Source organism: Altererythrobacter ishigakiensis (assembly GCF_001663155.1).
Lineage (GTDB): Bacteria > Pseudomonadota > Alphaproteobacteria > Sphingomonadales > Sphingomonadaceae > Erythrobacter > Erythrobacter ishigakiensis.
Genome location: NZ_CP015963.1, coordinates 1,877,939 through 2,107,873 on the forward strand (window position 1 = coordinate 1,877,939; position 229,935 = coordinate 2,107,873).

212 protein-coding genes, 10 tRNA genes, 1 other RNA gene and 5 pseudogenes (2 of these 228 only partly in view) are annotated in these 229,935 nt (G+C 55.8%); 98 read left to right on the plus strand and 130 right to left on the minus strand.

Features of this window, described 5'->3' with window-relative positions; all coding sequences use genetic code 11:
* Positions 1 to 503 carry the 5' portion of an elongation factor P gene (gene efp / locus A6F69_RS08910; protein ID WP_067600093.1) on the minus strand. 61 nt of this gene lie to the left of the window's left edge, so only the first 503 of its 564 coding nucleotides appear in the window; the start codon lies at positions 501 to 503; the stop codon falls past the left edge of the window.
* Between the two features lie 125 nt (positions 504 to 628).
* Between efp and A6F69_RS08915 the strand changes: the two genes are divergently transcribed.
* Entirely contained in the window at positions 629 to 976 is a 348-nt protein-coding gene (locus A6F69_RS08915; RefSeq protein ID WP_067600097.1) for a hypothetical protein, read from the plus strand.
* Here A6F69_RS08915 and thiE read toward each other — a convergent pair.
* The 5 genes from thiE to tkt all read right to left on the minus strand — a co-directional run bounded on the left by thiE (position 973) and on the right by tkt (position 6,833).
* Complete coding sequence (gene thiE / locus A6F69_RS08920) at positions 973 to 1,611, minus strand: thiamine phosphate synthase (protein WP_067600101.1); 639 nt, start codon at positions 1,609 to 1,611, stop codon at positions 973 to 975. The two genes, A6F69_RS08915 and thiE, sit on opposite strands and share 4 nt — an antisense overlap.
* Positions 1,612 to 1,620: 9 nt before the next feature.
* Positions 1,621 to 2,511, minus strand: a complete 891-nt coding sequence (locus A6F69_RS08925) for a fructose bisphosphate aldolase (RefSeq protein ID WP_067600103.1) — start codon at positions 2,509 to 2,511, stop codon at positions 1,621 to 1,623.
* 87 nt (positions 2,512 to 2,598) lie between these two features.
* Positions 2,599 to 3,798 (minus strand): phosphoglycerate kinase, encoded by a 1,200-nt coding sequence (locus A6F69_RS08930; protein WP_067600106.1) that lies wholly within the window; start codon positions 3,796 to 3,798, stop codon positions 2,599 to 2,601.
* A gap of 11 nt (positions 3,799 to 3,809) precedes the next feature.
* Entirely contained in the window at positions 3,810 to 4,817 is a 1,008-nt protein-coding gene (gene gap / locus A6F69_RS08935) for a type I glyceraldehyde-3-phosphate dehydrogenase (protein WP_067600108.1), read from the minus strand.
* Between the two features lie 15 nt (positions 4,818 to 4,832).
* Entirely contained in the window at positions 4,833 to 6,833 is a 2,001-nt protein-coding gene (gene tkt, locus A6F69_RS08940; protein ID WP_067600111.1) for a transketolase, read from the minus strand.
* 421 nt (positions 6,834 to 7,254) lie between these two features.
* On the opposite strand from tkt, the gene A6F69_RS08945 reads away from it, so the two are divergent.
* The 5 genes from A6F69_RS08945 to A6F69_RS08965 all read left to right on the plus strand — a co-directional run bounded on the left by A6F69_RS08945 (position 7,255) and on the right by A6F69_RS08965 (position 11,403).
* The gene (locus A6F69_RS08945; protein WP_067600114.1) at positions 7,255 to 7,734 is read left to right on the plus strand and encodes a cell division protein ZapA; all 480 of its coding nucleotides are present in this window, start codon (positions 7,255 to 7,257) and stop codon (positions 7,732 to 7,734) included.
* A 313-nt stretch (positions 7,735 to 8,047) separates the two neighbouring features.
* Positions 8,048 to 8,617: a 5-formyltetrahydrofolate cyclo-ligase gene (locus tag A6F69_RS08950; protein ID WP_067602861.1), complete on the plus strand. Its 570-nt coding sequence runs from the start codon at positions 8,048 to 8,050 to the stop codon at positions 8,615 to 8,617.
* Positions 8,617 to 8,841: a DUF2842 domain-containing protein gene (locus A6F69_RS08955; RefSeq protein WP_067600117.1), complete on the plus strand. Its 225-nt coding sequence runs from the start codon at positions 8,617 to 8,619 to the stop codon at positions 8,839 to 8,841. The genes A6F69_RS08950 and A6F69_RS08955 overlap by 1 nt, the downstream gene beginning before the upstream one ends.
* Positions 8,842 to 8,896: 55 nt before the next feature.
* Positions 8,897 to 10,336, plus strand: a complete 1,440-nt coding sequence (locus A6F69_RS08960; protein WP_067600120.1) for an MFS transporter — start codon at positions 8,897 to 8,899, stop codon at positions 10,334 to 10,336.
* A gap of 8 nt (positions 10,337 to 10,344) precedes the next feature.
* Positions 10,345 to 11,403: an MBL fold metallo-hydrolase gene (locus A6F69_RS08965; RefSeq protein ID WP_067600123.1), complete on the plus strand. Its 1,059-nt coding sequence runs from the start codon at positions 10,345 to 10,347 to the stop codon at positions 11,401 to 11,403.
* Positions 11,404 to 11,416: 13 nt separating this feature from the next.
* Here A6F69_RS08965 and A6F69_RS08970 read toward each other — a convergent pair.
* The 5 genes and pseudogenes from A6F69_RS08970 to A6F69_RS08990 all read right to left on the minus strand — a co-directional run bounded on the left by A6F69_RS08970 (position 11,417) and on the right by A6F69_RS08990 (position 16,277).
* A tRNA-Asp gene (locus A6F69_RS08970) sits at positions 11,417 to 11,493 on the minus strand.
* Between the two features lie 75 nt (positions 11,494 to 11,568).
* Positions 11,569 to 12,828 carry a dihydrolipoamide acetyltransferase family protein gene (locus A6F69_RS08975; RefSeq protein ID WP_067600125.1) on the minus strand — a complete coding sequence of 420 codons (1,260 nt, stop codon included), beginning with the start codon at positions 12,826 to 12,828 and terminating at the stop codon, positions 11,569 to 11,571.
* Between the two features lie 4 nt (positions 12,829 to 12,832).
* Positions 12,833 to 13,891, minus strand: a complete 1,059-nt coding sequence (locus tag A6F69_RS08980) for an alpha-ketoacid dehydrogenase subunit beta (protein ID WP_067600128.1) — start codon at positions 13,889 to 13,891, stop codon at positions 12,833 to 12,835.
* A pseudogene (locus A6F69_RS08985) lies at positions 13,888 to 15,181 on the minus strand (thiamine pyrophosphate-dependent enzyme). Before A6F69_RS08985 ends, A6F69_RS08980 begins: the two are co-directional and overlap by 4 nt.
* A 139-nt stretch (positions 15,182 to 15,320) precedes the next feature.
* Positions 15,321 to 16,277, minus strand: a complete 957-nt coding sequence (locus tag A6F69_RS08990; protein WP_067600131.1) for a thymidylate synthase — start codon at positions 16,275 to 16,277, stop codon at positions 15,321 to 15,323.
* A gap of 111 nt (positions 16,278 to 16,388) precedes the next feature.
* Between A6F69_RS08990 and A6F69_RS08995 the strand changes: the two genes are divergently transcribed.
* Positions 16,389 to 16,465, plus strand: a tRNA-Pro gene (locus A6F69_RS08995).
* Positions 16,466 to 16,468: 3 nt separating this feature from the next.
* Here the strand turns inward: A6F69_RS08995 and A6F69_RS09000 are convergent.
* Positions 16,469 to 17,014, minus strand: a complete 546-nt coding sequence (locus A6F69_RS09000) for a DUF3429 domain-containing protein (protein ID WP_245638223.1) — start codon at positions 17,012 to 17,014, stop codon at positions 16,469 to 16,471.
* Between A6F69_RS09000 and A6F69_RS09005 the strand changes: the two genes are divergently transcribed.
* Positions 17,013 to 17,771 carry an SDR family NAD(P)-dependent oxidoreductase gene (locus tag A6F69_RS09005; RefSeq protein WP_067600134.1) on the plus strand — a complete coding sequence of 253 codons (759 nt, stop codon included), beginning with the start codon at positions 17,013 to 17,015 and terminating at the stop codon, positions 17,769 to 17,771. The two genes, A6F69_RS09000 and A6F69_RS09005, sit on opposite strands and share 2 nt — an antisense overlap.
* 63 nt (positions 17,772 to 17,834) lie before the next feature.
* On the plus strand, positions 17,835 to 19,178 hold the full coding sequence (locus A6F69_RS09010; RefSeq protein WP_067600137.1) for an ABC1 kinase family protein: 1,344 nt from the start codon (positions 17,835 to 17,837) through the stop codon (positions 19,176 to 19,178).
* 2 nt (positions 19,179 to 19,180) lie between these two features.
* Here the strand turns inward: A6F69_RS09010 and A6F69_RS09015 are convergent, their stop codons facing one another.
* On the minus strand, positions 19,181 to 20,974 hold the full coding sequence (locus A6F69_RS09015; protein WP_083984750.1) for a DUF885 domain-containing protein: 1,794 nt from the start codon (positions 20,972 to 20,974) through the stop codon (positions 19,181 to 19,183).
* Between the two features lie 67 nt (positions 20,975 to 21,041).
* Here A6F69_RS09015 and A6F69_RS09020 point away from each other — a divergent pair, with 67 nt between their 5' ends.
* Positions 21,042 to 21,515 carry a low molecular weight protein-tyrosine-phosphatase gene (locus A6F69_RS09020; RefSeq protein WP_067600140.1) on the plus strand — a complete coding sequence of 158 codons (474 nt, stop codon included), beginning with the start codon at positions 21,042 to 21,044 and terminating at the stop codon, positions 21,513 to 21,515.
* Here A6F69_RS09020 and recG read toward each other — a convergent pair.
* Positions 21,498 to 23,558, minus strand: coding sequence for an ATP-dependent DNA helicase RecG (gene recG, locus A6F69_RS09025; protein ID WP_067600142.1), 2,061 nt, complete (start codon positions 23,556 to 23,558; stop codon positions 21,498 to 21,500). The genes A6F69_RS09020 and recG overlap by 18 nt on opposite strands.
* Before the next feature lie 52 nt (positions 23,559 to 23,610).
* Between recG and A6F69_RS09030 the strand changes: the two genes are divergently transcribed.
* The 4 genes from A6F69_RS09030 (at position 23,611) to A6F69_RS09045 (ending at position 28,417) form a co-directional block, all read left to right on the plus strand.
* Positions 23,611 to 23,889 (plus strand): FAD assembly factor SdhE, encoded by a 279-nt coding sequence (locus A6F69_RS09030; protein WP_067600145.1) that lies wholly within the window; start codon positions 23,611 to 23,613, stop codon positions 23,887 to 23,889.
* A gap of 14 nt (positions 23,890 to 23,903) precedes the next feature.
* Positions 23,904 to 27,383, plus strand: a complete 3,480-nt coding sequence (mfd, locus tag A6F69_RS09035) for a transcription-repair coupling factor (protein WP_067600148.1) — start codon at positions 23,904 to 23,906, stop codon at positions 27,381 to 27,383.
* A gap of 65 nt (positions 27,384 to 27,448) precedes the next feature.
* Positions 27,449 to 28,237, plus strand: coding sequence for an NAD kinase (locus A6F69_RS09040; RefSeq protein WP_067600151.1), 789 nt, complete (start codon positions 27,449 to 27,451; stop codon positions 28,235 to 28,237).
* Between the two features lie 105 nt (positions 28,238 to 28,342).
* A tRNA-Asn gene (locus tag A6F69_RS09045) sits at positions 28,343 to 28,417 on the plus strand.
* A gap of 31 nt (positions 28,418 to 28,448) precedes the next feature.
* Here A6F69_RS09045 and A6F69_RS09050 read toward each other — a convergent pair.
* Entirely contained in the window at positions 28,449 to 29,189 is a 741-nt protein-coding gene (locus A6F69_RS09050) for a sulfite exporter TauE/SafE family protein (protein WP_067600154.1), read from the minus strand.
* Between the two features lie 63 nt (positions 29,190 to 29,252).
* On the opposite strand from A6F69_RS09050, the gene A6F69_RS09055 reads away from it, so the two are divergent.
* Positions 29,253 to 29,876, plus strand: a complete 624-nt coding sequence (locus A6F69_RS09055; RefSeq protein WP_067600157.1) for a GNAT family N-acetyltransferase — start codon at positions 29,253 to 29,255, stop codon at positions 29,874 to 29,876.
* A gap of 41 nt (positions 29,877 to 29,917) precedes the next feature.
* On the opposite strand, the gene secA is transcribed toward A6F69_RS09055, so the two are convergent.
* Together secA and A6F69_RS09065 are read right to left on the minus strand one after the other, a co-directional pair.
* A complete protein-coding gene (gene secA / locus A6F69_RS09060; RefSeq protein ID WP_067600162.1) occupies positions 29,918 to 32,668 on the minus strand; it encodes a preprotein translocase subunit SecA in 2,751 nt (916 codons plus the stop codon).
* Between the two features lie 100 nt (positions 32,669 to 32,768).
* A complete protein-coding gene (locus A6F69_RS09065; protein WP_067600164.1) occupies positions 32,769 to 33,044 on the minus strand; it encodes a hypothetical protein in 276 nt (91 codons plus the stop codon).
* A gap of 86 nt (positions 33,045 to 33,130) precedes the next feature.
* On the opposite strand from A6F69_RS09065, the gene argJ reads away from it, so the two are divergent.
* Positions 33,131 to 34,360, plus strand: a complete 1,230-nt coding sequence (argJ, locus tag A6F69_RS09070; RefSeq protein ID WP_067600168.1) for a bifunctional glutamate N-acetyltransferase/amino-acid acetyltransferase ArgJ — start codon at positions 33,131 to 33,133, stop codon at positions 34,358 to 34,360.
* Positions 34,354 to 35,151 carry an inositol monophosphatase family protein gene (locus A6F69_RS09075; RefSeq protein WP_067600171.1) on the plus strand — a complete coding sequence of 266 codons (798 nt, stop codon included), beginning with the start codon at positions 34,354 to 34,356 and terminating at the stop codon, positions 35,149 to 35,151. Before argJ ends, A6F69_RS09075 begins: the two co-directional genes overlap by 7 nt.
* Positions 35,152 to 35,157: 6 nt before the next feature.
* Here the strand turns inward: A6F69_RS09075 and trxA are convergent, their stop codons facing one another.
* From trxA to ahcY, 8 genes are all read right to left on the minus strand, one after another.
* Entirely contained in the window at positions 35,158 to 35,478 is a 321-nt protein-coding gene (trxA, locus tag A6F69_RS09080; protein WP_067600175.1) for a thioredoxin, read from the minus strand.
* 49 nt (positions 35,479 to 35,527) lie between these two features.
* Positions 35,528 to 39,031, minus strand: a complete 3,504-nt coding sequence (addA, locus tag A6F69_RS09085; protein WP_067600178.1) for a double-strand break repair helicase AddA — start codon at positions 39,029 to 39,031, stop codon at positions 35,528 to 35,530.
* On the minus strand, positions 39,028 to 42,057 hold the full coding sequence (addB, locus tag A6F69_RS09090; protein WP_067600181.1) for a double-strand break repair protein AddB: 3,030 nt from the start codon (positions 42,055 to 42,057) through the stop codon (positions 39,028 to 39,030). The genes addA and addB overlap by 4 nt, the downstream gene beginning before the upstream one ends.
* On the minus strand, positions 42,050 to 42,766 hold the full coding sequence (locus tag A6F69_RS09095; protein WP_067600184.1) for a nucleotidyltransferase family protein: 717 nt from the start codon (positions 42,764 to 42,766) through the stop codon (positions 42,050 to 42,052). The genes addB and A6F69_RS09095 overlap by 8 nt, the downstream gene beginning before the upstream one ends.
* Positions 42,763 to 43,752, minus strand: a complete 990-nt coding sequence (locus A6F69_RS09100) for an aminoglycoside phosphotransferase family protein (protein ID WP_067600187.1) — start codon at positions 43,750 to 43,752, stop codon at positions 42,763 to 42,765. The genes A6F69_RS09095 and A6F69_RS09100 overlap by 4 nt, the downstream gene beginning before the upstream one ends.
* Positions 43,749 to 44,186, minus strand: coding sequence for a tRNA (adenosine(37)-N6)-threonylcarbamoyltransferase complex ATPase subunit type 1 TsaE (tsaE, locus tag A6F69_RS09105; protein ID WP_067600190.1), 438 nt, complete (start codon positions 44,184 to 44,186; stop codon positions 43,749 to 43,751). The genes A6F69_RS09100 and tsaE overlap by 4 nt, the downstream gene beginning before the upstream one ends.
* Positions 44,183 to 46,522, minus strand: coding sequence for a PAS domain-containing sensor histidine kinase (locus tag A6F69_RS09110; RefSeq protein WP_067600193.1), 2,340 nt, complete (start codon positions 46,520 to 46,522; stop codon positions 44,183 to 44,185). Before A6F69_RS09110 ends, tsaE begins: the two co-directional genes overlap by 4 nt.
* Before the next feature lie 112 nt (positions 46,523 to 46,634).
* The gene (gene ahcY, locus A6F69_RS09115; protein ID WP_425388050.1) at positions 46,635 to 48,047 is read right to left on the minus strand and encodes an adenosylhomocysteinase; all 1,413 of its coding nucleotides are present in this window, start codon (positions 48,045 to 48,047) and stop codon (positions 46,635 to 46,637) included.
* Between the two features lie 186 nt (positions 48,048 to 48,233).
* Here ahcY and A6F69_RS09120 point away from each other — a divergent pair, with 186 nt between their 5' ends.
* The 3 genes from A6F69_RS09120 to A6F69_RS09130 all read left to right on the plus strand — a co-directional run bounded on the left by A6F69_RS09120 (position 48,234) and on the right by A6F69_RS09130 (position 51,423).
* Entirely contained in the window at positions 48,234 to 48,713 is a 480-nt protein-coding gene (locus A6F69_RS09120; protein ID WP_067600199.1) for a peroxiredoxin, read from the plus strand.
* 304 nt (positions 48,714 to 49,017) lie between these two features.
* Entirely contained in the window at positions 49,018 to 49,923 is a 906-nt protein-coding gene (locus tag A6F69_RS09125; protein WP_067600202.1) for an OmpA family protein, read from the plus strand.
* A 123-nt stretch (positions 49,924 to 50,046) separates the two neighbouring features.
* A complete protein-coding gene (locus A6F69_RS09130; RefSeq protein ID WP_245638224.1) occupies positions 50,047 to 51,423 on the plus strand; it encodes a M24 family metallopeptidase in 1,377 nt (458 codons plus the stop codon).
* Between the two features lie 35 nt (positions 51,424 to 51,458).
* Here the strand turns inward: A6F69_RS09130 and A6F69_RS09135 are convergent, their stop codons facing one another.
* Positions 51,459 to 52,154, minus strand: coding sequence for a CPBP family intramembrane glutamic endopeptidase (locus A6F69_RS09135; protein WP_067600205.1), 696 nt, complete (start codon positions 52,152 to 52,154; stop codon positions 51,459 to 51,461).
* Between the two features lie 100 nt (positions 52,155 to 52,254).
* On the opposite strand from A6F69_RS09135, the gene A6F69_RS09140 reads away from it, so the two are divergent.
* Entirely contained in the window at positions 52,255 to 52,785 is a 531-nt protein-coding gene (locus A6F69_RS09140) for a helix-turn-helix transcriptional regulator (protein WP_067600208.1), read from the plus strand.
* A 3-nt stretch (positions 52,786 to 52,788) separates the two neighbouring features.
* On the opposite strand, the gene folE is transcribed toward A6F69_RS09140, so the two are convergent.
* From folE to A6F69_RS09155, 3 genes are all read right to left on the minus strand, one after another.
* Complete coding sequence (folE, locus tag A6F69_RS09145; protein WP_083984752.1) at positions 52,789 to 53,412, minus strand: GTP cyclohydrolase I FolE; 624 nt, start codon at positions 53,410 to 53,412, stop codon at positions 52,789 to 52,791.
* Positions 53,413 to 53,608: 196 nt separating this feature from the next.
* Positions 53,609 to 53,685 (minus strand) — tRNA-Arg (locus tag A6F69_RS09150).
* Positions 53,686 to 53,731: 46 nt separating this feature from the next.
* Positions 53,732 to 54,154 carry a (deoxy)nucleoside triphosphate pyrophosphohydrolase gene (locus A6F69_RS09155; RefSeq protein WP_281179631.1) on the minus strand — a complete coding sequence of 141 codons (423 nt, stop codon included), beginning with the start codon at positions 54,152 to 54,154 and terminating at the stop codon, positions 53,732 to 53,734.
* Positions 54,155 to 54,235: 81 nt separating this feature from the next.
* On the opposite strand from A6F69_RS09155, the gene A6F69_RS09160 reads away from it, so the two are divergent.
* Both A6F69_RS09160 and A6F69_RS09165 read left to right on the plus strand, forming a co-directional pair.
* Positions 54,236 to 54,421, plus strand: coding sequence for a Flp family type IVb pilin (locus A6F69_RS09160; protein ID WP_067600214.1), 186 nt, complete (start codon positions 54,236 to 54,238; stop codon positions 54,419 to 54,421).
* A 117-nt stretch (positions 54,422 to 54,538) separates the two neighbouring features.
* On the plus strand, positions 54,539 to 54,706 hold the full coding sequence (locus A6F69_RS09165; protein WP_067600217.1) for a Flp family type IVb pilin: 168 nt from the start codon (positions 54,539 to 54,541) through the stop codon (positions 54,704 to 54,706).
* Positions 54,707 to 54,793: 87 nt separating this feature from the next.
* On the opposite strand, the gene A6F69_RS09170 is transcribed toward A6F69_RS09165, so the two are convergent.
* From A6F69_RS09170 to A6F69_RS09185, 4 genes are all read right to left on the minus strand, one after another.
* Positions 54,794 to 56,269: a M48 family metalloprotease gene (locus tag A6F69_RS09170; RefSeq protein ID WP_067600220.1), complete on the minus strand. Its 1,476-nt coding sequence runs from the start codon at positions 56,267 to 56,269 to the stop codon at positions 54,794 to 54,796.
* A 116-nt stretch (positions 56,270 to 56,385) separates the two neighbouring features.
* A complete protein-coding gene (locus A6F69_RS09175; protein WP_067600223.1) occupies positions 56,386 to 57,333 on the minus strand; it encodes an acetyl-CoA carboxylase carboxyltransferase subunit alpha in 948 nt (315 codons plus the stop codon).
* Between the two features lie 15 nt (positions 57,334 to 57,348).
* Positions 57,349 to 58,233, minus strand: a complete 885-nt coding sequence (locus tag A6F69_RS09180; RefSeq protein ID WP_067600226.1) for a tyrosine recombinase — start codon at positions 58,231 to 58,233, stop codon at positions 57,349 to 57,351.
* A 1-nt stretch (position 58,234) separates the two neighbouring features.
* On the minus strand, positions 58,235 to 60,094 hold the full coding sequence (locus A6F69_RS09185; protein WP_067600229.1) for a hypothetical protein: 1,860 nt from the start codon (positions 60,092 to 60,094) through the stop codon (positions 58,235 to 58,237).
* A 238-nt stretch (positions 60,095 to 60,332) separates the two neighbouring features.
* Between A6F69_RS09185 and A6F69_RS09190 the strand changes: the two genes are divergently transcribed.
* Genes A6F69_RS09190 through A6F69_RS09215 form a run of 6 tightly spaced genes read left to right on the plus strand, consistent with a single transcriptional unit; the run spans position 60,333 to position 65,507 of the window.
* Entirely contained in the window at positions 60,333 to 60,902 is a 570-nt protein-coding gene (locus A6F69_RS09190) for a shikimate kinase (RefSeq protein ID WP_067600232.1), read from the plus strand.
* The gene (gene aroB / locus A6F69_RS09195; RefSeq protein WP_067600235.1) at positions 60,893 to 62,002 is read left to right on the plus strand and encodes a 3-dehydroquinate synthase; all 1,110 of its coding nucleotides are present in this window, start codon (positions 60,893 to 60,895) and stop codon (positions 62,000 to 62,002) included. Before A6F69_RS09190 ends, aroB begins: the two co-directional genes overlap by 10 nt.
* 43 nt (positions 62,003 to 62,045) lie before the next feature.
* On the plus strand, positions 62,046 to 63,446 hold the full coding sequence (locus A6F69_RS09200) for a peptide MFS transporter (protein ID WP_067600238.1): 1,401 nt from the start codon (positions 62,046 to 62,048) through the stop codon (positions 63,444 to 63,446).
* Entirely contained in the window at positions 63,443 to 64,213 is a 771-nt protein-coding gene (locus A6F69_RS09205) for a cyclase family protein (protein ID WP_067600242.1), read from the plus strand. Before A6F69_RS09200 ends, A6F69_RS09205 begins: the two co-directional genes overlap by 4 nt.
* A gap of 2 nt (positions 64,214 to 64,215) precedes the next feature.
* Positions 64,216 to 65,004: an enoyl-CoA hydratase/isomerase family protein gene (locus tag A6F69_RS09210; RefSeq protein WP_067600246.1), complete on the plus strand. Its 789-nt coding sequence runs from the start codon at positions 64,216 to 64,218 to the stop codon at positions 65,002 to 65,004.
* 41 nt (positions 65,005 to 65,045) lie between these two features.
* Positions 65,046 to 65,507, plus strand: a complete 462-nt coding sequence (locus A6F69_RS09215) for a GNAT family N-acetyltransferase (RefSeq protein WP_067600249.1) — start codon at positions 65,046 to 65,048, stop codon at positions 65,505 to 65,507.
* A 19-nt stretch (positions 65,508 to 65,526) separates the two neighbouring features.
* Here A6F69_RS09215 and A6F69_RS09220 read toward each other — a convergent pair whose 3' ends face one another.
* The 10 genes from A6F69_RS09220 to A6F69_RS09270 form a co-directional block, all read right to left on the minus strand.
* Positions 65,527 to 65,898 (minus strand): tRNA-binding protein, encoded by a 372-nt coding sequence (locus tag A6F69_RS09220; protein WP_067600253.1) that lies wholly within the window; start codon positions 65,896 to 65,898, stop codon positions 65,527 to 65,529.
* A complete protein-coding gene (locus A6F69_RS09225; RefSeq protein ID WP_067600256.1) occupies positions 65,898 to 67,919 on the minus strand; it encodes an acetyl-CoA carboxylase biotin carboxylase subunit in 2,022 nt (673 codons plus the stop codon). The genes A6F69_RS09220 and A6F69_RS09225 overlap by 1 nt, the downstream gene beginning before the upstream one ends.
* Before the next feature lie 93 nt (positions 67,920 to 68,012).
* A complete protein-coding gene (locus tag A6F69_RS09230; protein WP_144573623.1) occupies positions 68,013 to 68,474 on the minus strand; it encodes a hypothetical protein in 462 nt (153 codons plus the stop codon).
* A gap of 104 nt (positions 68,475 to 68,578) precedes the next feature.
* Positions 68,579 to 70,810, minus strand: a complete 2,232-nt coding sequence (gene scpA / locus A6F69_RS09235) for a methylmalonyl-CoA mutase (RefSeq protein WP_067600261.1) — start codon at positions 70,808 to 70,810, stop codon at positions 68,579 to 68,581.
* Between the two features lie 49 nt (positions 70,811 to 70,859).
* A complete protein-coding gene (locus A6F69_RS09240; RefSeq protein ID WP_067600264.1) occupies positions 70,860 to 71,645 on the minus strand; it encodes an enoyl-CoA hydratase-related protein in 786 nt (261 codons plus the stop codon).
* 19 nt (positions 71,646 to 71,664) lie between these two features.
* A complete protein-coding gene (gene mce / locus A6F69_RS09245) occupies positions 71,665 to 72,099 on the minus strand; it encodes a methylmalonyl-CoA epimerase (RefSeq protein ID WP_067600267.1) in 435 nt (144 codons plus the stop codon).
* Positions 72,099 to 72,557 carry an OsmC family protein gene (locus tag A6F69_RS09250; RefSeq protein ID WP_067600270.1) on the minus strand — a complete coding sequence of 153 codons (459 nt, stop codon included), beginning with the start codon at positions 72,555 to 72,557 and terminating at the stop codon, positions 72,099 to 72,101. Before A6F69_RS09250 ends, mce begins: the two co-directional genes overlap by 1 nt.
* A gap of 463 nt (positions 72,558 to 73,020) precedes the next feature.
* Positions 73,021 to 74,553: an acyl-CoA carboxylase subunit beta gene (locus A6F69_RS09260; protein ID WP_067600276.1), complete on the minus strand. Its 1,533-nt coding sequence runs from the start codon at positions 74,551 to 74,553 to the stop codon at positions 73,021 to 73,023.
* Between the two features lie 70 nt (positions 74,554 to 74,623).
* Complete coding sequence (locus A6F69_RS09265; protein ID WP_067600279.1) at positions 74,624 to 75,346, minus strand: SDR family oxidoreductase; 723 nt, start codon at positions 75,344 to 75,346, stop codon at positions 74,624 to 74,626.
* 3 nt (positions 75,347 to 75,349) lie between these two features.
* Positions 75,350 to 76,369 carry an NAD-dependent epimerase/dehydratase family protein gene (locus A6F69_RS09270; protein ID WP_067602875.1) on the minus strand — a complete coding sequence of 340 codons (1,020 nt, stop codon included), beginning with the start codon at positions 76,367 to 76,369 and terminating at the stop codon, positions 75,350 to 75,352.
* 69 nt (positions 76,370 to 76,438) lie between these two features.
* Between A6F69_RS09270 and A6F69_RS09275 the strand changes: the two genes are divergently transcribed.
* Entirely contained in the window at positions 76,439 to 77,542 is a 1,104-nt protein-coding gene (locus A6F69_RS09275) for an NAD(P)/FAD-dependent oxidoreductase (RefSeq protein WP_067600282.1), read from the plus strand.
* 4 nt (positions 77,543 to 77,546) lie between these two features.
* On the opposite strand, the gene gor is transcribed toward A6F69_RS09275, so the two are convergent.
* Together gor and A6F69_RS09285 are read right to left on the minus strand one after the other, a co-directional pair.
* Positions 77,547 to 78,893, minus strand: a complete 1,347-nt coding sequence (gene gor / locus A6F69_RS09280) for a glutathione-disulfide reductase (RefSeq protein ID WP_067600285.1) — start codon at positions 78,891 to 78,893, stop codon at positions 77,547 to 77,549.
* Positions 78,894 to 78,972: 79 nt separating this feature from the next.
* Complete coding sequence (locus A6F69_RS09285) at positions 78,973 to 80,361, minus strand: DEAD/DEAH box helicase (RefSeq protein WP_067600288.1); 1,389 nt, start codon at positions 80,359 to 80,361, stop codon at positions 78,973 to 78,975.
* A 362-nt stretch (positions 80,362 to 80,723) separates the two neighbouring features.
* Here A6F69_RS09285 and A6F69_RS09290 point away from each other — a divergent pair, with 362 nt between their 5' ends.
* A complete protein-coding gene (locus A6F69_RS09290) occupies positions 80,724 to 81,170 on the plus strand; it encodes a hypothetical protein (RefSeq protein ID WP_157092824.1) in 447 nt (148 codons plus the stop codon).
* 20 nt (positions 81,171 to 81,190) lie between these two features.
* Positions 81,191 to 81,400 (plus strand): helix-turn-helix transcriptional regulator, encoded by a 210-nt coding sequence (locus tag A6F69_RS09295; protein ID WP_067600294.1) that lies wholly within the window; start codon positions 81,191 to 81,193, stop codon positions 81,398 to 81,400.
* An 11-nt stretch (positions 81,401 to 81,411) separates the two neighbouring features.
* On the opposite strand, the gene A6F69_RS09300 is transcribed toward A6F69_RS09295, so the two are convergent.
* Both A6F69_RS09300 and pgi read right to left on the minus strand, forming a co-directional pair.
* Positions 81,412 to 81,885, minus strand: a complete 474-nt coding sequence (locus A6F69_RS09300) for a TspO/MBR family protein (protein ID WP_067600296.1) — start codon at positions 81,883 to 81,885, stop codon at positions 81,412 to 81,414.
* 23 nt (positions 81,886 to 81,908) lie between these two features.
* Positions 81,909 to 83,453, minus strand: a complete 1,545-nt coding sequence (gene pgi, locus A6F69_RS09305) for a glucose-6-phosphate isomerase (RefSeq protein WP_067600300.1) — start codon at positions 83,451 to 83,453, stop codon at positions 81,909 to 81,911.
* 48 nt (positions 83,454 to 83,501) lie between these two features.
* Here pgi and lepB point away from each other — a divergent pair, with 48 nt between their 5' ends.
* The 4 genes from lepB to A6F69_RS09325 are packed head-to-tail and all read left to right on the plus strand — an operon-like array spanning position 83,502 to position 87,182.
* A complete protein-coding gene (lepB, locus tag A6F69_RS09310; RefSeq protein WP_067600303.1) occupies positions 83,502 to 84,332 on the plus strand; it encodes a signal peptidase I in 831 nt (276 codons plus the stop codon).
* Positions 84,329 to 85,000, plus strand: a complete 672-nt coding sequence (rnc, locus tag A6F69_RS09315) for a ribonuclease III (RefSeq protein WP_083984753.1) — start codon at positions 84,329 to 84,331, stop codon at positions 84,998 to 85,000. Before lepB ends, rnc begins: the two co-directional genes overlap by 4 nt.
* Positions 84,997 to 85,902, plus strand: a complete 906-nt coding sequence (gene era / locus A6F69_RS09320; RefSeq protein ID WP_067600308.1) for a GTPase Era — start codon at positions 84,997 to 84,999, stop codon at positions 85,900 to 85,902. The genes rnc and era overlap by 4 nt, the downstream gene beginning before the upstream one ends.
* A gap of 26 nt (positions 85,903 to 85,928) precedes the next feature.
* Positions 85,929 to 87,182, plus strand: coding sequence for an MgtC/SapB family protein (locus tag A6F69_RS09325; RefSeq protein ID WP_067600311.1), 1,254 nt, complete (start codon positions 85,929 to 85,931; stop codon positions 87,180 to 87,182).
* A gap of 11 nt (positions 87,183 to 87,193) precedes the next feature.
* On the opposite strand, the gene A6F69_RS09330 is transcribed toward A6F69_RS09325, so the two are convergent.
* The 5 genes and pseudogenes from A6F69_RS09330 to plsY all read right to left on the minus strand — a co-directional run bounded on the left by A6F69_RS09330 (position 87,194) and on the right by plsY (position 91,566).
* Positions 87,194 to 87,712 (minus strand): response regulator, encoded by a 519-nt coding sequence (locus A6F69_RS09330; RefSeq protein WP_342669852.1) that lies wholly within the window; start codon positions 87,710 to 87,712, stop codon positions 87,194 to 87,196.
* A 59-nt stretch (positions 87,713 to 87,771) separates the two neighbouring features.
* Positions 87,772 to 88,056: a hypothetical protein gene (locus A6F69_RS09335; RefSeq protein ID WP_245638225.1), complete on the minus strand. Its 285-nt coding sequence runs from the start codon at positions 88,054 to 88,056 to the stop codon at positions 87,772 to 87,774.
* A gap of 92 nt (positions 88,057 to 88,148) precedes the next feature.
* Positions 88,149 to 90,671, minus strand: coding sequence for a type I DNA topoisomerase (topA, locus tag A6F69_RS09340; RefSeq protein WP_067600314.1), 2,523 nt, complete (start codon positions 90,669 to 90,671; stop codon positions 88,149 to 88,151).
* Between the two features lie 123 nt (positions 90,672 to 90,794).
* Positions 90,795 to 90,908 (minus strand): annotated as a pseudogene (locus tag A6F69_RS13175) (DNA-processing protein DprA); the annotation flags it as partial.
* A 73-nt stretch (positions 90,909 to 90,981) separates the two neighbouring features.
* On the minus strand, positions 90,982 to 91,566 hold the full coding sequence (gene plsY / locus A6F69_RS09345) for a glycerol-3-phosphate 1-O-acyltransferase PlsY (protein ID WP_067602881.1): 585 nt from the start codon (positions 91,564 to 91,566) through the stop codon (positions 90,982 to 90,984).
* An 82-nt stretch (positions 91,567 to 91,648) separates the two neighbouring features.
* On the opposite strand from plsY, the gene murI reads away from it, so the two are divergent.
* From murI to A6F69_RS09365, 4 genes are all read left to right on the plus strand, one after another.
* Complete coding sequence (gene murI, locus A6F69_RS09350) at positions 91,649 to 92,467, plus strand: glutamate racemase (RefSeq protein ID WP_067600317.1); 819 nt, start codon at positions 91,649 to 91,651, stop codon at positions 92,465 to 92,467.
* Positions 92,468 to 92,572: 105 nt separating this feature from the next.
* Positions 92,573 to 93,793: a 5-aminolevulinate synthase gene (hemA, locus tag A6F69_RS09355; RefSeq protein ID WP_067600320.1), complete on the plus strand. Its 1,221-nt coding sequence runs from the start codon at positions 92,573 to 92,575 to the stop codon at positions 93,791 to 93,793.
* 31 nt (positions 93,794 to 93,824) lie between these two features.
* Positions 93,825 to 94,682: a TauD/TfdA dioxygenase family protein gene (locus A6F69_RS09360; protein WP_067600323.1), complete on the plus strand. Its 858-nt coding sequence runs from the start codon at positions 93,825 to 93,827 to the stop codon at positions 94,680 to 94,682.
* Between the two features lie 78 nt (positions 94,683 to 94,760).
* Positions 94,761 to 95,456 carry a nitroreductase gene (locus A6F69_RS09365; protein ID WP_067600326.1) on the plus strand — a complete coding sequence of 232 codons (696 nt, stop codon included), beginning with the start codon at positions 94,761 to 94,763 and terminating at the stop codon, positions 95,454 to 95,456.
* Between the two features lie 17 nt (positions 95,457 to 95,473).
* On the opposite strand, the gene A6F69_RS09370 is transcribed toward A6F69_RS09365, so the two are convergent.
* The 7 genes from A6F69_RS09370 to A6F69_RS09400 all read right to left on the minus strand — a co-directional run bounded on the left by A6F69_RS09370 (position 95,474) and on the right by A6F69_RS09400 (position 102,611).
* Positions 95,474 to 95,881, minus strand: a complete 408-nt coding sequence (locus A6F69_RS09370) for a GtrA family protein (RefSeq protein WP_067600329.1) — start codon at positions 95,879 to 95,881, stop codon at positions 95,474 to 95,476.
* Positions 95,878 to 96,612 (minus strand): class I SAM-dependent methyltransferase, encoded by a 735-nt coding sequence (locus A6F69_RS09375; RefSeq protein ID WP_067600333.1) that lies wholly within the window; start codon positions 96,610 to 96,612, stop codon positions 95,878 to 95,880. The genes A6F69_RS09370 and A6F69_RS09375 overlap by 4 nt, the downstream gene beginning before the upstream one ends.
* Before the next feature lies 1 nt (position 96,613).
* Complete coding sequence (locus A6F69_RS09380) at positions 96,614 to 97,558, minus strand: glycosyltransferase family 2 protein (protein WP_067600336.1); 945 nt, start codon at positions 97,556 to 97,558, stop codon at positions 96,614 to 96,616.
* Positions 97,559 to 97,635: 77 nt separating this feature from the next.
* Positions 97,636 to 98,754: a glycosyltransferase family 87 protein gene (locus A6F69_RS09385; RefSeq protein ID WP_067600339.1), complete on the minus strand. Its 1,119-nt coding sequence runs from the start codon at positions 98,752 to 98,754 to the stop codon at positions 97,636 to 97,638.
* Positions 98,755 to 98,837: 83 nt separating this feature from the next.
* Positions 98,838 to 100,043, minus strand: a complete 1,206-nt coding sequence (locus A6F69_RS09390; RefSeq protein WP_067600344.1) for a type III PLP-dependent enzyme — start codon at positions 100,041 to 100,043, stop codon at positions 98,838 to 98,840.
* A 178-nt stretch (positions 100,044 to 100,221) separates the two neighbouring features.
* On the minus strand, positions 100,222 to 101,400 hold the full coding sequence (locus tag A6F69_RS09395; protein ID WP_067600347.1) for a carboxynorspermidine decarboxylase: 1,179 nt from the start codon (positions 101,398 to 101,400) through the stop codon (positions 100,222 to 100,224).
* Positions 101,400 to 102,611 (minus strand): saccharopine dehydrogenase family protein, encoded by a 1,212-nt coding sequence (locus A6F69_RS09400; protein ID WP_067600350.1) that lies wholly within the window; start codon positions 102,609 to 102,611, stop codon positions 101,400 to 101,402. The genes A6F69_RS09395 and A6F69_RS09400 overlap by 1 nt, the downstream gene beginning before the upstream one ends.
* A 62-nt stretch (positions 102,612 to 102,673) precedes the next feature.
* Between A6F69_RS09400 and A6F69_RS09405 the strand changes: the two genes are divergently transcribed.
* Genes A6F69_RS09405 through A6F69_RS09415 form a run of 3 tightly spaced genes read left to right on the plus strand, consistent with a single transcriptional unit; the run spans position 102,674 to position 104,586 of the window.
* Positions 102,674 to 103,636 carry a threonine ammonia-lyase gene (locus A6F69_RS09405; RefSeq protein ID WP_067600353.1) on the plus strand — a complete coding sequence of 321 codons (963 nt, stop codon included), beginning with the start codon at positions 102,674 to 102,676 and terminating at the stop codon, positions 103,634 to 103,636.
* Positions 103,637 to 103,696: 60 nt separating this feature from the next.
* On the plus strand, positions 103,697 to 104,143 hold the full coding sequence (locus A6F69_RS09410) for an MAPEG family protein (RefSeq protein WP_067600381.1): 447 nt from the start codon (positions 103,697 to 103,699) through the stop codon (positions 104,141 to 104,143).
* On the plus strand, positions 104,143 to 104,586 hold the full coding sequence (locus A6F69_RS09415) for an MAPEG family protein (RefSeq protein ID WP_067600384.1): 444 nt from the start codon (positions 104,143 to 104,145) through the stop codon (positions 104,584 to 104,586). Before A6F69_RS09410 ends, A6F69_RS09415 begins: the two co-directional genes overlap by 1 nt.
* Positions 104,587 to 104,619: 33 nt before the next feature.
* Here A6F69_RS09415 and trxB read toward each other — a convergent pair whose 3' ends face one another.
* Together trxB and A6F69_RS09425 are read right to left on the minus strand one after the other, a co-directional pair.
* The gene (gene trxB / locus A6F69_RS09420) at positions 104,620 to 105,594 is read right to left on the minus strand and encodes a thioredoxin-disulfide reductase (protein WP_067600385.1); all 975 of its coding nucleotides are present in this window, start codon (positions 105,592 to 105,594) and stop codon (positions 104,620 to 104,622) included.
* Between the two features lie 78 nt (positions 105,595 to 105,672).
* The gene (locus A6F69_RS09425) at positions 105,673 to 106,452 is read right to left on the minus strand and encodes a tyrosine-protein phosphatase (RefSeq protein ID WP_067602884.1); all 780 of its coding nucleotides are present in this window, start codon (positions 106,450 to 106,452) and stop codon (positions 105,673 to 105,675) included.
* Positions 106,453 to 106,543: 91 nt separating this feature from the next.
* On the opposite strand from A6F69_RS09425, the gene A6F69_RS09430 reads away from it, so the two are divergent.
* The 3 genes and pseudogenes from A6F69_RS09430 to A6F69_RS09440 all read left to right on the plus strand — a co-directional run bounded on the left by A6F69_RS09430 (position 106,544) and on the right by A6F69_RS09440 (position 111,121).
* Positions 106,544 to 106,897 (plus strand): thiol-disulfide oxidoreductase DCC family protein, encoded by a 354-nt coding sequence (locus A6F69_RS09430; RefSeq protein WP_067600388.1) that lies wholly within the window; start codon positions 106,544 to 106,546, stop codon positions 106,895 to 106,897.
* Between the two features lie 1,164 nt (positions 106,898 to 108,061).
* Positions 108,062 to 108,700: pseudogene (locus A6F69_RS13320) on the plus strand (tetratricopeptide repeat protein); the annotation flags it as partial.
* A 93-nt stretch (positions 108,701 to 108,793) separates the two neighbouring features.
* A complete protein-coding gene (locus A6F69_RS09440) occupies positions 108,794 to 111,121 on the plus strand; it encodes a CHAT domain-containing protein (RefSeq protein ID WP_425388081.1) in 2,328 nt (775 codons plus the stop codon).
* A gap of 52 nt (positions 111,122 to 111,173) precedes the next feature.
* Here A6F69_RS09440 and A6F69_RS09445 read toward each other — a convergent pair whose 3' ends face one another.
* The 3 genes from A6F69_RS09445 to A6F69_RS09455 all read right to left on the minus strand — a co-directional run bounded on the left by A6F69_RS09445 (position 111,174) and on the right by A6F69_RS09455 (position 114,610).
* Positions 111,174 to 112,121, minus strand: a complete 948-nt coding sequence (locus A6F69_RS09445) for a tyrosine-type recombinase/integrase (protein ID WP_067600397.1) — start codon at positions 112,119 to 112,121, stop codon at positions 111,174 to 111,176.
* Between the two features lie 75 nt (positions 112,122 to 112,196).
* Positions 112,197 to 112,493 (minus strand): hypothetical protein, encoded by a 297-nt coding sequence (locus tag A6F69_RS09450; protein WP_067600399.1) that lies wholly within the window; start codon positions 112,491 to 112,493, stop codon positions 112,197 to 112,199.
* A gap of 1,286 nt (positions 112,494 to 113,779) precedes the next feature.
* Complete coding sequence (locus tag A6F69_RS09455; protein ID WP_067600403.1) at positions 113,780 to 114,610, minus strand: thermonuclease family protein; 831 nt, start codon at positions 114,608 to 114,610, stop codon at positions 113,780 to 113,782.
* Between the two features lie 449 nt (positions 114,611 to 115,059).
* On the opposite strand from A6F69_RS09455, the gene A6F69_RS09460 reads away from it, so the two are divergent.
* From A6F69_RS09460 to A6F69_RS13180, 3 genes are all read left to right on the plus strand, one after another.
* Complete coding sequence (locus tag A6F69_RS09460) at positions 115,060 to 115,464, plus strand: (deoxy)nucleoside triphosphate pyrophosphohydrolase (RefSeq protein ID WP_067600406.1); 405 nt, start codon at positions 115,060 to 115,062, stop codon at positions 115,462 to 115,464.
* Positions 115,461 to 116,186, plus strand: a complete 726-nt coding sequence (locus A6F69_RS12980; RefSeq protein WP_211352812.1) for a YDG/SRA domain-containing protein — start codon at positions 115,461 to 115,463, stop codon at positions 116,184 to 116,186. The genes A6F69_RS09460 and A6F69_RS12980 overlap by 4 nt, the downstream gene beginning before the upstream one ends.
* A 321-nt stretch (positions 116,187 to 116,507) precedes the next feature.
* Positions 116,508 to 118,295, plus strand: coding sequence for an SHOCT domain-containing protein (locus A6F69_RS13180; RefSeq protein ID WP_067600409.1), 1,788 nt, complete (start codon positions 116,508 to 116,510; stop codon positions 118,293 to 118,295).
* Between the two features lie 229 nt (positions 118,296 to 118,524).
* Here the strand turns inward: A6F69_RS13180 and A6F69_RS09470 are convergent, their stop codons facing one another.
* Positions 118,525 to 118,776 carry a hypothetical protein gene (locus A6F69_RS09470; RefSeq protein WP_067600412.1) on the minus strand — a complete coding sequence of 84 codons (252 nt, stop codon included), beginning with the start codon at positions 118,774 to 118,776 and terminating at the stop codon, positions 118,525 to 118,527.
* A gap of 268 nt (positions 118,777 to 119,044) precedes the next feature.
* Between A6F69_RS09470 and A6F69_RS09475 the strand changes: the two genes are divergently transcribed.
* From A6F69_RS09475 to A6F69_RS09495, 5 genes are all read left to right on the plus strand, one after another.
* Complete coding sequence (locus A6F69_RS09475; protein WP_067600415.1) at positions 119,045 to 119,740, plus strand: hypothetical protein; 696 nt, start codon at positions 119,045 to 119,047, stop codon at positions 119,738 to 119,740.
* A 72-nt stretch (positions 119,741 to 119,812) separates the two neighbouring features.
* Positions 119,813 to 120,718: an outer membrane beta-barrel protein gene (locus A6F69_RS09480; RefSeq protein WP_067600418.1), complete on the plus strand. Its 906-nt coding sequence runs from the start codon at positions 119,813 to 119,815 to the stop codon at positions 120,716 to 120,718.
* Positions 120,719 to 120,899: 181 nt separating this feature from the next.
* Entirely contained in the window at positions 120,900 to 122,333 is a 1,434-nt protein-coding gene (locus A6F69_RS09485) for a S8 family serine peptidase (RefSeq protein WP_157092825.1), read from the plus strand.
* Between the two features lie 67 nt (positions 122,334 to 122,400).
* Positions 122,401 to 122,955: an RNA polymerase sigma factor gene (locus tag A6F69_RS09490; RefSeq protein WP_067600423.1), complete on the plus strand. Its 555-nt coding sequence runs from the start codon at positions 122,401 to 122,403 to the stop codon at positions 122,953 to 122,955.
* Positions 122,952 to 123,716 (plus strand): RseA family anti-sigma factor, encoded by a 765-nt coding sequence (locus A6F69_RS09495; protein WP_067600425.1) that lies wholly within the window; start codon positions 122,952 to 122,954, stop codon positions 123,714 to 123,716. The genes A6F69_RS09490 and A6F69_RS09495 overlap by 4 nt, the downstream gene beginning before the upstream one ends.
* Positions 123,717 to 124,647: 931 nt before the next feature.
* Here the strand turns inward: A6F69_RS09495 and A6F69_RS09505 are convergent.
* A complete protein-coding gene (locus tag A6F69_RS09505; RefSeq protein ID WP_067600431.1) occupies positions 124,648 to 125,043 on the minus strand; it encodes a hypothetical protein in 396 nt (131 codons plus the stop codon).
* Positions 125,044 to 125,059: 16 nt separating this feature from the next.
* The gene (locus tag A6F69_RS09510; RefSeq protein ID WP_067600434.1) at positions 125,060 to 126,340 is read right to left on the minus strand and encodes a tetratricopeptide repeat protein; all 1,281 of its coding nucleotides are present in this window, start codon (positions 126,338 to 126,340) and stop codon (positions 125,060 to 125,062) included.
* A gap of 236 nt (positions 126,341 to 126,576) precedes the next feature.
* Between A6F69_RS09510 and A6F69_RS09515 the strand changes: the two genes are divergently transcribed.
* Positions 126,577 to 128,289 (plus strand): CHAT domain-containing protein, encoded by a 1,713-nt coding sequence (locus A6F69_RS09515; protein ID WP_169816563.1) that lies wholly within the window; start codon positions 126,577 to 126,579, stop codon positions 128,287 to 128,289.
* Positions 128,290 to 128,729: 440 nt separating this feature from the next.
* Here A6F69_RS09515 and A6F69_RS09525 read toward each other — a convergent pair whose 3' ends face one another.
* Entirely contained in the window at positions 128,730 to 129,365 is a 636-nt protein-coding gene (locus tag A6F69_RS09525) for a hypothetical protein (protein ID WP_144573615.1), read from the minus strand.
* 314 nt (positions 129,366 to 129,679) lie between these two features.
* On the minus strand, positions 129,680 to 130,942 hold the full coding sequence (locus tag A6F69_RS09530; protein WP_169816564.1) for a CHASE2 domain-containing protein: 1,263 nt from the start codon (positions 130,940 to 130,942) through the stop codon (positions 129,680 to 129,682).
* A 328-nt stretch (positions 130,943 to 131,270) separates the two neighbouring features.
* Here A6F69_RS09530 and A6F69_RS09535 point away from each other — a divergent pair, with 328 nt between their 5' ends.
* Entirely contained in the window at positions 131,271 to 131,819 is a 549-nt protein-coding gene (locus A6F69_RS09535) for a hypothetical protein (protein ID WP_067600449.1), read from the plus strand.
* 245 nt (positions 131,820 to 132,064) lie between these two features.
* On the opposite strand, the gene A6F69_RS09540 is transcribed toward A6F69_RS09535, so the two are convergent.
* From A6F69_RS09540 to aspS, 7 genes are all read right to left on the minus strand, one after another.
* A tRNA-Met gene (locus A6F69_RS09540) sits at positions 132,065 to 132,141 on the minus strand.
* 77 nt (positions 132,142 to 132,218) lie between these two features.
* On the minus strand, positions 132,219 to 132,728 hold the full coding sequence (locus A6F69_RS09545) for a 2'-5' RNA ligase family protein (RefSeq protein ID WP_067600452.1): 510 nt from the start codon (positions 132,726 to 132,728) through the stop codon (positions 132,219 to 132,221).
* 9 nt (positions 132,729 to 132,737) lie between these two features.
* On the minus strand, positions 132,738 to 133,700 hold the full coding sequence (gene mltG / locus A6F69_RS09550) for an endolytic transglycosylase MltG (RefSeq protein ID WP_067600455.1): 963 nt from the start codon (positions 133,698 to 133,700) through the stop codon (positions 132,738 to 132,740).
* 1 nt (position 133,701) lies between these two features.
* Positions 133,702 to 134,961 (minus strand): beta-ketoacyl-ACP synthase II, encoded by a 1,260-nt coding sequence (fabF, locus tag A6F69_RS09555; protein ID WP_067600458.1) that lies wholly within the window; start codon positions 134,959 to 134,961, stop codon positions 133,702 to 133,704.
* Positions 134,962 to 135,106: 145 nt separating this feature from the next.
* A complete protein-coding gene (locus A6F69_RS09560) occupies positions 135,107 to 135,343 on the minus strand; it encodes an acyl carrier protein (protein ID WP_067600461.1) in 237 nt (78 codons plus the stop codon).
* A gap of 119 nt (positions 135,344 to 135,462) precedes the next feature.
* A complete protein-coding gene (locus tag A6F69_RS09565; RefSeq protein ID WP_067600464.1) occupies positions 135,463 to 136,455 on the minus strand; it encodes a hypothetical protein in 993 nt (330 codons plus the stop codon).
* Positions 136,456 to 136,534: 79 nt separating this feature from the next.
* The gene (aspS, locus tag A6F69_RS09570; protein WP_067600467.1) at positions 136,535 to 138,322 is read right to left on the minus strand and encodes an aspartate--tRNA ligase; all 1,788 of its coding nucleotides are present in this window, start codon (positions 138,320 to 138,322) and stop codon (positions 136,535 to 136,537) included.
* 181 nt (positions 138,323 to 138,503) lie between these two features.
* Here aspS and rnd point away from each other — a divergent pair, with 181 nt between their 5' ends.
* Together rnd and A6F69_RS09580 are read left to right on the plus strand one after the other, a co-directional pair.
* Positions 138,504 to 139,706 (plus strand): ribonuclease D, encoded by a 1,203-nt coding sequence (rnd, locus tag A6F69_RS09575; RefSeq protein ID WP_067600470.1) that lies wholly within the window; start codon positions 138,504 to 138,506, stop codon positions 139,704 to 139,706.
* A 9-nt stretch (positions 139,707 to 139,715) separates the two neighbouring features.
* Positions 139,716 to 140,612: a hydrogen peroxide-inducible genes activator gene (locus tag A6F69_RS09580; protein ID WP_067600473.1), complete on the plus strand. Its 897-nt coding sequence runs from the start codon at positions 139,716 to 139,718 to the stop codon at positions 140,610 to 140,612.
* On the opposite strand, the gene A6F69_RS09585 is transcribed toward A6F69_RS09580, so the two are convergent.
* Both A6F69_RS09585 and pgsA read right to left on the minus strand, forming a co-directional pair.
* Positions 140,609 to 140,887: a hypothetical protein gene (locus tag A6F69_RS09585; RefSeq protein ID WP_067600476.1), complete on the minus strand. Its 279-nt coding sequence runs from the start codon at positions 140,885 to 140,887 to the stop codon at positions 140,609 to 140,611. The genes A6F69_RS09580 and A6F69_RS09585 overlap by 4 nt on opposite strands.
* 215 nt (positions 140,888 to 141,102) lie before the next feature.
* Positions 141,103 to 141,696: a CDP-diacylglycerol--glycerol-3-phosphate 3-phosphatidyltransferase gene (pgsA, locus tag A6F69_RS09590; RefSeq protein WP_067600478.1), complete on the minus strand. Its 594-nt coding sequence runs from the start codon at positions 141,694 to 141,696 to the stop codon at positions 141,103 to 141,105.
* Positions 141,697 to 141,810: 114 nt separating this feature from the next.
* On the opposite strand from pgsA, the gene A6F69_RS09595 reads away from it, so the two are divergent.
* Entirely contained in the window at positions 141,811 to 143,121 is a 1,311-nt protein-coding gene (locus A6F69_RS09595; protein WP_067600481.1) for an MFS transporter, read from the plus strand.
* A 16-nt stretch (positions 143,122 to 143,137) separates the two neighbouring features.
* Here A6F69_RS09595 and A6F69_RS09600 read toward each other — a convergent pair whose 3' ends face one another.
* The gene (locus A6F69_RS09600; RefSeq protein WP_245638227.1) at positions 143,138 to 143,311 is read right to left on the minus strand and encodes a hypothetical protein; all 174 of its coding nucleotides are present in this window, start codon (positions 143,309 to 143,311) and stop codon (positions 143,138 to 143,140) included.
* Between the two features lie 157 nt (positions 143,312 to 143,468).
* On the opposite strand from A6F69_RS09600, the gene A6F69_RS09605 reads away from it, so the two are divergent.
* Positions 143,469 to 145,130, plus strand: a complete 1,662-nt coding sequence (locus tag A6F69_RS09605; protein ID WP_067600485.1) for a thiamine pyrophosphate-binding protein — start codon at positions 143,469 to 143,471, stop codon at positions 145,128 to 145,130.
* Between the two features lie 9 nt (positions 145,131 to 145,139).
* On the opposite strand, the gene A6F69_RS09610 is transcribed toward A6F69_RS09605, so the two are convergent.
* On the minus strand, positions 145,140 to 145,565 hold the full coding sequence (locus tag A6F69_RS09610; protein ID WP_067600488.1) for an EVE domain-containing protein: 426 nt from the start codon (positions 145,563 to 145,565) through the stop codon (positions 145,140 to 145,142).
* 146 nt (positions 145,566 to 145,711) lie between these two features.
* Here A6F69_RS09610 and A6F69_RS09615 point away from each other — a divergent pair, with 146 nt between their 5' ends.
* From A6F69_RS09615 to A6F69_RS09645, 7 genes are all read left to right on the plus strand, one after another.
* Positions 145,712 to 147,397, plus strand: coding sequence for a putative bifunctional diguanylate cyclase/phosphodiesterase (locus tag A6F69_RS09615; RefSeq protein ID WP_245638228.1), 1,686 nt, complete (start codon positions 145,712 to 145,714; stop codon positions 147,395 to 147,397).
* A gap of 62 nt (positions 147,398 to 147,459) precedes the next feature.
* A complete protein-coding gene (gene dapF / locus A6F69_RS09620) occupies positions 147,460 to 148,284 on the plus strand; it encodes a diaminopimelate epimerase (protein WP_067600491.1) in 825 nt (274 codons plus the stop codon).
* Positions 148,284 to 149,459 (plus strand): MiaB/RimO family radical SAM methylthiotransferase, encoded by a 1,176-nt coding sequence (locus tag A6F69_RS09625; RefSeq protein WP_067600494.1) that lies wholly within the window; start codon positions 148,284 to 148,286, stop codon positions 149,457 to 149,459. The genes dapF and A6F69_RS09625 overlap by 1 nt, the downstream gene beginning before the upstream one ends.
* The gene (gene ftsY, locus A6F69_RS09630; RefSeq protein ID WP_067600497.1) at positions 149,456 to 150,394 is read left to right on the plus strand and encodes a signal recognition particle-docking protein FtsY; all 939 of its coding nucleotides are present in this window, start codon (positions 149,456 to 149,458) and stop codon (positions 150,392 to 150,394) included. Before A6F69_RS09625 ends, ftsY begins: the two co-directional genes overlap by 4 nt.
* Complete coding sequence (locus A6F69_RS09635; RefSeq protein WP_067600500.1) at positions 150,394 to 151,047, plus strand: inner membrane-spanning protein YciB; 654 nt, start codon at positions 150,394 to 150,396, stop codon at positions 151,045 to 151,047. The genes ftsY and A6F69_RS09635 overlap by 1 nt, the downstream gene beginning before the upstream one ends.
* Positions 151,048 to 151,143: 96 nt before the next feature.
* Positions 151,144 to 151,716, plus strand: coding sequence for a urate hydroxylase PuuD (locus A6F69_RS09640; protein WP_067600503.1), 573 nt, complete (start codon positions 151,144 to 151,146; stop codon positions 151,714 to 151,716).
* Positions 151,717 to 151,831: 115 nt separating this feature from the next.
* Positions 151,832 to 152,074: a hypothetical protein gene (locus A6F69_RS09645; RefSeq protein WP_067600506.1), complete on the plus strand. Its 243-nt coding sequence runs from the start codon at positions 151,832 to 151,834 to the stop codon at positions 152,072 to 152,074.
* Positions 152,075 to 152,099: 25 nt separating this feature from the next.
* On the opposite strand, the gene A6F69_RS09650 is transcribed toward A6F69_RS09645, so the two are convergent.
* From A6F69_RS09650 to A6F69_RS09690, 9 genes are all read right to left on the minus strand, one after another.
* A complete protein-coding gene (locus A6F69_RS09650; RefSeq protein WP_067600509.1) occupies positions 152,100 to 154,025 on the minus strand; it encodes a potassium transporter Kup in 1,926 nt (641 codons plus the stop codon).
* Between the two features lie 138 nt (positions 154,026 to 154,163).
* On the minus strand, positions 154,164 to 154,853 hold the full coding sequence (locus A6F69_RS09655) for a tetratricopeptide repeat protein (RefSeq protein WP_067600513.1): 690 nt from the start codon (positions 154,851 to 154,853) through the stop codon (positions 154,164 to 154,166).
* The gene (locus A6F69_RS09660) at positions 154,853 to 155,299 is read right to left on the minus strand and encodes a cytochrome c-type biogenesis protein (protein ID WP_067600516.1); all 447 of its coding nucleotides are present in this window, start codon (positions 155,297 to 155,299) and stop codon (positions 154,853 to 154,855) included. Before A6F69_RS09660 ends, A6F69_RS09655 begins: the two co-directional genes overlap by 1 nt.
* A complete protein-coding gene (locus tag A6F69_RS09665; RefSeq protein WP_067600518.1) occupies positions 155,296 to 155,823 on the minus strand; it encodes a DsbE family thiol:disulfide interchange protein in 528 nt (175 codons plus the stop codon). Before A6F69_RS09665 ends, A6F69_RS09660 begins: the two co-directional genes overlap by 4 nt.
* Positions 155,820 to 157,808, minus strand: a complete 1,989-nt coding sequence (locus A6F69_RS09670; RefSeq protein WP_067600522.1) for a heme lyase CcmF/NrfE family subunit — start codon at positions 157,806 to 157,808, stop codon at positions 155,820 to 155,822. The genes A6F69_RS09665 and A6F69_RS09670 overlap by 4 nt, the downstream gene beginning before the upstream one ends.
* The gene (ccmE, locus tag A6F69_RS09675; RefSeq protein WP_067600525.1) at positions 157,805 to 158,275 is read right to left on the minus strand and encodes a cytochrome c maturation protein CcmE; all 471 of its coding nucleotides are present in this window, start codon (positions 158,273 to 158,275) and stop codon (positions 157,805 to 157,807) included. The genes A6F69_RS09670 and ccmE overlap by 4 nt, the downstream gene beginning before the upstream one ends.
* A gap of 136 nt (positions 158,276 to 158,411) precedes the next feature.
* Complete coding sequence (gene ccmC, locus A6F69_RS09680) at positions 158,412 to 159,134, minus strand: heme ABC transporter permease CcmC (protein WP_067600528.1); 723 nt, start codon at positions 159,132 to 159,134, stop codon at positions 158,412 to 158,414.
* Positions 159,135 to 159,217: 83 nt separating this feature from the next.
* Positions 159,218 to 160,249: a Leu/Phe/Val dehydrogenase gene (locus tag A6F69_RS09685; protein WP_067600531.1), complete on the minus strand. Its 1,032-nt coding sequence runs from the start codon at positions 160,247 to 160,249 to the stop codon at positions 159,218 to 159,220.
* Between the two features lie 50 nt (positions 160,250 to 160,299).
* Positions 160,300 to 160,376: transfer RNA gene (locus tag A6F69_RS09690), tRNA-His, on the minus strand.
* A gap of 205 nt (positions 160,377 to 160,581) precedes the next feature.
* Here A6F69_RS09690 and A6F69_RS09695 point away from each other — a divergent pair.
* Both A6F69_RS09695 and A6F69_RS09700 read left to right on the plus strand, forming a co-directional pair.
* Positions 160,582 to 161,214 carry a prolyl hydroxylase family protein gene (locus A6F69_RS09695; RefSeq protein WP_067600534.1) on the plus strand — a complete coding sequence of 211 codons (633 nt, stop codon included), beginning with the start codon at positions 160,582 to 160,584 and terminating at the stop codon, positions 161,212 to 161,214.
* Between the two features lie 2 nt (positions 161,215 to 161,216).
* The gene (locus A6F69_RS09700) at positions 161,217 to 161,531 is read left to right on the plus strand and encodes a TraR/DksA family transcriptional regulator (RefSeq protein ID WP_067600537.1); all 315 of its coding nucleotides are present in this window, start codon (positions 161,217 to 161,219) and stop codon (positions 161,529 to 161,531) included.
* Positions 161,532 to 161,633: 102 nt separating this feature from the next.
* Here the strand turns inward: A6F69_RS09700 and rpmE are convergent, their stop codons facing one another.
* From rpmE to A6F69_RS09775, 15 genes are all read right to left on the minus strand, one after another.
* Positions 161,634 to 161,858, minus strand: coding sequence for a 50S ribosomal protein L31 (gene rpmE / locus A6F69_RS09705; protein ID WP_067600539.1), 225 nt, complete (start codon positions 161,856 to 161,858; stop codon positions 161,634 to 161,636).
* A 106-nt stretch (positions 161,859 to 161,964) separates the two neighbouring features.
* The gene (fabZ, locus tag A6F69_RS09710; protein WP_067600542.1) at positions 161,965 to 162,429 is read right to left on the minus strand and encodes a 3-hydroxyacyl-ACP dehydratase FabZ; all 465 of its coding nucleotides are present in this window, start codon (positions 162,427 to 162,429) and stop codon (positions 161,965 to 161,967) included.
* Between the two features lie 29 nt (positions 162,430 to 162,458).
* Entirely contained in the window at positions 162,459 to 163,154 is a 696-nt protein-coding gene (locus A6F69_RS09715; protein WP_067600545.1) for an OmpH family outer membrane protein, read from the minus strand.
* Positions 163,154 to 165,880 (minus strand): outer membrane protein assembly factor BamA, encoded by a 2,727-nt coding sequence (gene bamA, locus A6F69_RS09720; protein WP_067600548.1) that lies wholly within the window; start codon positions 165,878 to 165,880, stop codon positions 163,154 to 163,156. The genes A6F69_RS09715 and bamA overlap by 1 nt, the downstream gene beginning before the upstream one ends.
* A 156-nt stretch (positions 165,881 to 166,036) precedes the next feature.
* Positions 166,037 to 167,167: an RIP metalloprotease RseP gene (gene rseP, locus A6F69_RS09725; protein WP_342669853.1), complete on the minus strand. Its 1,131-nt coding sequence runs from the start codon at positions 167,165 to 167,167 to the stop codon at positions 166,037 to 166,039.
* 1 nt (position 167,168) lies between these two features.
* Positions 167,169 to 168,323: a 1-deoxy-D-xylulose-5-phosphate reductoisomerase gene (gene dxr, locus A6F69_RS09730; protein ID WP_067600553.1), complete on the minus strand. Its 1,155-nt coding sequence runs from the start codon at positions 168,321 to 168,323 to the stop codon at positions 167,169 to 167,171.
* Complete coding sequence (locus A6F69_RS09735; protein ID WP_245638229.1) at positions 168,320 to 169,027, minus strand: phosphatidate cytidylyltransferase; 708 nt, start codon at positions 169,025 to 169,027, stop codon at positions 168,320 to 168,322. Before A6F69_RS09735 ends, dxr begins: the two co-directional genes overlap by 4 nt.
* Positions 168,987 to 169,682, minus strand: a complete 696-nt coding sequence (gene uppS / locus A6F69_RS09740; protein WP_067600560.1) for a polyprenyl diphosphate synthase — start codon at positions 169,680 to 169,682, stop codon at positions 168,987 to 168,989. The genes A6F69_RS09735 and uppS overlap by 41 nt, the downstream gene beginning before the upstream one ends.
* A 24-nt stretch (positions 169,683 to 169,706) precedes the next feature.
* Positions 169,707 to 170,264 carry a ribosome recycling factor gene (gene frr, locus A6F69_RS09745; RefSeq protein WP_067600563.1) on the minus strand — a complete coding sequence of 186 codons (558 nt, stop codon included), beginning with the start codon at positions 170,262 to 170,264 and terminating at the stop codon, positions 169,707 to 169,709.
* Positions 170,265 to 170,267: 3 nt separating this feature from the next.
* Complete coding sequence (gene pyrH, locus A6F69_RS09750; protein ID WP_067600566.1) at positions 170,268 to 170,990, minus strand: UMP kinase; 723 nt, start codon at positions 170,988 to 170,990, stop codon at positions 170,268 to 170,270.
* A gap of 156 nt (positions 170,991 to 171,146) precedes the next feature.
* Positions 171,147 to 172,073 carry a translation elongation factor Ts gene (gene tsf, locus A6F69_RS09755; protein ID WP_067600570.1) on the minus strand — a complete coding sequence of 309 codons (927 nt, stop codon included), beginning with the start codon at positions 172,071 to 172,073 and terminating at the stop codon, positions 171,147 to 171,149.
* A 110-nt stretch (positions 172,074 to 172,183) separates the two neighbouring features.
* Positions 172,184 to 172,933, minus strand: coding sequence for a 30S ribosomal protein S2 (gene rpsB / locus A6F69_RS09760; protein WP_067600574.1), 750 nt, complete (start codon positions 172,931 to 172,933; stop codon positions 172,184 to 172,186).
* A gap of 524 nt (positions 172,934 to 173,457) precedes the next feature.
* Positions 173,458 to 174,282, minus strand: coding sequence for a CDP-diacylglycerol--serine O-phosphatidyltransferase (pssA, locus tag A6F69_RS09765; protein ID WP_067600576.1), 825 nt, complete (start codon positions 174,280 to 174,282; stop codon positions 173,458 to 173,460).
* Entirely contained in the window at positions 174,279 to 175,031 is a 753-nt protein-coding gene (locus A6F69_RS09770) for a phosphatidylserine decarboxylase (protein WP_067600579.1), read from the minus strand. Before A6F69_RS09770 ends, pssA begins: the two co-directional genes overlap by 4 nt.
* A 56-nt stretch (positions 175,032 to 175,087) precedes the next feature.
* Complete coding sequence (locus tag A6F69_RS09775) at positions 175,088 to 176,233, minus strand: beta-ketoacyl-ACP synthase III (RefSeq protein WP_067600584.1); 1,146 nt, start codon at positions 176,231 to 176,233, stop codon at positions 175,088 to 175,090.
* A 147-nt stretch (positions 176,234 to 176,380) separates the two neighbouring features.
* On the opposite strand from A6F69_RS09775, the gene A6F69_RS09780 reads away from it, so the two are divergent.
* The 4 genes from A6F69_RS09780 to A6F69_RS09795 are packed head-to-tail and all read left to right on the plus strand — an operon-like array spanning position 176,381 to position 178,986.
* Positions 176,381 to 177,322, plus strand: a complete 942-nt coding sequence (locus tag A6F69_RS09780; RefSeq protein ID WP_067600587.1) for an MBL fold metallo-hydrolase — start codon at positions 176,381 to 176,383, stop codon at positions 177,320 to 177,322.
* Positions 177,319 to 177,765, plus strand: a complete 447-nt coding sequence (locus A6F69_RS09785; protein ID WP_083984757.1) for a YeeE/YedE family protein — start codon at positions 177,319 to 177,321, stop codon at positions 177,763 to 177,765. Before A6F69_RS09780 ends, A6F69_RS09785 begins: the two co-directional genes overlap by 4 nt.
* Entirely contained in the window at positions 177,765 to 178,184 is a 420-nt protein-coding gene (locus A6F69_RS09790) for a DUF6691 family protein (protein ID WP_067600590.1), read from the plus strand. The genes A6F69_RS09785 and A6F69_RS09790 overlap by 1 nt, the downstream gene beginning before the upstream one ends.
* A 7-nt stretch (positions 178,185 to 178,191) precedes the next feature.
* The gene (locus A6F69_RS09795; protein ID WP_067600593.1) at positions 178,192 to 178,986 is read left to right on the plus strand and encodes a sulfite exporter TauE/SafE family protein; all 795 of its coding nucleotides are present in this window, start codon (positions 178,192 to 178,194) and stop codon (positions 178,984 to 178,986) included.
* 21 nt (positions 178,987 to 179,007) lie between these two features.
* On the opposite strand, the gene A6F69_RS09800 is transcribed toward A6F69_RS09795, so the two are convergent.
* A tRNA-Tyr gene (locus A6F69_RS09800) sits at positions 179,008 to 179,093 on the minus strand.
* A gap of 140 nt (positions 179,094 to 179,233) precedes the next feature.
* Here A6F69_RS09800 and rlmB point away from each other — a divergent pair.
* Entirely contained in the window at positions 179,234 to 180,028 is a 795-nt protein-coding gene (gene rlmB, locus A6F69_RS09805) for a 23S rRNA (guanosine(2251)-2'-O)-methyltransferase RlmB (RefSeq protein ID WP_067600596.1), read from the plus strand.
* A gap of 30 nt (positions 180,029 to 180,058) precedes the next feature.
* A complete protein-coding gene (locus tag A6F69_RS09810) occupies positions 180,059 to 180,925 on the plus strand; it encodes a hypothetical protein (protein WP_067600597.1) in 867 nt (288 codons plus the stop codon).
* 95 nt (positions 180,926 to 181,020) lie between these two features.
* On the opposite strand, the gene A6F69_RS09815 is transcribed toward A6F69_RS09810, so the two are convergent.
* The 6 genes from A6F69_RS09815 to A6F69_RS09840 form a co-directional block, all read right to left on the minus strand.
* The gene (locus A6F69_RS09815; RefSeq protein ID WP_067600600.1) at positions 181,021 to 181,293 is read right to left on the minus strand and encodes an HU family DNA-binding protein; all 273 of its coding nucleotides are present in this window, start codon (positions 181,291 to 181,293) and stop codon (positions 181,021 to 181,023) included.
* A 272-nt stretch (positions 181,294 to 181,565) separates the two neighbouring features.
* Positions 181,566 to 183,962, minus strand: a complete 2,397-nt coding sequence (lon, locus tag A6F69_RS09820) for an endopeptidase La (protein ID WP_067600603.1) — start codon at positions 183,960 to 183,962, stop codon at positions 181,566 to 181,568.
* 126 nt (positions 183,963 to 184,088) lie between these two features.
* Positions 184,089 to 184,898 carry a hypothetical protein gene (locus A6F69_RS09825; RefSeq protein WP_067600606.1) on the minus strand — a complete coding sequence of 270 codons (810 nt, stop codon included), beginning with the start codon at positions 184,896 to 184,898 and terminating at the stop codon, positions 184,089 to 184,091.
* An 81-nt stretch (positions 184,899 to 184,979) separates the two neighbouring features.
* Positions 184,980 to 185,762 (minus strand): class II aldolase/adducin family protein, encoded by a 783-nt coding sequence (locus A6F69_RS09830; RefSeq protein ID WP_067600609.1) that lies wholly within the window; start codon positions 185,760 to 185,762, stop codon positions 184,980 to 184,982.
* A 102-nt stretch (positions 185,763 to 185,864) separates the two neighbouring features.
* Positions 185,865 to 186,206, minus strand: a complete 342-nt coding sequence (locus A6F69_RS09835) for a YbaB/EbfC family nucleoid-associated protein (protein WP_067600612.1) — start codon at positions 186,204 to 186,206, stop codon at positions 185,865 to 185,867.
* 5 nt (positions 186,207 to 186,211) lie between these two features.
* Positions 186,212 to 188,020, minus strand: coding sequence for a DNA polymerase III subunit gamma/tau (locus A6F69_RS09840; protein ID WP_067600615.1), 1,809 nt, complete (start codon positions 188,018 to 188,020; stop codon positions 186,212 to 186,214).
* Positions 188,021 to 188,108: 88 nt separating this feature from the next.
* On the opposite strand from A6F69_RS09840, the gene A6F69_RS09845 reads away from it, so the two are divergent.
* Complete coding sequence (locus A6F69_RS09845) at positions 188,109 to 188,597, plus strand: DUF4188 domain-containing protein (protein ID WP_067602892.1); 489 nt, start codon at positions 188,109 to 188,111, stop codon at positions 188,595 to 188,597.
* Here the strand turns inward: A6F69_RS09845 and ffs are convergent.
* From ffs to hrpB, 3 genes are all read right to left on the minus strand, one after another.
* An RNA gene (gene ffs / locus A6F69_RS09850) (signal recognition particle sRNA small type) lies at positions 188,596 to 188,690 on the minus strand. The two genes, A6F69_RS09845 and ffs, sit on opposite strands and share 2 nt — an antisense overlap.
* Positions 188,691 to 188,800: 110 nt before the next feature.
* Positions 188,801 to 189,079, minus strand: a complete 279-nt coding sequence (locus tag A6F69_RS09855; protein WP_067600618.1) for an ETC complex I subunit — start codon at positions 189,077 to 189,079, stop codon at positions 188,801 to 188,803.
* Positions 189,080 to 189,094: 15 nt separating this feature from the next.
* On the minus strand, positions 189,095 to 191,527 hold the full coding sequence (gene hrpB / locus A6F69_RS09860; protein ID WP_067600621.1) for an ATP-dependent helicase HrpB: 2,433 nt from the start codon (positions 191,525 to 191,527) through the stop codon (positions 189,095 to 189,097).
* A gap of 157 nt (positions 191,528 to 191,684) precedes the next feature.
* Between hrpB and A6F69_RS09865 the strand changes: the two genes are divergently transcribed.
* On the plus strand, positions 191,685 to 192,479 hold the full coding sequence (locus A6F69_RS09865; protein ID WP_144573613.1) for a hypothetical protein: 795 nt from the start codon (positions 191,685 to 191,687) through the stop codon (positions 192,477 to 192,479).
* A gap of 74 nt (positions 192,480 to 192,553) precedes the next feature.
* Here A6F69_RS09865 and A6F69_RS09870 read toward each other — a convergent pair whose 3' ends face one another.
* Positions 192,554 to 193,564 carry a polyprenyl synthetase family protein gene (locus A6F69_RS09870; protein ID WP_067600627.1) on the minus strand — a complete coding sequence of 337 codons (1,011 nt, stop codon included), beginning with the start codon at positions 193,562 to 193,564 and terminating at the stop codon, positions 192,554 to 192,556.
* Between the two features lie 65 nt (positions 193,565 to 193,629).
* On the opposite strand from A6F69_RS09870, the gene A6F69_RS09875 reads away from it, so the two are divergent.
* On the plus strand, positions 193,630 to 193,938 hold the full coding sequence (locus A6F69_RS09875; RefSeq protein WP_067600630.1) for a chorismate mutase: 309 nt from the start codon (positions 193,630 to 193,632) through the stop codon (positions 193,936 to 193,938).
* A gap of 79 nt (positions 193,939 to 194,017) precedes the next feature.
* Positions 194,018 to 194,401, plus strand: coding sequence for a PilZ domain-containing protein (locus tag A6F69_RS13325; protein ID WP_083984758.1), 384 nt, complete (start codon positions 194,018 to 194,020; stop codon positions 194,399 to 194,401).
* Here A6F69_RS13325 and A6F69_RS09880 read toward each other — a convergent pair.
* The 3 genes from A6F69_RS09880 to A6F69_RS09890 form a co-directional block, all read right to left on the minus strand.
* On the minus strand, positions 194,398 to 195,726 hold the full coding sequence (locus A6F69_RS09880; RefSeq protein ID WP_083984860.1) for a sensor histidine kinase: 1,329 nt from the start codon (positions 195,724 to 195,726) through the stop codon (positions 194,398 to 194,400). The two genes, A6F69_RS13325 and A6F69_RS09880, sit on opposite strands and share 4 nt — an antisense overlap.
* 112 nt (positions 195,727 to 195,838) lie before the next feature.
* Positions 195,839 to 196,516 carry a response regulator transcription factor gene (locus tag A6F69_RS09885; protein WP_067600633.1) on the minus strand — a complete coding sequence of 226 codons (678 nt, stop codon included), beginning with the start codon at positions 196,514 to 196,516 and terminating at the stop codon, positions 195,839 to 195,841.
* A 104-nt stretch (positions 196,517 to 196,620) separates the two neighbouring features.
* Positions 196,621 to 196,929: a PepSY domain-containing protein gene (locus tag A6F69_RS09890; protein ID WP_067600635.1), complete on the minus strand. Its 309-nt coding sequence runs from the start codon at positions 196,927 to 196,929 to the stop codon at positions 196,621 to 196,623.
* Between the two features lie 143 nt (positions 196,930 to 197,072).
* On the opposite strand from A6F69_RS09890, the gene A6F69_RS09895 reads away from it, so the two are divergent.
* On the plus strand, positions 197,073 to 198,650 hold the full coding sequence (locus tag A6F69_RS09895; RefSeq protein WP_067600638.1) for an amidohydrolase family protein: 1,578 nt from the start codon (positions 197,073 to 197,075) through the stop codon (positions 198,648 to 198,650).
* Positions 198,651 to 198,711: 61 nt separating this feature from the next.
* The gene (locus A6F69_RS09900; protein WP_067600641.1) at positions 198,712 to 200,517 is read left to right on the plus strand and encodes an ABC-F family ATP-binding cassette domain-containing protein; all 1,806 of its coding nucleotides are present in this window, start codon (positions 198,712 to 198,714) and stop codon (positions 200,515 to 200,517) included.
* Between the two features lie 8 nt (positions 200,518 to 200,525).
* Here A6F69_RS09900 and A6F69_RS09905 read toward each other — a convergent pair.
* A pseudogene (locus tag A6F69_RS09905) lies at positions 200,526 to 200,998 on the minus strand (DUF6456 domain-containing protein).
* A gap of 103 nt (positions 200,999 to 201,101) precedes the next feature.
* On the opposite strand from A6F69_RS09905, the gene A6F69_RS09910 reads away from it, so the two are divergent.
* Positions 201,102 to 201,674 (plus strand): helix-turn-helix transcriptional regulator, encoded by a 573-nt coding sequence (locus A6F69_RS09910; RefSeq protein WP_067600642.1) that lies wholly within the window; start codon positions 201,102 to 201,104, stop codon positions 201,672 to 201,674.
* A gap of 4 nt (positions 201,675 to 201,678) precedes the next feature.
* On the opposite strand, the gene secF is transcribed toward A6F69_RS09910, so the two are convergent.
* Genes secF through yajC form a run of 3 tightly spaced genes read right to left on the minus strand, consistent with a single transcriptional unit; the run spans position 201,679 to position 204,635 of the window.
* Entirely contained in the window at positions 201,679 to 202,656 is a 978-nt protein-coding gene (gene secF / locus A6F69_RS09915; RefSeq protein ID WP_067600645.1) for a protein translocase subunit SecF, read from the minus strand.
* A gap of 13 nt (positions 202,657 to 202,669) precedes the next feature.
* Positions 202,670 to 204,274: a protein translocase subunit SecD gene (secD, locus tag A6F69_RS09920; protein ID WP_067600648.1), complete on the minus strand. Its 1,605-nt coding sequence runs from the start codon at positions 204,272 to 204,274 to the stop codon at positions 202,670 to 202,672.
* Positions 204,275 to 204,314: 40 nt separating this feature from the next.
* Positions 204,315 to 204,635, minus strand: a complete 321-nt coding sequence (gene yajC / locus A6F69_RS09925; RefSeq protein ID WP_067600652.1) for a preprotein translocase subunit YajC — start codon at positions 204,633 to 204,635, stop codon at positions 204,315 to 204,317.
* A 236-nt stretch (positions 204,636 to 204,871) separates the two neighbouring features.
* On the opposite strand from yajC, the gene A6F69_RS09930 reads away from it, so the two are divergent.
* The 7 genes and pseudogenes from A6F69_RS09930 to accC all read left to right on the plus strand — a co-directional run bounded on the left by A6F69_RS09930 (position 204,872) and on the right by accC (position 211,344).
* Positions 204,872 to 204,948, plus strand: a tRNA-Pro gene (locus tag A6F69_RS09930).
* Between the two features lie 75 nt (positions 204,949 to 205,023).
* Positions 205,024 to 205,914, plus strand: coding sequence for an HpcH/HpaI aldolase/citrate lyase family protein (locus A6F69_RS09935; protein WP_067600655.1), 891 nt, complete (start codon positions 205,024 to 205,026; stop codon positions 205,912 to 205,914).
* Positions 205,915 to 205,973: 59 nt separating this feature from the next.
* Positions 205,974 to 206,375: pseudogene (locus A6F69_RS09940) on the plus strand (holin family protein); the annotation flags it as partial.
* Positions 206,376 to 207,384: 1,009 nt separating this feature from the next.
* A complete protein-coding gene (locus tag A6F69_RS09945; protein ID WP_144573610.1) occupies positions 207,385 to 208,896 on the plus strand; it encodes a spinster family MFS transporter in 1,512 nt (503 codons plus the stop codon).
* Between the two features lie 54 nt (positions 208,897 to 208,950).
* Complete coding sequence (locus A6F69_RS09950; RefSeq protein ID WP_067600661.1) at positions 208,951 to 209,400, plus strand: type II 3-dehydroquinate dehydratase; 450 nt, start codon at positions 208,951 to 208,953, stop codon at positions 209,398 to 209,400.
* 93 nt (positions 209,401 to 209,493) lie between these two features.
* On the plus strand, positions 209,494 to 209,991 hold the full coding sequence (accB, locus tag A6F69_RS09955; RefSeq protein WP_067600663.1) for an acetyl-CoA carboxylase biotin carboxyl carrier protein: 498 nt from the start codon (positions 209,494 to 209,496) through the stop codon (positions 209,989 to 209,991).
* Positions 209,992 to 209,994: 3 nt separating this feature from the next.
* Positions 209,995 to 211,344: an acetyl-CoA carboxylase biotin carboxylase subunit gene (gene accC / locus A6F69_RS09960; protein ID WP_067600666.1), complete on the plus strand. Its 1,350-nt coding sequence runs from the start codon at positions 209,995 to 209,997 to the stop codon at positions 211,342 to 211,344.
* Positions 211,345 to 211,403: 59 nt separating this feature from the next.
* Here accC and A6F69_RS09965 read toward each other — a convergent pair whose 3' ends face one another.
* Complete coding sequence (locus A6F69_RS09965) at positions 211,404 to 211,793, minus strand: hypothetical protein (RefSeq protein ID WP_144573608.1); 390 nt, start codon at positions 211,791 to 211,793, stop codon at positions 211,404 to 211,406.
* Between the two features lie 178 nt (positions 211,794 to 211,971).
* Positions 211,972 to 212,436 (minus strand): Lrp/AsnC family transcriptional regulator, encoded by a 465-nt coding sequence (locus A6F69_RS09970; RefSeq protein WP_067600672.1) that lies wholly within the window; start codon positions 212,434 to 212,436, stop codon positions 211,972 to 211,974.
* Between the two features lie 227 nt (positions 212,437 to 212,663).
* Between A6F69_RS09970 and A6F69_RS09975 the strand changes: the two genes are divergently transcribed.
* From A6F69_RS09975 to A6F69_RS09990, 4 genes are all read left to right on the plus strand, one after another.
* Positions 212,664 to 214,427, plus strand: coding sequence for a sensor histidine kinase (locus A6F69_RS09975; RefSeq protein WP_067602899.1), 1,764 nt, complete (start codon positions 212,664 to 212,666; stop codon positions 214,425 to 214,427).
* Positions 214,428 to 214,511: 84 nt separating this feature from the next.
* Positions 214,512 to 214,588 (plus strand) — tRNA-Ile (locus tag A6F69_RS09980).
* A 43-nt stretch (positions 214,589 to 214,631) separates the two neighbouring features.
* Positions 214,632 to 214,708 (plus strand) — tRNA-Pro (locus A6F69_RS09985).
* Positions 214,709 to 214,740: 32 nt separating this feature from the next.
* Entirely contained in the window at positions 214,741 to 216,075 is a 1,335-nt protein-coding gene (locus A6F69_RS09990; RefSeq protein WP_083984762.1) for an MATE family efflux transporter, read from the plus strand.
* Here the strand turns inward: A6F69_RS09990 and A6F69_RS09995 are convergent.
* Together A6F69_RS09995 and A6F69_RS10000 are read right to left on the minus strand one after the other, a co-directional pair.
* On the minus strand, positions 216,072 to 217,277 hold the full coding sequence (locus tag A6F69_RS09995; RefSeq protein ID WP_067600674.1) for a diguanylate cyclase: 1,206 nt from the start codon (positions 217,275 to 217,277) through the stop codon (positions 216,072 to 216,074). The two genes, A6F69_RS09990 and A6F69_RS09995, sit on opposite strands and share 4 nt — an antisense overlap.
* Before the next feature lie 150 nt (positions 217,278 to 217,427).
* A complete protein-coding gene (locus tag A6F69_RS10000) occupies positions 217,428 to 219,701 on the minus strand; it encodes a TonB-dependent receptor (protein WP_067600676.1) in 2,274 nt (757 codons plus the stop codon).
* Between the two features lie 672 nt (positions 219,702 to 220,373).
* On the opposite strand from A6F69_RS10000, the gene ettA reads away from it, so the two are divergent.
* Together ettA and A6F69_RS10010 are read left to right on the plus strand one after the other, a co-directional pair.
* Entirely contained in the window at positions 220,374 to 222,047 is a 1,674-nt protein-coding gene (gene ettA / locus A6F69_RS10005; protein WP_067600678.1) for an energy-dependent translational throttle protein EttA, read from the plus strand.
* Positions 222,048 to 222,469: 422 nt separating this feature from the next.
* Complete coding sequence (locus tag A6F69_RS10010; protein ID WP_067600680.1) at positions 222,470 to 222,907, plus strand: FKBP-type peptidyl-prolyl cis-trans isomerase; 438 nt, start codon at positions 222,470 to 222,472, stop codon at positions 222,905 to 222,907.
* A gap of 55 nt (positions 222,908 to 222,962) precedes the next feature.
* Here A6F69_RS10010 and A6F69_RS10015 read toward each other — a convergent pair whose 3' ends face one another.
* Together A6F69_RS10015 and A6F69_RS10020 are read right to left on the minus strand one after the other, a co-directional pair.
* Positions 222,963 to 223,211 (minus strand): PrgI family protein, encoded by a 249-nt coding sequence (locus tag A6F69_RS10015; RefSeq protein WP_067600684.1) that lies wholly within the window; start codon positions 223,209 to 223,211, stop codon positions 222,963 to 222,965.
* Between the two features lie 35 nt (positions 223,212 to 223,246).
* A complete protein-coding gene (locus A6F69_RS10020) occupies positions 223,247 to 223,828 on the minus strand; it encodes a PNPOx family protein (RefSeq protein WP_067600687.1) in 582 nt (193 codons plus the stop codon).
* Between the two features lie 183 nt (positions 223,829 to 224,011).
* Between A6F69_RS10020 and A6F69_RS10025 the strand changes: the two genes are divergently transcribed.
* Entirely contained in the window at positions 224,012 to 225,121 is a 1,110-nt protein-coding gene (locus tag A6F69_RS10025; protein ID WP_067600690.1) for an RcnB family protein, read from the plus strand.
* Positions 225,122 to 225,220: 99 nt separating this feature from the next.
* Here the strand turns inward: A6F69_RS10025 and A6F69_RS10030 are convergent, their stop codons facing one another.
* Entirely contained in the window at positions 225,221 to 225,778 is a 558-nt protein-coding gene (locus A6F69_RS10030; protein ID WP_067602904.1) for a cytochrome b, read from the minus strand.
* A 132-nt stretch (positions 225,779 to 225,910) separates the two neighbouring features.
* Here A6F69_RS10030 and A6F69_RS10035 point away from each other — a divergent pair, with 132 nt between their 5' ends.
* Positions 225,911 to 226,579 (plus strand): prolyl hydroxylase family protein, encoded by a 669-nt coding sequence (locus A6F69_RS10035; protein ID WP_067600692.1) that lies wholly within the window; start codon positions 225,911 to 225,913, stop codon positions 226,577 to 226,579.
* Positions 226,580 to 226,583: 4 nt separating this feature from the next.
* Here A6F69_RS10035 and A6F69_RS10040 read toward each other — a convergent pair whose 3' ends face one another.
* The gene (locus A6F69_RS10040; protein WP_067600695.1) at positions 226,584 to 228,212 is read right to left on the minus strand and encodes a lysine--tRNA ligase; all 1,629 of its coding nucleotides are present in this window, start codon (positions 228,210 to 228,212) and stop codon (positions 226,584 to 226,586) included.
* A gap of 257 nt (positions 228,213 to 228,469) precedes the next feature.
* Here A6F69_RS10040 and A6F69_RS10045 point away from each other — a divergent pair, with 257 nt between their 5' ends.
* On the plus strand, positions 228,470 to 229,935 hold the 5' portion of the coding sequence (locus A6F69_RS10045; RefSeq protein ID WP_425388082.1) for an ATP-dependent DNA helicase. It continues 1,168 nt past the right edge of the window; 1,466 of the gene's 2,634 nt are visible here — the first part of the coding sequence; it begins with the start codon at positions 228,470 to 228,472; its stop codon lies off the right edge, out of view.

Consider the following 229,935-nt stretch of genomic DNA (forward strand, 5'->3'; position numbering starts at 1 on the left):
TCGATATGTGGCGGCACCATGATGCGCACTCCATTGTCCAGGACAGCCGGCTTGTAGCTGGAAGAAGCGGTCTGCCCCTTCACCACAGCATCGGCTTCAACGATTTCGGCTTCGATCTGCTGCGGCAATTGCACGCTGATCGGCTTCTCTTCCCACAGCTCAAGCTGAACCTGCATGCCGTCTTGCAGGAACGGGCGCGCATCACCCAGAAGGTCTGATGGCAGGTTGATCTGCTCGTAGGTTTCCTGATCCATAAACACGAGCATATCGCCATCTTCGTAGAGGAACTGATACTCACGGGTGTCCAAACGCACCTTCTCAACCGTGTCAGCACTACGAAAACGGACATTGGTTTTGCGCCCATCCTGCAGGTTTTTCATCTCGACCTGCATATAGGCACCGCCTTTGCCCGGCTGTGTGTGCTGGATCTTGGCAACTTTCCAGATGCCGTTCTCGTACTCAATGATGTTGCCTGGGCGGATATCGACGCCGCTGATCTTCATGGGAACCAACCTTTTCAAGGAACCTGCAGAGCCACGCCCTGCAATACGTTGCGCGCCCTTAGCCGAGGCGACTGCGCGGGGCAAGGATGCTGGCAATGCGAATGCGCGCGTGATAGATCGATTGCATGAGAAAAGCCTTCATTTTCACGGTCGCAGCAGCGCAATTGGCAATCACACCGGCTCAGGCACAGATGCTGCGCACCATGCCTCACGGTCCCTATGAATGCGCTCTACCCGGGGACGCGTCGCGCGAAGCATGGTTACCGCAAGAAAAGGAAAGTTTCCGCATTGCCCGGGCCTCGCGCTATCGCAACGACCAGGGTCGCGGCACATATATTCTGAAAGGTGATGAACTGACCTTTACCGCCGGACCAAAGAACGGAGAAAAGTTGCGGCGCACCGGGACAAATGAGCTTCGATCAATCAATGAAGATGGATCAACGGGTCGACTCATTTGCGTGCGGGTCGGTTAATTCCGATCTTCGACCATTCTTTTGAAAGCATTGATTACTTCGACCTCGTCACCGTTCCATACCGCCCCGGACACAGCCAGAAAATCTGCGCCCGCTTGGACCAACGGCCCGCAATTGGACGGCGTAATTCCGCCTATCGCGACGCAAGGAATCTCGAACAGCTGCGTCCACCATGCAATGATGTCCGGTGTCGGACGCTCGGCATCGCCTTTATCCTTGGTACTGCTTTCGAAAAACGCGCCGAACGCAACATAGTCAGCCCCGGCCTCGCCCGCTTCCATCGCTAAATGCTTGGAAGCATGGCATGTCACTCCGATTTGCGTCTCACGGCCCAGCTTATCGCGTGCATCCTTGGGATTGCCGTCACCCTGTCCCAAGTGCACACCATCTGCCTTCAGTCGTTTTGCAAGAGCCACACTATCGTTCACGATGAAGGCAACATCACGGTCGGCGCAGATCGCCTGTAAAGGCTCTGCAAGCCGCGCAGCATCATGCTGATCCATACCCTTTACGCGAAATTGGAACGCAGTCACGATACCCTTGCCAGCATCGAGCGCGCGCTCGAGACGCGCAGGAAAATCGCCCGCGACATCCTGCGGTGAAATAAGGTAAATCTGGGTACTCGGTTCGCTCACGCGCGTAATTTAACCGGCAGCACTCGCCGCTGCAATCTGATCGATTGCCTTTCCAAGAGCGGCGTCGAATTCTGCATCAGACTGGCCTTTGCGCAAGTCCTGCAGCAATCCGCGGCTGAAGCTGGCGATCATTCCTGCATTCTTGGACAGGTGATCGCACGCATCATCAGTGGAATAGCCGCCAGACAGCGCCACTACGCGCAGCACATTCGGGTGCGCGATAGCAGCTGAATACAGATTGTCTTCGACCGGTATCGAAAGCTTTAACATCACCTTGCGGCCTTCTGGCAGCGCTTCAAGGTTCTTCATGATCTCTGCAGCCAGGATCTGCTCGCCCTCCGCACGATCTGCGGCAGTGATGTCATATTCAGGCTCGATCATTGGCACGAGACCCTTGTCAGCAATCCGGTTGCCATATTCGAACTGCTGCGCGACGTTCGCAGCGATGCCTGCCGCGTTTGCTGATTTGATGACGGAGCGCATCTTGGTTCCGAACATGCCAGCTGCGACAGATTTGTCGAGCAGTTCATCAAGCCTCGTCATGTCCTTCATCAACTGGACGCCTTGGGCCTCATCCTCAAGGCCCTGATCAACCTTGATGAACGGCACCACGCCGCGCTGCTTGAGCGTTTCTGGGGCCGGAAGCCCTTCAACCATGCCTTCCATCGTTTTTTCAAACAGAATTGCGCCAATCACTTTGCCGTTGGCAAAACTGGGCGAGGTTATCACACGGCTGCGCATTGCATGGATCGCGGCGAACATTTCTTCGTCGCCCGACCATTCGCTGTCTTCGACACCATAACCGCGCAGAGCCTTGGGCGTGGACCCGCCCGATTGGTCCAGAGCGGCGATGAAGCCGCTACCTGTCGCGATTTTGGCGGTCATTTGATCGAGATTCATGCGAAAATTCCTGCTTCAGATTGGTCTTTGCATACCTATGCACGCGCCCTTAAACAGTGGGACGTTGCCCCGCAACTGTGATGGCGGCTATTTCGACAGCGCCGCTACACCAGGCAGCTCTTTACCTTCCATCCATTCGAGAAAAGCGCCGCCGGCAGTCGAGATATAGGTTACATCGTCAGTCACACCGGCATGTGCCAGCGCAGCAACTGTATCACCCCCACCCGCAACCGAAATCAGCGAGCCTTCGAGTGTGAGTGCGGCAGCCGTGCGCGCTAAAGCTACCGTAGCTTCATCAAATGGCGGGGTTTCAAACGCCCCCAAAGGTCCATTCCAAACCAGAGTACGACATGTCTTCAAGACGTCAGCCAAGGCTTCAACAGCTTGAGGACCGACATCAAGAATGATCTCATCTTCCGCCACCTCGTGAACGTTGCAGGTGCGCAAGGATGGCGGATTGGCGGCAAACTCTTTCGCCACCACAACGTCATAGGGCAAATGTACCGTGCAGCCGGCGTGATCGGCTTTGTCCATGATTGCGTTTGCAGTGTCAGTCAGATCATGCTCGCAAAGCGATTTGCCAACATCCACCCCGCGCGCGGCAAGGAAGGTATTCGCCATCCCGCCTCCGATAATGAGGTGCTGAACGCGCCCAACCAGATTCTCGAGAACAGCGAGCTTGGTTGACACTTTCGCGCCCCCGACCACGGCGGCGACAGGTGTTTCCGGATTGCCCAGCGCCGCATCGAGCGCCTTCAGCTCTTTCTCCATTGCGCGGCCCGCGTATGCGGGCAGATGGTGCGACAGCCCCTCGGTCGTGGCATGCGCACGGTGCGCAGCCGAGAACGCGTCATTGACGTAAAAATCGCCATGGGCCGCGATGGCCTTTGAAAGCTCAGGATCGTTCGCTTCCTCGCCGGGCCAGAAGCGCGTGTTGTCGAGCAATCCGATGTCACCATTGCGCAGGATACCGATCGATTGCTCGACGACTGGACCTGCGATCTCTGGAATGAACATCAGTTCCTTGCCCAAAACGCCTTCGACATCGCCCACGACCATACTGGTCGAAAGGACGGAAGAGCGCTTCCCACCCGGCCGTCCGAAATGCGCGAGCAGAAGAACTTTCGCGCCTTTGTCGCTCAGTTCAAGAATAGTTGGTTTGACCGCTTCGACGCGCGTCAGATCCGTGGCCGAACCATCCTTCATCGGGAGGTTCAGATCGACACGGACCAACGCGACCTTGCCGGCGACATCGCCCAGATCATCAAGAGTCTTGAACGCTGTCATCACCTGAACCCTTAGAGGAACTTCGCCATCACGCCCGATGTGTCGATCATCCGGTTCGAGAAGCCCCACTCATTGTCATACCATGAAACGACGCGGCACAGCTTGCCTTCCATGACCGACGTTTCGAGGCTGTCGATCGTTGAGCTTGCCGGATAGTGGTTGAAATCTGAGGAAACGAGCGGCTGGTCGGTATAGTCGAGCACTCCCTTCATCGGGCCGTCAGCGGCGGCCTTGAGCGCAGCGTTCAGCTCTTCAGCCGAAGTGTCGCGGCCAGGCGTGAACACCAGATCGACCAGCGATACATTCGGCGTTGGCACGCGCACTGACGAACCATCCAGCTTGCCTGCCAGTTCAGGTAGCACGAGGCCAACTGCGCGTGCTGCACCAGTGGTGGTCGGGATCATATTCTGAGCCCCACCGCGTGCACGGCGCATATCACCATGCATCTGGTCGAGCATGCGTTGGTCATTCGTGTAGCTGTGGATCGTGGTCATGAAGCCGCGTTCGATACCAACGGTCTCGTTCAAAGCCTTTGCCATGGGTGAAAGGCAATTGGTGGTGCAGCTGGCGTTGGACACAATAACATCGTCAGCAGTCAGCGTTTCATGGTTCACACCATAGACGATCGTAGCCGACACGTTCTTTGCCGGCGCAGAGATCAATACGCGCTTTGCGCCTGCCTTAAGGTGAGGCTCAGCCGCTTCGTGGCTCTGGAAGAAACCCGTGCATTCCAGCACGATGTCGATGCCTTGTTCGCCATGAGGGAGGTTGCCAGGATCGCGCTCGCTGGTAACCGCAATCGACTTGCCATTGACGATGATCGCCCCGTCGCCGACTTCCACAGTGCCAGGAAAACGGCCGTGCGTGCTGTCATACTGAAACAGCAAAGCGTTTGACTTCGTGTCTGCCAGATCGTTGATCGAGACCAGTTCCAGATCGTGATCGCTACGTTCCAGAATGGCGCGCGCTACCAGGCGACCGATACGTCCGAAACCATTGATTGCAACCTTAGTCGCCATGGGGGAATCTCCTGCTTAACCGTTCAATTTATTCAAAATTTGCGGGACGATTGCCTCCGCAGTGAAACCGAATTTGGCAAACAGATCGCCTGCCGGGGCCGACGCCCCGAAACGATCAAGGCCAATGTTGACGCCATATGTTCCAGTGTAGCGTTCCCAGCCCAAGGTGGAACCTGCTTCTATCGAAACCTTCAGGCAATCGGCGGGGAATACGTCTGCGCGATAATCGCCAGGCTGTTTATCAAAAATCTCAGCACATGGCATCGAGACAACATCGGCACCAATGCCCTGCTCTTCCAGAGCGCCCGCAACTTCGGCGGCGAGCGCGACTTCGGAGCCCGTAGCCACCAGCACAACTTTGCGGTCCGCGCCGGCAGAGGCAATCCGATATGCGCCCTTGGCTGAGCGATTTGAGCTTGCTGACCAGTCAGCATCCCCCTCTCCGCGCAGCTGCGGCAAGCCCTGGCGGGACAGACAGAGCACGGACGGGGTATTCGGAGTTGATAGTGCCAGCGCCCAGCATTCAGCTGTCTCGATCACATCGCATGGGCGGTAGACGTTGAGATTTGGCATCAACCGCAGGCTCATGACCTGCTCTACCGGTTGGTGTGTTGGGCCATCTTCGCCCAGGCCGATGCTATCGTGCGTCATGACATAGATCGCGCCAACTTCCTGGAGCGCCGACAGCCGGATTGCATTGCGACAGTAGTCGCTGAAGATCAGGAAAGTGCCGCCATATGGCACGACCCCGCCGTGCAAAGCCATGCCGTTCATCGCGGCTGCCATCCCGAATTCACGAATGCCGTAATAGACGTAGCGTCCCGAATAGTCCTGAGCGCTCATCGGGGAGGTGCTGCTGGTCTTGGTATTGTTGGAGCCAGTAAGGTCTGCCGAGCCGCCAATCAATTGCGGCAAAGCCGCGGTTAGCGGTTCCAGCGCCATTTCCGACGCCTTGCGGGTCGCGACCTTCTTCGGTTCTTCTGCCAAGTTCCGGATGTGCGCTTCTAGAGCTGGAGCCGCCAGACCGCCAACCCCCATCATGTGGTTTTCGAATTTGGCCTTGCGATTCAGATCGGTCGCAAGCCGACCAGCCCACGCGCCATGCGCGGAAGCTCCACGTTCGCCTGTTGCGTGCCAATCAGCGAGAATGTCGGTTGGAACCGTGAATGGCTCATGTTCCCAACCCAACTCTTCGCGTGCAGCAGCAATCTCTTCTGGCCCAAGCGGCGCACCATGCGTTGCGCTGGTTCCCTGCTTATTTGGCGCGCCCTTCCCGATTACGGTTTTACAGGCGACGAGCGATGGGCGGCCATCAGCAACAGCTTCATCAAGAGCGCGAGCGATGTCTTCGAAACTATGCCCGTCACAGCTGGTCACATGCCAACCCGTCGCTGTGTATCGGGCCTTGATATCTTCGCTGGTCGAAAGATCAGTCCCGCCATCGATGGTGATGTTGTTGTCATCCCACAGCACGATCATCCGGCCCAGACCAAGATGACCAGCAAGGCCAATCGCTTCGTGGTTGATACCTTCCATCAGGCATCCGTCACCTGCAACGACCCAGGTGCGGTGGTTGACCAGATCATCGCCAAAGACAGCGTTGAGGTGTCGCTCAGCCATGGCCATACCCACTGCCATGGCCAAGCCCTGCCCCAGCGGCCCAGTGGTGCATTCTACGCCGGGCAACAGGAAGTTCTCTGGATGTCCCGCACACGGGCTGCCCAGCTGACGGAAGTTTCGAATATCGTCCATCGTCGGGGCAGCATAGCCCGACAGATGCAATAGGCTGTAGATCAGCATCGAGCCATGCCCGGCTGAGAGAACGAAACGATCGCGGTCTGCCCAGTCGGGCGCGTGAGGGTCAAACTTCAGATAGTTCGACCACAAAACCGTCGCGACATCGGCCATCCCCATCGGCATGCCCGGGTGTCCTGAATTGGCTGCTTGGACTGCATCCATCGACAGCGCGCGGATCGCGTTGGCCATGGGTTGAAGGCGGACGGGATCGAGGCTCATTCGATTGGGCTCCTGAACTGCGAAAAGCGTGGCGGGTTACCAATTCGCTCAATGCGTCGATTCGACGCGTTGACGGACCCTTCGCGGAGGGGCGTTACGAGGTCAAGCCGGTCTGATCGCCATTCCACCGACTGGCGAAAGTTTGACGCGATTGAACAAGCTCAAGATCACTTATCAACAGGCCGGGCCAAGGCTTTGCTCTGTTTGCGCAATTCGTCTATTTTGGCGGAGTGGAAAGAGATCGAATATCGCGAGCGATCGAAAGGATCGAAGTTGCCGTCGACCGGATCTACACGGCGAGCGAGAAGATTAGCGTCCAATCGCTAGATAATGGTAGTTGGTCAGCAAAGCACGAAATTCTGCGGAAAGAGGTCTCTGCAACACTGTCGGATCTCGATCACTTAATTGCCGGGCTTGAGCCATGAGCGAGATTACACTGCGAATAAGGGGCAAAGCCTACAAAGTCGCGTGCGCTGACGGCGAAGAGGCGCACCTCGCCAGACTTGGCGGCATGATCGACGAAAAGTTGTCCGCCATGGGCACTAAAACTGGTTCAACAGAGGCGCAGAATCTGCTGTTCGCCGCTCTCTTCCTTGCCGACGAACTGTATGAGGCGCGCCAAGCTGTGGGTGATGACCCAGGCAAGCTGAACGAACAGGTCAAATCGCTTCAACAAGACAATGAAAATGCTGAGAAAAAACAGCGAGAGATTTCACTGGAACTTGACGCGGTTCGCGGTGAACGAGATGCGATAGCCAATGACTTGGCCAATATTAGATCGGCGGCTGGCGGGCAGGAGACACTTTTCAAGAGTGACGATATTACGCCAAAACTTGAACAATTGGCCGACCTGATCGAAAAATGTGCCGATACGCTTGAGAGCCGGGCGTCCATGTCCTAAATACAGCGTTGGCGGGACTGCCCGGCACGAGCCGTTTGAATATCCCTGAGGCTATAAGCAATTCCTAGGGAGCTGTCCCTGCTCCGGATTACGGGTTCGTCCTGGGGTCTAGGGCATTACGGCACCCACCTGACGTTTAGGCGTCAGAGGATTTCCCGAGCACCGACCCATGGTGGTTCCGTCACTGTCTTTCATTCCGCACGCCTTCAGGCGCGCGATATCCTCGCTCATGCGACCTGAAGGTCGCGTCGCTGCGGGCGCCCGTTCGGGCTTGCGGCCTTTTGGGCCGATTGGACGAGTAGGTGATGTAGCGATGAGGAAATCAGAGCTTCGAAAGCAATTGCGCTCAGCCCGCCGAGAGCATGTTGAACAATTGCCAGAGACGATGCGTGGCCTTGTCTTCCGCCATCCCCCGCGGCCGATACTTGATCGTATTGGACCAGATGCCGTGATTGGCCTTTATCATGCGACCGCGCACGAGGCACCTACTGCGAACTACAGCGCACATTTCTGCGAGCATGGGCATCGCGTCGCCCTTCCCCGCTTCGCATCACATGATGCCCCGATGCGATTCGCAGAGCACACCGATCCGTTTGGCGAAACCGATCTGGAGAAAGGCTCATTTGGCTTGATGCAACCAACTGCTGACGCACAGGAGCTGACGCCCGATGTCCTGTTCGTTCCCTTGATTGGCTTCGCAGCCACTGGCGAACGGCTGGGCCAAGGCGGCGGGCACTATGATCGCTGGTTGTCGGAACATCCCGATCGCATGGCGATTGGTCTCGCATGGGATGTTCAACTCTGCGAGGATCTCCCGACAGAACCGCACGACATCACCCTAGACGCTGTGATAACCCCAACGAGAATGTACGGACCCTTTTGATGCGCGAAACACCAACTTGGCGAATTCCCGTGGGCATTCTTGCGCTATTCACCGCGTTAATCGTCTATGGCATCGTGATCGCTCGATACGCACCAGATTTGATCGGCGCTTGGCCGGTATGGGCTCAGACGATTATTTACGTCGTATTGGGTGTGATCTGGCTGCTGCCACTCAAGCGTTTCCTGATCTGGATGGAAACGGGCCTTTGGAGCGCCCCCGACTAATTCCATTGCCAGTACAAACTCGATCGCATAGCCTCCGCTCGGGGGAGGAAGCTGCGTGGAGACAGATGAGGGCACAGAACCGCCCAACTCCGGCCAACCAACGGTTGGGCTGAAAATTGCCTACGGGTTTGGGGCGAGTGCCTTTGGCATCAAGAACAACGGTTTCGATTACTTCCTGTTGCTGTTCTACGGAACGGTCATTGGCCTTGAACCCGGTCTGGTTGGCTTGGGCATCCTGATCGCACTGGTATTCGACGCGATCAGCGATCCCTTGGTCGGGTATTGGTCCGACAATTTCAGGTCACGCTGGGGAAGACGTCACCCCTTCATGTACGCTGCGGCGGCACCCGTCGGTCTGACGTACTTCCTGCTCTGGAATCCACCCGAACTCGATCAGCTCGGGCTTTTTCTTTATCTGACCTGCTTGGCCGTGCTCATCCGGACTCTCATAACGTTCTACGAAACGCCGAGCACAGCGTTATTGCCTGAACTTTCGTCCGACTACGCTGAACGAACCAATCTCCAGTCATATCGCCTGTTCTTTGGATGGACCGGCGGCAACATCATGAGCGTGCTTATGTTTGGCGCGCTGCTTGCCGGTGAAGGTGGTATGCAAAGCCGAGAGGGCTTTGAGACATACGGGATCATCGCCGGCACGCTAATATTCCTGACCATCATGGTGTCCGCAATCGGCACACACCACCGCATTCCCACACTCTCAAAACCTTCGGCCAACACTGAACGCTATAGTGTGCGTCGCATATTTCGCGAGATGGTAGAAACGCTCAGCGAAGGAAGTTTCATTGCATTGTTCTTTGCGATGATCTTTGCTTCGATCTCGACCGGAATTGCTACGTCGCTATCCTTCATCATGCTCAACTACTTCTGGGGTTTTAGCGAGTTTCAGATCTTCCTCTGGACCGCGACGGTATTCTTTTCTGCCTTGCTGGGTTTTCTGATTGCTCCACGAGTAACTCGAAAATTTGGCAAGAAGGAAGCCAGCATTGGCTTGGGAGTTCTGGCGTTCAGCATCGCGCCTGCCCCTGTCATTCTCCGACTTCTCGGCCTTATGCCCGAAAATGGCGATCCGGTCCTTTTCCCGTTGGTTCTTGCAATCAATGTGATTGACCTGGCATTGATCATTGCGGTTCAGGCCGTAATTTACTCAATGATCGCCGATCTGGTTGAGTCCAATCAGCTCAAAACCGGGCGAAGAAGCGAAGGGGTTTATTACGCGTCGATCACTTTCACCCGAAAGACTACACAGGGTCTGGGCGTGCTTTCCGGGGGTCTAATCCTGTCGGCGGTCGCATTCCCGCAAGGCGCCGCGCCTGAGACTGTGAGTGAGGATACGTTATGGTGGCTGGGCGCTTTCTACGCACCCTCGCTGGTGTTTATGTGGTCAGCCATGCTCTATTGCATCTCGCGCTACCGCATCGACAGAAATGCCCATGAGGAGAATCTACGCAAGCTAAGAGAGTCCATTCGGGCCTGAGGAAGCATATGAAACGTTCTGTAATCTGGCTCGCAATAATTGTCATTCTTAGCGCGGGCGCCGTATGGATTTTCGGCCAACGCTGGATTGGTGAACGGGTCTTCGACAATGCGGTCGCTCAAAGAGTCGGGGTAGATCGTACCGCCGAACTACCTGATGGCTTGCATGTGTTTGTATGCGGCAGCGGCTCGCCGATGCCAGATGCCAATCGCGCCGGCCCTTGTATTGCCGTCCTGGCAGGCCGCGATGGATATATTTTCGATGTGGGCTCGGGTTCCGATCGAAAACTAGGTGCGATGGGCTTTCCCATGGACCGTCTTCAGGGAACGTTCCTTACTCACTTGCATTCTGATCACTTCGATGGACTCGGAGCCTTGATGTTGCAGGCGTGGATGGCCGGTGGGCGCGACGAGCCGCTGCCAGTTTACGGTCCGGAAGGAACAGACCGCCTAGTAGATGGCCTGATGCAAGCTTACGAGATCGACCGAGGATACCGGATCGCACACCATGGACCAGAGGTTGCGCGGCCAACTGGCTTTGGCGGCATCGCAACGAACATCGAGGAAAACTTCACATTTGAGCGAAATGGCCTCTCAATTCGCACACTTCGGGTAGATCATGCGCCGATCGACAATGCGTTTGCATTTCGGCTCGATTACGAGGGTCGCTCAGTGGTGATCAGTGGCGATCTCAAATATTCCGAGGAGTTTGCTCGCTTCTCTCAAGATGCCGACGTCATCCTGCACGAAGCGCTCAATCCGACCATGGTGGGGCAACTGGGCGAAACTCTTGCTGCCCGCGGCAACACAGATGGCGCGAAGATCATGGCCGATATTCCAGACTACCACACTTCACCAGAGGACGCAGCGCGCGTGGCGCAGCTCGCCGGGGCGAAAGCTCTGGTTCTGTATCACTTGGTGCCCGCGCCGCCTGTGCGCTTGATCGAGCCCGCACTCCTGGGCGACGCTGAAAAGCACTTTGATGGCCGGTTGGAGCTTGCTGAAGATGGCATGCTGATCAGCTTGCCAGCGGAAAGCCAACAAGTCGAAATCGATCAGCTATTGTAGAGAAATACCCAAGTGGCGCGAGTGACGGGACTTGAACCCGCGACCTTCGGCGTGACAGGCCGACACTCTAACCAACTGAGCTACACCCGCGCAGCCACTTGGGAGACGCGCAAATAGGGCCGAGTCCAGATGCTGTCAACGACCGTTTGCGCGAAAAAACAAACTTTATTCGCTCAAGAGCAGAACCGGCGTTTCGATCAGCTTTTTGAGCTCTTGAATGAAGCTTGCCGCGTCGTATCCATCAACGACACGGTGATCGCAGCTGATCGAAATGTTCATCAGTTTGCGCTTTTCGATCCGCTCCTGCCCGTCAGGCCCTGTCACAAACATAGGGCGTTCGACAATGCGATTGGGACCGATGATCGCAACTTCGGGGCGATTGATAACCGGTGTGGTGGCAACACCTCCTAGAGGACCAAGCGAGGTGACGGTAAGGGTCGATCCCGAAAGCTCGTCCGACTTGGCGGAACCATCGCGCGCCGAATTGGCAAGCCGCCCGATTTCATTGGCAAGCTGCCAAAGGTTCTTCGCCTGCGCATCCTTGATCACGGGCACCATCAGCCCGTTGTCGGTCTGTGTTGCCATGCCGAGATGAACCGAGCCATGGCGGGTCACCACGCCTGCTTCGTCATCATAACGCGCGTTGATCATTGGGTATTCTGGCAGCTTCTTGCAGATCGCCGTGATCAAAAGCGGCAGCATCGTCAGCTTTGGCTTGGCACCACGAGCCGAGTTCAGCTGAGCACGCATGTGCTCCAGCTCGGTCACATCGCACTCTTCAACATAGGTGAAGTGCGGAATATTTCGCTTCGCTGCAGACATATTCTGCGCGATGCGCTTGCGCAGGCCGATGACCTTGACGGCCTCATCTTCGCGGGTCGCGCCCGCTGGGGCAAAACCACCACTAGTGTTGTAGGCTAGGAACTGATCCAGATCGCCGTGGCGAATTCGTCCATCTTCGGCGGGTTTGATCTCGGACAGATCGATGCCAAGGTCGCGTGCACGCTTGCGAACGGCAGGCGTGGCAAGAATCTTTGCGGAGGTTTCAGCAGGCACTGAAGCCGGGGCTGGCGCAGGTTCTGGTTTTGGCTCCGGTTCTGGCGCGGGCTCTGGCTGCGTAGCTAGCTCGGGTGCTGCTTCTTCAGCGACCTCTTCAGCCTCCTCTACCTCGTCAGGCACTTCGCCCTCGACTTCAACAACTATGAGCATCGAGCCCACCGCGATCACGTCGCCAACTTCGCCAGCGACTTCAGTCACTACACCATCAACCGGGCTTTCGATGTCAATCGTAGCCTTGTCGGTCATCACATCGACGAGATGCTGGTCTTCCGACACAGTGTCGCCAACCTTGACGTGCCACTCGACGATCTCGGCTTCGGCCACGCCCTCGCCTACGTCAGGCATATTGAATGTGAACTTTGCCATTGCGTCAGTCCTTCAAAATCTTGTCGATCGCATCGCCTATACGGACCGGGCCCGGAAAATAGGCCCATTCCAAGCTGTGCGGATATGGTGTGTCGAAACCGGTCACGCGTTCAACCGGAGCCTCGAGATGATAGAAACAACGCTCCGTAACCAGCGCGGACAGTTCAGCGCCAAAACCGGCGGTGCGGGTTGCTTCGTGAACAATCAGGCAGCGTCCGGTCTTCTCAACAGAAGCTTCGATTGCTTCAATGTCGAGCGGGACAATTGTGCGCAAATCAAGGATATCGGCGTCGATACCCTTCGCCTCACAGATTGCCTCTGCCACATGAACCATTGTTCCGTATGCCAAGACGGTCAGCGCTTCGCCTTCGGTAACATGGCGCGCTTTACCGAGCGGTATCTTGTAATAGCCTTCAGGCACCACACTTTGCGGGTGCTTCTTCCAAGGTTCGACAGGTTTGTCGTAATAACCAGAGAAAGGCCCATTATAGATACGCTTAGGCTCGAAGAAGATCACAGGATCGTTGTCTTCGATTGCGCTAATCAACAAGCCTTTTGCATCATATGGCGTGGAGGGTATGACCGTCTTGAGGCCTGAAACATGAGCGAAGATTGCTTCGGGAGACTGGCTGTGGGTTTGACCGCCGAATATTCCGCCCCCGAATGGAGAGCGTACAGTCAAAGGCGCAATGTAATCATTCGCTGAGCGGTAACGCAGACGTGCCGCCTCTGAAATAAGTTGATCAAGCCCCGGATAGATATAGTCCGCAAACTGGATTTCCGGCACAGGTCGAAGGCCATAGGCTCCCATCCCTACTGCTACGCCAATGATCCCGCATTCTGATATCGGCGTATCAAATACACGCGTCTTGCCATGCTTTTCCTGCAAGCCCGCGGTGCAACGGAAAACGCCACCGAAATAGCCGACATCTTCACCCATGATGATTACGTCATCATCGCGTTCGAGCATGATGTCGAGCGCGTCATTGATCGCCTCAATCATGTTGAGCCGGCGCTCGCCTGCTGCAGCCGCGGCAACCTCTGTCTTGGCTTTAGTGCTCATTCTCCCGGCCCTCCTTCGGGCCATTTAATCTGGCGTTCGCGGATAGCTTGATCAGCTTGCTCCTCCAGATGCCACGGCAGTTCTTCATAAACGTCTTCGAACATGGTGTGGAACGGATGATGAAGGCCATGGCCGAGAATGCCGTTCTTTTCAGCTTCCTTGGTTGCAGATTTGACCAGCTCCGCGCATTCAAGATCCATCGCTGACTGGCGGTCTTCGTCCCACTCGCCCAATTCGATCAAATGGTTTTTCAGGCGCATTACGGGATCGCCCAGCGGCCATTCCTCGCGCTCCTGCGCGCTTCGGTAGCCGGAGGGATCGTCCGACGTAGAGTGACCTTCCGCACGATAGGTGAAGTATTCGATCAGCGTTTGCTCGCGCACGGTTCGCAGCCCATTGCTGCGCCGCATAGCAAGCAAGAGCATCGTTCCCATCAACCCGCAGGCCAGCCAATCCATAACCCAGAGCACGCGCTGCAAATGTTGTGCGTTCCGCGCCGGCAAATCCAGAGAAGCTCGAGATCGCCCACTGGTTGTTGATGACGTTGAGGATGACCGGCGCGTTGTAGACCGTCGCAAAGGTGCAGGCAGAGTGGAAGTCGCCCTCCGCCGTCGAACCCTCCCCCACCCATGTCGCAGCAATTCGACTATCGCCTTTGATCGCACTCGCCATCGCCCAACCCACCGCTTGCGGTGTTTGCGTGGCGAGATTGCCTGAAATCGAGAAGAAGCTGTGCTCGCGGCTCGAATACATGATCGGAAGCTGGCGACCTTTCAGCTTGTCGCCTTTGTTCGAATAGATCTGATTGATCATGTCGACGATCGGATATCCGCGCGCGATCAGAATGCCTTGCTGCCGATACGACGGAAATATCATGTCGTCTGATGCCAAGGCCATAGAAGACGCAACGCTGGTCGCCTCTTCACCAGTACACTTCATGTAGAATGACGTCTTACCCTGGCGCTGACCGCGGAACATGCGATCATCGAAGGCGCGAACAAGCGCCATGTTGCGCAGCATGGTGCGCAGCGTGTCGGCATCAAGCTTTGGATCCCACGCCCCATGCGCCTTGTTGTTTTCGCCCAACACGCGCACCAGTCCGTAGGCAAAGTCGAGCATCTCTTTGGGGGCGCTCGCCTCGTCAGGGCGAGGCTGTTCGCCTGCTTTGGGGATTTCAAGGTGGCTGTAGTCGACCTCGTCACCGGGCCGGTACTTCGGCTCTGGTACGTGCAGCTTTAGCTGAGGCCGGTTCGAACCGGACTGCGGATGTTTATCGGCCGGATCGGCCATAGGCTTGCTCTCCCAACACCAGTGTGTGGCCATTCGAAGGGTGCAATCTCGCGCGAGATTTCTACCTGACAGGCACACATTCGAATGCTGTTATGAGGAGCGCCTATGGCAGCAAATTGCGGCGGTCAAGCGGCGCAAATCACACCGCAACAGGAGCCTTGATCGGAGCCTGTGGCGTGTAATCATGAACCACAAAATCGTCGATTGAGTAGTCGAAAATTGTTTCTGGCTTTCGGGTGATTTCAAGAGTCGGATTACCAGATGGCTCGCGAGACAACTGTTCCGTGATCAGATGTTCGTGATTCATGTAGAGATGCACGTCCCCACCCATCCAGATCAACTCACCCGGTTCAAGGTCTGTTTGCTGCGCAAGCATTCGCTGCAGAAGGGCTGCCGACCACAAATTGAAAGGCAGGCCCAACGCAACGTCACAACTGCGCTGATAGAGCAAACAATTCAGGTGCTTTTCGGCAACATGAAACTGGTACGTCTTGTGACAAGGAGGCAGAGCCATCCTATCCAATTCGGCGACATTCCAACCTTCAATGATGTGGCGGCGGCTGCCCGGATTATTCCGCAGGCTCTCTACCACCCCGGCGACCTGATTAATGCCGGGCCCTTTCTCGTAGAGACCATCCTTGCGATAGCGAAAGGTCGGCCAATCGACCCATTGCTTGCCATAGACCGGGCCCAGATCGCCCCACTTCGCTGCGAACTCCTCATCATCGGCGATCCGCTGCACGAACTCATCGAGCGCGATCTGCTCACCCGTCGCTCTGACGAAATTGGCGTGCGGCCATTCATTCCATATTTTCACGCCTTGCAGAACGAGCGGCCGGATATTGGTTTCGCCGGTTAGGAACCACAACATCTCGCGCGTGGCTGTCTTCCAGTACACGCGCTTGGTTGTAAGCAAAGGCATCGCACCGTGCGCTAGATCAAATCGCAGCATTGCGCCGGCAATGGAACGCGTGCCAATTCCCGTCCGATCAACCCCCTCACTACCTTGCTCCCATATCTGACGCATCAGATCGAGATACTGCTGCTCGTAATGCGCCGTATCACCTTGAGTGTGGGGAATCTTAGCACTGGCCATACAACAACCCTAAACCCGCAATTGCGCGCTTGCCACCCCGCTAAGGCGCTTCTATAGGGCGCGCCTTGCCTCGTTCCACAGCTCTTTTGCAGCCATGTGGTCCGATCCGGTCGGGGAGTAGCTCAGCCTGGTAGAGCACTGTCTTCGGGAGGCAGGGGCCGGAGGTTCGAATCCTCTCTCCCCGACCATATTCAAACTGGTTCAATCCCGATCAGGCCCAGTGCCGCTGTCAGTGTTCCCAGTCCCAGCGACAAATGCCATCGCAACCGCATGAAAACAGTGTCAGAAAGACCTAACCAGCGGTCAATGCAAGGGCTCAATGCAATTAATACGCCTAAACATAACAGCTGTGGCTCAGGCCACTGCCACCCGAAAGTCCAAGGCAAGAACAACGCTAGCGCCAGCAAGCTTGGCAACACCGCAATCAGATAGACTATCGCGTCACCTCGCCTTGCCAGCAGAGCTTGCCCCCACCAAACCCCGCCCAGGAAGCTGAATATAATTGCCGCATAGGCGAAACCTCCTGCCAGCGCGATGAAGCCCCACTCCCCTCCTTGCAAAAGGAGCACGAGCGAAATGGCCTGTGGCAGCAGTCCTGCATATCCAAGAATTCGAGCCGGTCGCGATAAGGTTTCGGTGGTCATGCCCGACCAATAGCCAAATTCACCAAGGGTTCCCTGACCTGACAAATTTGAGTGATTGCGCGTTGGAGACAGTTCGCGCAATCTGCGGATCATGAACCTTTTCGATCTAAGCGGAAAAACCGCAATCATCACGGGTGGCAACAGTGGCATCGGCTTGGCTTTCGCTCGCGGACTAATCAAATCAGGTGCCGACGTCGCGATATGGGCACGCAATCCGGAAAAGAATGCACACGCAATCGATGAACTTTCGGCACTGGACGGCGGCAAAGCAATCGCCCTACCCTGCGATGTTGCTGAAGAAGAACAGATCGCGGCTGCCATGGCAGGGACGCTCGATGCGTTCGGGAAAGTCGATATCTGTTTTGCGAACGCCGGTATCGGTGGTGGCATGGCGTTGCCAGAGATGACCGCCGAAGCATGGGACCATGTGATGGCTGTCAACGCACGGGGCCCAGCTCTCACCTATCGTTACGTCACCGAGCATATGGTCGAGCGGGGCGAAGGTGGCAAACTTATTGTGACGTCATCCGGCCAGTCGATCATGGGGGTCAATCGCAGCTCCAACTACGCCGCGTCAAAGGCGGCGGTAAACGGGCTGACCCGCGCCGCGGCATTTGAGCTTGCACGCTACAGGATTACCGCAAATGCCTTGCTGTTTGGCTTCTACGAAACTGATTTGACTGCACAGGCAGACCCGCGGTTTGCTGAGTGGATGACCAAGCGCATTCCTCTCAGGCGCTTCGGAGATCACGATGGGCTGGAGGGCTTGGCAGTATTCTTTGCCTCTTCGCACAGCGACTACATCACTGGTCAGTGCCTACCGGTCGATGGTGGTCTTTGCATTAGCTGAGGAACAGCGACAGGCTCCGATCATTGGATAGCCGTATGGACGGCACAGATTGGATCAATTCACGTGACTGATCGCGATAACCCACGGGATAACGCGCGTTATCGAGCCGTTCCTAGTTCGCGCCTCGGCCGGGTGGCGGGTTTTGGCCGGCTAGCAAGCGGAATCGCCGGAGGTATGGTGGCCGAAGGAGCACGACGGCTCGCCAGTGGCGAGAGAATTTCCGCCGAGGACCTGCTGCTCACACCCGGCAATGCACGTCGTCTGACGGAGAGGCTGTCCCATCTACGTGGCGCGGCGATGAAGCTGGGGCAAATCATCAGCATGGATGCAGGTGATTTCCTGCCGGCTGAGCTATCCTCAATTCTTTCCACACTCCGCGATCAGGCGAACTTCATGCCGGCGCGGCAACTGGACTCCGTTCTGCGTGAAGAATGGGGTACGGATTGGCGAACGAATTTTCGTTGGTTCAATCCCCGCCCCATCGCGGCGGCATCGATCGGACAGGTCCACAAGGCGCTTACTCGCGATGGCAAAGAACTTGCGATCAAGGTCCAGTACCCGGGCGTTGCGGAAAGCATATCTGCAGATGTTGACAATGTCGCCACGCTGCTGCGGATGTCTGGACTGTTGCCCGATACGCTCGACATGGAACCGCTGTTGGCGGCCGCCAAGGAGCAGCTCAAGGAAGAGGCTGACTATATTCGCGAAGGCGAACAAATGCGCCTTTATGCTGAACGCATGGAAGGCGATGACCGCTTCGTCGTACCCGACATACACGAAGAGCTGACACGAAGCCGTATTCTGGCGATGAGCTTTGAAGAGGGCATCCCGATCGAAGCTCTCGCCGAAGAACCACAGCACCTCCGCAACGAAGTGTTCGAGCGAATCGTCGATCTGGTTTTGCGGGAGCTTTTTGAATTCGGCGCAATGCAGACCGATCCCAATTTCGCAAACTACCGCTATCGCCGCAGCAATGGGGCGGTAGTGTTGCTCGATTTCGGCGCCGCGCGCGATATCGAGCCGCATGTCATCAAGGGTTACCGAAAACTCCTTAACGCAGGTCTGAGCGGCGATGCCGCCAGAGTTCGTGAAGAGGCTCTCTCCATCGGATTTATAAATCAAACCGTAATCGAACGTCAGGGCGAACGGGTCGACCGGATGATCGCGATTATCACTGATGAAATGAACAAGGATGCGCCCTTCGACTTTGGCAATCGCGCTTTCGTGCCACTTTTGCGCGATGAAGGGTTGGCGATCGCCGAAGACAAGCAAAGCTGGCATATCCCGCCGGCGGAGACGTTGTTCGTTCAACGCAAGATAAGCGGAACGGCGCTGTTGGGCGCGCGGCTGGGAGCTGAGATAAACGTCCGCCAGCTTGTGGAGGCCAAGCTGGCGGAGGTAGTCTGAAGTTACCCAGACTTTTGCGCTTCAATCCATCTTTTGACGTATGTTTCCAGAACACTCATTGGAACTGATCCATTTTCAAGCACCGTGTCGTGAAATGCCCGCAGATCAAAACTTGATCCCAGTTCTCGCTCGGCCAGTTCCCGCAATTCGCGGATTTTCAACTCACCTACCTTGTATGCCAGTGCCTGACCGGGCCACGTAATGTAACGGTTGACCTCAGCATCGATATTCGCGGGCGAAAGCGCCGTATTGTCGAGCATGTAATCGACCGCACGTTGCTTGCTCCAACCTTTGGAGTGTATCCCGGTATCGACGACAAGTCGCGTGGCGCGCCACATCTCATAGCTTAACCGGCCCATCTCACGTGCAGGCGTATTGTAGAGCCCCATCTCAATTCCAAGACGTTCAGAATACAGCCCCCAGCCTTCCACGAAAGCGGTGAAGAATGTGCCGTTGGCGCGAAGCGGATGCAGGTCCAGCTCGCGCTGCAAGGCAATCTGGTGATGATGGCCCGGGACTGCTTCATGCACACCCAGCGCGGGTAGTTCCCACAAGGGACGCTGATCGAGCTCGGTCAGATTCAAACGATAAATCCCCGCCTGCCCCGTTTCGAGCGAGCCAGGCTCGTAATACGCAGTCGTATTCCCAGGGGCTTGTGCTGCTGGAATGGGCAGTACCGTGTAAGGCTGGCGCGGTAGCTTACCGAACAGTTTCGGCATCCAGCCATCGATCTCCTTAGCCAAAGCTTGTGTATAGCGCAGATAGTCCTGCTCATCGGTCATGTAATACCGCGGGTCGGTGCGCAGATGCTCGATGAAAGCTTCGCGCGTTTCAAACCCGGCTTCGGAGGCCACAGTCTCCATTTCCGCACGGATTCGTGCGACCTCAGATAGCCCAAGCTTGTGAACTTCGTCAGCGGTCATGTCCGTCGTAGTGAAACTCTTGACGCGATAGTCATAAAACTCTGCACCTCCAGGAGTTGCAAGGACGCCCGGTGTTCCTGTGCGACATCGAGGTGCATATTCGTCTGTGTAGAAGTCCGCAAAGGCTTGAAGCTCCGGAAATACAGAGGATTCTAAGACGGTCTTGGCGCGAGCTTTCAGATCCGCCCAATCCGCATCGCTGATCGTTGCAGGCTGTGTTGCAAACGGGGCCCAATACGGAGAGCTTTCCGCTTCAGAGTGAACCATGCTCTGCATGCGATCATCGAAACCTTCCATCGGACCGCACGCGTGTGTCAGGCCCTTTTCGATGGAGATTCGTGACCGATCAATAGAGTCTTGGTTAACCTTTGAATACGCGGCAAGGCGACCAACGTAGCTCTCGTAATCCTCCAGCGTGAAGAATGGTGAGCTATGCGGCAATGAGGCCAATTGATTGAACCAACCCCCGCGGTTGGTGAAGATCTGGTACCAGTCATGCTCATGAGCGGAGGCAGCGACAATGTCCGCCATACTAAGTCGTACGACGTCGAAATCGACTTGCAAGTCAGCAGAAAGTGCAGCCCTGTCGATCGTATCAAGCTGCGCCACAAACCGCCGGGCATCAGCGATGCTGCGCGCGTGGGCTTCGAGAGACCAATCGCCCAACTTACCGTCACCCCTTCGATCGCCAACGCTTGTTGCTAGGCCCGGGCTGTTATCCAGATACCATTGCCAGATCTCTTCGCGAAGTGACTCATAGGCAGCGATAGATTCGCTTTCTATGGTTGCCATCCCGTGATCATTTGCGCTGACAGATGTGCCAGAAATAGCGGCAGTCGATGCGAGCAATACCGCGGCAAGTAGCTTTTGCATTAAAATCTCTCCTGTTGCGGACGCTTCCTATTGCGCGACCACCTATAGGTCCAGTAGCCATTGACCAATGGCACACACCGCATCTGTTCTCTTCGTTTGCCTTGGCAATATTTGCCGTTCCCCTTTGGCCGAAGCCGCTTTCCGCGCCGCTGCGCACGAGGCAGGTTTCGAAGTGCATGTCGATAGCGTGGGCACTGCAGGTTATCATGTGGGTGAACCGCCCGACCCCCGAAGCATCCGCACAGCGGCCACTCGTGGCATCGACATCGCGCACTATCGTGGGCGGCAACTCGCAGAGAGTGACTATCGCGAATTCACGCACATCTTTGCGATGGATCACGAGAATCTAAGAAACATTGAAGCTAGAGCGCCCACAGATGCGACGGCGAAAATCTCGCTTCTGCTAGATTTACTTCCCCACCGTATGGGCGAAGCCGTGGGTGATCCCTATTACGGTGGAGAGGATGGATTTGAGCGCACATGGGCTGAGGTGAATGAGGCGGCACAGGCGCTCGCAAGAAAGCTAGCCCCCGCGCAATAATTGTACGCCCCAATCCCGCTCAAACAGATAGAGCAGGATACGCGCTGCCTCTCCCCGCTCGCTTGCCAATCCCCCATCTCGCTCCATCAACAATCGCGCATCGGCATGAGCCGCGGGCAACAGTCGCGTGATCTGTTCAAGATTTGCAACGCGAAAAGGCGTGTCTCCCGACTGGCGGGTTCCCAAAAGCTCACCGCCACCGCGCAATTCCAAATCCTCTTCGGCAATGCGAAAACCGTCCTGCGTTTCGCGCATCAGCGCGAGACGTCTACGAGCAGTTTCAGACAAGGCTTCTCCGCGCAACAGAAGACACACGGCCTGTTCCGATCCACGGCCAACCCGGCCACGCAGCTGGTGCAGTTGAGCGAGGCCAAATTGCTCGGCCTGCTCTATCACCACCAAAGTCGCGTTGGGCACGTCCACACCAACTTCAATGACCGTGGTCGCGACCATCAGCTTCGCCTCGCCCGCGACAAAACGCTCCATTGCGGCGTCCTTGGCTTCGGGCGGCATTTGACCGTGCACAAGCACAACGGAATCTCCGAACCGCTCCTTCAGCGCCGCATAGCGCGCTTCTGCCGCCGCCAGATCGGCGACCTCGCTCTCATGCACCATGGGGCATACCCAGAACGCCTGCTGCCCTGTCTCAAGGTGTCGCGCGATCCCATCGACAATCTCACCCATGCGTTCCATCGACATGACGCGGGTCAAAATCGGCTTGCGGCCCGGCGGCATCTCATCGAGTTTGCTAACGTCCATCTCGCCATATTGCGCGAGCGTAAGCGTGCGCGGGATCGGCGTGGCCGTCATCGCCAATGTGTGCGGTGTGCGCTTGCCCTTACTGGCGAGCTGCAGGCGCTGGGCAACGCCAAAGCGATGCTGTTCGTCGATCACCACCAGACCAAGGTCTTTGTAGTTCACTGTATCCTGAAAGATCGCGTGCGTGCCCACCACAATATCGATTGAGCCGTCGAGCATGCCCATAAGCTTAGCTTCGCGGGCCTTGCCTTTGTCACGCCCTGTCAGGAGAGCGACCTCAACGCCAGTTGGCGCGGCCATCTGCCGCAAAGTCTCGTAATGCTGGCGAGCCAAGATTTCTGTTGGAGCCAACAACGCTGCCTGCTTGCCCGCCTCATTCGCGATCAACATGGCATACAGCGCGACCACGGTCTTGCCCGCGCCAACATCGCCCTGCAGCAATCGCAGCATGGGCGCTTCCTGCGCCAGATCGCCTTCGATTTCGCTGACCGAACGAGACTGTGCACCAGTCAAAGAGTAAGGCAGCTGCAGTTTGTCACGCAGTGAGCCCTCGCCAGCCAGGGGCTGGCCCTTACGGCTGCGATTGTCCGCCCGCACCAGCATCAGCGCGAGACTGTTCGCCAGCAACTCATCATAGGCCAACCGATCGCGAGCTTTCGGATTCTCGGATCTGTGCGCCAGGCTCAACGCGTCACGCCAATCAGGCCAGCCCTCCTTGTCATGCTGCGTCGGTTCGATCCATTCGGGAAGCTCTGGCAAGCGGGTCAGCGCCTGACTGACCAGCCCTGCCATTCGTGGCTGCGTCAGCCCTTCCGACAAGCCGTAAACGGGCTCGCACATACGCGCAAGGTTGGCGCTGCTTTCCTTCTCGACGTGATCCGGGTGCACGATCTGCAGCATATCGCCAAAACGGTCGAGCTTTCCCGCTACCCAGCGCCTCTCACCAACTGGCAGCTGTTTCTTCGCCGTGTAAGACGCCCGCCCGAAATAGGTGATGTTGCAGATGTTGCCGGTGCTATCCTGCGCAAAGACCCGATAGGGCCCTCGGTTATTCCGCGCTGCACGGTGTTCGGTCGGCGTTAGCGCGACAATAATGTTCTCGCCTTCGTTCGCGTCATCAAGCGTTTCAACGGCTCGCCGCGTCACAAAACGCTCTGGCAAGTGATAGGCTAAATCGCGCACGCGAGTGAGGCCGAGCTTGTCCAGCGGCTTCTTCAGCTTCGGCCCTACGCCTTCCAGCGCATCGCTCTCGATAAACAGCGGATTTAAGACCTCAGGACGCATTTCACTGCTATAGCCGCTTGCGCGCTTTGAGCGAGTCCCCTACCCGCGCCTTATGCCCGACGCACTGACATTCGAAGCCCGTCTCGCCCGCGCCAAATTCCGCGCGTGGCATCGTGGCACCCGCGAAGCCGATTACATGATCGGCGGCTATTTCGATCGTTATCACAGCGAATGGGATGAGGTTGCATTACGCTGGTTCGAAGATCTGCTCGACGAAGACGACGTGGATGTGATGGCCTGGGCCATGAAGACCGCACCAGTTGCAGAACGCTTTGCCGGACCGATGATGGAGCGAATGCAGCAGCTCGACTATGTCGACATCCCGCGCTGATCCGACGCACCTCTATGCCTGACCTTTCGAATATCCTTTCGGCCTCTTCGCCGCTTACCCTCGCCTCGGTTGCGCGCGGCGCGCAGCCATTGGTGATGAGCGATCTGGCGCGCGCTTCTAAGGGACGCGCAGTCTTTATCGCACCGGATGAGGCTGCGATGCGTTCGGTGGCGGAAGCGGCCAAGTTCTTTGCACCAGAACTTGAAATGATCGAGTTCCCCGCATGGGATTGCTTGCCTTATGACCGGGCGAGCCCTGCATTATCGGTCAGTGCAAAGCGGCTCGCCGCCCTGCATCGCCTTCAGTCTGGCAAGGCCGGTTCACAGCTACTGGTTACCACTGCGAACGCGGTTCTGCAGCGTGTTCTGACCCCGTTTCGAGTTCGCGAGAGCGTTCGTGAATTCAAACAGGGTACAACCATCGGCCATAGCAGCTTGTCCGCCTTGCTCCAGCGGCAAGGCTATTCACGCACGGACACCGTGGTCGATCACGGTGAGTATGCCCTGCGCGGCTCGATCGTCGACATTTTCCCGTCGAGCCTGGAACAGGGTCTGAGGCTCGATTTCTTCGGCGATGAGCTGGAAAGCTTGCGCCTGTTTGATCCGTCAACGCAGATGACCGTCGGCACGCTGAAACAGCATCTCTTGCTACCTGCGAGCGAGGCGCTGCTCGATGAAGACAGCATCAAACGTTTCCGCAGCCGCTACCGAGAGATGTTCGGTGCCACCGCAACACAGGACCCTCTTTATGAGGCAGTCAGCGATGGACGTCGACTGGCTGGCATGGAGCATTGGCTGCCGCTGTTCGAGGATCGGTTGGCGACGATCTTCGACTACCTCTCGTCTGAAGACGTGGTGGTCATCGACAGCGGAGCCATCGGCGCATCGGACGAACGGCTAAAGGATGTCGCGGATTATCATCAGGCGCGCAAGAAGACTGCCGGCCAGGCAGCCGGTAGTTATCGGCCGCTCGACAATAATGCGCTCTACCTGGGCAAAGACGAATTCGATGCTGCGCTCAGGGAGCACACTGTCCACCGCAGCGTGATTTTTGCTGAGCCTGAAGGTGATCAGGTGATCGACTTCGGGTTCTCCTCAGCGCGCGATTTCGCACCGGATCGAGCACGCGGGGACAATGTCTATCCCATCGCGGCACAACACCTCAATTCGCTCGGCAAATCCGGCAAGCGTGCGATTATCGCGGCATATTCCAGCGGCAGTCGCTCTCGCATCGCATCTATCCTCGAAGAGGCTGGGTGCAAGGTAGAACACGCAAACACGTGGCAAGAAGCGCTAGGGGCGAGCGCCAGGGGCAAGCCCGTAGCCACCGTTCTGCCGCTCGAAACGGGGTTTGCGAACGATCAGATCGAACTGCTGACTGAGCAGGATATCCTGGGTGACCGGCTTGTTCGACGCAAGAAACGCCGCAAGGATTCCGATGCATTTCTGGCGGAACTGCAATCGCTTAGCCGCGGCGATCTGGTGGTCCATGTTGAACACGGGATTGGGAAGTATCTAGGGCTGGAACCAGTCCCCGTAGGCAAGAGCCAGCACGACTGTGTGATGTTGGAATACAAGGGCGGCGACAAGCTGTTCATCCCGGTTGAGAACATCGATGTGCTTTCACGCTACGGCAGTAGCGAAGAAGCGGTCATGCTCGACCGGCTAGGCGGCGAAGGTTGGCAGAAACGCCGTGCGAAGCTGAAAGAACGCATCCGTGCGATCGCCGGTGAATTGATGCAGATCGCCGCTCAGCGCGCGCTGAAGAAAGCGCCCGTGCTTGAGCCAGAGGCATCGGCCTACAACCAGTTCGTCGAGAAGTTTCCGTGGCAAGAAACCGACGACCAAGACGCAGCCATCGCTGACGTATTGCGTGATCTGGAAAGCGGCCGCCCAATGGATCGATTGGTGTGCGGCGATGTGGGCTTCGGTAAAACCGAAGTGGCCCTGCGCGCTGCATTTGTAGCCGCGATGAACGGCCAGCAGGTGGCAGTGGTTGCCCCCACTACCTTGCTCGCGCGGCAGCATTACACCAATTTCGTTGAACGCTTCGCTGGCTTCCCGCTGAAAGTTGGCCGCTTGTCTCGTTTGGTCCCCGCTAAAGAGATGTCGGACACACGCGAAGGTCTTGAGAAAGGCGATGTCGATATTGTCATCGGCACGCATGCGATCCTGTCAAAGAGCACCAAGTTCCGCGATCTGGGCCTGGTGATTGTCGACGAAGAGCAGCGGTTCGGGGTGACGCATAAAGAGCGGCTAAAGGCATTGCGTGCTGACGTGCATGTTCTGACTCTGACGGCCACTCCCATCCCGCGCACGCTGCAAATGGCGATGACGGGCCTGCGCGAACTCTCAACCATCCAGACGCCGCCGGTCGACCGCCTCGCGGTGCGGACCTATGTGATGGAATGGGATGACATGGTGATGCGCGAAGCTTTGCTGCGCGAACACCACCGCGGCGGGCAAAGTTTCATCGTTGTACCACGCATTTCCGACATGGCCGATGTGGAAGAATGGCTGCGCGAGCATGTGCCGGAAGTGAAGAGCATATCCGCGCACGGCCAGATGGGAGCTGGTGAAGTCGAAGAGCGCATGAGCGCGTTCTATGACCGCAAATATGACGTGTTGCTGTCGACCACCATCGTCGAGAGCGGACTCGACATCCCCAGCGCCAACACAATCATAATCCACCGCGCCGATCGGTTCGGGCTGGCTCAGCTTTACCAGCTGCGCGGGCGCGTAGGCCGGTCAAAGCTGCGGGCCTACGCCTATCTGACCTACGCAAAGGATGTGCAGTTGTCAGAAGTGGCGGAGAAGCGTCTGAAAGTCCTGGGCGATCTCGACTCATTGGGAGCCGGATTCCAGCTCGCTAGCCACGATCTGGACATTCGCGGGGCCGGCAATCTACTGGGCGACGAGCAATCGGGCCATATCCGCGAAGTCGGGTTTGAACTCTATCAGTCCATGCTCGAGGATGCGATCCTTGCTGCAAAGGCAGGCGAGATGGGACTTGAGGCAGACCGCGACAAAGTCAGCCCGCAGATCACCGTCGACGCACCGATCATGATCCCGGAAGATTATGTGCCGGATCTGGCGGTGCGCATGGCGCTGTATCGCCGTTTGAATGATGCCAAGGACAAGGCAGAGATCGAGGCCATGGCGGCTGAGATGATCGACCGTTTCGGCCCCCTGCCCGATGCCACTGCCAACCTCGTTCGCCTGATCGAGATCAAGCATCAGGCCATCACAGCCAATATTGCCAAAATTGATGTCGGCGCACGCGGAACACTTGTGACATTCCACAAGGATGATTTTCCGGACGGGCCAGGCCTTCTTGCCTATGTCGACAGGCTTCAAGGAACGGCCAAGCTGCGCCCAGACATGAAGCTGGTTATCAATCGCGCTTGGGGTGATCCGCAAAGTCGCCTCAATGGCTTGTTCCAGCTCACCAAGGGACTTTCACGTATCGTCCAAAAAGCTAGGAAAGCAGCCTGAACGTTGAAATACGCTGGCTTCGCGCATAGTTGTGCGATCACGCTTGGCGATGAAGGGACGAAAAATTGTCCGATACAGGTACATTCAAACGCTTTGCCTTGCTGGCTTCTGACGCGCATCGAGCCAAAACTGCCTATGCCGATCTGTTGCCTACACATGACTGGGTACCAGTCGAAGAAGCAGATGTGGCTGTAGTTTTGGGCGGCGATGGCTTTATGCTCCAGACCCTGCATGAAATGCTGAATCGCGGAAGAGTCATACCCGCCTATGGCCTCAATCGCGGCACAGTGGGCTTCATGATGAACCGGTATCGCAATGGTGGAAACGTGCTTAGCCGGGTACAGAAGGCTCGCCCTTTCACCTTCTCACCATTACGAATGGAAGCGACCACGCAGGACGGTAAAGAGCACACATTTCTTGCCATCAACGAAGTGTCGTTGCTGCGTGAGATGCGCCAGACCGCCAAGATTGAAGTCTCAGTCAATGGCCGCGTGCGGATCAAAGAACTGGTCTGTGACGGCGTGCTGCTGTCAACGCCAGCAGGATCAACGGCCTATAATCTGTCAGCCAATGGCCCAATACTGCCACTCGATTCGAAACTATTGGCGTTGACGCCGATCAGCCCATTCCGTCCGCGGCGCTGGAACGGGGCAATTCTGCCCGATCATTTGCCCGTCAAATTTCGAATACTCGAGGCGGCAAAGCGTCCCGTTTCTGCTGTGGCGGACCAGACCGAGCTTCGCGACATTGCAGAGGTTCTGCTCACAGTCGAACGTGACACGGAGCTTACGCTGCTGTTCGACAAGGGACATTCGCTCGACGAACGGATTGTTGCCGAACAATTTCAGGTCTGATCAGCGTGAACCGTAATAGTCGCGAAAAATTGCGGCCTGAGCCCCACACACCACTTGCCAAACGAATCCAGCGCCCATATAGGGCCGCTCTGCCTTTCGGGCTGCTCCCCGATAGCTCAGCGGTAGAGTAGGTGACTGTTAATCACTTGGTCGTTGGTTCGAATCCAACTCGGGGAGCCACTTTCTTCCAATGCATCGAATAAATGATCGGCTAAAAGCCTAACAACAGCCGTGCGCCCACAATTGTGACCAAGGCAGCGGTTAGCCATCTGATCCATCTCAACGGAAGAACCCGCACCGCCAACAGGCTGCCGATCTGACCGCCAATGGCTACCGAGATAAGCAAGGCAAAACCCCCAGCAACCGCGCCGCTTAACACACCACTTCCGCTTTTGATCAGCTGCCCCGCAAGGCCAAACAGCGAATTCACCAAGATGAAAAAACTGGCCGTTGCAGCAACTGCACGCGCGTTGTTCCATCTGGTCAAATGAAGCAGGGGAGCCAGGAAGATGCCTCCCCCAATCCCCACCAAGCCTGCGATGTAGCCCAGCGGCACCGCCACCACGCCGACGTAGCGTGCGAACTGCATCGGCATTGCATCGCTTCCATCCGCAGTCGGCATCAGCATTGTTATGCCTGTAAGCACAAGGCTCGCGCCAAGAAGCAGCATGAAGGTTGCTTCATCAATCGGGGTAAGCCCCCCAAGGAACGCTGCCGGTGCTGCCAACGCAGTTAGCAACAATGCGCCGCGCCATGGTGTTACCTTGGCCCGGGCAAAACGCACGCTACTGCCGGCGACAACTACAATGTTGCAGGCAAGCGCCAGCACTGGCAGCAAACGGTAATCGAGCCCGGACAACGCCAATAATGCGGCATAGGTCGAACCACCACCAAAACCGACGGACGCATAGAGCAGTGCAGTAATGAAGAAGGCCGCGATCAGGAATGGCATGCACGCTCTCTATCCGCCCCCTCATCCCCATGCTAGCAAAAGCGATCAGGAGGGGCAGGCATTATGCAGATTAGCGACATAGATCTGGGAACAGGGCTGACCCGTGCGATGTTGCGCTCAGACGCGGATGTGATCGGCGACATAACCGCTGACGCGTTTCGAAACGACCCGTTCAACCTTTGGCTGTTCGGAAACTTTCCCGCGATCAGCGCTCTGTTTCACGCTCAGGCCAGACGGATTTATGTTCCCAATGGTTTCTCCTACCGATCAGGAGAGGAAGGCGCGTGTATGTGGATGCTGCCGGATCAGCACGCGAACTTCGGATTGTCAGACTATGCTGTGATTTCGTGGTCAACCCTGATCAGGTCTGGACCACGTGCCGTTGTTCGCGCGATCAAGACCGGGACAGCGATGGATGCGCAACACCCAGAATTCCCCCATGCCTATCTTTTCAGCATCGGCGTGCGTCCCTCCGCGCAGGGCAAGGGCTTGGGGCGCAAACTCATCCAACCCATGCTCGATGCCTGTGATCGCGCAGGGGTCCGAGCATATCTGGAGAATTCCAACCCGGCGAACACGGGCTTCTACAACTCTTGCGGCTTCGAACAGTTTGGGGAGCCAATCCACCCGGAACCGGAAAGCCCGCCACTGGTGCCAATGTTGAGAGAGCCGCGCGCGTTAGCCTGAGCAAACGCGCTTGGCTCTCCCTTCAATCCAATTCTGGCCAATCAGATCACTGCGCCATGGCAATGTTTGTACTTGTTCCCTGATCCACAGGGGCATTGTGCATTCCGGCTGATGTTCTGATCCGCATAGGGGTTGACAGGATTACGGCCGCCAGGACCAAACCCGGCGCGCGGGCTGCCTGCAAACGAGCCAAACAGTTCCGGCCGATCTTCGGAACCGTCACCATCGTTCGAATTGTCAAGACCGGTCAGTGGATCGATGTGTCCGGTCAGGAAATCTGGGAGGTCAGGCAATTGCTGCGGCTCAGGTGGTTGAACGCGCAATTGCGCGGTTGCCAGGATCTTGGTGATGTCCTCACGCAAGGTATCAAGCATTGTTTCAAACAGGCCGAACGCCTCCTGCTTGTACTCATTGATGGGTTGCTTCTGCGCGATACCGCGCATCCAGATCACCTGACGCAAGGCATCCAGTGTGGCGAGGTGTTCCTTCCAGTGGAAATCGAGCCTCTCAAGGAGCACCGATTTTTCGACCTGACGCCAGATGTTCGGGTCTGCGTCGGCAATCTTCTTGTCCATCATGGCGTCTGCTTCAGCGCGGATGCGCTCTTCCAGCAATTCAGGCTCAACCTGCTCTTCTTCCAACCAGTCGTCGATCGGTGGTGTGAGTCCAAATACCTCTTCGACTTTCTCTTTCAGCCCGTCGACATCCCATTGCTCAGGGTATGATCCCGGTGGGCAAGCTTGCCCTACCAGCGAGTTGATGGTGTCATGGCGCATGTCAAACACGACATCGTCGACCGTTTCCGACTCCATGATCTCACCGCGCTGTTCGTAGATGACCTTACGCTGGTCATTCATCACATCGTCGTACTGGACAACTTGCTTGCGCGCTTCATAGTTACGCGCTTCGACCTTCTTCTGCGCGGTCTCAATCGCCTTTGAGAGCCATTTGGAGCCAATCGCTTCACCGTCCGCCAGATTCGAATTCATCATCTTGGCGAACAGGGTATCCGGGCCGAAAATACGTAGCAGATCGTCTTCAAGGCAGAGATAAAAGCGGGAAAGGCCCGGGTCACCCTGACGGCCAGAACGGCCACGAAGCTGATTATCGATCCGGCGGCTCTCATGGCGTTCCGTGCCCAGAACGAAAAGACCGCCTGCCTCAAGGACCTTTTGCTTCTCGGCTGCGACTTCGGCCTTGATCCGGTCTTCCTCCATCGGGCGCTTAGGGTCGTCTGCCGCCAGATGGGCAAGCTCGTCACCGATACGGAAGTCGACGTTCCCGCCTAATTGAATGTCAGTACCGCGACCTGCCATATTCGTTGCAATCGTGACTGCCCCAATACGGCCTGCCTGCGCCACGATGTGCGCTTCACGTTCATGCTGGCGAGCGTTGAGAACCTCGTGCTTGACGCCTTCCTTCTCGAGGAATTGGCTAAGCAACTCTGATTTCTCGATCGAAACTGTGCCGACCAGCACCGGCTGACCGATCTGATTCTTCTCTTTGATCGCCTTTGCAATCGCGGCGAACTTGTCCATCGTGTTCTTGTAGAACTCGTCTTCTTCATCGACGCGTTGGACGGGAACATTGGTCGGAATCTCGACCACGTTCATCTTGTAAACGTCCCAGAATTCTGCTGCCTCAGTCGCAGCGGTTCCGGTCATACCCGACAGTTTCGGATACATGCGGAAGTAATTCTGGAAGGTGATCGAAGCCATAGTCTGGTTTTCAGGCTCGATCTTGACGCCTTCCTTGGCCTCTACCGCCTGATGCAGGCCGTTAGACCAACGGCGACCATCCATCATGCGGCCGGTAAACTCGTCGATGATGACAACCTTGTCATCCTTGACGATATAGTTGTCGTCGCGCTTGTACATGATGTTCGCGCGCAAAGCCTGATCGAGGTGATGCACGACCTGAGTGTTCTCAACATCGTAAAGGTTCTCAGTTTCAAGCAAGCCCTTCTCAATGAGGAGCTTCTCGATCTCGTCAGTACCTTCTTCGGTCAGCTGAACATTCTTGGTCTTTTCGTCTGCCTCGTACCAATCCTCAGGCACATTCTTCACGACTTCATCAAGTGCGACATAAAGGTCGGACTTATCTTCAGTCGGGCCTGAGATGATCAGCGGTGTGCGTGCCTCGTCGATGAGGATGGAGTCGACCTCGTCAATGATCGCGAAATTGAAGGGTCGCTGGACCATCTGATCCTTAGAGTGCTTCATATTGTCGCGTAGATAATCGAAGCCCAGCTCGTTGTTCGTGCTGTATGTAATGTCGGCGTTGTATGCCTCGCGGCGTTGCGCTTCGCTCAGATTGGGGACAATTACACCCACTGTGAGACCAAGCCAGTTGTGTAGCTTGCCCATCCACTCGGCATCACGACGAGCCAGATAGTCGTTGACCGTAACGACATGCACGCCCTTGCCTTCAATGGCATTCAGATAGGTCGCCAGTGTTGCCACGAGTGTCTTGCCCTCACCCGTCTTCATCTCCGAAATTTCGCCGCGGTGAAGCACGATGCCGCCAACCATCTGGACATCGAAATGGCGCATTCCAAGTACGCGAAGCGAGGCTTCGCGTACCGTAGCAAACGCTTCGGGCAGGATATCATCCAGTGTCTGCCCTTCATCGAGCTGCCGACGAAACTTTTCTGTCTGAGCGCGCAACTCATCGTCACTCAGCGCTTGAATCTGCGGCTCTAAAGCGTTGATTTGATTAACGACTTTGCCGATCGACTTGACATAACGATCATTGGATGAGCCGAAGATAGACTTGGCAATGGCTTGAAACATGGGAGAGACCCTGTCTGGACTGAATTGTAAATGGAAAGCAGCCGCACTCGATGGTGCCCGCCGCACAGATTAAAGCAAAGATATATGAAGGATCGCCGCCCTATTCGTGGGCGCGGTCAACACCGTAAAGCACAGGAAGCCGCAATACGCGCTTAAAACGTTTGGCGGGCTTGCGGGCTTTGTCACCATCGTCAGCATCTTCGGCTTCTTCGCGATTATGATGGCAGGTCCGGTCGTCATCAGCAGCGTCATCCGCTGCACCCATCGTGATACCGATCTCGCAATCAAGCAGGTCTGAAACGCTGGCATGCGCAGGCGATGTGACGGCCACAAGGCCAGTCAACAGCGCAAAACAGGCGAGCAAACGACGTAACATCAATTTCTAAATACGCCTTCTTCCCGCAGACGTCCACCTCTCATGATGGATTTACTGGCATCAAATGTATCGCTAGCGCTCGGAGAATGGAACTTGAACGCTCACCACTTGCATTACCCTTCCCCGAGGACCTGCCTGAAATTGAGGGAGTGACCCTTAGGGTGGCCCGCGCCCGCTACAAGGATTGGGACCGGGCGGATCTGACATATGTCGAATTATGCGAGGATACATCAGTCGCTGGCGTTTTCACGCAAAGTGCCTGTGCATCCTCTGAAGTAGAGCTTGGCCGTGAGCAGGTCCGGTCTGGTACGGCGCGCGCGCTGGTGGTCAATGCTGGCAACTCTAATGCTTTCACCGGGTACCGCGGACGTGAAGCGGTTGAGCAGATCATGAGCCAGGTCGCAGAACACCTCGGCTGCGATAGTTCTGACGTGTTTGTGTCATCCACCGGTGTAATCGGTGTCCCCCTGCCCAAGGACAAGGCTCGCGACGGAGTCGAAGCCGCGCTCACAGCACAGCCGTGCAGCTGGCTTGATGCGGCAAAGGCCATCTGTACGACCGATACATTCGCCAAGGCTGCTCACGCTTCAGCGATGATTGGCGGCCAGCGTGTCGAGCTGGTTGGCATTATCAAGGGATCGGGCATGATTGCCCCCGATATGGCAACCATGCTGGGCTATATCTTCACCGATGCAGCGATTGATGCGCCTTTCTTGCAGGAACTGCTTAGCGGCGCGAATAAGGAAACATTCTCCTGCATAACAGTCGATGGCGACACGTCGACCAGCGATACTGTGCTGGCGTTTGCGACTGGAATGGCTGGAAATCCCCCGGTCGCGGGTTTCGATGATGCGGGCGCGGATGCCTTGAACGCTGCGCTGAAAGACATCTGCCGTCAACTTGCTCAGCTTGTGGTGCGCGACGGCGAAGGCGCAAGCAAATTCATCACAATTTCCGTGACAGGCGCAGCCACCGATGACAGCGCACATCGCGTTGCGCTTTCCATCGCCAATTCTCCGCTGGTCAAGACAGCGATTGCCGGGGAGGACGCCAACTGGGGCCGTGTAGTCATGGCGGTAGGCAAGGCAGGCGAGCCAGCTGACCGCGACAAGCTGTCGATCGGTTTTGGCGGGGTTTGGGCCGCGCGGAATGGACTACCGGTCGACGGATATGATGAAACACCGGTTGCCGAGCACCTAAAGGGGCAGGATATCGACGTTGCTGTCGATCTGGGCATTGGCGATGGGCGCGCGAAGGTCTGGACCTGCGATCTCACACATGGCTACATCTCGATCAACGCGGATTATCGATCTTGAACCCGCTTGATCTATCCGTGCTCGACCTTGTCCGGAACGTCAGCGAGCGCGTTATACTGCCTCGTTATCGCAATCTTGAGGACGGCGAAGTTACCGAAAAAGCGGCGGATGATTTAGTCACAGTCGTCGACCATGAAGCGGAAGACTTATTGTCGGATGGGCTGGCCCGAATCGACGCGTCTCTTGCAATAGTTGGTGAAGAAGCATCGCATGCGGATGCGACAGTGCTTGACCGACTATCGGGGGATTGCTGGATCATCGATCCGCTGGACGGGACGCACAATTTTGCACACGGAAAGCCACCCTTCGGGGTTATCATAGCGCAAAGCTCTGGCGGGCTGTGCCATTCAGGCTGGATCTATGACTGCCTGACTGGGCGGTTCTGCCACGCACACCGCGGCAACGGGGCATATGTAAACGGAGAGCAAATATATTCGCGACCAACCGGATGCGATAGACCTGTTGCGGCGATCTCTCGCATTTTTCTGACTGAGGAGCAGCGCGCGCTCGTGGATGCAAAACTCGCTCCGCACTACGAATTGGTAGACATCCCGCGCTGCGCGGCCGAACAATATCCACGTTTGGCCTTGGGCGAAAATGATGTGTCGAGTTTCAAGCGAACTCTAGCATGGGATCACGCCGCGGGCGTCCTCTGGCTAAACGAGGCAGGTGGCAAAGCTTGCAGACTGGATGGCAGCGCATACCGCGTTGATGAGCAAGATAAACCGGGCCTGATTGGTGCATCAAGCCCGGCTATCTGGGATCGGTTTGCTGAGCGAGCGCTCAGCTAAGCGAATTTACAGCTCGCCTTCAAGCCACTGCTTAAGCGCGCTTTTTGGACGTGCGCCGGTCAATGTCGCAGCGATCTCACCATTCTTGTAAAGTGCCAGATACGGAATACCCTGAACGCCCAGTTTCCCGGGGATGTCCGGATTTTCCATGATGTCCATCTTGGCGATGGTCACTTGATCGGCCAATTCATCGCTGATCTCTTCCAGCGCAGGTGCAATCATTTTGCACGGGCCACACCAGTCGGCCCAGAAATCGACCAGAACCGGCTTGTCGGAATCGACCACGTCAGCCTGAAAACTTGCATCGGTGACTGCTTTTGTCGCCATGAGGAATCTCCTGATTTCGTGTTGCTGCCTATCTAGGAATTTTTCCGCCTTACTCAACGCCTGCCGGTGGATAGCTTTCATCTTCAGCCGCAAAGGCATTTTTGTGTAACCTGATAAGTTTATGAGGGATAACGAAGATTTCCGGCGTTTGCGTGTAAAGTACGGCGGCGCGGATTTCGTGTTCAGGATAGATGGCTTCCAACGCAGCAACATAGGCCGCAATCTGTTTGACGATGCTATCAGGAATTTCCTCAAGTGAACTCGGAGGCCGCCTTGCGGTTTTGAAGTCGACGACAGTAACTGTGGTTTCCGTGATCAAAAGGCGGTCAACTGTTCCGGCAATTACCTGACCGCCGACCGTTGCTGCCAAGGGAACTTCCGCAAGAGAGCCTGGTGCAAATACATCGGCGAAGTCCGCATTATCCAGAACCTTTATTGCCTGCCCCGCGATCTCGGACCGCTCGTTTTCAGATAGATCACCGGCCTGTCGCTCAAGCCACGTCAGCGCTTGCTTCTCCCGCTCATCCGCGTTCACATCGGGCAAACGCTCAAGCAGACTATGGATCAGGACACCCCGGCGCGCTGCAGATTGAACCATATCAGCAGGTAACGGCGGATCACTTCCCGTGTCGTCGCCCGCGGAGGATGGCGCGAGAGGTCGCGGCGGTCTGGGTTCAGGACCGATCGGTGTCGTCAGCCATTCCGGCAATGTGTCACCTACGCCGATCTCTTCTGCTTCATCGGTCGTTATCGGCTCGGCCCGCCCCCCATACTCACGCCGGGCATCCCAGATATCATCGTCCAGAACATCAACGTCCATCAGTGGAGAGAGCCGCGCGTACCAACTGTCCTCGTGGGGCTGCTGAGTCTTTGGCCCCAGAGAGCCGCCGATGAATAAAGCCTCTTCCGCGCGGGTCATCGCAACGTAAAGCAAACGCCAGTGTTCTTGCAGATCCCGAGCTTTGGCTTGGTCATAAGCTTCCTCAAGCCTGCCCTTACGTTGTTCTGCATTAATCCCCGGCAGCGGAACGCCTCGCGAATCCGCCTCATTCCCTCCAGGTATCTCCTCTTCAAGTTCGAGGTCGCGAACCTGGCCCGGCTTGCTGGTTGCATCGGCCAAAATCACTATCGGTGCCTGCAGTCCCTTTGACCCATGCACTGTCATGACGCGTACGAGATCGGGCGCGTCATCCGGATCACGTTTTAGCACGCCATCGCCGGCGTCAAACCACTGGATAAAGCCCGCGAGGCTGGGTGTATGGCCGCTTTCATAGGCGAAAGCGGAATTAACCAGTTCATTGATCGGATCATTTGCGTCTGCCCCCAAACGCGCGAGAAGTTTTGCGCGCGATTGCCACGGTCCAACCAGCATCCATTCAAGCAGGCTCTGCGGCGTTTCGAAATCTGCCAATGCTAACAGTTCACGCAGCTTCGCAACCATTGCCTGCACAAACGGTGCATCATGCTTGCGCAAGTGATCCCACAGGCGCTGCTTCGGTTCGCGCGGAATGTATTGAAGCAATTCGTTCTGCGACCATCCCATCAACGGCGACGACAAAAGGTTCGCAAGCTGAAGATCGTCCAGCGGCTGTGCGGCAAAGCGCAGGGCCGCCATCAGGTCTTTGACGGCCAGCGGATCGCCCATGCGCAAGCGGTCAACGCCCGCAACCGGGACCCCCTTGGCATGAAGCCGCGCAACGATCAGTCCAGCCAGATCCTTGCGACTGCGCACCAGCACCATGATATCGCCCGGCCGTGCGTTGCGATGCCGCCCCTTCTGGAGCGCAAATGGCTCTGTTCCATCGGTCCAGCGCTTCACCTGTTTCGCGATGCGCTCTGCCATCTTGCGATCATGCTTGGCGAGCCAGCCCTCTTCGCCCTTGTCGTCACCCCTTCCCTCGGCCGCTTCCTCATTCTCGCGCTCGTCATGCACCGGGTTCCACAGCGTAACCAGACCAGGGCGGTTCTCCCCCTTATGCGAATGGTATGGATCAGTCAGGCCGATGTTCTCCGGCCCAATCGCATCAACCGCTCGGTCTACAAATTCCAGGATCGGGACAGATGTTCTAAACGATTGCCCCAAGTCGAGATCCTGGAGCGCCCTTTGCCGCGAGTTAAGGCGCGCTTCGGCAGCATTTTGAACCGCCGAATGCATTGCGGCCTTGACCCGCTCCTTGGCCTTGCGAAAGTTCTCGGGACTGGTGCCCTGAAAGCCAAAAATCGCCTGTTTATAGTCACCCACCGCAAAAATGGTGCGCACCTTGTCACCGGCCGCGCCTTGCCCCGAAAAGAAATCATCGATCAGCGCATCGATGATGTCCCATTGCGATTTGTTGGTGTCCTGCGCTTCGTCCACCAGAATATGATCGAAGCGCCGGTCGAGCTTGAACCGGATCCAGTCAGCTGCCTCTTTCTTCTTCAGCAGCGATGCCGCGCGTTCGATCAGATCATCGAAATCTAGCAGACCTTCGCGCGCCTTGGCCGCATCCCATCTCAGATAGAATGCGCGACCAAGCTCAAGCGCAGGCGCGAGAAATTGAGAGAGTTCGAGGAGTGATTTGCGTTCAGCAAAGCAAGCCAACGCTTGCGCGATCTCTTCCTGACGCGCCGGAAGCGACGGGTCTTCCTGCGACGGCTTGTTCATCTGGCGCGGCAAGCCTTTGGTGGTCAGAACAGTCGAATAGAATTGTCCGAAGCATTCCACGCGCCCCGTCAAATCCAATGGCAACCACGCCCGTATGAACTCAGCTGTTTCCTTGCCAGTCTTCGCGCTCCAACCATCCATCAAAGGAAGCATCGCCTGTAAGTGATGATCGGGAAAAACATCAGCAGAAAGAACCTCATGGATCCACGCTTCGTCGGCGTCGGACGGAATCCCAAGCAGCTGCTTCACTTGCGGCGCCATCGGTGGTTGCCATCCACGCGGCCCCTTCCACAATTGATGCAGGTTCGCACACCGCATCAGCCATTTCTGCAACGCGTCCTGACCCTTCGTCCGGGTGAATTCCGATACGATCTCGAGCGTCGCGTGATCGCTTGCCTGCTCAGCTTCGACAAGCATCGCCGCGAGCGTCTCGCGCATCAACAAGGCGCGCTCGCGATCTTCCATCGGTCGCATCCCAGGCAGCATCTCTGCCTCGTTCGGGAAATTGGCGAGCAACCACTGTGAAAAGGCATGGATCGTATCAATGCGCAGCCCACCACCAGGGCAATCGAGAACGCTGGCAAACAAAGTGCGCGCACGGTCGCGCGTCTCCACATCATTCGGCGCACCAAGATAGCCCAGCTCTTTGCCAAGTTGCGTTTCCGAAAGCCTTACCCAACGCGCCAGAACCGAATTGATGCGCGTCGCCATCTCGGCCGCGCCCGCCTTGGTAAAGGTCAAGCACAGGATTTGTGAAGGATCGAGATGCGGCTGCAACAAAAGGCGCAAGACACGCGCCGACAGCACCTGTGTCTTGCCCGTTCCGGCAGAGGCGGAAAGCCATACGCTGTCTTCGGGGTTAGCAGCCGCAAGCTGATTGTCCTGAAGGGGATAGATCGCCCCGCTCATGATGCGCCCTTACCATCGTCCAACCCGGCGTCATCATCGACGAAATTAGCCTGCCACTCATCCAGGCGCATCAGTTGGTCGTAATCATTGTATCCCGGATAGTCAGGGTTCAGCTTCGCTGTGAAAGGGTCGCTGCCCTTGATGAATTTGGTGATTGCGTCGCGCAGGAAACTCTCGTGTTCCGGCAGGAATTCCTCAGGCGTAATTCCACTTCGCTTGTTGCCATCCTTCCAAGGTGTGGAAACGTAGCCAAAGTCACCATCGCTTTTGGCCAGAGACCAATACTCAAACTTTGCTGCGTCACCGGAGATATCGCCAAAGCTGCCATCACGCGCAATCAAACCCATTGTGCCCATCTGCAGCGCATAACCGGCTTCAACCTGCGCCGCAGTCGGCGGTTTACCAGTCTTGTAATCAATGATGGCCAGAGTCCCATCAGGATAGCGATCGATCCGGTCAGCTCGACCGTAAACTCGCACCCCCTCGAACGTCATTGAGCCTTCGCGCTCAATCGCGACAATCTCGCGCTCGGTTTGTTCGGATACTGATTGTTCGACCCACTCAAGCCCTGCAAGCAAGCGCGGCATCCACAATCCTCGCAGCAGCGGGTGGATACTGGCTTCCTCTAGAACCTGATTTGCAGTGTCTTTGATGGAAACCAGTTCGCCCCTCATCCGCGCTTCGTGCCAGCGCTGCAGAATGTCATGCGCCTGGGTTCCCTGCCACGCGAAGTCCTGAGAAGGATCGGCATCAAGAGGGTCAATCTTGGATAGCCCAAGGATCTCCTGCGCATAGAACTGATAGGGATCGCCCATAAGTCGATCGAGCCCGGTGACTTTGATGGGAACGTCGCGCAGTTCTGCCGATGGCATTGGCGATGGTCGAGGATATGGCTCTGCAGGCTTCACTACGGCATTCACCGCCGATGCAGAACGGGCGGTTCGCTCGTCGCGATGATCTTTGGCCGCTTCGCCTAACAAGGCTTCGATTCGTAATATAAAGCGTGAAGGAATTGTCGGCCCGTCCATATCGCGAATGGCGCGAGTCAAAACGACATCAGGTGCACCTAGCGCTCCGGCCAAATCGTGTGCGGCAAGCCCGATCCGAAACTCTGGACCGGGCATACCCAGTGCACGCAGAACGGCAGGTGCAAGCAGCGGATCGGGCGAAGGCGACTGCGGCCAGGTTCCTTCGTTCAGGCCACCGCAAATCTCCAAGTCGGACCGTGACATGCGCGCCTCAAGTAGACCATAGATCGCCACCCTTGGATGGCTGCCATAGGTGGGGCGCACAGCGACCTGGTCCATCGCATCGCGCAGGGCTGCATAGATCTCTGACGAAGCTACACTGGTACCAATTTCGCGCGCATTCAAACGCAGATCCTCGACAAAGCGAGATAGCGCACGACCATCCTCATTGGCCCAAAGATCATCACCGGCAAGTGCCTCGCCTATGGTCAAAAGGATATCCAACGCATCGGCAAGCAATACCTGTTCATCTCGCCCAGCAATGTCAGCCAATGGCCCAAGTATGGCCTCAGTATTCCCCCACCAGTCTTTGACCCCAGCCAAGTTGGCGATTGCCCGCAGGCTTTCAAAGCCTTCTGCAGGTCTGGGGCCCCGCAACTTGCGTTCAAATGCGCGCAAAGCCCTCAACCAGTCGCGCCGGGCATCACCTTTCATCACAAGCGGATGTCCCAGGGCCGCAATCAGCGGAACGGGCGCAAGACGTTCTGATACCAACTCGGCCAATTGCAGCAAAAGTCGGCCCGCCGCGGTTAGCGAGAGCGGGCGTCCCGCGGTGTCGTCTGCTTCGATATTCCAACGTTGCAAATGCTGGCCCACACGGCGTGCCAGGCTGCGATCCGGAGTCACGACGGAGACTCGCCTCTCGGGTACTTCCAAGGCTTCACGCACAAGGATGGCGATTGCTTGAGCTTCTTCTTCGGAGGTTGCGCAGGACAAGGTTCTTACACCTGAAAGACGTCGCTTTTCAGGTTTGAGGTCAATCCAGGATTTGCTCGCTTCGGGCGGCAGAAACAGTGATGAGATCGCGTGTGACCGTTCTGGCGGCGCTGCTGATAGGCCCTTGCGATGCCATTGCTGTACTTCGTCTCGCGCGATGCCCATGCGATTGAGCAAGAGTTTCAGGTGATATTGCGGATGTGTAGCTGCCTCATGAGCTGAGAAAGGCGATTCCTCTGGCGCCGGCGCATGCCCTGCTCTGCCCAGTTCATCCCAAGCGTCAAGCGGCAACGCCAGATCGAGATCCGGCAGAATTACCGCGCCTTTGGGAAGGTTCGCAATCGTGCGCAGGAGGCGTGTCAGTGCAGGCGCCGCGCTGGTCACACCTGCAGCCACGATTGGCGTTTCGGGCGGCTCGGAACGCCAGCGGTCTGAAGCGCGGTCAAACAGCATATTTCGACGCGTCGCCAGATCGACTTCCCCGCGTTCCAGCAAGCGCAATTCCCAATCCGCAAGCACCATCGCGAAAAGTTTGGTGTTGTCCTTCCAGTGCCTTGCCAGTTCGGCGCTCGCTCCCACCACTTCCTCGCTCAGGAAATCTGCAAAGCTGACCTCTTCCGCGATCAGTCGGTCCATCATGCCCCCAAGCTCGCGAGCGAGCCGCAGCAGGGCTGCTCCGCCGGGAATATCGCGCTTTTCGCGTTCCATGGCCGAACGAAGCATATCGGCCAATTCTAGCCATCGGCGTGTCGGATCGGCCGCCTTGGGGATGTCCGATGCTCCCAACGGATCGAACGATGGTCCCAATGCCTCGTCCAGATCAATATCGCCGACCATGACCATGCGCGGCATCAGAAGGCCTTGCTGCCCGGTTTCGCCATAGTGACGGATGAAAGCTTCTTTAATGCTACGTGCGGCCCGGCTTGAAGGAAGAATCAGTGTCAGTCGTGCGAGACCCAGATTGTCTTCACTATATCGCGGCACCAAACCGGCCACGAGTGCATCAGCAAAGCCGCGATGCGCAGCGATTGAATAGACCCGGGGCTTGTTGTGTTCAGCCACGCCGAAGCGCAGCCTCTGTCGGGGGTATTGCTTGCGGGGTACCCACCTCGAACCATTGGCCGGTGAATGATGCGCCGAACAGGCGCCCCTCCTCAATGGCACGACTCCACAAGACATTGGTAGAGAATGGACCCTTAGGGGCATCTCGTAACAGACGGTGCGATACCAGTTGGATTCCGGTGTAAATGAAGGGTGCAACTCTCCCCGACGTACGACGACGCAAACGTCCAACTGCATCCATATGGAAGTCCCCTGCGCCGTTGAAGTTTTCCGCCCTTGCGTGCGGGACAACCAGCAACAACGCATCCATCTGGTCTGCATCCCAGCGCGCAGATAGATCGGCGAATACGTTGCGCGGACCATCAAGCCAGATGTTGTCCGAATTCAACGAAAAGAAGGGATCAGGTAAGTTGGGCAATGCCTTCAGCATCCCCCCGCCGGTCTCAAGCAATTCGCCGCGCTCATCAGAAATCGTCACGCTGGGCTTTGCGCGGCCGACGATATGAGCTTCTAGCGCGTCAGCCAGATAGTGGACATTGACGACTGCCTTGGCGATCCCTGCATCCTCAAGCCGATCAAGCGCATGATCGATCAATGGCTTACCCGCGACCCGGACCAGCGGCTTAGGCTGGCTCGCAGTTAATGGGCGCATGCGCTTGCCCATCCCTGCTGCGAGAATCATCGCAGTGTCGGATGCCAATTCGCTCATTCGATTGTGCCTCCGCCATACTTGCGCAGATCATCGGGAATATTAGCGTCAAACCAAGCAGCGACCGGTGCCAGCGCAGGATGTTCCAAATCCCGTTCCATCAAAGCCCACACACGGGGGATGTAGCCAAGATACCGGGGCTTGCCATCGCGTTTGTGGAGCCGTGTAAATATGCCAACAATCTTGGCATTTCGCTGAGCCCCCAGAATAGCATAGTCAGCCTCGAAATCAGGGCCCGGATTGGCGCCAGCAATATACCGCTCAAGCATCGCACGTTCCAACTCAGGCGATACATCGCGTCGCGCATCTTGTAGCAACGACACCAGATCATAGGCTGGATGGCCAACCAGAGCATCCTGGAAATCTATCAAACCCTGTTCGCCATCTCTAATCCCGGACTGGCCCAGGATCATGATATTCTCTGCATGATAGTCACGCAGCACGGTGACTCCCGGCACCTGCCGCATGATCAGCGGTGCAAGAACTTCATGCCAAGCTGCACGATACCTCTCATTATCGACCTCCAGCCCCATCGCCGGTGTGTACCACTCCGTCAGCAAGCCTGCTTCACGCTGGTAAACGGCCATATCATAAGGGTCGAGCGGCCCGGCAGGCTTCTGATGAAGCTGCACCAACGCATCAATAGCTTGCGCATAAATTGCTTCTTCGCTGTCAGGCCGTGACTCAACCCACTCGCGCATTCTGTCATCGCCGAAATCTTCGGTCAGTAGCCATCCAGCACCTAGATCATGGGCTAGCAACTTGGGCGCACGCATATCGTTCGCAAGCAGCCATTGCGCAACTTGCACGAAGGGCCTTGGGTCTTCTTCAGGCGGCGGGGCGTACATGAGCATCGCGGTTTCTCGAGCGCGCCTGATGCGAAAATAGCGCCGGGATGAGGCATCGCCGGGGATAGCTTCGATCTTGGCCCCTCCCCAACCTGATTGAGTGAGGAACTGTTCGATACCTTCAGGCAAAGTTGTCATGGCATACGCCCTTGCCATTCGCGCCCACCGCGGACAATTGCCTGCCTTCCCAGACCCGCAATTTCCAGCTTGATTGCAAGGCACGCAGATTCATGCGCAAAGCCGCCTGCCTTATCCGGCCATTCGGCGATCAAGACCGCACCCTCGCGATAGTCATCGAGCCCCAACTCGCGTAACTCTGAGGGATCTTCCAGTCGGTAGAAGTCGGCATGCGCCACAGGCACCTTCGTATTTTCATAGGTCTCAATGATCGTGAATGTTGGTGACGGGACTTCGCCATCATGACCGAGTCCCGCCAATATACCGCGTGCCAGGGTGGTTTTGCCCGTGCCCAGTTCGCCCTCAAGCGAGATCACATCCCCGGCCTGAACCTTTCTCGCGATCCGCGAACTGAAGGCAGTCATCGCATCAAGGTCAGGAAGATCAACAATCACGGCAGCATGATCAGTGCGGTTGTGCCCACACCCTTTCGACTTTCCATGTTCAACGATCCACCGTGCGCCTCAATCAGTTGGCGGGACAGAGGAACGCCCAACCCGCCGCGCTTTTCAACTTTCCCGTCAGGCAAAACTCGCAGACCTTCGAGCAGTCGCGATAATTCCTGTTTACCCATGCCGGAACCGTTATCTGAGATTACAATCCGCGCTCCATCCTTGGTTCGGGCAACATCGACAAGAATCTTGCCCCCTTGTCCTGTTGCAGCAATCGAATTGTCTAACAGATGCCCGATTGCCCGACCCAATTGACGTCGATCAGCCTCGATCGCACCGCCTGAATTACCACGCAGGTCAAGGGTCAACGCCCCATCGGCGATCGCCTCCTCACGCTCGCGCACGATTTCCGTTACAAAGGGCAGCAGTTCTACCCGCTCTTTCGACAATGGCAGCAGTCCTGCCTCCCCTTGGGAAAGATCGAGGACATTCTCGACTTGCTCGGTCAGTCGCTTCACTGAATCAAGGATGGCTTGGACATATTCCTGGAGCTGATCACTGACAGGCCCAGCTGCGCCGCTTTGGATAAGCTCTGCAAAGCCACCGATCGAGGTCAATGGCGTGCGGAATTCATAAGACATATTAGCAAGGAAGTTGGCCTTGACCCGGTCCGCTTCTTCCAGGGCCTGATTTCGCTCGCGCAGCGCAGTCTCCGCCATCTGGGAATCGGTTATATCAAGCACAGTGAGCAATCCGTTTCCATCCGGCAATGGAACCCCGGCGAACTCCAGCGTCCTGCCATCCCCTAAAGTCACACGCCCACCTTTCTCTTTCCGGTCCAGCGTGGCAGATCGGATAATGCGCCCGATGGCATCCGCATTTGCACGCTTTGCAAGATTTGGTGCAATTGCTTCCATCAGCTTGTCGGCCGATGGGTGTCCGTCGAGGGAAGTGGGATCAATGCCCCAAATTCCAGCGAAACTGCGGTTCCACAGTTGGAGCGATCCATCGGGCGCGAACACTGCAATTGCTTCGAACAAACTGTCCAGCATCGCTGCACGGGTCCGCAACAGCGTGTCGCGCGTCGCCGATTCTGCCAGTTGTTCAGTGCGATCTTCAGCGAACATTACCAGGCCGCCATCGGGCATAGGCTGGCCCACGATGCGCAAATGCTGTCCCGATCCCAATGGCCAGGCCTCTTCCTGTGCTTCGTTTGCGCCGAACCAAGCAAGCCGCTCTTTACGCCAAGCAGGAAAGTCTCTCACTTCAGGAGTACGGCGCTTGTCTCTTGCATCGCTGAGAAACCGGTCAAACGGAACTTGGTCGTTCACCACGCTCGACGATAGATCGAAAAGCCGCAGAAAAGGTCTGTTCGCAAATACCAGATTCTGATCCGGATCAAACTGCGCCACACCTACTGAAAGCTGATCCAGCATTGCGCGTTGGGCTTGTCTGAAAGCCCTGAAGTTTCGCGCAATCTGTTCTGTCTCTTCAATGTCGATCGCATAGCCAGCGATACCTTCTTCGCCGATCGCCAAGTCACTCACACGCAACAAACGCCGCTGGCCGTCAATCGTTGAACGCGACTCACGTTCGACCAAGCTGCCGCTTTGCACGGCCTCCGCTGCATACTCGCCTGCAGTTTTTCCTTTGTTCGCTTCGAGCAGTTCAATCTGCTTGGCGATCACTTCGTCTGCGCTTTGCGCTCCTACCGCGTCCACGTAGGCCTGGTTCACCAAGCGAAGCGCCGTGTCCTTCCCACGAAACCACATCGGAATTGGCGCAGCCTCGATCAAACCGACCAAAGCCGTAAAATCGCTTTGCGCGCGCGACGCCTGATCGCGCAACGTCGCCAGTTCACCTTCGGATTCTGTAAAGTCAAAAATCCAAACCAGCGCAGCGCCACCGGGCGCGATTCTCGGATCCGCCGAGTATCCGCGGAAGGCCAGGCTTCGTCCGGCACCTTGGAGCTTAATCGACAGGCGAAAGGGGGCGCCTGTCTTCTGTGTTCGTTTCACCGCCTCGGTGAGCTGTGAAAGCTGCTCCTCCAACAGACCGTTGTCGCCATCGCCGACAAGTTCGCTTAAATATCTGGGGCTTGCATCCAGACCAAGCCACCCCGAAACCCTGTCTTGAACCTCTATCTTTCCGTCCGCACGAACCAGCATCGGGATCGCGGGCGCTTCCTCCAGCATGCCTGAAACGCGTGTTAGAGAGCGCTTCAGCGCTTTGAACTTATGGCCACTTTGTGCGGCCCTGATCATCAACAAAGCTGCACCAACCGTCCATGCTGCAAGCAGCAGCCCGATCATTGACATTGCGGTCGGCGAAAACTCCATGACAACCAGCTATGCGCGCCCCGCGTCGGATGCAACGGTCATGCATGGAAAAGCCCCCGCAAACACGAAGATTTGCGAGGGCTTTCAAAAATATTCGGACAAACCGAAGCGATTAGTAGCGATAGTGATCCGGCTTGAACGGACCAGCTTGCGGCACACCGATATAGTCAGCTTGCTTCTTGCTCAGTTGCGTCAGCTGAACCCCGAGCTTTTCCAAGTGCAGCGCAGCGACCTTCTCATCCAAGTGCTTCGGCAGCACATAAACATCGTTCTCGTAATCGTCAGACTTCGTGAACAATTCGATCTGAGCCAGCGTTTGGTTGGTAAAGCTGGAGCTCATCACGAAGCTCGGGTGACCGGTCGCACAGCCGAGGTTGACCAAGCGCCCCCTGGCCAGAACGAGGATCGACGAACCATCCGGGAAGGTGACCAGATCGGTGCCTTCCTTGATCTCCTTCCACTCATAATTGTCGAGAGCGGAAATCTGGATCTCGCTATCGAAGTGACCGATGTTGCACACGATGGCCATGTTCTTCATCGCCTTCATGTGCTCGCCAGTGATCACGTCTTCATTGCCTGTTGCGGTGACAAAGATGTCCGCGCGCTTCACGGCGTCGTCCATGGTCACTACTTCATAGCCATCCATAGCGGCTTGCAACGCACAAATCGGGTCGATCTCTGTCACCATCACGCGGGCGCCGCCATCGCGCAATGAAGCCGCCGAACCCTTGCCGACATCCCCATAACCGGCAACGCAGGCGACCTTGCCCGCCAGCATCACATCAGTTGCACGACGGATCGCGTCAACCAGAGACTCCTTACATCCGTAAAGGTTGTCGAACTTCGACTTGGTGACGCTATCATTCACGTTGATCGCCGGGAATGGCAATTTGCCCTGCTTCGCAATCTGATAGAGGCGCATAACACCCGTAGTGGTCTCTTCCGAAACTCCTTTGATATTCTTGACGCTCTTGGTCAGATATCCTGGTTTAGCCGCAACAAATGCCTTCAGCGCGCGCTGGAATTCTATTTCTTCGGCGTTGGCAGGTTCAGGCAATTCCTCTCCCGCTTCGATACGTGCACCCCACAACGCAAACATTGTTGCATCGCCACCATCGTCCAAGATCATGTTTGCGGTGAGTTCAGGATCGCTCTCTATCGACCAGTCAAAAATGCGGCCAACGTAGTCCCAGTAATCTGCCAGGCTTTCACCCTTGATCGCAAAAACCGGAATGCCACGATCAGCGATGGCAGCTGCGGCGTGGTCCTGCGTGGAGAAGATATTGCAGGTGGCCCAGCGTACTTCGGCACCCAGCGCGACCAGCGTTTCGATCAGCACCGCCGTCTGGATCGTCATATGGAGCGATCCGGTGATCCGCGCTCCAGCAAGTGGTTTGGCGTCACCGTACTCTTCGCGCAGCGCCATCAGGCCCGGCATCTCGGTTTCAGCAATGGCAATTTCATCGCGCCCATACTGTGCAAGCGCAATATCTTTGATGACGTAATCCTGTGCAGCTTCTGCCACCTTCAAACTCCTGATAATCTTTAGCCCATCCTAAACGATGGCCGCTTGAATTTCTGGTGCGCGCTCTAACCTGAGGGCAACTACGAAGCAAATATAAAAGATTCTTTATATCCTTCATCGTTGCGGACACGCTGACAGTGGCTATATCGAGCGCATACGGACGGGATCACGAAAGGATATTACGCAATGGCAATTTCGGTTGGTGACAAACTTCCAGAAGTAACTTTGGTCAAAGCGACCGAAAACGGACCTGAGCAAGTAAGCTCGTCGGAATATTTCGCCGGCAAAAAAGTGGCGCTATTTTCAGTGCCAGGTGCATTCACACCAACATGCTCTGCGCGTCACTTGCCCGGTTATGTTGAAAAAGCGGCTGAGCTCAAAGCCAAGGGTGTTGACGAAATTGCAGCAACCGCAGTCAATGATGCATTCGTGATGGGTGCCTGGAACAAGGCCGCTGGCTCTGAAGACATCACTATGCTGGCAGACGGCAACGGCGATTTTGCTGAAGCAGTCGGGCTCACCATGGACGGCTCCGGTTTTGGAATGGGCAAGCGCGGCCAGCGTTATTCGATGATTGTCGAAGACGGTGTGGTGAAAGAACTCAACGTCGAAGCCCCAGGTGACTTCTCTGTATCAAGCGCGGAGCACATGCTCGGCCAGCTTTGAACTCGTCTGGACCAATAAGAACAAAGGGCGCCCGTTTTGGCGCCCTTTGTTCGTTTTCTGGCCAAGAATCGGCGTTTCGCGCCTTAATTTGAGGTGAATATGATCGGTTCGCCGCAACTTGCGCGCTGATCACCCCCATTGGCGCCCTGTATAGCTGGGATTGTCCGGCTCGGACCATTAAGGCTCCTCCGCAAATTTTGATTAGGGGCTGGCCGACATAAATGTAGGCCATTTTCATTCAGGGTCGACCGGTCAGACCAAACACAAAATACAAGCGGCCGGTATTGATTGAAGGAGTACATTGATGAAGGTCAATTCAAACGGATCAAAGGCGATGATTGCAATTGCAGCTTTCGCTTTACCCGCTTGGAGCGGAGCGGTTGCGCAAGAAGAGCCTGCGCAGTCGGAAGAAGTGCTAACAACCGTAATCGGCGTTGAAGGGCCGGAAATTGAAGGTGTCATCACCGCTCGCAATGATGATCGTCTTCAGATCACTTCGGCGAACGGAACAACCACGACGGTCGCGGTAAATGATGAGACCCGCGTCCGCGGGACTGGCGGTTTCCTTGGTCTTGGCCGCAAATCGCTGGGTATCAATTCGTTATTGAATGGATTGCCGGTCAAGGTTGAAACCTGGCAATCTGGTGAGACGCTGGTGGCAAGCGATATCCGTTTCAAGAATAGCGATCTTGAAACCGCAGCCATGATCCGCAACGGCACTGCACAGCAGTTTGCTGCACAAGGTGCGCGTATCGACAAAAACGAAGTCGGCGTTGAAGAGAACGCCCGCGCTGCAGAGGCACTTCGCGGTCGCTTGGGCGACATCGACCAGTACAACATAAAGGGCGTGACCAATGTCTACTTCGCCAGCGGTCGTTATCAGCTGTCAGGCGAAGCTCGTGAGAAACTGTGCGCAGCTGCAGCAGAAGCAGACGCGATCGAAAACTCGCTTCTTCTGGTTGTAGGTTATACCGACTCAACAGGTAGCTACGAAGTAAACCAGCGCTTGAGCGAACAACGGGCAGGTCGCGTAGTGAACTACCTCCAGCAGGAATGTTCGTGGAAGCCGTTCCGCATGCTGACGCCAACTGGAATGGCGGCATCTGACCCAACCGCCGATAACAGCACAGCGCAAGGTCGTGCACAGAATCGGCGCGTTTCGGTGAATATTCTGGTGAGCAAAGCTCTCGACGGAATAGGCGACAGCTAGTTCCCACTGGGACATGAATTCAGTTCGAAAGGGTGCTAATTTCGGCACCCTTTCTTTTTGCGCGTTTGACACAGGCTGAAAAGGCACATCATAGGCATCCCAAACAAAGTTCAGGGGACTGCAATGTATCTACGTCGCTCATTTCAGGCGTTGGCAATCGCAACCGTGGGCATCGCAGCCGGGCCCACCGTGGCAAGCACGACTTCAATCGGCAAAATACCCATGTCTGAAACTGAGCAAACGTCCCCGCCCCTGCCAGACATCCTTTCAATGCGCGAACGCGCAAAGGTGATTAACCGTATCCTTGCTGAGAGGCTCGACACGGTAATTCCACAGATCATGCGTGAAGAAGATGTCGACCTGTGGCTGCTCATGTCCCGCGAATATTTCGAAGAACCGGTAGTCAGAAGCATGCTCGACGCAAAGAGCATGGCCGCGCGCCGGCGCACTATTTTGATATTCTACAACCCGGGCGATGGGCAACCGATCGAGCGTTTGACAGTCAGCCGCTATGGCCTTGCTGGATTGTTCGAGCCGTCATGGGATCCCGATGATCAACCCAATCAATGGAAGGCCGTTGCGAACATCATCGCTCAAAGAGATCCCACAAAGATCGCAATCAATTTCTCGGACACAACAGCTTTTGGCGACGGTATGACACTCAGCCAGTTTCGTGCGATGTCCCGCGAGTTGCCGTCTGAACTGCGTGAACGGATTGTTTCAGGGGAAACCCTATCTGTGCGTTGGTTGGAAACCCGCATTCCAGCAGAGATCGAGATTTATCCAGGTATAGTGCGTATAGCGCATTCTTTGATCGGTGAAGCTTTCTCCCGCAAAGTCATCACGCCCGGCAAAACCACGGCTGCGGATGTTCAATGGTGGTATCGCGAAAAGCTCGCCAGCCTCGGCGTTTCTCCATGGTTTCATCCATCGGTGGGGATCCAGCGTCAGGGCGAAGAAGACATGCTTCGCGGAGATATCGTTATCCAACCCGGTGATCTGCTTTGGACCGACTTTGGTATCACTTACTTACGGCTCAACACCGATACGCAACATCTGGCTTACGTCTTGAAGCCCGGAGAAACTGAAGCGCCGGAAGGCCTGCGGCAAGGCCTGAAGAACACGAATCGCACCCAGGATATTCTGATCGCGAACTTTCGCATGGGTGATAGCGGGAATGAAGTACTAGCTCGTGCGCGGGCTCAGGCCATTTCAGAAGGTCTCGATCCATCGATCTATTCGCATCCCATTGGCAGCCATGGCCACGGCGCAGGAACAGCGATCGGTTTTTGGGATAATCAAGATGGCGATCCCCGTGGCGAGTATCGCATACGTCCCAAGACGGCCTGGTCGATCGAGCTGACGACCTATAGCGAAGTTCCTGAATGGGACGGACAACGTGTAGACTTCAGATCAGAAGAGGACGCCTATTTTGACGGTGAAACAGTCCGGTATCTGGACGGACGTCAGACAGAAATTACATTAATATCATCAGACTAAAACTGGTTCCTAGGAGCAAACCTCAGCCCAAACAACTACATCAAAGGGAAGGGATATCCCCAGGTCCCGAGCAAGGTCCTGCTTGTCTCAATGCTCATTCCGTAGCCAAAGAAGTATATCTTTGAGACAGTTAGTGCGTTTGCGGTGCCATGCGCGATCATGGCGGGCAATAACTTGCAACCACATGCCACGTATGTGAGGCCGAAAAAAAGCCCTGCGATCCCGGTCAATATTTGCCCAACAACACCTTGGTTCACATGGCCAAATCCAAACAACACCGCGATCAGGACAACAAGAACCCAAGCCCAGCGTTTTCCGAGCAATTGTGCACCCCAGCCAATCAGGAAGCCGCGGAAAAGAATCTCTTCCAATATCCCTCCCAGCAAGATGCCCTTGAGCATCCATTCAACGTAAACGCCAAATTCCTGATCAAGACCCTCTAATTGAGTGGCGTTCAGCTTGGTGCCGGTGGCCTCCTCGAGAACCGGGGTCAGCGGAAAATCTATCGCAAAGACGACTACTCCAACCGCAAGCCCAATAGCGATCGATACAGGGACGCTTTTGTAGACCCATTGGAATGTAGCCTGACGCGAAGCCTTGATGAACACGAGTGCCAGAAACGTGAATCCCAACCACAGCATTTCAGCTAAGTCGGTCACGAAGAAGAGAGGCAGCAAAGCGGCAAGCCAAGCGCACAGCATTCCCCTGCTGGTCTGAAGCCAGGCTTTCATTTAAACATTCCCTACGCTAGTGGCACGAATTAGTGCGATTAGGACTATTTAATACTAATCGAACTATTTTGAAGCGATTGTCAACGGGGAATTTTGCGACATGCTGTCGGAATTGGAAGGAGCTGTGCTTAGCGTAATTGCGCGCAAGCAGCCACTAACCGCCTACGCAGTACGCAAGGAATTCGAGGCTTCGGCAACTCACAGTTGGAGCGCGAGCGCCGGTGCCATCTACCCTCTCGTTCGAAGGTTGGTCAAAGGCGGGCTGATAAAGGAAAACCTCGACGCCGAAGATGCCAGAGGAACTCGAAAACTGGAACTCACCACCGATGGCAATCAGGCGCTAGGTAATTGGGTGTTGGAAAGTCGGGCACATGTCCTTGCAGCCGGCCCTGATCCGATCCGGACGCGTAGCTTTGCTTTGTCAGCAATTCCACCACAATTGCGTATCAAGGCACTTCAAGATTGGCGAACAGCAACCATTGAAAGACTGGAAGCCACCATTGAGCAGATTGCCCGCTTTGACGCCGATGGCGACATTGTTGCCGCAATGGCGACGAGAGGCGGAGAACTGGAAGAGAGGGCGCGTATTCAGTGGATAGACGAAATGATCGAACGAATGCGCGCTCGCTAAGGTTTAATATCCCATCAGGCTCATCACTTCCTTACGGCTGCGATGATCTTCAAGAAAACAGCCCATCATCCGGCTGGTGAGCATTTCAACTTCGTGCACCTTTACACCGCGGCCGGTCATGCAACCGTGCTCTGCCTCAATAACAACGGCGACGCCGCGCGGTTCAAGATTCTGCCAAATGCAGTCCGCAACTTCAGCCGTCAGGCGCTCTTGCACCTGAAGCCGGTTTGCAAAACCATGCAGGACGCGGGCTAGCTTTGAGATGCCGACAACCTTTTTGTCCGGAAGGTAAGCAATATGCGCCTTGCCGGTGATTGGTGCCATGTGGTGCTCACAATGCGATTGGAACGGAATGTCTTTCAGCAGGACAATCTCATCATAGCCGCCGACCTCTTCGAAAATGCGGCTGAGATGAACCGCAGGATCACTTTGATATCCCTGACAATATTCAAGCCAAGCCCGCCCCACCCGTTTCGGGGTGTCGACCAAGCCTTCACGCTCAGGGTCGTCACCTGTCCAACGAATCAAGGTTCGAATGGCTTCCTGGACATCTTCCGGCACATCAGGCTTGTTCAAGGGATTCTCCGGGTCAAACTCAGCGTGATCATGCACGTTCATGTAGTTCATGGCTATTTCTTTCCGACCTTTGTCATTCGGGATTGGAGCACTGTGCACTGAGTCCAGCCCATTATGCCGTGCTTTGAATCGCGAAGCGCGAAACCCAACTGGGCTTGGTGGTAGAATGTCTATGGGCCCAAAACGTTCCGTAGAACGCTGTCTCGCCAACAAAAAAGGGACCGACCCAATGGCCGGTCCCTTTTTATGGCGCGCCAGGAAGGATTCGAACCTCCGACCGCCTGATTCGTAGTCAGGTACTCTATCCAGCTGAGCTACTGGCGCGCGGGAGACGCGGCACATAAGGGGGCTTTACCGGCTTTGCAATCCCTTATCGGGGCAAATCTGCAAAGAGTTGTTTTGCCAACTCGACATCCAAAGGTGGTTTCGGCAGTTTTCTGATCTCAGCGGGCTCGAACCAGTTAATCTGCCCGCCCTCTAACGCTTGAGGTTCTCCTAACCAATCTCGGCTTGTGTAAAGCTGGATTACAATCCGGATCTGTCCTGATGGTGAGGTCTCTTTTGCTTTCGCGACCGGTTCTGGTGTGTCGATCACTATCGTAATGCCAAGTTCTTCGCGAAGCTCACGAATCAAGGCTTCTGGCGGTTTTTCAGCAGCTTCGACCTTCCCGCCAGGAAACTCCCAAAGCCCGCCATGTTGCTTTCCTTCAGGCCTCCTGTGCATCAGCCAAAGCCCATCAGAACGCCTTAGCGCGCCCGCCACTACCAGCATCGCTGTCGGATTTTTTTCCAAACTCGGGTTCCCTCTCAACACTTTCTTAACACCCTGAGGCGCAGAAGGTTCTCATCAGGACGTAAACACAGGGGTTTGTCCATGAAATTGCCGATCTTCCTTAAGCGTATCGGGAGCGACAATTCCGGGGCAACCGCTGTTGAGTACGGCCTGATCGTGAGTTTGATCGTAATCGCTTCTATGGGGGCATTCGGTTCGGTTGCGGACGAGAATGCGCGGATGTGGAACACGGTTGAATCTGCGATGGCGGAGGTTGGTTCAAGGTAACCATTTTGAAAGCATCCGATTTAGGATTTTTTCAAGAGCTGTGAACTAAACCTCTGCTCGTTCGGTCGGGTTTCTCGATCGGACACGGGTACCGAAGACTGAACCAGGAGACTACCAATGACTTTCATCAACAAGTTCTTTCGTAACGAAGAAGGCGCAACGGCTATCGAATACGGCCTGATCGCTGCTCTGATCGCAGTTGCAGCGATCACTGCAATGGGCGCTGTAGGTGACCAGCTGAACAACACCTTCACCGAAGTTTCGACCGAAATGGCTGGTGCGTAAGAGCCACTCGGCTTTACCTAAAAGCGAAGCGGCGGGGATTTCCCCGCCGCTTTTCTTTTGCATCCCTGAATTATTACGGTGTGAGAATTAGCGCGTCTTGACCACCAGCTTGACCTTCTGGCCAGCCTGCAACTGATCACTGCTGCCCAGAGCATTCAAAACGCGAAAACGGGCCTCTTTCTCATCGTCGAACGCCATGCGCTGCGCAAGAGTGGCGACCGATTCGCCGCGCCGAACGGAAACCACATCGATCCGCCGCGGAACAACACTTGCGGCCTCAGATGATGAGACCCTGCGCATTGATCGAAACATTTCATCAAAGATGCCTGCTCTTCCCGCAGGTGCTATTGCCTGAAAATGATATGCGCGATTGCTGGCAAACTCATAAGCAAAGACGACGACATCCACCTGACTATTGCCATTATTCACGCGCGTGATCCCGAAAGCTGCAGGAATCCCGTTTACCGTAGTGCGCTCTAGCGTCTGTGGTGCCAGCGGCTGCTGACCACCAAGCGTTGCGAATTGTTGGCGCACATAGTTTTCAAGGCTGCCGTCGTACGGAGCAAGTGTCATTTGCGCTTTGCCCGATTGGCCATTGATCGTCACCGCTCTTGTACCGTTGACCATGTAAAAGCCCTGCGGAGCAGCGAACGCCAATCGCAACACAGGATGAACAAAATTACTGCCGTCAATAATGCCCTGATCCGGGTCATCGCCATACAGCAGTCCGTCGATACGGGTCAGGAAAGCATCGCGATTGGTAACTGTCCCGGGCAGCCCCTCGGCCTTTGCCAGCGCGGTGCGTACACGGCTTGCAGGGTCAGGATGAGTTGACGCCCATGCAGGCGGCCGCGCGTCGCCACGGCCCTGTAATCTAGCGTCCAGAGAGTTCTGCGCCGCAAGGCTTGCGAGCACTGTTCCCATTGCACGCGGGTCATAGCCTGCCGAAGTGAGATACTGAATTCCCAGATCGTCAGCCTGCAGTTCCTGGCTACGCGAAAATTTGAGTGTAAGAAGTTGAGAGCCTTGCAAAGCACTACGGCTGAGAAGATTGCCAATCTCGCTATTGCCGAGCAGCACGTTAGAAAGGATCGCGGCGAAAACACCGCCAAGTTGGTTCTGCTGAGCCGCGCGCTGCCTACGCTGAGAGTGGCGGGCTGCGACATGAGCTACCTCGTGCCCCATTACGCCTGCCAGCTCGGCTTCATTGTTCATCAATCCGACCAGTTGGCGCGTGGTATAAACATAGCCGCCTGGGACAGCGAACGCATTATTGACCGAGCTGTTAAGCAACGAAACCGTGAAGCTGTCGCGCGCATTTCCGAGGCCCGACTGAACTGCGACATTCTTGGTTACTTGTTCAACGTAGTCCGCTTGCGGGCCTGTCATGGCCCCGCCAAATTCGGCTAGCAATTGCGGGTGGTACTCCGCGCCTTGTTGCGCCTCTTGCTGTGTGATCGGAGCCGATGCGCTTGGAATGGGCCCTCCGCCGATACAACCGGTTAGTAGCAGACTTAACGATCCGGCGGTCGTGAGAGCAAATGCCTTGCGCGAAAAAGCCATGAATTTTCTCCGTTTGACTAGCCAGAAACGCGCCTCTGTGCGCTGTAGTTGGCGAACGAATCATCGCCCATTACAGCGCTCGCTGCAAGAGCGATCAGCCGCTGCTTTGGCGCAGTTCAGCTGGCGCCGATCTCCAGAAAACGTTCTTCACGCATTTTGCGGATTTCGTCTTTGGACTTCTTCGAAAGCTTCTCGATCTCTTCCGCAATCGCGTTGCCAAGGCTCCGGGCCATCGCTTCGGGCGCGCGATGCGCTCCACCGACTGGTTCTTTAACGATCCGGTCGATCACTTTGAGCTTCTTCAGATGTTGCGCAGTCACGCGCATCGCCTCAGCCGCGTCCGGCGCTTTCTCAGCGGTACGCCACAGGATCGAGGCACACCCCTCTGGTGAAATGACGGAGTAAACCGCATGCTCAAGCATCAGAACGCGTTCTGCGGTTGCCAACGCGACTGCACCGCCCGATCCTCCCTCCCCAACTATGGTTGCAACCATCGGGGTCGGCAGGGCAAGACAAGCTTCAGTCGAACGTGCAATCGCCTCCGCCTGACCGCGCTCTTCAGCTTCAACTCCGGGAAAAGCGCCTGAAGTGTCCACCAGTGTGACCACGGGCAGATCAAACCGACCCGCCAATTCCATCAAACGAACAGCTTTGCGATAGCCCTCCGGTTTACCCATGCCGAAGTTGTGTTTGAGGCGGCTTTCCGTGTCGTGTCCCTTTTCATGACCGATCAAGACAACGCGTTTGCCCTTTAACTTGGCGAATCCACCCAGAATTGCTTCGTCATTTCCATAGTATCTGTCGCCGCCCAGCGGCACGAACTCATCAAAGGCATGTTTTACATAGTCCCGGAAATGGGGGCGTTGCGGATGCCGCGCAACCTGTGTCTTTTGCCACGGCGTGAGCGATGCATATGTGCTGGCCAGAAGGTCACGGCTTTTCTGCTCGAGCCGCTTCAGTTCACCCCCAATGTCAACGTCATCGCCTTCCGCTGCGGCCCGCAACTCTGCGATACGCTCTTCCAACTTGGAAATAGGCTTCTCGAATTCGAGATATGAAATCATTCCGCTGCGCTAGTCTTATGTTGCGTTTCGGGCAAGGGGATGTCGCGCATTTACAAGCGCAACCAGACGCGCGGCATCGACATGTGTATAGATTTGTGTTGTGGAAATGTCGGCATGACCAAGAAGAGTCTGCAGCACGCGCAGATCAGCCCCACCTTCCAGCAAATGCGTCGCGAATGCGTGCCGCAACACGTGTGGGCTGATCAAACCGGGGTCAATGTCGGCTCGCGCAGCCAACTCTTTCAGCACCTGATAGAGGCGTATGCGGGTCAGATGATTGCGTCGCGACGGAAACAGAAAACGTGATTTAGCGTCTTTACCAATACTGCGAACCTCCAGCCAGCTAGCCAATGCCTGACGGGCACGCTCGCTAACCGGAACGATGCGGGCCTGCCCGCCTTTCCCCATCACAGTGATCATCGGAGCATCTCGCGGGACCGCAGAAACAGGCAGTGAGACCAGTTCACTTGCCCGCAAACCAGACCCGTAGAGCAATTCGAGAAGGGCTAATTGTCGAACAGCGGCAGATTTCTTGCTTTCAGCTTCCATCTCTGCGCGCTCGAAGAGCCTGTCAATTTCTTCGTGACTAAGAACCTTGGGCAATGGCCGACGTGTGCGCGGCTTAGGCAATGCTGGTGACGGATCGTCACTCCGCCAACCCTCATCTACGGCAAAACCGAAAAACTGGCGCAACGCCGAAGTCTTCCGGGCGACTGTCGATGGGGCAAGTCCCGACCAGACCGCAGCCAACTTTTGGACATCTTCACGCGAAGCCTTGGCAAGATCGCCAATTAGCGCCTCCACTCCTTCGAGATCCCTGCGATATGCGCTTAACGTGTTGGCTGCTGCGCCTCTCTCGGCTGCGAGCATATCGAGAAATGCTTCGCTTGCCGCGCTCATGTCACCCGCGTGCCATAGCCTCTGCCGCGATCATGCGTGCCTCAGCATTGAGCCCCACGCGGCGCAACGCAGAAACTATGTGATAGAGATGGCGCGGCGTCATTCTGTCCCATCCTTCTCCTTGCATACCGAGCCCCGCAAGCAGCGCCACAAGTGTAGCATTGTTGACATCCGCTGCCTGACTGATTGCACGGGACCAGCGACTTTCACGTGTGAGATCTGCTCCAGTGCGTGTGGTGAAGTCGCTGAGATCATTGGCTGAAATACGGTCAAGGCCTGCAAGTCCTGCCAGCAAGAGCGCGGAGCGCCGTTTGTTTGCGCTGCCATCCTCATCGATGAATCCATCGATTGCTTCACGCGGTTCCATGCGCCCCTCACCCTGCCTCGCCAGCGCCACAAGAGCCCATCCGGCGCTGCCTGGCTCAACAATCTGCGCCCATGTGGCCGCATCTCTGTCGAGACCTGCAGCCAACATAGATGCGAGCAAAGCGGGCGCTTGATCTGCCAAGTCTGGGGATGCCGGAACACGGGCCGCCGCAAAAGCTGTCATTACATAACGCCCATAATCGGGAGAATCCTCATTTTCCCAGATCGATTGTAGTGCACTTACCCGCTCGCTGGCAGAAGCTCCCACGTATGCCTCACGCAAGAGTGTCGCCCGATCAGCCGATGGGCCGCTGATATTCTCATCAGCATAAATCTGGCTGTAGAGATCGACGATCGCCCGTGCGGAGAAGATTCCTTCTCGCGCAGCACGATCCGCGCCTATAGCGCGCTGCTGCAATGATAATGTTGGCGTCGAAGCCCATATACGTTCGTAATAGGGTTCAACCTCACTGCGCAGGCTTTCCGGGATTTCCTCACCTACCGCGTTTGCGATCGCGAAACGCCAGGGATTGATCTCGTTAACCCCGTCCCACTCGACATCCACCGCCCTACGACCTCGTCCTGCAGCACCCGCGAGGCGCTGCGCCAGCAGAATGTCTATCTCTGGTGCGATTTCGTCTCGTAGTGCCCGATCTAGCTGTCGACCACCCAACACCGCCTCACCGGCATAGGAGTTGCAGATCGCGCCAAGCATACGCCATTGCGCATCATCGCGAGCCGATGCGCGGAGCCGAACGATCGGACAAGCTCCAATCAGATCTGTCGTTGCAATATACGCTTCGAGACCAGCATCGACCAAGCTGCTGTCCCAGTTCCCGGTGTCAATGTCCTGTAGCAGAGCCCGCGCAGCACGATATTCGCCCATCTTGTTAAGCGCCTTCGCCCGCAGCTCTGCAAACTCGACCGGGCTCATGCCTGCAGGCGCCTCAAGACGGCTCGCTAAAGCGCGGCGAAGCAGAATATGGCCCCAGCGCGATACGATTGGGCGCTCAAGACCACGCAGTGCCGCCTCCACCAGTGAGGAAGGCTGCTTGGCAAGCGAGCCTGAGGGAAAACCTCCCTCTTGCGACGATATTACGCCGACACGTGTCATGGCACGTCGGGCAGCGGGCGGAATATCGTAGCTGGGACTGAGCCCTAAAAGATCATCTAGTTCGTCCGGAGACAGTTGTTCGAGTTCGTCCAGTGTCGGGATCGAGGAGAAATCGAACTGAGCCAGATCATTCAGTGGGTCACCTGTGTTCGGCAAAGCTTGGAAAGCCGGCGCGTCAGGCGAAGCCTGCGCCGTGCTCTGGCCCGATTGAGGGGGCACCGGAGTCGCCGGCGAGGCAGGGGTTGGACTTGGTGGTGGCGCCGGTGCAGGATCGTCGAAACCTGGTGGCAACAGCGATTCTGGCGCATCTTGAGCGGCAACAAAGCTCGCGCTCAACGCGACGGCGGCGACCCCCGCGCTTGCCCATTTCCAGCGTGCCATTACTCTGCGTTCTCCGGAACTGCGATTTCTTGCGAAATTGGATGCAAGGCTTCTTCGCCCCCATCAATCCAAGCTAAAAAAAGAACAAGCAGAATCGAACCGAACCAGATCAACTTGCGGTTAGTAACGTTGGGCAGAATTCGCCCTCCATTTCGGCCATTCTCATCCATAGAAAGAATTGTGCTGCGCCTACTTGCCATATTGCATGGCCGATAGCCGATCTATAGGCCGCACTGCAATGACTGAAGAACATCCAGCCCTCAGTGAAGATCAAATCGTGTCGATCGCGGCAAGACTGGACCGTCCTTTAGTCCCGGTTGGTCTGATGGGAGCGGGCAAGTCTACAATCGGCAGAAGGCTCGCAGACGTGCTGGGACGTGATTTCATCGATGCAGACGATGCAATCGAAGAAGCCGCTCAGAGAAGCATTGCCGAGATTTTTGAGGATTTTGGCGAGGAACATTTTCGTGACGGCGAGCGTCGCGTCATTGCTCGTTTAATCGAGGAGCATGACGGGGTAATTGCAACCGGCGGAGGGGCATTCGTCAACGATGAAACGCGCGCGCTAATATTGGAGAATGCGATCGCGATCTGGATCGATTGCGACATCGACACGCTGGTTGAACGGACATCGCGTAAGAATACGCGCCCATTGCTCAAGACCGGGGACCCGCATGAGATACTCTCGCAGCTCTACCAAGAGCGCAAACGTTTCTATTCGCAAGCCCAGATTCATGTCATGAGCGATGCCGGACCGCATAATTATACCGTCAGCAAGATTCTGGAGGCGTTGGACAAATGGCTGTGATCCCGGTCGAACTGGCAGGCCGAAGCTATGAGGTCCTGGTCGCGCGTGACTTGCTCGACCAGACAGCGCAGCACGCTCAGGCATTCCTTCGCAAGGCAGTGATACCCGTTGTCGCAGATGCCAATGCGAAAACGCATCATGGGGCGCGGCTGGAACAGGCTTTGGCCAAAGACGGTCGAACCATCGCTTGGTTTACTGTTGCATCTGGCGAAGCGTCGAAAAGCTGGCAGGGCTTGCAAGAACTGACTGACTGGCTTCTCGCACAAGGTGTGGAACGCGGCGATCATGTATTTGCCCTAGGCGGAGGCGTCGTCGGCGATCTCACCGGATTCGCCTGCGCAATCTTAAAGCGAGGCTGCGGCTTTGTGCAGATTCCGACCACTTTGCTTGCTCAGGTCGATAGCTCTGTTGGCGGCAAGACAGCGATCAACACCGTTGCTGGCAAGAACCTGATCGGAGCCTTTCATCAACCGTCGCTAGTACTGGCCGATCTGACAGCACTCGACACATTACCTCATCGCGAAATGCGTGCCGGTTACGCAGAAGTTATCAAATACGGAATTCTTGGTGATCGAGCATTTTTTGACTGGCTCGTCGAAAATGGCGCGCGAGTTCTCGCGCGCGATCCTGAAGCGCTTGAGCATGCGGTTGCGACCAGCGTTGCCGCCAAGGCCCGCATAGTCGCGGAGGACGAGCGCGAATTGAGCGGAACGCGTGCCTTGCTCAATCTGGGTCATACGTTTGGCCACGCGCTTGAGGCGGAAACGGGTTTCTCGGATCGTCTGCTGCATGGCGAAGGCGTCGCGCTGGGCATGGTGCTGGCTGCGCGCTATTCGGCCCGACGCGGTGACCTCAGTGCAGACGATGCTGAGCTGGTAGCGCGGGCCATCGCGGCATCCGGCCTCCCCTCAGAAGTTTCGCAACTGGGTCTCGATTGCGACGGTAGAAGACTCGCCAATCACATGATGCACGATAAGAAGATGGATTCGGGGACTTTGCCATTCCTTCTGTTGCGCAGCATCGGCGCAGCATATTTGGCCAGGGACGTCGATCTGGATGATATATCCAGTTTCCTCGACGGAGAACTGAAACAAAGCTAAATCGCTGCAAAAATACTTTGCGCAGACATGAGGGGGGTTCTGCATGAGCGTTGCCGAAGCAACACCTGATCTCGATTTCGACTGGGACGACAAGAGCTTTCTGGGGCATCCAAAGGGGCTTGGCTATCTCGCCTTTACCGAGGCGTGGGAAAGATTCAGTTTTTACGGGATGCAAGCACTTCTGGTGCTTTACATGGTCAATTTTCTGCTGCTGCCGGGCAATGTTGAGCAAGTGGCAGGGATTGAACATCTCCGCGCGCTCTATGGCGGTCTGGAAGGACAAGCCTTTGCCAGTGCAATCTTCGGAACCTATGCCGCAACGGTTTATCTGACGCCTATCTTTGGTGGCCTGCTGGCTGACCGGGTTCTGGGCAAGCGACGGACAGTTCTGCTTGGCGCAATCACAATGGCCCTGGGCCATTTTCTGATGGCGTTCAACGTCACCTTCCTGTTCGCGCTGCTGTGTCTGATCCTGGGTTCAGGCATGTTCAAAGGTAATATCTCAAGTCAGGTCGGCAACCTTTATAAGCCAGAGGATTTGCGCCGCGCAGATGCATTTCAGATCTTCTATCTGGGTATCAACGCAGGGGTGATCGCAAGCCCGCTCGTGGTTGGTACCCTCGGGGAAACCATGGGCTGGCATTGGGGATTTGGAGCAGCAGGTGTTGGCATGCTGATTGGCCTTGTGATCTATGTTGCAGGTCAGAAGCATCTGCCCAAAGAGCACTTTGACGTCGCAGCGAAGACCGCAAATGCGACGCAGGACCCGATGTCGCGCCAGGACTGGCTCGCAACTATCGCGCTACTGCTGTTAATCCCCGTTTTGGCGGTGGCAATCGTACCCAATAACCAGATATTCAACGCCTATCTTGTTTGGGGCGACCAGCAATTTGCACTTTATTGGGGTGAGGATAAGCTGCCTACGACATGGCTGATAACCCTCGACGCAGTCGTTTCGGTCAGCTTCCTTGCCGGTGTTGCAGCGTTCTATCGCTGGTGGAAGACCAAGTGGGAAGAGCCAGATGAACTCAGTAAGATCATCATCGGATCACTATTTTCTATTGGAGGAATGGCATGCCTTTACATGGCAGCCGCAACGACTCCGGTTGATGAGAAAATTGGTTTGTTCTGGCCGGTAATGTTTCACATCGTGAACTCAATTGGCTTCGCACACATGTTGCCTGTCAGCCTCGCGCTATTTGCGCGTCTCGCTCCCAAACAGATCTCAGGCACGGTTATCGGACTTTACTTCCTGGCGTTTTTCGCTGGAAACTCGCTGGTCGGATATGTCGGTGGCTGGTTTGAAACAATGCCCGTAACCCAATTCTGGTTAGTTCATATGGGCTTCGCCGCCGCGGCTGGCATTGTGTTCTTGCTCTTCAAGTTGCTGTTGGCACCGCGTCTGATGCATAGCGCAGAACCGGAGGATGTCGCGCTAGCATGACTCGGTTCATCGATCTTTCGATTCCGATCACCAATGATGTGATCTCCGATCCAGAAGTGATGCGGCCCAAGATCACGTACATGACCCACGAGAGCACGTGGGAGCAGATCGCGATGTTCTTTCCGGGGCTGGAAAAGGACGATTTGCCTGACGGTGAAGGATGGGCGGTCGAGATGCTTGAGCTATCGACGCATAACGGCACACATATGGACGCGCCGTGGCATTACCATTCGACAACAGATGATGGTGCCTCCCCCGCGCCCAGCATCGACGAAGCACCACTAGACCGGTTCTTCAGGCCAGGCGTGAAGCTGGACTTCAGTCATTTGCCGCATGGCCATGTCGTGAGCGCGGCAGAGTTGGAAGAGGCGTTCAAGAACGTCGGGTACGATCTGCAGCCGCTGGATATCGTGCTGATCCAATCCGGCGCCGAATACGGCACGAAGAATTTCACGGATCAAGGTGTAGGTCTCGGCGCGGAAGCCACGTTGTGGCTGACCGAGCGCGGCGTGGAGGTGGTCGGCACGGACGCGTGGAGCTGGGACGCGCCCTTCAGCCATACGGCGAAACGTTGGGCGGAAACGAAGGACCCCTCAATTATCTGGGAAGGTCACAAAGCCGGACGCATCCGACCCTACTACCAGATCGAGAAGCTGACCAACCTCTCTGCGCTGCCCAACCACGGCTTCATGTTCAGCTGCTTCCCAGTGAAAATCGAACGGGCGAGTGCGGGCTGGATCAGAGCGGTTGCAATTATCGAGGACTAATAATGGCAGAGCATGAGTTCTTCCGGATTGAGCGCAACGGTGCCGTGACGAGCGTTTCAATCAACAGGCCCGAAAAACGCAATGCTTTAACGCCGGAGATGCTGGTTTCGCTGAAGCACATCGCTGAAAGTTTTCGCGAGGGTACCGAAACTCGCGCGGTCATTTTTCGCAGCGATTATTCAGATTTCAGCGTCGGTGCTGACATCTCGCGAATGGATGGCGCCCCGCCTTCGATTGAACTCTTGCGGCGGTCGGCTGAGAATGGTGCGCTGCTAATTCGCGCGATAAAAGAGATTCATCAGCCGACGCTCTGTCTTGTTCGCGGTGTCGCAACCGGCGGTGGTGCCTGCATTCCATCTGCGTGCGATTTTCGCTTTGGTACGCCCGATAGCCGCATCGGCTATGGCGAGGTAAAGCTGGGTATCAACCTCATGTGGCGCGCCCTGCCCCTCACAATTCAGGCTGTTGGCCTTTCGCGCGCCAAGCAAATGGTCATGACGGGCGAATTGTTCGACGCGGAAACCATGAGCGATTGGGGCTTCCTTGACGAGATTGTCGACCCAAAGGTCGCTGATGACCATGTCATGGCGGAGGCGCAGAAGTATGCTGCATTGCCGCCGATCGCAGTCCAGATGATAAAGCGCAGCGCAAACGCATACGCTGGCGCGCTCGATCAGGCGGTGATGCATGCCGATAGTGACCAATGGCTGCTCGCCACGCAGACTGCTGATTTCAAAGAGGGTGTCGCCGCCTTTCGCGAGCGGCGTGGTCCGAAGTTTCAAGGCAACTGAAGCGCAAGCTGGCTGAGGTTGGTGAACATAGGAAAGTAAGAATGCGGGTCGAACGAGTTTCATTGGCAGACAGTCAAGTTAGTGATCTGCTCGAAGCGCATCAGCGCAACATGTATGAGATCTCACCCCCGGGAACCTCGTTCGCTTTGGATCTGTCGGGGCTCTCAGGCCCGACCATTTCGCTGTTTGGGGCCTGGGAAGGCGACACTCTCATCGCCGTCGGTGCGATCAATCGACTGTCAGAGAAACAGGCCGAGATCAAATCCATGCGCACCCATGCCGAGCATTTGGGGAAAGGAGCAGCGCAGGCTGTTCTCAATCTTATCCTTGAGACCGCCAGAACTGATGGCGTTGAGCGGATCAGCCTTGAGACCGGCACCAGTGAAGACTTCATGCCTGCGGTGAAGCTCTATCTGAAGAATGGATTTGAACCGGGCGAGGCGTTTGCTGGGTATGCGAACGGTCCGCACAACCAGTGTTATCATCTCGACTTTGCGCTTTAGTCGCGGATCGCAATAGGGATCAAAACAACCGCGACCCATTGGGAACTTTTACGTCGGGCGCGAATAGGACCACCTCCCCAGCCTCGTCAGCAAAGCCCAATGTCAGCACTTCGGACATGGCCGGGCCAATCTGACGCGGCGGGAAATTGACCACCGCGGCCACTTGGCGTCCGGGCAGCTCGTCGATGTGATAATTTACCACGATCTGTGCGCAGCTCTTCTTTTCACCGATTGCCGGACCGAAATCGATCCGCAGCTTGTAAGATGGCTTGCGCGCCTCCGGAAACTCCTCGACTGCAACAATTGTCCCGATGCGGATGTCGGCCTTGAGAAAATCCTCAAAGCCGATTCGGTCAGCTGCTGGCGCAGTGGGATCGTGCGTAAGATGCACTATTCAAGCTCTAAGATGATCGCGTCGACAGCCAGACTTTCACCCTCGCCAGCGTTGATCTTTGCCACCACAGCCTGTTTCTCTGCACGCAGGATGTTTTCCATCTTCATTGCTTCGACAGTCGCGAGGGGCTGCCCAGGCTGAACTTCCTCTCCCTCCGCCACATGAAGTTTTACCAGCAAGCCCGGCATCGGACAGATCAGCAATTTCGAAAGATCAGGCGGCTCTTTCTCAATCATGTGAACCGCCAGCTGAGCAATCCTTGCCGGAAGAATGCGCAAGGTATGCGTCGCGCCGCGCGTGGTGATGTCATAGCCTGTTCGGGTGGGGTGCAGCTGGATTGTCATCACCTCTTCACCCAGCGCAACATCCACCATCCGCTCGCCCGGAGTATAGTCAAATGTCACGTCGACAGGTTTACCGTCGACGGTGATGGCATCTTCTTCGAGCACAACCGCATATTCGGTCTCGGCGATCCTCACCGCCCAATCGCCCGGCGCATACATCTCATCCGCCAACTGCTGGTCGATCCGCCGCGCGCGGTCCGCATCTGCGGTTGCAATCACTCCGCCTATCGCTGCAAGCCCGCGCAACAAGTCGTCTGATGCAGCGGCGCCTTCAAACCCGTCCGGGTATTCCTCAGCGATAAAGCCCGTCGTCAATTCGCCTGAACGGAAACGATCATGCTGCATGATCGCACTGAGGAAATCGACATTGTGTCCCAGCCCTTTGATACGAAATGCATCGAGCGCCTTGATTTGCAGATCAGCAGCCTCATCACGCGTTTCGCCCCAAGTGATCAGCTTGGCGATCATCGGATCATAGAACATGCTGACTTCACCGCCTTCATAAACACCATCGTCGACTCGCACGCCATCGACGCCGCGGCGGCCGTTTGCGCTGCCATCGTCGGTCCAGCCTTCCAATGGAGGCTGATACTCGACCAAGCGGCCCGTTGAAGGCAAGAACCCGCGGTACGGGTCTTCGGCATAGACGCGGTTCTCAATCGCCCAGCCATCAATGCCGATATCGTCCTGCGTCATTTCCAGCTTTTCGCCAGCTGCCACGCGGATCATCTGTTCGACCAGATCGATCCCCGTAATCGCCTCCGTTACGGGATGCTCCACCTGCAAACGGGTATTCATCTCAAGGAAATAGAAGCTCTCACCGGTCTTATCAGCGCCAGAAACGATCAGCTCGACGGTGCCAGCGGAATGGTAATCGACTGCCTTGGACAGCGCGACGCATTGCTCGCCCATGGCTTTGCGCATTTTGGGTGTGACGAATGGAGATGGCGCTTCTTCGACGACCTTCTGGTGGCGGCGCTGGATCGAACATTCGCGCTCGTTCAGATAGAGCACGTTGCCATGCTTATCGCCCAAGATCTGTATTTCGATATGGCGCGGGTCTTCGATGAATTTCTCGATGAAAACACGGTCATCGCCAAAGGAGTTCAAGCCTTCCCGCTTGGTCGCTTCAAAGCCTTCGCGGACGTCTTTCTCGGAATATGCAAGGCGCATACCTTTGCCGCCACCGCCGGCGCTGGCTTTCATCATCACCGGATATCCAATGTCATTGCTGATCTCGACCGCGTGGTCAGTGTCCTTGATCTCACCGACGTAGCCGGGAACGACATTCACCCCAGCCTCTTTGGCCAACTTCTTACTCTCGATCTTGTCCCCCATCGCCGCGATGGCGCCGGCTGGTGGGCCGATAAACGCGATGCCTTCCTTCGCCAGCGCTTCGACGAAACTCGCTCGCTCAGACAGGAAGCCGTAGCCCGGGTGCACGGCCTCTGCTCCTGTCTGCTTACACGCCTCGATAATCTTGTCCGCGATCAGATAGCTCTCAGCCGCAGGTGGTGGGCCAATATGCACCGCCTCATCGGCCATTCTGACGAAAGGCGCACGTGCGTCCGCATCGGAATAGACCGCCACGGTTTGGATACCCATCCGACGAGCTGTCTTGATAACGCGGCAGGCAATTTCCCCGCGATTGGCAATCAGAATCTTGGAAAACAAACGGGCCTCCGAAGGTCACATAGACTTTAAACCGCCTATGCCCACCTCAGAGGCCCGTATCAAGCTAGCGAATTTCAGCTAGTTGGTTTTGAATCAGCCTTCTTCGTCTTCATCAGGGTGAATATGGCCAATGTGGTTTTCCTCGGCCGCCACAAACGACTGAAACTCAGCAAAAATCTTACGGGCTTCGTCTTCGCCGCCAACCATTTCATTGAAGGCGGCATCCCACTTGTCCCCTTCAGGCGTGCTGCGCCAACCCATTTGTTGGATCCCGTGCTGCATCTTGAAGAACACGGCCATGTCCCAAGCGCCTGTATTCATATGCATGATGATCGGACTGTCGACACCGGCCGCCTTGTCGGCGGCGTCGAACATGTCAATGATTTCACCAATCCTCTCGCCGTTTCCTGGGTGGAATTTGATCAAGTTGACCCGATACCAGGTCTGATCCCGCATTTCCGGTTTTGCTTCGGCATGGTCGTCAGCAATCACAGGCGCAGCCCCCATCGTGGCCGCCAATCCAAATGCTGCTGATGTGAGAAGTAATTTACGCATAGGTCGTTAGTCCCCCCTCATGGGAAAAGCGACCCGATGCGGCGCAGACTAACGATTAATGTTGCAACTTATTGTATGTAGGCGACATTTCTTGGAGAGGGGAATTACTCGGCAGCTTCATCCAGAGGCGGCATATTATGGCCCAGCAAGGTCAGAATATCCGCTGCGCATTCCACAACATTTGAGCCCGGACCATAGATCCCCTGAACCCCCTTTTCGCGCAGGAAATCATAGTCTTGGGGCGGAATCACCCCGCCGGCGGTTACTTTGATATCCGGCCGTCCCGCGTCGCGTAACAGCTGGATCAGTTCAGGGATAAGTGTCTTGTGCCCCGCTGCAAGCGAACTGGCGCCCACCACATCCACGTCTTTCTGTAAGGCCAAAGCCGCAGTTTCTCTCGGCGTCTGGAAGAGTGGGCCTGAGACGACCTCAAAGCCCATATCCGCAAAAGCACTGGCAATCACGTTTGCACCGCGGTCATGCCCGTCCTGCCCCATCTTGGCGACCAGAATGCGCGGCTTTCGCCCCAATCGGTGTTCGACGGCTGCTACACCTGCCGTGACCTGCTGATAGCGCGCGTCAGCTGAATAGGCGGACGAATACACGCCCTTCACTGGTGTCGGCCGAGTGTTGTAGCGCCCGAAGGCGGCCTCCATAGCGGCAGAAATTTCACCCAGCGTTGCGTCATTCCGTGCTGCTTCAACAGCTCGCGCCAGTAGGTTCACATCGCCTTCGCCCTCCATTTGCTGAAGCACTGAAGGTGGCAAAGGAATGCCGTTTTCGTCGCGTCCGGTGCGAAGCGCCTCGTTGCTAATCGTAGGGTCCGCTTCAGTTGCTTTAGTCAGCGCCTGCAATGCCGCCTGACACGCCTCTTCATCACGTTCGGCGCGTACACGCTCAATTCGCTCGATCTGCCCTTGGCGAACCTTGTGGTTGTCAATGTCGAGGGTTTCGATCGGGTCTTCCTTGTCCTTGCGGAACTTGTTGACCCCGACGATCACAGTGTCGCCCTTGTCGATGGCAGTCTGTTTCTCAGCCGCGGCTTGCTCAATCGCGGCTTTGGGCGCGCCAGTATCGACATAGGCTGTCATTCCGCCCGCCTCATCCACTTCAGCAATCAGCTTTTCCGCTTCCTCGACAAGTTTCGCTGTCAGCGCTTCGATGTAATAGCTGCCTCCCAGTGGATCGACGACATTGGTTATGCCGCTTTCTTCCTGAAGCACCAACTGAGTGTTCCGTGCAATGCGCGCGCTAAAATCGGTCGGCAATGCAATCGCTTCATCGAGCGCATTGGTGTGAAGCGACTGTGTGCCGCCCAGCGTCGCGGCCATCGCCTCGATAGTGGTTCGGATAACGTTGTTGTATGGATCCTGTTCTTGCAACGAGACGCCTGATGTCTGGCAATGCGTGCGCAGCATCTTGCTGCGATCGTTTTTCGCACCCAGCCCGTCCATCACGCGGTACCACAATGTGCGCGCCGCGCGGAGCTTCGCAATTTCCATGAAGAAGTTCATGCCGATACCGAAAAAGAACGAGAGGCGACCAGCAAACGCATCGATATCAAGCCCGGCGGCCATTGCGCGCGTCACGTACTCCTTGCCGTCAGCAATCGTGAAAGCAAGCTCTTGCACCGCCGTCGCACCGGCTTCATGCATGTGATAGCCTGATATCGAAATACTGTTGAATTTCGGCATGTTGGCTGATGTATATGCGATGATATCTGAAACGATCCGCATGCTCGGCTCAGGCGGATAGATATAGGTGTTTCGGACCATGAACTCTTTCAGGATATCGTTCTGGATGGTACCCGAAAGCTTGTCTGCGCTGACACCCTGCCGCTCACCGGCGACAATGAAGAAGGCCATTACCGGGATAACGGCACCATTCATGGTCATAGAGACCGACATCTCATCGAGAGGGATTTGATCAAACAGGATTTCCATGTCGCGCACAGTGTCGATCGCGACTCCCGCTTTGCCAACATCACCCACAACGCGCGGGTGATCCGAGTCGTATCCCCGGTGCGTTGCAAGATCGAATGCAACCGACAGGCCTTTCTGCCCGGCGGCTAAGTTACGACGGTAGAACGCGTTAGATTCCTCAGCCGTAGAAAAGCCCGCATACTGCCGGATAGTCCACGGACGCCCGGCATACATGCTGGCCTTCACCCCGCGAGTGAAAGGCGCAAATCCAGGAAGTCCCGGGTCGGGAGAGTCTGCCTCAGTATAAAGCGGCTTGATGTCGAAGCCTTCAGGCGTCGACCAAGTCAGGTCACGCCCCTTCACTTCCTTCTCAGCCAAGGCCTCCCAATCGGATACAGTCGGTTTCTCGGTCATGCCGCGCCTCTAATCACACAAATGGATGAAGTGGAAGTGGCGGCTTCCGTCACTTCCCTTTGAATTCGGCCTTACGCTTCTGAAGAAAAGCCATTATCCCTTCGCGGGAGTCATCGCTGTCTCCGGCACGCCATTGGCCCACCGCCTCTTGGTGCAGAGCGGCCGAATAATCGGTCTGAAGCGCCTTGATCAGGTTTTCGCGCATCTGGCCCAGCGCCACGGTCGGCCCATTTGCCAGCCGCGTGGCCAATGCCATGGCTTCACCTGCCAGCGCATCATCGTCGACCGCCTTGTAGATCATGCCCCAGCCTTCCGCCTTCTCAGCCGGAATTTTCTCGCCAAGCATCATCATCTCGGTCGCGCGCGCCTTGCCGATCAGGCGAGGCAGCATCCAGCTTGCCCCGCCATCCGGAACCAAGCCGATGTTGACGAATGCCTGAAGGAAATATGCGCTTTTCCCCGCAATGGCGAAATCACCTGCCAGGGCAATTGAACAGCCCACGCCTGCTGCGGGGCCGTTGACAGCTGTGACGATCGGCGCATCGCAGCGCGCCATTTCCATCATCAGCGGGTTATAGTGTTTGGACAGCGCATCATAACTGCCCCGCCCACCTGAAGTGGTGCGATCACGCGGGCCGCCTGACAGATCAGCACCAGAGCAGAAGGCCCGGCCTTCCCCGGTAATAAGGAAGCAGCGCGCATCACGTGTCGAGGCCAGTGCTTCACGGATTTCGTCCGCCATATCGGGCGCGCATGCATTCAGCTTTTCAGGCTGGTTGAGGATGATCTTGGTAACGGGGCCATCCTGCTCGACCCGGATTTTCTCATAAGACATCTGTGCGCGTCTCCAGTTCTCAGTGATCTTTCGGCGTTTCCATAATCTCCGTAAGCATGCCCTGCATATCCTTGGGATGGACGAAAAAGATAGGCGTGCCGTGCGCACCGATGCGCGTGGGGCCGAGAATACGCTTGCCGAGGTTCTCGAACTCCTCGCGTGCCGTAGCGATATCGGGCACTTCGAAGCACACGTGATGCTGCCCGCCCAAAGGATTATTCTCGAGAAAGTTTTTTATCGGCGAGCTGTCATCAAAGGGCTCGATCAGCTCAATCTGCGTGCCATTCATGCCCGAATCGGTAGGCGTATTGACGAAGCAGACCTTCACGCCTTGCTCCGGCAAGTCGAACGGTTCCTCGATATCGGTCGCACCCATTGTGTCACGATAATGTGCAATTGAGGCTTCGATCGAAGGCGTCGCAACGCCGATATGATTGAGACGTCCCAGTTTCATTATTCTACCACCACTTCTGTCTTGACCGAGTTGGCGATGAAGCACGCATCGTGAGATTTGTGATGCAACGCATCAACCTCTTCTGCTGTAGGATGCCTCTCGCCAGAGAATGCGATATTGGGCTTCAAGGTAACTCTAGTCATCGCCATCTGGCCACTCTCGTTTTTCTCCATAAGCCCCGAGGCCTCGTCAACGTAGCTGTCGACACAGAAGCCGCGCTGAGCCGCGAACGAGAGGAAGAACAACATGTGGCAGCTGGACAGAGCGGCAACGAACGCCTCTTCCGGATCAACGCCGGCGTCATCTGAATAGGGCAATGGCACAATATGCGGAGAGGATGATGCCGGAACGACCGCGCCGCCATCGAATTCCCATTCGTGTTGGCGGCTGTATTTGTTGTCTGTGAAATTTTCGGATTCAGATCGGTGCCAAGACACCGTCGAGGTGTAAATTGCCATGCGTGCGAGTCCCTTTTGTGTTTTTTAAGGCTCGCTGCTTGTCATTATTGTCCCGCTCAATCCAGCACTAAGGTGAGGCTCGGCGTTAAGGTTACGGGTCAGGCGTGAGGGGACTATGCGAGACCCAGCTACATCTATATTGGCCCAAAGAAATATATCCATGCCGCATTTCCTATAAAGAACGCGATCACGAAAAGACGGCCGTCCTGAAGAAGCTTGAATCTCTTTGATCCGCGATGAACAGTCTCTGGGTTCCAGTAGTATCTGTCGCGGCCGAGAGTGTTTCCTTCCAGATCATCCAAGAGCCAGAAAATCGAATAAATCACCGCTAGAATTAGGAAGAAACCTATCTGGAGTTCTGCCTGCAAATTTCCCTCCTCATTTCGAGGAGAGACGGTATTCCTGTATTGTTATCAATTCCTTGCCCCTGCTGGCCTGAAATGCGACCGACCGTCGCCATTCTTCACAGCGGGATATTATCGTGTTTCTTCCAAGGGTTTTCGAGAGCCTTGTTGCGCAGCTTTCTAAGCCCCTGCGCGATGCGCTTGCGGGTTGAGTGCGGGTAGATCACTTCGTCGATATATCCGCGTTGCGCTGCCACAAATGGGTTGGCAAACCGGTCTTCATATTCCTTGGTTTTCTCCGCGATCTTGTCTGGATCGTCGCGGTCTTGGCGGAAGATGATCTCGACCGCGCCCTTGGCGCCCATCACCGCGATTTCCGCTGTGGGCCACGCGTAATTCAGATCGCCGCGCAGGTGCTTTGACGCCATCACGTCATAGGCGCCGCCGTAAGCCTTGCGAGTGATAATGGTGATCTTGGGCACCGTCGCCTCAGCATAGGCGAACAGCAGCTTAGCCCCGTGCTTGATGATCCCGTTATGCTCTTGCGCGGTGCCAGGAAGGAAGCCGGGCACGTCGACAAAGGTCAGAATCGGGATTTCGAAGGCATCACAAAAACGCACAAAGCGTGCAGCTTTCTTCGATGAATTGATGTCGAGCACGCCCGCCAGAACCATCGGCTGGTTCGCGACCACCCCCACGGTTCGTCCTTCGACCCGACCAAAGCCGCAGATGATGTTGGCCGCATGCGCTGGCTGAACCTCAAAGAAGTCGCCTTCGTCCAGCACCTTACGAATGACTTCGTGCATATCATAAGGTTGGTTGGGATTGTCGGGAATCAGCGTGTCGAGCGACGTCTCTTCGCGATCGAACGGATCGCTGGTCGGCCGCTCTGGAACCTCCTCGCGGTTTGAAAGCGGCAGGTAGTCGAAGAAGTTTCTCGTCGCCATCAGCGCTTCGATGTCGTTCTCGAAAGCGATATCTGCGACCGAAGTCTTGGTCGTGTGCGTTACTGCCCCGCCCAATTCTTCCTGTGTCACGACTTCATTGGTGACGGTTTTGACCACGTCCGGGCCCGTCACGAACATGTAGCTGCTGTCTTTCACCATGAAGATGAAGTCCGTCATCGCCGGTGAATAGACTGCACCGCCCGCGCACGGCCCCATGATCAGGCTGATCTGCGGCACTACGCCACTCGCCAGCACATTGCGCTGGAACACATCAGCATATCCGCCGAGTGACGCCACGCCTTCCTGAATGCGTGCCCCCCCGCTGTCGTTCAGGCCGATCACAGGCGCGCCGTATTTCATGGCACTTTCCATGACCTTGCAGATTTTCTCGGCATGGCGTTTTGACAGACTGCCGCCAAAAACCGTGAAGTCCTGACTGAACACATAGACCAGCCGCCCGTTGATTGTGCCGGAGCCGGTGACCACGCCATCGCCCGGGATCTTCTGATCCTGCATGCCGAAATCCACGCAATCATGCTCGACATAGGCATCTAGCTCTTCAAACGAGCCTTCATCCAGCAAGACGTCCAGCCGTTCGCGTGCGGTCAGCTTGCCCTTGGCATGCTGCGCATCAATGCGCTTTTGTCCCCCGCCCAGCTTGGCAGCTGCACGGCGGCGTTCCATTTCAGCGATATTTGCGGACATCAGTCCCCCTGAATTTGGTTTCCAGTCAATGCAATGCGCCTAGCGAGGCTTTGCGCCAAGCGCAAACTGGTCAAAAACGCAGTATAATGCTTCGCGCGAGCGCTGGAGAGATAGATTCTGCAAGCTTGAGCAGCTTCGTCATGCCAATGTTCGCTTCCGCGCGATTGGTCTCAATTGCATCAAGAATTTGCGCCGCGCATTCGGCCGCGGGCATCTTCGACATCGGATTGTCCGCATTCATCTGCGTGTCTACGACGGGCGGGAGCGCTTCTATCACGTGGATATTTGTGTCCTTCAACTGTTCGCGCAGCGTCAGCGAATAGGCACGCAGGCCAGACTTGGTCGCACAATAGACCGGCTGACGAGCGGCGGGCGCGATAGCGAGACCGCTGGTGACGTTGACTATGGATGCCTCAGGCTGGCGGCCCAGCATCGGGACAAGCGCGGTTATCAGCCGGATCGGGGCGCTGAGATTTGCATAAATGCAATCATCGGTCGCGTTGGGATCAGGCAGCTCCTTGCGAAAATCATGATCAACCAGCTGGCCAGCATTGTTGATCAGGACGTCAAATTCGCGCTCGCCAATATCCGCAATCAGCGCATCGACACCTTTCGCGTTAGACAGGTCGGCTTCGATCACTTCGAAGCCCTCTTCCTGCATCTCTGCCAACCGCTCTTTGTTGCGGCCGGTAAGCGTGACCCGCGCGCCCTTCTCTTTCAGCAGATGCGCCAACTCGCGCCCAATGCCCGCGCTACCTCCGGTCAGCAGTACCGCCTTGTCTTTCAAATCCATCGCTCAGACTTTCACAATTCCATGATCCACAAGGCTCCGAAGCGTATCCTCAAGCGATTGCTCTGGATCGATAAACTTGAAGCCCAATACTTCTTCAGTGTGAGTACCGGAAACTTCCCGGACGTTGCCCAATTCGCTCTTCACTTGTTTCATTGTTGGCACGAACATTGCCAACAGCTTGACCACCCAATCGGGCATCTTGCGGGTCGGCACTTTAGCGGCGAATTCAGGAGCGCGAGTACGGATCGCGTCGCCCATTTCGGTCATCCACATGAATCGCGTCGCAGTCGGGAAACGTTCCCCGCGCACCTTATCAGCGGGTGCCTCGATCGCCCGCACATGCGCTTCCGCAACGTCGCGCACATCGCAGACGGAAATGCCCATGTTGGGGATCGCCGGAATGGAGCCATCGCACATCTGCTTCACCATCTCGATGCTGGTCGAAAGATCATCGTTCACGACCGGACCAAAGACAGCGACCGGGTTGACCGAGCAAAAGACCATTTCAGGCGCGTTTTCTGCCACCCAGTCACGCGCGGCACGTTCTGCCACTGTTTTGGACTCGATGTAGGGCGGTACGCCCGCTTCGATATTGGTCCAATCGGTGTGATCGAAATTGTTCTTATGACGCTGTCCGTAAGCGATGGCTGCCGCTGAGCTCGTCTGCACGAAGCGCTCGACACCGGCGTCCTTCGCAAATCTCAGCGCACGCAGAGTTCCTTCGCGGGCCGGAATAACCAACTCGTCCTTGTTCTTCGGCACAGCGAGCGGGAATGGTGAAGCTACGTGCGCCACTGCATTGCAACCTTCGTTGGCCTTTGCCCAGCCTTCATCGCTCATCAGATCAGCTTGAAAGATCTTCAGCCGATCACCTGCGTCCGGCCAGCGTTCACGCAAGCGGGGTTCGCTCTTCGCAGTGTTCCTGACGGTCGTATGAACCGAGTAACCCTTCGCCAAGAGCTGATCGATTACTTCGCCGCCGATATAGCCTGTGCCGCCTGTTACAAGTACGGTGCCTGTCATTGCCAATCTCCCTCGGCACGAAGGATATGTCTCTGGGATTCAAATGACAACGCAGATAAACTCTCAAAGATGAAACAGATCGACTGCCTTGTGATCGGCGCGGGTATCGCCGGACTATCCGCGGCGGCACGGATCGCCGAGCATAACAGCGTAATCGTTTGTGAAACGGAAGAAGCAATTGGCATGCACGCCTCAGGCCGTAGCGCGGCCTTTGCTCACTTCGACATGGACTCGCCAATTGTTCGTGCACTCACGGCGGTAAGCATGCCTTTGCTGCAAGAGCCCGGTGCAAGACCGCATCCAGCCCTCTTCGTGGCACTGGAGGGACAGCTGGAGAAACTCGACCAGCTTTACCAGAACTATCGACAATGGGTCCCCGGGATCAAACGGCTTGGGCCTGTTCAAACCAGCGAGCTGGTTCCGGCTATGAAGCAGGAGGCTATCGCCGCTGCACTGCTTGATCCCGATGGGCGCAAACTGGACGCCCACGCGATGCTCGAGGGGCACCGCAAGGCTCTGCGTATCTCGGGCAGCGAACTGACCGTTAATGCACGTGTCACAGCGATACGTCGCAATTCTGAACGCTGGATCGTGGATACACCCGGCCAAAGCTACTCTGCCAAGATGATAGTCAACGCCGCAGGTGCGTGGGCAGACCATGTCGCAAAACTGGCAGGGGTTGACCCCATCGGCATTCAGCCGCTGCGACGCACTGTCATTACGTTCGATGCGCCTGACGGTATCGATGTTTCACCCTGGCCCTTCACCAAGACTGTCGGCCCCGGTTTCTACATTGAGCCAGAAGGCCGCGGTCGATTACTCGCATGCCCAATGGATGAACACCCGAGCAAACCTTGTGATGCTCAGCCCGAGGAGGAGGACGTTGCGTTGGCCGCCTGGCGCGTAGAAGAAGCCACCACACTCAAAATCCGGCGCATCGCCAGCAAATGGGCCGGTCTGCGCAGCTTTGCACCTGACCGTGAACCGGTTGTCGGTTTCGATCCGGAAGCAAAAGGATTCTTCTGGCTGGCAGGCCAAGGCGGATTTGGCCTGCAAACCTCGCCTGCAATGGCGCTTGCAGCAAATGCGCTTGTGAGCAAACTGGATTGGCCGATGGAGCTGCATTCCTCTGGGATCAGACCCGAGCACCTTTCACCGACCCGATTGCGTTGATCGCCTATTTCAGCAGCACTAATTCTTCAGCCATCGTGGGGTGAATCGCAACCGTAGCGTCAAAATCAGCTTTGGTCAGCCCTGCCTTCACAGCAACGGCCGCGGCCTGCATGATCTCTGCCGCTTCGGGGCCGATCATGTGGATACCAACGACTTTGTCGTTCGCTGCATCGACGACCATCTTGTAAAGACTGCGCTCGCTTCGTCCGGCAATGACATTTTTCATTGGCCTGAAGTCCGATTGATAGACTTTCACACTGCCCAGCTTGTTGCGCGCTTCGCCTTCCGTCATGCCGACTGCTGCGATCGGTGGATGGCTGAATACCGCGCTGGCGACGCACGAATGATCAACGGTCGTCGGCTTTTCGCCAAAAACGGTGTCAGCAAAGGCGTGACCTTCACGGATCGCTACCGGAGTTAGCTGTACACGATCCGTTACATCTCCCACTGCATAGATGTAATCGACATTGGTACGCGAATACTCGTCGACCTTGATCTCTCCACGATCGCCCAGTTCCACGCCGACTGTTTCAAGCCCAAGTCCCTCTACATTGGGCACGCGCCCCGTCGCGAACATCACCACATCGACGTCCAGATCGTCAGAACCTTCAAGTTCGACATGCAGCGATCCGTCTTCATTCTTTGTGATGGACTTGAACGTTGTGTTGAAGTGGAACTGGATCCCCTTCATCAGGCTGATCTGGATAAGTCGATCTCGCAGTGCTTCGTCATATCCGCGCAGAATCTGGTCCGAACGGTTCACGATGCAAACCTTGCTGCCGAATTCGTTGAATATCCCGGCAAATTCATTGGCGATGTAGCCGCCACCAGCAATCAGAATGCGCTTCGGCACCTCGTCCAAATGGAATGCTTCGTTAGAGGTAATTGCCAGATCGCTGCCCGGAAACTCCGGCACATGAGGCCGAGCACCAACAGCGATCAGGATGTGCTTGGCTGTAACGACCTTCCCGCTCGCCAATGTGATCTCGTGCGGGCCTGTTATCTCAGCGCGTTCGGTGATGACCTCAACGCCGTGGTTGTCGAGTGTTTCGGTGTAGAGACCGTTCAAGCGAGTCACATCGTCCTGAACGATATCGCGCAGCCGCTTCCAGTCAAAGCTTTTGCCTTCAATGTCCCAGCCGAAACGCTTGGCGTCTTCCAGATCTTCGGCAAAATGCGCGCCGTAGACGAGCATCTTCTTCGGCACGCATCCACGAATGACGCAGGTTCCACCGACGCGGTATTCCTCGGCCACGGCAACCTTGGCGCCGTATCCCGCTGCTCTGCGGCTCGCTCGCACACCACCTGAACCAGCGCCAATCGTGAATAGGTCATAGTCGTAATCAGCCATGCGTGCATTCCTTCAAGTGAGAGCGGCTTATGGCAACCGAATGTGGGAATGCCAACCACCCCGCCCAATCACATACGAATTAGCGTGAAGTGCGCCTTTGGTTACGATTCCGATTTCTGCCGCCGCCCGGTTTGCCGCCGGGCTTTCCGCGAAAACCGCCCGGCCGATTGGGCTTACCCTTGCGCGATGGATGCTTTTGCTTCGGCTTCTTTTGCTGATCTCCATCGCCTTGGGGAAGCGCACCACCTTTGGGTTTGGGCTTCACGCGAGTGCGTTGGCCGGGCGCAGCACGCTTGGTTGGGCCAACGCCTTCGACCACTGCGCGGAAGTTCTCCGGCAATGGCAAGCGCTCGAATTCCGCGTCAGTCCTCTTGCGAATATCCTTCAGGTAATCGCGCTCATCCTCAGCGCAGAATGCAATCGCGATCCCGTCCTTCCCCGCGCGGGCGGTGCGTCCAATCCGGTGGACATATTGCTCGGGGACATTGGGCAACTCGTAATTGATGACGTGACTAACGCCGGGGATATCGATCCCGCGCGCTGCAACATCGGTAGCAATCAGAATGGGTGTCTTCGCGCGCTTGAATTCGTCCAGCGCACGCTGGCGCTGAGGCTGGCTCTTGTTGCCGTGAATAGCATTCGATTCGATGCCGCATTGGCGCAGCTTCTTCACTACGCGGTCCGCGCCGTGTTTGGTGCGGGTAAAGATCAGAACGCGCTCGAATTTGCCCGGAACCGGGTGACGTCCTTGCAGCATCATTTCAAGCAAGGTCTGCTTCTCATCCTGCTGTACCATGAAAAGATACTGGTCGATCCGCTCAGCCGTTGTCGCAGCAGGCGTGACCGAGACTTGCACAGGATTGTTGCAGTACTGGCCGACCAGTTCCTTGATTGCCTTGGGCATGGTTGCGCTGAAAAACAGCGTCTGCCGCTCGGCCGGCGCGAGCTGGTGAATGCGGCGCAGCGCATGGATAAAGCCGAGGTCCAGCATCTGGTCTGCTTCGTCGAGCACCAGAACCTCAACACCGGATAGATTGAACGCCTTTTGATCGATCAAGTCCAGCAAACGGCCGGGAGTTGCGACCAAGATGTCGCAGCCACGATGCAGCTTATTACGGTCCTTGTTGACCGATGTGCCGCCGACTATGCTTTGCACCTTGAGGCCCGCCATCGCGCCGTAATCCTTGGCGCTTTGAGCGATCTGTCCCGCCAACTCTCGCGTCGGCGCAAGTACTAGCATGCGGCAGCTCTTGAACGGGATACGGTTGTCCGCCTCGCGCAGGCGATCAATGCTCGGCAACATGAAGGCGGCAGTCTTGCCGGTGCCGGTTTGCGCGATACCTAAAAGGTCTCGCCCTTCCAGCACCGGCGGGATGGCCTGTTCCTGGATCGGTGTCGGCGTGTCATAGCCCTTCATATCGAGGGCCTGGAGAACGGGCTGCGAAAGCCCGAGTTGATCAAATTTCATATGTGTAACTCGCAATATTTGCGTTCGCGCGCAGCCACAGCGGGCGCGCACGTTCGCGGGTGACTGGGCACCCATGAAAGTACTACTTTCATGGGACCCTCCTAACGACCCGCGTGAAAAGGGAAGTCCTTGGGGGATAACCGAGGCGCGGCCGTAGCGGATGTTTTCAATAGTTCCGCTGCTTCACGCTGGCTCTGGCGCCTCGCTGGATACGCATGTGGGCTTGCCACATCCGAATGTCAAAGGAATTCGCTGCAGTGCAGCACATGAATGCAAATTTCACTATGCAAAAAATAGGGCTTGCTTATCTTTTAGACAAGTTTACTTGTCATAGCGGGGCAGGTAAATTGTGGAATGAAAATATGTTGACCAAACTCATGGTCTCTAAGCCGGCGAAGGACATCGCGCTTGTCGCCTCACTTCTCGCCTTTGGGGCAGTACTGATCAATCGCCCTGATCTGCCGCCCATCGTAACTGCCGGTATCCTGATCATCCTGACCGCTTTGATCACGGTAATCGGTGTTCGGCGGGAGAATACAAATTTGGACGAGGTCGAACTCGCGGCTGTCAACTTCGGTTCGCGCTGGAGCATAACCGTCGTGATCGTCTTCATGCTATTGCTTTGCTTCTTCGGCCCTGTCCATAACGGCATCGACGCCATTTTCGGGCCAGTGGCAGGGGCAAGGAATGAGAACGGGCCGATGTCTGGGGTCGTTCTGATATTCATCAGCGGATTACTCTCGGGCTTGGTCTTGCTTCTGGCATCAAAGTCCATGCTCACGCGGCTGTGGCTTTGGAACAAACGTTAAGCGCAGCGCGAGCTATTGCTATGAAAAACACCATCCGCGTACTGAGAGCCGAGAGGCGCTTAAGCCAGGCCGAACTGGCAGAGCTGGTCGGCGTATCCCGAAACTCCATCAATGCAGTCGAGAACGGAAAGTTTGATCCCTCCCTCCCCCTAGCTTTCCGTATCGCGCATGTCTTCGGACGCACGGTCGAGGATATCTTCGACCAAAGCGAAGAAATCGAAGGTATGTAAAAAGGTGCAGTTCAGCGGCCGAAGGGCTTGTTGAGCTGCACAATCTTCCAATTGAGGCACGCGGCGAAGCTGACCCATGCAAGGTATGGCGCGATCAGCCAGCTTGCAGTTGCGGAATAATCTCGCAGGCATATCGCTAGCGCGAGAACACTGACCCAAAGGAACGGCACTTCCACGAGAGCCCAGTCGGGGCGTTTGGCTGAGAAAAACAGCGGCGACCATGCAAAGTGAAAAAGGCCGTTGATCACATAGAGCGCGATCAGGAACGTAGTCTCGCCCAACGCCGCCGCTGCATCCCAGCTCAACCAGAACGCGTAAGCTGCAAGACCCAGGATCACTGTCCACGCGGGGCCGAACAACCAATCGGGCGGCTGCCAAGTCGGCTTCTTGAGCTCATAGTACCACGCATCGATTGTGGTAAGCAGTCCTCCTCCGCCTGCGAGGATGATGGCCCATAGAACAGCGAAGATGATTGGGAAGGTCATAGACTATGCCTACGCGCAACCGTTCAATCCGCCAACCCTGCCTTCTTGAGCAGCAATTTCGTGCTCGCATCGAATTCGCCACCGCCGGTTTCGATGTCCTTCGCCATTTTTTTGCCCAGCTCAACGCCAAATTGGTCAAACGGGTTAATCTGCATCAGCACAGCATTGGCGAATGTACGGTGCTCGTGAAATGCGATGAGCGCGCCCAATGTCGCCGCGTCGAGATCGTCGCACAACATGGTTGCGCTGGGGCGATCACCCGGGAATGCGCGCGCAGAGTCTTTCCCGTCAGCTGCCATATTGCCCCCCGCCATCAGTGCTGCACCTTGCGCAAAGCAATTGGTCAGCAGGATCGCGTGATGCGCGGGATCGAGCGCGTCGCCGGGCGCAATGCTGGCAATAAAGTCCACCGGCACCAGATGTGTGCCCTGGTGCAACAGCTGGAAAACAGCGTGCTGTGCATCGGTTCCGACCCCGCCCCATGTAATCGGCGCAGTTGGCCCGTCTACGGGCGAGCCATCAGCCTTCACGCGCTTGCCATTGCTCTCCATCTCCAATTGCTGAAGATAATCAGGCAGCAGGCTCAAACGCTCGTCATAAGCGAAGCACGCGCGCGTCTGGCAGCCACGCAGCCGTGTATAGTACTGGTCGGCAAAGGCGGCACGCAGGCACAGATTGTTCGCGCCGTCGGTTTCGCGAAAGTGCACGTCGACTGCTTGCGCGCCGGCCAGCATCGCAGTGAAATCTTCCATTCCCACCGCCAGCGCGACCGGAAAGCCGATTGATGACCACAGCGAATAACGTCCGCCCACACTTTCAGGGAATGGCAGCACGCGTGTTTCGTCAACGCCCCACTCAACGGCCTTTTCAGGCGATGCGGTTAGCGCGACCACGCGGCCCGAGGGGTCTGAAACGCCATTATCGCTGAGCCATTTAAGGGCAGAGGCTGCATTGGTCATTGTCTCGATTGTGGTGAAGGTTTTGGATGCGACAGCGATCATGGTCGTCGCTGGGTCACACGCCTCAAACGCTGCCTCCAACGCTACGCCGTCAATATTTGAAACGACATGCACGTCGACCAAGCTAAGGTCTCGCGTAAGTGCATCCACCGCTAATGCCGGGCCTAAGGCGCTGCCCCCGATCCCGATGTGGATTAGGTGATTAACTTCTCCAAAAACGCCCTGATGGATCGCTTCGACCAACATCCCCATACGAGCAAGCAGCGCCTCGCCCTCCTCAACATCCGCATCATCACCTACACCGCGCATCGCACTGTGCGTAGCTGCGCGGCCCTCGGTCACATTTACCACTTCGCCGCCAAGCAGCCTTGCACGGGCCTCAGCAAAGTCGCAGGCTTCGGCCAATGCCTCAAACCGGGTGATCAGATCGTCGTCCAGATGCGTTTTCGACCAATCGAACAGAATGCCCGAATTACCCTCTTCCACGCCCCATTCGATCCGCCCAGACAAGGCTTTTACGCGGTCACCCTCTCGCGCGAAGAGCTCCGCAAGAGATCGCTGCGGCAACGAATTCAAAGCTTCCCAAGTGTTTGAGATGGGGTCGGACATCACGAAAACCTTTCACAACTTGTGCCTTCGCGATTAGGGACGTGAACAATGGATGGGAAGACCATAGATACGAATGCACCCGTACAGGATGCGGAAGGCGACGGCGAAAGCTGGAGCAGCTTCCTACTGTTCGTGCTCAAGCTTGCTTTGATCGTATTGATCTTCCGCAGCTTCGTTTTTTCCCCGTTCTCGATTCCCTCACAAAGCATGCAACCACGGCTCTGGAACGGCGACTATCTGCTTGCTGCGAAATGGCCATACGGCATCTCCAAATATTCGTTGCCGTTCGAAGCGCCGCTGATTTCAGGGCGCATCTTTGCAAGCGGACCTGAACGTGGGGACGTGGTGATTTTCAAACATCCGATCGACGGTACAGACTACATCAAGCGAGTGATCGGATTACCTGGAGACACGGTTACGATGCGTGGCGGCAAGGTCGTTTTGAATGGCCGCGAACTCTCGCAAGTCCGCTTGGACGATGTGATCATACCGGTCTCGCCAAATTCAGGGTGTTCGCGACCGAATGCGCTCGAGATCGGCCCTGACGGACATGAGGTGTGTCGCTATACCCGTTTCCGCGAGACATTGCCTTCGGGCAAGAGTTACGACGTGATTGATCTGGAAGACAGCTTCGTAGACGATACCATGCCACGTATCGTGCCAGAGGGTCGTATCTTTGTTCTCGGCGACAATCGTGATTCCTCTTATGATAGCCGCTTTCCTGCAGCGCCGGAGAAGGGTGTTGGGCTTGTGCCGCAAGAAAAGCTTGTCGGCCGTGCCAGTTTTATCATGTGGTCAACCGATGGACGCGCTGAATGGATCAAGCCCTGGACCTGGTTCTCCGCAGCCCGTTGGAACCGGATCGGAGACGGGCTATGAGCGGTTTGGGGTCCGAAACACGCGATTGGCTGGCATCTCTGGGCATAGAGCCGGTAACTGACGCCCGCTGGTTGGAAGCGCTAACCCATGGAAGCATGGGAGACGGCGCCGACTACGAACGGTTGGAATTTCTTGGCGACCGTGTGCTTGGTCTGGCGATCGCTGAGTGGCTGTTTGAGGAAAGCGCCTCTGCCGAAGGTCGCCTCTCGCAACGCCTAAACGCTCTCGTCAGTCGCCAGACTTGCGCGCGCGTCGCGAAACAGATCGAACTTGGTGACCGTATCTTGATGGGCAAGCAGGCACGCGACGATGGCGCTCGTGAAAGCACCAATATCCTTGGCGATGTGATGGAATCGTTGATTGGAGCACACTTCCTCGACCACGGTTTTCCGGCAACACGTGATCTGGTTAGAAGGTTGTGGGAGGGACAATTCAAAGGCGGTGCAGGCAAGGCGAAACACCCGAAGAGCGCACTGCAGGAATGGGCCGCGGGCAACCGCCGCAAACCGCCAGAGTATGTACTCGTGAGCCGCGAAGGACCTGACCACGCTGCACGCTTCACTGTCCGTGTCAGCGTCAAGAACGTCGGTGAAGCAGAGGCCACCGCTAACAGTAAGCAAGAGGCAGAACGGCGCGCCGCCGCCACCTTTATGGAGCAGTTTGCATGAATGAGAACAGCAGCCAGCATTGCGGTGTTGTTGCCGTGATCGGTGCACCAAATGCCGGCAAGAGCACACTGGTGAATCAACTGGTGGGGCAAAAGGTAGCCATTACCAGCCCCAAGGCGCAGACCACCCGAGCGCGCATGCTTGGCATTGCTTTGCAGGATGACGTGCAGATCATCCTGGTGGATACGCCGGGCATCTTTGCGCCTCGCCGCAAGCTGGACCGCGCAATGGTGACCGCAGCTTGGGAAGGTGCAGAAGCAGCAGACGCAGTTCTCTTGTTGGTTGATCCCATAAAGCAGCGACGGCATGAACTCGAACCATTGATCGAAGCGCTTGAGAAGCGCCCTGAACGCAAAATTCTCGTCATCAACAAGGTAGATGCAGCGAAGAAAGAGGAGCTGCTGGTTCTCGCTCAGGAATTGTCTGGGCGGATCAAATTTTCCGAGGTGTTCTTCGTGTCAGCGCTAACCGGCGATGGCGTACCGGAGATGGAAACGGCGTTGGCGAAATTGATGCCTGAAGGGCCCTGGCACTATCCCGAGGATCAAGTCTCGGACGCAAGCGAACGCTTACTGGCTGCCGAAGTGACACGAGAGCAATTGTACCGCCAGTTGCATGAAGAACTGCCTTACGACTCCGCCGTGAGACCAGAGAGCTACCAGACCCGGCCAGACGGCAGCGTCGAGATTCATCAACAGATCGTGGTCGGTCGCGAGAGCCAACGTCCAATAGTGCTCGGCAAAGGCGGTTCGCGCATCAAGGCGATCGGCGAAGCCGCGCGCAAGGAGTTGAGCGAAATACTGGGTGTGAAAGTCCACCTGTTCCTGCATGTGAAAGTCAGCGAGAAATGGGACGAGGACAAGGAAATCTTCGAAGAGATCGGGCTTGATTGGGTGCGATAAACACAAACTTGTGAGATAGTCGAGCGATGCCCTCCACCGAACTTCTCCTGCAGCTTGTTTCCGCACTGGCGGTGGGCCTACTGATCGGGGTCGAACGCGGTTGGCAGCTGCGGGGCGCGCAGGAGGGTATGCGGGTTGCTGGCGTGCGGACTTTCAGCCTGCTGGGTTTTGTTGCAGGTCTTGCTGGCTTTCTCGGAGCCTCCGGCAACCAGCTGACAGCCAGCGCGATCGTGATCGGCGCCGCTTTTGTCACTGGTCTTGGCTATTGGCAGACCATGAAGACAGAGGGTTTGGTCGATGCCACTTCCCCAGTAGCAGCGATCGTCACGCTCGCGCTTGGTTTTCTAGGCGGTAGTGGTGAACCCGCGCTTGCGGTTGCCGGGGGGGCGGTTGTCACTCTGATCCTCGCGTTGAGAGCAGAGCTGCACAGCTTGATCGGCGCGCTGGATGAAGAGGATGTCAAGGCATTCGCAAGGTATGCTGTGATTGCGCTGGCAGTTTTTCCATTCCTGCCCGAGGGGCGCTTCGGACCTTATGAGGCTTGGGAACCGCAGACCTTGTGGTTCGTGGTGGTGATCGTCACAGGTTTTTCTTTCATCGGCTATGTCGCTAACCGCATTTTTGGCGCAAAACGCGGCACTATTGCGACCGCGATCATCGGAGGAGCTTACAGCTCAACTGCAGTCACTCAAAGCTTCTCTCAACGGCTAGGTTCGGGTCAGGGAGGCGGAGCGGAGAACGCAGGTATCGCACTGGCCACGGCGGTCATGTACTTGCGCGTGATTGTGCTTGTGGGGCTGATTGCGACACCTTTGCTCCCTGCATTTGTCAAAGTCGTTCTACCCGCTCTACTGGTCGGTTTTGGCGTCAGCTATTGGCTCTATCAGAAGTCAGAACACAGCAGCGGCCCAGCGCCTCCGGGTAATCCGATCGCTATTCTGCCTGCGATAACGTTTGTCGCCTTCGTCGCCGTTGCAGCAGTTGCCGCCCGATGGGCACAAGATAGCTTTGGTGAGCAAGGCATCGCGATATTGCTGTTCCTAATGGGCAGCATGGATGTCGATGCGTCGATTGTGACGGCTGGGGGATTAGAGCCCGGAACCATCGCAAACGAGCTCGCAGCATTGGCGATAGCAGGAACGATCCTTACCAACATGGGGGTCAAATTGGGCGTAACAATCGTTTATGGAAGATCAGCTGCGCGGCAAGCAGCCATTGCCCTTGGCACAAGCATGATTGCACTTACAGTCAGTCTAATCTTCGGATATATCGCGCTTTAACAAAAGCGAGATCAACCCCGCTCTACTCCCAACTTTTCAAGCTTCGCTGAAAGTGCCGCTTCGTCAAACGGCTTCACGATGTAATCATCAGCCCCCGCACCAATGCCCACATGGATGTCGGTCGCTTCGCCCTTGGAAGTACAAAATACTACTGTAGGTGCTCGCGACACAGGAAGTTTGCGAAGCTCACTCACGAACTCAGGCCCACTCATGACTGGCATCTGCCAATCGGTCAGCACCAGATCTGGCATCGCTTGCTTGCAACGAGCAAGTGCCTCAGCGCCGTCCTCGGCTTCTAAAACGCGGTACCCGAGGCTGTGCGCGATTTTAGCAGCAACCTTTCGGATCACACGACTGTCATCCACGATCAGGCAGGTTCGATCACGAGCAGCGCGAGTTTCGTTGACATCGCGCATCGCCTTTGCGGCGCGTACAATAGCATCAGTATCAACTTCGGCCTCTGATGCCGGTTCAGCGCGCGCTGCTGAAGCATCTGCATCGTTGTGGGCATCGGCCAGCTTTTCAGCCAATGTCTTCCCTTCAAACTGGGAGCCCTGATTGCCTTTGTTGGGGCCAGTTGCTCGTTTGATCAGATTTTGAATGGCGCGAACTCCCGATTGGCATCATACGCACTTTTGACTCGAGATCCCTTGTCCGGTTCAGACATTTCGCCTTGAGTCATGCAAACATGCAAATAGGGTATCCAGACGTCGCCATATTCGGCTTTTTGATACCACACGTCGAGCACATCGTAGCTCGCCCACATGCCGTCAGGTTCGCGCAGGCGCAGTCCTTCTCCAATGCGCGGCACAGCAGCAAATCGCAGCCGCGACTGCGTTTGATGCGTTTCATTCTGGACTTCGATTTCGATCACGCGTGCAAACCCTCACTGAGGACTCAGCTCTAGCGTGAATTCCTTGATGATTTACGAACGCGAATGAGTGAATATTTCTCCCTTTAGAAAGGTTACTTTTTCGCTGACGCTTTCTTCCTAGCGGGTGCCTTGCGCTTGCGTTTCTTTGCAAGCCCCTTCGCCGCTCGCGCATCAATCAATTCGATGGCCTTGGCCGCTTCGATATCCTCCGGTTTGATATCCTTGGGTATCGTTGCGTTGACGTTGCCGTCGGTGACGTAAGGGCCGTAGCGGCCCGGCATCACCTTGATCTCTCCGCCAGTAGTTGGATGCTCGCCCAGAGTCTTGATCGGTTCCGCCTTGCCTCGTACACCGCCCTTTCTGTTGGCCGCTTCCGCAAGGATAGAGACGGCCGCATTCATACCTACATCAAAGACATCTCGCGTGCTCTGTAGCTTCCCGTATTTGCCATCATGACGGAGGTATGGGCCATAGCGACCGATCGCAGCTTCGATTTCCTTGCCGGTCTCCGGGTGGGCGCCGACAATGCGCGGCAGCCCCAGAAGCTTGATAGCCCACTCCAGGTCAAAATCATCCAGATCTTTGGGGATCGAGGCACGTTTTTTGGCGCCGTCGACCTCCATCTCGACGTAAGGGCCAAAACGCCCGGTCTTGCGATGCACTTCTGCGCCGGTTTCCGCATCGGTTCCCATCACTCCGTCTTCGGCGCCGCCATCGCCCTGCCCGCCCGGCTGTGCGAACCGCCGAGTGTACTTGCATTCGGGATAATTTGCGCAGGCGATGAACGCTCCAAAACGCCCACCACGCAGTGCCAAGCGTCCATTTTCGCGCCCTTCATCGCGGCACATCGGGCACATGCGCGGGTTTTCACCGTCTTCGCGTTCCGGGAAAAGATAGTCAGACAGATACTCGTCCAGCACTTCGGTCACTTCCGAAGGCAGTTTCTCCATCACCTCTTCGGTTTTGGGTTTGAAGTCCTTCCAGAACTTGGACAACAAGTCCTTATATTCCTCTCGTCCGTCCGAAACCGTATCGAGTTCGTCTTCCATCCCTGCTGTGAAGTCATAGGCCACATAATTGGGGAAGAACCGCTCCAGAAATGCTGTTAGAAGCCGTCCCGATTCCTCTGCAAAGAAACGGTTTTTCTCCATCCGCACATAATCGCGGTCGCGCAGCGTCTGGATCGTTGAGGCATAAGTCGATGGGCGGCCAATCCCCAGCTCTTCCAATCGCTTGACCAGCGAAGCTTCGGAAAAGCGCGGCGGTGGCTGTGTGAAATGCTGATTTGCTTCGATAGCCTTCTTCAGTGGACTGTCACCCTTGCGGATAACCGGCAGCATACCGTCTTCGTCGTCGTCCGACTTATCGTCGAAACCTTCCTGATAAACCGCGAAGAAGCCGGGAAATTTCACCACCTGGCCAGTTGCTCGCAGCTCATGCTGCCCGCTCGGGTCGCGCAATGTGACGGCCGTTCGTTCAAGCTGCGCGGCGGCCATCTGACTCGCCATAGCGCGCTTGAAGATCAGATCGTAGAGCTTTGCTTCATCGCCTGATCCCGCATGATCGCGGCGGAAATCGGTTGGTCGGATTGCTTCGTGCGCTTCCTGCGCGTTCTTGGCCTTGGTCGAGTAGAAGCGCGGTTTTTCAGGCAGATAAGCTTTGTCATACCGATCGCCAATTGCATCGCGCAGTGCGTGGATCGCACCTGCGTCCATCTGAACACCGTCAGTACGCATGTAAGTGATCGCACCTGCTTCATAGAGCGACTGAGCGCAGCGCATGGTATGGCTGGCGGAGAAGCCCAGCTTGCGCGCCGCCTCTTGCTGCAGGGTCGATGTAGTGAACGGGGGCGCGGGATTGCGCTTAAGCGGCTTGGTTTCGATATCCTCGACCGTAAAGCGCGCGCCTTCGACAGCAGCCTTAGCGGCCATAGCGCTGCCTTCATTGCCCAGAGTCATCTTGTCGAGCTTCTGGCCCTCGAACTTGACCAGCCGCGCGTCGAATTCAGTGCCATCCTGCTCCAGCTTGGCGAGGACTGACCAGTATTCCTCGGGCTTGAATATCTCTATCTCGTGCTCACGCTCGCATATCAAACGCAGCGCGACCGATTGCACGCGCCCTGCACTTTTCGCGCCGGGCAGCTTGCGCCACAGCACGGGACTGAGCGTGAAACCAAACAGATAATCGAGCGCGCGACGCGCAAGATAAGCATCGATCAAAGGCTGATCGAGATCGCGCGGGCTTTTCATCGCTTCGCTGACAGCAGATTTGGTGATTGCGTTGAAAGTAACGCGGTCCACTTTAGTCGGCAGCGCCTTGCGCTTCTTCAGCAGCTCCTGAACATGCCAGCTGATCGCTTCACCCTCACGGTCAGGGTCAGTGGCCAGTACGAGACGCGAGGCATTCTTCGCGGCATCGGCAATTTCCTTGAACCGCTTCTGCTTGTCACGATAGAGTTCCCAATCCATCGCAAAATCTTCATCCGGGCGCACGCTGCCATCCTTGGGCGGCAGATCGCGGACGTGACCATAGCTGGCCAGGACCTTGAAGTCTGGACCTAGGTATTTCTCGATTGTCTTCGCCTTCGCGGGCGACTCAACGATTACGAGCTGCATTGTTTTGTTCTTAAAATCCCTGACGTGTCTTTCACGTGTGTACGTACGCGCGATGGTGGGATCGGTTCGAAGGATTCGTCAAGAGGCTAACGGAAACCCGCCCCCGGCATACCTTTGCAACTGACCACCAATCTCCAGCTCCGGCAGCGCCTCCAGCGATTCCGCTGCGTTGCCGAACCGCGCAAGTAACTGGCGATAGGTGATCGGCCCGATATACGGTGAGCGCAGCAAGCGAATGCGCGCAAATGCCTCTTTCTAAGAGAGGAGAACTGCCTGCGCCCCCGTGCTCTTCATTAGCTTGCCTTTGGCCTCATTTCTTGCCCCCCACTCTGGGCTCCTCACCCTTCATCAATCGCCCGATATTGTCGCGATGGAGATATATGATAAGGCCTGCAATCGCGGCCAGAACAGGGAAGTATTCAGGAAATCCGAACAGCGGCGCAGCGGCGGCGGCGGCTACAACGGCGCTCATTCCGGCAAGGCTAGAGATGCGGAAAATCGCCAAAATGCTGATCCAGATCGCAGCATAGGCCAACCCGATGGGCCACGCCAGACCGAATGCCACACCTGCATTCGTCGCCACCCCCTTGCCGCCTTTGAACTTCAGCCAGACAGGGAAACAGTGGCCGATTACTGCCGCGCCTGCAGCGAATGCCATCGCTGGTCCGCCCCAGAGATGACCAGCAATCCAGACAGGCGCGAACCCCTTCGCCAAGTCAAGCAGCAAAGTAGCCGCCGCCAATCCTTTGTTGCCGGTACGCAGCACATTGGTCGCGCCAATATTGCCGCTGCCGATGCGCCGCACATCGCCCATGCCCGCCGCTTTTGTCAGAAGCAGGCCAAAAGGGATTGATCCGAGCAAATAGCCGAGTAGAGCTGCGTAAAGCGTATCCATCAGGTGACCTATCGATGCCAGGACAACGCGCCCCGCTTTCATTTCCCGTAAGCCTAGGTAAAAGGCCGCAGTTCCACAAGTAATCCTGCGCGGGAATAGGACCATTACCGAAGCATCTTCACCCATTCTACTATTCGATTCCGGGGTCGGCGGGCTAACAGTGCTGGCTGAGCTCCGCAGGCTTATGCCCAACGCCCCAGTAATTTACGCGGCGGACTTGGCAGGTCTGCCCTATGGCAAGAAATCGGAAGCACAAATTGCGGCGCGCGTGGCTGGCCTGCTGGGTCGGATGAGCGAGCGCTACAAGCCACGCCTTGCCTGTATCGCTTGCAACACGGCCAGCACAATCGCCTTGGGCATGGTGCGCGAAGTGCTGGAAATACCAATTGTCGGCACCGTTCCAGCAATCAAACCTGCCGCTGCGATGACAACGACGGGCGTGATCGGATTGCTTGGCACTGCCGCTACAATCCGACAGGCATATGTCGACAAGCTGGAGAATGAATTCGCAAGCAGTCACAGCCTGCTGCGCCATGCGGCGCCAGACTTGGTCAAAGTAGCCGAAGCGAAACTGCGGGGCGAAGCAGTCGAAACTGCCGTTATAGATGCTGCAGCCAGATCTTTGCGGGCCATGCCGGACGGAGAACGGATCGATACAGTTGTTCTCGCATGTACGCACTTCCCTCTGCTCGAACACGAATTACGCGAAGCATTTGGCCCGGAGGTCAATTTTGTTCATGGCGCCCAAGGTATCGCGCACAGGATCGCTCACTTGACTAAAGGCCAGCCATTTGCCGCCGACCAGTCAAGCCGCTTCGTGGTCACAGGCGACGTGCAATCGGCACAACTGCTGTTGCCCGCGGTGAAAAGTCATGGATTTTCAAATATCGAAGCGTTCTGACCTGCGAGTCGTTCGCAAAGATCGCGGTAGAAAAACTGGTTCCGCATCGCTAAATCCCCATCCCAAACGAAGCCGAACTTGCGGCGCAGCGAACCGGGAACCCGCGTGAACTACGACCAGATTTTCGACAAGGCGATCGACCGTCTGCACGAAGAGGGGCGCTATCGCGTCTTCATCGATATCATGCGCAACAAGGGCGCGTTTCCCAACGCGCGCTGTTTTCACGGCCATAACGGACCCAAGCCCATCACAGTTTGGTGTTCGAACGATTACCTCGCAATGGGCCAGCACCCGAAGGTAATTGGCGCGATGGAAGATGCATTGCACGACGTTGGCGCCGGATCTGGCGGTACGCGCAATATCGGCGGAAACACGCATCTGCATGTTGAGTTGGAAAACGAGCTTGCCGATCTGCACGGCAAAGAGTCGGCATTGCTCTTTACCTCTGGCTACGTTTCCAACGACGCGACGCTGTCGACACTTGGCAAGCTTCTGCCCGGCTGCATCATCTTTTCTGACGAATTGAACCACGCCAGCATGATTGCGGGGATTCGCAATTCAGGCTGCGAGAAGCGTGTGTTCCGTCATAATGATCTTGAGCATCTGGAAGAGCTCCTCGCTGCCGAAGATGTGGAAATACCTAAGCTGATAGCATTCGAAAGCGTATATTCGATGGACGGTGACGTCGCACCGATCCACGCGATTTGCGACCTGGCTGAGAAGTACAACGCGCTGACCTACATCGATGAGGTTCATGCAGTCGGCATGTATGGCGACCACGGCGGCGGCATTTCTGAGCGTGACGAAGCCGCCCATCGTATCGATATCATCGAAGGCACATTGGGCAAGGCATTCGGCGTAATGGGCGGCTATATTACAGCCGATAAGAAAATCGTCGATTGCATCCGTTCCTATGCGCCAGGCTTTATCTTCACGACCTCGCTGTCCCCGGTTCTGGCGGCTGGCGTGCTCGCGGCGGTGAAGCATTTGAAGGAAAGCTCTGAAGAGCGTGACGCGCAGCAGGCCAATGCTGCGATGCTAAAGGCAAAATTCAGCGATGCTGGTCTGCCAGTGATGGACAGCGTCACGCACATTGTTCCCTTGATGGTCGGCGATCCGGTGCGCGCCAAGAAGATCAGCGACATTCTGCTCGCCGAATACGGCGCCTATGTGCAGCCGATCAATTTCCCGACCGTGCCGCGCGGAACAGAGCGGCTGCGTTTCACGCCCGGCCCCGCCCATACCGAAGCGATGATGGACGAGCTGACGACCGCGCTGGTCGAGATTTGGGACCGGCTGGAACTGGAGTTGCGTAAAGCCGCCTAATCGCGCATCTTCTCACCCAAGGGGAGAGACCATGGCAACGCTAGCCGATAAGACCACACTCGACACAGGCGCCTTGGATGTGCGCCCGATGACACCAGCCATCGGAGCCGAGATTCACGACATTGATCTTGGTGCGTCGGATATTGGGGAGAGCATCCCTGCAATCAGGGCAGCATTGCTCAAGCACGGTGTTATCTTTTTCCGTAACCAGGAGCTTACACAAGATCAGCACATCGCCTTCGCGCGATATTTCGGTGAGCTGGAAGTTCACCCTGCGACACCCAAGGATCAGCCAAATCCTGAGGTGCTGCGGATCGCACATGGCCCCAAGAGTCGGGGGCAGGAGAACAACTGGCACTCGGATGTCACTTGGCGGGAAAAGCCGTCACTTGGTTCTATCTTGCTTGCGCGCGAGGTACCTGATTGCGGGGGAGATACTCTCTTTGCGAACATGCACCTCGCGTATGAGCGTCTGAGCGAGCAAATGAAGCGGTTCTGTGAAGGTTTGATAGCAGTGCACGATATCAGCCGCGTTTTCGCCAAGCGTCTAAACAAAACACCTGAAGAGCTTCAGCAGAAATATCCGCCCATGCGGCACCCGGTGATCCGGACCCATCCGGAAACCGGAGAACGAGTCATCTATGTGAACAACGGCTTCACAAGCCACATCGAGGGGCTTTCCAAAGAGGAAAGCAACTGGCTGCTCGATCACCTTTACAAGACTGCGTGGGATGTCGAAATCCAATGCCGCTTCCGCTGGGAGCATGGCTCTGTCGCCTTTTGGGATAACCGCGCGTGTCAACACTTGGCAGTATCTGACTATTTCCCGGCACGCCGAGTCATGGAAAGGGTGACGATCGCTGGTGACAGACCTATTTTTACTCCTTGAGATGGCCCTGCCGTAACGTCCTTGGCGCTGCGCAAATCCTGCGCTAGCACTCGCTTGAATTTCGCAGGGGAGAGACGCGTGTACGGCAATCCGGACCAGAAATATGATGAAGTTGTTCTTGGGCGGAGATCGATCCGTGGTTACTTGGACAAGCCTGTTCCAAAAGAACTGATCGAAGAAATTCTAGCGATGGCTATGCGCTCGCCTTCGTCAATGAACACCCAACCTTACCATTTCCATGTCATCACCGGCGAACCGCTTGATCGCATACGTAGGGGCAATACCGAGCGCATTCTGGCAGGCGAACCGGACAGCCGGGAGTTTCGTAAGGGACATCCATTTCAGGGCATCCACCGAGATCGACAGGTGAGCTGCGCAATCCAGTTGTTCGAAGCGATGGGAATCGAGCGTGATGACAAAGAAAAGCGGCAGGATTGGGTTCTGCGCGGTTTTCGCCAATTCGACGCGCCTGTCTGCGTAATTGTAACCTACGACAAGGAGCTGTCGGACGCTGACGACACGGTCTTTGACTGCGGCGCTGTAACGACCGCACTAGTCAACGCTTCATGGTCGCGCGGGCTAGGCTGCGTGATTAACAGCCAAGGTATCATGCAATCACCCGTTGTCCGCGAACATGCAAATATTCCTGATGATCAGGTGATTATGAAGGCCGTTGCAATGGGTTGGCCGGACCCCGATTTTCCTGCCAATCCGGTCAAGATCACCCGCCGCGCAGTGAGCGAGGCCACAACCTTCGTAGGATTTTTTGAGTAGGTTCCGTTGGCGCAATGCTATTTGGAGGCCGAAGTGAATATCCAACGGCGAGCTATCACCCAGGTAATAATCGGGATGGAACAGGCCACCGCGATAGTTGATACCAGAAAGCCGAGTTTCAACACCTCCATGCCGATGTACAAAATCGCATTGGTAAGCAGATAGGTGAAGCCTGATAGCAAAATGAAACGCGGCCCTTGCTCTGCGTGCCCCCGCTGTGATCTGAATGAAAATCTTGCATGCCCAAAGTAGGAAATACCAATGCTCGCTAGGTAGCCAACTAAATTTGCTATCAGTGCTGACATCCAAATTTCAAACACTGATAAGCTGACGACCGTGTAGGAGATCGTCGCTGTAACACCGACTATGCCAAAACGAATCCACTCTTTAGCGAGATCACGATCAATTGCCGCAGGTCGCGTCATTGCGCTTGGCAAACCGCGCAAAGGGAAAGGCCAATGGGTAATTTCATTCGTCGTATCAAATACCGCTCAAATCCAAAAACTTTTGCAAGAGCGCCATTTATTGGTTCTGGCGGGATGCTGTCCAATGTTTCGCTGTGCTTACTAAGCCTGCTGACCAATCGTTGCATCGCAGCGGCCGGCAAAAGCAGCGAGTTAAAATAAGTTATCATCTCGACCTTGAGCCCCGCCTCCGTCACTACACGGATCAAGCTTGCTTCGGAATAGCGCCGGTGGTGCTGGTGAACTTCGTCATGGCGCGACCAGAGTGATTGAAGCGCAGGCACGGTAATGAGCAGTTTTCCCCTCGGCGCAAGCAGAACTGCAAGAGCTTGCAAGCTGGCGATGTCTTGTTCGAGGTGCTCCAATACGTCCAACAATGCGATCAGCTCATATGGACCACGCAGATCATCAATACCGTCAGGCAGATGCCCTGATTTTACATCGACGGTTGACTTCGACCGCGCTTGAAAGCGCGCAACATCATCATATTCGAAAGCGTCTACGTGGCCAAATTCTTGCAGCAATCCAAGATTGCCCCCTGTTCCGCATCCTGCCTCCAGAATCGAGATGTCATGCCCCTTCCCGATTGACAAATGCTGTTTGATCACGCTCTCAAGTATGGCGCGGCGCCCAACGAACCACCAATGTTCGTCCTCTATCCGAGCCATCGTATCGAAAGCTACGCGCTCCAATTCAAAATCCCTTCGTTGACTCGATGATATAGTTAGGTCGACGTCGTACTTCCCGCGCTATTCGACCGATATACTCGCCGAGCAAACCCAAACTCAGCAAATTTAGTCCACCCAAAAACAGCACAGCAACCATGATGGATGCGAAGCCCGGCGTGTCACCACCGGTAATGAGTGTATATCCGATCAAGAAGAACGCATAAACAATTGCGAATAAAGCAACCGCAGCCCCGAGGTAGGTCCAAATTCTAAGTGGCAAAGTGGTCGATGACGTGATGCCATCAAGCGCCAATTCCCACAATTTGGTCGGCTTCCACTTGCTTGATCCAATGTCGCGACTTGAACGCACCAACTCAACCTCTTCAACCTTGAACCCGATCCAAGAGAACAGACCTTTGTTGTAGCGCGTATTCTCAGGCAGCTGGTTAAGCGCCATCACTGCCTTGCGATCAAACAGCCGAAAGTCGCCAACATGAGGGTGCACCGGTTGGTCTGCAACGCGGTCGAGTATCGCATAAAACGCACTCGCACTGCCGCGTTTCAAGAAGCCATCGCTGGTCCGATCTACTCGCTTTGCATTGACAACTTGAGCACCTGCTTTCCATTTTTCGAGCATTTCCATGATAACTTCAGGAGGGTCTTGCATATCAACGTCGATGGGTATTACGGCATCACCTGAGGTGTGGTTGAGTCCGGCTGATAGCGCCGCCTCTTTACCGAAGTTTCTCGACAGGTTGATGAGCTTGATCTCAGAATTACCCGCAGCAAGGTCTTCCAGTATTACCTTTGTGTTATCCTGACTGCCATCGTTCACGAAAAGCAACTCAAGGCGAAAATCTTCACCGAGCACGGATTCAAAGTCAGCTTGTAGCTGTTCGATCCTGCTAAGGAACGGCTTAATGACCTCCGCTTCGTTGTAAACAGGCATGATCAAGCTCAAAACTGTCATTTAAACCCCCAAACACCCTGATCTTTCGACCAAGATAGCCAAAAAGCCGCCAGCTTCCCAATTTGATTCAAACATGGTCATTTCGGTTCACCCAGTGACATCGAATTAGTCAAGGGCAGGCCAGCGTTCTGGTCTTTCATCCACGCGAGCACGAGTATCGTCGCAGCGACGAAAGGCACGATAGTCACATAGGTATAGAACCAAAGTCCCGTGAGCGCGATGAGCAAGGCCAGTCCCAATGATAGCTGCCGATCATGGTGGATGAGGATCGCGCAAGCTAGAACCAGCATCGTGCTGTCGTAGATGAACGAATATGGAGCCACGAGTAGCGTTGCCGCCAGCACGCCGACAATCGCCAGATGTCGCTCCTTGACCTTCGCAGCGACTGCCAGTGCGACGAGTGCAACAAGTGCTTGCGCGACAAGCCCACCAGTCATTCCCAGCACTGGTATTGTAAGGGAGAGTGTTGTTTGGTGGAAATTCTTTAGCAAGGTCTCGCGCCTAGAGGTTGCAACTTCGTCGGCGAAAGAAACATTACCTGCGATGAATTCCAACCAGATTGATGGACCAAAAACCACTGCGGACAATACCGCCATCGCAAGGACCGTACCGATTGCCCAGCCTAGCGCCCGCCACTCTCGCCAGATGAGAAGTGCAAAGAAGCCGACGATCGCCAAATGGGGCTTGAACGCGAGAACTCCGATCAAGACACCGGCCAACACTTTTGAGCGTTGCAGGGCTAAAAGGCCACCTGCCAGCAGAGCAGCTGTATAAAACCCGTTCTGCCCTAGCTGGATCGAGTGGATAGGCCCCCCCATCGCTAATATCATGCCCACGGCGGTAATCTGGTCGACGAATTTTCTCGCTATCAAGAAGAATGCCGCCATTCCGACAACAACAAATGTCGCCCAGGCAAACTCGAACGGCAAAAGACCCAATGGCCAGAGCAACAACAACAAGCTCGGTGGATAAGGAAATCTCAGGTCGCTGCCGTTTGGCAGACCATGAAGTTCCGCGAGATATTGGTCGAAGGTCTCTCCGCGATAAATCAAGCTTGGCTCGCCAGAGAGTGCCTGAATTCCTCCAGCCCAGTACACCGACGCATCAAGCGGCAGGACCGGCCAGCTTCCCATGTTGAATATATGGGCAAGCCAAGCCAGCCCACCTGCACCCAATATTACCCAAGCCCAACGCATAATCGAGCGAAGTTATTCAAAAAATCCTAACGCGGCAATCGTCAGACAGACCCAAGGATTGTAGTGTCCCTATATGGGATAGCTCAGCGTAAATTAACAACATTCCCAGCATCGGGCCGCGCGCTGCAACCACGGTATAGGCTCATCATCGGCTCGTCGGCCACAATTACCTGCTGTGCATTGCCAAAGCCGTTGAAGCCGGTTTTCATTGCCGCACCGTACGCACCAAGCATGCCAATCTCGATATAGTCGCCGGCCTTAATGTCGCTCGGCAACGTAAATGGACCTTGCATATAATCTGCGTCATCGCAGGTCGGACCGTAGAATGCGAAGTCAATCGGTCGATCACGCAGATCGTCCTCCAGCGCAGAAACCGGAAACCGCCAATCTACATGCGCTGCGTCGTACAGCGCACCGTAGGACCCGTCATTGATGTATAGCTCTTCACCGCGCCGCTTCTCGACCTTGACGATCATGCTGGAATATTCCGCACAAAGCGCGCGGCCTGGCTCGCACCATAGTTCTGCATTGTAAGCGATTGGCAGCGCTTCGAAGTGCTTCGCTATCATCGCAAAGTAATCTTCCAGCGGGGGCGGCTCTAGCCCCGGATAAGAACTAGGGAAGCCCCCGCCCACATCGATCATATCGATCACAACCGATGCCTCTGCAATCGCGGCACGTGTGCGGTCGAGCGCTTGCACAAAGGCGAACGGGGTCATCGCCTGGCTGCCGACGTGAAAACATATGCCCAACCAGTCGCAATGCTGGCGGGTCTGCCGAAGCAATTCGGGAGCTAGGATCAGATCGCAACCGAACTTGCTGGCGAGTGACAGCTCGGAAAACTCGCTGGAAACGCGCAAGCGCACGCACAGGCGCAAATCCTTGGCCGGTTCGCCAGTTTCGGGATTACTGCAAGCCTGAACGATTTTCTCAAGCTCTTCATTGCTATCAAGGCTGAAAGTCTTCACGCCGTGCTGGAAATAGGCTTCACGGATTCCGCTCGGTGTCTTGATCGGGTGCATGAAGCATAGCACAGCGTCTGGCAGAGTTTGGCGTACCAGACGCACTTCCGCGATCGAAGCGACGTCGTAATGCGTCACACCTGCATCCCACAGTACGCGTAGCAGGTCGGGCGACGGATTCGCCTTTACCGCGTAGAGCGATTTTCCCGGAAACTTGTCCAGGAAGAAGCGCGCTGCGCGCTGCGCTGCATGCGGGCGATTGAGGATAACAGGTTCGTCCGGCGAAAGATCGCGGACTACAGCCTGGGCGTTAGGATAGATGCGCAACTCAAGGGACCCCCTAAAGGTTCAGTGTTCGACCAAACGGTTATGAGCCTGCCTTGCGGATGTCCCTTGGGGCAGAAGAAGCGCGCATATAGGCCTTCCGCAGGAAATCGCAAATGAAAAAGCGCAGGTGAGGCGTGCGATCAGGGCTCTTATTGTGGCCTTTTATAGACCAACGCACTCAGCTCAATCGGTTCCTAAAATCTTCGTAACCGAATGTCTTGACCAGCTCCAGCTGATCGATCTCGCTGTCCCAGAGGTAGATCGACGGGAGCTGAACCCCGTTGAAAGTATTGGTCTTCACCATCGAGTAATGCGCTTGGTCGAGGAATGCGAAACGCGCGCCGGGCTCTGCTGGTACCGGCAGGCGATAGTCGCCGATCACATCGCCCGCCAGGCAAGATGGGCCACCCAGCCGGATCGGCACTTGCTCCTCATCCGCTATCTCACCCAGCATTGCTGGGCGATAGGGCGCTTCGATTACATCGGGAATGTGGCAAGTCGCAGAGACATCGGTGATGCCTATGGGCATTCCATTCCACTGAACATCGAGCAGCGTGCCGATGAGGATACCTGCATCGAGCGCGACCGCTTCACCCGGTTCGATGATTATTTCTGCACCCGTGTCCGCCTTGGCGTCGCGCAAGAACTGGATCAGCTCCTCACGCTGATAATCGGCGCGGGTGATGTGATGCCCACCGCCCATATTGATCCACTTGAGCTGGCCGAAATAGGGCTCTAGCGCGTCAAACACCGCGTCCCATGTACGCTTGAGCGGCTCAAGATCCTGCTCGCACAAATTGTGGAAGTGTATGCCATCAACCCCTTCGAGATGCTCCTGGGTCAACTGGTCGAGCGGGAAGCCGAGCCGCGAGCCGGGGCTGGAGGGATCATACTTTGCTTCCTCGCCGGTCGGTACTAACGGGTTGATCCGCAGGCCTACATCAAAGTCCTGTCCCCCTGCCCGCGCCGACTCCAGGATCAGCGACGCGCGCTTTAACTGGTCCGGCGAGTTAAAGATCACGTGATCGGACAAGCGGCAGATCTCTTCGAGCTCTTCCGGCTTGTACGCCGCGCAATAGGTCGCGATTTCGCCATCGTAAAACTCACTGGCCAGCCGCGCTTCCCACAGGCCAGATGTGCACACACCATCCAGATATTCGCCGATGATATGCGCGGTCGACCACATCGAAAACGCCTTGAGCGCGCCCAACACCTTGATCTCCGCTGCATCGCGAATGTCAGCCAGAACCTGACAATTGGCACGCAGCTTCGCCGCATCGACCACGAACGCGGGGCTCTCTACGCGGTTCAGGTCAAATTGGGCAAACGCGCCCGGATCTCCGGCCTTGGTTTCCATTAGAAGGAAACAGGCCCATCAAGTTCTTCAACAGTCCACGGCAGACCATGCAAATTGAGCATGTCCATGAAGGGATCGGGGTCCATTTCTTCCATGTTGAAGACCCCGTCACCGCTCCAAATGCCCTGCACCATCATGGCGGAGCCAATCATGGCGGGGACGCCGGTGGTGTAGCTGACCGCTTGGTTGCCGGTTTCCTCATAGGCTGCCTCATGCGAGCAGATATTCTTGATATAGAACGTCTTCTCGCCAGAACCGTCCAGAGTTTCTCCAGTCGCAATACAGCCGATATTGGTGTTGCCCTTGGTCGTCTCGCCCAGCGTTTCAGGCTTCGGCAGAACAGCGGCAAGGAATTGCAACGGGATGATTTCCTTGCCTTGATACTTCACCGGATCGATGCGCGTCATGCCAACATTCTGCAACACGGTCAGGTGCGTGATGTAGGCATCGCCAAAAGTCATCCAGAAGCGCGCACGCTCAATCTCAGGGTTAAATTTCGCCAGGCTTTCCAACTCCTCGTGATACATCAGATAGGCATTCTTTGGCCCGACCGCTTCGAAGTCGAATTCGGTCTTCACTTGCATCGCGGGGGTCTCAACCCACTCACCATTCTCCCAGTGGCGCGCAGGTGCAGTCACTTCACGAATGTTGATTTCCGGATTGAAATTGGTGGCGAAATGCTGGCCGTGGTCGCCGCCGTTGCAGTCAAGAATATCAAGCGTGCGAATGGTCTTCAGCTTATGTTTCTTCAGCCACATAGTGAACACGCTGGTCACGCCCGGATCGAAGCCGCTGCCCAGCAGCGCCATCAGCCCAGCGTCTTTGAACCGGTCGTGATAGGCCCACTGCCACTTGTATTCGAATTTGGCCTCGTCCTTTGGTTCGTAATTCGCCGTATCAAGATAGTTCACGCCAGCTTCCAGGCAGGCATCCATTATCGGCAAATCTTGATATGGCAGCGCCAAATTGACGACCAGTGACGGCTGGATCTTGCGAATGAGGTTGACCATCGCGGGCACTTCTTCCGCGTCAATCTCGTAAGTGGCAACGTCCTGTCCGGTGCGCGCCTTTACGCTGTCGGCAATCGCATCACATTTACGCTTGGTCCGACTGGCTAGGTGGATGTCGGAGAATATCTCTGCATTCATCGCCATCTTGTGGACGCAAACCGAGCTGACTCCGCCAGCTCCGATGACAAGGACTGTGGACATAAAAGGCACCTTTCAAATTCGAATCTTGCGTGGCTATTAGTCCAATGCGCTAAGAGCGCAAAATGATCCTTGCACATGAAAAACAGCCCACACGCGAAGGCGTAGTCGAAGCAGCGCGGAAGATTGCAGCTATCCTGCCGCCAACGCCGCTGCTTCCGGTAGAGATCAACGGCACAAGTTGCTGGGTAAAGGCAGAAAACCTGCAGCCGATCGGCGCCTTCAAAATCCGCGGAGCCTGGAACCGGCTGTCCTCTCTAAATGATGAAGAACGCGCGATGGGTGTTGTTGCGGTTTCAAGCGGTAACCACGCACAAGGTGTTGCTTGGGCAGCGAGGCGACTAGACATTTCCGCAACGATCGTAATGCCAGCTGACGCACCGAGCGTTAAATTGGACAGCACGCGTGCAATGGGTGCGAAGATCGTCACCTATGATCGGCATGGAGAAGATCGCGACGAGGTTGCAGCGAAGCTTATCGAACAAAGCGGCGGCGTGCTGGTTCATGCCTTTGGTGATCCGTGGGTGATTGAGGGTCAAGGTAGCTCCGGAGTTGAGGCTGAGGCTCAACTTGGCCGACAACCTAGCAGGTTCATCGTCTGCTGTGGCGGCGGCGGTTTGGCTGCTGGACTCTCGCTCGCTTGCCCTGATGCCGCAATTCATGTTGTCGAACCGGTAGGATGGGACATGGTCGGGCAATCGCTGACAACGGGCGAGCTGGTGCATGCTGGAGCCGACGCGCCCAAAACCATCTTTGATGCGCTTCAACCCACTGCGACAAAGCACCTGAATCTCTCGGTTCTGAAAGGGCGGGCAGAACCTGGCGTAACGGTCACTGACGAAGAATCTCGAACGGCGCAGCGCTTCGCATTTGCGAAACTCCGACTAGTTCTCGAACCGGGTGGAGCAGCCGCTCTGGCTGCGGCGCTCGCCGGAAAGGTGCCAGTAGACGAAGACACCGTCATCATGCTGACAGGCGGCAATGTCGATCCGAATGCGTTCGCCATGACAATCTCCACAAGCACCTAGCGAGCGATTGACAATGCTCCTCGATCTACGCAGTTTTGCTGCCCTGAGGGGAGACAAATAATGATAGCTCAAATGCTAGCGCCAGCAGCGGTGCTAATTGTCTGGTCAATAATCATGTTGATGTGGACTGCAGGAACCCGGTTTCCGGCCATGGCAAAGTCAGGCATGGATTTGAAACAGGCCAAGCCTGGCGGGCGCGGACAAGATCTTGAGGGCGTCATTCCCGATAAGGTCAATTGGAAGTCGCACAATTATGCGCATCTGATGGAACAGCCGACCATCTTCTATCCCACCGTCATCATCCTCGCGATGATGGGAGCCGGGGCGACCGACGTGTTGTTGGCGTGGGTCTATGTCGGACTGCGGATAGTCCATTCGCTGTGGCAAGCGCTGGTGAATGTTGTCGCCATACGCTTCCTGCTGTTCATTCTCTCCACCTTGGCGCTGACCGCGCTCGCTGTGCGAGCAGTATCGGTTACGTTGCTGGCAGACCCAGGAGTTCTTTGATGATCGGAATGGATATTCTGCAACCCGTGGTTGCGCTCACCATTTGGACGATGGTGATGTGGTTCTGGATGTATGCCACACGCATTCCAGCGATGAGCAAGGCGAAAGTCGATCCAAAGGAGCTTTCACGCCTGCCCACCGCTGCAGGATTGGATGCTCAACTGCCACCCGAGGTTCAACGCAAGGCACACAATTACAATCACCTGCATGAACAACCGACGGTCTTTTACGCCGTCGCCATAGTGCTGGCCATCATTGGCCAGGGCGATGGGATGAACGCCCTTCTAGCATGGATTTATGTCGGCCTTCGCGTTGCGCACAGCCTTGTACAGGCCACAGCCAATGTTGTCTTGGTACGCTTTGTCCTGTTCGCGCTGTCCAGCCTGGTGCTGATCGCGCTGATCTTCCACGCAAGCATCAGCGTGTTCGACATTCACATGTGAGTTTGATCGGGGGCGCCGCAAAGGCGTTCCCGCTTACTCTGCAGCTTCTGTTGCGGGCTCGGCCTCAAACTCCAGCGTTGCAAGAAACTTTTCCGCATCAAGCGCGGCCATGCACCCCATGCCCGCTGCTGTTACCGCCTGACGATATACATGATCGGTAACATCACCTGCTGCGAAGACGCCGGGGATCGCGGTCTTCGGCGTACCCGGCTTGACGTCCAGATAGCCGCTGTCATCCATCGCCAGCTTGCCTTTGAACAGCTCGGTCGCGGGAGCATGGCCGATAGCGACAAAAGCGCCATCAACTTCGAGATTGCTCTCTTCGCCAGTCTGCGTATCCATGAGAACCAGATGATGCAGCGCGCCATCCTCGCCTGCAACAAACCGTTCGACGGTCTTGTTCCATAGCGGCGTGATCTTGTCAGATTTGAAAAGGCGTTCCTGAAGTATCTTCTCGGACCGCAGTTCATCTCGGCGATGAATCAACGTCACATCGTCCGAGTGATTGGTAAGATAAAGCGCTTCTTCGACAGCGGTATTGCCGCCGCCGATTACCGCAACCTTTTTGCCGCGGAAAAAGAACCCATCGCATGTCGCGCATGCGCTAACCCCCTTACCGCCCAGCTCCTGCTCACCCGGAACGCCAAGCCATTTGGCTTGCGCGCCAGTGGCAATCACAACCGTATCGGCAATGTACTCATCGCCGCTGTCGCCTACCGCGCGAAACGGCGATCCATTGTCGAAATCAACTTCGACAATTGTGTCCCACATCATGCGCGTGCCGACATGTTCGGCCTGTTTCTGCATTTGCTCCATCAGCCATGGGCCCTGGATTACATCTTCAAAACCGGGGTAATTCTCAACATCGGTGGTGATCGTCAGCTGTCCGCCGGGCTGGATGCCTTGCACAACAATCGGTTCCAGCATGGCGCGCGCACCATAGATCGCGGCGGAATAGCCGGCAGGGCCAGAACCGATGATGAGCATTTTGGTACGGTGAGTAGCCATTTTAGGATTCCTGTCTGTCTTGTCGAGTAATCTAGGGCCTCGGCAGCCCGGCTTCAATTCGTGTAGGCAAGGAAACCGTTACACATCCACAAGCGCAGCTTTCAACGCCTCGCGTTTAGCAGCATCAACGCCCAAAACCTGTTCCATATAGGCCTCGGTTGATCCGAAACGTTCTTTAACGGAGCGCCGCGCCGCCTCAAGAAATTCTGCGTCCACGCCCATAAGGACGCGAACAGTCGCTTCATCGATGCCACCGTATTTGTCGCCCATCAATTCCATGCCGTGGCGAATGCGCTCTTCGTTACGCGGTGAGTGATTTGTGAGAAGATAATCCTCCATCGCATCATCGGGATGCACACCCAGAACATAATGCAGCAGATCGACTGCAATACCGGTACGATCTTTTCCGGCGGCACAATGGACAAGGCTTGCCCCCTCCCCGCGCGCGAGCGAAGCAAAATAGCGCTTCAGCACCCAGTTCACCCCAACGCGGTCTGGCAAAGCACCATAGAGATCGACCATCGCGCTGTGTGCGCTTACTGCGTCCACATCTCCGTGTGCCGCTTCCAGATGCGGCGCCAGACCTGCAGTCTCGCCATCGAAATAGATGACCTCTGCAGCAAACCCCGTTGGCCTGCGGCAAGTATGCCGTACTCGTTCGCTTTCACCGCGCAAATCGATGACATGCTTGAGATTGAGGCCTGCGATTGTTGCCAGATCATCTTCTTCGGCTTCTGCGTGATGGCCAGAGCGGAACAGCAGCCCCGACTTGACCTTACCGCCACCCGAGACAGCATAGCCGCCATAGTCACGCAGATTGTGGATGGCACGAGTTGAAAGAAAGCGATCACGAATCATGTTCATACTCGTGGCAGGGCATGGGCGTGGCAGCAAGTTATCTGGCAAAGGTTAGATGGAAACCATGCAGCTGGGCAGGCGTTGATCATGCATGGATAAACAAGTTACAGTCTGGTTTGATGGCACCTGCCCTCTTTGCCGACGCGAAATCGCGCTGATGCGAAAACTTGACCGGAACAGCGCGATCACCTTTGAAGATGTAAGCGACGGATCACCTGCCAACTGTCCCATCGATCAATCCGAATTGCTTGCCAGGTTTCACGCTCGCGAGAATGAGCAAATATATTCGGGTGCTGCGGCATTTGCCGCCATGTGGCGCGCGATCCCTCTGCTACGTCCGCTTGGGCTGGCTGCGCGTAACCAAACTGTGCTCAGTATCCTGAACGCGCTATATGGGCAGTTCCTTAAGTACAGACCGCGCCTGCAAAGACTGTTCATGAAATGAGAATTTGGTAGCGGAGGAGGGACTCGAACCCCCGACACATGGATTATGATTCCAACGGGATCGATTGGTAGACGCTTCTACGTAGTGGCATATTTACGCTTCTTGATGTCGGCTTTGAGTAATTAGGGTATCTACCGCTAATATCTGCCTTGGGGTGGAACGCGGAATCTGGGATAAGAATGGCCCAATAGGCCCGTTTACAAACTTCCTCCGCATCATATGGTTAAACCGTGGCCCTGCCGGATCGAGAGGAGAGATAAATTCTAAGCCTGGTTGAGCAAGCTATCGCTGAAGCCTTGGAAATGTGGCCTACTGCGGAGGAGCAAGCGCATAGTTGGGCCCATCGCTGCCTTACAAAGCTGATGAAAGACGATGTGCCCATATCCCAGCGGGAAGCCTTGCGCGATGCCGTTGACGAGAGGTTTTCCGCAGTCTGGCGATCGCATTTGGAGAAACGGCAGCCTCAGAGTGAAGTCCCTTCGGCCACTTATACTAGCCCCATTGAACCGCCAGCTCAGAACTTGAACAAAGAGATGGTAGATCACATTGCAGGAGATGCAATGTGTGCGCCAACCGATGGGTCTGAGGCTCGCTTCTTGATACTTTGTGATCGCGCTCGCAGCACGCTAGAGTATGAGCTATCCCGACTTAAGATCCCGCTCAAGGATGCTGATGTAATCAGGTCATGGCTTGAAAAGGCGCTCGAAACACATCGAAAGCAGATGGTAATCAAGTAGCTCAGTCAAACACAGGATACAGGTGGTTTCTCTCTCATATAAGCAACAAAAAGGGCAAAGCGTAGGAAGCGGAAATTCCAAAAGTTTCGCCTGGCAGCCAAACAGAGCCTAACATCTCGGTGGTCACAAGTCCGGAATCCCATAAGAATTGAGTTGCCTATCGCGAGATAGCTATAGCCGATACCTTAATGTTTCTCGGCAGAACTTGAGGTCGGACGAGATGCTACTTTACTTCCACCGCACATCTATTCCACGACTTGGGACAACAATTAGATTCTGGTGAAAGACCAGAGCTTATGCCAATTGATCTGCTTTGACATCGGCTGCCAGTATTTCCACGAGGTGCGAGCATCCTTGGTGTTAGGGGCTATAGGAGATGAACTGTATGCGTGCTGCGATAGCTTTCATGCTTGCTTTAAGCGTGGTGATGCCAAGCGGACTCTTGGGCCAGGACTCAGAACAGGTCAACGCGACCATAGGCACGCGAGAGCTTGCGATTTCAAGCGCAAGCGCCCTATACGAACAAGCGGTTCTGCTGACAAACTCCGGGAATCATGAAGGTGCAGAAAAAGCGTTTAGGGAAGCTTTGAATCTTCGCGAGACATGGCTCGGTCGCGATGATCCCGTCACTCTGCTCTCAATTAGAAGTCTTGCGCTAAATCTTCGTCTGCAAGGCCGCTACTGGGACGCCGAACCTTTGTTTGCTCGCGCACTGGCGAGAAACGAGCGCGTTTTGGGCAAAGATCATATAGACACCCTCAGCTCCGTTCGCGATCTTGCGCTTTGTTTGAAGTATCAAGGACGATACTCTGAAGCCGAGAATCTCCTACTACGAGCGTTAAGCACCAAGGAGCGCGTCTTAGGTCGTGAAGATTCGTCAACACTCAGTTCGGCAATCAATCTTGCGAATTTGTACAAGGACCTAGGGCGTTATGGTGAGGCGGAAACTCTCTTACGTCGTGTCATGCGGAGCCGCGAGCGCAAATTAGGTCAAGACGCTCCGCCCACTCTAGCCTCGGTTAGAAACCTCGCTGCGCTTTACCTGAGTCAAGGGCGCTACCCAGAAGCGGAGGCCCTTTTTGTCCGTTTTCTCGAAGCCAGCGACCGTAACGGCGTCGCGCATGCTTCGAGATTCTTGGTGATCAGCAGTCTTGCATCCTTGTACAAAGCACAGGGCCGCTATGGTGAAGCGGAGCCACTCTATTTGGAAGAGTTGCGTGCTGGAGAGCGTTTATTGGGCGAAGATCATCCTCAAACGCTTGCTTATCTCACTAATCTTGCGGCTCTCTTTACAGACCAAGGCCGCTATGCAGAGGCCGAAGCCAATCTTTCGCGCGCGATGTCGAGCAACGTAAGAGTTATGGGCTCGGACCATCCTTCTACCCTCGCGTCGATCGACAATCTTGCCTCCCTTTTCAACGCTCAGGGACGATATGAGCAGGCAGAGCGCCTGCTTTTGCGCGCTCTAAGCGGAAAGAACCGTGTGCTGGGGAAACGACACCCCTCGACGCTTTCATCGCTTAATAGCCTTGCCTCCATCTATCGCGCTCAGGGTCGGTTTGCTGAAGCGGAACCCCTGTTTCAAAAGGTTTTGGAGGCCAAGGAGCAGGTTCTAGGCAAAGAACATCCATCAACTCTCGATTCGGTCAGTGGCCTTGCCAGGTTATATTCAGACCAGTCGAGGCTCAGCGCCGCGCTACCGCTCGTTTGGAGGGCATTAGCCGGACGCATTTCAGTTTTGCCCGATCACCATCCTGCTGTGGCCACGTCTTTTGCCGACATGGCTGATTTGAACGACGCGCAAGGAGGAAGCCCGGCTAAATCCAACTACTTCCGCAAACGAGCGGTCAATTCCCTTCAAGGCGTTCGGCAAAATATGGCGGAGCTTGATCAGGAGACTCAGCGATCCTTTCTGAACAAGCACCGTACGACATATATCGAGCTTCAACAGGCGCTCATCGCTCAAGGCCGATTTGCCGAAGCTGAGCAAGTCGGCCGTATGCTAAAGGACGTCGAATACACCGCCTTTGTGCGGGGAGCGACGGATGTGTCCGAAGGTGAGCAGCTTGCCCTGACGCGGCAGGAAAGTGAATGGGAAGCCCAATTCGAGGCATGGCTGGAAACTCCCAATCAGATCGCCAATAAGCTTGCCGCGTTGCGGTCGAAAGAGAGAAACGAGGGAAAGCTCTCAGTTCTGGAGCAAAAGCAGTTGGCTGACCTAGATGAAGCTTATGGCGCAGCCTATGAAGAGTTCTTTACCCTTGTCACCAACTGGACCTCGGAAACCCAAACCTTCGACAGCAATCGTATTGAGCGTGAAGTCGAAGATCTTGAGCTGGAAAAATCACGTGCGATACAGAGGCTTGTCGGCGATATCGGGGCAGATGTTGCTCTAATGCAGGCGGTGGCATTTGAAGACAGTCTGCACCTATTTTTCATCACCGGTGAAGCCTTCGTCCATGAGGAAGTCCCGGTAACACGAAGCGAGCTGTTCCAAACGATATTCGCAGCGCGTAGCTCGATAGACAAGGGAAGGTACCTCGGCTCTTCTACCACGGATTGCCGTGCAACGCTGCTTGGTAATATTGACCAGAATAGCCTTCAATGCAGTTCTGGTGCCGCGGTAAGCGATGCGCGCGCGGAAGAGCTCCAAGTGCCTCTTGGTCAGCTTTATCGATGGCTGATTGCCCCTATAGAAGATGAACTTGCCGCAGCTGGCACGAACACGCTGATGCTGAACCTGCAGGGACAGATACGGTATATTCCCTTTGCTGCGCTCTGGGACGGGAACTCGTATCTGACCGAGAAACTGCAAATGGCTTTTTACACGCCCGCGGCGAACACACAGTATGACACAGTCGCGACTTTGACCGAAGCACAGGGCTTCGGCTTGAGTAATGCGTTCCCAGGTTTCAGCCCGCTTCCTGGGGTGCCTCGCGAACTCGACTATGTGATCGGGACCGAAGCGAAGCCGGGTATACTTGCAGGCGCTTATGTCTTGAACGAAGGGTTTGACCGCGCCAGCTTCGAACGTGAATTGGCAGACCCAGCCCCCGTTGTTCACATCGCCACACATTTCCATCTGAAGCCGGGAGATGAGGCAGCGTCTTATCTGTTGCTTGGTGATGGATCGAAGGTGTCTGTCGCTGCGATCAATCGTTCGTACAAATTCAACTTCGAGGGCGTCGAGCTGCTGACCCTGTCGGCCTGCGAGACGGCGTTGGGCGCCGAGAGCACCGGAATGGAGATAGAGGGTTTCGGCGCGCTAGCTCAAAACAAAGGGGCGGCCAGCGTTGTGGCCTCCTTGTGGCAGGTTTCTGACATGGCCGCACCCGAGCTGATGCGTTCCTTTTATCGAGGGATTGTCGAAGATAAACTGTCGAAAGCCGCGGCGCTGCAGCAGGCTCAGGTCGAAATGATCCGCTCCAAAGACTTTGCAGATCCGTTCAACTGGGCTCCATTCGTGATCATGGGCAATTGGCGGTAGCGGCCGCTTATACGCCGTTAGCGGACATACCGGTATCGACGCGAACCACCAACTAGGCAGCCAGTAATTCGCGTTCCATTTCACTCATAAGGTCAACATCCTTCGCCGGATCATGAAACAGGTGGCCGTAGACATCGTAGGTCATAGTGATCGATGAATGTCCCAGTATCGTCTGGATCTTCTTCGGCGGCCATCCCTGCTCGATGAAGAGCGATGCCGCAGCATGCCGCATGGCGTGCAATGAAAACCGAGGTGCGCCCTCCCCGTCAATGATGCCGCACTTAAGCATTAGCGGCTTGAAGATGCGGTTGTAGATGTTCGAGTGCGTCTCGACTTTGCCAACACCGTTGGGAAAGACTAGGTCTAGCTTGCCCTTCGGGCAGGTTACTTTCCAAGCCTTGAGCACCTTTGCCAGCTCTGCCCCCACAGGGATCTCACGGCGGCCAGATTTACTTTTGGTGTTGCCCATCTTGCAGTAACAATCGGCGCGTTGTGTGACGCTGATCACACTTCGTTCAAAGTTTACAGCGCTCCAAGCAAGACCACGCAACTCTGACATGCGCATGCCGGTCAGTAATGCGGTCATGATCAGCGGCTGGTGTCGCTCCGATGCGTTTGCAATGAGCGCCTTGATCTCGTCCTTCGTTGGAAACACGCGGTTAGGCTCGTGACGCTCCGAGCGACGCAATTTCACATCACGAGCGACATTGTGTTGCACCAGACCGCGTTCCTGTGCGGCGCTGATAATGGAGCGAAGCGTCGTGAGGCACTTCTTCGCCATTGCGCGAGTGCTGTCACGGAGCATGCTGTCTAAGAATTCCCGCACGTTCACGGCCGAGAACGTTTTGAGCAGCAGATGCCCTATCTTTGGCTCAATATGGTTGCGCAGCTGACTCCGATAAGAATGAAGCGTAGCGCGTTCGAGCCGTTCCAGCTCGCAGCGAGCAATCCAGAGCTTTGCTGCATCGCTGATGGTAACGTGGTCTGCGGAAGTAGTCATAAAGCATATCCTAGAGCGTTGGTTTATCCCGCTATTCTAGGAGACGCGGAGCGAACTGTCGGGCTGTTTTTAGTCCTACTCGCTGGGTTTTTGCGCCTCATCGCTCTCCCGCTTTCGTTTTGCGAGATCGCTCACGATATGCGCTACGCTCGACCAATTATCGACGATGAATCGCCTCTTTTCGGTAAGGGTCGCGCGTGAGTAATGATAAGTGATCTGCTCAGCTCTAGGATGACCGCCTCGGCGTTTGCGATACCCCATTTTCAGTGCTGCTGCATAAACGCTAATCTCACCGCGCTCGATCCGCTCGATGAGGTCGCTTCGTCCATCCTGCTTTAGGCGGCGCAAATAGTCTTCGTTGGTTCCAGCCACCTCAGCAAGGTAGACGCGTCGACAGCGACATGTCAAGAAATCGATTACTGGCCCCTCACTGATCGAACTTTCTCGGCTTTCTCGCGCTTCGAGATCTGGGATTTCAGTCCGAGTTTTGCGGCCACTATGCTATAATGAGCACAAGTCAGAATTGGCCCACGACAAATGGTCTAGCCACCGCAAGTTGTCATACGCACAAGGGATTTCGCCGCTTGCCCTGCGGCATATCGGTAGCCGGGACTAAGACCGGAGCTGAGCGAGTGCGCGCAATGGGAAAATCAGCCCTTACGACCGGCTGGTGAAAGCCCCGCTCTTACAAGAGCAATAGGTTGCCAAAAGATGGGGCCAAAGCCCCTACCCCGTAAGAATTGCAGGAAAGTTCAGCGGGGTGTGTCCAGCAAGGGCTGGATGACCGGACGGGCCGAGAGGCCGGGGTTTCGGAGCAAATAGGTTGGTAATGCGTCCCGCCAACCTGATCGTGGCACGATCGATGCTCTCCACCACTTCCCATGGGATAACCAGGAATAACCCCTCCGCTACTATGCTGATCTCTTTGCATGGCGGCGGGGGGATTAATGTCTTCCTTGGGATGGTATCATGAAATCATCCATTCAGACGTCAGTCTGAATGGGAACAGAAGCGATGCTGCGAAGCAGCGTCGGTTCAATGCCGGGCAAAGCCCGGCAGTGCTCTTCCATGAGCATGGATCACTTGGAATTCATGAATTCCTTCAAAGTATGCGAGCATATGATCCTCACGAATGGCTACCCCTAGCTTCGCTTCGCTCCGCTAGGGGTGCAACTCACTCCAGCGTGTTTCGCGCTCGCTTCGCTCGCGACACGCCGGAGATCGTTCTTTTTATTTGAAGAAGCGAAAGAAGAGATGCCTATGTGGTTGACGAAAGTTATATGAAAGTTGACCGGAATCAGCCTTGTATTCGGACTTCTATTGAATCTGCCCTTCACTTAGGAGCACTAAGAATCCCAGAGTTCCGGCGTTTTTCTTGAATGCTCGTGGTTTCGCTCAGTTCACGCGGTCAACAAAAGCTTCGATCGAGGTAGAGTCTAGTCTCCGCTTCGGAGTTCGCTCATGAATTGGGCTGTCTCGTCTATCTACCGTCGTCCATTGCGGAGAACTCTAGCGTCTTTGGAAGTCCTAGAAACGGCTGGTCGCTGCGACCAGGATGGCGCCTAAATCCAGGGGGTTTTTCCTCTAGCGCCATCCATCGGAGCTTCTTGCTACGAAGGAAGATCTAACCCGATCTTGCGTTCGTCTGCTGACCAAGCCTACTCGCCATTCTCGCGACTAAACCTGCAAGCTGGGAAGTTAGAGCAGCCGAAAAATTTACCTCGCGAGCTCTCGCGCTCGACCAGGTGACCATCGCACCCATCTATTTCACACTTCGCCGAAAAAAGGCCCAGCTGGTCTCGGTGCAGTATTTTCTGCCGTTTCTTTTTTTGCTTGAACGTCCAAGGTGGTTCGGGATTTTCGAGAGCCCAAAGCCCTCGCCTAGCTTCCCGAGCGTTTTCTTGCGCTCTGAAGTATTCTTCTTCTCTGTCGAAGGCGTATTGCGGCAACACCCAAGCGAAGCCATTCACGATCATCTCAAGCTCGACGTTCCTAGTCACGGGGCGTGCCACTCGTGCTAAACCAGAAGTGCACTTTCCATCAAAGTAATACTCAACTCGACCGACCTGCATCTCTTCGGTCAGGTATCCCATGCACAGCATCCGTTTGTGTTGGTCGATCGGAAGATAACCCTGCGACTGTTTCCCGATGGGATCTAGGCGCAACGTCCTTCCGCCGATTAGCTGTTCAAGGAATGTTTGTGACTCACTTCCGTACTCTTGGCCTGTCTCCGGTGCATCAATGAAAGCGAACCGAAACGAAACTCTTTCGATCCAGCGTTCGCGTAGCGGATGCCAAACATTGGCGAGGAACCCATCACCATCAAACACCTTGATGACCTTCGCTGAGAGCATATCATTCAGTTGCTCTTGTCCAGGATCGTCAGGTACAATCATGAAACCAAGCTGCAGAGCGGTCTGCAGGAGGATATGAGGCAATTTGGCGTCAGCATTGGTGATCGCCCCAGTAGCGATCCCAGCGTAGCGCATGACCGCTCTGAACCATCGCACAGGAAAGGTCTCCCCCGCGCGGCGAGACACACCAGGCCGCCGTCCTGTTACCGCCGCCAGAGCCCGTACTAAGGCAGGTCATCGTGGGTCCTCTTACCAACAGATGCCCATGCTCTCCGATTCCGTAGGGTTCCCCAACCAGCGATGCGAGTGCGTCTCGCGAGTGCTCGGCGTCTACCGCTGGACACGGCTGGTTTGTTCGGCACGTTCCATCGATTTCACGCGCGGCGATGCCTGAGACTCTTATGCGAGGCCCCTCCTCGTACCAGATCGGTCCATCACCATCCCAAACATGCGTTGGGGTGCAAACAAACGTCTCACCTGCAGGAACGATTGCGGCGGCGGCAAAAAGCAGTAGGCTCATGTGAGAAGTATGCTCGTAGTTCGTTGAAAATCAATTTCGATTGTGAGTGAAACAGGAACGACAAGTGAAACAAGTCGCGGCGGCAATAGCGATCTCTGAGGGCAAGGTGCTCGTCACGCGGCGCGCGGCTGGTCAGAAGCTGGCTGGCTTCTGGGAGTTTCCCGGCGGCAAGCTCGAACCAGGAGAAGATGTCCAAATGTGCATCGTTCGCGAGCTTCAGGAAGAGCTAGGCGTGACATCGACAGCCGGCGAGGTTCTGACCGTTTCGGAATATACTTACCCTGGCGGCGCGATCTCACTGATTGCAGTTGAAGTGTCACTCCACAGCAGCGAATTTACCCTAACCGTGCACGATGAATATGCTTGGAAAGCTCCAGGAGAGCTCCTGGCGCTCAATTTGGCACCTGCTGACATTCCCATCGCCAGGCAAATCCAAGAAGGTGCAACAACCCAAAGGAGCGAGTCTTGATTGGGCAATTAGATCACGTTGAGGCCGGAGAGATTTTTGCGGACCGAAGAGCATTGTATGACGCCGGCGTTCATCGTGCTTTACAGGCTGGCATAGTTGGAAAGGCCGTCGGAGGAGCGGAATCCATCGTATTATCAGGCGGGTATCCTGATGACGAAGATTTTGGCAATTACATTATATACACTGGTTTTGGCGGACGGGATCCAAACACTGGCCAGCAAATCGCTGACCAGCATTTTGAGAAGCAGAACCAAGCCCTTGTAACCAGTCACCTTCATGGACTGCCGGTTCGGGTGATCCGCGGCGGAAAGCACAAGGAGTTCGCTCCACCATCAGGCTATCGTTATGACGGCATATACCGAGTTGAGAGTTATTGGCGAGAAACGGGCCGGGACGGTTATCAAATCTGTAGGTTCAGGCTTGAAGCATTGGCTCCAGATGAGCTGCCTGAGAGTATGGCGTCACCCAAAGGAACGACCCGTTCTACGACCACAATCCAACGGATCGTGCGGGACACCGCCATGAGCCGCCGGGTAAAAGAGTGGCACGAATATGCCTGCCAAGTATGTGGTATAACCTTGAATTGCGTCGGTGGATCCTATGCAGAAGGTGCCCATATCCGTCCGCTTGGTAAACCGCACAACGGGCCTGATACTGAAGATAATTTGCTGTGCCTTTGCCCTAATCACCACGTCCTATTCGACGCGGGGGGTTCACCATAAACGACGACTATTCGCTGAATGGGATCGACGGGAAGCTGACCACGCTTGCAAAGCATCGAGTGGACCAAATGCAGCTGCGCTACCACCGAAATCTATGGCGCTCCGACTGACTCAAAATGATTACTTACTAGCATTATGGTAAAATGGACGATGAGCGCCGCTGGTCGCAGGTCTGATAATACCGAAATGATACTGCCTCGAATTGGTGTTCCGGTTCGAGGCAAGCTTTTCGCGAAAAGCGGACTGACTGCAAACGACCCATTTGCGGACAATCCTGTTATCCCTGTTGCGTAGCTCCTTAGGACCTTGCAACATGCCCTTATGCAAACAATCAAAAGATTTGTCGTTCCTGCTCTGGCTCTGGCTGTCCTTACCTCACCCGCTCAGGCGATGCCTGAAGATGTTGCGGAAATGCGGCAAATTATCGCTGGCGAGTTCGGTGGTAACGCTAATGCCTATGTCGAAGAAGAGGCGAAGGACTTTCGACGTATGGCTTGCCGCCAACGCAACGATCTTCTCAAGACTTTGCTCGAAGATGGATTGGAGCTCGATCGGCTCACTTATAAGACCCACGTCGATGCAGCCTATTGCGCCTACCAGAAGGAAGCGGGATCAACGCTTGGGCTTATTCTGACACCAGACCTGATGACACAATGGGAAGAGAGTACGTTCGGACAGAAATACACAATGTCTCCATTTCAGGGCGCCATCTACGCCAATGAATACGACCTCGTAAAAGTGTTTCTTGAGAATGGCGTACACCAAGCGTTTAACGACAAGGAGCTGGCTGTCCTGACGCGCGAGGAGCAACTCCTTCTAGTTGTTAATTGGGCCAATGATGCGGGTAAGGAACAAGCAATTCGCGCTTTTCACGATGCCGGTTTCAGCCACATCGTGGCAGCTGCGCAAAACGAGGCAAATATTCGCTATGTTCGCGCACGCGTGGGCAAGGAGGGCGGCGGCGGTGGTCTCCTGCGCACCATCGCGGGCGGTGTTGCGGGCGCATATCTGGGCGGTACAACGGGGGCTGCGCTCGGTATTCTCAACGGTGGAACAAGTGGATCAGACAACGAAGCTGAGATTGATCCGACCAAGCCTCTTCCGCTGGCAACAAACCGAGCAGAACTGGGAATGATGCTTGCGCCGGTAACACTTCCTAAGCCCGGCCTCGAGGTTCAGGAGATTGGCGTAGATGGTCCTGCATCCTTCACGGATATCGCTAAGGGCGATATCATCGTCGCCATCGGAGGAATGCCCGTTGCTCGGCGTGGTTCGCTTTACGTCGCCACTGAAAAGGTAAATGACGCCGAGCAATTCGAGGTGGATTATATTCGTGACGGTGAACGCAGGACCGCGATCTTCGGCTTGGCGCAGCCCGAGCCCGCCCTTGTTGAGCTACAAGCTCAGCCCGCAACATCCGCAAGTTCATCAAATGTATCTAGCGAGGACACAACGCTCGCCGAGCTAGAACGTCTTGCGGATCTGCGCGATCGCGGCGTGCTTTCTGACGAAGAGTTTGCAGCGATGAAGGCTCGGATTCTCGGTGCAGATACCAAGGCTACAGAAAGCACATCAGGACCTTCGGAGAGCACTCCCATCTCCGAGGCATTCGGAGTCCGGATGGGTCAGCCAATTGCCGACCTCTCCATCGTAAAACAGCACCCAAATGGTCGGTACAAGGTTTCCTCCCCGGTCAGCGATCCCGATCTGGACAGTCTGGTTGTTCGAGCCACCCCAGAAACCGGCGTGTGTGCCGTAGAGATGTTTGGCGCAACTTATGAGAATGATCGTCGTGGGCAGGCAGTGCTTGCGGCGTACAATCGTCAGCGGCAAGAACTAGATAGGCTATATGGGGCGGGAGAGGAGACAGATGTCCTTCGAAAGAATTCAGAGGCAGCCGATGCCGACGACTATGCGCAGTCTTTCTGGCTTGGTCATCGCGTCAAATCCAGCGCCTGGCGGATCGATGGAGCACTGGGAACCCGGTCAGTCTATTTGGATGTTTTTGCAAGCGGACCTTACGACTTGTACTTGAAGGTTAGCCATACCTTCTCGAATTTTAATCGGTGCCAATCAATTATAGAGGCGCAGTCCACGGAAGACAGCTAATTGAAAGTGGCTTAAGACCGCTTTCCCACCCCCATAAGCTGCCGGTAATTGGCTCCACGCGGCATCCTGAAATCTGACTGGCCGCCTTGCCCCTTGATCTTTCGAAAGCAGACACGCTGGTAACGACCCAATTGCGGAAGTTACGTATTGAGAGGATTGCTGCTACGCCGCTCAACTTCAATTTGGCAAAGCCGTACCGTTGGGTTCGCGAAAGCCCACCTTCAGTTAGCTAACCATTGCCTTCGGGCTCAGCCCGCTTCCAAAGTATTTCAAAGAAATCCTTTCCCGGGATCCCCAAGTACATAGCAGTGAGCTTGATATTTCGATTGATCGCACGCTCATCAGGCGGCGATAGTATGTGTGTCATCTCGCCGGGCTTGATCCCTTGGGCCTGCTCGAAGTCCTCCATCGTCATCGACCGGGAAGCCAGCTCCTCAAGTAAGACTTCCATCAGTAGCGCATTTGAAATGTCAGGCTTCATGTAACGCCATCCTCTATCTGTGGTCTGACTGCATTCCTAGCCTGCCGCTCAAAAGCGACTGGTCGGTTCACGACCCAGTATCGGACACTGGTTAAATGCAACAAACTTGGCTCAATCATTGGAGTGAGACGTCTTGCTAGCTTTTCAAACTCTCGATTGAACCCAAAAAATTGGTGTCGGCGCGGGAATAAACTAGCAATGGTGATCGTCGATGGGGTGAGTGCGCACTAAAGGCGCCCGACAGAGATTGGTCCAAAAGGAAGTTGAAATGAAGACGATCAAATACAGTGTCTCCCTTCTTGCGCTTACTGCTGCAGCCAGCTGGGCGACTACTCCACTTGTAGCCCAGGATTCTGATGAAGCTGAGGCGGTACAGTCTCAGGCTGAATACGATGCAGATGCGGCGGAGGCACAATCCGAGTATGAGGCAGATGTTGCTGAAGCGCAGGCCGAGTTCGAGCAGGAGGTTGCTGAGATCGAAGAAGAGCGGGCGGAAGCGCAGCGCGAACTCGAAGCGGTTTTGAATGACCCATCAGCATCGGCCGAAGATATCGCGACTGCACAGAGCTATTTTAACGAGAGAATGGCCGAACTCGACGAAGAATTGGCTGAAGAAGAGGCGGAACTTGCCGAGGAACTCGCAGATATCGAAGAGGACCTCCGAGAGGAACTTGCAGACATAGAGGAAGATCGTCTCGAAGATTTAGCTGACGCTGCGGAAGAAGCTGAGGAAGAAGCGAGCGAGGCTGAAGAAGATGCCCGCGAGTCAGCTGAAGAAGCCGAGGAAGAAGCTCGCGAGGCGGCTGAGGAAGCCGAGGAAGAAGCCCGCGAGGCGGCTGAAGAAGCTGAAGAAGAAGCCCGCGAGGCGGCTGAGGAAGCTGAAGAAGAAGCCCGCGAAGCAGCTGAAGAAGCCGCGGAGGAAGCTGCCGAGGAAGATGCGAAAGATGACTCAGACGACGATTGAATTGGTTTATATGACGATGGAGAGCGCACCCGCATCATGCCGGGCGCGCTTTTCGCTTCTCAGGAGTGAATAATGAAAAACAAATACTTGCTAAGGGCTCTAGTCGGCACGGTCATTCTCGTGCCCTACTCCGCATCGGCTAACGACCAATGGTCGGTCGAAATCGAGGCGGGCGCATTCTACGACAGTCAGCTAGTTGTCGATGAAATCGACACTCAAGAGGATTCGGGAGATATTGGTTTCAGGCTTGGGGCAGATGTGGAATTTGAAGCAGTTAATACCGATGCATTCGATCTCGAGTTCGGATACGATTTCGGCCAGACGCTCTACGCCGATAATGATGAATTCGATCTACAATCGCATGTGGCCGATGTTAACGCCTCTACCCGCATCGCAGGGGCGCGGGTAGGAGCTCGCTATGCCTTCTCGCATTTTCGCTTGGGTGGAGACTCGCTGTTTGACATGCATACCATTACGCCAAGTGTTTCTGGATTCGTCGCGGACGGCCTGTTTGCCCGCGCATTTTACACCTACAACGACAAAAATTTCGCCACCTTCGATGGTCGCGACGCAACGGGCAATCAGGTTGGAGCCAGCGTCTTTAAGTTCTTTAGCGACAATGCCGGTTTCATTTCCGTCAGCGGGCGCTGGGAGGAAGAGGACGCAATGGCCGCTGAATTTGACTATGATGGGTTCGTTGTTGGGGCTGACTTGAGGATTCCGATAGCTGGAGGTCGCGGTGGGACACGCGTACAGTTTGGCGTCGATTACCGAGATCGCGACTACAAAGCGGTTACCCCCTCGATCAACGAAGTCCGAACGGAAGACCGCTTTCGCGGCGAAGTTGAATTGACCGTTCCAGTCAACGAAAGACTCAGGCTTGAAGCAGGCTACCGTTACACGGATCGAAATTCGAACCTACCATCTGCAGACTACAAGGAGCACCGCGTGAGTGCCGGGATGCTTTTTGAGTTATGAATGGATACCTGATCGATTGATATTGCGGCATCTCTGGTCTCACTCTTATCCGATTCGGACCTTTGTCGGCCCACTTATGATAAGGTTAGAGGGTTATATACATCTCTTTCGATCTTGGCCGAGTAAGACGACGATGAAGACACCAAGCTCAATCTTTTGCGCGCTGTTGCTCGGGAGCATATTGATCGCTCCTCTTGGCGCGCAAGAGGTTGACGACGACGCAGTCGAGGAAGCCGCAGACGCGGCGGAAAAGGCAGCCGAAGAGGCAGCTGAAGAAGCGGCGGAAGCGGCGGAAGAGGCAGCTGAAGAAGCGGCGGAAGCGGCGGAAGAGGCAGCTGAAGAAGCGGCGGAAGCGGCTGAAGAGGCAGCTGAAGAAGCGGAAGAAGCAGCTGAAGAAGCGGAAGAAGCAGCTGAAGAAGCGGAAGAAGAGTCCAGCGAGTCAGCTGAGGAAGCCGAAGAAGAGCGTGAGCAGCAACGCGAAGATAAGGTCGATGATGATAGGGAAGACGAGTCATCACGTTCACCGATAGCTCGCGCAATGGAGATCGGCCTCGATGATGATGGTCAGGAGATCCAGTTTGGCGAGAAACTCCTCTTGCTTGATGATGTGGATTTGGCTCGACTACAGGCCAACGGTTTCGAGATTGTCGAAAGGAACGATCTGTCCGGCATCGACAAAGTCCTCGTTCGCGTTGCCACAGCCGGCGCGGATATCGATCGGGAACTCGAGGAACTGCGTTCCGACCTATCGAGCCTAGAAGCCGACGACAATCACGTTTACCGACCCAGCTTCGCACAAAGCACCGGCAGCACGGTTTACCGTCCAGCCTCATTCATAGGTCGGAGCAGTGCAGCACGGACTGCAGATCGCCGGATAGGGCTGATCGACACCAGGCTGGACCTTGACCATCCGGCTCTGGCTGCCAGGCGGGTAAAAGCTCTTAGCTTCGTGGAAAGAGGAGCGACGCAACCTCAGGTTCACGGCACAGCAGTTGCCTCGATCTTGGTAGGCCGAACCCGGGGTTTCGAAGGTCTTGTTCCTGAGGCGCAGCTCTTTGCTGCATCCGTTTTTGTATCCGGCGCTGAAACCGGAGTTACAACAACCGCGGCGGATCTAGTTAGGGCGATCGATTGGATGATCAAAGAACAGGTACCGATCGTGAATATGAGCCTTTCGGGTCCCCCCAATGCCGTCCTGCGAGCCGCGATTAAAGGAGCACAGGAGCGAGGAATGGTGATCGTTGCGGCAGCTGGTAATGTAGGCCCCACCGCCGATCCCGTTTTTCCCGCAGCATATCCGGGCGTCGTCGCAGTCACCGCCGTAGGCCCAGATAACAGAAATTATCGTCTTGCTGGACGAGGCCCCCATATCGAATTTTCTGCTCCAGGCGTTAATGTCATGGCCGCACTGGCAGGCACGCAAACGTTCGATCTGCAAACTGGTACGTCTTTCGCCGCGCCGTTTGTGGCAGCTGCTATTCTCTTGGAGTGCGAAACACGCAATGGCCGCTGTAAAGATTTTCGCCGTCAATATTCAGGCTTGGTCAGCCGATCGCTCGATCTGGGCGCCAAGGGGCGCGATGACGTTTATGGCTATGGCCTGATCCGGCCATGATGATCTGCTCACTGAAAAAAATCGCGATTAGAGGGAATAAACTCTCTCTCGAAAACGTCGTTCAATTATGAAGGGTAATGACTCCAGAGAGCTTCGTGCAGAGCTATTGAAGGTGCTGACACCTCTCAGGAGATACTGTTACTCGCTTTCGGGCAATCCGCACGACGCGGACGATTTGTTGCAAGACACGGTTGAAAGGCTGTTGGTGCGTGGCGCACCGAGCGATGCCGATATTCGCAAATGGGCATTTCGAGTGTGTCGCAATAAGTGGATCGATGAGATGCGTTCTCGCAAGGTTAGAGCAACTGAAGATATAGACGACTTGCTGGATTCGACCGCTTTTCACGATGAGGCAGTAGTTGAGGGCCGCCTCGAGCTGTCCCAGGCGGAAGCGGCCATAGCTGCACTCGCGCCAGAATTTCGCGAGGTACTTATGCTCGTTGCGGTGGAAGGCTTCAAATATAAGGAAGCAGCCAAACTGATCGGCATCCCGGTTGGAACTGTCATGAGCCGCCTTGCGCGCGCAAGGCGTCAGCTTTCCGAGATCTATTCATCGGCTGGCGACAATAGTGATCATGGCGAAAGCGCAAACGTGGTCCCGATAAATCGAGGTGGAAGATGAAAACAATTACGGATGAAATGCTTTCCGCCTATCTCGATGGCGAATTGGGTTCGTCGCAAAACGATGAAGTTCATGTAGCGCTCAGCAGTGATCCGGATCTCCGGGCACGTCTGCACAGGTTCGAACAGGCGGATGCTACAATGCGAGCTGCTACCTCCAACCTTGAGAGCCGTCAAATTCCCGATAGAATCTCGGCAATGCTCTCCGAAGACGAGGCGTCTGTCGCAAATTTCGGCGATTATCGCCGCACTGATTGGCTTGGCGTGAATCTTTTTCCAACTGCTCTGGCAGCGTCAATTGCGCTTATAGTTGGATGGACTGCAGGCTCATTTTACCCTGGCGCGCCCCGGGCAAATGCTGATGATGACGCTCTCCAACTTGCCTCTCGCAGCTTACCCGGCGACCCACTTTTTGAGGCGCTCGAAACCATTCCAAGCGGTCAATCGACTACTTTTGGCGATGCAGGTGGATCGATCCAACCTGTCCTTAGCTTTGCAAGTGTGAGCGGTGAGCCATGCCGTGAGTTTGAGGCTATCGGTCCAAAGGATGCAATCCGTGCGGTGGCCTGCAGGGAACAAGCTAGTTGGCGTGTGGACTTCGCGATGAGGTCAGCGAGTGAACTCGATGGAAACGGTTTCCAGACGGCCTCTTCAGCGGACTCGCAGTTGGTGAGCAGCTACATCAGCGGAGTTATGGATGGCGATGCTTTTGGGCGGGAGGTTGAGTCAAGAAAGATGGCCAACGGATGGCGCAATGAATAGCCGATGCGTCTTTGCTGCATCCATCACAACGAACGAGCATGTTCCTAGTTCAAGACACAGGCTGATATCTAGCTCTTGCGCTGTCTGCAGATCGAAGAGGAAATTGAATTGAAGAATACACTTACAGCAGTCGCAATTGTTCCTGTTCTCGTCTTGATGGGCTGCGCTTCGCCCAGTGGCGAACTCAGGAAAAATCTGCGCGCCTACGGAATGGGCAGCAGCGAGGCAAAATGTGTATCTCGCGAACTCGCTGATCAATTGGAGACGCGAGAAATAAAATCGATCAATCGCGTCCTTCGAGCCGGAAGAAGCGATGGTACGACACGCCCCTCACAGGTGATTGTCGCTGTTCGGGAATTAGATGATCCTCGGGTCATCAAGTCCGTTGCGATAGCCAACGCCGGATGTCTACTACTCAACTGATAGAGAGAGCACCTCTAGGGTTTCGAGCATTGGGCCACGACGTCCGCTTTCCACCCCATCATCAGTCATGATGGGGTCGCACGCTCGCAACCAAAAGCCGCCGCTCTCTACCCAAAGCGACCCAAGCAGGACCCAAACTGCGGTCCAGCCAAACGGCCTTTCGTCAGCAAGCTGCGAGCTATCCTAGGTTATATATCTCTAAGAAGGCGGTGCCGCTTACGTGACTCGAACACGTGACCCCATCATTACGAAAGAAGGGGCAGGTCTAAAGAAACTTATTATATTCCAGTTACTTAATTGTGTCAAAATTAGCTGAATCCGTGCCAACCCAGGCGGCCCCCAAGTTGCGCAAGCGCCGCTTAGAGAAAGTTTCCTAGTGACGGTGCTTTCATAGTAATGATTCTGGAAATTCGACCCGCGACAGACCCGTTTAAGCGATCGTACCGCTCACTTTCGGGAACGACACTCGCCACACCAGATGTCCGCAAAGCGCGCAAAAGACTGGTCCTTACAAGTCACAGGAAAGTGTTATTTCAAAATCTTGGCTCCAATACCCCTCTAATACGAATATCTTTTCTGGGGTCCCGGTCAGCTCACCTTCCCATTCAGCGATTCCGCTTTCGTCCAGCCCTTCATAGGAAGACGTAGCGGTGCAAGACCGCCCACCGGTTGCAAAGATCGATGCGTAAATATGAGTTTCTCGGCATTTGGTTTTGGCAGACAGCGCCATTGTCGCACTACTTGCCAGTTCGACTTCGACCTCTCGTTCATAGACGCATTGATCCGGGCCATAGGCGTCGGGATTTGAGTATACTTCACAAGCGATGCGATCGATGATGTTATCAGCATAGACAATCGCGCAAGACGATCTCGCGGCGATAGCCTCAGGAGAAGCAGACGCCATTGCTAATACAATTACTTCAATTGGCATTGAACTCAGTCCCTTGAGTGGTTCGTTCATAAGTGTCGAACCACAACGCATCTAAATGGGCAAAGACCACGTCCCGAGGAGAAAGCCGACCCAGCGGATTGAACCGGTCAGGAAGCGAGCTATCTACCCCAAGCGTTCTCATACGCTCTATTAAACCGGTAAGTGCCTCACGACTGATGTGGTGAGCTTCGAACGCACCCTCCCCACCAAAGAAACCGCTTCCTTCTGAACTACCGTTGGGATGTCGGCTTACTGCTAACTCCGACGAAACATGCCTAGCCAGCACTTCGATTCGATCGGAATGAGCAATCCCTCGCCACGAGCGAAAAGCCATAACTGGAGATACGGCAGCAGGGCCGTAGCCAGTCCCCATAACCTTACTTCCCGAAGCCATCTCCAACTGTTGACGCACAATCTCACTGATTTGCCAAGCACGATACTCTTCTGGCTGAACGCCTACAGGATCAGGCGATCTAATATCGCTTGCAAGTTCAAGCATGCGCCCTCCGAGCTCGAGATGCTTTAGAGCTACCTCTATGCCTCCAAGCCGCTCCAGCAGTTCAGCTGTCCAAAGCGACGTTTCGCCATACTCATTGACAGTGATCTCAAGTAGTTCATGAAGAACAGGCAATAGTGATTTCAGCTCGCCTTTCTGCAACCCGATATCAACCAAAGAAATCTGATTCCTCAGAGCAATTGGAAGGCCCTCCCTTCCCGCTTCGGAGGCGAGCTCCAATGCCCTTTGGTGAAGCGCCGACGCCTCTGAATATTGACGTTCAGCCAACAACGTAAGCGCAAGCTCGGTTGTAGCCTTTGCCACAAGCAATTGCTCGGCCTGTGGCAGTTTTTGCGCATCTGAGAGAGCTAAAGTAGCTACAGATAGTGCTTCCTTGCTGCGCGCAGATTGGCGAAGCACAACTGTCTGATCGATCTTGCAACTAACTTTTGTATGCATCGCTAGCTGCTCTAGACCAATCAAGGCAGCTTCAATCGCTTCCCGCGCTTCCTCCACAAGGCCGGCGAGACTCAAGTTTCGGGCGATCCTACATTGCTCAGTTCGGATTATATCTTCTTCCGCACCTTCTGCTTTCAATTGCTCGACCAACCATTCACCATTTTCGGCAGCGTGTCGCGCAATATTGCCTCCTTCCCACCCGTCTAGAGACCCATACTCTTGTTCAAATTCCTCAATGCTGAGAGTCTGAGAATGGGCAGTGGACGAAGCAGCGATCAGTACTGCTATGGCGAGAATGAAAATTTTTATACGCAATCAGTTTTTCCTCGAGCCAAGTCATCGTTAGTAGATTGACACATAAATATCAGCAAGGTCCGGGGGAGGATGAAAATCAAATGAGACTAAGAATGTTGGTCTTCGGGGTTGCGGCATGGATCGGTAGTCTTGGCCTCTTCCAAGCAAGCGCTCAAAACGAATTGGAGTTACCCTCGGTTGGACCGTTGATAGTTTGCGCTGGACCTGCTGATCTTGCCCTACCCTCTGAGGAGTGCATGCGTGAGGAAGCCTACTGGTCCGCGCAATGGGCCGTACAATCCTCGGCAGCGCAAGCACTAGATGCGGTGAATGCTAGGTTCGCTCGCGGGTCTGGCGAGTTGGCCGTGCTAGCGCGTAGACTAGAGGAAACCCAAAGGGCCCTTGCTGACGCAGAAAATCGGTACTTTGCAGCTCTGGCTCTGCCTGATGGTTCTGTTCGCGAAAGACAGCTTGCCGAAACGACTCCAATCGTCGAACAGCTTAAAGGCGAGCTGTCTGCAATCGAGTTAGCGCTAAAGGGCCAGTTTCCCGAATACGCCAATCTCGTCGCGCCAGAACCACTCACGGCTTTAGAAACGCAGGCTTTACTTGAGCCGGGTGAAGGCCTCATCATGGCAATACCTGGAGAGACCGGGACCTTCATATTCCTAGTTACTCATTCAACGCTGGACTGGTATCGCTCCGAGCTATCTCGCGCCGATCTCGGTACATTCGTCGACGATCTACGTCTATCTATGGGTGTAGATGGGATTTCGATCAGCAGTCCGGGATTTAAGGGCCTGGGTGCCGCCTTGGATCGTGCGACGAGCTTAAGTGCTACAGGCGGCTCAACCGATGTTGCAGGCTTTAGAGGAAGGGCCTTTGACCGGGCCAAAGCCTTTCAACTTTACTCAGAGCTATTTGGGGACCTAACGACAAAGCTGGAAGAGCTCGACCATGTTTACGCAGTTGTTTCGGGACCGCTCTCCGCATTTCCGCTGGGAGCATTGGTTACACGCGCGCCGGAAGGATACGACTATGACCCGAATGCGATGCGAAAAACGGCGTGGCTTCAGCGCTCATTGGCTATAACCGTTGTTCCTGCACCGACATCTCTGCGCGCTCTGGCAGGACGCAGAGAAACGCAAGCGGAAAAGACCTTCCTCGGAATTGGGAATGCCTGCACGGGCTGGGGCATCCCAAACGCTCCGGAGCCGCCGCCTGAAATTTGTGGCCGTATTGGCGACCTGGATGACATTAGGATTGGAAAACAATCTGCGCTTTCAGACCAGGCGCAAGAAATCGGCTTTTCGCAAACCAAGAGAGAAGGCCGAATAACAGTCCTATCCCCAGATGAGCTGCGGTACACGATGACATACTTGCCTGGAACCCGAAGTGAGCTTCTGCAAATTTCAGAATTGTTGGGAGCAGATCCGCAACGCGACTTAATTATGGCGCAGAAGGCCAGTGAGTCATGGGTTCGGAGTGATCATTCGCCACTATCGGACTACAGAATAATCGTGTTTGCTACACACGGCCTAGTCGCCACAGACGGAATCGAAAACCTTGACGAACCCGGGCTAATTCTCACGCCACCCGACACCGCCAGCGCGATGGATGACGGCTTCCTATCTGCATCCGAGATTGCGGCTGACCTCGAGCTAGATGCAGATTTCCTGATTCTTTCAGCATGCAACACCGCTTCCCCCAGCAAGAGCGGCGCAGATAGTCTTTCTGGCTTGGCGCGAGCCTTCTTCTACGCAGGAGCCAGGTCATTATTGGTTTCTCACTGGCCAGTATTGGACGATATCGCGCCAAAGATTACGACAGCTACGATCGCTAATTTCTCAAGTATGCCCCACAAGGGCCGTGCAAATGCCTTCCGAGAAGCGCTTCTTCCAATAATGAATAATCCTGAGACCGCCGATCCATACTATTGGGCACCTTTTGTCTTGGTGGGGCAGAACTGACCGAATGGATTCCACATTGCATTTAGGCGAATAACGCCTGACCTGCACCAAAAATCCTAGCTAAGATAGTCCTGCCACTTGGCCCCGGCAAAAGGCGAAACCCTTCAATCAGTCTGATGATTAGAAGATGCCTACCGCAAGCTCGGCCCAGCTGGCGAGAAAAACAAATATGATGAAGCCAACTGCCAATCCCCTGTGAATGTCCGTTTTCGAACGTCGGATTGATACCTCCAATGCGAATCCAGCAACGAAAAGGATCGAAATCATGGCGCCGAAATCTTTGAGCCCCCAGTGAACCTCGCTGGTGATTCGCATAGCAATTGCCGGGACAAGCATCTGGATGGACTACTAGTGCCCCGTCAAAGCTGCTCTTAGAGGGCGAGTTTGAGGCGATTTGCTAGACACGGTTGCTCTGCTGCTTTGGCTCAGATCTCAAGGCTCTAGTCATTTGTTTGACGGCCGGAGACAAACTCGGCCCAAACATGGTCAGCGGCCAAGTTTGAGCCTGACATCTCATACAATCGGGAGAGGCCTTCTAGCCGCCAACTCGGACCGGCCTCCAGCGAAAGCCATATCGCCAACGCAAGATCATCTTGGCGCAGCTCTGCACTTTCAGGGTTAGGGGGATATGGCAAACTATCAGAACGCTTAATCTCAATCGTCTCAGCCGAACCTTTTGCGCCAGTTAGCTCAACAAACATGCTCTCTGAGTGTTCGGGAAAAGGAATCACGACGAAGGATTGGTCTTGAACACTGAAATTTTGATCCGGCTCGTCGCCCGGGATCGAAATTCTGATACTGTGAGCTTCTCCTGACCAGATCATTGCAATCGCATCGCGATCACTCGCTACGAACTGGCGTCTCTCAATATCGACCCTGAGCCCGTCCGCAGGTTTTCCATCCCGGTTATCGTCTTCCAACAGCGTGCGCGCCGCTGTCGCAGTCGCAGTTTTGACCCGTGATCCGGCGCTCAAAAACCCAAATCGCGCCAGCCAATCTTTTGCGATCGAACCGAGTGAATTTGTGCGTTCGGCCTGCACAGTGAACTCAGGCGTAGTGATGTATTGTGTAGTCATATCGCCGTCCCAGCGCACCCCCACTACAGCGCCGGAACCGCTGCTTCGTATGGTATCACCTATGCAAAGATACTGATAAGGGAGAGCGTTTCCCGTCTTGCCCGTTGATCTTTCTACTTGCACGTCAGTTTCTCGACTTCGTTCAAGTACCTCGATCCTCCCAACCGCTTCGCTTACGGCACATTCGTTTGCCATCACTTCGTCTCCGCTAGCCAAGAGGAAAAGCGCCGCAAAAACCCTAAACGCACGACCAAAACGTTCGCTATTGGGCTGCCTGATGGGCATCTGAATTTGTTCCCTTGTTTTCAAAGAGATTAAATCCCTCCCACTAGTGCGGCAAGCCGTGTCTCGAACCAGACTATGAAACGCGAAGATATTCTGACGAACTCTTCGAAGAATAGGGCAATGATCGGCAGCATTAAATCCCCGCGCAACTCATAGCTGCCGTTTGCAAGGAGCCCATAAAGAGAAAGGTAAGATGTTGTAACAATCGTCAAGCTAACTGCCATGGTCCAAAGGACTGCCTGCAGACCAAAGTACTTGATTCCGAGCCAGCCCTTCGCTTTCGATCTGTAACCCAAATATGCGCTCGAAAATTCTGTCATGACGAGGATGAGCACGGCCGGGATCAGCGAGACCAGCTTCCATGTGAGCTTGTCAAGCCAGCCGATATCAGGGCGGTCCGGAAACATTTGTACATCTCTGATGATATTGGCCAAGATTTCAGGCCCGGCCATTGTCCCGAGCGGGGTCAGGTGAACGTCACCTGCTGCTGCCGCACTTGAGCCGACCAATACGATCTGTCCATCCAACCCTCCAGATTGGAGAGCCTTTGGGCGGCCCTGTTCTTTAATGACAAGGCGCGAAAGTGCCCGTCGCTCCCAGCCGCTTCCATAGGCGGCGGAATTATCGATCGTAGATGCAAGCGAAAAGAAGATCGGTTCTTCTTCATTGCGCTCGTAAGTTTGGCCAAGCTTGTCCAGTAGTGCAAACGCGATCGTTGCTCTTGTCTCAAGACTTCCGTCCGAGGAAAACTGAGTTAGAACGCTTCGATCGAGGTTTCTTACGATACCGTCAGAATAGCCGCTGTTGTCGAACAAAACTGCCGGCGCAAAAGTCATAAACGGGGCGCCAGTAAGCGCGTCGTCTCTCGCAAAGAAGACATTATCGCGTCCGGGCGCGCCGGGCATCGCGGCGATCAGTACAGACGGAATCTTCTGCCAAGCAGAGAACAACTCGGTCTGCTGATCCGGCTCGACGTCCCAATGGTCATCGGGCAAGCGCGTATCAAAGACGATTGCCTTCGCTCCAGATTCAGCGAGCCCGCCTGCGATGAACAGCAAGACTTCATGGTGAACAACGCCATTCGTTCGGCAGTCCCAAGGATCGGCTGCGAGCATTTCGCAACCGGCTTCGTCGATGTCCAGGAAAACGATCGGATCGATATGGCGGTGTTCTCCGGAATCACTCCAACCGCCCGTTCCGAAGAATGACACAGCGACGCGATAGGTAAAATCACCGCTGGACTTCTCCATTGCTTTGATCGGAGCGAAGCCGACGGCCGACACTCCGCTCATTGCTAGCGCGACAAGTAGACTCAAAATGACAGCGCTCAGGCTGGCGATGGCACCTTTATTTACCCAATCCCGACACTTCATTCTGCAAATCTACACATAGGCGAAACTAAGAACAGCTCTAATCTGGTTTTCAATTCAGTGCTAACGACCCAATTCAAGCGGTTCGGTGGCGGAAGCTCGTGTGAGGGCACTTAGGTTGCTATAAGCTGGCCGGAACAGTTATGCATTCCCAATGGTCATCAGGCGCCACCCGCATGGGTCGCGGCCAACTTTGGCCTTGGTAACTCAATTTATCGCCTGTTCAGCATACTGACGACACCCCGTGAGCATGAGAAAGATAATTACTGGCGCTATTCTGATTGCCTTGACTGGCATTGTTCAACCTTCGGCAATCGCCCAGGATCCTGCGACGTTCTATCATCGTTTCAATACATCAAAAGAACGTGGCAGCCTGTTCTATTGGTTCACTGGCAGCGGCCCTGGAAGTCTGTATTTTTGGCGGAATGGCACAGAAAAAGGGAGCGCCTACTACAGGCTAAACGGCGAGCATCAAGGCAGCGAATATCATTGGCTTAATGGTAGATTGGATTGGTCGCTCTACCGTTGGCATAACGGCCGTGGCGGTACTAGCGAATATGCATTCTACAACTTGAATTTCTCAACCTTGGGCTACGACACAGCAGTGGCATGCCTTGGAGCCAGGGTCAGAATCGAAGTCTGCGATCACGTTCAGGAATGGACTTCTCGCCATCGAAAATACGGAAATTCCTGGCGCGACCTAGTCGCGCAAAGTCAGATTTGTTCAGAGCGTGCCAAATTTTTGCCCTTTCCTCCAACTTTCAAATTCGCAGTTGGGTCCATTGTCGTCACCAAATGAACTTAATCCTGCAATCCACGAGATTCCGCAAGAAGTCATAGAATTACCCAATTCTGTAGTTCCTTTTGGAGCGAGCTAAGAAATTGGGCGAATACATCATTGCGATGATTATTTGCACCAGAACCTTAAAGCGACTTGCTGGTGTAGACCGGATGGCAGCTTTCCACTCCAAAAGCTGCCATTCGCTTTAAAGTGTTGTGTGCCCGAAAGCGGACCAAGTTAGTCAAGATACTCGCTGGTAATCTTGGTAGCGGAGGAGGGACTCGAACCCCCGACACATGGATTATGATTCCACTGCTCTAACCACCTGAGCTACTCCGCCCCGAAAGGCCTGCCGGATAGCAGCAAAGCTGCTTGGCAGGCGGCGCATTTAGGGCGCGTTGCCAGCTTGGTCAACCGCTATTGCCCGCGAAATGCGCAGCGCTTCACCGCTTCCCATGGACCATCGCGATAGATATACATTTCCAGAGCCGGAAAGCGGAACTCGCGTGGCTCGATCTGCGCCCTTAATTCGGCCTGCAATGCGCGCGCTTCCTGCTTTGATACCTTGTTCTGGATGGTAATGTGCGGGCGTGGTTCATAGAGGTCCTGCGCGGTCAATGCACCGTGGAAATGTTCCGCAATAAGAGCGCGAATTTCCAGAAAATCCTCGCTTTGCAGAGCGATCGCAGTCCCCTTTCCCAAGTCCATGACACCTGCGACGCTGCCACGAGGCGGCGCAAAATCAGCAGCAATGCGCGGCAGATAGTCCTTCAATTCCTCGAACAGCGATGGAGCGAAAGAGTGGAACATGGTGACATGCGCGTGCAGCTTGTTCCGGTGCGCAGGATAGTGCGCCCGCCGCAAACCCTCCGCCCATGCCTGAACATCCTGAGGCAGCGCGGCGGTGACGATGAAAGGTTGCGGCATCGAAACTGGCTATATGCCGTTCTCAGAGCGAAAACGGCGCCACTTGGCAACATTCGCTTCATGTTCTGCATTGGTTTCGGCAAAGGCGTGACCGCCTGATCCATCAGCGACCATGAACAGTGCGCTGGTCTTCGCCGGGTTAAGCACGGCAGCGATGCTCTCACGCCCCGGATTTGTGATCGGCCCCTTGGGGAGTCCGGCCATCGAATAAGTGTTATAGTCGTTCACCGCGTCGATTTCGCTTCGCCGAATGCGTCGCCCCAAAGGTCTGCCCTTGGTTATCGGGTAGATAATCGTAGGGTCGGCCTGCAACCGCATACCAATCTTCAGTCGGTTGGAATACAAACCTGCGACCATGCGCCTTTCGGACGGTTTGCCTGTTTCTTTCTCAACCACTGAAGCGAGGATCACCGCCTCTTCTGGCGTTGTAACCGCGATGTTATCACCCCGCTGGGCCCAAGCTTCGGTCAGATAGGCAGTCATCGCTGATTGCATCCGGCCCAGCACGGCCTGACGATTTTCTCCGCGCTCAAAATCATAGGTGTCGGGCAGTACAGATCCCTCTGCAGGGACATCAATCTCTCCGGTCAGCAATTCTTCGGACATCAACCGCTCATGCACCAGCACCGAAGGCATGCCCTCCGGGATAGTGATAAAGCGTCGGATCACATCACCTGACTGAAATGCGCGTAGAATATCTGCCTGGCTCATGTTCGCGGTAAGTGCGAATTCACCAGCCTGGATCGGGTCACCCGAACCAAACAGCTTTGCATGCAATAGTAAGCCATCAGCTGAACTGATAAGGCCTCGTTCTTCAAGCTGGTTTGCGACAGAAGTTAGCGACGAACCGGTCCGTATGACAAACGCGGTGTCCTCTTCAACTGTTGCCTCGCCCAGCATCGCACCGAGCAGGAGAGAACCTGCCAACAGCGCCGCGAGAATGGCCGCGACGAGGCAGCCGAGCTTTCTCACCTCAATCGACCTGCTTCATCACTAGCGAAGCGTTGGTGCCGCCGAAGCCAAAGCTGTTGTTGAGCACAGCGCGGACTTCGCGTTTCTTCGCCTTGTGGGGGACGAGATCAACGCCCTCCGTCCCTTCATCTGGCGTAGCCAGATTAAGTGTCGGAGGAACAATCTGATCGCGCATAGCAAGGATGCAAAATACCGCTTCAACAGCGCCCGCACCGCCTAACAAGTGACCGATTGCAGACTTGGTCGAGCTCATCGAAGCGCCACTCAAATCGTCACCCAACACTCGCTTCACCGCGGCCAATTCAATCGTGTCTGCCATGGTCGAGGTGCCATGGGCGTTAACATAGTCGATGTCGCCGGGGCCAAGCCCAGCCTTGCGCAATGCCATTTCCATGGCCAGCTGCGCGCCCTTGCCTTCGGGATGAGGTGCAGTGACGTGATAAGCATCGCCTGATAGGCCATAGCCAACCACTTCAGCGTAAATCTTAGCGCCGCGTGCCTTCGCATGCTCATATTCCTCAAGCACAACCACACCTGCGCCTTCGCCCATCACGAATCCATCGCGGTCCTTGTCATAAGGTCGACTAGCCTCGGTCGGGCGGTCATTCATGCTCATGTTAAGCGCGCGGGCCTGCGCAAAACCTGCGACGCCCAGCGGGTTGATTGTGCTTTCAGATCCGCCCGCAAGCATAACATCCGCATCGCCATCCTTGATCATACGAGCCGCGTCGCCAATCGAGTGCGCGCCAGTAGAGCAAGCCGTGACAACAGCATGGTTTGGTCCCATCAGACCGTACTTGATCGAAACCTGCCCGCTGATCAGATTGATCAGGCGCCCATGGACAAAGTGCGGGCTAACCCGGCCGGGCCCGCGCTCGTGTAGATTGACCGATTCAAGCTCGATCCCTGGCAAACCGCCAATTCCCGATCCAATTGAACAGCCGGTGCGCAGCTTCAGGTCATCGTCCATCTCGGCAAGGCCAGCATCTTCCAATGCCTGCCCTGCTGCGTCGATGCCGTAAACAATAAAAGGATCGACCTGACGGCGCAGTTTGCTGTCCGTCCGCTTGTCAGGATCGAAACCATCCGGGTGATCAGCCGGTTTTACCTCGCACGCGATCTGACACTTCTGATCAGAAGCGTCGAAGCGGGTGATGGGGCCGGCTCCGCTCTTGCCAGCGATCAGATTGCTCCAGCTTGTCTCAACATCGCCCCCCAATGGGGTAACAAGGCCAAGACCGGTAACAACGACACGACGCATCGGATTCTCCGTAAACAAGCACTGTGCTGGTCAAATGCCTAGACCAGATAGCAACAGGCTCAACCCCCTTTGGGGGCCGAGCCTGTCAATAACCCGCTAACTCGCAGCCAAAGCCACGCCAACGCGGGACAAAGACGATAAGGACTTAGCCCTTGTTGTCTTCGATGAATTTGGTTGCATCACCAACGGTGGTGATCTTTTCTGCAGCATCGTCGGGAATTTCAACGCCGAATTCTTCTTCGAACGCCATAACCAATTCAACGATATCAAGGCTGTCAGCGCCCAGATCGTCAATGAAGCTGGCTTCCTGAGTTACCTTGTCGCCTTCGACGCCAAGGTGCTCGACAACAATTTTCTGCACGCGGTCGGCAGTATCGCTCATAATGATCCCTCTGCTTATGGGGTTTAGAATTAGCTTTCGCCCTAATGAACGGCGCTGATTAGCGCAAGGGCTGTTCGCATTAGATGGTGCCGCTGCGTCGTTCTGTCAAACAGGCATAGCTATTCAATGGAGGGGCTTTGAGGGGTATCCCCAGCCAGCGCCATCGCAGTCAGGCTGAGCGCAGCGATCTGTTCGCGTGCCAGCAACCGGCTGTTGACCCGTGCCATACCATTGCGGAAGCGACTTTTGTCAGAGGCTAGTATCAGCTGATCGTATGCTTCAGCAGCGAACTCGAGCGCCCCATCAGCCTCTCGGCATAGTGCAGCATTATAGAGTGCGGATCGTTGGTACGGATTGCGTGTGAGAATATCCTCAAACACCTTGCAAGCGCCGACCGGATCACTTTTGGTCAACTTGATCGCGCGCTTGAACGCTTTGCGATCGGACCGCTCCAACCCGCTACGGCCTTCCAGGATACGATAGCGGTTAAAGCGCTGCTCTGGTGCGAGATCGAGCCTCACTGACCGCGCAAAACGTGAAATCATGGGCTCGATCATCGCGTCGGCAGACGGAACGAACGAACTGTCCGCGCAATATCGCTGCGAGTTGGAAAAGCTATCCTGACGCCGATAAAGTGTACCTGCGCTACCGACCAATTCTACCTTGGGCCGGAACTCAACATGCAAACGGCGGCATTCGTAAACGTCGACGACGCTTTCGACGCATTCCTTAGAGCCGTCTTCCATTTTGACTCTACGCACACAACGAGTGTGTTCGATTTCGCCATCCGCAATGTCGTAGATGCGCGAGCCAGCAATCCCGCTCAAAGTGGCGACATCTGCGTGAGATACATCAACATCGAATGAAGCGGGCGCGACACGGAAGAATCTTTCGCCACGGATCCGCGCTTCGCCAAGCTGAGCTATGAGAGCATTCTCCAGCGCGTAGCCCTCACTCCCGCGGATCGGCTCGATGGATATCTCCGCCACCCCGCGTGCGGCATCTGTGCGCGCTGCATAGACACCTTCAACCGCAAGACGCTCTGCCTGCGCGGCGCCACCCGACACAGCGCATACGGCCGTCAGCGAGATTGCGAGTTTGCGAAAAGACATTGCTCCTCCGATTCGTCGGTCGGAGGAGATGTTTATTCATTTAACTTCAACTGAAGATGAACAAACTGGCACATCTCGCCTATTTGGTCTCTTTGGGAGGCTCCACCACGCGCAAGTGCAATTCGCGCAGCGACTTTGGTTCCGCTGGGCTTGGTGCGCCCATCAGCCGGTCTTCCGCCTTCTGGTTCATCGGAAACAGCGTGATTTCGCGCAGGTTCTGCGCGCCGCAGAGCAGCATCACGATCCGGTCAACACCGGCGGCCATCCCGCCATGCGGCGGCGCACCATATTGGAATGCACGGTACATACCGCCAAAGTCGCGTTCGACGTCTGCTTTTGAAAGCCCGACGACTTCGAACGCTTTGACCATCGTTTCTGGCTTGTGGTTCCGGATTGAGCCCGATGCGAGCTCAAAGCCGTTGCAGACCAAATCATACTGATATGCTTTGATCGTCAGCGGATCCTGCGTTTCCAATGCCTCGAGCTCGCCCTGCGGCATGGAGAACGGGTTATGGCTGAAATCGACCTTCTTCTCGTCTTCGTCATATTCGTAGAACGGGAAGTCGATGATCCAAGCGAACTCGAAACGGTTCGTGTCGATCAAGTCGAGCGTTTCGCCTACACGGATGCGCGCTGCGCCGGCTAGCTTGGCAGCGTCAGCTTCCTTGCCAGCAGCGAAGAACAAGCCGTCGTTATCGCCCAGCCCGAGCTCGGCATATAGCTCTGCCATGCGCTCAGGCCCGTGGTTCTTGGCGATCGGGCCGCCAAACTCGCCACCCTTTCGCGTGACGTAACCAAGGCCAGCAAAACCTTCCTTGCGCGCCCAATCATTCATGTCATCGAAGAACTTGCGGCTCTTCTCATGCGTGTTTGGTGCCGGGATCACGCGGACGCGGCCCCCGCCACCCACGATCTTCTCAAACAAGCCAAAGCCAGACTTTTCAAAATGGCTAGTGACGTCGCTTATAATCAGCGGGTTGCGCAAGTCCGGCTTGTCTGTGCCGTATTTCAGCATCGCTTCGGCATAGGGAATGCGCGGGAACTCGCCTGACGGCGTCACATGCTTGCCATCAGCGAATTTCTCGAATGTGCCAGCGATGACTGGCTCCATAGTATCCCACACCTCTTCCTGCGTGACGAAGCTCATCTCCAGATCGAGCTGGTAGAATTCGCCCGGCAGGCGGTCAGCGCGCGGGTCTTCATCGCGGAAGCAGGGCGCGATCTGAAAGTAACGATCAAAGCCCGAAACCATCAGCAGCTGTTTGTAGATCTGGGGTGCCTGCGGAAGTGCGTAGAATTTGCCCGCATGGATACGGCTCGGCACCAGGAAGTCGCGAGCGCCTTCGGGCGATGAAGCTGTCAGGATCGGGGTGGAAAATTCATTGAACCCGATCGCGTTCATCCGCTGACGCAAGTCAGCCACGATCTGCGTGCGCTTCATCAAATTCTTGTGCAGCGTTTCGCGGCGAAGATCCAAGAAGCGGTACTTGAGTCGAATGTCCTCTGGGTACTCCTGCTCGCCCGCAACCGGCATCGGCAGCTCTTCAGCTGCGCTTTGTACAGTGATCGAACGCGCGAACACTTCGATCTCGCCAGTTGGCAGATCGTTGTTCACGGTCTCTGGCATGCGTGCCTTCACATCACCATCGATAGTGATGACCGATTCGGGACGCAGCTTTTCAAGCACCGAAAGGGCAGGCGAATCTTCGTCGGCCACGATCTGAGTCATTCCGTAATGATCGCGTAAGTCGACAAAGAGCACACCGCCGTGATCGCGTTTGCGGTGAATCCAACCTGAGAGACGTACACTTTCACCGACATTTTCTGCCGAAAGCTGTGCGCAGTTGTGGGTACGATAGGCGTGCATCTAAAATCTTGTCCTGTTCGGGTGTATGGCGCTAAAGGCGCGCGCAAGAAAAGGCGCGAAGGACCCTTAGCGGTTTCAAGCGCGCGCTAACAGGGCAAGAGGGGGGCTTTGTCAAGGCTCACCTCAACATCTGGGCTTTACGCCCGAGAGCGGTACTCCGCTCCACACGAAGAAAAGACGAATGAAAATACACGATCTGATTACTACTACCAACGCTCTGGCAGAGCTTTGCGAGCGTCTTTCCAAATCTGAATTCGTTACGGTCGATACCGAGTTCATGCGCGAAAACACCTATTGGCCTGAACTTTGCCTGGTGCAGATCGCGAATGAGAAGGAGGCTGCAGCGATAGACCCATTGGCCGATGGTATTGATCTCAAGCCTCTTCTCGACCTGCTGACCGAAAATGAGGAAGTCCTGAAGGTCTTCCATGCGGGCGGGCAGGATGTTGAAATTATCGTCAATCTGACCGGCAAAACACCGCACCCGATCTTCGACACACAGATCGCAATGATGGCGATCAGCCAGAGCGAGCAAATCGGATATGCCAATCTGGTCGAAAGCTGGCTCAACATCAGCATCGATAAAGGCGCGCGTTTCACCGACTGGAGCCGACGCCCTCTGACCGATCGTCAGATCGAGTACGCAATCGGCGATGTCACACATTTGTCTAAAATCTTTCCAAGGATGCTCGAAAAGCTCGTGAAAACCGGCCGCGGAGCATGGTTGAACGCCGAGATGGAGAAACTTGCGGAAGTTTCCAACTACCTGACAGATCCCGATCAGGCATGGCGCCGGATTCGTTCGCCTGGTCGTAACCCTCAGGTATTGGGACGTCTGAAAGCACTTGCCGCATGGCGCGAGGGCGAAGCGCAGCACAAAAATATTCCCCGCGGCAGAATCATGCGAGACGAAACATTGGCCGATATCGCCAGCCATCCGCCCAAGAAGCAAGCTGATTTGGCAAAGGTTCGCGGTCTCTCAGCAGCATGGCGCGAAAACGACATTGGCAAGCGCCTTATGAAAGTTGTTGAGCAAGCCGATCCACTCGACAAGAGCGAAATGCCTGCGAAAATGAAGCGCGGCGCGCCATTGGGCAAAGAAGGCGCGCTTGTTGCGGATTTGCTAAAACTGCTGCTTAAAATTCGTGCCAGAGAGATCGACGTAGCAGCACGCCTGCTCACGAAGGCCGACGAAATGGAAGCATTGGCCGCAGGGCTTCGCGATCTGCCCATTTTGGAAGGCTGGCGCTATGATGTTTTCGGTAAAGATGCGCTCGAGCTAGTCGAGGGCAAGCTCGCTTTCGCGGTGAAAGGCGGCAAACTCACTATGACCCACATTGACGATATGCACGCAGCGATGGAACAATCGCTTGCAGCAGAGTAGTCTTCGCACGTGAGCACGTACCTCCCGACCATTAAACAATTGCAATATCTGGTTGCGTTGCATGAGCATGGCCATTTCGGGCGCGCTGCGGAGAGCTGTTTTGTCTCGCAATCGACATTGTCCGCAGGTCTACGCGAACTGGAATCTTTGCTGGGAGTCACACTAGTCGAGCGCAGTCGTCGTGTCGTTCGCTTCACCGCCTTAGGAGAGCAAGTGGTTGCCAAGGCCCACCGCTTGCTGCGCGAGGCCGAAGAACTGTCCGACCTTGTTCAGGCTTCCGGCAAGCCATTGACGGGGACTATCCGAATGAGCGTGATCCCCACAATCGCGCCCTTCCTTTTGCCAAAGATCCTTCCGCGACTGCGAAAGGAACGGCCAGAACTCAAGCTGTTGCTGCGTGAAGAGACAAGCCAGGATGCGGTCGAATCGCTTCACCATGGCCGTGTTGATTGTGTTCTGCTCGCTCTTCCCTTCACCACTGGCGAAGTGGAAATGGCACATATCGCCGATGACAGGCTGTTTGTTGCGTTTCCAAAGGATGACCCACGCGATCCGCCAGAAACCGTTTCTGCCAGCATGATTGATGAAGGGCGTTTGTTGTTGCTGGAAGACGGACATTGCCTGAAGGAACATGCATTGGCTGCCTGCAATCGGCCAGAGTTACGCGCCTCTGCGACTATGATCGGCACATCGCTCCACACGTTGGTGCAAATGGTAAATAACGATCTGGGTCTGACGATGCTGCCAGAAATGGCTCTGGAGGCTGGTATCCTCAATGGCACTGATGTTGTGGCGCGTCCCCTGAAGAACAAAAGTGCGAAACGCGAGATCGCGCTGATCTGGCGCAAGAACAGCCCGCGCGCGGAAGAATTTGAATTACTGGCAGAAGAATTGAGAGCAGGTTAGGCCTTGGCCGGAACCGGCTGAGCCTTGGTCTTGAAGATCTTCTCGTCCGCAAACTTCTGCACCTTCTTCGCTGCGAAAAGGGGCACTCCTACGGACAAAGCGATCCCCACGAGCGAACAGAAACCAATCCAGATCGCCATCCATGATCCGCCGGCATGGTACATTCCATATAGCACCGGTACGGCCATGATCGCGCCGCGGACTTCATTGAAGATCAAGGCTATCCAGCCGACCTTCAAGAAAGTTGCTAACAAGGTTGAAAGCGTTGCACTCATGCAGTGCTAACTAACCTCAACTAATTTAGAAAAAGTTGACGGGCACCCCAAGACGCGCGTCATGGGAGTTTTGGCTTTCATGTTGCGACCTTTAGGCTCGTTAACCTAAATACGCTTGAAGGCCGCAATTGGTTTCAAGCATCTTTGCGAGTATTTGACCCAGATCGTTGAGTTGTTGGGAAATATGGGCGAGCTGTTGGATCGCCCGATTTAACTCAGTCCATATGCCTGAGGCCAACCCTGAGATAGTCCCAGCCCGTCATCAGTGTTAAGATCGCGGCACCCCAAAGAGTTAGCAGACCGACCGTGTGAGGAACATTCGCAAAGACATCACCGATCATAACGTTCCATTGCGGGAGTCCTTGCCCAAGGATCAGCGCGCCAAGCGCGATAATCTGAAATGTCGTCTTCCACTTGGCAAGTTTGGTCACAGGCACCGAGACTTGCAAACCGCCCAGAAATTCGCGGAGACCAGAAACGGTAATTTCGCGAACAAGGATGATCAATCCAGCAACAACATGCAGATCGCCAACATAGGGCCCAGTCAAGATCCCCTTCGCGGTCAGTACGAGAATCACCGATGCAACCATAATCTTGTCCGCAATCGGATCAAGGAAAACGCCCAGCTTTGAGACTGTACCGCTTGATCGGGCGAGGTAGCCATCGAAGTAGTCGGTAATTCCCATCAAACTGTAGAGACCGAATGCGAGCAGATAACCCAACTCCCAGCCAGGCCACCACAACAGAAAGGCCAGCAAGGGCACCGCGCAAATACGCGAAAGCGTTAGTATATTGGGCAAAGTCAGCATTGCGTCTTCCCTCTAGCGCGAGAGAGGCTCGGGAAAAAGCCGTTGTTTCAGGCTTGTTCACCGCCTTGCCCGTCCCTAGGGTTCACATATGGAACCGGCAACAGGGCTGATGACTTGACAACTTCGACCCACTTGTTGCGCCGTCGGCGTTTTATGCCGCTGTTCTGCACGCAACTGCTCAACGCCTTCAACGACAATCTCTACAAAACCGCGATGGTGCTGTTCGTTGTGTACAGCGTCTATAACGACGAGAGCGCCGAGGGAATTTTCAGCGCGGTCGCATCAGCGCTGTTCATCCTGCCGTTCTTTGTCCTTTCAGCACTGGCAGGACAGCTAGCCGATATGCGCGATAAAGCACGGATCATCAGAACCGTGAAAATGTGCGAGATCGGCCTGATGATGATCGGGGCGAGCGGCCTTTATCTCTCCTGGCGCGGCATTGCTGTCGATACGCTGGCGATCCCTCTATTGCTATTGGCGCTGTTTCTGACTGGTGTGCAATCGACATTCCTTGGGCCCATTAAATACGCGATCCTGCCACAGCACCTGAACAAGGATGAAGTTCTGGCAGGCACCGGATTGGTCGAGGCCGGAACCTATATCGCGATATTGGCTGGGACGATCTTGGCGGGATGGATACCCGTTGAATGGGCGGCGGCCGGCATCATTGTAACCTCCGTAATAGGCTACCTGACCAGCAGGCAGGTCCCAGACGCCCCGCCCGTTGGTCAGGTCGAGAAACTTGACTGGCACATAATCCGTGCATCAATCCATCTCATCAAGAAGACCATGCATGACCAGCAAATCTTCTATGCCATCATTGCAATCAGTTTCTTCTGGACCATCGGAGCGGTTCTGTTCATCCAGTTCCCACCCCTCGCGAAGAACACATTGATGGCATCGAAAGAGGTAGCGAGCCTGTTTCTGGTCGTGTTCTCTATCGGCATTGCGATTGGTTCAGTCTCCATCAACGCTCTACTCAAAGGCCGAGTTTCGGCGCGGTATGCACCCGCTTCAGTAATCGTGATGGGAATGTTCGTTGTCGCGTTCTATTTTGTTTGCCGTTTGTGGCAGTCATATGAACCGACAGAACTAATGACGGTCACGGAATTCTTAGCATGGCCGCTAGCAACGGTAATTATGCTGAGTTTGCTGGGGATCGCGGTAGCAGGCGGCATGTTTGTGGTGCCGCTTTACGCTTTCCTCACAACCCGTAGCAAAGCCGATGAGACCGCACGTACAATAGCGGCAAACAACATCGTCAACTCTGGCGCAATGGTAATGGGATCGCTCGCCGCAATGGCGCTTAGCGTTATCGGCGTACCTGTTGTCGAGCAGCTATTGCTAAGTGCTGCGATGTGCGTTTTCTCTGCTTGGCTGGGTCTGCGTCTTTACCGCGCTGAACAAGAAGGCACCGCGGCCTAGCGCGGTTCAAAGCCGCCTAAGCAATAAACACCAGCACAGCTGCAAATGTCGCGAAATAAACGGTCGCAAAGCCACGCACATCATCACGTGTCAGCTTCCACAGCACTTCTGCAGGGGCTTCATACTCGTGGCTGCGAACATGAGCGGGCAGCATGGCCCGAAATGGATGGCGAGCTTGCTCATCGGTCATGACTAGGTTTCTTCGCATGGGCGCTTCTTAACTCAATGCTAACCATCATGTCCCGCAGGAATCCTCTGTTGTTGCAAGCCGGGACATTAAGCATCTCTGTTCATGCTGGGGTGTGGATAGATTGCCTCTTTCGAAGACCGCGGCTAAGCGCGCTTTCATGACATCACGCACCACTCCTGATGCAGCCAAGCTGCTCGTTGATTGCCTTGCTGAGCAAGGCGCAGACCGCATTTTCACAGTCCCTGGCGAAAGCTTCCTGCAGGTGCTCGACGCGCTGCATGGGCGAGACGAGATTGATCTGGTGACATGCCGCCAGGAAGGAGGCGTAGCGTTCATGGCCTGCGCAGACGGCGCGATGACCGGGAGGCCCGGCATTGCGTTTGTTACCAGAGGTCCTGGCGCAACGAACGCCAGCATTGGTGTCCATGTCGCGCATCAGGATTCGCAGCCGATGATTTTGTTCGTCGGCGATGTCGACCGGTCTATGCGAGAGCGCGAAGGCTTTCAGGAAGTCGACTTTCCTGCATTCTTCGGTCCGATTTGCAAATGGGCCGCACGGATCGACAGCGCCGATCGGATTCCTGAGTTTGTCTCGCGCGCATATGCAACTGCGATCTCAGGTCGCCCAGGCCCTGTCGTGTTGGCTTTGCCCGAAGACATGTTGAACGATGCAACGTCGGCGACGCCCCGCCCTTATGTGATCCGTCCTTCACAGGCCGCGTGTCCGGATGCGATGCAAACGCTTATGGCGATGATTGCAGACGCTGCCAGCCCGATTGCCATAATTGGTGGCGCCGGATGGAACCCCAAGGCACGCGACTATTTCCAACAATTCGCTGAACGCATCGGCTTGCCCATCGCGACAGCGTTTCGCCGACAGGATGCGATCTCGCCAAGCTCTCCCATGTATGCAGGCAATTTGGGATATGGCCCCAACCCCAAGCTGGTCGAACGTGTGAAGCAAGCTGACCTGGTCATTGCGGTTGGAGCACGCCTTGGTGAAGCGACCACTGACGGTTACACCTTCCCTGAACTGGACCGTGCAGAGCCACTGCTCGTGCACGTCCATCCTGACCCCGAGGAATTGCACCGGGTGTATCGCACCGATCTGGCGATTTGCTGCGCGATGGACGAGTTCGCAGAGGCAGCAGCGCTGTGGGAAGATAACTCAATCCTGTCATTCGATGCTGGAAGCGAAGCCCACGCCGAATGGGAGGCTTGGGCGACGCCAAAGCCCGCTGATTACGCGCTCGATCTTGGCCAATGCGTAGCTTTCATGCGCGACACCTGGCCCACCGACACGATCATCTGCAACGGCGCAGGCAATTTCTCAGGCTGGTGGCACCGTTTCTGGCGTTACGACGGCTTCCCGACACAGTTGGCCCCGACAGCTGGCGCGATGGGCTATGGCGTACCAGCCGCTGTTGCGGCGGCTCGTCGTTTTCCTGATCGCGCTGTCGTCGCAATTGCAGGAGACGGTGATTTCCTGATGAACGGCCAAGAATTGGCAACAGCTGCCCAGCATGGCTGCGATCTGACGGTGATCGTGATCGATAACTCTGCCTACGGCACGATCCGTATGCATCAGGAGCGCGAATTTCCTGAACGCGTGTCTGGGACTGATTTGGCCAACCCGGACTTCGCCGCATTTGGTGCCGCATTCGGAGCATGGACCGCGCGTGCAGAGACAACCGAAGAGTTCAAGCAAGCCTTGTCAGAGGCGCGCGAACGCAAAGGCGTGAAGCTCATTCATTGCAAGATTGATGTCGAACAACTTGCAGCCAGCGGGACGACAATCAGCGGGCTGCGCGGCAAATAAACTTGAGCGCTAGACTGATCCTGACAGCCCGCCCCCCATCTCAAGAATGGTATCCCATTCGTCCTTGGTCAGTTCCGCAACTGACAGTCGACCAAGCCTGATGAGTTCGCAATTGGCCAACTTCGGCTCTGCCTTGATTTGCTTGAGTGTCACCGGCTGATTGAGCTTTGACTTGGGTTTGACTTTCACCGCAGCCCATTTCTGCTCCGGATCAGTAGGATCCATGATCCCGTCGACAGAGATTGTCATCACTCCAACGATCTCCAGTCCCTCGCGCGAATGGTAGAAAAAAGATTCCTCACCGACCTTCATCGCCGCGAGATTGTTTTTCGCGCGATGATTTCGAACGCCGTCCCATGTACCCTCTTCTTCAGCGACAAGGTCATCCCAGCTATATTTGAAGGGTTCCGACTTCATCAGCCAGTAACGCGCCATGTAAGGATCTCCTGTATTTTCTGAACACGCAGGACCTAGTTGCTCTGATCTGTGGTTTCCACCCTGCGTTCCTCGCAATTCACGGTTAACCTGATTTTTAGGCGTCGGAGGCATACCCACAGCAAGTTCTAATCGGAAAAGGAACAGTGCCACTTGGCCTGTTGTTCAAGATAGTGGGCGAACAAGAGCAAGACCAAAAACTGGGCAAGGCAGAGCGCGATATTGTTGCGTTGGGCATCGCTGCGGCTGCCATTATCCTATTTGTTGCGACGGGCAGCTCGGTGCTGCCTCGTTTGGTTGCATCAGTCTCAGGGACCGGCTCGGCGCCAGACAATCTGCTCGTCAACGCCATGTTGCTCAATATCGCACTCATTATCTTCGGTTGGCGACGCTATCGTGACCTGACCAATGAAATCGCCGAGCGCAGGAAGGCAGAAGAAACCGCGCGCAAGCTAGCGGCAACCGACCCGTTGACCGATTGCCTCAACCGTCGGAGCATGGAAGGCGCGACTGAGACACTTCGGCAGATGAGTACAGCTCGCGGCCAAGCTACTGCATTCGTCATGATTGACTTGGACAATTTCAAGCAAGTTAACGACATGAACGGTCATGGAATGGGTGACAAGGTCCTGACCATATTAGCTCAACGCATTCGCGAGTGCCTGCCAAAGTCGGCTCCTTTAGCTCGTTTGGGCGGTGATGAATTCGCCTTTGCAATGCCCTACTCGCCCGACCGCCCGGACAAGGTCGATGAAATGGTCGCATCCTTGTTCGAAGTGGTTTCAGGAAAGATCGAAGTTGAAGGATCAAGCATCGACACGACGATGTCTATTGGCATCGCAACTGACCATGATCTCAAGGGGAAATCTGCCGGGATCGAAGACACTGAAACACTGATGCATCACGCAGATATCGCGATGTATCAGGCGAAAAAGAACGGCAAGAACCGCTATTTCTGGTTTGAACCGACTATGGAAAACGAGCTGCGCTTCCGTAATGAATTGGAAAAGGGGATCCGCTGCGGGCTCAAGAACCGTGAGTTCGTACCGTTTTATGAGCAACAAGTAGACATCACGAGCGGCGAGTTAGTGGGCTTCGAGATGTTGGCGCGTTGGAAGTCACCTGATCTAGGCGTTGTGAATCCTGAGGTGTTTATCCCGATCGCCGAGGAAATCGGTGTGATCGCCGAAATGTCCGAACAATTGATGATTCAGGCATTTGCAGATGCGCAGTCATGGGACCCAGCTCTTACACTGTCAGTAAACATTTCTCCGATCCAGATGCGTGACCCTTGGTTCTCGCAACGGTTGCTCAAGCTGCTGGTGGAACACAATTTTCCAGCCAACAGATTGGAGATCGAGGTAACAGAGACTTGCCTGCACGAGAATCTGGGGCTGGTGAAAACGATGATTGCGAGCCTGCGGAATCAAGGCGTCAAGGTGAGCTTGGATGATTTCGGTACAGGTTATTCCAGCCTGTCACAGCTTCGCACCCTGCCGTTCGACCGGATCAAGATCGATCGCAGCTTTGTTAAAGAGCTACGCAACAAAGAGGGCAGCAAGATCATCAATGCGATCATATCTTTAGGCGACGGCTTGCAGATGCCAATTACGGCTGAAGGCATCGAAAATGCAGCGATTTTGCAACAGTTGCGCGATATGGGTGATCTTAAGGGCCAAGGGTATCACTATGGCCGGCCAGAAGACGCCAACCAGGTATTAGAGCGCCTAAGCGAATGTGGACGCCTTGCGACGAATACGAGGAGCTCCCCACCTGCCGGTGACAATCCGGATTCAATCGCCGACTTGCCGGCTACCAAGCGTCAAGCCTGAACCCTATCGCGCCACCTAAGAACTGGACGCGGGAACGCTACACGCATAGAGCGCGAGGCGCTATGCGTGTCTCCTTCACCAAAATGCATGGGCTGGGAAACGACTTCGTCATACTTGACGGGCGTAACGAAGGTGTGCCCGAGCTGACCAAAAGTATGGCCGCTGCCATTGCGGATCGGCGCAAGGGTATAGGTTGCGACCAGTTGATCTTGCTCGAAACTTGCAAGACTGCAGATGCTGATTTTCGCATGCGTATCTTTAATTCGGATGGCGGCGAAGTCGAAGCGTGCGGCAACGCTGCGCGAGCGGTCGCACTGCTCCATGGTTCACCAGCCAACGTGATGACCGATGGCGGTGTGATTTCACTGCAGCCAACAGCCTCAGGCGCCATGGTCGACATGGGCACGCCGCGCTTTGATTGGGATAAGATTCCTCTAGCCTACGCAATGGACACACTCTCCATGCCGGTCGGTTGGGATGAGCTTGAAACGCCGGTCGCCGTCAACGTGGGCAATCCCCACGTAATTTTCTTTGTCGACGATTGTGATGCGGTTGAGTTGAGTCGGCTTGGACCTGAGATCGAGCACGATCCCTTATTCCCGGCACGGGTCAATGTGAATGCCGCGACGGTTGTAGACCGTGAACATATCAAATTGCGCGTTTGGGAACGCGGCGCCGGTTTGACTCGCGCTTGCGGCACAGGTGCATGCGCGACGGCGGTCGCTGCCATGCGTCGTGGTCTGGTTAGCCGCAAAGTGAACGTGCAATTGCCCGGCGGCCCGCTCAAGATTGAATGGACCGACGGTGACCGCATCTTGATGAGCGGCCCCGCAACCGAGAGCTTTCGCGGTAGCTTCGAATGGTCTGACTTCGCGGATCAGGACTGATGAGCGGACCTGAACTGATCTCGTTGGGCTGCAGGCTCAATATCGCTGAGAGCGAGCGCATGCGCGGCATGCTGGCAGGAGAAGACAACCTTGTCGTGATCAACAGTTGCGCTGTGACTTCGGAAGCGGTTCGCCAGACGCGGCAAGCCATCCGCAAGGCGCGAAAATCACGACCTGACGCCCGCCTCCTTGTGACAGGCTGCGCGGCAGACATTGAGCGCGAGCAACTGGCGGACATGCCGGAGGTGGACGGGCTGATCGCCAATGAAGCCAAACTTGATCCGCGCGCCTGGAATGTTCCGGTCGAGGGCCCTCCTCTGCCGCCTACGCGTACACGCGCGTTTATCGCGGTACAGAACGGCTGCGACCATGCATGCACGTTCTGCGTCATCCCTCAGGGACGGGGCACAAGCCGTTCCATGACAATCAATGCGGTCAAAGGCGAGGTTGAACACCATCTGTTGCTTGGAGCGAAGGAAGTCGTACTTACCGGTGTTGATGTAACCAGTTGGGGCCATGATCTTCCCGGCAAGCCGCCGCTCGGACGAATGGTTGCGTCGATATTGGACGCCTTTCCCGAGCTACAACGCTTGCGTATGTCTTCACTCGACGGGATTGAGATAGACGAACAACTGTTCGAGTTGTTTGCGTCGGATGCGCGCTTAATGCCGCATCTGCATTTGTCATTGCAGCATGGCCACGACCTGATCCTCAAACGGATGAAAAGGCGCCATCTGCGCAATGACGCGGTGGATCTTGTGACCAAGCTCAAAGCGCGCCGCCCCGAAATTGCCATCGGCGCTGATTTGATCGCTGGCTTCCCGACAGAGGCAGAAGAACACCACCAGGCGAACCTCTCGATCATTCGCGAGTGCGCCATCGTTCACGGCCATGTCTTCCCCTATTCACCCCGCCCCGGCACGCCTGCTGCTCGTATGCCGCAACTCGATCGCGCGGCTATCAAGGCTCGCGCCGCTGAATTGCGCGCGGAGGTGAACGAAGTCCGCAAGAAATGGCTGAAATCGCTCGTGGGCAAAGAGCTTTCCGTCCTCGCTGAACGTGACGGCACCGGCTATGCCCCCAACTTCGCGAGGGTTTCAGTGCCAAGCGGCATTGCAGCGGGGGAAATCACCACCATCTCGCCTACTGAAGTAGTTGAAGGAATGCTCGTATGAGCGAGGCGGGAGCCCCGAAGAAATCATGGACTGAGCGGCTGTTCGGAGGCTTTCGCAAGACCTCTGACCGGTTGAGCGAAAACCTAACAACGGTGGTCAGCACCGCCAAGCTGGACGATGCCACGCTCGACGATGTCGAAGATGCGCTGATCATGTCCGACCTAGGCCCATCTGCCGCTGCTCGGATTCGTCAGCGGCTTAAGGACAAGCGGTTTGGTCTCGAAATCAGCGAGCGCGAGCTTAAGGAAGCAGTGGCCGAGGAGATTGCAGAGATTCTGCGCCCGGTCGCCAAGCCGTTGGAGATAACTGCGTTCCCCCGCCCACAGGTACTGCTGGTCATCGGCGTAAACGGCAGCGGAAAGACCACCACGATCGCCAAGCTTGCGCATCTGTTCCAAGAAGATGACTACGGCGTAATGCTAGCCGCGGGCGACACTTTTCGCGCGGCAGCCATCGGTCAGCTAGCGACATGGGCAGAGCGGATTGGTGCCCCGATTATTCGCGGGCCAGAAGGCGGCGACCCCGCCAGCATCGTGTTCGATGCTGTCAAAGCGGCCACGGACAAAGGCATTGATGCGTTGATCGTCGACACTGCCGGACGGCTTCAGAACAAGCGTGAACTGATGGATGAACTCGCGAAGATCCGCAAAGTCCTCGGCCGCCTAAATCCCGAGGCACCGCACGATGTTGTGCTCGTATTGGATGCGACCAACGGCCAGAACGCGCTTTCACAAATTGACGTCTTCAAGGAGGTAGCGGGCGTCACCGGCCTGATCATGACCAAGCTTGACGGAACCGCGCGCGGCGGCGTTCTAGTGGCTGCCGCCGAACAATATGGCCTTCCAATCCACGCGATTGGTGTAGGCGAGAAAATTGACGACTTGCGGCCGTTTGATCCCGAACTAGTCGCTAAAGTTATCGCAGGGGTTGCCTGATGTCTGAGAGTGAACCCAAGCCTGATAAAAAGCCGTCAGGTTGGCTCAATGTTGCAGTCGACTATGGCCCACTGCTGATATTTCTCGGCGTGTACCGCTGGAACGCTCCCGCCGAAGCGGATGCGGCCGGTGAAATCCTGGCGATTATCTACGGGACGATTGCATTCATGGCCGCTGCGGTAGCTGCTTTGCTGTTCTCCAAGTTCAAGCTTGGCAAAGTATCTCCCATGCTCTGGTTCTCAACCGCGCTTATCGTGGGTTTTGGTGCTCTGACGATCTTCTTCGGCGATCCGGTTTTCGTGCAGCTGAAGCCGACAATCATATACAGCGTATTGGGATTGGCTTTGCTGATCGGTGTGTGGCGTGGCCGCGCCTTGCTTCAGATTCTGCTCGAAGCTGCGTTTGAAGGGCTGACGCAGGAAGGTTGGTTAAAGCTCTCACGTAACTGGGGTATTTTCTTCCTTGCACTGGCGGCTCTGAACGAAGCCCTCCGCGCCTACCTCAGCTTTGAGAGCTGGCTATGGGCCAAGTTGTGGGTCTTCTTGCCGCTCAGCTTTCTGTTTACCTTCAGCCAGATACCGATGCTCTTGAAGCACGGCCTATCACTGGAAGACGCAGAAGACGAAGCGGAAACTCCTCCACCAGCCACCTAACACGGGGACTTGCCATTTTGGCCCAATCTGCGCAGTGTTCGCGCGGTCGCGGGGGTATTTTAGCGTTTCCCCCGCAAGCTCATAAGGGGGAGCAAAATGGCAAAACTCTTTGGAAATCTTCACCTGGTGCTGGCGATTGGTCTGGTTGCAGCACTCGCATTGATGTTCGGATTTGCGGACTCGGTCGCGATTGACGGCAACTCAATCGGTCGCTGGCTGCACCTTTTCTTCGGTGTGTTGTGGATCGGACTGCTGTACTATTTCAATTTCATTCAGGTACCCGGCATGCCCAAGATCGCCGACGAGCATAAGCCGGCGGTCACTAAGACAATCGCACCAAGTGCGCTGTTTTTCTTCCGTTGGGCGGCTCTACTGACGGTAGTCACCGGCCTGTGGATCGCGATGATAAATGGCTACATGGTCAATGCGTTAACCTTTGCTGGCAACCCATATGAAAACCTGATCGGCGGAGGCATGTGGATGGCGCTGGTGATGGCGTTCAACGTGTGGTTCATCATCTGGCCAGCGCAGAAGAAAGTGCTCGGCATTGTCGAGGCGACTGCTGACGAGAAAGCCGCTGCTGCACCGCGTGCCCTAATCGCGAGCCGCCTCAACACGCTGCTGTCATTCCCGATGATGTATGCAATGGTTAGCGCGAACCTGGGCTAACGTTCACCGCAAACTAACTAGAAGCCAAAGAGGGCGCTGCGGAAAACCGCGGCGCCCTCTTCTATTTCCGATATTGGAGTGGAAGACGGAGGTTGGTTTCGACTAGGGTCGCAGAATGACACTCGACGAGTTGAAAGAGGCCTTACGGGCAATCTTAGCGATTGAAGAGCAAGGTGAGATTGACTGGTGTTCTGTCGAGGCAATGTGCCACCATGTCATTGAAGAATTGGCCCCCAAATCTGAACCGGAATATCCGCACGATATGGTCTACCGCTTTCTTGATGACCCTGATGTGCGGCAAAAGGACACCAGGTATGCTGATCGACAACGGAAAAGACTTCGGGCTTGGCTCTCCTAGTCCGTTCATGTGTCGCAAATGAACGCTAAATCTCGACCTGACTACCTAGCTCCACCACGCGATTGGTGGGCAGTTTGAAGAAGTCCATCGCCGTCGCCGAATTCCTGAGCATCCATGCGAAAATCTTCTCGCGCCAAATCGGCATGCCCGGCTTGTCGGACGGCAGCAGCGTCTGTCGGCTCAAGAAGAAGCTCGTCTGCATCATGTCAAACTCGCCGCCGCATTGCTGCATTTGCTTCAAGCCTTCAGGAACATCGGTTTTCTGCATGAATCCGTAGTGCAGAACCGCGCGATAGAATCCGTCTCCCAGATCGTGATACTCGCAGCGCTCGCTCGCATCGACATAAGGCACTTCGTCGATATTGACCGTCAGGATCACCACACGTTCATGCAGCACCTTGTTATGCTTGATATTGTGCAGCAGCGCTGAGGGGACACCCGCCGTGCTCGATGCCATGAAGATAGCAGTACCGGGCACGCGAACGGCCGAATTCTTGGCGGACTTTGCAAAGATTTCCATCGGCAGCGCGCCCTCGGCCATTTGCGCACGCATCAGCTTGCGTCCGCGCGCCCAGGTGGTGAGCAAGGTGAAGGCAATGAAACCGACCATCAGCGGGAACCAGCCACCTTGTGGAACCTTGGTCAGGTTCGCTGCAAAATACGCTCCGTCCACGATCAGGAACAGCGCGACAACCGGCGCGGCATACCACCACTTCCACTTCCACACGCCAACGAGCAGAACCGCCATCAGCAGCGTATCGATCGTGACCGCGCCAGTGACTGCAATGCCGTATGCCGATGCGAGGTTGGACGAACTCTGGAAGGTCAGGACCAGGATGATAACTGCCACCATCAACGCCCAGTTGATCACGGGAATGTAAATCTGGCCGCCTTCTGTCTCACTGGTGTGACGGACATTCAGACGCGGCATGAAGCCCATCTGGATCGCCTGATGCGTGATCGAGAATGCGCCGGAGATTACAGCCTGGCTGGCAATGAAAGTTGCAACCGTAGCCAGGAAAACCAGCGGCAAACGCCATTCGTCGCTTGCCAAAAGAAAGAACGGGTTCTGGACCACTACGGCGGCTTGCTCTGGTGGCAGTCCGGCAATCATAGCGCCTTGCCCGAAATAGTTGAGCAGCAGGCATGGCATAACGAACCCGAACCAGCTCAGGCGCATCGGTCCGCGCCCAAAATGCCCCATGTCCGAATATAGTGCCTCAGAACCTGTCACCGCCAGCACAACGGCACCAAGCGCCAAAAAAGCGACAACGCCGTCTGTCACGAAGAACATCACAGCGTAATAAGGATTGAGCGCCCACAAGATGTCGGGATTCTGGATGATCTGCCAACCGCCCATCCCCGCGATCACGGTGAAATAGACGATCATGACCGGAGCAAATAGCGCGCCCACCTTGGCCGTCCCGCGCGCCTGAAGCATGAACAGAAATACCAGCAAGCCCAGTGCGATGGGAATTACGTAGGGCTGCAAGCCTGCGTCAACCACAGTCAGCCCTTCGACCGCAGACAAGACCGAAATCGCCGGCGTTATCATGCTGTCGCCGTAGAACAGCGACGTCGCAAACACGCCAAGTAGCACGACCAGCCAGCCATAGCTTGATTTACCAATATGGCGTGAGAGCAACGCGACAAGAGCGAGTGAACCACCCTGCCCTTTGTTATCCGCTCGCATCAGAATTGTGACGTACTGGATCGCCACAACCAGCAGCATGGACCAGAATATCAGGCTCACAACGCCCAGCACGTGCATACGGTCGATCGCAATGTTGGCTGTGCCGGCAAATGTTTCGCGGAAAGCATACAGCGGACTGGTGCCGATATCGCCGAAAACGATACCGATTGCGCCCACTGCCAGAGCGGTCTTCGACGCAGCATGCCCTTGTTTGGGCGTACCGTGCGGCGAATGTACCTGTGTTGAAGAATCGCTCATAAAAGGATTTCCCGAAATTCCCCGGTACTGCCCGTGCGCCATAGATAGCGCAGATTAGAAACTGGCCAACACATCAGGCTGACCGCAAAACGCGGGCGCGCTTAGCACTGCGCTATCCCCCCTGCAAGCCACAGTCGATTATTCCGCATCAGCGGCCGCGCTTTGCTGTGCAGCATTCTGCGCTTCAATCATGCGTCTCATGCCTTCCATCTGCTGGATCAGCTGGTCCAATCCCGCCAAACGAAATTCCAGATCCTCGCGCCACGGCGCGTCCTCTGGGCTGCGCTGCAGCAACTCACCCCAAACACGGCGCGCGTCTTCCGGTCGACCAGAGCGCAAATAGGCCATGCCCAGAAAATACCCGGCCCCGGGGTGTTCAGGAAAGGCGTCTTGCGCGTTGCTGAAGGCGACAATCGCAGGCGGCGTCACTTGTCCCTCTGCATGCTCGACCAGCGCGATCGCCAGCGCGAGCCAGGTTTCCGCGTCACTGGGATTGTCCCTGATTGCATTACGCAAAAGTCCTGCCGCCTGATCAAAGCGACCTTGGCGGGCAAATCCGTCTGACAGGACCAAATGGCTAGCTGGTGGCGAGCCATCATCAAACAGGCTCCGACGGGCGTCGACCAACTGCTCTCCCGAACGTAGCGTCTCCAGCCCGGCGGCCTTGGGAGCGGATGGCTGACCCGGTGATCCAAACAGGCCATATCCGGCCAACCCAAAGATCAAGACCGCAGCGAAAAGCATCCACCCCTGCCTGGGCAGCCGCAGCAGGAATATCGCGGCAAGCATGGCAATTGCGGCCAGCGACGTGATCACGAGCCATTCCATCACGTATCTTCCTCGGCCAGAACTGCGTCAGCTTCTTCACCGGAACCCCGGCCTATTCTTCGCCACAGCATTCCACCCGCTACCAGCAGCAAGAGCAATGGTACCGCGAAGAGCGGCCATGTTGAACTGGTTACGCGTGGAGCGTAGCTTACGTAATCACCGTACCGCTCAATCAGCCATTGACGGATTGCCTCTGGATCCTCGCCCGCGGCAATGCGAGCACGTACCTGATGGCGCATATCCCCTGCCATCGGTGCATCGCTGTCGGCAATCGATTGGCTCTGGCATTTGAGGCAGCGTAGTGTCTCCATCAACTCTACCGCCGCAGCTTCCTGGGCAGGGTCTTCCAATTGCGTGTAGGCATAGGGTGCAGGTGGCAACTCATCCTGCGCTGTAAGCGGCAGCGCGAAGCTGGCTAGTGCAATCAAGAACAGCGCCCGTTTCATGATGCACCCTTCAGAATTTCAAGCAATCTTGGCACATCGCGTGCGCGGACATCTCCGATGTGCTGGTGCACGATATTGCCTTCTCCATCTATCACAAAGGTCTCTGGCACACCGGATGAACCGATCTCCAGCTGAAGCGCCGAGATATCGTCTGCACCTATGCGTGAATAAGGGTTGCCATGCGTCGCGAGAAACTCATCGACATCCTCGCGCTTGTCGCGGATCGCAACGCCTATGATCTCCACACCCGCTTCCTTCAAACTCTCCAGATGCGGGGCTTCAGCAATGCAAGGCAGGCACCAGCTTGCCCATATGTTGAGCAGCTTTGGTGTGCCGTCCTTGAAATCCGCGATCGTAACGCCGGGGCGGGTCTCGCTTGCAGGTCCAAGTTCAAATTCCGGCAACGGCCTTCCTATCATCGTTGATGGAATGGCTTCATCCTTTGGTTGGAATAGCTGATAACCTGCTACACCCACGAAGAAGGCAAATAGCATGAGCGGAATCCACATTTGCCAGCGCATCATGCTGCTCCTTTGGCAGAGACTTCAGCAGTCTCGCGGATTTGCGCCATATCGGCGCGTTCATCAGCATCGCGGCTCTCTTGGCGACGGCGGCGAATGTCGCTCGACAGGCGGCCAATGATCGACAGCGTCCCGCCAAGGGCAATCAGAAGGCCGCCATACCAAATCAATGTGACAAGCGGCTTCCACCAAAGACGCAGCTGCCAACGTCCGTCATCTGACGGAGCGCCCACAACGGCGTAAAGCTGTCCGTCCCAGCGCGTCAGAAGAGCGCTTTCAGTGGTTTGCTGCACCGGTGCCCAAAAATGTCGCGATTGCGGGTCAAGCGTTACTGGTCGTCCCGAGCCACGCTGCGCAACGATATGGGCCTCCATCGCTGTCCAGTTTGGACCAGCTACAGGGTCTACCCCGTCAAGCCTGACCGTAAATCCAGCAATCGAGGTTTCATCGCCCGGCGCAAGCGCAACCAGCTTTTCCTCCGTGAAAGCGCTTTCGCTCGCCATACCCAGCAGCGCCATCGCAATTCCGAAATGCGCCAGTACCATACCCCACGTCGCCGCGGGCACGCGGAGCAAGCTTCGCCCGCGCAAGGGAAGGAAGCTGGCGATGCCAAGTCCAATCGCGAACGCAAGTCCTAGCAGCGGAAGGATGCCAATGTCGGTCGTGAGCAGAGCAAAGAGCAGCGCGGAAGTTACAATCAGGACGGTCACAACGGCGACAGGCAGTTTGACACGGTCGAAGTTGTCCTCCCGCCAGCGTAGAAGTGGTCCTATAGCCATTACGGCAAGCATCGGGATCGTGAAGATCGCGCCCACCGGGTTGAAATATGGCGGTCCAACCGAAACTCGAACATCAAAAGCCTCCGTCAACAGAGGATAGAGCGTTCCCAGCAGCACTATGCCCAGAATTGCTGAAAGCATCACATTGTTAAACACCAGCGCACCTTCGCGGCTGACGAGCGCAAAGCGCTGTCCTTCGGAGACGGAGCTTGCGCGCAAGGCAAAGAGCAGCAGTGCTCCGCCGATATAAAGGCATAAGAGAGCGAGAATGAACGATCCGCGCTCCGGGTCGACCGCGAATGCGTGCACGCTGGTAAGAATGCCTGAACGGACGAGGAAGGTGCCAAGCATTGACATGGAGAACGCCACCACGCCAAGCATGATTGTCCAAGCCCGCAAGGCATCACGTGCGGCCAGGACGCTTGCTGAATGGAGCAATGCTGTTGCGGCAAGCCATGGCATCAGCGAGGCGTTCTCCACTGGGTCCCAGAACCACCAGCCGCCCCAGCCAAGTTCATAATAGGCCCAGTATGAACCAGCAGTGATGCCCAGGGTCAAGAAGACCCAAGCACCCAAAATCCAGGGCCGCATAACACGCGCAAATTCAGGATTAACCTGACGCGTCAACAGCGCGCCCACGGCAAAACTGAATGCCACCGAAAGACCAACGTAGCCCATGTAAAGTGTAGGCGGATGAAACGCCAAGCCGATATCTTGGAGAAGCGGGTTCAATCCGCTGCCCTCGGAGGCAGGCGATGCCAATCGCTCAAAGGGATTCGAACTCAGCAAGAGAAAGGCATAGAATCCAAGGGCAACAAAGCCTTGGGAGGCGAGCGTTGCTTGCATCGTTTTCTCGGGCAGACGCCGCTCAAGCGAAGCAATCAGCGCGCCGGCCAGAGCCATGACTGTGACCCACAGCAGCATTGAGCCTTCGTGGTTACCCCAAGCGCCAGACAACTTGTAAATCAAAGGCTTCATCGAATGAGAATTCGTGACAACCAATTTCACGGATAGATCGGTAATCGCGAATACCCAGAGCAGCATTGCGAAGCTGAACACTGCGAGAAATCCTTGAAGCGTTGCGGCCGGGCGCACCAGAGCAGCCAGAGGCGCGTCCGGATTACGGTGTGCAATTGCGCCGCCAATCAATTGCAGGACGGCAAGCGCTGCGGCCATCCACAGCGCGGCATGGCCCAGTTCAGCGCTCATTCGTAATCAACCACCGTGTCTTGAGGAGCGTATGCATTCTGATGCTCCGACATTTCCTGAAGTTCGCGCGGAACATAGTTTTCATCGTGCTTCGCGAGCAGATTATCAGCGATAAAGACACCCGAAGCATCCAGGCTACCTTCGGCGACTACACCCGAATTCTCGACGAATAGATCCGGCAGAATACCAGCGTAACGCACTGGGACGCGCGAATCCCCCTGATCAGTTACAACAAATGCGACTGTGATGCCGTCAGGAAGTTTCTCGATCGAGCCTTCTGCCACCATGCCGCCCAGACGCACTGCCTGCCCTACAGCGGGTGGATCAGCCATCATTTGATCGGGAAGATAGAAATAGTTCGCCTGATTGCGCAGCGCCCATGCCGCCAATAGCCCCGCTGCGACGATCGCTATCAATGCCAGACTAACGAGCACCAATCGCTGATGCTTGGGCTTAATCGAACTCATTTACGTTTCACCTTGTCACGCTTTTCTTCGGCCCGCTTCATGGATATCCAGGACCAACTCACCATGGCCAGTGTACTGCCTATGGCGACAACGTAAGCTGCGATGACGAAGTTCCATTGGTCCAGCGCCTCGTACATCATGCGGTCTCCAATGCCATGCGTCGCAGGCGCGCTTCGGTCTGGAACTCAGCCAGCAAGGCCCGCATCCGTGCAAGCACGACCCCGCCGAAAAGAAACGAGAAGCCCATAACAGCAATAAGCAGCGGTATCAGGAATGCAGGATCGATCGCGCTCTTGCCGATCGAGATGCTCGCGGGTTGATGGAGCGAATTCCACCAGACAACGGACCGGTTGATGATGGGGATGTTGATCGCGCCGACTAACCCGAAAATCGCAGCGATTTTTGGCGACACTCCTTCGCGTGCTACCGCCTGGGATAGAGCAATATATCCGAAATAAAGGAACAGCAGCACCAGCATGCTGGTCAGCCGGCCATCCCATTCCCACCATGTGCCCCACGTTGGGCGCCCCCAGATCGATCCGGTCGCAAGACAAACAGCGGTGAACACCATACCCGGCACGGCCGCGGCACGGGCTGAAATCGCCGCAAGCGGATGCTTCCAAACCAGGTAAACCAAGCTTGAAACAGCGATGGCTGTCCAACCGCCCATACCAAGCCAAGCGCTTGGCACGTGAATGAAGAGAATACGTACAGTTTCACCCATCAATCGGTCAGGCGGGACGAAGAACAAGCCCCAAACAAGGGCGATCACAACCAAAACTAACCCGCTCAGCAACAATAGCGGCGTTAGCCAGCTGGCAAGCTTCAGAAAACGGGTTGGATTGGCATAGCCGTGCATGAACGATCTGGTCCTTTAGAAGAGGGTATTACAGTGCCCCCCGCTCCCTGCAAGACTGCAAAAGATTCAAGCCACTGTTGACTTTAGCGCCCGATCAGCCGTTGAGCGATCTTATCCGCCACAACGTCGGGCGTTTCACCGGTGGTCTCGCTCTCTTGCCAAACCTGCTCCAGCCGCTCGGGAATGCGGGCAACGCGCGCAGCGATCGTATCTTCATCTGCGCCATCAATATGCCGCAAGACAGTGATGATCCCACCAGCATTGATAACATAGTCCGGTGCATAGAGGATTCCGCGATCCTGCAGCAACTTGCCTTCATTGCCCGTGGCAAGCTGATTGTTCGCTCCACCGGCCACGACCGAACAATTAAGCGCGGCAATCGATTGCTCGGTCAAAATGGCTCCAAGTGCATTCGGACTGACGATGTCTGCTTCAACGGCCAAAACCTCGTCCGCTGCAACAGTCTTAGCACCCAATTCCTCTGCCAGTGCCTTGGCCCGGTCAGCATTCATGTCGGCGAGGATAAGATCGGCACCGTCAGCAGCAAGATGACGCGCGGTGCCGCCACCGACGCTACCGACGCCCTGGACGGCGATCCGCACGCCCTTGAGATCGTCTGTGCCAAGCGCCCGTTTCGCCGCTGCCTTGATCCCCAGATATATCCCCTTGGCTGTATAGGGGCCGGGATCACCGCCCTGATCAGGCATACCGCCGACATGCGATGTGTACTTCGCTATAGTCAGCATGTCTTCTTGTGTAATGTTGACGTCCTGAGCTGTAATGTATTGTCCGCCCAGCCCCTCTACAGCGCGGGCAAAAGCTGCCAGCATCTCCGGCGTTTTGGTGCGGCTCTCATTGGCAAGAATAACTGCTTTGCCACCGCCAGCCGGAAGGCCCGCCATCGCGTTCTTGTAGCTCATGCCGCGGCTAAGGCGCAGCGCATCGCGCATACCCGCTGCCGGATCGGCATAATGCCAGAAACGCGTTCCGCCAGCCGCGGGGCCGAGATGCATTGAGTGAATGGCAATAATGCCGGACAAGCCCGAAGCTGCATCGCGCACGAACAGAACCTGTTCGTGATCATCAAAATCGGATTCAGTCCAGAAAGCCGTCATTTGCCCTATCCTATCAACGGGCGGCAGGATGACTGCATTGTCGGGAAAAATGGGGCGATCGAGGGGTCTCGAACCCCCGACCTCCGGTACCACAAACCGGCGCTCTAACCAACTGAGCTACGATCGCCACATGCCCCGCCTTACAACCGCAAGTCGTGCCGCACAAACGGGGCTGATACGCTTTGTTGCCACGCGGTCAAGACCGGCAGCAGCGGGGGCGAGCCTGTTGCATAGTGGAGCGCATTTGGGAAGCGAAAACTGCGCATTTCTAACATGTGCGCAAGATTATTTCGCGCTTTCGCATTACTCACCCAATGCTTATCTAAAGCGGGATGTCATTCGCAAGCGAATCTTCGGCCGAAAGGCTGCTGGCTCATGCAGGAATGCAACGCGTGCCCAATGCGCGGCTGGAACTGTTCCAATGCCGCGACTTCCTGTCAGCTGAACATTGCTCGGAGCTGATTGAACTGATTGACGCAAACCGCCGTCCCAGCACGATCGCAGATGATAATGGCGACCACTATTTCCGTACAAGCGAGACGTGCGACCTGTCAGCTAACGAACCGGCAGTGCAGAAGTTAGAGAATCTGCTGCAAACACTGAACGGTATCGATCCTTCGCACGGAGAGCCGGTTCAAGGGCAACGATATGACGTTGGACAGGAGTTCAAGGCGCATACTGACTATTTCGCGCCCAATGGCCTGGACTTCCAGAAATATTGTACCGTTGCAGGCCAGCGAACCTGGACTTTTATGATCTATCTCAATGAAGTTGATGCGGGCGGCGGTACAAGGTTCAAGGTGATCGGCAAGACATTTCAGCCAGAAACCGGCAAACTGCTGTGCTGGAACAATCGTCGAACCGACGGGAGCGTGAACCCGAACACGCTCCATCACGGAATGAAGGTGCGTAAGGGCCTGAAGTATGTGATAACCAAGTGGTATCGGGAAAAGGAGTGGGGTTAGCGATGAGTGACTACAAGGATATGGCAGAGCAGCTGCGCACGCGTCTGGATGATTTGCTTGAGCGCACCGAGGTCATTGAAGACGATTTGCGCCACCCACTTGATGCTGACTGGAGTGAACAGGCGGTCGACCTGGCTGATGATGAAGCTCTTGAAGGTGTCGATGATGTGCTGCGGGCGGAAATCCAGCAGATCAGGCTGGCGCTGCTCAGGATCGAGAATGGCACCTACGGTACTTGCGCCAAATGCGGCAAGGAAATCCGCCGCGAGCGGCTTGAAGCACGTCCAATCGCGACACGCTGCATTGATTGTGCCTGACTAGTTCTTGGGGAAACGAAAAAGGCGGCCCCGTCGGACCGCCCTTCCCTTACCGGCACATGACCGGAAAACTTGTGAAGTCGCTTACTTCTTGAGCGCCGCTTACTTCTTCAGCGACAAACCACCAAAGCGCTTGTTGAACGCAGCCACACGGCCACCTTCCTGAAGCTGCTGCTTGCCGCCAGTCCATGCCGGGTGGCTGGTGGGGTCGATTTCGAGTGCGAGCGTGTCGCCTTCGCTGCCCCAGGTTGAGCGGGTTTGAAACTCTGTACCATCGGTCATCTTGACCGTGATCATGTGGTAATCGGGATGTCCTTCGGCTTTCATAACTCGTGTCCTTGCTAGCGTGCGCCCGGTTCCGACCGGGCATGCTGTTTGCGGGAAAGCGGCGCGGATATAGGTGCGCCGCACAAAAATCAAGCGATTCTGCGAATCAACTCGGTGGATCGGCGATCATGGCTGTGAATTCGCACTCACAGGTGGTCTTGCCTTCCACGCTCGCCTTGCCCTTGAACTTGTAGATCGTGCGGCGCTGCTGAAGGAATTCGACCTCCAAGTCTAGCAAGCAACCGGGCGTTACGGGCGCTCGGAACTTCGCGCCGTCAATGCCCATGAAAATCACCAGCTTGCCTGTGCCAGCGAGTTCAAGCGTCTCGATACCAAGAATGGCTGCCGCTTGAGCGAGCGCCTCGATCTGAAGCACGCCGGGCATGATTGGAGCGCCAGGGAAATGCCCCTGGAAAAACTCCTCATTCATACTGACTGCTTTTACCGCGTGAATCCGCTCGTTGAGGTGAATTTCCTTCACCCGATCAACCAGTAACAGCGGGTAGCGGTGGGGCAGAGCCTTCAAAATTCTGAGAATGTCGTAATCAGCGGTGCCGTTTCCGTCACTCATTGCCCTGTCCCCCCTGCGTTTTCCTTGGCTCAGCGGCCTGCTGGCGTTTGTGTAGCTGGCTGCTGTTGAGCCGCCTGAGCGGCCTGTTGCTGCGCCTGAATTGCTTGTGCGGCTGCGATCGTTTGTGAGATTTGCTGATAGACCGCCAGAACGTTACGGCTCGGGCGCCAGTTCTGCGGCGGCACGATCGCCACTGATGGCACGCTGGTATTCAAAGCTGCAGTTACCTGCTGCGTGATATTCGCCTGCGGGGGTGCGTAGATCACCGACTCTGGCGACAGGATCACCTGCACATTCAGCTGCTGCACCACCTGCTCGAGCGCGGGACGGTACTGAACCAGAATCTGTTCAACAGCATATACACGAGCAGCTTCTACCTGATCGGTTAGCTGCGTAACTTCCTGCTCGATAGCCTGAAGGCGAGTTTGCTGTGAGCTTCCCTGTGCCGCGCGCTGCTCGGCCTCATCAAACTGGTTGTCGCTGTTCGTATCCAACTGCTGCAGCAGCGTTTGCGCTTCTTGTTCGCGCGCGCGGATCGTGTCGAGCTGTGGTTTGTACGTGGTCGCGATCTGCTGATAGGCGGTGACGAATGCATTAGTGTTGATTACTGCGGCTGGCAGATTAACTGTGGCCATGTTGCCCTGAACCTGCGCGCTTGCCGGCACAGCTATCGCTGCTGCCGTCGAAATGCTCGCCGCTGCGAGAAGTGATGCGAATAGTTTCATTAGAATTGAGTTCCTACGTTGAACGTGAAGCGTTTTGTATCATCGCCCGGCTGACTTCTCAGCACGCGGGCGAAGTCGATCCGGAACGGACCAAAGGGTGAATTCCAGTTAACGCCGATGCCGACAGATACGCGCGGCGAGATTGAATCGCCAAGGAATACCTCACGGAAGCGGCTGCCTTGGATGATCGACGGAGCATTTGCCACGCCCTCAGGATCGATTGCATCGGTGGTCGAAGTGAAACGAGGGTTACCAGTAACCGGGTCAAGAACGACGTCGCCATTCTCGTCGCGCAGGCGCGTCAAATACACCAGATCTCCATCGGTGTTCCGTTGCTGAATGCCATTGGGGTTGTCTTGCAGGATCGGCTTGGTGACCGCGAACAGGGCACCAACATCCATGAAGATTGACGGCCGAAGCCCGAGTTCGCGCGCACCAGTACCGAGCGGAATTTCCAGCTCGGCACGACCCAAATAATACGCCCGACCGCCCAACGCATCGTCAACCACCTGGTTGCGCTCGGTCAAGGCGACAACACCGCCTTCACCATCGTCGACATAAGGCTGGCGGATAACACGCGGGCCGACACCGCGAATGTCAAACCCACGGAAGCGAGGCTCGCCCAGCTGGAAACGGTCTGTCAGGATGACGTCGTCAAACCCCGGCCGGTTACTGTCTTCCAGCGAGTTGATCGCGCCGCCCTCAGCCGAGAGGGAGAAGATAAATCCTGCACCGACAGGCCAGTATTTCGCCGCCTGCCCACGTACACGAACATATTTAACCGAGCCACCAAGACCGGCAACCTCAGTCGAGAGGCTGACATTCTCACCCCGCGTCGGGCGCAAACGGCTATCAAGCGTGCTGTAAACGATGTTGCCGCCTACAATGGAGCTTGTCCGCTTGCCGATAGCATCACAAAGGAAGCGGCCCGCGAACAATGGCTCACATGTCCGAATTCCATCACCGTCAAAGTCAGAGAAATACACGTTCTCATCAAGCGATATGTCGTCAATGTTGAGCGTGTAGCTGCCAATGAATGACATATACTCGGTCAGCGGCACACCAGCCCGTAGCTGGAAGCCGGTGGTCGACTGCTCAAACGTCCGATTACGGTCACGGCTACGGAAATTGAAGCTGTTGAACTCGCGACGATAGATATCGACGCCTGCCGATATATTCCGGTTGAACAGGTAGGGTTCCTGGAAACTGATCGAAGCAGACCGGCTGAAGCGCGACCAGTTGACGCTCAGGCCTACTGTTTGGCCGCGTCCACGGAAGTTACGTTGCCGCACCGAGGCAGCAAGAATGAAGCGTTCAAGCGAAGAATAACCTGCCGATAGTTGCAATTCACCGGTCGGCTGTTCCTGTACGTTCGCTTCGAGAACAATCCGGTCCGGTTGGCTACCTTCGGCCTGATTGACTTCGAAGTTTTCCTGGAAATAGCCCAGCGAGTTGATACGCGCGGTGGTACGCGCCACCTGCAAAGAGTTGAACGCATCGCCTTCCGCGATACGGAATTCACGGCGGACCACCTTGTCCTGGGTCAAAGTATTGCCGTTGACATCAACCCGCTCGACATAAACGCGCGGCGCTTCCCGGATGACGAAGTTGACATTCATGGTCAGGTCTTCGCGGCTACGATCGAAGCGTGGTTGCACATCCGCAAATGCATAGCCGAATGTGCCAGCAAGCTCTGTGATCTGCTCAACCGTATCTTCGATCTGCTTGGCATTATACCAGTCGCCAGTCTGCATCGGCAGACCGCTCTGCAAACGATCACTGTCGAAGTCCCGAAGCTGGCTTTCAACGGTCACGTCACCGAATTTGTAACGCTCGCCCTCTTCCACCACGTAAGTGATGATGAAATCTTCCTTATCGGGCGTAAGTTCAGCCACAGCCGACACTACGCGGAAGTCTGCATAACCATTCTCGAGATAGAACGCGCGAAGTTGCTGCTGGTCGAAAGCCAGGCGATCAGGATCGTAACTGGTGTTGGAGCTGAAGAACCGGTGCCAACGCGCCTGCTTCGTCACCATCGCACCGCGCAGCTCTCCGTCGGAAAATTCTTCGTTGCCGATGATGTTGATCTGGCGAACCTTGGACTTGGGGCCCTCGGTAATCTCGAAAACGATATCGACGCGGTTTTGCGGCAGCATCACCATCTGTGGTTCTACCGTCGCAGCGAAGCGACCCTGACGTTTGTAGAGCTCGATGATGCGCGCAACATCCGCGCGGACCTTGGAACGTGTAAAAATCTGGCGCGGTGCCAGCTTGATTTCAGGAAGGATCTTGTCGTTCTTCAGACGACGATTGCCTTCCAGGATGATGCGGTTGATGACCGGGTTTTCTGTAACCTCGATAACAACATTGCCGCCATCGTTGCGGATCGAGAAGTTGGAGAACAACTCGGTAGCGCCCAGATCTTTCAGCGCCGCGTCCGCGCCAGCAGACGTGTATTCCTGCCCAACCCGCAAGCGGATGTAACTCAGGATCGTTTGCGCCTCGAGGCGTTCGGCGCCCACCACACTGATGGTACGGATCGTGTTGTCAATCGGCTCAGGGGCAGACGCAGGATCTTGCGCCGCTTCCTGTTGGCCTTCACCAGTGGCCGTTTGCGCAAACGCTGTTGCAGGCACGCCTGCCAGCACGGTGCCACACAGCAGAAGAGTCGCGAGACCGGCAGCGGGCTTGGTCCGGCTTTCGCCCGCTTTGTTACGTCCACTCATATTCGCAAAGTTCCCGTTCAACTCTAAACCTTCAAGCGTCGCCCCCAGGGCCCGATTTCCAGGTTGAGGCAATTCCCACTCGCCTCTGCCCGATGCTTAGGTCGCAATCAAGCGGAAGAACCCGCCAACTGCCACCTAACCGGCCCCTTTCCCCGACTAACTCCCGAAAATCGGCAGCGACACGAGGTCATTGAATGTCACAACCACCATCAGCATCAACACGATTGCAATACCCGTGCGATACGCAAGCTCGGTTGCGCGCGGCCCAACAGGTTTCTTGCGCACTGCCTCAGCCGCGTAAAAAGCCAGATGACCACCATCCAGCGCGGGGATTGGCAGCAAGTTAATGAATGCCAAATTAAGCGAGATCAAAGCAGCGAAATTGACGAAGGCAATCAGACCAAGGCTGAGTTGCTCACCAGAATACTTCGCGATCTTTACGGGGCCACCCAGCTCCTGAATTGATCGATCACCGACCATGATCTGCTTGAGCCCAAGCATCATCATTTCGAACGTGTTCCATGTGTACTTGAGCGCAGCTGGCAATGCTTCGACCACGCCCAATCGCTGGTAGGTAACATCGGGCATGCCATTATCAGGGCGATATACGCCCAACCGCCCCAATGTAATCTCGTTTCCGAAGCGATCTTCTTCCACCGCGCTTCCAATTGTAACCGGCAGTGTTATTGCATCACCATCGCGCTCGACAGTGAGATCGATTTGCCGGTTCGGATAAAGCGCGACCTGATCAATCAGCTGCTGAAAATCGTCAACCTGCCGTCCGTCAATCGCCGTGATGCGATCTCCAACTTCAACACCGGCATCCCGGGCAGCAGACTCGTCTGCAAAGCGGTCAACCACTGTGGAATCGTCCGGAAACGTAACGGTCGGCTGTCCGCTGATCGCGAAGAATGCGAAGAAGATTCCGACTGCTACAATCAGGTTCGTCGCCGGCCCTGCGAAGACAATCAAAGTGCGTTTCCAAAGAGCTTGTGACTGGAAAGCATCTGGCGCAGCCGGCGCATGTGGATCAGCCATGCTGGCAGGGTTCATGTCGCCTTTGAACTGGACATATCCGCCCAGCGGAATGGTCGCGAGCTTCCAGCGAGTGCCTTGCTTGTCTGTCCAGCCGACAATTTCATTGCCGAAACCGATAGAAAACGCGTCAGCTTTTACACCAAACCAACGGCCCACAAGATAGTGCCCCAGCTCGTGCACAGTCACCAATGGTCCCAGCACAAGCAGGAAACCGGCGATATACATCCAGAAAGGCGGGGATTCGAACAAGTTACGCGTTCTCCAAAAGCGCTGTCGCAGTCTCTCTTGCCTCGGAATCGACAAGCAGTACGTCGTCGAGGGTTTCAGGAGCAGCGGCGCTATAGCGGTTTAGTGTGTTCTCCACTACTGCCGTAATGTCCATGAACCCGATCTGACCAGCCAGAAACGCCGCGACCGCCACTTCATTGGCAGCATTAAGCGTAGCGGGAGCCCCGGCACCGGCCTCAATCGCTTCGCGGGCTAGCCTTGTTGCCGGGAAACGCGCCTCGTCTGGTGCGAAGAATGAGAGCTCTCCAATCGCTGCCAAATCAAGCGGCTCCATCGGAGTGTCCATGCGCTTTGGCCAAGCAAGGCACGAAGCAATCGGCACACGCATGTCCGACGGGCCCAACTGCGCCAGCGTGGACCGGTCGCGATATTCGACCATGGAGTGAATCACGCTTTGCGGGTGCACCACGATCTTTAGTCGGTCGAGGCCGACCGGGAACAGGTGGTGTGCCTCAACGTATTCGAGGCCCTTGTTCATCATCGTGGCGCTATCAACGCTGATCTTCGCGCCCATGTCCCAGTTGGGATGCGCAATGGCTTGGGCAGGCGTTGCCGCCTTGAGTTCATCCATCGACCAAGTCCGCAGCGGGCCTCCGCTGGCGGTCAGTGTGATACGGGCGACATCAGCGAGATCATTGCCAGCCAAACATTGGAAGATCGCATTATGCTCGCTGTCCACCGGAAGCAGCGTTGCGCCATGCTTGGCCACCGCCGCTGTCATGACGTCACCAGCCGAAACCAGCGCTTCCTTGTTTGCCAGCGCTACCGTTCCGCCGCGTTCGATCGCTGCCATTACCGGCGCCAGTCCCGCGCAGCCAACGATTGCCGCAACGGTGATATCGACCGGGCGCGCAGCAGCTTCACACAGTGCTTCACGGCCTCCAGCCGCTTCGATGTCGGTTCCGGCGAGTGCCTCGCGTAATTCGGCAAGGCAGCTTTCGTCGCTGACCACCGCGATCTTGGCGTCAAATTCGCGAGCAAACATCGCCAATTGCTGCGCCGAGCAATTCGCGGTCAGTGCGTCAACTTGCCACGCGCTACGATTTCGACGGATCAAGTCGAGCGTTTGCTCGCCCACCGATCCGGTTGCACCCAGGATGGAGATCGAGCGAGTCATGACGGATGAACCGCCCAAAGCGCGATACTTGCGATGGAAACGGGCAGCAGTCCGTCAACACGATCAAACACACCGCCATGGCCCGGGATGAGGTTTGAGGAATCCTTTACGCCCGCACGCCGCTTGAGCCAGCTTTCAAAGAAGTCACCGAATTGCGCAACCACCGCCAGCAATGCGCCGATTGCAAATGCAATGAACATCATCGTACGAAGCGAAACATCACCACTGTTCCAAGCGAAGAACCCGGCTGAAACAAGCCCGGCAGCCAACATGCCGCCGCCTAGACCCGCCCATGTCTTCGAAGGACTGATGCTGGGCGCAATCTTCGGGCCACCGATGCTGCGTCCACTGAAATAGGCGCCGACATCTGTCGCGATAACAACGGAGAGGATGCCCAGCACTACTGCGATTGGCAGGGTCACAAGCGCATAGGCGGCGGTTCCTATGTAAGCACCACCCAAGATCAGCGCGATGAGCCGAGCGCCTCTGCCCTCGAATGCCAGCATTACCAGTCGGCCGAACTCACTGACGCACAACACCGCCACTAAGAGCGCAAACAGATCAAACCAAACCCCGCCCAGCCACAGCGCCGTTCCAGCAACCGCCAGCATCACCACTGCCGAGGCAAAACGCACAGGCAGGTCGGATATCTTCTTGGGTGTTTCAGCGTCCGCCAAAGCGTCGCTCCCTTTGCGCGAAATCATCCAGCGCTTCCTTTAGCATTTCTGGCGTGAAGTCTGGCCAAAGCGTGTCGACGAACAGCATCTCTGCATAGGCCGATTGCCATAACAGGAAATTAGAAAGCCGGATCTCGCCACTAGTGCGGATCAGTAGGTCGAGCGGTGGCAAGTCTGCTGTGTCGAGATGCGCAGCAATGGTTCGCTCGTTCACTTCACCAATCGCCGCCGCCTTCGCCGCAGCACGCGCAATCTCTTGTTGCGAGCCGTAATTGAGTGCCACAGCCACGGTGTGCGAGCCGCTGCTGGTCTTCTCCAGCGCATCCTCAAGCATTTCTACAATATCGGGCGCAAGTGATTGCCAATCGCCAATAATCTTCAGCCGAACACCGTTGTCGATGAACTCCTGCAAGTCAGATTTGATGAAATTGCGCATTAGATTCATCAAATCGCCAACTTCGTCTTCGCTGCGCTTCCAGTTCTCTGACGAGAATGCGTAAAGCGTCAGACAATCAAGACCTGAGCCGTCCAGGCTGCGCACGATATTGCGCAGTGCCTCAACCCCGCGTTTATGCCCAAAGCTGCGCGGCATCGCGCGCTTCTTTGCCCAACGGCCATTGCCATCCATGATGATGGCGACATGCCGCGCGCGGCCGGTGTCCTTTGAGGGCGTTTCGCCCATCTATCCCCTCCAGCAATCCCAACTCTATTGAGTCAGGATCTCCTGAACCTTCTTTTCGACTGCGGCATCGATATCGGCGATGTGGCTGTCCGTCATCTTCTGGACTTCGTCTTCCAGCCGCTTGCGCTCGTCCTCAGAGATTTCTTTCTTCTTCTCGTCAGCCTTCAATGATTCCATGCCGTCACGGCGCACATTGCGCACGGCGATTTTGCCTTTCTCGCCATATTCACCGGCAAGCTTCGCCAAATCCTTGCGACGCTCTTCAGTCAGGTCCGGCATGGGCAAGCGGATCGTCTGGCCATCCGTCATTGGGTTGAGGCCGAGGTTTGCCTTTGCAATGCCTTTCTCGACCGCACTGACATTGGACTTGTCCCACACCTGAACGCTCAACATACGTGGCTCTGGTGCTGACACAGTCGCTACTTGCGACAATGGCATCATCGCACCGTACACTTCAGCCACAACGGGATCGAGCAGGCTGGTGTTCGCGCGGCCGGTGCGCAATCCGCTCAGGTCTCCCTTTAGTGATTCCACTGCGCCTTTCATACGGCGCTCGATATCGGCCTTGTCATATTGTGGCATGGCTTAGGCTTCCTCTTGTACGATTGTCTGTACGCCATTTCCTTCGAGTACACGGGCGACATTGCCTTTTTCGCGGATCGAGAAGACGACGATGGGAATTGAGTTTTCGCGGCAAAGTGCGACCGCGGTTGCGTCCATAACCTTGAGATTGTCAGACAAAACCCGGTCATAGCTGATGCTGTCGAAACGGGTCGCCTCGGGATTGTGCTTGGGATCGCTGTCATAGACGCCGTCAACACTGGTGCCTTTGAGCAGCGCGTCACAGTTCATTTCAGCCGCGCGCAGGGCTGCACCGGTATCAGTGGTGAAGAAGGGATTGCCTGTGCCTGCGGCGAAAATCACGATCCGGCCTTTCTCCAGATGACGTTCTGCGCGCCGGCGAATGTAAGGCTCGCAAACACTGGACATAGGGATCGCTGATTGCACACGGGTCTGCACACCGGCCTGCTCAAGCGCATTCTGCATGGCCAGCGCGTTCATCACGGTTGCCAGCATACCCATGTAATCGCCGGTCGTGCGATCGAGGCCCTTGGCTGCGCCAGCGACACCGCGGAAGATATTTCCCCCGCCTATAACCAGACAGATCTCCAGCCCGGTATCCTTCGCGGCTTTTACTTCTTCCGCCAGACGCGCAACATAGGCAGGATCAATCCCGTATTCCTGTTCGCCCATCAGCACTTCGCCCGAGAGTTTCAGGAGAATGCGTTTGACAGGTGGTAGGCTCATGGTCGGTCCCGCTCCCAAGAATTCGTGAAATCTCGAAGCGCCTTAGCCGCCCTTCCCGCATCGCGCAAAGGGTAAAGCGAAGACCTGACATCACACATGCAAAACGGCCGCCGAACATGACGTTCAGCGGCCGCTCTAAATTGGTGCTTGGAAAGATCAGCCGCCAACAGCAGCGGCAACTTCTGCAGCGAAGTCGCTTTCTTCCTTTTCAATGCCTTCGCCCAGCTGGAAGCGGACATAATCGACCAGCTTGATCGAGCCACCGTTTTCCTTCGCAGTGCGTGCAACAACATCTTCAACCGAAGACTTGTTGTCCATCACGAACATCTGGCTGAGCAGTGCGTTTTCCTTCGCGAACTTCTTGATCGCGCCTTCAACCATCTTTTCCTGCACGTTCTCAGGCTTGCCGCTTTCAGCAGCCTTTTCCTGAGCGATCGCACGCTCACGTTCGATCACAGCCGGGTCCAGGCTATCCGCGTCAAGAGCCTGCGGGAACATAGAAGCGATGTGCATGGCAAGCTGCTTGCCAAAAGGTGTCAGCACGTCGCCGCCAAGGTCGCTTTCCAAAGCGACCAGAACGCCGATCTTACCAAGGCCTTCAGCTGCAGCATTGTGCATGTAAGAAACCACTGCGCCCTGAGACACAGAAACCGTCTGCATGCGGCGTACCTGCTGGTTCTCGCCGATGGTCGCGATGTTGTCTGTCAGCTTGTCGGCAACTGTACCACCATCGGGATAAGCGGCTGCTTTCAGAGCTTCGACATCGTCTCCGTCAACGCTCAGAGCAACCTGAGTGGTCTTGCGCACGAAATCCTGAAACTTGTCGTTCTTGGCAACGAAGTCGGTTTCCGAGTTAACTTCAACAGCAACACCCTTCGTGCCTTCGACCGCCACACCAACAAGGCCTTCAGCCGCAGTACGGCTCGACTTCTTCTGGGCTGTCGCGAGACCCTTGGCGCGCAGCGCGTCGACTGCGGCTTCGATATCGCCGTTTGCTTCTTCCAATGCCTTCTTGGCATCCATCATGCCCGCGCCGGTCTTTTCGCGCAGAGCCTTCACATCAGCGGCAGAGAATGCAGCCATGGTGATTTCCTTTTCAAATAGTCTGTGCACCAGAGCCCGCAGGAAAGCGGGCAATCAGCGCGCTAGGAGATTTGGATGGCACGTATGTTAAGCGCCATCCGAAAGAAAGATTAAGCAGTTGCTTCTGCTGGCGGCTGCTCCATCGCGCCGACGTCTTCGCCGCTGTCTGCAACTGCGCCGCCACGACCAGCAACCGCTGCACCAGCGATTGCATCACAGTAAAGGCGGACCGCACGGCTCGCATCGTCATTGCCCGGTACCGGGAAAGCGATGCCTGTCGGATCGACATTGGTGTCGAGCACAGCGATTACCGGAATGCCAAGAACGGCTGCTTCCTTAATGGCCAGATCTTCCTTATTGGCATCGATCACAAACATAACGTCCGGAACGCCGCCCATATCGCGGATGCCGCCCAGCGAAAGCTCAAGCTTGTCACGCTCACGCGTCAGCTGAAGAACTTCCTTCTTGGTGAAGCCCGAAGTGTCGCCTGAAAGCTGCTCTTCAAGCGTCTTGAGGCGCTTGATCGACTGGCTGATGGTTTTCCAGTTGGTAAGCATGCCGCCCAGCCAACGGTGGTTCACAAAGTGCTGGCCTGACTGGCGAGCTGCCTGAGCGATCGGCTCTTGCGCCTGACGCTTGGTGCCTACGAACAGAACCTTGCCGCCGGCACGGACAGTCTGCTCAACAAAATCAAGCGCTCGCGCAAAAAGTGGAACTGTCTGTGAGAGATCAATGATGTGAACACCGTTACGGTTGCCGAAAATGTACGGCTTCATCCGCGGGTTCCAGCGATGGGTCTGGTGGCCGAAGTGTGCGCCGGCCTCAATCAATTGCTGCATTGTGACGGTAGGAGCCGCCATAATAGAATTCCTTTCCGGTTATGCCTCTGGAGAGCTGGAACCTTGGTGCGGTATGTCCCGCGTTAGGCACCGGTATGTGTGCTCACCATGTGGATTTGAACGTTTGGACAATAGCGAGAATCGCCTACGCCCTTCCGAACGCCGCGCGCTCTAAACTTGGATCAGGCAAAAATCCAGCCCGAAATGGAAAAATCGAACCTGCATTGACATTCCGCTTGACACGTTGGAACAAATGGGGAACTTATGCTGAGGAACAAACGTAGTACACTGTGACTGCCCTCTGCGACCAAACGGCCGAGGATATAGCGAAACAGGAGATGAAATCATGCTGACGATTGCCCTAGCTACCCTTTTTACATTCGTCGCACTCGCAAGCCTGACTTCGCTGGCAGATAGCGTGATAAAATGGCGTAGTGCTTATCGGTTGATAAAGGATGCAAGAGCCCATGAATGCTCTGTTCGCGAGTTGCGCAATGATGCCGCGGTTGTTGTTTTACATCCGGCTCTCGCCAAGCAAGGCAGTTTCAGCCCGCGCTCGACGCCTGCTCCTCTCGTTGCAGCTGCTTGATCTTGCCATAACGATAGAGCGCCAGCGGCATCAGCGCGACATAGATCGCGCATATCCCAGCTAAGGTCCACCACGGCTCTTGCAACAAAGCGCCGAAGGCCAGAGCCAGTATCGCGATCACTTCAAGACGGATGCTGCGCCTTGGCTTGACGGACCGCCAGCTAAAGGTCGCAATATTTGAAATCATCAGGACACCGACCGCGGCAAGCCAAATCGAAACGAACACCGGATTTCGGAATTCCGCAATATCGGTAGCCATCCATAGATAAAACGGCAGGAACGCCAGCCCTGCTCCGACGGGTGCAGGTACCCCGGTCAGGAATCCGGCCAGCTTGTGCGGCTGGTCATCTGTATCAATCTGTGCGTTGAACCGCGCCAACCTGAGCGCTGCGCAGATTGCGAAGGCCAATGATGCGAACCAACCGATCCTTGGCAAGTCTTGAATGGACCACAGAAACAGGATGATGGCTGGAGCAACGCCAAAGGAAATCGAGTCGGCAAGGCTGTCCAGCTCAGCCCCAAAGCGGGATTGTGCATTCAGCAGTCGTGCAATTCTTCCGTCGATCCCATCCAGTAGACCAGCCAGAACTATGGCATAAATCGCCATGTCCCAATCACCTGAAATCGCGAATCTGATACCGGTCAATCCCGCAGCCAAAGCAGCTGCGGTGATCGCATTGGGCAGCAGCGCTCTCAGCGAAAGACCACGCGAAGCCTTAGCAGGGGGCGAGAAATCCTCCCCCTCTTCCGATTTTGGCCCTACGCGCGGCTTGTCCGTCACTGAGCGACGCCCTCGAGGAGCTTTTGGGTGCCCAGCTCTGCCAGAATGGTCTCACCGGCGATAATCTTCTGCCCCAGCAATACCTTGGGGTCGGTACCGGCTGGTAAATAGACATCCACGCGACTGCCAAATCGAATCAGGCCAACTCGTTGACCAACGGCAACAATGTCACCGGGCTTCACGAAAGGTACAATGCGCCGCGCGACCAGCCCCGCGATTTGCGTAAAACCGATTTTCAGGCCGTCAGAGCGTTGAACCAAAAAATGCTGCCGTTCGTTCTCTTCACTAGCCTTATCCAGGTCAGCGTTCATGAACTTGCCGGGGATATAGACCACACGCTCAATCGAGCCCGCGATGGGCGAACGGTTGATGTGGACGTCGAAAACGCTCATGAATATCGAGATGCGCGTGACGGGGCCATCCGGCAATGCAGCGGCCCCGGAACCATCGTCCAGCCGCAATTCGGCTGGCGGTTCGCATTCCGTAATCAACGAAACCAATCCGTCCGCTGGTGCGACGATTACATTCTCATCCTGAGGTACCACGCGCTCAGGGTCGCGAAAGAAAGCAAACACGCCAGCTGATAGGAGCAACATCGGCCAGCCGATAATTTCCCAATCAAGCAACAGAAGTGGAATCAGGCTAAGCCCGATCGCAATAACGCCAAACTTGCGTCCTTCGGGGTGAATGGGCGGCCAGCTCCAGCTGACTTCGCCGCGCCCTTTATTATCTAGAATTTCTCCGGCCATGGCTGAGCGTTTAGGCGGTGGTTTGGTGCGCTGCAAGCAAAGCCTGTCTGCTTTCGTCAGCTGGCCTTACGCACAAACACCGTGCCTGCCGAATAGCCCGCGCCAAAACTACAGATCAGACCGGTGTCACCAGCAGACAGATCCTCGCTGTGCTTGTGGAAGGCAATGATCGACCCCGCGCTTGACGTATTGGCGTAAGTATCAAGAACCGTAGGGCTCTCGTCGTCATTGGCCTCATGCCCCAAAACCTTGTGCGAAATCAGGCGATTCATGCCCGCGTTGGCTTGATGCAGCCAAAGGCGTCGTAACGCTTTCGGATCAAGATCAAGTCGGTCCGCTTCATCAATGATCATCTGTGCAACCATTGGGACCACTTCCTTGAATACCTTCCGTCCTTCCTGAACAAACAGTTTGTCGGGCTTCCCATCGCCCTCTGGATGCGCACGATTGAGAAAGCCGAAATTGTTTCGAATATTGTTCGAGAAAACCGTCTTCAGCTTGGTGCCGAGGATGTCCCAGTGCTCAGTTGGCGCTATCGCCGCATCTTCGACCAGAACCGCGGTTGCAACGTCTCCGAAAATAAAATGGCTGTCCCGATCGCGCCAATTGAGGTGACCTGACGTAATTTCGGGACTTACCACCAACACGCTTTTGGCATTCCCGGCCCGAACGTAGTCAGCTGCCGTTTGAATCCCGAAGGTTGCGGACGAACATGCGACGTTCATGTCGAAGCCGAAGCCGTCGATACCCAGTTCCTGTTGAATCTCGATCGCCATTGCCGGATACGCCCGTTGCATGTTGGAAGCAGCGCAAAGCACTGCGTCAACATCCTTTGGATCACGCCCTGCCCCTTCCAGAGCCTGCCGAGCTGCCTTCACGCCAATCTCGGCCATGATCGATAGCTCATCATTGCTACGCTCTTCCCAGCGGGGCGACATGATGTCCGGATCGAGAACCGGTTCCTTCGCCATCACATGGCGCGCCTTGATGCCGCTCGCCTTCTCAATGAATTCAACTGAACTGGGTTGAAGGGCTTCTACTTCGCCGGCCGCAATTGCATTCGCATTGCTGGCATTGAAGCGCTCGACATATTCGTTGAAGCTGGCAACCAGCTCTTCATTGGTAATGACTTCTTCGGGCGTGAAGAGTCCGGTCGATGAGATAACGGGACGACCCGTCAATTCCTGCGCTGAGCTTTCCATAGGGCGGGTGGTTAATCGTGATTATCTCAGTCGGCAAGCTTCTCTTGAACGATAAACACGCCCGATTGATGTGGCTCTTTGACTATGATCAATGCGAAGCGCTTTTGATCTTTCCGTATAGGGTGATATGGCCAATGTGCGGAGGAGATGATGACAGCTGACAAACCAGATCGCCCGATCAATGCAGCAAGTGCGCTGATCAAGCAAAGTCTCAATGATCCTGTGGCGCGACCCCAAGTGACAGCGTTTTTCGACGAGGCGACCTTCACTGTCAGCTACGTTGTTACCGACCCTTCTACTGCCAAGGCTGCAATCATTGACTCAGTGCTCGACTATGATGCCGCTTCCGGCCGCACCTCGCATACATCGGCAGATCAGATAGTCGCCCATGTTAATGAGAAAAGTCTGGAAGTTGTCTGGCACATTGAAACCCACGTGCATGCGGATCATCTGTCAGCAGCCCCATATTTGCAGGACAAATTAGGTGGCGTGATCGTGATCGGGAGCAACATCGCGACGGTTCAGCATACCTTTGGCAATCTTTTCAATGCAGGTGACGGCTTCGCCAAAGATGGCTCTCAATTTGGCCGCCTTTTTAATGACGGGGAAGAATTCGCCGTCGGCAAATTGCAGGGCATTGCGCTCCATGTCCCGGGTCATACCCCGGCGGACATGGCATTCGTCATCGGCAATGCCGTATTCTTGGGCGATACTATGTTCATGCCGGACTACGGTACCGCACGTGCGGACTTCCCTGGCGGAGATGCACGACAGCTCTATCGTTCAATCCACCGCCTGTTGTCGCTGCCCGACGAAACACGCCTTTTCATGTGCCATGATTACAAGGCTCCCGGCCGCGACGAATTTGCTTGGGAAAGTTCCGTTGCAGAGCAGCGCGCGGGCAATATCCACGTTCATGACGGTGTCAGTGAGGACGAGTTTGTAGCCATGCGGACTTCGCGCGATGCCACCTTGAATATGCCGCAATTGATCCTCCCCAGCGTGCAGGTGAACATGCGTGCAGGTCACTTTCCAGAAGCAGAGGAGAACGGCGTGCGTTATCTGAAAATCCCGGTGGACTCGCTGTGACTCTTCCAGGTTTTCCCGACGCGCAACCTCTTGAAGGTTTGCTTGGCGGCGTGATGATTGGTGTTGCGGCTGCCATCATGCTGCTTGGCCTGGGACGGATTGCTGGAGTAAGCGGGCTTGCCGCGCGCAGCCTGAATTTGACTAAGGCAGGTCCAAACTGGAACGTGGCGGCGATTTTTGTCCTAGGCCTGATGCTAGGTGCCGCAGCCATATCGCAGATGATCGGTCCCATCGACGCCGACTTTCCGCCCGCCACAGGTTGGCTGGTTGCAGGAGGGCTCATCACGGGTTTTGGAACGCGGTTGGGAAGCGGCTGCACAAGTGGCCATGGGGTTTGCGGCATGTCACGACTGAGCCCGCGCTCATTGATCGCGACTGCAACCTTTATTGTCAGCGGCATGGTGACCGTCTTCTTCGTCAATCTTTTGGGCGGAGGCTGGTGATGCGGCAGCTAGCTCTTTCCCTGCTCTCAGGCAGCCTGTTTGGTGCAGGCCTCGCCATTTCCGGGATGATGGATCCTTCACGCGTGAGGGGATTCCTTGATATCACCGGATCTTGGGACCCGACCCTTGCATTCGTTATGGGCGGTGCAACGGTGGTAATGGCAATCGCCTGGCTCGTTCAAAGGCGCATGCAGCGCCCGTTAACTGAAACGGAATTTGCATTGCCAGGAACACAGCTGATCGACAGGCGCCTCATCAGCGGAGCCGTTTTGTTCGGCGTCGGCTGGGCCTTGGCCGGCCTTTGTCCGGGTCCAGCAATCGCATCGCTTGCAGTAAATCCACTGCCTGCCGCCGTCTTTGTTGGCGCCATGATCGGTGGGATGTCACTCTTCAAACTAGTCGACAGACCAGCGGTCTGATCGACCGATGACCGCTGACGTCACATACCTGGTCTTGGGTGCACTGTCAGGCGGTCTGGTTGGGTTTTCGCTTGGCCTGGTAGGCGGCGGTGGTTCAATCTTGGCTGTTCCATTGATGGTCTATCTTGTTGGTGTCGGAAACCCACATGTTGCCATTGGAACCAGCGCACTTGCAGTCGCGGTCAATGCGTTAAGCGGACTTTTTCAGCATGCCCGGCGCGGAACCATCAAATGGCCATGCGGCACTACCTATGCGGCAGCGGGTATTATTGGTGCCCTTGCAGGTTCCACCCTTGGCAAGAATTTTGATGGCGAGCGTCTGTTGTTTCTGTTTGCAATCGTCATGATCGTAGTCGGCTGGCTCATGCTGCGGGGGCGGGAGCATATTGGTGATCCCACGGTCCGACTGAATCGCGGAAATGCTCCGGCCATCGTCGCTTTCGGTGCGGGTAGTGGAGCGTTCTCCGGCTTCTTCGGAATCGGCGGGGGCTTCCTGATTGTCCCCGGAATCATGGCAGCAAGTGGGATGCCGATCCTAAACGCTGTCGGTACCAGCTTAATTGCTGTCGCGGCCTTTGGATTCACTACAGCAATAAATTACGCTTGGTCAGGTCTGATCGATTGGCCGCTTGCCCTTCTCTTTATAGGCGGCGGACTTGTCGGTAGTTTTGCAGGAACCGCGTTGGCCAGCAAGTTGTCTGGCACCGGGAAGCTTGGAACGGTGTTTGCGATTATCATCTTCGTGGTCGCAGGATACATGCTTTGGCAAAGCGCCGACGCCATGCTGTCCTTGATAGCCTGATGTTTTTTGCAAATTGGAAAGTGGTGGACAGGGCTGGATTCGAACCAGCGTACGCTTGCGCGGGCAGATTTACAGTCTGCTGCCTTTAACCACTCGGCCACCTGTCCACACGTTCCTGCGGTAAAAACACGTCGCCGCACAAGGCAGCTCCGATTGCCGAGACGGGCCCCTTTGGCGAAGCGGCGCTTGCCTGTCAATGGTGTGGCTGGCAGGGGAACGACAAGAACTTACTTTCTGGAGAACTTCAATGGCAAAGGGCGAGCGCAAACGCGCGCTCAGAGGACGGGCAGGTCGGATGAAAGGGGGGCGCGGCTCAGGTCGTGCCACTACCGGACATGCCCGGTTATGGGGCAGGCACGCGGTTGAGGCCGCGCTGAAGAATCCTGCGCGCAGTCACCGCAAACTGTGGGCAACGCGCGAAGGCATCGAATCGCTTGATGGCGAACTTCCACCTGACTTTCCTGTGGAGTATGCCGACGTTCTCGATCTGGCACGGCTGGTTGCAAAGGATGCTCCTCATCAAGGGCTCGTGCTAGAATGCGAAGAACTTCCCAATCGCTTCCTTGACGAATTCGCAGATGCGGACCCTGCTCGCCCTCTAGTTGTTCTCGATCAGGTGACTGATCCGCATAATGTCGGCGCTATTCTGCGTTCTGCCGCCGCATTCGGTGCTGCTGCAATTGTCACGCAAGACAGGCATTCACCGCCAGAATCTGGCGTGGTCGCGAAATCGGCGTCAGGAGCGCTTGAGGTTGTACCGTGGGTCCGAGTCGTCAATCTGGCGCGAGCGCTGGATGAAATCGCGGATGCGGGTTATTGGCGAATCGGGCTGACCGGTCATGCGGAAGCGACTTTGCAGGAAGCTCTGCCGGTTGGGCCAGTCGCGCTCGTACTCGGCGCAGAGGGCGCTGGTATGCGGCACAATATCGAGGCGCATTGCGACGCTCTCGCCAAGCTGCCGATCATGCGAACCGTCGAAAGCCTGAATGTTAGTAATGCGGCAGCGATTGGACTTTATGCTACTGCTACCCGGTCAAGCTGAACCGGCTTCCATCCGATAGAGGAAACCAAAATGAACGCTTCAACCCGTATGCGCACTACTGCCACTGCAATGCTTTCAGCTTTTGCGTTGTTGCTGACCGGGTGCTTTGTCGCGCCGGGCAAGTTTACGTCCGAATTGCTGCTTGATGAAAATGGCTCGTTCACATTCACCTATGACGGAGAAATCTTCTTCCTGGGCTTGAGCGACCTGGCCAAAATGGAAGCTGCCACGGAGGAGTTCGAGGCTGGCGAATGTTATACGGACGAATATGAAGTGCGTGATTGCACCGAAGCGGAACTGGCAGAGCAGCGCGCTGAGTGGGATGCAGGCGCGGAAGAACGCGCGGCCAAGGCAGCAAAAGACGCGCAAGAAATGGCGAAGATGATGGGCGGCGTCGACCCGACCGATCCTGAGGCAGCAGAAGAGCTCCGGAGTTTGCTGCTACGCCACAAGGGATGGGAAAGGGTCGAGATAAAGGGAAATGGCGTGTACGACGTCAGCTACGCTGCAAGCGGCAATCTGACCCATGATTTCAGGTTTCCCGTGATCGAGGGCTTCCCCGCGGGAACAACTTTCGTCGAAGTGATCTTGCGCGATGATGGAGTGGTTCGTGTGAACGCTCCGGGATTCTCCGCGCAGGATGAAGCAAACCCGATGGGTTCGATGATGGGAGGAATGATGGGAATGGCTGCACTCAGCCAGCTTGGTGAAGGCAGCGATTCGATGCCCGAATTGCCGAGCATGGAAGGCACATTCACCATTGTTACAAATGGCACCATCCGTGCAAACAACACCGACGAAGGTTCCACATCGTCAGCGCGCGGTGAGGTTCTGACTTGGAAAGTAGATAGCACTTCGCAAGACGCGCCAACGGCTTTGATCAAGCTGGGCGACTGACGCATCTGTCAGATCGCAAAGAAAAACCCCGTCGCAACTTTCCGGCGGGGTTTTCTTTAAGTGGCGGCGCAGTGATGCACCAAGGCGTGGCGGTCTTAGTTGACCGCGTCTTTCAGGCCTTTGCCTGCCTTGAATTTTGGCTGGTTGGAAGCCTTGATCGTCATCGGTTCACCAGTGCGGGGATTGCGTCCTGTCGACGCCTTTCGCTTCGCAACCGAAAACGTGCCGAAGCCAACGAGACGAACTTCATCGCCGCTCGACAATGCCTTGGTAATTGTATCGAACACGCCCTCAACAGCACCGGCAGAATCGCTCTTTGAAAGACCGCTTGCATCGGCCACGGCGCTGATAAGATCGTTCTTGTTCATTCTTGAGAACCCCTGTCATTCGATTTTCAAAGTATCTTTGGATCGGAAGCCCCCTCTTCCGAAGACGCGCAAATGGAGACGTTTTTGTCGCGGCTGTCAAAGCCAAATCGCCCCGAAAAGAGCCATTTTCGGAGAATCTCGCCACAATTGCGATAAACTGTGCCGCAATGGTGCGAGCAACGCTGAGATTGCTACCACGTTAATGCAATTTGGCCCCGCAAGCCGCGAACGATTTGACCCGATTCGCTGCGCTGCATCATTTCCAAATCAAATCAATGAGCCGTTGGTGTGCTTTCGGCTGAACCGGTTGTCGAAGCAGGCTGACTGGCCAGATCATCGGCTTCGCTCCACTCGATCTCTTCCAACTGCTCGACCAAAGCTTGCTCGAGCACCTGATCGACATGACTGACGGGGATGATTTCCAGACCTTCTTTCACATTGTCGGGAATTTCCGCCAGGTCCTTCACGTTCTCTTCGGGAATGAGGACGGTCTTGATCCCGCCGCGAAGCGCAGCAAGCAGTTTTTCCTTAAGCCCGCCAATCGCCAATACCCGGCCACGCAAAGTCACCTCGCCAGTCATCGCGATATCTGGTCGCACTGCAATACCAGTCAACGCAGAGACAATGGACGTCACCATGCCAATACCTGCGCTCGGGCCATCCTTCGGAACCGCGCCTTCAGGCAAATGGATATGGATGTTGCGCCGCTGGAAGATCGACGGACGAATGCCGTAAGCGGGCGCGCGCGCTTTCACAAAGCTGAATGCTGCCGCGATGCTTTCACTCATCACATCACCGAGCTTACCGGTGGATTTGATCTCACCCTTGCCTGGCGTCGTCACGCTCTCGATTGTCAAAAGCTCGCCACCCACTGATGTCCAAGCAAGACCAGTGACAGCACCAACCTGTGCCTCTTCCTCAGACACACCGTGCTTGAACTTACGCACACCTGCGAAATCGCCGAGATTGTCTGGCGTGATGGTAATGCTGCTCGCTTCTTTCTCGAGAATTTTGCGCAAACTCTTTCGAGCCAGACGCGCGATCTCTCGTTCCAGGGTCCGGACACCGGCTTCGCGGGTGTAATATCGGATCAGATCGCGCAGTCCGTCTTCCGTAAGCTCAAATTCCGCCTCTTTCAGGCCGTGCGCTTCGATCTGTTTGGGCAGGAGATGACGCTTCGCGATCTCAACCTTCTCATCCTCCGTATAGCCCTCCAGACGGATGATCTCCATCCGGTCCAGCAGTGGCTGAGGCAGGTTAAGGCTGTTGGCTGTCGTGACGAACATGATATCCGACAGATCGAGGTCCAGCTCCAAATAGTGATCCTGAAACTTGCTGTTTTGTTCTGGATCGAGCACTTCGAGCAGGGCCGATGCGGGGTCGCCGCGGAAATCCTGTCCCAGCTTGTCGATCTCATCCAAAAGGAAAAGTGGATTCGAACTTTCTGCTTTCTTCAGGTTGTTGACGATCTTGCCCGGCATAGAACCAATGTAAGTGCGGCGGTGGCCGCGAATCTCGGCTTCATCGCGCACGCCGCCCAATGACTGTCGCACAAACTTGCGCCCGGTCGCCTTGGCGATTGATTTGCCAAGCGATGTCTTGCCCACACCTGGTGGGCCAACGAGACAAAGGATCGGTCCCTTCAATCTGTTCGTCCTCGCCTGTACGGCAAGGTATTCGATGATGCGGTCCTTTACCTTTTCCAGACCGTAGTGATCAGCATCGAGGATCTCCTGCGCCTTAGAGATATCTTTCTTCAGGCGGCTCTTCTTACCCCATGGCAGGCCTAGCAAGATATCAAGATAATTGCGGATGACCGTTGCCTCCGCGCTCATCGGCTGCATGCTTTTAAGCTTCTTGAGCTCTGCTTTAGCCTTGGTTTTGGCTTCCTTGGAAAGCTTGGTCTTCTCGATCTTTTCGGTGAGCTCGGCGATCTCGTCACCATCTTCGCCGTCTTCACCGCCCAGTTCGCTCTGGATCGCCTTCAACTGCTCATTAAGATAATATTCGCGCTGGGTTTTCTCCATCTGGCGCTTCACTCGGCCGCGGATCTTGCGCTCGACTTGAAGTACAGACAGCTCGCCTTCCATGAACGACATGACCATCTCGAGGCGCTTTAACGGATCGATCTCTGACAGCAAAGACTGCTTGTCGGAAACCTTCGCACCGATTGCGCCAGCGATATTGTCTGCCAGCTCGCTCGCATCCTCGAACTCGCCCAATTCTTCACCGGCGTCGTCGCCCAGCTTCTTGTTCAGCTTGGCATATTCACCGAATTGCTCTGCCACCTGCCGCATGAGTGCGGTGACTTCGCTGCCGGACAAGGATTCGCTTTCGACTAGCGCAACCTGCGCCATTACGTAGCCATCGCGGGCCTTGAGCTGTTCCAGCTTTGCACGAGACTTGCCTTCAACAAGCACGCGAACCGTCCCGTCGGGCAGCTTCAACAGTTGCAGGACCTGCGCAACAACTCCCATGTCATAAAGATCGTCAGCTTCGGGATCATCGCAACCTGGCTCAAGTTGAGCGAGCAGGAAGATATCCTTGCTAGCCTCCATCGCGGCTTCGAGCGCGGCGACGGATTTGTCGCGACCGACAAACAAGGGCACGACCATGCCGGGAAAGACAACGATGTCGCGCAAAGGGAGGAGAGGGTAATTCTGTGTCATACAATCCTGTGGAACGCCATTTGGGCGCACCTTTGATCTGGAATATGGGAAGCGCCCGGCAAGCTCGCAATGGGTAACGCGGCATCTCTTGTGGATGCGCACATCGAGCTGTGGATCAGTTGGCGTTTAGTTTGATAGTTTGAGCATTGGCGGACGTGCACCGCCGAATTGCTCTAGAATGCGTTCTATGAACTCGCGTCCCACAGCGGTCTTTTTTTCATCGACCGAAACGAAGACCTTGCCGCGCTTGATCTGCCGGTCATAATATTCGGCCATCACGCCATCGACGTCATGATCAGTCAACATCTTCGCCACGGCCCCACCGGTCGCACCGATAATGCCTGAAATGGACGCGACGGAGGAGATAGCCGAACCCGCGATCGCGCCGGCAGCTGCCAAAGGACCGACACCGGGGACAAACAGAAACGCAACGCCTAAGAGCGCACCCGCGACGCCGCCGCCGGCGACCGCGCCAGTAATGCTCAAAGTGTCATGTCCCTCCGGCCAGTTCGCCTCAGGATCACCAAAATGGCTGGCGCGGCATAAGAGTGAGATCGCGCTGGGTGAGATTCCTTCATCGTGAAGGGCTGCGATCGCTGTTTCGGCCTTATCGCGTCCATCAAAGATAGCGGTCACTACATGCTCTGTCGCTGCGCGTTCCTTTGCGACCGCCTCTCGAAATGCCGAGGCGAAGCGTTCGCGTTCCGCATCACTTCTGAAAATCACCCGAAGTCCTGAGCTTTCATGGAGCTTCTGAACGCTTGGTGAGGCAGCTGGCTGAAACAAGGTGCGCAGAAGCATATCGGTGGTTGTCGGGCGCAACACCTGGTCAGTCCCGCGATTAATCCATTCGACCGATCGCGGGCGCGGATGATCTTCGGCGAGATAATTCACCGCGACCAATTCCTCTGCTTTGATCACATATGCAGGCTGCAAATCGTGCTCTCTCGGCCTCGAAGTTCCTTAATCCCTGCGATATCTACCTATGAAAGCTTTCTGTATGCTTAGTTTGGAGTATTAATCCCGAAAGCTCGGGTCGATCCGGTCAAGTTTACGCAGCAGTGCCGGCCACGCAAGACCGTTTGCGATCATACCAATTCCCGCCGGGGGAGTTTGCGCTTTGACCTTTTCCGGAGTGCCTTGAGGCGGATTGTGCAAGCCATCCCGTCCGGCGCTGAGCATTTTTACCTGAGCGTCGCAGGCTCTCTCAATGAAATAGAGTCGCAGGAAGCACTCGCCAACAGTCTTGCCGATGGCCAATGTCCCATGATTGCGCAGGATCATTGTGTGCTTGTCACCCATATCCTCGACCAAACGATCGCGTTCTTCCAGATCCGTCGCAATGCCTTCGTACTCATGATATGCGATGTCACTGCGCGCAATCATGCCAGTCTGCGTATGCTCCATCAGACCATCGGCCATGGCGCTGACCGCTTGGCCTGCGGGCGTATGCAAGTGCATAACGGCATGTGCATCTTCACAATTCATGTGTAGCGCAGAGTGAATGGTAAATCCTGCGGGGTTCACTGGATGTGAAGTAGGTATAACCGGCTGACCTTCGACATCGATCTTGACGAGAGACGACGCAGTAATCTCTTCGAACATCATGTCGTATGGATTGATGAGGAAGTGATGCTCTGGCCCTGGCACACGCGCGGACAAGTGGGTGAAAATCAGGTCATCCCAGCCGTACAAAGCGACCAAGCGATAAGCCGCTGCGAGATCGACCCGAACAGCCCATTCCTCGTCACTTACCTGTCCGCGAACATCGGCGTCGTTTCCTGCGCCAGCTTCGTTCATCAAGGTTGCCACGATTTTCTCTCCCCAAATTCCGTTTCAATCCGCTACTAGCACGTTTCGCCTGCAGTCGGCAGCCGAATTTTTGCTAAGTGCCCTGTGGTGTCAACTCATCCCGGGAAGATTGAAACCGGGCGGCAACCCCATCCCACCCTGCATCTTCTTCATTTCCTCGTTGGAAACACGATCCGCCTTGTCGCGCGCATCATTGAAGGCAGCGGTGACGAGGTCCTCCACCATTTGCTTTTCTTCCGGTTTCATCAGACTTTCATCAATCATGACGCCCAGAATACGTCCCTTGGCACTTGCGCGAACCTTTACCATGCCGCCACCCGACTGGCCTTCAACCTCGATCCCATCGAGTTTGGCCTGCATGTCATTCATCTGAGTCTGAATCGTTTCAGCGGCCTGCTGTGCCGCCTGTATCATCTCTTCCATTGATTTCATGGGGGTTACCTACTCCATTTACTGCCGCCCGTTTGGGCGACCTTACCCTGATCGCTGAGCAGTTCGGCATCGGGAAATGCCTCAAATGTCGCTTTGACCATGGGGTGCTCGCGAATTTCCTGTTCCTTGGCCAACTTGGTGGCTTCATCCTGCTCGCGCAAGGTGGGCGCGGCATCCCCCTCGCCGCGCTCTACCTGCCACCTGTCGCCGGTCACTCGGAATAAGCAATCGCGCAATTCAGCACCCGGGTCCTCGCCCAGCCCATCCTTTATGGAATAGATGAGCTTGTTGGGCACCAACTCTATCACGCGAATCCAGTCGCGCATGATTTGCGCGATTCTTAGCTGACCCGCATCGTCGACTTGCTGGACCAAGTCGCCCCAATCGATTCTCGCTGAGGCTGACGCGGGTGCAGAAGCTACCGATTCACCGCCCGATCCAGCCTTTGAGACATCAGGCGAGAACCCTTTTTCGGCCAGCTCTTCAAGCTTTTTAGACAGCTTGCCCGGATCCGGCATATCTGCGGCATGCATCACGCGGAGCAGCGCCATTTGGGCTGAAACAAGCGGATCGGGCGCCTGGCGCACTTCGTCATACCCTTTGAGCAGCAATTGCCATAAGCGATGCAACTGCGCCGGGGTCAGGCGCTTGGCGAATTTACCAAGTGCCTCGCGTTCTTCAGCGGTCGGCACATCAGGTTCACCGCCAGAAACCTGCGCCAATGTTATCTTGTGCGTCAGGTCCATAAGCGCGCGCATCAGCGCCAGTGGTTCGACACCCAGCGCGTATTGTTCTTCGATTGCTTTAAGCAGCGCCTTCGCATCACCTTCGAGCAAATGGCCGAGCAAGCGGCGCTGCGCGCCTTTATCCGCCAAGCCCAACATATCGCGAACCTTGGCTCCGGTAACCTGACCGCCGGTATCCATATCCGCATGGGCGATCGCCTGATCCAGGATCGACAGCCCGTCGCGCACTGATCCTTCCGCTGCCGCAGCAATGATGTGGAGCGCTTCGTCTTCCGCGGTAACGCCTTCCTGTTCGCAGATCATTGCAAAATGGCTCTGCAACAGCTCAGCAGGAATACGCCGCAGGTCAAAGCGCTGTGTCCGGCTCAGGACCGTTACAGGCAGCTTCTCGACCTCGGTCGTGGCAAACAGAAATTTCACATGTGCTGGTGGTTCTTCCAGCGTTTTCAGCAATGCATTGAACGCATTGCGGGTGAGCATGTGAACTTCGTCGATGATGTAAATCTTGTAACGCGCCGAAACCGCCGCATAACGCACTTGCTCAATAATCTCACGGACATCGTCAACGCCGGTGTGCGATGCAGCATCCATCTCGATTACGTCGATATGGCGCCCTTCAGCGATTGCCGTACACGGCTCACACTGCCCGCAAGGATCGATGGTAGGTCCGCCTTGCCCGTCGGGGCCTACGCAATTCAATGCCTTGGCGATCAGGCGCGCAGTCGAAGTCTTACCAACACCGCGCACCCCGGTCATCAGAAATGCATGCGCCAACCTGTCCCGCTCAATCGCGTTTCCAAGCGTGCGAACCATCGCGTCTTGCCCGATCAGCTCGCTGAATGTCTGTGGACGGTACTTGCGCGCCAAGACGCGATAAGGCTGATTAACTGCAGTTGACACCGCAGCGGGCACGGCAGGTTCTGCAGTCGGCTCTGGTGCCGGATCACTGTCGCCAAACATGGAGTTCTGACCAGCGGCCTCGAGCTCGGCGGCACTCGGCTCCTGCGCCTCCTCCTGCTCGTCCGTCTCCCAAGGCGGCGTGTCGGTATTTTCCGGTGAATCACCCATGCATTACTTGCTACGCGCTGACGAAGCGTTTGTCGAAGCTTCAGATTCAGAATACGTGTTTCAATCCACACAAGCGAGGGAGGCAGCGATGAGTGTGATAGCCGGTCGGATGACAGCAAATTTCGAAGGACCGTTGGTGGTCTTCATAATCGGCATGCGGATCAATCAGTTCCGCAAGTTCAGCAAATGGGTGCCCGTGATGAAGGCGATGCGGCCGATGATTGAAGAACTTTCGCGCAATCCGGACAGCGGTTTTCTTGGAACCGAGTATAGCCTCTGCAGCCCTCGGCAAATCATGCTCACTCAATACTGGCGCGATTTTGACAGCCTTGAGCGATACGCACGATCACGCGACGAGAAGCATTGGCCCGCGTGGGTGGCGTTCAACAAGGAAGTCGGAAACGATGGAACCGTGGGCATATTCCATGAAACATACGCCATTCAAGGTGGCGCCTATGAGAACGTCTACGGCAACATGCCCCCGTTCGGCCTCGGCAAGGTGGCCGGGCTGATACCTGCTACGGGATCACGCAATGAAGCGCGCGATCGGATGCGCGTGAGTGCTGGAGATAGTTGAAAAAGGAGCCGGCCGACCCGCTGCCATCCACCTGGGCTGCTTCCTTCCGGACCTGACCCGGTGAGCGGACGCGAACGTCCGACCGACTCCCGGGCCGGCATATGGCGGCGAATTGTGAAGATTTCAACAGGTGTTTGCTCTGATTGCTCTACCTGGTGGCTTAGCCCAAGGTTCGAACGGATGTTCGAACCATGCTGCGTAAACTAGCGAAAGTTATCGGCGTAAGCTTGAAGCTTCAATAACTTCGCAGGGGTGGCGTGCACCCGCGCCACAATCCCATGCTTCTCGGCATAAGCCTTAGCAGCCTCTTTCGTCGGAAATTTGAGCGAGACTTGCGCCTGTGTATCACCGCTGCCCGTCCAGCCCATCAGCGGATCTGGTCGACGCGCCTCGGATTGCTCGAACTCAAGCACCCAAGTGTCGATCTTCGCCTTGCCTGACTGCATGGCACTCTTTGGCTGTTGGTAGATTCTCGCGCTCATGGCGCGGCACATAATTCAGTTTTCGCTGCGATTGAAGGCGTTTTTGGTCTTCAAGCTCGGTTTTTCCACCCACGGTTCGTCCGGCCAACGATGTTTTGGATAGCGTCCTTTCATGTCCTTCTTCACTTCAAACCAACTGCCGCGCCAGAAACCAGGCAGATCGCGGGTTGACTGGATCGGTCGGCCAGCAGGGCTGGTCAGCTTGATCAACAAGGGCGTGTTACCGATCATCGGATGACTATCGAGACCAAACAGCGCTTGCACGCGAACCTCGGTACTAGGAGCATCATCGCCCGCATAATCTATCGCATGATGCGTTCCAGCAGGCGATGAAAACTCGCGCGGCGCAAGCTTGTCCAGTCGCTGGCGAGCCTCCCAATCGAGCAGATTCAGAATTGCGTCAGTGAGCTTCCCGCGCGGCAGATCAAGATCGCGCCGCCCATCGAGAAGAGGCCTCAACCACAACTCAGCGCTATCACGCAAGGATTTGAGGCTCAGCGCTTCGATTTGCGCGAACTTTCCGCGTGCAAGGAGGTTAGCAGGGACAAGGTTTTCCAGCCTTTCTAACCCTTTTTCCACGAGCTTATCCACAACCGCTTCCGGATCGGGATCATGATCGGGGCCGCTGGCTAGGATGATCGAACCCAATCGTTTTTCCAGCCGCGTCTCGACACGTTTTTCCACAATATTCCAGTTGATTACCGAACGCTTCTCTATCAGATTCTGAAGATGTTCCTCGACCTCTTGCGCACTCAATTCCGCTGCTGCAGTGATCCGCGCGCCCTTCGCCCGGCCTTGCGCATCGCCAATGAGTATCCACTCCGCTCGCGCCAGCGGAGAAGCCGGATCAAGTTGAAATCCCCTTCCCCCAGCAGACAACCATTGCTCGCCTGACTTATCGCGCTGTTTCGCAACAAAGTCTGGCCGCGCGAGTGCCAGAAACAATGCCGGATTATGTTGATCCGATTCCGCGCTCGAAACCAATCTTTCCGCTGCCTTGGCCCAGTTTTGTGCCAACTTGCGCGAGGCTTCCGCGCGCTTGCCCCGATCGCTATTCCAGCGATCAAGTCGCTGCAGTAAATCTTCACCACGGCCACCCAAACCACGTTCCTGCAACAGCAGCACGAACTTCGCAGCGTCCAAAGCTTGAGATGCCTCTGCGCCAAACAGCACGGCTGCCGCACCAACCGGATCAAGCGGCAAGGATGCAATCTTTTCGCCGCGCGGTGTAATCCTGCCATCTTCGTCCAATGCGCCCATTTTCACTAGCGAGCCGCGCGCTGTCGCAACCGCTGCATCGGGAGGTGGATCAAGCCACGGCAATTCCGCTGGTTCGGTAGCGCCCCATTTTGCAAGCTTCAGGACCAAAGGTGCCAGATCAGCGGTTTCAATCTCTGGCGGCGCGAACTCAGGACGGCCTGCGTGCCCATACTCTTCCCATAGACGATAGGCGACGCCCGGCCCTTGGCGCGCTGCCCGCCCTGCCCTTTGTGCCGCTGCCGCCTGACTTGCCCGCTCAGTCACGAGATGCGTCGTTCCGGCTGTCTTGTCGAACACGGCACTGCGCGCCAACCCACTGTCGACAACGACCGATACACCGTCGAGGGTCAGCGATGTCTCGGCAATGGCGGTCGCGAGGACGATGCGCCTGCGCCCCTCTGCGTTACGCCGGATCGCCGCGCGTTGCTCCGCTGGCTGCACCTGCCCGTGCAGCGGTAGAATCGGCGCATCCGGCAATCGCGATTCCAGCCGCTCGCGCACACGCTCAATCTCACCCACACCGGGTAAGAATGCGAGGATATCGCCTTCTTCGTCGCGCCAAGCCTGCAGCACTGCATCTGACATGGCGTCCTCAATTCGGGCATCAGGACGCGATCCCAGCCATTCAATACGCAGAGGATGCGCCCGCCCCTCGCTCTCAATAACGGTCGCCTTATCACCAAGAAGCCGCGCGAACCGCGCACCGTCAATCGTCGCGCTCATTACCAGAACACGTAGGTCTTCTCTCAGCACAGCTCGGCTTTCAAGCGCGAGCGCCAAACCCAAATCGCTGTCGAGATGTCGCTCATGCGCCTCATCAAACAGCACAGCTGACACACCGCTCAGATCCGGATCTTCTACGATGCGGTTTACGAAGATTGCCTCTGTTACGACCAATATTCGCGTCTTCGCCGATGACTGGCTGTCCAAGCGAGTCAGGTAGCCGACTGTTTCACCGGGCTTCTCACCCAACAACTCAGCCATGCGCTCCGCCGCGGCGCGTGCCGCCACTCTGCGCGGAGACGTGAGGATGATCTGTCCGCTGCACCAGTCTTCATCAAGCAAGACTGGTGCAACAGCGGTTGTCTTGCCCGCTCCTGGTGGAGCTACAAGCACAGCCGCACCGATATCCGCCAAGGCAGTGCTCAAGTCGCCAAGTTTCTCGTTTATGGGCAGTTCGAGCGGCATGCCTTGCCCCTGCCATATTCAGCCGCGCTGGCACAGAGCGAAATTTGCTGTTAGTACACAGTCACTTTCGCAAATTTGACGCGAGAGCCCGCGCAGCTCCGACCGTTCAATCGAAGCTGTAAACTGTGAGGGGTCGCAGTTTGAAGGGGACTATTTTATGAGAAAGTTAATGGCCGCCGCAGCAGCGGCATCTTTGGTATTCAGCGTCGCAGCCTGTGGCGAAATGGAAGATGCTCCGGCTGAGGCAGAGCTGTCTGGCACATGGAAAGCAAACGTCGACTCTGCCGAGTTCGAGAATAGCGTTAATAGCTACACGTTGGCCGACGGCACTTACACATGCAATCATTGCATACCGCCCTTCTCGGTGGCTGCAGATGGTGAGTGGCAATCGGTCGACCGTCCTGGCGTCGATAGTCTCAAGCTAACCATTGTGGACGACAACACATTGGAATCGTCTAGCCGCAAGGGTGAGGAAGTTCTCGGAGAATCGGTCTGGAATGTCAGCGAAGACGGCCAATCGATGACCGTTAGCTGGACGAATTTCAGGGGCGACGAGACGACCAATGGCTCTACCACTTACGCGCGCGCTTCGGCAGGACCGGACGGTGCGCATGCAGTTTCAGGCGAGTGGACCGTTGCTGAACTCGGCGAAATGAGTGACGCAGCTCTGACATGGACCTACACAATTGAAGGCGACACGATTACCAGCACCGGCAACAGTGGCGGTTACACCGCGACTTTGGGTGGTGATCCGGTCACTCCTGAAGATGATGACACAGGTGGAGTTCTGGCCGTCGAGAAGACTGGCGAGAACAGCTATCGCGAGACCTACTCACGTGATGGTGAAGTGATCAATATTCTGGATCTGACGGTAGACGGTGACACACTGTCAGGGGTGTCTACTGACCCCCGTGATGGAAGCACTGTCAAATGGACAGCAACTCGCCAATAGAATCAAAACTCGATTAAGGACGTCCCGGCCTTGCCTAGCGCAAGGTCGGGATTTTCTTTTTCAGCCTGTTTTGGCTAGTAACCGCGGGCGACTGCGAACATCGCCGCCTCTGCCATTGCAGCGCGAGCCTTGCTATCAGGAAAGATTGAAATTGCATCGATTGCCCGCTGGGCAAAATGTCGCGCACGTTCACGCGTGTCTTCAACCGCATTGTGCCGCGCCATCAATTCTTGCGCATGCGCCAGATCGGAATCACTTGACCGATGCCCCATGATCGCGGCTTTCCAGAATTTGCGTTCATCCTCGCTACCGCGAGCATAAGCCAGAATGACCGGCAAAGTCATTTTGCCTTCGCGAAAATCATCGCCCTTGTCCTTACCCATCTGGGCCGCATCGGAATCATAATCGATTGCGTCGTCGACAAGTTGAAAGGCTACACCGAGATTGCGCCCGTAATCTTCCAGCGCACGTTCCTGCTCTTCGCCGCATTCCGCAACGACAGCGCTGATCTGACTTGCCGCAGCGAAAAGCGCCGCAGTTTTTGCGCCGATAATGTGCAGGTAACGTTCCTCGCTGGTTTCGATCTGACGCTGAGCGGTCAGTTGTGAAACTTCGCCCTCAGCAATCACAGCACTTGCATGACTAAGGATTTTCAGAACTTTGAGCGATCCATCTTCAGTCATCAATTCGAATGCACGGCTGAACAGGAAATCGCCAACCAGGACAGTGGCGGGGTTGCCGAAGATAATATTTGCCGCTGCCTTGCCGCGCCTCAGTTCGCTGCCGTCAACGACATCATCGTGAAGCAGCGTCGCCGTGTGAATGAATTCAACCGCTGCGGCGAGCTTGTAATGACGCGTCCCCTCATAACCAACCAGCGCTGTGCCAGCGAGCGTCAGCATTGGACGCAAGCGTTTACCGCCGCCAGAGATCAAGTGGCCTGCGAGACGCGGTATGAGCGGTATTTCACTTTGCATTCGGTCAAGAATGACCTGATTGACCGCATTCATTCCATTCGCAGTGAGCGACAACATAGGCTCAAGCGAAGGCTTCTTCTGCGGGAAACGGACTACCTCTGCGCTCATGCTTGGCCACATGGCGTTCGTAAGGCCGCTTGGCAAGCGCTCAATTACTGCTAGCTTTGCAACTGATGTCCGACAAAACGCAAACAAATCCCGCCGCCGATCAGGTTCTGGCCAGCTATCGCAAGAGCATCGACAATATCGATGCTGCGCTGATCCATATGCTTGCAGAGCGATTTCGCATAACTCAGGCTGTGGGTGAGTACAAAGCGAAGGTGACCTTACCGCCCGCCGACCCCGCACGTGAAGAACGCCAGATAGCCAGGCTGCGCAAGCTTTCAGAAGAGGCTGACTTGGATCCGGAGTTTAGCGAGAAATTCTTGCGCTTCATCATCGATGAAGTGATCCGCCATCACGAAAAAGCTCGTAAACGTTAATCTTCTCGGGTTGTCCTTACGAAGTTTCGCGTAGCTCTATGATCATCGCATTTTGACCATATAAAACTATAAATACTGCATGTCCTCCTGGCAGTCTTTCTCTTCGGCCCCAAGGGTCCCACGTCGGAATGCGGCGCGTTTACGGCTCGATGTTCCCGTACGACTTCGTTTCGTAAGCCGAGATTCTAAAGCATCTCTCAAGAATATCTCCTGCACTGGAGCACAGATCGAAGTAGACAAGCCTCCGAGGATTGGGGAATTTGGCGAATTGAAGTTCGGAGACACCGTTGCATTCTTTGAAGTAATTTGGCTATCAGGCAAATGTATCGGCGTGGAGTTTGATCAACCTCTTCCGAAACAAGATGTTACAGCCCTAAGACAAACTCAGACCAGACCGGAAAGGCTTCAAAGGCAAAGATTGGAAAATGAAGCTAGAAAATGGGCCACGGGTGCGATCCATTAGGATGACTCGTTCTGAAGAGCTCTTGGCAAAGCCAGTCGAACAAGCAGTCCCCCCAAATCTTCGCTACTTTGTAAGCTGACGTTTCCTCCGTAGATCTCTGCGACGTCGCGAACGATCGCGAGGCCCAATCCGGTTCCCGGCTTGCCAGTGTCCAGGCGCACTCCGCGATCAAAAATACGTTCCCGTTCGGCCTCGGGGATCCCCGTTCCGTCGTCTTCAACCCAGATCACAAATTGTTCGTTTTCCGGCTCTGCGTCGACTGTAACAAAGACACTTCCTCCCCCGTACTTTGCTGCGTTCTCGACCAGATTGCCCAGGATCTCATCGAGATCCTGACGTTCAATCGCAACCCGGGCATCCTTGTTGCCAGCAAGATCAAACCGAACACCCTGATGGATACGCGTTACAGCGCGAAGCACCGACTCGACACTGGGCCAGACTTCGGCGCGAGATCGACCCGTAGAACGCCTTCCCACCGCCCGCGCCCGAGCAAGGTGGTGATCGACGTGACGCTGCATCGATCTTGTTTCGCGGAACACCAGATCATCAAGCCGAGGGTCTCGGGCCGTGGCCGCATTTGTCAGCACTGTTAGAGGGGTCTTTAGCGCGTGCGCCAGATTGCCTGCGTGTGTGCGCGCTTCTTCAGCCTGCCGTTCGGAGTGAGCTAGCAACTCATTGAGTTCCTGGACCAGTGGCTCCACTTCGGTCGGCAACGGCTCTGTAATCCGGTTCTCCCCTGTAGTGCGGAGTTTTTGAATGGCTGCCCGCACGCGCCGTAATGGCGAGAGGCCATAGCGAATTTGGAACAGCGTCATCAGGAACAGGCCGAGCCCAACAATCGCAAAGCTCCAGATCAAAATGGATCGAATTTCAGTTATCTGATCCTCAAGCGCGTCGGTTGCTGAAGCGACAGCGAACGTCCAACGGGTATCACTATTGGGTAGAATTACAGACCGCTCGACCATTCGCAGTGGCTCACCCTCAAACTGTGCTGAATCATAGAAATGCGCTTCGTCGTCGAAGTGATCGCCCTGCAACCTCAAGGTACGATCCCACAGGCTTCGCGATGGGTAAGGTTCATAACCCTCGCCACTGATTTGCCAGTAAAGACCGCTGTTTGGCTCAAGAAAGCGCTGGTCGCCAAGAATGCGGTTGAAATAGACTTCGCCGCCGGACTCAATCTCTGCTGATCCGATCATTGCAGTCAGAATATACTCGAGCTGCTCGTCAAAGTTTCGCTCAACCAGATTGGTGAGCGTACGATCAAGTGCGATCCCGCCGCCGATCAGCAGCACGCCGATCCAACCCGCCGCGATAAGCATCATGCGCCGTGCAACACTGCCCTGCGTTGCGGACACTGCTTCATCCTCGCCCAGATGCCCTGACACCGCAGCGCTCACAGGTGCTGCGTCGCCAGACGCGTCCTTAGGCGTGCCCTTAGGCTCGTGGAGCGTCTGCGGGGTCGTCGAGGCTGTATCCAAGGCCACGGATCGTCGTAATCACTTCTGCGCCGAGTTTCTTCCGGATGCGAGTCACGAACACTTCGATTGTGTTCGAATCGCGGTCAAAGTCCTGATCGTAAATGTGTTCGATCAACTCAGTCCGACTGACAACTTTGCCCTTGTGATGCATCAGATAGCTCAGCAGTTTGTACTCCTGCGCGGTCAACTTCACCGGCTCGCCCTTCAGCGTCACTCGGCCAGAGCGCGTGTCCAGCCGCACATCGCCCGCGGTAAGCTCGGCCGAAGTATTTCCTGACGCGCGGCGAATGAGCGCGCGCAACCTCGCAATCAGCTCTTCGGTCTGGAATGGCTTGGCAAGATAGTCGTCCGCGCCCGCATCTAGCCCCGCCACCTTGTCTGACCAGCTATCCCGAGCAGTAAGAACCAGAACCGGGAAATTGCGGCCTTCCTTTCGCCACATGCCCAGCACCGTCAGACCATCAATTTCCGGTAGGCCCAGATCTAGGATGACCGCGTCGTATTCCTCGGTGCTGCCAAGGAAATGACCGTCTTCGCCATCGGTAGAAAGGTCGACCGCATAGCCGTTTTGTTCCAGCGTCGACTTCAGCTGCTGGCCAAGAGTGGGCTCATCTTCGACAATAAGAATGCGCATATTCGCCTGCTAATCCTGCCTTGAATTTTCGGGGAGTGTTGGGCCTTTGCATGGCCAGCGTCAAGCGGATCAAGCGATTGTCCACCTACCATGTCAGCTTGGAGTCAGTTCGAGCGTCGGATGATCCGTCCTGTACGTGCATCGACATCGACATAAGTAACGCGGCCATCCTTGATGAATTTTAGGCGATATGCGCGCGCGGTCGCATCATAGGCAGGGCCCAGATACTCACTTCCACGCATTTGTGGCAAAACGCGCCGTTCAATCTCGCGCAAGGACAGCACATTGCCCGCACGCATTTCCTTGCGCGCCTCATTCTGATCATTGCGCGCTTGCTCATGCGCAACTGCGGGGGCTGATATCCCGATAGTAGCAATGGCAAATGCGCCTAAAAGAGATGCGATGCGTTTCATGATGCCGTCATGCCTAAGCCTAAAGCGTTGAACAAGGTGTGAATATCGCAATTCAATGGCGTTCAGGAAACTATGGCTCTGTTTGGCAATGGTTTGCAAGCCAAGTTGAGCGCGCTAGGGCATAAGGAACTGGGAGACACCTAATGCTTAAGTCATTGCTGAGCGCAGTCGCGCTAACCGGCGCTGCGATTGCTTTCTCTGCACCTGCAGCTGCGCAAATGGAGAGGGTTCCGGAACGCCCGGCCGGTGAAGGCGAAGGTCCGTACGATACATTGCTCATCAAGGGCGCAACCATGATCGATGGCACCGGTGCGCCTCCCGAAGGTCCAGTCAGCATCCTTGTGGAAGGCAACCGCATAACGCGCATCATGAGAGGAGGAGGAGATGTTCCCGCCGATCGCGTGATTGACGCCAGCGGAATGTATGTCTTGCCGGGCTTCGTCGACACGCACGGACACAACGGCGACCCGTCCAAGGCGCCCCAGCCGTCCTACGGATTCAAGCTATGGCTGGCACATGGGGTGACGAGCGTTCGTGGGGTTGGTTTCGGGTTTGGTCCTGACGATCCTTCGCTTAGCCAGAAGCGCCGGAGCGCGGCCAATACAATCACTGCACCTCGTCTATTTGCATACGCAGTTCCGGGAGATGTCTGGCCCAATGGCGCCGTGCGCACCCCTGAACAAGGACGTGAATGGGTGCGCTGGATTGCGAACCGGGGCTATGATGGGATCAAGTTCTTCAACAGTGAAGACCCCGCCACACTGGCCGCAATTCTAGATGAATCCGACAAGCACGGGCTTGGTACTGTCGCACATCTGGGTCAGCGCGGCGTGGCGGAAGTCAACGCACGTGTCGCGACAGAGCTTGGTCTTGATGGAGTTACTCACTTCTATGGTCATTTTGAAAGCCTGCTAAATGGGGCCGCACTGCCGCAATATCCCGCGGACTATAACTATCTTGATGAGCAATCACGTTTTGCATGGGTCGCTCGGCTCGCCGATCAGGTGGGCGATCCCGACAGCGAAGAGTGGAGCGCCTATGTCGATCATCTGATCGAGAATGACGTTACGCTCAGCCCCACTTTCAATATCTACTCTGCCAGCCGCGACGTCATGAGAGCGCGCAATCTCGAATGGCATGAGAAATACACTCTGCCGCAGCTGATGCGGTTCTATTCACCTAGTCTTACCAATCACGGCAGCTACTATCATGATTGGACCAGTGATGACGAAGTTGCATGGCGAAACTTCTACCGCAAATGGTTCGATCTGACGCGTGAGTTCAAGGACCGCGGCGGGCGCGTGACGGCTGGATCTGATCCGGGTTATATCTATCAGACATGGGGGTTCGCCTACATCGGAGAGCTCGAGATGCTGCGCGAAGCGGGCCTGACTCCTTTGGAAGTCATTCAGGCTGCAACAATCAATGGTGCACGCGAGATTTATGACCCTAAGGGCGTTGAGCCACCCTTTGGTTCGATCAAGGTTGGAAAACTTGCTGACCTGGTAATTGTCCCGGAAAACCCGCTGTCCAACCTGAAGATACTTTACGGCACCGGACACACTCGTCTCAATCGCGAGACCAACCAATTAGAGACCGTTGGCGGTGTTCGCTGGACGATCAAGGATGGGATCGTCTTTGATGCGCCCAGTTTGCTGGAAGACGTTGCCGATATGGTTGAAATGCAGAAGCTGCACGATAACGCCACCATGGCTGAATAACGCCAACGGCTTATCACCAACTATTGCAGAGAGCCGCGCCGTCGCTTAACGCGCGCGGCCTATGGCGCAACCACCAATCCTCTCATGGGAAGGCCTTGGTCTGCAGCAAGGCGGTCGCTGGCTGCTGGGTGGCCCGGACCGTGAAGACATCAATTTGCATATTGGGCCGCGGGACCGGCTTGCACTCATAGGACGCAATGGCGCCGGAAAAACAACACTGTTCCGCTTGATCGATAACCAGATTGAGGCTGATCGGGGCACGCGCAAGGTAAAGCCGGGCGTGCGTATTGTAGTGCTGGAGCAAGATCCTGATTTCACCGGGTGCGACACTCTCATGGATTGGGCATTATTGGGCGAACACGCGCCGGCTGAACACGAAGTCGAAGCAATTGCCGGCCAGCTTGGCATCGACATGACGACCGCATCCGCAGGCGCAAGCGGTGGTGAACGCCGCCGGGCCGCCATTGCTCGCGCGTTGGCGCAAGAGCCCGATCTGCTGCTGATGGATGAGCCAACCAACCATCTAGACCTTGCCGCCATCGACTGGCTCGAAGACTGGCTGACCCGCTACAAGGGCGCGTTCATCGTGATTAGCCATGACCGCACATTCCTGAAGCGACTCACCAGTGCAACCCTTTGGCTCGACCGGGGCATTATCCGGCGCAAGGAAGTTGGCTTTGGCGGTTACGAGGCTTGGGAAGAGCAGGTCTATGCAGAAGAGGCCCGCGCCGCTGAGAAGCTCGACGCGAAGCTCAAGATCGAAGCGCACTGGCTTGAGCGCGGCGTAACCGCGCGGCGCAAGCGTAATCAGGGACGGTTGGAGAAATTGTGGCAGATGCGCGCGCAACGAGCTGCAATGATCTCGGGCGGCGGAACAGCCAAGCTCAAACTTGCGACGGAAGAAGACTTCAAATCAAAGTCGGTCATAGTCGCGGAGAATATATCGAAGAGCTATGATGATCGTACAGTGATCCAGCCCTTTAGTCTGCGCATCCAGCGCGGCGACCGGATCGGCATTGTCGGCGCCAACGGTGCCGGAAAGACGACGCTTCTTAAGATGCTCACTGGCGAACTTGAGCCCGATGGCGGTACTGTCACGATCTCAAAAAAGCTGACCGGCGTGATGATCGATCAACAGCGCAGCCTGATGGAACCCGATCGCACGGTCAGGCAAGTTCTTGCCGAGGGTGGTGACTGGCTCGACGTGCGCGGCAACCGCAAACATGTGCAGGCGTATCTGAAAGACTTTCTGTTCGATCCGAAGATCGTTGAAACCAAGGTCGGCATCCTGTCTGGTGGTGAGCGATCGCGACTGCTTCTGGCACGCGAATTTGCCCGCAAGTCGAACCTGCTCGTGCTCGATGAACCAACCAACGATCTTGATCTCGAGACGCTAGATCTGTTGCAAGAAGTCATCGCCGATTATGATGGTACTGTACTGATTGTTAGCCACGACCGTGATTTTCTGGACCGGACTGTCACACTGACGCTTGGTCTGGACGGAAGCGGCACGGTGGACGTAGTTGCTGGTGGGTATGAGGATTGGGAGCGCAAACGCCGCGAACCAAAAGTCAGAAAGACCAAATCCGCCCTTGCCGAGAATAAGAGAAGTTCTCCGCCGCCGCCTCCACCAAAACCGGATAAGCTTTCATACAAGGATCAGCGTGACTACGAGCTACTTCCCGCGCGGATTGAGGAATTGGAAGCAGCAATAAGCAAGGGTGAGCAAATCCTGTCTGATCCCGAGCTCTACACCAAGGACCCGAAGAAGTTTGCAGCCATCAGCCAGGGGTTAGAGAACGCCCGTGCAGCAAAGGATGCAGCGGAAGAGCGCTGGCTAGAGTTGGCCGAAAAGGTCGAGGGATGAGGCCACCCTCACCTTATGCGGCAGAAATCCGCTACGCGGTCCAGTGCCAACTTTAGCACCAATTTGCCGCTTCGCGCCGGCCAGCCAAGCTGCTTTTCCGCCTCAGGAAGCCCTTCCCCTGCACATACGACGCGCCACAGGATATCTTGTAGGCCTTTTCCCGCTTCGCGCAGTGCACCGTCAAATCTGTCCTTTGCTGCGATCTGTCGTTCGTTTGTCGACAGGCCTTGCCCGCCAGTGCTTTTTACACGGACCGGCTCCCACCTCATGGTAACATTGGGACCAAGCTGCGCGCGCTCGAAATCATCGCGCAAGCGTTCGCCGGCGTCGAACAGTCGGTCGTCGACATGGCCGCGCGAATGTAGCCAACTCAGCGGAGATTCCGCCAGATTGACGGTAATCGTGCGGCGTTTTCCTCTCGCTCCCGACCCCTGATCGGGCCCTCTTCGGTCAGTTCTTTCTCCACCAGTTGCCGCTGCATTGTGCTGTCTCCTGTTGATGAATCGGGGGGCGCACTTGCAACGCTGCACGCGCTGTAGGAAAGAAAAATCACCATTTTGGTTATGCGCTTCAGGAGATCTGCGATGATCAATCGCATCCGTGATATACGCAAGAGCAAGGGAATGACTCTGGCGGAGCTGGCAGAAGCCTGTGATCCGCCCACCACTCCGCAAACCATCGGCCGCCTCGAAACAGGCATGCGTAATCTTTCACTCAAGTGGATGGATCGTATTGCTGCTGCGCTTCAAGTCGATCCGGAAATGATCGTGCGATCCGAAGAAACACCAGCGCCGATGGTTATCGCTGAGCTGGCCGGCCACGGACCCGATGCACTCTCAAAACCAAGGGAAGCCTTGCTGCCCAGTGATATCGCTGGCGAAGGCGCGTTGACGGTTATCAGCGTGAAGGAGAGCGTCGGAGAATTTCGTCCGGGTGACTTACTCTGGATGAGACAACTAGAGGGCGCAGACGTCAGTCATGCGATCAATCGCGATGTATTGGTCCCACGACCCGGTGGGCGATTTGCTTTTGGGCGGCTGATCGATCGTCAAGGCGAACTGGTTGGCATTCTGCCGCCGGGCAGCGGCCAGAAGCAGCAGGTGGTCGACAATCCGCCATGGATTGCCGTCGCCGAGATGCTCGTGCGAAAGCTCTAGCGGCTCAGACCTGCCCTCGTGCCTTTTTTTCTTGCAGGTCGGCGGCGCTTTCCTGCGGTACGAAGCTGCTGGAGTTCACACCCATCCATATAAGCAATGGCGCCGCCATGTAGACCGAGCTGTAAGTACCAACGAAAAGACCCAAGGTTATCGCAGCGACCAGACCAAACAAGCTCTCCGGTCCGAACAGTAAAAGCGGTAGCAGAGCAACCAGCAACGTCAGGCTGGTCATGACTGTTCGCGCGAGCGTTTCATTCACGGACAAGTCGAGCAAGTCCGTGAGATCCATCTTGCGATACTTCTTCAGATTTTCGCGAATACGGTCATACACGACGATCGTGTCATTCAGCGAATAGCCGATGATGGCCAGAATTGCCGCGATGATCTGCAAACTGAATTCCATCTGGAATAAAGAGAACATGCCCAGCGTCAGAGAGACATCGTGGAACAGCGCGAAGAGGCCGCCCACACCAAACTGCCACTCGAAACGTATCCAGATGTATATCGCAACGGCCAGCATCGCCGCGATCAATGCCAAGACGGCATCCTGACGGAACTCTCCTGCCACCTTGCCAGACACGGTGTTATTCCCGTCACGGGCCACGTTAGGGTACTCAGCTTCGATCATCTCAATGACCTGATTGCCAATTTCGGTAGCAGCGCCAGGTTCGCTTTCCGCGCTTTCAGGAAGCGGGACACGGATCGATACCGAATTCGGTGCGCCAATTTCCTGCACAACGGGCGTGCCATAGCCCAAACTAGTGACCATCTCGCGCAATGCCGGAATTGGGGCTTCCTCACGCTGCTCGAAGGTCAGTCGCACTTCCTGACCACCCGCAAAGTCTACGCCGTAATTTATGCCTTTGGTCAGGACGAGTGCCCAACTTGCAGCGATCAGGATCAGGCTGAGCACGAAGAACGGCACACGCCATTTAAGAAACTTGATGTTGGTGTCGTCAGGGACAAGTTTGAGAAGTCGCATCGTTCCTATCCCCTTAAAGACTGATATCGCTTGGGCGTGCTTTGCGGAGCCACCCCGCTACCCACATGCGAGTCAGCACCACTGCGGTAAACACGCTCGTGAAAAGGCCGATCACCAGAACAACCGCGAAACCGCGAACCGGGCCTGATCCAAAAAGGAACAGCAGTACGCCGGCGATAAAGTTGGTGATGTTTGCATCATAAATCGCGCGGCTCGCTTCTTTATAGCCATTCTCCACCGCTGCGATCACGCGTCGCCCGCGCTTGCGCTCTTCGCGTATTCGTTCATTGATCAGGACATTGGCATCAACCGCCGCGCCGATTGTCAAAACGAAGCCTGCAATGCCCGGCAGCGTCAGCGTTGTGTTGAGGCCCGCCATAATACCTAGGATGATGAGCACATTCAGCAGTAGCGCAGCCGTGGCATATATACCGAACCGGCCATAGCTTGCGATCATCAGGGCGATCACTGCAGCTGAACCGACCAGCATCGCCAGCATACCCTTGCGGATCGAGTCCGCCCCAAGTTCCGGACTGACAGTGTTCTCTTCGATAACAGTCAGATCGACTGGAAGCGCACCCGAACGCAGCGAAATGGCGAGATTGTTCGCCGTGTCGACAGTAAATCCTCCCGAAATCTGTGCGCTACCACCCAGAATCGGCTCGTTGAAAACTGGGGTAGACAGCACGTTCCCATCAAGAATGATCGCGAACGGCCTGCCGACGTTCTGCGTGCTCAACTGAGCAAACCGTGAGCCGCCCTGCTGGTCAAATGTAATGCTTACAACCGGTTCGTTCGTCTGTGGGTCAAAACTTTGTTGTGCATTGATCAAGCTATCGCCGCGAATTCCACCGAGCCGGCGCACAGCAACTGATGTACCCGAAAACTGAGATGTTTCAGCATAGGGAAAAATCTCGGAACCCAGCGGAGCGATGCCTTGCGCTACATCGCTGGGCAGCGCGCTTTGGTCGACCATTTTGAATTCCAACCGGGCAGTCTGTCCCAGCAGCGCCTTTAGCTGATCGGGATCATCCAAACCTGGCACCTGCACAACAATGCGTGTGTCACCCTGCCGGATGATCGTGGGCTCGCGCGTGCCAAGCGAGTCAATGCGCTTGCGAACAACTTCGGTTGCACTTTCCATCGCCTGATCAACCGCGGTTTCGATCCCGTCGTCGGTCGGGGTTAGGATCATGCGTTGCGCATCTTCGACGCGCAGGTCCCATTCGCGCACCAATCCGGTGCCATTCATGACCGGCAACAGGAGCTCTCGCGCGCGATCAAGATCGGACGGATCATCAAGCATAAAGCTCAGTTCACCATTTGCCGTCGAAACATCACCAATGCGGATGCGACTTTCCGGCACGGAACCCCGCATAGTTGAGCGCACCGTCTCTTCCATGTTTTCCAAACGCTGATCTGCGACCTGCGCCGGGTCGGCTTCAAGCAGAATGTGGCTGCCACCGGCCAAGTCCAGACCCAGATTGATTTCGGGATCGGGCAGGAATTCAGGCCATTGAAAACCGGTATTCGTGGTGAGCGATGGAATTGCGGCAGCAACCGCCACCAGCGTCAGGCCCCAGAGCCAGATCTTCTTCCAGATTGGAAAGTCGAGCATTGGTGAATACGTCCGTACTTTATCGCGCGATTGTCTGGCGTCAGTCGTTGGCCGGAGTGCCGCCCGGCGGAATGATGTCACCAATGGTACTCTTAACAGCCTTTACGCGTACCCCTTGCGCCAGATCGAGCTCGGCGTAGGTGTCATCAACCTTGTGCACCTTGCCGACAAGTCCTCCAGCGGTGACCACTTGATCACCTTTCTTGATCGATGCAATTTTCTGCTGGTGTTCCTTTTGCCGCTTCATTTGCGGACGGATAATCAGGAACCAGAAAATCAGGATCATACCGATAATCGGCAGCCATTGGATCCAGGCTGGCGGAGCTTCGGCGCTGGCCGCTGCGGCAAGAATTTCAAACATTGGTTTTGAGCCTGTAAGACTAGGATTTGAAACTGAGCGGGTTGCGTCGGATGGGCGCGCAATGCACCCTCGTCTTCTACCCGTCCACGGTAAGTGGGCGCGGTTAGCAGCATTGCAAGCCAGCCGCAATTGGAACCGCGCCATGTGTGGCGCGCCGTCCACACTTCGCGGCTCCGTACCACGACACAGCTTGCAAGCAGCAATTCGCGCACCTATAGGCGCGCTTCCACTTGGTTCGGGATGTAGCGCAGCCTGGTAGCGCACCATACTGGGGGTGTGGGGGTCGCTGGTTCGAATCCAGTCATCCCGACCAGTGGTTTCCTCTCCAGATGTTGGCTTGCACCCGGTCGCGGCGCGCTCTAACCCGCGCGGCTGAGGAGAGATTTGCATGAGCGAGCACCCTAAACTTCCCAAGATGCGCAGCTGGCTGTTCGCACCCGGCGATTCCGAGCGCAAGATGACGAAAGCCAGCGACAGCAATGCTGACATCGTTTTGCTCGATCTCGAAGATTCGGTGACACCACACAACAAACCTGCCGCGCGAGAAGCGGTGGCGGCTTTCCTAAAGTCACGCGACGACAGGCATCGTATTTGGGTGCGGGTCAATCCGTTGACCAGCGGCGAAATCGAGGCCGATCTTGATGCGATCATGGCATCATCTCCCGGTGGTCTCTTCTTGCCCAAAGCTGAAGGACGCGAAGATGTGGAAGCGCTGGACGCGATGCTGACTGCACGCGAAGCCAGCCTGCCAGCCGCTACTCGCTCCACCCTCGTCGCAGCGCTGGTTACAGAGACCCCCAAGGCAATGTTCCATTGCGGAGATTACGCCGGCGCACCACGGCTAATCGCCATGAGTTGGGGAGCGGAAGATTTGTCTTCGGCTCTTGGAGCCCGCGTGCAGCACCGGTCGGACGGATCGTACATGCCGATGTACGAAATGGCGCGAAATCTGTGTCTGCTGGGAGCTGTGGCAGCCAACTGCGCACCAATCGAAACGGTGATGCCGGAATTTCGCGATCTGGACGCTCTGCGCGAGCGAGCACTGATGGTGCGAAGCCAAGGATATCGAGGGATGTTGGCGATACATCCAGCGCAAGTGGATGTGATCAATGACGCCTTTACGCCGGGCGCGGAGGAAATCGCCCATGCCAAAGCAATTGTTCAGGCCTTCGCGGACAACCCTGGCGCTGGCACTGTGGGGCTCGATGGGCAAATGCTAGATCGTCCACACCTGGCACTCGCGGAAAGACTGCTTGCGGAAGCAGGCGAAAGTGCCTGATTTTCCTACATGAACCCATTTGGTTATCTCCAGCGATTTAGTTCGCAGGAGTTCGACAGTTGGCTTTACTCGATTCGCTGATTGGCCCCCTCGCCTCAATCATCGACAAGATCATTCCGGACAAGGAAGCGCGCGCAAAGGCCAAGCTTGAGCTCATCAAGCTTGAAGGCACACAAGAGATGCAAATGATAGAAGCGCGCCTGCAAGCCATCGTGGCAGAGGCGCAATCGGAGGACCCGTGGACCAGCCGCGCACGCCCCAGTTTCCTCTATGTGATGTACGCGCTGATCCTGTTCAGCGTGCCGATGGGTGTCATTGCCGCGTTCAATCCTGGTGCTGCCAAAGCGATTGGTGAAGAAATGACCAGCTATCTCGGCGCATTGCCTAAAGCGCTATATACGTTGTTTGGCACCGGATACCTCGGTTACACCGCTGCGCGCCAATGGGGCAAAGTTAGGGGGGGTAGATCGATGACCTGTCAGCTTTTGGCTATGCAGGGAATCGGCCTAGCACGAAGGGCACAACTTTCGCGTCCGCTGCGATATATCTCGGTCGGTATGTTGTCTTTGTGAGTTGCGATTTCTCGCGGTGATTTCCTGAGAATTCTCTCGAGCCCGCCTGGCTCGATCTGCCCTTATCGATCGGCCGCTACGGTTTGGATCATACCTCGGCGCAAAATCAACTCCTTTAGGATATCCAGTTTCGTCGAAACGGAGCCAAACGCTCGGTACATAGCCATCTTCCGAATAGAATCTGATAATCCTGAGCGAGGGATCAGAGCGTTTCAGAAGGCGGAAAGAGTCAGCTCTCAATTCAGAAAGGCGACCTATTTCGAAGTCATCGAGTGGAATTACGCCTCCAAGCGAGGCATCTTCGCCGGCCAAGACAGCACTTGCGAAATCACTTGCAATAATGCCTCGAGATCTGAGCTCGATATCGTGCGATCGGGCCGATGAGGCGGACTCATTGGAGTCTATTGAGTTTATTGCCAGCGCAATGAGCTCGCCCTGATCGTCAAATAGGAAGGACGTCGATCGTAGGAGATCCGGCCGCTGACTGGTTGATGCGCATCTCCAAAAGATTCTGACTTCGGTTTCCCCGCCACCTGGTTGAATTTCGCCATCGCATCCGCTTAGCCGCGCAAGTTCTGAACGTTCAAATGAAGTCAATTTGAACAGTTCGTCGACATTATCGAGGTTCTCCCCCTCATAGATTGCTGTAGCCAGTTTTGATGTCGTCTGCGCGTATTGCGGCAACTGATCCTGAGCGATCACGACTGAAACGACCATCAACATCGGAAGGCAAAGCAGGCCCCGGCGCATAGAACACCCCTCAAACAATGCTCGACCCGTGTTCAATGTGACAGATGATGAGCAAGACCACAAATCGTCACGCTTTACGTCAGCGCAAAAAGAGTGAAGATGTAGGCTATGTTGGGGGAGAACAACTATCACGGAACTGAGCGCTAGTGTGCCTGCTGAAAGCCCGGCCTTTGGCCGAACACCATCCGAAGGTTTCGGTACGCCCGGTTATCGCGCTTACGTACTCAGCGCGCTCCTGATCGTCTACATCTTCAACTTTATCGATCGCACTATCGTCAACATCTTGACCGAACCGATCAAGCTCACCTTTGGCCTTGAAGATTGGCAAATGGGGCTTCTCGGCGGTCCCGCCTTTGCGGTCCTCTATACGTTTCTGGGTCTACCCATCGCTCGAGTCGCGGAGCGCAAGAACCGCGTGTTGATCATTGCGCTTGCGGTCGCTGTGTGGAGCCTGTTCACCGCTCTGTGCGGCTTCGCCATGTCTTTCATGATGCTTTTTTTGTTCCGCGTAGGCGTTAGCATCGGAGAAGCGGGCTGCACCCCGCCTGCGCAATCGCTGATTGCCGATTATTTCAAGCCATCCAGACGCGCGACGGCGGTATCGATCTATGCGTTGGGCGTTCCGCTAGGCGGTATGCTCGCGTCTATCTTCGGAGGCCAAATCGCGGGCATGCAAGGCGCGGATTTTGGCGCATGGATCGCCTCGACCGGCCTAGGCGGATTGTTCGGTGATCTGGACTGGTCGCAAGTCGAAGGTTGGCGAATTGCTTTCGTTGTTGTCGGCATTCCTGGCCTGCTGCTATCTCTGATCGTGTGGCGAAGCATCAAGGAACCTCCGCGCGGCTACACTGATCCGGCCGCACTGCAAGGGCTTGAAAAGGCAAGTTTCAAGGAATCGCTAGCGGTTCTGATGAAAAAACCCGCTTATCGCCACGTAGTGATCGGCGCCACGCTTGCCTCTTTCGTGGGTTACGGCGTGGGCCAATTCACGACATCCTTTCTGATCCGCACGCATGAGCTCTCTATCCAAACGGCATCGCTCCTTTTCGGGATCATACTTGGCCTGATGGCAGCGCTCGGCGTGTTCAGTTCGGGCTGGCTATCGGACAAGATGGCCAAGCGTTACCCTAACGCGCTGTCCTGGCTGCCTGCGGTTGGCATGGCCGCGTCTGTTCCTCTTTACGCCTTTGGTTTCCTTACAGATAGTCTTTGGCTTGCCATGCCACCCTTGATGATCGCGGCAATGATTCACTATTTCTACCTTGGACCTATGTACGCAGTCTCAGGCGGAGTAGTGGACAGCCGAATGCGCGCAACCTCAGTTGCGATCACATTGTTCGTGGTCAACTTGCTCGGCTATGGTCTGGGACCACCGCTGATAGGCGCGCTGTCGACATTCCTAAAAACGGCATTTCTGGATGCGCAGGGTCTGGGCCTGACGCTCGAATCCTGCAAACCATTGTTGGCCTTCGCGTCAAGCAATGGCCTGACGCCAAGCAGCACACAAGATGCAAGTCTTGCCGCCTGTGCCAGCGCTGACGCGCGCGGACTGCAATGGTCAATCGTGGTTTTTGTGTGCGGCTATGGCTGGGCAGCCCTGCATTATCTTCTAGCTGGCCGAACACTACAAAGGGACATGGTTGCGAACTCTGCTCAATAGCGCGCGTGTCACGTTCTGCTTTGCAGTTGCCAACTCTCCCGCTAGTTCACAGAAATGTCCGAAACCACCAACACCGTCTACGTCCTCAACGGACCGAACCTGAATCTGCTAGGGCTGCGCGAGCCGGAGATTTACGGCTCGGACACGCTCGACGATATCGCGGGCATGCTTGAGGATCGCGCCCGCGAGTTGGGCTTGGCCATCGATATGCGGCAGACTAATCATGAGGGTATGCTGGTGGATTGGTTGCATGAAGCTCAAGCCGAGGGCGCCCGCGCCGTTCTACTGAACGCTGCGGCTTATACACACACCTCAATCGCGTTGCTCGACGCGATAAAGGCGATCAGAACACCGGTGATTGAAGTGCACCTTTCCGATCCGACGACTCGCGAAGATTTCCGGCATATCTCTTATGTCGGCAAGGCCGCCGCGAAATGCGTGCAGGGTCACGGGGCAAAGAGCTATCTGATCGCTCTCGAAGCCGTCGCAAAAGGCGAAGTCTGACGCTTTTCTGCTAAGAAAAAGTGGCACAACGCCTCTTGCCAGCCACATTTTGGACGAATAGTCACACTCGCAACCAATATTTGAGGGGCAATAATGGCCGAACGTAAAGCTGCCGGGGGTCGCAAATCCGGCATGAATATCGACAGCAAACTCGTGCGCGAATTGGCTGAACTACTCAACGAAACGGGTCTCACCGAAATCGAAGTCGAGGATGATGACCGGAAGATTCGGGTCGCGCGCGGCGGCGGAGTACCTTCCTATGCGGCAGCGCCGGTAGCTGTCCCGGCACCGGCGGCTGCGGCACCTGCTGCTGCGGCCCCTACTCCTGCAGCCGGCGAAGCACCGGCAGAGGATCACGGTGACGCGATAAAATCTCCGATGGTGGGCACCGCCTATCTTGCGCCTGAGCCGGAAGCAGACAATTTCGTAAAGGTCGGTGACAGCGTTAAAGAAGGCGACACGCTACTCATTGTCGAGGCGATGAAGGTTATGAACCCGATTCCCGCTGATAAGTCCGGCACGGTGAAGGCGATCCTTGTCGACAACGGACAGCCGGTCGAATTCGACCAGCCGCTCGTCGAAATCGGCTAAGTCATGAGCATTTCACGCATATTGATCGCCAATCGGGGCGAAATCGCGCTGCGTATCCACCGCGCCGCGCATGAAATGGGTATCGAAACGGTCGCAGTGCATTCGACTGCCGATGCAGACGCAATGCACGTCCGATTGGCTGATCAGGCGGTGTGTATCGGCCCCCCCGCAGCAACCGACAGTTATCTCAACATCGCGAACATCATTTCAGCCGCCGAATGCGCGCATTGTGACGCGATCCACCCCGGCTACGGTTTTCTATCCGAGAATGCGAAATTCGCTGAGATCGTCGAAGCACACGATATCAAGTGGATCGGGCCCAAACCAGAGCACATCCGCACGATGGGTGACAAGGTCGCCGCCAAGCAAACTGCCGGCGAGTTGGGTCTGCCCCTGGTACCGGGAAGCGACGGCGCAGTTTCCGACTACGATGAAGCCAGAAAGATCGCCCAGGACATTGGCTATCCCGTGATCATCAAAGCCGCATCAGGTGGCGGCGGGCGCGGCATGAAGGTGTGCGAAAGCGAGGACAAACTTGAAACGCTGATGAAGCAGGCTGGCAGCGAAGCCAAGGCCGCGTTTGGCGACGACACCGTATATATCGAGAAGTATCTTGGTAATCCGCGCCATATCGAATTCCAAGTGTTCGGCGATGGCAATGGTAATGCGATCCACCTTGGTGAACGGGATTGCTCGCTGCAGCGCCGACACCAAAAGGTATTGGAGGAGGCTCCCTCCCCCGTGATCAACCACGAAGAGCGCATGCGAATGGGCGAAGTTTGCTCAAAAGCGATGCGCGACATGGGCTATCGCGGGGCAGGTACGATCGAGTTCCTTTGGGAAGATGGCGAATTCTACTTTATTGAGATGAACACGCGCCTTCAGGTCGAACACCCCGTCACTGAAGCAATCACCGGTGTCGATCTGGTGCGGGAACAGATCCGTATTGCAGCTGGCAAACCACTTTCCGTGGCGCAAGAAGATCTCGAGTTCAAAGGTCACGCAATCGAGTGCCGGATCAATGCAGAGGACCCATTTACCTTTGCCCCCTCACCCGGCAAGGTCTCCTATTATCACCCTGCCGGCGGGATGCATGTTCGCGTGGATTCAGGGTTATATGCGGGCTATTCGATCCCGCCATATTACGACAGCATGATTGCCAAGCTGATCGTCTACGGTCGCAATCGCGAGGGCTGCATCATGCGTCTACGCCGAGCGCTTGAGGAGATGGTAGTGGAAGGCGTGAAAACCAATATTCCGCTACATCAGGAGCTGTTGCACCAAGACGATATCCTGAGCGGTGATTATTCAATCAAATGGCTCGAGGAATGGCTTGAGAAACGCAAGGGGTAGCGTGCTCCCCGAACCGATTGGATCAACTCTCCAACTTGCGCTGTCGGCAATCCGTCGCGTCAAACGCGATGGCAAATGACTATCACCCGCATCACAGATGGATCGGCGCTGAAGACCTTTGTCGCGTGGCCGGTTGGAGTATTGCTCAACTCTTCACTGAGCTCCTCGGGAAGCTGGTGCGGCATAACAAATCGATCTCGCTTGATGTCAGCGCCAAACGTTTTCGCCAGATCGCGCGCATCACGACAAGACCTTATCTCCCTTGTCCTCGTGTCAAACTCCTCAAGCGAGACCTTGTCGGTCTGCACTGACAACTGCATCAGGTGATAATTGGCTTGTTGGGAACCTCGCCCCGACCCGTCTTGAGCTGTGAGCTGACCCGGAATTAGCAATGCCAATGCCATCAAGAAAACTGATGAAAGCCCGGTTACTTTGCTGTTGATCTTCATAAGTCGCTTCCTTCCGGCAGGGCTCGCCACATCAGCTGCCCCATGAACTCTAACCAGACTATCAGCCGCTATTCTTACAGCTAATAGGTGGCAATAATCCGCGACCCAATCTTTTACCCTAACGCGCCTAAGAATTGCTCCCTGATATGCTGATCATCGCGCGCTCAAGGCAATATGACTATTCCAGTGGCACACCCGGCTCATGTTTAGCAGTGCGGATGGTCAGCGACGTCTTGACGCTCTCTACATTCGGTGCGGGCGTCAGCTTGCTGGTGAGGAACTCCTGAAAACTCTGCAAATCGCGGCTCACGACCTTGAGGATAAAGTCGATCTCTCCATTGAGCATGTGCACTTCGCGGACTTCTGGAAGTTCGCGCATCGCCTCTTCAAATTCTCGCAGCGCGCTTTCAGCCTGACTTTTAAGACTCACCATCGCGAAAACCGTGATCGCGAAACCAAGTTTCGAAGCGTCCAGATCTGCGTGATATCCGCGGATTACACCTTCGTCCTCAAGCCCGCGTACCCGACGAAGACAGGGAGGAGCCGTCAGACCCACTCGATGCGCAAGTTCGACGTTCGTGACACGCCCTTCCGATTGCAATTCAGCCAGCAAGCGGCGGTCAATTTCGTCCAGACTGGCCATAAATTACCCTTATATCCCCAGATTGGCTCCGATTCGGAACCAAATGAAACACATGTGCCCTTTTAGCAGGCTCAAAACTAATATTATTGTTCCTGCCAGCAATTGTCCCGCTTTGCAACGCATCGAGAAACACACTCCGCAAGCTGTTCTCAACGCTGGTAGGGAACACTCGGCGCGAACTGTGTGCGCCTGATTCTATGCGCGACTCGCGCGTTTTTGGAGCTGCGATGTTCTTTGACGACCGCCTTGCGACTGTGTTGCGCCACCGCGCCACCAGTGAGCGTGGCGCGCGCACGCAGTTCCGTCAGTTGCTCGACTTGCTTGGGGGGCGCAGCTACGGACGCGATAGCAGCCTGCTGGCGGCAGCCTGGCTTAGGCTGGGCGCCTTAGGGGAACAGATTCCTGCCAAAGAGCGCGCGCGCATTGTTCGCGAGCCCAGCTGGCGCTTTCGCAGCGTGCATTTGGCAGCGCATTTAGCCGAGGACGAGCCAGAGGTGGCATCAGCTGCGCTGGCACGGGCGGATCTCGACGAGGATGACTGGCTAAGCCTGATCCCGCACTTGCCCATCCGCGCACGCGGCTTCTTGCGCAATCGCAGCGATTTGCCCGAAGGTGCATCACGGTTACTCGATCAGCTTGGCATCCACGATCGCGGATTACCTAACCCTGAGAGCCGCGCTCCGGCGAAATCCGATGAGTCCGATGAGATTGTAGAACTGGACGTAGAGGCTCCGCCGCTGCCCGAGCCGGAGCCCGAACCTTCAAACAAATCGGATCGAATGCCGGGCTCTCCCATCCCGCGCAGACCAGCTGCACAAGCGGGCGCAGACGAAAAGAGCGTAATTGCAGCTACCATTGAACGCATCGCGCAATTCCGACGCGACCATGCGCCTGAACCTGCGAGCGATCTTTCGCCGCGCCTTCCACTGGGTGAACAGACCTCTCGGCCGCAACACGAAATTACCAGCTTCGCCTTCGAGAGTGATGCGCAGGGACGCATAATCTGGGCTGAGTCCGGCGTTGCGCCAATGGTTATTGGTCAACGGATTGCAGACAGACGCAAGGCAGAAACTGCCGGTAGTTTCGATCCGATGGCGAGCGCAGTAGGTCAGCAACAACCGATCGAACACGGAACGCGGGTCCTTGAAGGCGCAGCAGCGATACGCGGTCGGTGGATTGTCGATGCTCATCCGCGTTTCTCTCGCAGTGGCGGCCGATTCCATGGCTATGTTGGGCGCTTCCGTCGTCCGTTTGACCGGTCGAAGGCAATTGGCGCAAAGAGCGAGGCGGACCGTCTTCGTCAGTTGCTGCATGAACTGCGGACGCCGGTGAACGCGGTGCAAGGTTTTGCCGAGTTGATTCACCAACAGTTGTATGGCCCGGTCCCAAATGCCTACCGTGCATTGGCAGCAACGATCGCAGGTGACGCGGCCAATATTCTGGCAGGCTTTGACGAACTTGAACGGCTGGCAAAGTTGGAGAGTGGCGCAATCTCGCTCGGCGGCGGCAAAACAGATCTGGTCTCGCTCTTACGGCGCACATCTGAGCAGTTGAACCATGTCCTGGCGCCGCGCATGGCGGGCATTGAATTTGCTCAAACACAGCAGCGCAGCATGTGGGTTGAAGTTGATCCCGATGAAGCAGAAGCGATGATATGGCGCCTGCTGGCAACATTGGCCGGCGCCACAGTAGTGGGCGAAGCGATCACTGCTGAGTTAGAACTTGAGAACGACAGGGCAAAATTCTGGTGCCAGCTTCCCGCTCAATTGATTGCCGAGGACGATGCGTTTATAGCCGAAGTCAGCCGACAGACATCTGAGATCAGCTCTGGCCTTTTTGGAGCAGGTTTCAGCTTGCGGCTGGCGCGTGCCGAGGCGAAAGGCGCAGGCGGTGACCTGGTCCAGGACGAGGATCGCTTGCTACTTACATTGCCGCTGACCGCCGTTACCGGGGTCTCTGCCGATGACGCGAGCGACGCAGTATCGGTATAAGCCGAACAAAATCACATTTCGGTGCTTGTTTCATTGCTACATGCATTGTAGGGGGCACGCCGCATTGCAAACATGCTGCCTGATGGGCCTGTAGCTCAGTTGGTTAGAGCTGGCCGCTCATAACGGCTAGGTCGCGGGTTCGAGTCCTGCCGGGCCCACCAGTGGCAAGGGGACAAAGTCCGCACCGCAATGCGCGAAATCGGTCGGGGAGTGGCGCAGCCTGGTAGCGCACTTGTTTTGGGTACAAGGGGTCGCTGGTTCGAATCCAGTCTCCCCGACCAGTTTTCGCCAAGCGTGAGGGAGAAGCCCAAGCGTGACAAAGTTCCCGGCACATATGCCTCTTGATACGCGGGCGATATGGGCCATTGCGATTCCCGCAATGCTGACCAATGTTGCCACTGCCCTGATCGGTATCGGCGACATGTGGATCGTTGGCCGTTTGGAAGACGCGGCAACACAAGGCGCCGTTGACGTTGGCGCACGATTATTCGCAGTACTTTTTACAGTCATGAATTTTCTGAAGACCGGAACCACAGGTCTGGTCGCACAGGCCGGCGCAAGAGACGGCGAGGTGGAGCAAGTGCGCTTGCTGGCGCGGGGATTGATTGTTGGCACGACTATCGCCGCGCTACTGATCTTGCTCAAACCTTTGCTGATGCCGCTTTTTCTGGGCGCCCTTGGCGCGAGCGGAGATGTGTTAGACGCTGCCAGCATTTACGCAGAAATCCGCTACTGGACGGCGCCTGGCGTAATGCTGAATCTAGCCCTGATTGGTTTTCTCGTTGGCCGCCGCCAGATGACCGCGGTCCTGATCGTAGAAGTCATCTACAACGTCTTGAACGTTGTGCTCGGTTTGTTTCTGGCGCTGCAGTTGGATTGGGGCATTGCCGGTATCGGCTGGTCCAGCTTCATCGCGGAATATGTGAAGTTGGCGATCCTTTCGGCGCTCATCCTGTTCCGGCCTTCTGGGCGCAATTTGATTGGCGCGATCTTTGATGCGGCCACCATTGACTGGATGAAGCTGCGTCCGTTCCTCAATACCAATCGCGACTTGTTTCTGCGCACGCTGGTACTGACCGTGGCGTTAGCCGCGATCACACGTCTTTCTGCCGAACGCGGTCCAGAAGTATTGGCCGCCAATGGGATCATCTACCAACTCTTCATTTTCACTGCCCTGCTGCTGGACGGGTTTGAAAACGCGGCACAGGTTCTCAATGGGGAGCGGGCAGGCGCAAAGGACCTTGGGGGCTTTGCTGCATACACAACCGCCATTCTGTGGCGCGGATTTGCAATTGCTGCGTTGCTCTCGTGCGGATTTGCATTTCTTGCAGATCCAATCTTGGAAAGCTTTGCCGCTACACCTGATGTTGCCAGTGTGGCGCAATCACAAGCGCTTTGGCTTGTGCTGATGCCATTTGCGGGTCTCGCGAGCTTTGTCTTTGACGGAGTGTTCGTCGGCGCGAGTTGGACAAGAGCGATGTTAATCTCGATGATAGGTGCAAGCGCTGTCTTTGCACTGTCGCTCTGGCTTTCGTGGCCACTAGGAAATGCAGGCCTTTGGGGCAGCTTCATTCTGTTTCTGGCGACAAGAGCTGGCCTTCAGGCAATGATGCTCCCGAGCCTAACTCAGCAAAGCTTTCGCAGCTAGGCTACGTGCCGCTCTATTACCGTTGCAAGCCTGGCTGAAACGGATCTTTCTCTTTCGCCCCTCAGATCCGAAATCACCTGATTGCGGCCCTCTTCCTTGGCTTGATACAAAGCAGCATCAGCTCTGGCGAATAAGGACTCATAGCTTTCACCCTTATGCATTTCCGCCACGCCAAAGCTGGCTGTGAGACGGATGTCAGGGCCAACGCCGCGATGCTCCATCTGTGCAAAGGCAAGTCTGATCCTCTCCGCCAGCCCCGCCGCATCGTCCAGGCCACAATTCCACACCACCAGACAGAATTCTTCTCCACCAATCCGGGCAGAGACATCGCATCCACGGATTGTGCCCTCCAGCAGATCACCGAAATTGATGATCGCCGTATCGCCAGCCTGATGGCCCCAGATATCGTTGACCTGCTTGAAGTGATCAATATCAGCAATCACCATTGCGACGGAGTTGGCTCCATCCTGTCCGCGCTTCATCATGGCACGCGCCTCGTCTTCGAAGGCAGCACGACTTTTCAGACCCGTAAGGTCATCATGAAGCGCACTTTCCTTCAATCTGGTCAGGTAATCAGAGAGACAAGCGCCAAACAGTACGGTAGCGGTCGCCACAGCCTTAATACTCAGCACCAGATTGATCAGCGAGAAATACACTGAGTCGTGATAGACGGCGACGTCGATCTGCCCTTCGATCAGGATTGTGACAGTCGGACGAACGAGGAAATCAGCGGCATTGATCGCCAGAATCGCAATGACGAGGTTATCTGCCAAGTTTCGCCGCGGTGATGACAGCAAGGATATTACTCCTACGAGGAGCATGATCCCATAACCCGTGTTCGAGATGACCAATCTTGGGCCAGCGTCGCGTGTCAACAAAACTTCCGCGATCAACATAGCTGCTGCTATAAGATAGATTATCGCCAAGACTTTCAGGAAAGGTGGCTGCTTCACCCGGTCGCAAGCACCCCAAATCATACAAACTGCCGCAATCGAGTAGGCGATCTGACTCGCCTGGAAAGTGATGCTGGAATCCGGCGCAAGGCTGATCGCGATCAGGAATCCGGTGGCCGAAAAGAGATAGGCACCCGCGAAGGCCAGAACATATCGCCCCAGCCCGCTTTTCCACCAAAGCAAAAAGAAACAGGCAGAAAAGAACAGCGCCATGGAAGGCGTGATCAACTCCACCAGAACAGCCTGCATTTTTAAACGCCTCAAATTGCTACAGAACCCGTCTAGAGCGACAAGGTTAATGAGCCGTGTTCAAGGCGAACAAGATGCAGGAGACCAAAACAATGAAGGGGCCGAGAGTTCTCACTCGCGGCCCCTTCGAAAGACTTGGCTAGAGCAAACTTAGAAGGTGATACCCACTTCTGCGCCCCAGATGCGCGGTTCGTTGACCATAGCGGTGAGGTTGTTGAAATCGATCCCTGACACCGCAGAGACATCGTTGGTGATGTTGCGGCCAAAGAAGGCGAAGTCATAGCGATCCGTGCGATACCCGATGCGCAGACCGCCCTCGAGCATTGAGTCATCGCTGAATTCGACAGACTCATACAGGAAGAACTGAACCTTCGAACGGTAAGTCCAGTCAGTGAAGAGATAGATCTCTCCGTTCGTTCCGGGGATCTCTTCGGTCAAGCCAAGCGACCAATTGGCGGCCCACTTTGGCGCCTGCGGTAGCGTGTTTCCATCGATCGAGTAGATGTTGCTGCCTGCTGTGCGCTCAAGATCCAGCACAGTGCATGGCGCACCACAGCCGGCTACAAACGCGTTCGGGTCATTTATCTGCGTGTCATTGTACGACAGGCCGCCGGCGAATTCGATGCCTTCCATCGGGCGCGCCTGAAGCTCTGCCTCAAAGCCATAACCTTCAACTTCATCAGCATTGAGCAGCGTGGTGAAGTTGTTTGTGCCGCCTACAGCGGTTAGCTGAAGATCTTCGGTAGTGTAATAGAAGCCGCCGAGGTTCAATCGCACCATGCCATCAGCCAGGATGGTCTTGACGCCGGCTTCATAGCTCATGGTCGTTTCACTATCGGCGACAGAAAGCTCGCGTCCAAAAGCCAAGCGTCCCTGCACAGATGGCGCGCGATAACCACGCGCGACGCGGGCATAGACGTTCACGTCATCGCTTGCAGGAACCGTTGCTGCAAGATCCCAGGTAATCACTTCATCATCAACAGAAGTGCGCTGAGTCGGAACCGGGCCACCAAACCCGAGGAAACCCGGGCGAGTGTCAACAGGACGATCAGCCGCAAAATCGCGCTTGTCGTCGTTGTAACGGATGCCGCCCTGAATACGCAGACCGTTGTCGAACTGATAGAACAGTGATGCGAACAGCGCCCATGCTTCACTTTCCTGACGCTGGCGCGCAACCGCAGCCGGTGTCAGATCGGTCGGGGTACCGAAGTCAAAGCTCTCAATGTTGAGCTGCTCGTTGAAGTAGAAGAACCCGGCCTGATATCCAAGCGGACCACCATCGTTCGACGCGATGCGAATTTCCTGAGTATACTGGTCCAGACTTGGTACGTTATCCTGCGATTGAGCAGAAAACGGAATAAAGCCCGGGCCCATTTCCGGCGCGAATGCGTTGCCGAACCCGCCGTCAATATCGCCACGGCTTTCAAGTTCTGCATTCCAATAGCTGGTCACAGAGGTAATTGTGGCCGCGCCCAGATCATACTCCCACACCGCACCAAGGTTATAGCTCTTCAGGTCCTGAAAATTGATCCCGTCAGCGCGGGTTTCATCGCGTTCAAACTTGCTTCCCGGCCCGTCAAGACCGATCAGATCATTACTGCCGGTGGCAAAGGCATTGGCGCGGAACACACGTGCAGTTCCGTCTAGATCGCGATACTGTCCGATCAGGCGCAGACTGAAATCATCGGTCGGCTCAAGCTGAATTTGCGCGCGCAGTGCGATCTCGTCAAAACCTTCCAGATCATCCTTCTGCGCTGTGTCGAGATTGTCTACATAGTCGCTACGGCCCTGATAGAGACCAGAGAGACGAACGGAGGCGACATCGCTCAGATCACCACCGACTGCGCCTTCGAGATTGATCGTGTTGAAGCGAGCATAGCTAGCGCGGACATAATTCTCACCGCGGCCAGGCTTAACGGTATCGAACTTTACGATGCCGGCTGGGGTGTTGCGGCCAAACAGAGTGCCTTGCGGACCGCGCAGTACCTCTACGCGATCAAGGTCAAACACCGGGAAACCTTTCAGAACCGGATTCTCAAGCACAACGTCATCATAAACCAGGCTGACCGGCTGGGACGCGTTCAGGTCGAAGTCCGTATTACCAAGTCCGCGAATGTAGAAGCGCGGGAACGTACGACCGAATGAGCTTTCGATGTTGAGGCTGGGAACCCGGCCAGATAGCGCGCGAATATCTGCACCGGCACCGCTAGCTACCTGCAGAGCTTCACCGCCTAAGGTGCCGACCGAAACGGGCACCTCCTGCAGGTTCTCTTCGCGACGGTTAGCAGTCACGATGATTGTACCGACGCCTGCTTCATCTTCGGCAGTAACATCGGAATCCTGTGCAGCGACAGGTGTGGCAGTCAGCATGGTTGTGGCAATCGCAGCAGAAGCTGCAGTTGAAAGAAAGCGGGAGAAGCGCATGGTCTAAATACCCTTGTTTGCCGGATCGCGCGCTCGAGAGATTGAAAGACGAAGAACGCGAACCGGGTTAATTGACCCGTAATATTAAGAAACCGGCAACTCCCTTGCGAGGATTGAAGCAAAAATCAATTTCGAGCTTTAAACCCAGTGAATTCCACCACTCCAGCGTTGCGAATCCGCCACGACATCCTAATCGCCGTTTGCCGCAGTACACTCCGCAGAATTGATCTCAGGAACTGCCCTTTAGGTCAGACTACGCGCAGCCCCCAAAAATCAGTGAAGTGACGCTAAACGTAAAAAAGGCATGGACCTTCAACACTGCGTTGGTCCCGCCGGGAGACGGCGCGAAGAACGAGATAAGCAATCCTGCAGTCAAAGCCAAATAGCTGAACAGGAAGGCGCCAACATAGGACTGCTTTGATCACGCCACCACAACAGAGCGAATACTTCGCTAAAGATGACTGCGATCGCAGGCGTGACCATTCCCAGCAATTGCGCTTGCATCGCGAGCCTCTCCCTTGACAGTTACTCGCTGTTAACAAGGGCTCATTAATACTCCGCGATGCGCGCCTACTTGCTTGCTCGCAGCTGGCGGCTTGCCCTCTTCCGCACCAACCCCTATCTGGCACGGCAAGTCTCTCACTTCAGAAAATCGATTCAAGGATCCGCCCGATGGCCGCGCAATACGCCTATGTCATGAAAAACATGACCAAGACTTTCCCCGGTGCCCAAAAACCGGTGCTGAGCAATATCAATCTACAGTTCTATCAAGGCGCGAAGATCGGCATTGTGGGCCCTAACGGCGCGGGCAAGTCCACGCTAATGAAGATCATGGCCGGTATCGACACCGATATTAGCGGCGAGGCTTGGCCAGGTGAAAACATCACGGTTGGCTATCTGCCGCAGGAGCCAGAGCTCGACACCTCGAAGACTGTGCTTGAAAACGTCAAGGATGGTGCACGGCATATCGCCGACAAGGTTGACGAGTATAATGCGATCGCCGCGCAAATGGCTGAGCCTGACGCGGACTTCGAAGCGCTGGGCGAACAGATGGCAGAACTGCAAACCGAGATCGACGCTGTCGACGGCTGGACGCTCGACAATCAGCTTGAAATCGCGATGGAGGCTTTGCGCTGCCCACCATCAGACAGCCCAGTCGACAATCTCTCAGGTGGCGAGAAGCGCCGCGTCGCCCTCACACGCCTTTTGATCCAGAAGCCGTCGATTCTGCTGCTGGATGAGCCGACCAACCACCTGGACGCAGAATCGGTCGAATGGCTTGAAAACCACTTGAAGGAATATGCAGGTGCCGTGTTGATGATCACTCACGACCGCTACTTCCTTGATAACGTTGTCGGATGGATCCTCGAGCTCGATCGCGGAACCTACTATCCATACGAAGGCAATTACTCGACTTACCTCGAGAAGAAGGCAAAACGTCTGGAGCAGGAGAGCCGTGAGGAGAGCGGCCGCCAGAAGGCACTCAGCCGCGAGCTTGAATGGATCCGGCAGTCGCCTTCGGCTCGTCAGACCAAATCGAAAGCTCGTATCCGCAAGTTCGAACAGCTTCAGGACGCGCAGAATGACCGTAAGCCGGGCAAGGCGCAAATCGTAATCCAGGTGCCAGAGCGCTTGGGCGGCAAGGTTATCGAAGCTAAGAACATATCCAAGGCCTATGGCGACAAGCTATTGTTTGAGAACCTCAGCTTTATGCTGCCTCCAGGCGGCATTGTCGGTGTGATCGGCCCAAACGGCGCGGGTAAGTCCACGCTATTCCGTATGATCACGGGTCAGGAAACACCCGATAGCGGAACAATCGAAATCGGCGACACTGTGCGCCTTGGCTATGTCGACCAGAGCCGCGACGATCTGGACCCCAAGAACAACGTGTGGGAGGAAATCTCCGACGGGCTCGATTACATGAAGGTCAATGGCCACGACATGTCGACGCGTGCCTATGTGGGTGCGTTCAACTTCAAGGGCGCTGACCAGCAGAAGAACGTTGGCAAGCTTTCAGGTGGTGAACGCAACCGCGTGCATATGGCGAAGATGCTGAAGCAAGGCGGCAATGTGCTGCTGCTGGACGAGCCGACCAACGATCTGGACGTCGAAACGCTGGGCGCGCTTGAAGAAGCTATCGAGAACTTCGCCGGCTGCGCCGTGGTGATCTCGCACGACCGCTTCTTCCTTGACCGTCTGGCAACGCATATCCTTGCATTCGAAGGCAATAGCCACGTCGAATGGTTCGAAGGCAACTTTGAAGCTTATGAGGAAGACAAGCGTCGCCGCCTTGGCGATGCAGCGGACCGACCGACACGGTTGGCGTATAAGAAGCTGACACGGTGATCGTGAGAGGGCGGGTTTGACAATCGCCCTCCCGCCACTCGCAAATCTAATCTCAAAATCCCGTCACCTATGGCAACTTGTTATTAAAGGCTGTAGCAAATAAGCCTATAATATGGTTCGCTTTTTGTCGCAGTCGCAGCGCTTTTATTTAGTGTGTCTACTCTGGCCCAGAATGAAAGCGATGTCCTCTCCCCGGCTGAGTTCCGGGACCAACTCGCTGCCTATGTCGAGGCCAAGACATATTGTAGCACGGGGCCGGGAGACGAATGGACTTTCATTGCAGGGTCTGAAGAGACGTCATTTGACTCGCCCGCCCCCAACCACCACATGTTACAGCAAGGCGCTCGACACGCGGGCGCGTGTACCAGTCGGCGCCACTTCGCAAACCGTGCGTCGCAAACACCAATCCTAAAAGGATAATCATGACCACTCCCAACACCGGTGACACCGTAACCATAGACTACGTCCTCAAACGGACCGACGGCCAGGAAGTCGGCAACACCGCACAGGTCGGCCCGCAGGAGATTCAGCTGGGCAGCGGCCAGATCTTCCCACAGATCGAAGAAGCGCTGACAGAGATGGCAGTTGGAGACGAGCAAACCGTCGCGATCCCGTGCGACCAGGCATTTGGTCCACGCCGCGATGAAATGATTATGAACATCCCGCGCGGCAATCTGCCGCCGGAGCCGGCTCCTGAACCGGGTATGGCGCTACAAGCGCAATCGCCCGATGGCCAGCCGCTGACGCTATATATCGTCGATGTTGGCGAAGACACGATCAAGGTAGATGGCAATCACCCGCTAGCGGGTGAAGACATTACATTCAACCTCACGCTTCGCGAAATCAAGCGGGCCGCATAACCAACGCCGGGCGGGTGGCCACGGTTTGTCGCGAAAGTCAAAAATCACCCGCCCGTCAGCTTGGCCGAGAACCGTCCTTCTTAAGCCTCAATCCGATGGTATTCTTCCAGAAATCGGGGTGGTCGACCACGAATTCGCTGATGAAGGCAAAGGGTATCGCCACCGCAATCACGATCCACAGCACCGACCATGTAATCGGTTCACCAGTGGATAGCCACACGGCCAGCAAGTCCTCGCTGACACCCATGAGAATCCCGATGACCAAGAACTCAAGTGTACGTCTGGTCCGCTCACTAACTCTCATCGTCGATCTCCTTCACTCATCAGGCAGACAACCAATCAGGGTGCAACCCAGCGGCCTTCCCATTCGCCACCGTCTCGCGAAAACTGTGCGCGTATGTGGCCCGAATTGGCAAGATAGAACCAGTCAAGCTCATGCAGATCAATTAGCAGGACGGCAAAGTTCTCGCGCGCGGGCATGATCTGCTCGTCCGTCGGTTGGATGCCCTCCGCCCAATCAGGCAGGCCAGACGTTGGCAAGTTCGAATGCGCGCCCGGCCCATCACCTAAATAGCAACGCTTGGCGAAGTTGGTGCTTTCTGCCCATGCCTGCTCTACCAGCGGCGTATCAGTCTCGATCCGACCGGTTCCACGCACACGGATTTGAACCTTGGCCGCCTTGTCATAGAACAGCGCGCCGACAGGAGCCCCGTCTCCGATCACATCACATTTTGGCGAACGTGCATCGGTGTGCAGCCGAAGCCTCCACGTGTCAGCGACGAAATGGCGCAGCACCATAACTCGCGCGTCGGCATCAGCGGTGGCAATCACCGGTGTGTGCATGGGCGACTTGCGGTCACTTGCTGCCCGCGCCAACCGGGCGGAGATATCTCGATGTATGTCTTCGAAGGTGTCAAACATGATCGGCGCTGTCACCCGCCCAATTTTCCGAGTCAATGCAAACAAGTGTTATTCAGTAAAATGGGCGTCAACATGAACGTAGGCCTTACTAAGCGGTTAAGTTTGCGGTCAGCGAAGCCCCTGTATCGAGTCGAAACGGAACAGGGGCCGCAGGTGGTGGAGCGGCATTATTAGGAGCCCGAAATGACCATCACTGATCTGTTTAAAGGAAGCGCTCTCGCAGCTATCGCGGCCAGTCTCTCCTTCGTTGCAGTGCCCGAAACCGCCGCAGCCTCTTCGAGCGTTTCCGCTGCTGAGATGCAGCAAGCGCGCGACCGTGGTGATCGCCGCCAAGCGCGGCAGGAGAGGCGAAGTCAGCGGAGCGAAAGGCGCGGTGAACGCCGCGCTGAACAGCGCCAGGCACGTCCGGAACGGACACGTATGATTGATCAGCGCGACTTGCGTCAGACGCAGCGTTCGATCCGCGAGAGGAGAGTTGAATCTCCTCGCTCGGAGCCTCGCCAAGAGCGGCGCGTAGAACGCAGACAGGAGCGCCGCGTTGAAAGCTCACCTATGCGCCAAACCCGTCAAGATATCCGTCAAGCTGGTCGCGAAGATCGCCGCCAGGAACGTCGCGCGGAACGTAGCAACATGCGTCAAAACGGAGAATACAACCGCGGGGAACGGCGTGAGCAACGTTTAGTGCGTGAGCGTAATGGCAGCTACGCAAACCGTGATCGCAATCGCAGCTACCGTGACGAGCGACGCGTCAATCGCCAAGAGGCCTATCGTGACGGTCGCAGAGATGGTCGCCGTATAGAGCGCAATCGCGACCGCTACGAGGATCGCAACATTCGCCGCAATGCCTATCGTGACGGTCGCAGAGATGGATACCGTGACGGCCGGCGCGGCGCGTATCGCGACGGCTATCGTGATGGCCGTCGCTACACCTATCGGGACCGGCGATATTATGGGCGCGGTCACTACGGCAAAGATTATCGCCGGTGGGATCGTAAGCGGTGGCGAAATCACCACCGGTACAACTGGCGCCATTATCGCCATTCGCACCGGAATATCTTCCGCTTGGGTGCCTACTACGCGCCGTACCGCCATCATCATTACAGCCGGATCAGCATCGGGTTCTATCTAGATCACCTGTTCTTCGGTGCGCGTTACTGGATCAATGACCCGTGGAACTATCGCCTGCCGGACGTTTATGGACCTTATCGGTGGGTACGTTACTACGACGATGTCCTGCTGGTCGATATCTACACTGGCGAAGTTGTCGATGTGATCTACGACTTCTTCTGGTAAACAGCCTCCCCTCGCTCCGTGATTATATCCGGAGCAAACAGAACCCCCGCCAGTTCGATTGATTGGCGGGGGTTCTTTATTCGCAGCGAGTTTTTGTGCTCAGCCCTTTGGGTTGCCGAAAGGCAGCATACGAAAAAGATTACCGTCCCTGTCGAGCAGCGTATGCTTAAGCGTTCCAAGTACGTGAACGACCAGCAGCATGAGCAGGAACGCACCTGCCTGTCCGTGCTGCTCGAATGCCGCCTTCGCCGCTTCCGGGTTTACTTCCATTGGCAGCGGCGGGACCGAGAACAGTCCAAACACGCTGATGGGCGCGCCATATTGCGACATGGCAGACCATGCGCCGAATGGCATTACCAGCAAAAGGATGAAAAACAGCGTATGGACGATCCGCGCCAGCCAACGCTCCCAAGTGGCCAAATGGCTTGCGAGAGGTGCTTTACCCCCGGTGAAGTGGACGATGAGTAATGCCACCGCAAGAAACCACAGCGTGACGCCAATGGAAAAGTGATTGGACATGATCGCCCTTGCCGCTTCTTCGCTTTCGGTGGCCTTTGCGGTTCTGCGGATCAGCCAATTGGCGATAACGCCAGCAGCTATAAACCAGTGCAATGCCATCGCAATGCCAGAATACTTTGTGCGAGTCCCGTCAGCCATATCGTCGCTCTCCCCAAGCTCTTGATCAATCACCGATACCAGATCGCGCATCTTCAACCAAACCGCACAATTCACAGGGCCCAACCAGATGTGTCCGCTTGCCTCGCCAGTATGCTTTGCTAACACCGGTTCATGGCAAAAGCGGACGTCATCCCGGACAAAGACGCACTCAAGCGCGTCGGTAATCAGGTACGCTGGCGGATCGAGAATGATCCGCGGGCTTACAAGATCGAAACGGATAAGGCAGAGATCTTTGCGTTTGGCGACTTTCTGAGCGGCGCCGAATGCGAACGACTGTGCCTGATGATTGACCTGACTGCGAAGCCAAGCACTTTGCATGAAGAGGACTATTCAAGCGGTTTTCGGACTTCCTACTCAGGCGATCTGGATCCTTATGACCCCTTCGTCATGGGCATTTCGCGGCGGATTGATGACCTGCTTGGCATGAATCCCGTCTGCGGCGAAGCCATCCAAGGCCAGCGCTATCTGCCGGGTCAGGAATTCAAACCCCACAATGATTGGTTTTACACGACGGAGAAGTATTGGGAGCTAGAGCGCAAGCGCGGCGGGCAGCGGTGCTGGACGGCAATGGCTTTCTTGAACCAGGTCGAAGAAGGCGGCGACACGCATTTCACTGAAGTAGGCGTCAAGATTGAGCCGAAACCTGGTGTGCTGCTAGTGTGGAACAACGCAAAACCCGATGGCACACCCAATGTGGACACCATGCATGCAGGTACGCCCGTGGTGAAAGGGAGCAAATACGTTATCACCAAGTGGTATCGTACTCGGAAATGGACGTGATCGTTCAGGCTTTCGCGAGTGCCTCTGCGATCAGCTTGCGAGAATTCGCAACTCCATAGAGCGCGATAAAGCTCCCCATTCGCGGGCCTTGCTCCGAACCCAAGAGCGTTTCGTAAAGCGCCCGGAACCAATCACGCAGGTTTTCGAAGCCGAAATCTTCCTGTTTGCCGATTTCATAGACCATGGTCTGCAAATCTTCGGCAGGCGTTTCTTCCGATGCATTGGCGAGCCCCGCGTCAAGCGCTTTGAGCGCGTCCACTTCGCCGCCAACGGGTGCGCGCTTATTTAGCGTCGGCACAATGTAGTCACGGGTGTAGTTGATCGCGTTATCGATGAGCACCGCCAGCTCTGGGCGTATCTCGACATCGCCAAGATAAGTGCGCAGATAGTCGGTCAGCGCCTCTGGTGTGGCCTCTGCGCCCAGAACGCTGGCCAGGTTCAACAGCAAGCCGTAGCTAACGGGCAATGTCTCCCCCGCGCCGGGCGCTTCTTCCGCTTCATAGCCGCCGTTCGCGCGCAGCAAATGCCAAACCGGATTGCCCAACTGTTTGTCGAGGTCCTGTGTCGGAATGCGTTCACGGAACTGCCAGTAGTCATCTACTGCGCGCGGAATCACGCCCACATGCAGCTGCTTCGCGCTCTTGGGGTTGTTGAAGATGTAAAAGCCAAGGCTTTCTTCGCTGCCATACGTCAGCCATTCCTCGATCGTCAGGCCATTGCCCTTGGACTTCGAGATCTTCTCACCCTTTTCATCAAGGAACATCTCGTAAATCAGACCTTCGGGCTTACGGCCGCCCAGCACTTTCACAATCTTCCCCGATTGCACACCGCTATCGGTCAGGTCCTTGCCGTACATCTCATAATCGACATCAAGGGCGTACCAACGCATCGCCCAGTCGACTTTCCATTGCAGCTTGGACATGCCGCCAAGTGCAGACTGCTCAACAACACTGCCATCTTCGTCAGTGAAGCGGATCATCCCTGCTTCCGCGTCTAAGACCTCGACCGGCACCTGCAGCACCTTGCCCGTGTTAGGAGAGATCGGCAGGACAGGCGAATAGGTCTGGCGCCGCTCTTCGCGCAAAGTCGGTAGCATGATGTCGAGAATGTCTTGGTTTTTGCGCAGCACCTGGCGCAGCGCAGCATCGAAGCGACCGGAATTGTACATGTCGTTCGCGGCAACAAATTCATAGTCGAAGCCGAACCGGTCAAGAAATTCGCGCAGTTTGGTGTTGTTATGATGTGCGAAGCTTTCGTGCCCTTTCTCGAATGGATCGGGAATACGGGAAAGCGGCTTGTGCAGATTCTCTTCCAGCACATGCGCATTCGGAATGTTGTCCGGCACTTTGCGCAGGCCGTCCATATCATCGCTGAACGCCACAAGGCGCGTCTTGCCGTCTTCGGGCTTCGCGCCGATCATCGCTTCGAATGCGCGCCGAACCAGCGTGGTCCGCAATACCTCCTGGAAGGTACCGATATGCGGCAGACCTGATGGACCATAACCGGTTTCGAACAGGATCGGTGAGCCGTCCGGCTTTGCGCCATCTGGATAGCGTTTGAGCAAGCGCTGCGCCTCTTGAAAAGGCCATGCCTTGTTCACCCGTGCAGCTTCCATAAGATCGTTCATGCTCATGGGACAAGCCTCTTGCCCATCGGCCGCCGTGTTGCAAGCAAGATGTTGAGAGTGCGAAGACACGACTTGGCAAACTCCACCATTCTCGCTTCCAATCGGCTTGCGCTGTGTTCGCTCTGTGTTCTAACGACCATGAGGTGAGCGCAGCGCTTCCCTTTTCTCCTTTGGCCCTTTCCGCTTTGCATGCCAGCCATTCGGGCACGTGGCTGGTTCGCGCGAACGCACATACGGAGGCTGTGTCCAAAGGCGATGCGATCATGGCCGCGGCGGATACGCCGCTGCTGATTCTCAATGCGCCGCTGGTCGCGAACCGGCTGGGCTATCCTGATCTTTCCGGGCTCGATCTGCTCGAGCTCTACGCCTTTGTGCACCCTGCCCGGTTTTGTGTGCCTACTCCGCGCGGGCTGGCTGAAGCGCTGGAACTGGATGAGCCGGAATCAGATTCGGATGTACCGGCGTTCTTGCAAGAGGCGGCGGGTGCCTTGATCGCAGTTTGCCAGAGCGAGAACTGGTCCGAACGCGAAGGTGCGTGGAGCGCCCTTCAAAGCCTGGTCAAACTGAGATGGCCATGGGCACAAGTTTTGGCCCCTCATATCGCGCGGCCTGAACGCGCAGAGAAGTGGCTGTTCTCTCGGCTACCAGAGTGGGAGGAAGCGCCCGAGCGCCCTGCTCCTAAACAAATTGAGCTACCACCAGAGGCCGTGCTTAAACGGCTCGGCGAGCTGACAGGCGAAGGCGCAGAAAAACGCGAAGGCCAACAGATGTATTCGCGCGACGCCGCGCAAGTCTTTGCGCCGCGCGACAAGCGTGACAATCCGCACTTGTTGCTGGCACAAGCAGGTACCGGGATCGGCAAGACACTGGGCTATCTGGCGCCTGCTTCGCTGTGGTCGGAAGCGTCCGGCGGCACGGTCTGGGTGTCGACTTATACCAAGAACCTGCAGCGCCAGTTGCGTCAGGAAAGCCGCCGCGCATGGCCCGCAGAGCGCAGCGACGGGTCGCGCCCGGTTGTGGTGCGCAAGGGGCGTGAGAACTACCTTTGCCTGCTCAACCTGGAAGATGCCTTGCAAGGCGGGTTTGCCGGACGTGCTGCAATCCTGGCTCAGTTGGTGGCCCGCTGGGCGGCCTATTCTCAGGACGGGGATATGATCGGCGGCGATCTGCCCGGCTGGCTCGGCACGCTTTTCCGCAAACGCGGGATTGCCGCGTTGACCGATCAGCGCGGCGAATGCGTCTATGCAGGATGCCCGCATTACCGGAAATGCTTCATCGAACATGCCGCGCGTAGCTCTGCACAGGCTGATCTCGTAATCGCCAATCATGCCTTGGTGATGGTCAACGCAGCGCGTGGCCGTGATCACGCACAGCGCCCGACGCGCATCGTCTTCGATGAGGGACATCATGTTTTCGACGCGGCGGACTCGACCTTTGCTGCTGCCCTGACCGGACAGGAAGCGATCGAGCTGCGCCGCTGGATCATCGGGCCGGAGCGCAAAAACCGCGGACGGCGGCGAGGATTGGCGGCCCGGCTGGCAGACGTCGCAAGCTATGATGAAGCAGGCGGCAACGCGATTGAAGCAGCGGTCAACGCGGCGGAAGCATTGCCTGCAGAAGGATGGCTGCAACGGCTGAATGAGAACGACCCGTCGGGCCCAGTGGAGGCGCTGCTCGCCTCTGTCAGAGCGACCACTTACGCACGCGATGAAAGTGGTGGTCAGGAAGC

Bases quoted from the DNA above. Each gene is read 5' to 3' on its own strand.
- A6F69_RS13180 (WP_067600409.1), top strand. From the start codon at position 116,508: ATGCAAACAATCAAAAGATTTGTCGTTCCTGCTCTGGCTCTGGCTGTC.
- A6F69_RS09840 (WP_067600615.1), bottom strand. From the start codon at position 188,020: ATGGGTGATTCACCGGAAAATACCGACACGCCGCCTTGGGAGACGGAC.
- pgi (WP_067600300.1), bottom strand. From the start codon at position 83,453: ATGTCCGACCCCATCTCAAACACTTGGGAAGCTTTGAATTCGTTGCCG.
- A6F69_RS09100 (WP_067600187.1), bottom strand. From the start codon at position 43,752: ATGACAACTTTGCCTGAAGGTATCGAACAGTTCCTCACTCAATCAGGT.
- A6F69_RS09405 (WP_067600353.1), top strand. From the start codon at position 102,674: ATGATCCTTGCACATGAAAAACAGCCCACACGCGAAGGCGTAGTCGAA.
- A6F69_RS09095 (WP_067600184.1), bottom strand. From the start codon at position 42,766: ATGAGCGAATTGGCATCCGACACTGCGATGATTCTCGCAGCAGGGATG.
- frr (WP_067600563.1), bottom strand. From the start codon at position 170,264: ATGCCACAATATGACAAGGCCGATATCGAGCGCCGTATGAAAGGCGCA.
- gor (WP_067600285.1), bottom strand. From the start codon at position 78,893: ATGGCTGATTACGACTATGACCTATTCACGATTGGCGCTGGTTCAGGT.
- A6F69_RS09055 (WP_067600157.1), top strand. From the start codon at position 29,253: ATGCAGATTAGCGACATAGATCTGGGAACAGGGCTGACCCGTGCGATG.
- A6F69_RS09815 (WP_067600600.1), bottom strand. From the start codon at position 181,293: ATGAACAAGAACGATCTTATCAGCGCCGTGGCCGATGCAAGCGGTCTT.
- addA (WP_067600178.1), bottom strand. From the start codon at position 39,031: ATGAGCGGGGCGATCTATCCCCTTCAGGACAATCAGCTTGCGGCTGCT.
- secF (WP_067600645.1), bottom strand. From the start codon at position 202,656: ATGCGACTTCTCAAACTTGTCCCTGACGACACCAACATCAAGTTTCTT.
- A6F69_RS09735 (WP_245638229.1), bottom strand. From the start codon at position 169,027: ATGATTTCGCGCAAAGGGAGCGACGCTTTGGCGGACGCTGAAACACCC.
- gap (WP_067600108.1), bottom strand. From the start codon at position 4,817: ATGGCGACTAAGGTTGCAATCAATGGTTTCGGACGTATCGGTCGCCTG.
- dapF (WP_067600491.1), top strand. From the start codon at position 147,460: ATGCGTGTCTCCTTCACCAAAATGCATGGGCTGGGAAACGACTTCGTC.
- A6F69_RS09135 (WP_067600205.1), bottom strand. From the start codon at position 52,154: ATGAAAGCCTGGCTTCAGACCAGCAGGGGAATGCTGTGCGCTTGGCTT.
- A6F69_RS09385 (WP_067600339.1), bottom strand. From the start codon at position 98,754: ATGCGTTGGGCTTGGGTAATATTGGGTGCAGGTGGGCTGGCTTGGCTT.
- rnc (WP_083984753.1), top strand. From the start codon at position 84,329: ATGAGCGGTTTGGGGTCCGAAACACGCGATTGGCTGGCATCTCTGGGC.
- A6F69_RS09950 (WP_067600661.1), top strand. From the start codon at position 208,951: ATGTCCGAAACCACCAACACCGTCTACGTCCTCAACGGACCGAACCTG.
- A6F69_RS09965 (WP_144573608.1), bottom strand. From the start codon at position 211,793: ATGAAGATCAACAGCAAAGTAACCGGGCTTTCATCAGTTTTCTTGATG.
- A6F69_RS09180 (WP_067600226.1), bottom strand. From the start codon at position 58,233: ATGAGCGCGGCAAGCGAAGCATTTCTCGATATGCTCGCAGCCGAGAGA.
- A6F69_RS09645 (WP_067600506.1), top strand. From the start codon at position 151,832: ATGACACTCGACGAGTTGAAAGAGGCCTTACGGGCAATCTTAGCGATT.
- A6F69_RS10015 (WP_067600684.1), bottom strand. From the start codon at position 223,211: ATGAGAGTTAGTGAGCGGACCAGACGTACACTTGAGTTCTTGGTCATC.
- A6F69_RS08930 (WP_067600106.1), bottom strand. From the start codon at position 3,798: ATGACAGCGTTCAAGACTCTTGATGATCTGGGCGATGTCGCCGGCAAG.
- A6F69_RS09695 (WP_067600534.1), top strand. From the start codon at position 160,582: ATGTCATTCGCAAGCGAATCTTCGGCCGAAAGGCTGCTGGCTCATGCA.
- A6F69_RS08980 (WP_067600128.1), bottom strand. From the start codon at position 13,891: ATGAGCACTAAAGCCAAGACAGAGGTTGCCGCGGCTGCAGCAGGCGAG.
- A6F69_RS09370 (WP_067600329.1), bottom strand. From the start codon at position 95,881: ATGACGCGACCTGCGGCAATTGATCGTGATCTCGCTAAAGAGTGGATT.
- A6F69_RS09775 (WP_067600584.1), bottom strand. From the start codon at position 176,233: ATGGAAAGCTCAGCGCAGGAATTGACGGGTCGTCCCGTTATCTCATCG.
- scpA (WP_067600261.1), bottom strand. From the start codon at position 70,810: ATGACCGAGAAACCGACTGTATCCGATTGGGAGGCCTTGGCTGAGAAG.
- mce (WP_067600267.1), bottom strand. From the start codon at position 72,099: ATGAAACTGGGACGTCTCAATCATATCGGCGTTGCGACGCCTTCGATC.
- A6F69_RS13325 (WP_083984758.1), top strand. From the start codon at position 194,018: ATGTCCTCCTGGCAGTCTTTCTCTTCGGCCCCAAGGGTCCCACGTCGG.
- tsf (WP_067600570.1), bottom strand. From the start codon at position 172,073: ATGGCTGCATTCTCTGCCGCTGATGTGAAGGCTCTGCGCGAAAAGACC.
- rlmB (WP_067600596.1), top strand. From the start codon at position 179,234: ATGGCAAAGGGCGAGCGCAAACGCGCGCTCAGAGGACGGGCAGGTCGG.
- A6F69_RS09410 (WP_067600381.1), top strand. From the start codon at position 103,697: ATGATAGCTCAAATGCTAGCGCCAGCAGCGGTGCTAATTGTCTGGTCA.
- A6F69_RS09015 (WP_083984750.1), bottom strand. From the start codon at position 20,974: ATGCAAAAGCTACTTGCCGCGGTATTGCTCGCATCGACTGCCGCTATT.
- plsY (WP_067602881.1), bottom strand. From the start codon at position 91,566: ATGGATACGCTTTACGCAGCTCTACTCGGCTATTTGCTCGGATCAATC.
- A6F69_RS09325 (WP_067600311.1), top strand. From the start codon at position 85,929: ATGCCCTCCACCGAACTTCTCCTGCAGCTTGTTTCCGCACTGGCGGTG.
- ccmC (WP_067600528.1), bottom strand. From the start codon at position 159,134: ATGCACGGCTATGCCAATCCAACCCGTTTTCTGAAGCTTGCCAGCTGG.
- A6F69_RS09870 (WP_067600627.1), bottom strand. From the start codon at position 193,564: ATGAGCGCAGAGGTAGTCCGTTTCCCGCAGAAGAAGCCTTCGCTTGAG.
- A6F69_RS09585 (WP_067600476.1), bottom strand. From the start codon at position 140,887: ATGAGTGCAACGCTTTCAACCTTGTTAGCAACTTTCTTGAAGGTCGGC.
- A6F69_RS10025 (WP_067600690.1), top strand. From the start codon at position 224,012: ATGACCATCACTGATCTGTTTAAAGGAAGCGCTCTCGCAGCTATCGCG.
- A6F69_RS09020 (WP_067600140.1), top strand. From the start codon at position 21,042: ATGGCACACACCGCATCTGTTCTCTTCGTTTGCCTTGGCAATATTTGC.
- A6F69_RS09845 (WP_067602892.1), top strand. From the start codon at position 188,109: ATGAGTGTGATAGCCGGTCGGATGACAGCAAATTTCGAAGGACCGTTG.
- A6F69_RS09640 (WP_067600503.1), top strand. From the start codon at position 151,144: ATGGCAAAACTCTTTGGAAATCTTCACCTGGTGCTGGCGATTGGTCTG.
- A6F69_RS09210 (WP_067600246.1), top strand. From the start codon at position 64,216: ATGGCAGAGCATGAGTTCTTCCGGATTGAGCGCAACGGTGCCGTGACG.
- A6F69_RS09140 (WP_067600208.1), top strand. From the start codon at position 52,255: ATGCTGTCGGAATTGGAAGGAGCTGTGCTTAGCGTAATTGCGCGCAAG.
- A6F69_RS09445 (WP_067600397.1), bottom strand. From the start codon at position 112,121: ATGACTACTTCCGCAGACCACGTTACCATCAGCGATGCAGCAAAGCTC.
- A6F69_RS09660 (WP_067600516.1), bottom strand. From the start codon at position 155,299: ATGAAACGGGCGCTGTTCTTGATTGCACTAGCCAGCTTCGCGCTGCCG.
- rpmE (WP_067600539.1), bottom strand. From the start codon at position 161,858: ATGAAAGCCGAAGGACATCCCGATTACCACATGATCACGGTCAAGATG.
- A6F69_RS09175 (WP_067600223.1), bottom strand. From the start codon at position 57,333: ATGATTTCATATCTCGAATTCGAGAAGCCTATTTCCAAGTTGGAAGAG.
- A6F69_RS09545 (WP_067600452.1), bottom strand. From the start codon at position 132,728: ATGCCGCAACCTTTCATCGTCACCGCCGCGCTGCCTCAGGATGTTCAG.
- A6F69_RS09700 (WP_067600537.1), top strand. From the start codon at position 161,217: ATGAGTGACTACAAGGATATGGCAGAGCAGCTGCGCACGCGTCTGGAT.
- secA (WP_067600162.1), bottom strand. From the start codon at position 32,668: ATGTTTCAAGCCATTGCCAAGTCTATCTTCGGCTCATCCAATGATCGT.
- A6F69_RS09885 (WP_067600633.1), bottom strand. From the start codon at position 196,516: ATGCGCATTCTTATTGTCGAAGATGAGCCCACTCTTGGCCAGCAGCTG.
- A6F69_RS09065 (WP_067600164.1), bottom strand. From the start codon at position 33,044: ATGTTACGTCGTTTGCTCGCCTGTTTTGCGCTGTTGACTGGCCTTGTG.
- A6F69_RS09855 (WP_067600618.1), bottom strand. From the start codon at position 189,079: ATGAGCGCGAGAATCTACCAACAGCCAAAGAGTGCCATGCAGTCAGGC.
- A6F69_RS09665 (WP_067600518.1), bottom strand. From the start codon at position 155,823: ATGATGCGCTGGCAAATGTGGATTCCGCTCATGCTATTTGCCTTCTTC.
- lepB (WP_067600303.1), top strand. From the start codon at position 83,502: ATGGATGGGAAGACCATAGATACGAATGCACCCGTACAGGATGCGGAA.
- pyrH (WP_067600566.1), bottom strand. From the start codon at position 170,990: ATGAGCCTACCACCTGTCAAACGCATTCTCCTGAAACTCTCGGGCGAA.
- A6F69_RS09430 (WP_067600388.1), top strand. From the start codon at position 106,544: ATGGATAAACAAGTTACAGTCTGGTTTGATGGCACCTGCCCTCTTTGC.
- A6F69_RS09515 (WP_169816563.1), top strand. From the start codon at position 126,577: ATGCGTGAGGAAGCCTACTGGTCCGCGCAATGGGCCGTACAATCCTCG.
- rpsB (WP_067600574.1), bottom strand. From the start codon at position 172,933: ATGGCGGCTCCTACCGTCACAATGCAGCAATTGATTGAGGCCGGCGCA.
- A6F69_RS09685 (WP_067600531.1), bottom strand. From the start codon at position 160,249: ATGACGGCTTTCTGGACTGAATCCGATTTTGATGATCACGAACAGGTT.
- A6F69_RS09205 (WP_067600242.1), top strand. From the start codon at position 63,443: ATGACTCGGTTCATCGATCTTTCGATTCCGATCACCAATGATGTGATC.
- A6F69_RS09810 (WP_067600597.1), top strand. From the start codon at position 180,059: ATGAACGCTTCAACCCGTATGCGCACTACTGCCACTGCAATGCTTTCA.
- A6F69_RS09190 (WP_067600232.1), top strand. From the start codon at position 60,333: ATGACTGAAGAACATCCAGCCCTCAGTGAAGATCAAATCGTGTCGATC.
- A6F69_RS09475 (WP_067600415.1), top strand. From the start codon at position 119,045: ATGAAGACGATCAAATACAGTGTCTCCCTTCTTGCGCTTACTGCTGCA.
- A6F69_RS09200 (WP_067600238.1), top strand. From the start codon at position 62,046: ATGAGCGTTGCCGAAGCAACACCTGATCTCGATTTCGACTGGGACGAC.
- A6F69_RS09880 (WP_083984860.1), bottom strand. From the start codon at position 195,726: ATGATGCTTATCGCGGCGGGTTGGATCGGCGTGCTGCTGATCGGCGGC.
- A6F69_RS09285 (WP_067600288.1), bottom strand. From the start codon at position 80,361: ATGAAATTTGATCAACTCGGGCTTTCGCAGCCCGTTCTCCAGGCCCTC.
- A6F69_RS09995 (WP_067600674.1), bottom strand. From the start codon at position 217,277: ATGCAGGCTGTTCTGGTGGAGTTGATCACGCCTTCCATGGCGCTGTTC.
- A6F69_RS09715 (WP_067600545.1), bottom strand. From the start codon at position 163,154: ATGAAACTATTCGCATCACTTCTCGCAGCGGCGAGCATTTCGACGGCA.
- A6F69_RS09000 (WP_245638223.1), bottom strand. From the start codon at position 17,014: ATGATCCGCAGATTGCGCGAACTGTCTCCAACGCGCAATCACTCAAAT.
- A6F69_RS09165 (WP_067600217.1), top strand. From the start codon at position 54,539: ATGACTTTCATCAACAAGTTCTTTCGTAACGAAGAAGGCGCAACGGCT.
- aspS (WP_067600467.1), bottom strand. From the start codon at position 138,322: ATGCACGCCTATCGTACCCACAACTGCGCACAGCTTTCGGCAGAAAAT.
- bamA (WP_067600548.1), bottom strand. From the start codon at position 165,880: ATGAGTGGACGTAACAAAGCGGGCGAAAGCCGGACCAAGCCCGCTGCC.
- A6F69_RS09650 (WP_067600509.1), bottom strand. From the start codon at position 154,025: ATGAGCGATTCTTCAACACAGGTACATTCGCCGCACGGTACGCCCAAA.
- A6F69_RS08975 (WP_067600125.1), bottom strand. From the start codon at position 12,828: ATGGCAAAGTTCACATTCAATATGCCTGACGTAGGCGAGGGCGTGGCC.
- A6F69_RS09415 (WP_067600384.1), top strand. From the start codon at position 104,143: ATGATCGGAATGGATATTCTGCAACCCGTGGTTGCGCTCACCATTTGG.
- A6F69_RS09865 (WP_144573613.1), top strand. From the start codon at position 191,685: ATGAGAAAGTTAATGGCCGCCGCAGCAGCGGCATCTTTGGTATTCAGC.
- A6F69_RS10020 (WP_067600687.1), bottom strand. From the start codon at position 223,828: ATGTTTGACACCTTCGAAGACATACATCGAGATATCTCCGCCCGGTTG.
- A6F69_RS09260 (WP_067600276.1), bottom strand. From the start codon at position 74,553: ATGTCCGCAAATATCGCTGAAATGGAACGCCGCCGTGCAGCTGCCAAG.
- A6F69_RS09270 (WP_067602875.1), bottom strand. From the start codon at position 76,369: ATGACAGGCACCGTACTTGTAACAGGCGGCACAGGCTATATCGGCGGC.
- dxr (WP_067600553.1), bottom strand. From the start codon at position 168,323: ATGACTCGCTCGATCTCCATCCTGGGTGCAACCGGATCGGTGGGCGAG.
- A6F69_RS09215 (WP_067600249.1), top strand. From the start codon at position 65,046: ATGCGGGTCGAACGAGTTTCATTGGCAGACAGTCAAGTTAGTGATCTG.
- fabZ (WP_067600542.1), bottom strand. From the start codon at position 162,429: ATGAGTGACGGAAACGGCACCGCTGATTACGACATTCTCAGAATTTTG.
- A6F69_RS09525 (WP_144573615.1), bottom strand. From the start codon at position 129,365: ATGACTACACAATACATCACTACGCCTGAGTTCACTGTGCAGGCCGAA.
- secD (WP_067600648.1), bottom strand. From the start codon at position 204,274: ATGCTCGACTTTCCAATCTGGAAGAAGATCTGGCTCTGGGGCCTGACG.
- A6F69_RS09455 (WP_067600403.1), bottom strand. From the start codon at position 114,610: ATGCGCTACGCTGGGATCGCTACTGGGGCGATCACCAATGCTGACGCC.
- ftsY (WP_067600497.1), top strand. From the start codon at position 149,456: ATGAGCGAGGCGGGAGCCCCGAAGAAATCATGGACTGAGCGGCTGTTC.
- A6F69_RS09360 (WP_067600323.1), top strand. From the start codon at position 93,825: ATGGCAACGCTAGCCGATAAGACCACACTCGACACAGGCGCCTTGGAT.
- recG (WP_067600142.1), bottom strand. From the start codon at position 23,558: ATGCGTCCTGAGGTCTTAAATCCGCTGTTTATCGAGAGCGATGCGCTG.
- uppS (WP_067600560.1), bottom strand. From the start codon at position 169,682: ATGGGCGAAACGCCCTCAAAGGACACCGGCCGCGCGCGGCATGTCGCC.
- A6F69_RS09425 (WP_067602884.1), bottom strand. From the start codon at position 106,452: ATGATTCGTGATCGCTTTCTTTCAACTCGTGCCATCCACAATCTGCGT.
- hrpB (WP_067600621.1), bottom strand. From the start codon at position 191,527: ATGCCGCTCGAACTGCCCATAAACGAGAAACTTGGCGACTTGAGCACT.
- A6F69_RS09495 (WP_067600425.1), top strand. From the start codon at position 122,952: ATGAAAACAATTACGGATGAAATGCTTTCCGCCTATCTCGATGGCGAA.
- A6F69_RS09395 (WP_067600347.1), bottom strand. From the start codon at position 101,400: ATGGAAACCAAGGCCGGAGATCCGGGCGCGTTTGCCCAATTTGACCTG.
- A6F69_RS09125 (WP_067600202.1), top strand. From the start codon at position 49,018: ATGAAGGTCAATTCAAACGGATCAAAGGCGATGATTGCAATTGCAGCT.
- mfd (WP_067600148.1), top strand. From the start codon at position 23,904: ATGCCTGACCTTTCGAATATCCTTTCGGCCTCTTCGCCGCTTACCCTC.
- A6F69_RS10000 (WP_067600676.1), bottom strand. From the start codon at position 219,701: ATGCGCTTCTCCCGCTTTCTTTCAACTGCAGCTTCTGCTGCGATTGCC.
- accB (WP_067600663.1), top strand. From the start codon at position 209,494: ATGGCCGAACGTAAAGCTGCCGGGGGTCGCAAATCCGGCATGAATATC.
- A6F69_RS09635 (WP_067600500.1), top strand. From the start codon at position 150,394: ATGTCTGAGAGTGAACCCAAGCCTGATAAAAAGCCGTCAGGTTGGCTC.
- A6F69_RS08950 (WP_067602861.1), top strand. From the start codon at position 8,048: ATGAGGAAATCAGAGCTTCGAAAGCAATTGCGCTCAGCCCGCCGAGAG.
- A6F69_RS09625 (WP_067600494.1), top strand. From the start codon at position 148,284: ATGAGCGGACCTGAACTGATCTCGTTGGGCTGCAGGCTCAATATCGCT.
- folE (WP_083984752.1), bottom strand. From the start codon at position 53,412: ATGAACTACATGAACGTGCATGATCACGCTGAGTTTGACCCGGAGAAT.
- A6F69_RS09770 (WP_067600579.1), bottom strand. From the start codon at position 175,031: ATGGCCGGAGAAATTCTAGATAATAAAGGGCGCGGCGAAGTCAGCTGG.
- A6F69_RS08955 (WP_067600117.1), top strand. From the start codon at position 8,617: ATGCGCGAAACACCAACTTGGCGAATTCCCGTGGGCATTCTTGCGCTA.
- pgsA (WP_067600478.1), bottom strand. From the start codon at position 141,696: ATGCTGACTTTGCCCAATATACTAACGCTTTCGCGTATTTGCGCGGTG.
- A6F69_RS09835 (WP_067600612.1), bottom strand. From the start codon at position 186,206: ATGAAATCAATGGAAGAGATGATACAGGCGGCACAGCAGGCCGCTGAA.
- A6F69_RS09910 (WP_067600642.1), top strand. From the start codon at position 201,102: ATGATCAATCGCATCCGTGATATACGCAAGAGCAAGGGAATGACTCTG.
- tkt (WP_067600111.1), bottom strand. From the start codon at position 6,833: ATGAGCCTCGATCCCGTCCGCCTTCAACCCATGGCCAACGCGATCCGC.
- A6F69_RS09895 (WP_067600638.1), top strand. From the start codon at position 197,073: ATGCTTAAGTCATTGCTGAGCGCAGTCGCGCTAACCGGCGCTGCGATT.
- A6F69_RS08990 (WP_067600131.1), bottom strand. From the start codon at position 16,277: ATGGCCAGTGCTAAGATTCCCCACACTCAAGGTGATACGGCGCATTAC.
- A6F69_RS09470 (WP_067600412.1), bottom strand. From the start codon at position 118,776: ATGAAGCCTGACATTTCAAATGCGCTACTGATGGAAGTCTTACTTGAG.
- yajC (WP_067600652.1), bottom strand. From the start codon at position 204,635: ATGTTTGAAATTCTTGCCGCAGCGGCCAGCGCCGAAGCTCCGCCAGCC.
- A6F69_RS09670 (WP_067600522.1), bottom strand. From the start codon at position 157,808: ATGAGCGCTGAACTGGGCCATGCCGCGCTGTGGATGGCCGCAGCGCTT.
- A6F69_RS10030 (WP_067602904.1), bottom strand. From the start codon at position 225,778: ATGGCTGACGGGACTCGCACAAAGTATTCTGGCATTGCGATGGCATTG.
- A6F69_RS09160 (WP_067600214.1), top strand. From the start codon at position 54,236: ATGAAATTGCCGATCTTCCTTAAGCGTATCGGGAGCGACAATTCCGGG.
- A6F69_RS08915 (WP_067600097.1), top strand. From the start codon at position 629: ATGAGAAAAGCCTTCATTTTCACGGTCGCAGCAGCGCAATTGGCAATC.
- rnd (WP_067600470.1), top strand. From the start codon at position 138,504: ATGAAAATACACGATCTGATTACTACTACCAACGCTCTGGCAGAGCTT.
- era (WP_067600308.1), top strand. From the start codon at position 84,997: ATGAATGAGAACAGCAGCCAGCATTGCGGTGTTGTTGCCGTGATCGGT.
- A6F69_RS09780 (WP_067600587.1), top strand. From the start codon at position 176,381: ATGATGACAGCTGACAAACCAGATCGCCCGATCAATGCAGCAAGTGCG.
- A6F69_RS09610 (WP_067600488.1), bottom strand. From the start codon at position 145,565: ATGGCGCGTTACTGGCTGATGAAGTCGGAACCCTTCAAATATAGCTGG.
- A6F69_RS09290 (WP_157092824.1), top strand. From the start codon at position 80,724: ATGTTGACCAAACTCATGGTCTCTAAGCCGGCGAAGGACATCGCGCTT.
- A6F69_RS09240 (WP_067600264.1), bottom strand. From the start codon at position 71,645: ATGTCTTATGAGAAAATCCGGGTCGAGCAGGATGGCCCCGTTACCAAG.
- A6F69_RS09530 (WP_169816564.1), bottom strand. From the start codon at position 130,942: ATGAGCGGAGTGTCGGCCGTCGGCTTCGCTCCGATCAAAGCAATGGAG.
- A6F69_RS09490 (WP_067600423.1), top strand. From the start codon at position 122,401: ATGAAGGGTAATGACTCCAGAGAGCTTCGTGCAGAGCTATTGAAGGTG.
- A6F69_RS09875 (WP_067600630.1), top strand. From the start codon at position 193,630: ATGTCCGACAAAACGCAAACAAATCCCGCCGCCGATCAGGTTCTGGCC.
- A6F69_RS09600 (WP_245638227.1), bottom strand. From the start codon at position 143,311: ATGACCGATGAGCAAGCTCGCCATCCATTTCGGGCCATGCTGCCCGCT.
- A6F69_RS09030 (WP_067600145.1), top strand. From the start codon at position 23,611: ATGCCCGACGCACTGACATTCGAAGCCCGTCTCGCCCGCGCCAAATTC.
- ettA (WP_067600678.1), top strand. From the start codon at position 220,374: ATGGCCGCGCAATACGCCTATGTCATGAAAAACATGACCAAGACTTTC.
- A6F69_RS09110 (WP_067600193.1), bottom strand. From the start codon at position 46,522: ATGGAGTTTTCGCCGACCGCAATGTCAATGATCGGGCTGCTGCTTGCA.
- A6F69_RS08945 (WP_067600114.1), top strand. From the start codon at position 7,255: ATGAGCGAGATTACACTGCGAATAAGGGGCAAAGCCTACAAAGTCGCG.
- A6F69_RS09250 (WP_067600270.1), bottom strand. From the start codon at position 72,557: ATGGCAATTTACACCTCGACGGTGTCTTGGCACCGATCTGAATCCGAA.
- A6F69_RS09795 (WP_067600593.1), top strand. From the start codon at position 178,192: ATGACCGCTGACGTCACATACCTGGTCTTGGGTGCACTGTCAGGCGGT.
- A6F69_RS09480 (WP_067600418.1), top strand. From the start codon at position 119,813: ATGAAAAACAAATACTTGCTAAGGGCTCTAGTCGGCACGGTCATTCTC.
- trxB (WP_067600385.1), bottom strand. From the start codon at position 105,594: ATGGCTACTCACCGTACCAAAATGCTCATCATCGGTTCTGGCCCTGCC.
- A6F69_RS09295 (WP_067600294.1), top strand. From the start codon at position 81,191: ATGAAAAACACCATCCGCGTACTGAGAGCCGAGAGGCGCTTAAGCCAG.
- A6F69_RS09935 (WP_067600655.1), top strand. From the start codon at position 205,024: ATGAGCGAGCACCCTAAACTTCCCAAGATGCGCAGCTGGCTGTTCGCA.
- A6F69_RS09170 (WP_067600220.1), bottom strand. From the start codon at position 56,269: ATGGCTTTTTCGCGCAAGGCATTTGCTCTCACGACCGCCGGATCGTTA.
- A6F69_RS10010 (WP_067600680.1), top strand. From the start codon at position 222,470: ATGACCACTCCCAACACCGGTGACACCGTAACCATAGACTACGTCCTC.
- fabF (WP_067600458.1), bottom strand. From the start codon at position 134,961: ATGCGTCGTGTCGTTGTTACCGGTCTTGGCCTTGTTACCCCATTGGGG.
- A6F69_RS09565 (WP_067600464.1), bottom strand. From the start codon at position 136,455: ATGTCTTTTCGCAAACTCGCAATCTCGCTGACGGCCGTATGCGCTGTG.
- ccmE (WP_067600525.1), bottom strand. From the start codon at position 158,275: ATGAGTTCGATTAAGCCCAAGCATCAGCGATTGGTGCTCGTTAGTCTG.
- A6F69_RS09380 (WP_067600336.1), bottom strand. From the start codon at position 97,558: ATGACAGTTTTGAGCTTGATCATGCCTGTTTACAACGAAGCGGAGGTC.
- A6F69_RS09005 (WP_067600134.1), top strand. From the start codon at position 17,013: ATGAACCTTTTCGATCTAAGCGGAAAAACCGCAATCATCACGGGTGGC.
- lon (WP_067600603.1), bottom strand. From the start codon at position 183,962: ATGACACAGAATTACCCTCTCCTCCCTTTGCGCGACATCGTTGTCTTT.
- A6F69_RS09275 (WP_067600282.1), top strand. From the start codon at position 76,439: ATGAAACAGATCGACTGCCTTGTGATCGGCGCGGGTATCGCCGGACTA.
- argJ (WP_067600168.1), top strand. From the start codon at position 33,131: ATGGAACTTGAACGCTCACCACTTGCATTACCCTTCCCCGAGGACCTG.
- aroB (WP_067600235.1), top strand. From the start codon at position 60,893: ATGGCTGTGATCCCGGTCGAACTGGCAGGCCGAAGCTATGAGGTCCTG.
- trxA (WP_067600175.1), bottom strand. From the start codon at position 35,478: ATGGCGACAAAAGCAGTCACCGATGCAAGTTTTCAGGCTGACGTGGTC.
- A6F69_RS09830 (WP_067600609.1), bottom strand. From the start codon at position 185,762: ATGAACGAAGCTGGCGCAGGAAACGACGCCGATGTTCGCGGACAGGTA.
- A6F69_RS09605 (WP_067600485.1), top strand. From the start codon at position 143,469: ATGACATCACGCACCACTCCTGATGCAGCCAAGCTGCTCGTTGATTGC.
- A6F69_RS10040 (WP_067600695.1), bottom strand. From the start codon at position 228,212: ATGAGCATGAACGATCTTATGGAAGCTGCACGGGTGAACAAGGCATGG.
- A6F69_RS09265 (WP_067600279.1), bottom strand. From the start codon at position 75,346: ATGGATTTGAAAGACAAGGCGGTACTGCTGACCGGAGGTAGCGCGGGC.
- A6F69_RS09230 (WP_144573623.1), bottom strand. From the start codon at position 68,474: ATGCGTAAATTACTTCTCACATCAGCAGCATTTGGATTGGCGGCCACG.
- A6F69_RS08925 (WP_067600103.1), bottom strand. From the start codon at position 2,511: ATGAATCTCGATCAAATGACCGCCAAAATCGCGACAGGTAGCGGCTTC.
- A6F69_RS09050 (WP_067600154.1), bottom strand. From the start codon at position 29,189: ATGCCATTCCTGATCGCGGCCTTCTTCATTACTGCACTGCTCTATGCG.
- A6F69_RS09300 (WP_067600296.1), bottom strand. From the start codon at position 81,885: ATGACCTTCCCAATCATCTTCGCTGTTCTATGGGCCATCATCCTCGCA.
- A6F69_RS09890 (WP_067600635.1), bottom strand. From the start codon at position 196,929: ATGAAACGCATCGCATCTCTTTTAGGCGCATTTGCCATTGCTACTATC.
- A6F69_RS10035 (WP_067600692.1), top strand. From the start codon at position 225,911: ATGGCAAAAGCGGACGTCATCCCGGACAAAGACGCACTCAAGCGCGTC.
- A6F69_RS09535 (WP_067600449.1), top strand. From the start codon at position 131,271: ATGAGAAAGATAATTACTGGCGCTATTCTGATTGCCTTGACTGGCATT.
- A6F69_RS09400 (WP_067600350.1), bottom strand. From the start codon at position 102,611: ATGTCCACAGTCCTTGTCATCGGAGCTGGCGGAGTCAGCTCGGTTTGC.
- A6F69_RS09185 (WP_067600229.1), bottom strand. From the start codon at position 60,094: ATGGCACGCTGGAAATGGGCAAGCGCGGGGGTCGCCGCCGTCGCGTTG.
- A6F69_RS08965 (WP_067600123.1), top strand. From the start codon at position 10,345: ATGAAACGTTCTGTAATCTGGCTCGCAATAATTGTCATTCTTAGCGCG.
- accC (WP_067600666.1), top strand. From the start codon at position 209,995: ATGAGCATTTCACGCATATTGATCGCCAATCGGGGCGAAATCGCGCTG.
- A6F69_RS09655 (WP_067600513.1), bottom strand. From the start codon at position 154,853: ATGGAATGGCTCGTGATCACGTCGCTGGCCGCAATTGCCATGCTTGCC.
- A6F69_RS09975 (WP_067602899.1), top strand. From the start codon at position 212,664: ATGTTCTTTGACGACCGCCTTGCGACTGTGTTGCGCCACCGCGCCACC.
- A6F69_RS09120 (WP_067600199.1), top strand. From the start codon at position 48,234: ATGGCAATTTCGGTTGGTGACAAACTTCCAGAAGTAACTTTGGTCAAA.
- A6F69_RS09560 (WP_067600461.1), bottom strand. From the start codon at position 135,343: ATGAGCGATACTGCCGACCGCGTGCAGAAAATTGTTGTCGAGCACCTT.
- A6F69_RS09505 (WP_067600431.1), bottom strand. From the start codon at position 125,043: ATGGCGTCTGCTTCTCCTGAGGCTATCGCCGCGAGATCGTCTTGCGCG.
- A6F69_RS09790 (WP_067600590.1), top strand. From the start codon at position 177,765: ATGCGGCAGCTAGCTCTTTCCCTGCTCTCAGGCAGCCTGTTTGGTGCA.
- A6F69_RS09970 (WP_067600672.1), bottom strand. From the start codon at position 212,436: ATGGCCAGTCTGGACGAAATTGACCGCCGCTTGCTGGCTGAATTGCAA.
- topA (WP_067600314.1), bottom strand. From the start codon at position 90,671: ATGCAGCTCGTAATCGTTGAGTCGCCCGCGAAGGCGAAGACAATCGAG.
- A6F69_RS09130 (WP_245638224.1), top strand. From the start codon at position 50,047: ATGTATCTACGTCGCTCATTTCAGGCGTTGGCAATCGCAACCGTGGGC.
- A6F69_RS09900 (WP_067600641.1), top strand. From the start codon at position 198,712: ATGGCGCAACCACCAATCCTCTCATGGGAAGGCCTTGGTCTGCAGCAA.